This window comes from Streptomyces sp. NPDC051243, assembly GCF_044455405.1.
Lineage (GTDB): Bacteria > Actinomycetota > Actinomycetes > Streptomycetales > Streptomycetaceae > Streptomyces.
This window is the reverse complement of sequence record NZ_JBITES010000011.1, coordinates 161,491-391,286: the sequence shown is the minus strand read 5'-3', so window position 1 is coordinate 391,286 and position 229,796 is coordinate 161,491. Positions and strand designations below refer to the sequence as shown.

198 protein-coding genes and 11 pseudogenes (2 of these 209 only partly in view) are annotated in these 229,796 nt (G+C 70.5%); 115 read left to right on the top strand and 94 right to left on the bottom strand.

Features of this window, described 5'->3' with window-relative positions:
* On the bottom strand, positions 1-663 hold the 5' portion of the coding sequence (locus ACIBAG_RS28970) for a class I SAM-dependent DNA methyltransferase (RefSeq protein ID WP_399108902.1). Its footprint begins 75 nt before the window's first position; the window shows 663 of its 738 coding nt (coding positions 1-663); it begins with the start codon at positions 661-663; its stop codon lies off the left edge, out of view.
* Positions 664-824: 161 nt separating this feature from the next.
* Here ACIBAG_RS28970 and ACIBAG_RS28965 point away from each other — a divergent pair, with 161 nt between their 5' ends.
* Positions 825-2,426 carry an FAD-binding oxidoreductase gene (locus ACIBAG_RS28965; protein ID WP_399108901.1) on the top strand — a complete coding sequence of 534 codons (1,602 nt, stop codon included), beginning with the start codon at positions 825-827 and terminating at the stop codon, positions 2,424-2,426.
* Between the two features lie 116 nt (positions 2,427-2,542).
* Here ACIBAG_RS28965 and ACIBAG_RS28960 read toward each other — a convergent pair whose 3' ends face one another.
* Positions 2,543-2,914, bottom strand: coding sequence for a hypothetical protein (locus tag ACIBAG_RS28960; RefSeq protein ID WP_399108900.1), 372 nt, complete (start codon positions 2,912-2,914; stop codon positions 2,543-2,545).
* 17 nt (positions 2,915-2,931) lie between these two features.
* Here ACIBAG_RS28960 and ACIBAG_RS28955 point away from each other — a divergent pair, with 17 nt between their 5' ends.
* Together ACIBAG_RS28955 and ACIBAG_RS28950 are read left to right on the top strand one after the other, a co-directional pair.
* On the top strand, positions 2,932-3,174 hold the full coding sequence (locus tag ACIBAG_RS28955) for a hypothetical protein (RefSeq protein WP_399108898.1): 243 nt from the start codon (positions 2,932-2,934) through the stop codon (positions 3,172-3,174).
* Positions 3,175-3,387: 213 nt separating this feature from the next.
* Complete coding sequence (locus tag ACIBAG_RS28950; RefSeq protein ID WP_399108896.1) at positions 3,388-4,863, top strand: glutamate--cysteine ligase; 1,476 nt, start codon at positions 3,388-3,390, stop codon at positions 4,861-4,863.
* 27 nt (positions 4,864-4,890) lie between these two features.
* On the opposite strand, the gene ACIBAG_RS28945 is transcribed toward ACIBAG_RS28950, so the two are convergent.
* From ACIBAG_RS28945 to ACIBAG_RS28935, 3 genes are all read right to left on the bottom strand, one after another.
* Positions 4,891-6,015 (bottom strand): Gfo/Idh/MocA family protein, encoded by a 1,125-nt coding sequence (locus ACIBAG_RS28945; RefSeq protein ID WP_399108894.1) that lies wholly within the window; start codon positions 6,013-6,015, stop codon positions 4,891-4,893.
* A complete protein-coding gene (locus ACIBAG_RS28940) occupies positions 5,985-6,695 on the bottom strand; it encodes a ThuA domain-containing protein (RefSeq protein ID WP_399108892.1) in 711 nt (236 codons plus the stop codon). Before ACIBAG_RS28940 ends, ACIBAG_RS28945 begins: the two co-directional genes overlap by 31 nt.
* 90 nt (positions 6,696-6,785) lie before the next feature.
* A complete protein-coding gene (locus ACIBAG_RS28935) occupies positions 6,786-7,658 on the bottom strand; it encodes a class I SAM-dependent methyltransferase (RefSeq protein WP_399108890.1) in 873 nt (290 codons plus the stop codon).
* A gap of 84 nt (positions 7,659-7,742) precedes the next feature.
* On the opposite strand from ACIBAG_RS28935, the gene ACIBAG_RS28930 reads away from it, so the two are divergent.
* A complete protein-coding gene (locus ACIBAG_RS28930; protein WP_399108889.1) occupies positions 7,743-8,174 on the top strand; it encodes a helix-turn-helix domain-containing protein in 432 nt (143 codons plus the stop codon).
* Positions 8,175-8,178: 4 nt separating this feature from the next.
* Here the strand turns inward: ACIBAG_RS28930 and ACIBAG_RS28925 are convergent, their stop codons facing one another.
* The 4 genes from ACIBAG_RS28925 to ACIBAG_RS28910 are packed head-to-tail and all read right to left on the bottom strand — an operon-like array spanning position 8,179 to position 10,995.
* Positions 8,179-8,775: an NACHT domain-containing protein gene (locus tag ACIBAG_RS28925; RefSeq protein WP_399108887.1), complete on the bottom strand. Its 597-nt coding sequence runs from the start codon at positions 8,773-8,775 to the stop codon at positions 8,179-8,181.
* A gap of 37 nt (positions 8,776-8,812) precedes the next feature.
* Complete coding sequence (locus ACIBAG_RS28920) at positions 8,813-8,968, bottom strand: hypothetical protein (protein ID WP_399108885.1); 156 nt, start codon at positions 8,966-8,968, stop codon at positions 8,813-8,815.
* Between the two features lie 54 nt (positions 8,969-9,022).
* Positions 9,023-9,625: a DNA-binding response regulator gene (locus tag ACIBAG_RS28915; RefSeq protein ID WP_399108884.1), complete on the bottom strand. Its 603-nt coding sequence runs from the start codon at positions 9,623-9,625 to the stop codon at positions 9,023-9,025.
* Positions 9,622-10,995, bottom strand: coding sequence for a histidine kinase (locus ACIBAG_RS28910; RefSeq protein ID WP_399108882.1), 1,374 nt, complete (start codon positions 10,993-10,995; stop codon positions 9,622-9,624). Before ACIBAG_RS28910 ends, ACIBAG_RS28915 begins: the two co-directional genes overlap by 4 nt.
* Positions 10,996-11,153: 158 nt before the next feature.
* On the opposite strand from ACIBAG_RS28910, the gene ACIBAG_RS28905 reads away from it, so the two are divergent.
* The 4 genes from ACIBAG_RS28905 to lpdA all read left to right on the top strand — a co-directional run bounded on the left by ACIBAG_RS28905 (position 11,154) and on the right by lpdA (position 17,730).
* Positions 11,154-11,744: a hypothetical protein gene (locus tag ACIBAG_RS28905; RefSeq protein WP_399108880.1), complete on the top strand. Its 591-nt coding sequence runs from the start codon at positions 11,154-11,156 to the stop codon at positions 11,742-11,744.
* A 118-nt stretch (positions 11,745-11,862) separates the two neighbouring features.
* Complete coding sequence (locus ACIBAG_RS28900; protein ID WP_399108878.1) at positions 11,863-15,114, top strand: amidohydrolase family protein; 3,252 nt, start codon at positions 11,863-11,865, stop codon at positions 15,112-15,114.
* Positions 15,115-15,287: 173 nt separating this feature from the next.
* Positions 15,288-16,145, top strand: coding sequence for a hypothetical protein (locus ACIBAG_RS28895; RefSeq protein ID WP_399108877.1), 858 nt, complete (start codon positions 15,288-15,290; stop codon positions 16,143-16,145).
* Positions 16,146-16,317: 172 nt separating this feature from the next.
* Positions 16,318-17,730, top strand: coding sequence for a dihydrolipoyl dehydrogenase (gene lpdA, locus ACIBAG_RS28890; RefSeq protein WP_399108875.1), 1,413 nt, complete (start codon positions 16,318-16,320; stop codon positions 17,728-17,730).
* Positions 17,731-17,740: 10 nt separating this feature from the next.
* Here lpdA and ACIBAG_RS28885 read toward each other — a convergent pair whose 3' ends face one another.
* From ACIBAG_RS28885 to ACIBAG_RS28875, 3 genes are all read right to left on the bottom strand, one after another.
* On the bottom strand, positions 17,741-18,442 hold the full coding sequence (locus ACIBAG_RS28885) for a lysostaphin resistance A-like protein (RefSeq protein ID WP_399108873.1): 702 nt from the start codon (positions 18,440-18,442) through the stop codon (positions 17,741-17,743).
* Between the two features lie 81 nt (positions 18,443-18,523).
* Entirely contained in the window at positions 18,524-20,452 is a 1,929-nt protein-coding gene (locus ACIBAG_RS28880) for a glycoside hydrolase family 5 protein (protein WP_399108871.1), read from the bottom strand.
* 69 nt (positions 20,453-20,521) lie between these two features.
* On the bottom strand, positions 20,522-20,923 hold the full coding sequence (locus tag ACIBAG_RS28875) for an Lrp/AsnC family transcriptional regulator (RefSeq protein WP_399108870.1): 402 nt from the start codon (positions 20,921-20,923) through the stop codon (positions 20,522-20,524).
* A gap of 190 nt (positions 20,924-21,113) precedes the next feature.
* Here ACIBAG_RS28875 and ACIBAG_RS28870 point away from each other — a divergent pair, with 190 nt between their 5' ends.
* Both ACIBAG_RS28870 and ACIBAG_RS28865 read left to right on the top strand, forming a co-directional pair.
* Positions 21,114-23,177, top strand: a complete 2,064-nt coding sequence (locus ACIBAG_RS28870; protein ID WP_399108868.1) for a discoidin domain-containing protein — start codon at positions 21,114-21,116, stop codon at positions 23,175-23,177.
* A gap of 19 nt (positions 23,178-23,196) precedes the next feature.
* Complete coding sequence (locus ACIBAG_RS28865; RefSeq protein WP_399108867.1) at positions 23,197-23,793, top strand: TetR/AcrR family transcriptional regulator; 597 nt, start codon at positions 23,197-23,199, stop codon at positions 23,791-23,793.
* Positions 23,794-23,802: 9 nt separating this feature from the next.
* Here the strand turns inward: ACIBAG_RS28865 and ACIBAG_RS28860 are convergent, their stop codons facing one another.
* On the bottom strand, positions 23,803-24,924 hold the full coding sequence (locus ACIBAG_RS28860; protein ID WP_399108865.1) for an acyltransferase family protein: 1,122 nt from the start codon (positions 24,922-24,924) through the stop codon (positions 23,803-23,805).
* A gap of 225 nt (positions 24,925-25,149) precedes the next feature.
* Here ACIBAG_RS28860 and ACIBAG_RS28855 point away from each other — a divergent pair, with 225 nt between their 5' ends.
* The 4 genes from ACIBAG_RS28855 (at position 25,150) to ACIBAG_RS28840 (ending at position 29,556) form a co-directional block, all read left to right on the top strand.
* Positions 25,150-26,196, top strand: a complete 1,047-nt coding sequence (locus tag ACIBAG_RS28855) for a hypothetical protein (protein WP_399108863.1) — start codon at positions 25,150-25,152, stop codon at positions 26,194-26,196.
* 115 nt (positions 26,197-26,311) lie between these two features.
* Positions 26,312-27,034, top strand: a complete 723-nt coding sequence (locus ACIBAG_RS28850) for a class F sortase (protein ID WP_399108862.1) — start codon at positions 26,312-26,314, stop codon at positions 27,032-27,034.
* A 116-nt stretch (positions 27,035-27,150) separates the two neighbouring features.
* Entirely contained in the window at positions 27,151-29,049 is a 1,899-nt protein-coding gene (htpG, locus tag ACIBAG_RS28845; RefSeq protein WP_399108861.1) for a molecular chaperone HtpG, read from the top strand.
* Positions 29,050-29,145: 96 nt separating this feature from the next.
* A complete protein-coding gene (locus ACIBAG_RS28840; protein ID WP_399108859.1) occupies positions 29,146-29,556 on the top strand; it encodes a VOC family protein in 411 nt (136 codons plus the stop codon).
* 15 nt (positions 29,557-29,571) lie between these two features.
* Here ACIBAG_RS28840 and ACIBAG_RS28835 read toward each other — a convergent pair whose 3' ends face one another.
* Positions 29,572-29,886, bottom strand: coding sequence for a hypothetical protein (locus ACIBAG_RS28835; RefSeq protein ID WP_399108857.1), 315 nt, complete (start codon positions 29,884-29,886; stop codon positions 29,572-29,574).
* Positions 29,887-30,219: 333 nt separating this feature from the next.
* On the bottom strand, positions 30,220-32,463 hold the full coding sequence (locus ACIBAG_RS28830) for a WD40/YVTN/BNR-like repeat-containing protein (protein ID WP_399108855.1): 2,244 nt from the start codon (positions 32,461-32,463) through the stop codon (positions 30,220-30,222).
* A gap of 268 nt (positions 32,464-32,731) precedes the next feature.
* Between ACIBAG_RS28830 and ACIBAG_RS28825 the strand changes: the two genes are divergently transcribed.
* From ACIBAG_RS28825 to polX, 7 genes are all read left to right on the top strand, one after another.
* Positions 32,732-34,198, top strand: coding sequence for a Y4yA family PLP-dependent enzyme (locus tag ACIBAG_RS28825; protein ID WP_399108953.1), 1,467 nt, complete (start codon positions 32,732-32,734; stop codon positions 34,196-34,198).
* Positions 34,195-35,526, top strand: a complete 1,332-nt coding sequence (locus ACIBAG_RS28820) for a pyridoxal-phosphate dependent enzyme (RefSeq protein WP_399108853.1) — start codon at positions 34,195-34,197, stop codon at positions 35,524-35,526. Before ACIBAG_RS28825 ends, ACIBAG_RS28820 begins: the two co-directional genes overlap by 4 nt.
* Before the next feature lie 4 nt (positions 35,527-35,530).
* Positions 35,531-36,748: an aminotransferase class V-fold PLP-dependent enzyme gene (locus ACIBAG_RS28815; RefSeq protein ID WP_399108851.1), complete on the top strand. Its 1,218-nt coding sequence runs from the start codon at positions 35,531-35,533 to the stop codon at positions 36,746-36,748.
* A 95-nt stretch (positions 36,749-36,843) separates the two neighbouring features.
* Positions 36,844-37,614 (top strand): class I SAM-dependent methyltransferase, encoded by a 771-nt coding sequence (locus ACIBAG_RS28810; protein ID WP_399108850.1) that lies wholly within the window; start codon positions 36,844-36,846, stop codon positions 37,612-37,614.
* Between the two features lie 364 nt (positions 37,615-37,978).
* On the top strand, positions 37,979-39,106 hold the full coding sequence (locus tag ACIBAG_RS28805) for a GNAT family N-acetyltransferase (protein WP_399108848.1): 1,128 nt from the start codon (positions 37,979-37,981) through the stop codon (positions 39,104-39,106).
* Positions 39,107-39,236: 130 nt separating this feature from the next.
* On the top strand, positions 39,237-40,472 hold the full coding sequence (locus tag ACIBAG_RS28800; protein WP_399108846.1) for a DegT/DnrJ/EryC1/StrS family aminotransferase: 1,236 nt from the start codon (positions 39,237-39,239) through the stop codon (positions 40,470-40,472).
* Between the two features lie 67 nt (positions 40,473-40,539).
* On the top strand, positions 40,540-42,276 hold the full coding sequence (gene polX, locus ACIBAG_RS28795; RefSeq protein ID WP_399108844.1) for a DNA polymerase/3'-5' exonuclease PolX: 1,737 nt from the start codon (positions 40,540-40,542) through the stop codon (positions 42,274-42,276).
* A 129-nt stretch (positions 42,277-42,405) separates the two neighbouring features.
* On the opposite strand, the gene ACIBAG_RS28790 is transcribed toward polX, so the two are convergent.
* Entirely contained in the window at positions 42,406-43,587 is a 1,182-nt protein-coding gene (locus ACIBAG_RS28790; RefSeq protein ID WP_399108843.1) for an acyl-CoA dehydrogenase family protein, read from the bottom strand.
* 299 nt (positions 43,588-43,886) lie between these two features.
* Between ACIBAG_RS28790 and ACIBAG_RS28785 the strand changes: the two genes are divergently transcribed.
* The 8 genes from ACIBAG_RS28785 to ACIBAG_RS28750 all read left to right on the top strand — a co-directional run bounded on the left by ACIBAG_RS28785 (position 43,887) and on the right by ACIBAG_RS28750 (position 50,994).
* The gene (locus ACIBAG_RS28785; RefSeq protein ID WP_399108841.1) at positions 43,887-45,002 is read left to right on the top strand and encodes a Gfo/Idh/MocA family protein; all 1,116 of its coding nucleotides are present in this window, start codon (positions 43,887-43,889) and stop codon (positions 45,000-45,002) included.
* On the top strand, positions 44,999-45,937 hold the full coding sequence (locus ACIBAG_RS28780; protein ID WP_399108839.1) for a PmoA family protein: 939 nt from the start codon (positions 44,999-45,001) through the stop codon (positions 45,935-45,937). Before ACIBAG_RS28785 ends, ACIBAG_RS28780 begins: the two co-directional genes overlap by 4 nt.
* Entirely contained in the window at positions 45,931-46,683 is a 753-nt protein-coding gene (locus tag ACIBAG_RS28775) for a cupin (protein WP_399108837.1), read from the top strand. Before ACIBAG_RS28780 ends, ACIBAG_RS28775 begins: the two co-directional genes overlap by 7 nt.
* 93 nt (positions 46,684-46,776) lie before the next feature.
* Positions 46,777-48,060, top strand: coding sequence for an ABC transporter substrate-binding protein (locus ACIBAG_RS28770; RefSeq protein ID WP_399108835.1), 1,284 nt, complete (start codon positions 46,777-46,779; stop codon positions 48,058-48,060).
* Positions 48,057-48,995, top strand: coding sequence for a carbohydrate ABC transporter permease (locus ACIBAG_RS28765; protein WP_399108833.1), 939 nt, complete (start codon positions 48,057-48,059; stop codon positions 48,993-48,995). Before ACIBAG_RS28770 ends, ACIBAG_RS28765 begins: the two co-directional genes overlap by 4 nt.
* On the top strand, positions 48,992-49,852 hold the full coding sequence (locus ACIBAG_RS28760; protein WP_399108831.1) for a carbohydrate ABC transporter permease: 861 nt from the start codon (positions 48,992-48,994) through the stop codon (positions 49,850-49,852). The genes ACIBAG_RS28765 and ACIBAG_RS28760 overlap by 4 nt, the downstream gene beginning before the upstream one ends.
* Before the next feature lie 5 nt (positions 49,853-49,857).
* A complete protein-coding gene (locus ACIBAG_RS28755) occupies positions 49,858-50,436 on the top strand; it encodes a hypothetical protein (protein ID WP_399108829.1) in 579 nt (192 codons plus the stop codon).
* Between the two features lie 105 nt (positions 50,437-50,541).
* Entirely contained in the window at positions 50,542-50,994 is a 453-nt protein-coding gene (locus ACIBAG_RS28750) for a phospholipase (RefSeq protein WP_399108827.1), read from the top strand.
* 80 nt (positions 50,995-51,074) lie between these two features.
* Here the strand turns inward: ACIBAG_RS28750 and ACIBAG_RS28745 are convergent, their stop codons facing one another.
* Together ACIBAG_RS28745 and ACIBAG_RS28740 are read right to left on the bottom strand one after the other, a co-directional pair.
* On the bottom strand, positions 51,075-53,336 hold the full coding sequence (locus ACIBAG_RS28745) for a heavy metal translocating P-type ATPase (RefSeq protein WP_399108825.1): 2,262 nt from the start codon (positions 53,334-53,336) through the stop codon (positions 51,075-51,077).
* Positions 53,337-53,403: 67 nt separating this feature from the next.
* Entirely contained in the window at positions 53,404-53,619 is a 216-nt protein-coding gene (locus ACIBAG_RS28740; RefSeq protein ID WP_399108823.1) for a heavy-metal-associated domain-containing protein, read from the bottom strand.
* A gap of 188 nt (positions 53,620-53,807) precedes the next feature.
* Between ACIBAG_RS28740 and ACIBAG_RS28735 the strand changes: the two genes are divergently transcribed.
* Positions 53,808-54,788: a hypothetical protein gene (locus tag ACIBAG_RS28735; protein WP_399108821.1), complete on the top strand. Its 981-nt coding sequence runs from the start codon at positions 53,808-53,810 to the stop codon at positions 54,786-54,788.
* Between the two features lie 6 nt (positions 54,789-54,794).
* Here ACIBAG_RS28735 and ACIBAG_RS28730 read toward each other — a convergent pair whose 3' ends face one another.
* The 3 genes from ACIBAG_RS28730 to ACIBAG_RS28720 are packed head-to-tail and all read right to left on the bottom strand — an operon-like array spanning position 54,795 to position 58,541.
* A complete protein-coding gene (locus tag ACIBAG_RS28730; RefSeq protein ID WP_399108819.1) occupies positions 54,795-55,871 on the bottom strand; it encodes a FecCD family ABC transporter permease in 1,077 nt (358 codons plus the stop codon).
* Positions 55,868-56,923 carry a FecCD family ABC transporter permease gene (locus ACIBAG_RS28725; RefSeq protein ID WP_399108816.1) on the bottom strand — a complete coding sequence of 352 codons (1,056 nt, stop codon included), beginning with the start codon at positions 56,921-56,923 and terminating at the stop codon, positions 55,868-55,870. Before ACIBAG_RS28725 ends, ACIBAG_RS28730 begins: the two co-directional genes overlap by 4 nt.
* Positions 56,913-58,541, bottom strand: coding sequence for a (2,3-dihydroxybenzoyl)adenylate synthase (locus ACIBAG_RS28720; protein ID WP_399108814.1), 1,629 nt, complete (start codon positions 58,539-58,541; stop codon positions 56,913-56,915). The genes ACIBAG_RS28725 and ACIBAG_RS28720 overlap by 11 nt, the downstream gene beginning before the upstream one ends.
* A 149-nt stretch (positions 58,542-58,690) precedes the next feature.
* On the opposite strand from ACIBAG_RS28720, the gene ACIBAG_RS28715 reads away from it, so the two are divergent.
* The 9 genes from ACIBAG_RS28715 to ACIBAG_RS28675 are packed head-to-tail and all read left to right on the top strand — an operon-like array spanning position 58,691 to position 81,944.
* The gene (locus ACIBAG_RS28715) at positions 58,691-60,004 is read left to right on the top strand and encodes a salicylate synthase (RefSeq protein WP_399108812.1); all 1,314 of its coding nucleotides are present in this window, start codon (positions 58,691-58,693) and stop codon (positions 60,002-60,004) included.
* Positions 60,005-60,012: 8 nt separating this feature from the next.
* Entirely contained in the window at positions 60,013-61,308 is a 1,296-nt protein-coding gene (entS, locus tag ACIBAG_RS28710) for an enterobactin transporter EntS (RefSeq protein WP_399108810.1), read from the top strand.
* Positions 61,309-61,337: 29 nt separating this feature from the next.
* Positions 61,338-62,174, top strand: coding sequence for an alpha/beta fold hydrolase (locus ACIBAG_RS28705; RefSeq protein ID WP_399108808.1), 837 nt, complete (start codon positions 61,338-61,340; stop codon positions 62,172-62,174).
* Between the two features lie 29 nt (positions 62,175-62,203).
* Positions 62,204-62,659 carry an aspartate 1-decarboxylase gene (panD, locus tag ACIBAG_RS28700; RefSeq protein WP_399108806.1) on the top strand — a complete coding sequence of 152 codons (456 nt, stop codon included), beginning with the start codon at positions 62,204-62,206 and terminating at the stop codon, positions 62,657-62,659.
* Positions 62,660-62,662: 3 nt separating this feature from the next.
* Entirely contained in the window at positions 62,663-62,881 is a 219-nt protein-coding gene (locus ACIBAG_RS28695) for an MbtH family protein (protein WP_399108803.1), read from the top strand.
* Entirely contained in the window at positions 62,881-66,045 is a 3,165-nt protein-coding gene (locus ACIBAG_RS28690) for an amino acid adenylation domain-containing protein (RefSeq protein WP_399108801.1), read from the top strand. Before ACIBAG_RS28695 ends, ACIBAG_RS28690 begins: the two co-directional genes overlap by 1 nt.
* On the top strand, positions 66,042-70,595 hold the full coding sequence (locus ACIBAG_RS28685; protein WP_399108800.1) for an amino acid adenylation domain-containing protein: 4,554 nt from the start codon (positions 66,042-66,044) through the stop codon (positions 70,593-70,595). Before ACIBAG_RS28690 ends, ACIBAG_RS28685 begins: the two co-directional genes overlap by 4 nt.
* On the top strand, positions 70,592-78,445 hold the full coding sequence (locus tag ACIBAG_RS28680) for an amino acid adenylation domain-containing protein (protein WP_399108798.1): 7,854 nt from the start codon (positions 70,592-70,594) through the stop codon (positions 78,443-78,445). Before ACIBAG_RS28685 ends, ACIBAG_RS28680 begins: the two co-directional genes overlap by 4 nt.
* A gap of 28 nt (positions 78,446-78,473) precedes the next feature.
* Complete coding sequence (locus tag ACIBAG_RS28675; RefSeq protein ID WP_399108796.1) at positions 78,474-81,944, top strand: amino acid adenylation domain-containing protein; 3,471 nt, start codon at positions 78,474-78,476, stop codon at positions 81,942-81,944.
* A gap of 89 nt (positions 81,945-82,033) precedes the next feature.
* Here the strand turns inward: ACIBAG_RS28675 and ACIBAG_RS28670 are convergent, their stop codons facing one another.
* The gene (locus tag ACIBAG_RS28670; RefSeq protein ID WP_399108794.1) at positions 82,034-83,050 is read right to left on the bottom strand and encodes an iron-siderophore ABC transporter substrate-binding protein; all 1,017 of its coding nucleotides are present in this window, start codon (positions 83,048-83,050) and stop codon (positions 82,034-82,036) included.
* 145 nt (positions 83,051-83,195) lie between these two features.
* Complete coding sequence (locus tag ACIBAG_RS28665; protein WP_399108792.1) at positions 83,196-84,149, bottom strand: methionyl-tRNA formyltransferase; 954 nt, start codon at positions 84,147-84,149, stop codon at positions 83,196-83,198.
* 99 nt (positions 84,150-84,248) lie between these two features.
* Between ACIBAG_RS28665 and ACIBAG_RS28660 the strand changes: the two genes are divergently transcribed.
* Positions 84,249-85,568, top strand: coding sequence for a lysine N(6)-hydroxylase/L-ornithine N(5)-oxygenase family protein (locus ACIBAG_RS28660; RefSeq protein WP_399108952.1), 1,320 nt, complete (start codon positions 84,249-84,251; stop codon positions 85,566-85,568).
* Positions 85,569-85,573: 5 nt separating this feature from the next.
* Here ACIBAG_RS28660 and ACIBAG_RS28655 read toward each other — a convergent pair whose 3' ends face one another.
* The 3 genes from ACIBAG_RS28655 to ACIBAG_RS28645 form a co-directional block, all read right to left on the bottom strand.
* Positions 85,574-86,167: an isochorismatase family protein gene (locus ACIBAG_RS28655; RefSeq protein WP_399108791.1), complete on the bottom strand. Its 594-nt coding sequence runs from the start codon at positions 86,165-86,167 to the stop codon at positions 85,574-85,576.
* 91 nt (positions 86,168-86,258) lie between these two features.
* Positions 86,259-88,094, bottom strand: a complete 1,836-nt coding sequence (locus ACIBAG_RS28650) for a glycoside hydrolase family 15 protein (protein WP_399108789.1) — start codon at positions 88,092-88,094, stop codon at positions 86,259-86,261.
* 263 nt (positions 88,095-88,357) lie between these two features.
* On the bottom strand, positions 88,358-89,137 hold the full coding sequence (locus ACIBAG_RS28645) for a DeoR/GlpR family DNA-binding transcription regulator (protein ID WP_399108787.1): 780 nt from the start codon (positions 89,135-89,137) through the stop codon (positions 88,358-88,360).
* A gap of 152 nt (positions 89,138-89,289) precedes the next feature.
* Here ACIBAG_RS28645 and ACIBAG_RS28640 point away from each other — a divergent pair, with 152 nt between their 5' ends.
* Together ACIBAG_RS28640 and ACIBAG_RS28635 are read left to right on the top strand one after the other, a co-directional pair.
* Positions 89,290-90,171 carry an SIS domain-containing protein gene (locus tag ACIBAG_RS28640; protein WP_399108786.1) on the top strand — a complete coding sequence of 294 codons (882 nt, stop codon included), beginning with the start codon at positions 89,290-89,292 and terminating at the stop codon, positions 90,169-90,171.
* 66 nt (positions 90,172-90,237) lie between these two features.
* Positions 90,238-91,101, top strand: a complete 864-nt coding sequence (locus ACIBAG_RS28635) for a ketose-bisphosphate aldolase (protein WP_399108785.1) — start codon at positions 90,238-90,240, stop codon at positions 91,099-91,101.
* Here ACIBAG_RS28635 and ACIBAG_RS28630 read toward each other — a convergent pair.
* Complete coding sequence (locus ACIBAG_RS28630) at positions 91,067-91,852, bottom strand: class I SAM-dependent methyltransferase (protein WP_399108784.1); 786 nt, start codon at positions 91,850-91,852, stop codon at positions 91,067-91,069. The two genes, ACIBAG_RS28635 and ACIBAG_RS28630, sit on opposite strands and share 35 nt — an antisense overlap.
* Before the next feature lie 30 nt (positions 91,853-91,882).
* Entirely contained in the window at positions 91,883-93,016 is a 1,134-nt protein-coding gene (locus ACIBAG_RS28625) for a methyltransferase (RefSeq protein ID WP_399108951.1), read from the bottom strand.
* A gap of 78 nt (positions 93,017-93,094) precedes the next feature.
* Between ACIBAG_RS28625 and ACIBAG_RS28620 the strand changes: the two genes are divergently transcribed.
* Positions 93,095-93,736: an alpha-ketoglutarate-dependent dioxygenase AlkB family protein gene (locus tag ACIBAG_RS28620; protein WP_399108782.1), complete on the top strand. Its 642-nt coding sequence runs from the start codon at positions 93,095-93,097 to the stop codon at positions 93,734-93,736.
* Between the two features lie 36 nt (positions 93,737-93,772).
* On the top strand, positions 93,773-95,011 hold the full coding sequence (locus tag ACIBAG_RS28615; protein WP_399108780.1) for an ROK family protein: 1,239 nt from the start codon (positions 93,773-93,775) through the stop codon (positions 95,009-95,011).
* On the opposite strand, the gene ACIBAG_RS28610 is transcribed toward ACIBAG_RS28615, so the two are convergent.
* A complete protein-coding gene (locus ACIBAG_RS28610) occupies positions 95,008-95,400 on the bottom strand; it encodes a nuclear transport factor 2 family protein (protein WP_399108779.1) in 393 nt (130 codons plus the stop codon). The two genes, ACIBAG_RS28615 and ACIBAG_RS28610, sit on opposite strands and share 4 nt — an antisense overlap.
* A gap of 123 nt (positions 95,401-95,523) precedes the next feature.
* On the opposite strand from ACIBAG_RS28610, the gene ACIBAG_RS28605 reads away from it, so the two are divergent.
* On the top strand, positions 95,524-95,973 hold the full coding sequence (locus ACIBAG_RS28605) for an RpiB/LacA/LacB family sugar-phosphate isomerase (RefSeq protein ID WP_399108778.1): 450 nt from the start codon (positions 95,524-95,526) through the stop codon (positions 95,971-95,973).
* A gap of 145 nt (positions 95,974-96,118) precedes the next feature.
* On the opposite strand, the gene ilvY is transcribed toward ACIBAG_RS28605, so the two are convergent.
* A complete protein-coding gene (gene ilvY / locus ACIBAG_RS28600; RefSeq protein ID WP_399108777.1) occupies positions 96,119-97,000 on the bottom strand; it encodes an HTH-type transcriptional activator IlvY in 882 nt (293 codons plus the stop codon).
* Between the two features lie 88 nt (positions 97,001-97,088).
* Between ilvY and ACIBAG_RS28595 the strand changes: the two genes are divergently transcribed.
* On the top strand, positions 97,089-98,597 hold the full coding sequence (locus ACIBAG_RS28595; RefSeq protein ID WP_399108776.1) for a ketol-acid reductoisomerase: 1,509 nt from the start codon (positions 97,089-97,091) through the stop codon (positions 98,595-98,597).
* Positions 98,594-99,121 carry an SMI1/KNR4 family protein gene (locus tag ACIBAG_RS28590; protein WP_399108775.1) on the top strand — a complete coding sequence of 176 codons (528 nt, stop codon included), beginning with the start codon at positions 98,594-98,596 and terminating at the stop codon, positions 99,119-99,121. The genes ACIBAG_RS28595 and ACIBAG_RS28590 overlap by 4 nt, the downstream gene beginning before the upstream one ends.
* A 317-nt stretch (positions 99,122-99,438) precedes the next feature.
* On the opposite strand, the gene ACIBAG_RS28585 is transcribed toward ACIBAG_RS28590, so the two are convergent.
* Both ACIBAG_RS28585 and ACIBAG_RS28580 read right to left on the bottom strand, forming a co-directional pair.
* The gene (locus tag ACIBAG_RS28585) at positions 99,439-100,023 is read right to left on the bottom strand and encodes a DUF4865 family protein (protein ID WP_399108773.1); all 585 of its coding nucleotides are present in this window, start codon (positions 100,021-100,023) and stop codon (positions 99,439-99,441) included.
* A 31-nt stretch (positions 100,024-100,054) separates the two neighbouring features.
* Positions 100,055-100,657, bottom strand: coding sequence for a TetR/AcrR family transcriptional regulator (locus ACIBAG_RS28580; RefSeq protein ID WP_399108771.1), 603 nt, complete (start codon positions 100,655-100,657; stop codon positions 100,055-100,057).
* A gap of 180 nt (positions 100,658-100,837) precedes the next feature.
* On the opposite strand from ACIBAG_RS28580, the gene ACIBAG_RS28575 reads away from it, so the two are divergent.
* The 3 genes from ACIBAG_RS28575 to ACIBAG_RS28565 are packed head-to-tail and all read left to right on the top strand — an operon-like array spanning position 100,838 to position 104,486.
* Positions 100,838-101,119 (top strand): SHOCT domain-containing protein, encoded by a 282-nt coding sequence (locus ACIBAG_RS28575; protein ID WP_399108770.1) that lies wholly within the window; start codon positions 100,838-100,840, stop codon positions 101,117-101,119.
* Entirely contained in the window at positions 101,116-101,928 is an 813-nt protein-coding gene (locus ACIBAG_RS28570) for an ABC transporter ATP-binding protein (RefSeq protein WP_399108768.1), read from the top strand. Before ACIBAG_RS28575 ends, ACIBAG_RS28570 begins: the two co-directional genes overlap by 4 nt.
* Positions 101,925-104,486 carry an ABC transporter permease gene (locus ACIBAG_RS28565; RefSeq protein ID WP_399108767.1) on the top strand — a complete coding sequence of 854 codons (2,562 nt, stop codon included), beginning with the start codon at positions 101,925-101,927 and terminating at the stop codon, positions 104,484-104,486. Before ACIBAG_RS28570 ends, ACIBAG_RS28565 begins: the two co-directional genes overlap by 4 nt.
* A 34-nt stretch (positions 104,487-104,520) precedes the next feature.
* Here ACIBAG_RS28565 and ACIBAG_RS28560 read toward each other — a convergent pair whose 3' ends face one another.
* Both ACIBAG_RS28560 and ACIBAG_RS28555 read right to left on the bottom strand, forming a co-directional pair.
* Positions 104,521-105,063: an ATP-binding protein gene (locus ACIBAG_RS28560; RefSeq protein ID WP_399108766.1), complete on the bottom strand. Its 543-nt coding sequence runs from the start codon at positions 105,061-105,063 to the stop codon at positions 104,521-104,523.
* 187 nt (positions 105,064-105,250) lie between these two features.
* Positions 105,251-105,574, bottom strand: a complete 324-nt coding sequence (locus ACIBAG_RS28555; protein ID WP_399108764.1) for a hypothetical protein — start codon at positions 105,572-105,574, stop codon at positions 105,251-105,253.
* A 338-nt stretch (positions 105,575-105,912) separates the two neighbouring features.
* On the opposite strand from ACIBAG_RS28555, the gene ACIBAG_RS28550 reads away from it, so the two are divergent.
* Positions 105,913-107,037, top strand: coding sequence for a PLP-dependent cysteine synthase family protein (locus ACIBAG_RS28550; protein ID WP_399108762.1), 1,125 nt, complete (start codon positions 105,913-105,915; stop codon positions 107,035-107,037).
* A 221-nt stretch (positions 107,038-107,258) separates the two neighbouring features.
* Here ACIBAG_RS28550 and ACIBAG_RS28545 read toward each other — a convergent pair whose 3' ends face one another.
* Positions 107,259-107,738 carry an SRPBCC family protein gene (locus ACIBAG_RS28545; protein WP_399108761.1) on the bottom strand — a complete coding sequence of 160 codons (480 nt, stop codon included), beginning with the start codon at positions 107,736-107,738 and terminating at the stop codon, positions 107,259-107,261.
* Between the two features lie 122 nt (positions 107,739-107,860).
* A complete protein-coding gene (locus ACIBAG_RS28540; RefSeq protein ID WP_399108759.1) occupies positions 107,861-108,691 on the bottom strand; it encodes a DeoR/GlpR family DNA-binding transcription regulator in 831 nt (276 codons plus the stop codon).
* 292 nt (positions 108,692-108,983) lie between these two features.
* Here ACIBAG_RS28540 and ACIBAG_RS28535 point away from each other — a divergent pair, with 292 nt between their 5' ends.
* Entirely contained in the window at positions 108,984-111,344 is a 2,361-nt protein-coding gene (locus ACIBAG_RS28535) for a hypothetical protein (RefSeq protein WP_399108757.1), read from the top strand.
* A gap of 103 nt (positions 111,345-111,447) precedes the next feature.
* Positions 111,448-111,894 carry a cytidine deaminase family protein gene (locus tag ACIBAG_RS28530; RefSeq protein WP_399108755.1) on the top strand — a complete coding sequence of 149 codons (447 nt, stop codon included), beginning with the start codon at positions 111,448-111,450 and terminating at the stop codon, positions 111,892-111,894.
* On the opposite strand, the gene ACIBAG_RS28525 is transcribed toward ACIBAG_RS28530, so the two are convergent.
* From ACIBAG_RS28525 to ACIBAG_RS28510, 4 genes are all read right to left on the bottom strand, one after another.
* Entirely contained in the window at positions 111,895-114,336 is a 2,442-nt protein-coding gene (locus tag ACIBAG_RS28525) for a right-handed parallel beta-helix repeat-containing protein (RefSeq protein ID WP_399108754.1), read from the bottom strand.
* A gap of 109 nt (positions 114,337-114,445) precedes the next feature.
* Positions 114,446-115,051, bottom strand: a complete 606-nt coding sequence (locus ACIBAG_RS28520) for a hypothetical protein (protein WP_399108753.1) — start codon at positions 115,049-115,051, stop codon at positions 114,446-114,448.
* 253 nt (positions 115,052-115,304) lie between these two features.
* Entirely contained in the window at positions 115,305-116,132 is an 828-nt protein-coding gene (locus ACIBAG_RS28515) for an MOSC domain-containing protein (protein WP_399108751.1), read from the bottom strand.
* A 44-nt stretch (positions 116,133-116,176) separates the two neighbouring features.
* On the bottom strand, positions 116,177-116,611 hold the full coding sequence (locus ACIBAG_RS28510) for a DUF6643 family protein (protein WP_399108749.1): 435 nt from the start codon (positions 116,609-116,611) through the stop codon (positions 116,177-116,179).
* A gap of 298 nt (positions 116,612-116,909) precedes the next feature.
* Here ACIBAG_RS28510 and ACIBAG_RS28505 point away from each other — a divergent pair, with 298 nt between their 5' ends.
* Positions 116,910-118,157 (top strand): TerD family protein, encoded by a 1,248-nt coding sequence (locus ACIBAG_RS28505; RefSeq protein ID WP_399108950.1) that lies wholly within the window; start codon positions 116,910-116,912, stop codon positions 118,155-118,157.
* Position 118,158: 1 nt separating this feature from the next.
* Here ACIBAG_RS28505 and ACIBAG_RS28500 read toward each other — a convergent pair whose 3' ends face one another.
* On the bottom strand, positions 118,159-119,352 hold the full coding sequence (locus tag ACIBAG_RS28500) for a glycosyltransferase (protein WP_399108747.1): 1,194 nt from the start codon (positions 119,350-119,352) through the stop codon (positions 118,159-118,161).
* Between the two features lie 39 nt (positions 119,353-119,391).
* Between ACIBAG_RS28500 and ACIBAG_RS28495 the strand changes: the two genes are divergently transcribed.
* Positions 119,392-120,177 carry a glutamate racemase gene (locus ACIBAG_RS28495; protein WP_399108745.1) on the top strand — a complete coding sequence of 262 codons (786 nt, stop codon included), beginning with the start codon at positions 119,392-119,394 and terminating at the stop codon, positions 120,175-120,177.
* A 106-nt stretch (positions 120,178-120,283) separates the two neighbouring features.
* The gene (locus ACIBAG_RS28490; RefSeq protein WP_399108743.1) at positions 120,284-120,826 is read left to right on the top strand and encodes a hypothetical protein; all 543 of its coding nucleotides are present in this window, start codon (positions 120,284-120,286) and stop codon (positions 120,824-120,826) included.
* A gap of 349 nt (positions 120,827-121,175) precedes the next feature.
* Here ACIBAG_RS28490 and ACIBAG_RS28485 read toward each other — a convergent pair whose 3' ends face one another.
* A complete protein-coding gene (locus tag ACIBAG_RS28485; RefSeq protein WP_399108741.1) occupies positions 121,176-122,243 on the bottom strand; it encodes an O-antigen ligase family protein in 1,068 nt (355 codons plus the stop codon).
* Between the two features lie 336 nt (positions 122,244-122,579).
* Here ACIBAG_RS28485 and lnt point away from each other — a divergent pair, with 336 nt between their 5' ends.
* The 4 genes from lnt to ACIBAG_RS28465 all read left to right on the top strand — a co-directional run bounded on the left by lnt (position 122,580) and on the right by ACIBAG_RS28465 (position 127,633).
* Positions 122,580-124,190 (top strand): apolipoprotein N-acyltransferase, encoded by a 1,611-nt coding sequence (gene lnt / locus ACIBAG_RS28480; RefSeq protein WP_399108739.1) that lies wholly within the window; start codon positions 122,580-122,582, stop codon positions 124,188-124,190.
* A 68-nt stretch (positions 124,191-124,258) separates the two neighbouring features.
* Positions 124,259-124,738, top strand: a complete 480-nt coding sequence (locus tag ACIBAG_RS28475) for an NUDIX hydrolase (protein ID WP_399108738.1) — start codon at positions 124,259-124,261, stop codon at positions 124,736-124,738.
* Between the two features lie 54 nt (positions 124,739-124,792).
* On the top strand, positions 124,793-125,602 hold the full coding sequence (locus ACIBAG_RS28470; protein WP_399108736.1) for a 3-hydroxybutyrate dehydrogenase: 810 nt from the start codon (positions 124,793-124,795) through the stop codon (positions 125,600-125,602).
* An 84-nt stretch (positions 125,603-125,686) separates the two neighbouring features.
* The gene (locus tag ACIBAG_RS28465; protein WP_399108734.1) at positions 125,687-127,633 is read left to right on the top strand and encodes a helix-turn-helix domain-containing protein; all 1,947 of its coding nucleotides are present in this window, start codon (positions 125,687-125,689) and stop codon (positions 127,631-127,633) included.
* 63 nt (positions 127,634-127,696) lie between these two features.
* Here the strand turns inward: ACIBAG_RS28465 and ACIBAG_RS28460 are convergent, their stop codons facing one another.
* On the bottom strand, positions 127,697-129,082 hold the full coding sequence (locus ACIBAG_RS28460) for an MFS transporter (RefSeq protein ID WP_399108732.1): 1,386 nt from the start codon (positions 129,080-129,082) through the stop codon (positions 127,697-127,699).
* 691 nt (positions 129,083-129,773) lie between these two features.
* On the opposite strand from ACIBAG_RS28460, the pseudogene ACIBAG_RS28455 reads away from it, so the two are divergent.
* Positions 129,774-129,938: pseudogene (locus tag ACIBAG_RS28455) on the top strand (pirin family protein); the annotation flags it as partial.
* A 175-nt stretch (positions 129,939-130,113) separates the two neighbouring features.
* On the opposite strand, the gene ACIBAG_RS28450 reads toward ACIBAG_RS28455, so the two are convergent.
* Positions 130,114-130,635 (bottom strand): hypothetical protein, encoded by a 522-nt coding sequence (locus tag ACIBAG_RS28450; RefSeq protein ID WP_399108731.1) that lies wholly within the window; start codon positions 130,633-130,635, stop codon positions 130,114-130,116.
* 95 nt (positions 130,636-130,730) lie between these two features.
* Positions 130,731-131,156 carry a hypothetical protein gene (locus ACIBAG_RS28445; protein WP_399108729.1) on the bottom strand — a complete coding sequence of 142 codons (426 nt, stop codon included), beginning with the start codon at positions 131,154-131,156 and terminating at the stop codon, positions 130,731-130,733.
* Between the two features lie 102 nt (positions 131,157-131,258).
* Between ACIBAG_RS28445 and ACIBAG_RS28440 the strand changes: the two genes are divergently transcribed.
* The 8 genes from ACIBAG_RS28440 to ACIBAG_RS28405 all read left to right on the top strand — a co-directional run bounded on the left by ACIBAG_RS28440 (position 131,259) and on the right by ACIBAG_RS28405 (position 140,948).
* A complete protein-coding gene (locus ACIBAG_RS28440; RefSeq protein ID WP_399108727.1) occupies positions 131,259-132,155 on the top strand; it encodes a universal stress protein in 897 nt (298 codons plus the stop codon).
* 46 nt (positions 132,156-132,201) lie between these two features.
* The gene (locus ACIBAG_RS28435) at positions 132,202-134,055 is read left to right on the top strand and encodes a glycoside hydrolase family 15 protein (RefSeq protein WP_399108725.1); all 1,854 of its coding nucleotides are present in this window, start codon (positions 132,202-132,204) and stop codon (positions 134,053-134,055) included.
* Between the two features lie 36 nt (positions 134,056-134,091).
* On the top strand, positions 134,092-135,138 hold the full coding sequence (locus ACIBAG_RS28430; RefSeq protein ID WP_399108723.1) for a glucose 1-dehydrogenase: 1,047 nt from the start codon (positions 134,092-134,094) through the stop codon (positions 135,136-135,138).
* Positions 135,139-135,164: 26 nt separating this feature from the next.
* Positions 135,165-135,680 (top strand): gluconokinase, encoded by a 516-nt coding sequence (locus ACIBAG_RS28425; protein WP_399108722.1) that lies wholly within the window; start codon positions 135,165-135,167, stop codon positions 135,678-135,680.
* 420 nt (positions 135,681-136,100) lie between these two features.
* Positions 136,101-136,964 (top strand): serine/threonine protein kinase, encoded by an 864-nt coding sequence (locus ACIBAG_RS28420; protein WP_399108720.1) that lies wholly within the window; start codon positions 136,101-136,103, stop codon positions 136,962-136,964.
* Between the two features lie 52 nt (positions 136,965-137,016).
* Positions 137,017-137,610 (top strand): ABC-three component system middle component 2, encoded by a 594-nt coding sequence (locus ACIBAG_RS28415; protein ID WP_399108718.1) that lies wholly within the window; start codon positions 137,017-137,019, stop codon positions 137,608-137,610.
* Complete coding sequence (locus ACIBAG_RS28410) at positions 137,607-139,595, top strand: DNA recombination protein RecN (RefSeq protein WP_399108716.1); 1,989 nt, start codon at positions 137,607-137,609, stop codon at positions 139,593-139,595. Before ACIBAG_RS28415 ends, ACIBAG_RS28410 begins: the two co-directional genes overlap by 4 nt.
* 1,044 nt (positions 139,596-140,639) lie before the next feature.
* A complete protein-coding gene (locus ACIBAG_RS28405) occupies positions 140,640-140,948 on the top strand; it encodes a helix-turn-helix domain-containing protein (protein ID WP_399108714.1) in 309 nt (102 codons plus the stop codon).
* 525 nt (positions 140,949-141,473) lie between these two features.
* Here ACIBAG_RS28405 and ACIBAG_RS28400 read toward each other — a convergent pair.
* The 8 genes and pseudogenes from ACIBAG_RS28400 to ACIBAG_RS28365 all read right to left on the bottom strand — a co-directional run bounded on the left by ACIBAG_RS28400 (position 141,474) and on the right by ACIBAG_RS28365 (position 149,205).
* On the bottom strand, positions 141,474-141,725 hold the full coding sequence (locus ACIBAG_RS28400; RefSeq protein WP_399108713.1) for a hypothetical protein: 252 nt from the start codon (positions 141,723-141,725) through the stop codon (positions 141,474-141,476).
* Positions 141,722-142,018 carry a hypothetical protein gene (locus ACIBAG_RS28395; RefSeq protein ID WP_399108711.1) on the bottom strand — a complete coding sequence of 99 codons (297 nt, stop codon included), beginning with the start codon at positions 142,016-142,018 and terminating at the stop codon, positions 141,722-141,724. Before ACIBAG_RS28395 ends, ACIBAG_RS28400 begins: the two co-directional genes overlap by 4 nt.
* Before the next feature lie 59 nt (positions 142,019-142,077).
* The gene (locus tag ACIBAG_RS28390) at positions 142,078-143,553 is read right to left on the bottom strand and encodes a SulP family inorganic anion transporter (protein WP_399108709.1); all 1,476 of its coding nucleotides are present in this window, start codon (positions 143,551-143,553) and stop codon (positions 142,078-142,080) included.
* A gap of 263 nt (positions 143,554-143,816) precedes the next feature.
* The gene (locus ACIBAG_RS28385) at positions 143,817-144,113 is read right to left on the bottom strand and encodes a glycoside hydrolase family 15 protein (RefSeq protein WP_399108948.1); all 297 of its coding nucleotides are present in this window, start codon (positions 144,111-144,113) and stop codon (positions 143,817-143,819) included.
* A gap of 186 nt (positions 144,114-144,299) precedes the next feature.
* Positions 144,300-144,839: pseudogene (locus tag ACIBAG_RS28380) on the bottom strand (cation:proton antiporter); the annotation flags it as partial.
* Positions 144,840-144,914: 75 nt separating this feature from the next.
* Positions 144,915-147,125 (bottom strand): hypothetical protein, encoded by a 2,211-nt coding sequence (locus ACIBAG_RS28375; protein ID WP_399108707.1) that lies wholly within the window; start codon positions 147,123-147,125, stop codon positions 144,915-144,917.
* Between the two features lie 470 nt (positions 147,126-147,595).
* Positions 147,596-148,255: a response regulator gene (locus tag ACIBAG_RS28370; RefSeq protein ID WP_399108705.1), complete on the bottom strand. Its 660-nt coding sequence runs from the start codon at positions 148,253-148,255 to the stop codon at positions 147,596-147,598.
* Positions 148,256-148,257: 2 nt separating this feature from the next.
* Positions 148,258-149,205 (bottom strand): HAMP domain-containing sensor histidine kinase, encoded by a 948-nt coding sequence (locus tag ACIBAG_RS28365; protein WP_399108703.1) that lies wholly within the window; start codon positions 149,203-149,205, stop codon positions 148,258-148,260.
* Positions 149,206-149,799: 594 nt separating this feature from the next.
* On the opposite strand from ACIBAG_RS28365, the gene ACIBAG_RS28360 reads away from it, so the two are divergent.
* The 9 genes and pseudogenes from ACIBAG_RS28360 (at position 149,800) to ACIBAG_RS28320 (ending at position 158,440) form a co-directional block, all read left to right on the top strand.
* Positions 149,800-150,069, top strand: a complete 270-nt coding sequence (locus ACIBAG_RS28360; RefSeq protein ID WP_399108702.1) for a hypothetical protein — start codon at positions 149,800-149,802, stop codon at positions 150,067-150,069.
* A gap of 90 nt (positions 150,070-150,159) precedes the next feature.
* Positions 150,160-150,450, top strand: a complete 291-nt coding sequence (locus ACIBAG_RS28355; protein ID WP_399108701.1) for a DUF3040 domain-containing protein — start codon at positions 150,160-150,162, stop codon at positions 150,448-150,450.
* A gap of 45 nt (positions 150,451-150,495) precedes the next feature.
* Positions 150,496-152,025 (top strand): potassium/proton antiporter, encoded by a 1,530-nt coding sequence (locus ACIBAG_RS28350; protein WP_399108699.1) that lies wholly within the window; start codon positions 150,496-150,498, stop codon positions 152,023-152,025.
* A gap of 621 nt (positions 152,026-152,646) precedes the next feature.
* Entirely contained in the window at positions 152,647-153,867 is a 1,221-nt protein-coding gene (locus ACIBAG_RS28345) for a cation:proton antiporter (protein WP_399108697.1), read from the top strand.
* A 66-nt stretch (positions 153,868-153,933) separates the two neighbouring features.
* Positions 153,934-154,990, top strand: a pseudogene (locus tag ACIBAG_RS28340) (PucR family transcriptional regulator).
* Between the two features lie 423 nt (positions 154,991-155,413).
* Positions 155,414-155,851, top strand: coding sequence for an NfeD family protein (locus ACIBAG_RS28335; RefSeq protein WP_399108696.1), 438 nt, complete (start codon positions 155,414-155,416; stop codon positions 155,849-155,851).
* Between the two features lie 29 nt (positions 155,852-155,880).
* Positions 155,881-156,984 carry an SPFH domain-containing protein gene (locus tag ACIBAG_RS28330; protein ID WP_399108694.1) on the top strand — a complete coding sequence of 368 codons (1,104 nt, stop codon included), beginning with the start codon at positions 155,881-155,883 and terminating at the stop codon, positions 156,982-156,984.
* Between the two features lie 290 nt (positions 156,985-157,274).
* Positions 157,275-157,742 (top strand): CBS domain-containing protein, encoded by a 468-nt coding sequence (locus ACIBAG_RS28325; RefSeq protein ID WP_399108693.1) that lies wholly within the window; start codon positions 157,275-157,277, stop codon positions 157,740-157,742.
* Between the two features lie 272 nt (positions 157,743-158,014).
* Positions 158,015-158,440: a hypothetical protein gene (locus ACIBAG_RS28320; protein WP_399108691.1), complete on the top strand. Its 426-nt coding sequence runs from the start codon at positions 158,015-158,017 to the stop codon at positions 158,438-158,440.
* Between the two features lie 70 nt (positions 158,441-158,510).
* Here the strand turns inward: ACIBAG_RS28320 and ACIBAG_RS28315 are convergent, their stop codons facing one another.
* From ACIBAG_RS28315 to ACIBAG_RS28305, 3 genes are read right to left on the bottom strand one after another with little or no spacing between them, the layout of a single operon-like run.
* Positions 158,511-158,774, bottom strand: coding sequence for a hypothetical protein (locus ACIBAG_RS28315; protein WP_399108689.1), 264 nt, complete (start codon positions 158,772-158,774; stop codon positions 158,511-158,513).
* Positions 158,771-160,012: a cation:proton antiporter gene (locus tag ACIBAG_RS28310; RefSeq protein WP_399108688.1), complete on the bottom strand. Its 1,242-nt coding sequence runs from the start codon at positions 160,010-160,012 to the stop codon at positions 158,771-158,773. The genes ACIBAG_RS28315 and ACIBAG_RS28310 overlap by 4 nt, the downstream gene beginning before the upstream one ends.
* 3 nt (positions 160,013-160,015) lie before the next feature.
* Positions 160,016-160,486 (bottom strand): cation:proton antiporter regulatory subunit, encoded by a 471-nt coding sequence (locus tag ACIBAG_RS28305; RefSeq protein ID WP_399108687.1) that lies wholly within the window; start codon positions 160,484-160,486, stop codon positions 160,016-160,018.
* Positions 160,487-160,706: 220 nt separating this feature from the next.
* Here ACIBAG_RS28305 and ACIBAG_RS28300 point away from each other — a divergent pair, with 220 nt between their 5' ends.
* On the top strand, positions 160,707-161,144 hold the full coding sequence (locus tag ACIBAG_RS28300) for a hypothetical protein (RefSeq protein WP_399108686.1): 438 nt from the start codon (positions 160,707-160,709) through the stop codon (positions 161,142-161,144).
* A gap of 202 nt (positions 161,145-161,346) precedes the next feature.
* Here ACIBAG_RS28300 and ACIBAG_RS28295 read toward each other — a convergent pair whose 3' ends face one another.
* Entirely contained in the window at positions 161,347-162,852 is a 1,506-nt protein-coding gene (locus tag ACIBAG_RS28295; RefSeq protein ID WP_399108684.1) for a SulP family inorganic anion transporter, read from the bottom strand.
* Positions 162,853-163,288: 436 nt separating this feature from the next.
* Between ACIBAG_RS28295 and ACIBAG_RS28290 the strand changes: the two genes are divergently transcribed.
* A complete protein-coding gene (locus tag ACIBAG_RS28290) occupies positions 163,289-163,702 on the top strand; it encodes a MerR family transcriptional regulator (protein WP_399108682.1) in 414 nt (137 codons plus the stop codon).
* A gap of 137 nt (positions 163,703-163,839) precedes the next feature.
* Here the strand turns inward: ACIBAG_RS28290 and ACIBAG_RS28285 are convergent, their stop codons facing one another.
* Positions 163,840-164,136, bottom strand: coding sequence for a hypothetical protein (locus ACIBAG_RS28285; protein ID WP_399108680.1), 297 nt, complete (start codon positions 164,134-164,136; stop codon positions 163,840-163,842).
* Between the two features lie 539 nt (positions 164,137-164,675).
* On the opposite strand from ACIBAG_RS28285, the gene ACIBAG_RS28280 reads away from it, so the two are divergent.
* On the top strand, positions 164,676-165,125 hold the full coding sequence (locus ACIBAG_RS28280) for a hypothetical protein (RefSeq protein WP_399108678.1): 450 nt from the start codon (positions 164,676-164,678) through the stop codon (positions 165,123-165,125).
* A complete protein-coding gene (locus ACIBAG_RS28275) occupies positions 165,100-165,582 on the top strand; it encodes a DUF6461 domain-containing protein (protein ID WP_399108676.1) in 483 nt (160 codons plus the stop codon). The genes ACIBAG_RS28280 and ACIBAG_RS28275 overlap by 26 nt, the downstream gene beginning before the upstream one ends.
* A 300-nt stretch (positions 165,583-165,882) precedes the next feature.
* On the opposite strand, the gene ACIBAG_RS28270 is transcribed toward ACIBAG_RS28275, so the two are convergent.
* Positions 165,883-166,098, bottom strand: a complete 216-nt coding sequence (locus ACIBAG_RS28270) for a hypothetical protein (protein WP_399108674.1) — start codon at positions 166,096-166,098, stop codon at positions 165,883-165,885.
* 600 nt (positions 166,099-166,698) lie between these two features.
* On the opposite strand from ACIBAG_RS28270, the gene ACIBAG_RS28265 reads away from it, so the two are divergent.
* Positions 166,699-166,854 carry a hypothetical protein gene (locus ACIBAG_RS28265; protein ID WP_399108673.1) on the top strand — a complete coding sequence of 52 codons (156 nt, stop codon included), beginning with the start codon at positions 166,699-166,701 and terminating at the stop codon, positions 166,852-166,854.
* A 153-nt stretch (positions 166,855-167,007) separates the two neighbouring features.
* On the opposite strand, the gene ACIBAG_RS28260 is transcribed toward ACIBAG_RS28265, so the two are convergent.
* Positions 167,008-167,235 (bottom strand): hypothetical protein, encoded by a 228-nt coding sequence (locus ACIBAG_RS28260; protein ID WP_399108672.1) that lies wholly within the window; start codon positions 167,233-167,235, stop codon positions 167,008-167,010.
* Positions 167,236-167,432: 197 nt separating this feature from the next.
* A complete protein-coding gene (locus ACIBAG_RS28255) occupies positions 167,433-167,801 on the bottom strand; it encodes a hypothetical protein (RefSeq protein WP_399108670.1) in 369 nt (122 codons plus the stop codon).
* A gap of 645 nt (positions 167,802-168,446) precedes the next feature.
* Here ACIBAG_RS28255 and ACIBAG_RS28250 point away from each other — a divergent pair.
* From ACIBAG_RS28250 to ACIBAG_RS28240, 3 genes are all read left to right on the top strand, one after another.
* Entirely contained in the window at positions 168,447-168,770 is a 324-nt protein-coding gene (locus ACIBAG_RS28250) for a hypothetical protein (RefSeq protein ID WP_399108669.1), read from the top strand.
* A 492-nt stretch (positions 168,771-169,262) separates the two neighbouring features.
* Complete coding sequence (locus ACIBAG_RS28245; protein WP_399108667.1) at positions 169,263-170,066, top strand: site-2 protease family protein; 804 nt, start codon at positions 169,263-169,265, stop codon at positions 170,064-170,066.
* A gap of 264 nt (positions 170,067-170,330) precedes the next feature.
* On the top strand, positions 170,331-171,026 hold the full coding sequence (locus tag ACIBAG_RS28240) for an ester cyclase (RefSeq protein ID WP_399108665.1): 696 nt from the start codon (positions 170,331-170,333) through the stop codon (positions 171,024-171,026).
* A 157-nt stretch (positions 171,027-171,183) separates the two neighbouring features.
* Here the strand turns inward: ACIBAG_RS28240 and ACIBAG_RS28235 are convergent, their stop codons facing one another.
* A complete protein-coding gene (locus tag ACIBAG_RS28235) occupies positions 171,184-172,350 on the bottom strand; it encodes an alkaline phosphatase PhoX (protein ID WP_399108663.1) in 1,167 nt (388 codons plus the stop codon).
* Positions 172,351-172,647: 297 nt separating this feature from the next.
* On the opposite strand from ACIBAG_RS28235, the gene ACIBAG_RS28230 reads away from it, so the two are divergent.
* Entirely contained in the window at positions 172,648-172,830 is a 183-nt protein-coding gene (locus ACIBAG_RS28230; protein ID WP_399108661.1) for a hypothetical protein, read from the top strand.
* 527 nt (positions 172,831-173,357) lie between these two features.
* Here the strand turns inward: ACIBAG_RS28230 and ACIBAG_RS28225 are convergent.
* From ACIBAG_RS28225 to ACIBAG_RS28215, 3 genes and pseudogenes are all read right to left on the bottom strand, one after another.
* A pseudogene (locus ACIBAG_RS28225) lies at positions 173,358-174,190 on the bottom strand (SDR family oxidoreductase).
* A 1,223-nt stretch (positions 174,191-175,413) separates the two neighbouring features.
* Entirely contained in the window at positions 175,414-175,812 is a 399-nt protein-coding gene (locus tag ACIBAG_RS28220; RefSeq protein ID WP_399108660.1) for a DUF6256 family protein, read from the bottom strand.
* 31 nt (positions 175,813-175,843) lie between these two features.
* Complete coding sequence (locus ACIBAG_RS28215; RefSeq protein ID WP_399108658.1) at positions 175,844-176,080, bottom strand: DUF6186 family protein; 237 nt, start codon at positions 176,078-176,080, stop codon at positions 175,844-175,846.
* A 367-nt stretch (positions 176,081-176,447) separates the two neighbouring features.
* Here ACIBAG_RS28215 and ACIBAG_RS28210 point away from each other — a divergent pair, with 367 nt between their 5' ends.
* Positions 176,448-177,332 carry a universal stress protein gene (locus tag ACIBAG_RS28210; protein WP_399108657.1) on the top strand — a complete coding sequence of 295 codons (885 nt, stop codon included), beginning with the start codon at positions 176,448-176,450 and terminating at the stop codon, positions 177,330-177,332.
* A gap of 164 nt (positions 177,333-177,496) precedes the next feature.
* On the opposite strand, the pseudogene ACIBAG_RS28205 reads toward ACIBAG_RS28210, so the two are convergent.
* From ACIBAG_RS28205 to ACIBAG_RS28180, 6 genes and pseudogenes are all read right to left on the bottom strand, one after another.
* A pseudogene (locus ACIBAG_RS28205) lies at positions 177,497-177,664 on the bottom strand (amidinotransferase); the annotation flags it as partial.
* Positions 177,665-178,501: 837 nt separating this feature from the next.
* Positions 178,502-178,801: a Sec-independent protein translocase subunit TatA gene (gene tatA / locus ACIBAG_RS28200; protein WP_399108655.1), complete on the bottom strand. Its 300-nt coding sequence runs from the start codon at positions 178,799-178,801 to the stop codon at positions 178,502-178,504.
* 165 nt (positions 178,802-178,966) lie between these two features.
* Positions 178,967-179,544, bottom strand: a pseudogene (locus tag ACIBAG_RS28195) (TerD family protein).
* A gap of 60 nt (positions 179,545-179,604) precedes the next feature.
* Positions 179,605-180,264, bottom strand: coding sequence for a hypothetical protein (locus ACIBAG_RS28190; protein WP_399108654.1), 660 nt, complete (start codon positions 180,262-180,264; stop codon positions 179,605-179,607).
* Positions 180,265-180,395: 131 nt separating this feature from the next.
* Positions 180,396-180,971, bottom strand: a complete 576-nt coding sequence (locus ACIBAG_RS28185) for a TerD family protein (protein ID WP_399108652.1) — start codon at positions 180,969-180,971, stop codon at positions 180,396-180,398.
* Between the two features lie 133 nt (positions 180,972-181,104).
* Complete coding sequence (locus tag ACIBAG_RS28180) at positions 181,105-181,371, bottom strand: GlsB/YeaQ/YmgE family stress response membrane protein (RefSeq protein ID WP_399108650.1); 267 nt, start codon at positions 181,369-181,371, stop codon at positions 181,105-181,107.
* Positions 181,372-181,555: 184 nt separating this feature from the next.
* On the opposite strand from ACIBAG_RS28180, the gene ACIBAG_RS28175 reads away from it, so the two are divergent.
* Entirely contained in the window at positions 181,556-181,945 is a 390-nt protein-coding gene (locus ACIBAG_RS28175; RefSeq protein WP_399108649.1) for a BlaI/MecI/CopY family transcriptional regulator, read from the top strand.
* A 6-nt stretch (positions 181,946-181,951) separates the two neighbouring features.
* Positions 181,952-182,884, top strand: coding sequence for a M56 family metallopeptidase (locus tag ACIBAG_RS28170; RefSeq protein ID WP_399108648.1), 933 nt, complete (start codon positions 181,952-181,954; stop codon positions 182,882-182,884).
* A gap of 109 nt (positions 182,885-182,993) precedes the next feature.
* Here the strand turns inward: ACIBAG_RS28170 and ACIBAG_RS28165 are convergent, their stop codons facing one another.
* From ACIBAG_RS28165 to ACIBAG_RS28150, 4 genes are all read right to left on the bottom strand, one after another.
* The gene (locus ACIBAG_RS28165; protein WP_399108646.1) at positions 182,994-183,230 is read right to left on the bottom strand and encodes a hypothetical protein; all 237 of its coding nucleotides are present in this window, start codon (positions 183,228-183,230) and stop codon (positions 182,994-182,996) included.
* Positions 183,231-183,710: 480 nt separating this feature from the next.
* The gene (locus tag ACIBAG_RS28160; protein ID WP_399108645.1) at positions 183,711-184,166 is read right to left on the bottom strand and encodes a tellurite resistance TerB family protein; all 456 of its coding nucleotides are present in this window, start codon (positions 184,164-184,166) and stop codon (positions 183,711-183,713) included.
* Between the two features lie 150 nt (positions 184,167-184,316).
* Entirely contained in the window at positions 184,317-185,327 is a 1,011-nt protein-coding gene (locus ACIBAG_RS28155; protein WP_399108643.1) for a sporulation protein, read from the bottom strand.
* A gap of 95 nt (positions 185,328-185,422) precedes the next feature.
* Positions 185,423-185,641: a hypothetical protein gene (locus tag ACIBAG_RS28150; RefSeq protein ID WP_399108641.1), complete on the bottom strand. Its 219-nt coding sequence runs from the start codon at positions 185,639-185,641 to the stop codon at positions 185,423-185,425.
* A 420-nt stretch (positions 185,642-186,061) separates the two neighbouring features.
* Here ACIBAG_RS28150 and ACIBAG_RS28145 point away from each other — a divergent pair, with 420 nt between their 5' ends.
* From ACIBAG_RS28145 to ACIBAG_RS28130, 4 genes are all read left to right on the top strand, one after another.
* Positions 186,062-187,399 (top strand): hemolysin family protein, encoded by a 1,338-nt coding sequence (locus ACIBAG_RS28145; RefSeq protein WP_399108640.1) that lies wholly within the window; start codon positions 186,062-186,064, stop codon positions 187,397-187,399.
* Positions 187,396-188,421: a hemolysin family protein gene (locus ACIBAG_RS28140; RefSeq protein ID WP_399108638.1), complete on the top strand. Its 1,026-nt coding sequence runs from the start codon at positions 187,396-187,398 to the stop codon at positions 188,419-188,421. Before ACIBAG_RS28145 ends, ACIBAG_RS28140 begins: the two co-directional genes overlap by 4 nt.
* A gap of 476 nt (positions 188,422-188,897) precedes the next feature.
* On the top strand, positions 188,898-190,241 hold the full coding sequence (locus ACIBAG_RS28135; protein ID WP_399108637.1) for a hemolysin family protein: 1,344 nt from the start codon (positions 188,898-188,900) through the stop codon (positions 190,239-190,241).
* Complete coding sequence (locus tag ACIBAG_RS28130; protein WP_399108635.1) at positions 190,238-191,257, top strand: hemolysin family protein; 1,020 nt, start codon at positions 190,238-190,240, stop codon at positions 191,255-191,257. The genes ACIBAG_RS28135 and ACIBAG_RS28130 overlap by 4 nt, the downstream gene beginning before the upstream one ends.
* Before the next feature lie 416 nt (positions 191,258-191,673).
* On the opposite strand, the gene ACIBAG_RS28125 is transcribed toward ACIBAG_RS28130, so the two are convergent.
* Entirely contained in the window at positions 191,674-191,889 is a 216-nt protein-coding gene (locus ACIBAG_RS28125) for a twin-arginine translocase TatA/TatE family subunit (protein ID WP_399108633.1), read from the bottom strand.
* A gap of 219 nt (positions 191,890-192,108) precedes the next feature.
* Between ACIBAG_RS28125 and ACIBAG_RS28120 the strand changes: the two genes are divergently transcribed.
* Complete coding sequence (locus tag ACIBAG_RS28120; RefSeq protein ID WP_399108632.1) at positions 192,109-192,606, top strand: NUDIX domain-containing protein; 498 nt, start codon at positions 192,109-192,111, stop codon at positions 192,604-192,606.
* Positions 192,607-192,714: 108 nt separating this feature from the next.
* Here the strand turns inward: ACIBAG_RS28120 and ACIBAG_RS28115 are convergent.
* Together ACIBAG_RS28115 and ACIBAG_RS28110 are read right to left on the bottom strand one after the other, a co-directional pair.
* A pseudogene (locus ACIBAG_RS28115) lies at positions 192,715-192,816 on the bottom strand (ion transporter); the annotation flags it as partial.
* Positions 192,817-192,874: 58 nt separating this feature from the next.
* Complete coding sequence (locus tag ACIBAG_RS28110) at positions 192,875-193,078, bottom strand: hypothetical protein (protein WP_399108630.1); 204 nt, start codon at positions 193,076-193,078, stop codon at positions 192,875-192,877.
* Positions 193,079-193,137: 59 nt separating this feature from the next.
* On the opposite strand from ACIBAG_RS28110, the gene ACIBAG_RS28105 reads away from it, so the two are divergent.
* A complete protein-coding gene (locus ACIBAG_RS28105) occupies positions 193,138-193,371 on the top strand; it encodes a GlsB/YeaQ/YmgE family stress response membrane protein (protein ID WP_399108628.1) in 234 nt (77 codons plus the stop codon).
* Between the two features lie 104 nt (positions 193,372-193,475).
* Here the strand turns inward: ACIBAG_RS28105 and ACIBAG_RS28100 are convergent.
* A pseudogene (locus tag ACIBAG_RS28100) lies at positions 193,476-194,435 on the bottom strand (universal stress protein).
* 195 nt (positions 194,436-194,630) lie between these two features.
* Between ACIBAG_RS28100 and ACIBAG_RS28095 the strand changes: the two are divergent.
* Entirely contained in the window at positions 194,631-195,704 is a 1,074-nt protein-coding gene (locus ACIBAG_RS28095; protein ID WP_399108626.1) for a TerC family protein, read from the top strand.
* 412 nt (positions 195,705-196,116) lie between these two features.
* Here ACIBAG_RS28095 and ACIBAG_RS28090 read toward each other — a convergent pair whose 3' ends face one another.
* From ACIBAG_RS28090 to ACIBAG_RS28060, 7 genes and pseudogenes are all read right to left on the bottom strand, one after another.
* Entirely contained in the window at positions 196,117-197,001 is an 885-nt protein-coding gene (locus ACIBAG_RS28090; RefSeq protein WP_399108624.1) for a cytochrome c biogenesis CcdA family protein, read from the bottom strand.
* A 6-nt stretch (positions 197,002-197,007) separates the two neighbouring features.
* Entirely contained in the window at positions 197,008-197,580 is a 573-nt protein-coding gene (locus ACIBAG_RS28085) for a redoxin domain-containing protein (protein ID WP_399108623.1), read from the bottom strand.
* Between the two features lie 180 nt (positions 197,581-197,760).
* Positions 197,761-197,814 (bottom strand): annotated as a pseudogene (locus ACIBAG_RS28080) (hypothetical protein); the annotation flags it as partial.
* A gap of 284 nt (positions 197,815-198,098) precedes the next feature.
* Positions 198,099-198,278: pseudogene (locus tag ACIBAG_RS28075) on the bottom strand (cyclic nucleotide-binding domain-containing protein); the annotation flags it as partial.
* Between the two features lie 280 nt (positions 198,279-198,558).
* Entirely contained in the window at positions 198,559-198,693 is a 135-nt protein-coding gene (locus ACIBAG_RS28070) for a hypothetical protein (RefSeq protein WP_399108622.1), read from the bottom strand.
* 21 nt (positions 198,694-198,714) lie between these two features.
* Complete coding sequence (locus ACIBAG_RS28065) at positions 198,715-198,930, bottom strand: hypothetical protein (protein ID WP_399108620.1); 216 nt, start codon at positions 198,928-198,930, stop codon at positions 198,715-198,717.
* 544 nt (positions 198,931-199,474) lie between these two features.
* Positions 199,475-200,668 carry a PucR family transcriptional regulator gene (locus ACIBAG_RS28060; protein WP_399108619.1) on the bottom strand — a complete coding sequence of 398 codons (1,194 nt, stop codon included), beginning with the start codon at positions 200,666-200,668 and terminating at the stop codon, positions 199,475-199,477.
* Positions 200,669-200,815: 147 nt separating this feature from the next.
* Between ACIBAG_RS28060 and ACIBAG_RS28055 the strand changes: the two genes are divergently transcribed.
* The 12 genes from ACIBAG_RS28055 to mnhG all read left to right on the top strand — a co-directional run bounded on the left by ACIBAG_RS28055 (position 200,816) and on the right by mnhG (position 212,499).
* A complete protein-coding gene (locus ACIBAG_RS28055) occupies positions 200,816-201,607 on the top strand; it encodes a hypothetical protein (protein WP_399108617.1) in 792 nt (263 codons plus the stop codon).
* Between the two features lie 5 nt (positions 201,608-201,612).
* Positions 201,613-202,068: a hypothetical protein gene (locus tag ACIBAG_RS28050; protein ID WP_399108615.1), complete on the top strand. Its 456-nt coding sequence runs from the start codon at positions 201,613-201,615 to the stop codon at positions 202,066-202,068.
* Positions 202,055-202,513, top strand: coding sequence for a CBS domain-containing protein (locus tag ACIBAG_RS28045; protein ID WP_399108614.1), 459 nt, complete (start codon positions 202,055-202,057; stop codon positions 202,511-202,513). The genes ACIBAG_RS28050 and ACIBAG_RS28045 overlap by 14 nt, the downstream gene beginning before the upstream one ends.
* A gap of 72 nt (positions 202,514-202,585) precedes the next feature.
* Positions 202,586-203,971, top strand: coding sequence for a Na+/H+ antiporter NhaA (nhaA, locus tag ACIBAG_RS28040; RefSeq protein ID WP_399108613.1), 1,386 nt, complete (start codon positions 202,586-202,588; stop codon positions 203,969-203,971).
* 153 nt (positions 203,972-204,124) lie between these two features.
* Positions 204,125-205,255, top strand: a complete 1,131-nt coding sequence (locus tag ACIBAG_RS28035) for a site-2 protease family protein (RefSeq protein WP_399108611.1) — start codon at positions 204,125-204,127, stop codon at positions 205,253-205,255.
* 269 nt (positions 205,256-205,524) lie between these two features.
* A complete protein-coding gene (locus tag ACIBAG_RS28030) occupies positions 205,525-205,812 on the top strand; it encodes a hypothetical protein (protein WP_399108609.1) in 288 nt (95 codons plus the stop codon).
* 614 nt (positions 205,813-206,426) lie between these two features.
* On the top strand, positions 206,427-209,291 hold the full coding sequence (locus tag ACIBAG_RS28025; protein WP_399108607.1) for a Na+/H+ antiporter subunit A: 2,865 nt from the start codon (positions 206,427-206,429) through the stop codon (positions 209,289-209,291).
* Entirely contained in the window at positions 209,288-209,719 is a 432-nt protein-coding gene (locus ACIBAG_RS28020; protein WP_399108606.1) for a Na(+)/H(+) antiporter subunit C, read from the top strand. The genes ACIBAG_RS28025 and ACIBAG_RS28020 overlap by 4 nt, the downstream gene beginning before the upstream one ends.
* Positions 209,716-211,248 (top strand): Na+/H+ antiporter subunit D, encoded by a 1,533-nt coding sequence (locus ACIBAG_RS28015; protein ID WP_399108604.1) that lies wholly within the window; start codon positions 209,716-209,718, stop codon positions 211,246-211,248. The genes ACIBAG_RS28020 and ACIBAG_RS28015 overlap by 4 nt, the downstream gene beginning before the upstream one ends.
* The gene (locus ACIBAG_RS28010; protein WP_399108603.1) at positions 211,245-211,847 is read left to right on the top strand and encodes a Na+/H+ antiporter subunit E; all 603 of its coding nucleotides are present in this window, start codon (positions 211,245-211,247) and stop codon (positions 211,845-211,847) included. The genes ACIBAG_RS28015 and ACIBAG_RS28010 overlap by 4 nt, the downstream gene beginning before the upstream one ends.
* On the top strand, positions 211,844-212,110 hold the full coding sequence (locus ACIBAG_RS28005) for a monovalent cation/H+ antiporter complex subunit F (RefSeq protein ID WP_399108602.1): 267 nt from the start codon (positions 211,844-211,846) through the stop codon (positions 212,108-212,110). Before ACIBAG_RS28010 ends, ACIBAG_RS28005 begins: the two co-directional genes overlap by 4 nt.
* On the top strand, positions 212,107-212,499 hold the full coding sequence (mnhG, locus tag ACIBAG_RS28000; RefSeq protein WP_399108600.1) for a monovalent cation/H(+) antiporter subunit G: 393 nt from the start codon (positions 212,107-212,109) through the stop codon (positions 212,497-212,499). Before ACIBAG_RS28005 ends, mnhG begins: the two co-directional genes overlap by 4 nt.
* Before the next feature lie 315 nt (positions 212,500-212,814).
* Here the strand turns inward: mnhG and ACIBAG_RS27995 are convergent, their stop codons facing one another.
* Positions 212,815-213,171, bottom strand: coding sequence for a CrcB family protein (locus ACIBAG_RS27995; RefSeq protein ID WP_399108598.1), 357 nt, complete (start codon positions 213,169-213,171; stop codon positions 212,815-212,817).
* A gap of 372 nt (positions 213,172-213,543) precedes the next feature.
* Between ACIBAG_RS27995 and ACIBAG_RS27990 the strand changes: the two genes are divergently transcribed.
* Positions 213,544-214,488: an MIP/aquaporin family protein gene (locus tag ACIBAG_RS27990; RefSeq protein ID WP_399108596.1), complete on the top strand. Its 945-nt coding sequence runs from the start codon at positions 213,544-213,546 to the stop codon at positions 214,486-214,488.
* Between the two features lie 281 nt (positions 214,489-214,769).
* Entirely contained in the window at positions 214,770-215,108 is a 339-nt protein-coding gene (locus ACIBAG_RS27985) for a hypothetical protein (protein WP_399108595.1), read from the top strand.
* Between the two features lie 27 nt (positions 215,109-215,135).
* On the opposite strand, the gene ACIBAG_RS27980 is transcribed toward ACIBAG_RS27985, so the two are convergent.
* A complete protein-coding gene (locus tag ACIBAG_RS27980) occupies positions 215,136-216,194 on the bottom strand; it encodes a PucR family transcriptional regulator (RefSeq protein WP_399108593.1) in 1,059 nt (352 codons plus the stop codon).
* A 247-nt stretch (positions 216,195-216,441) separates the two neighbouring features.
* Here ACIBAG_RS27980 and ACIBAG_RS27975 point away from each other — a divergent pair, with 247 nt between their 5' ends.
* The 3 genes from ACIBAG_RS27975 to ACIBAG_RS27965 all read left to right on the top strand — a co-directional run bounded on the left by ACIBAG_RS27975 (position 216,442) and on the right by ACIBAG_RS27965 (position 224,019).
* Positions 216,442-216,906, top strand: coding sequence for a hypothetical protein (locus ACIBAG_RS27975; protein ID WP_399108591.1), 465 nt, complete (start codon positions 216,442-216,444; stop codon positions 216,904-216,906).
* A gap of 76 nt (positions 216,907-216,982) precedes the next feature.
* Entirely contained in the window at positions 216,983-219,016 is a 2,034-nt protein-coding gene (locus ACIBAG_RS27970; RefSeq protein WP_399108590.1) for a flotillin family protein, read from the top strand.
* An 80-nt stretch (positions 219,017-219,096) separates the two neighbouring features.
* Complete coding sequence (locus tag ACIBAG_RS27965; protein ID WP_399108589.1) at positions 219,097-224,019, top strand: DNA repair ATPase; 4,923 nt, start codon at positions 219,097-219,099, stop codon at positions 224,017-224,019.
* A gap of 336 nt (positions 224,020-224,355) precedes the next feature.
* Here ACIBAG_RS27965 and ACIBAG_RS27960 read toward each other — a convergent pair whose 3' ends face one another.
* Positions 224,356-224,946, bottom strand: coding sequence for an ArsR/SmtB family transcription factor (locus tag ACIBAG_RS27960; RefSeq protein WP_399108587.1), 591 nt, complete (start codon positions 224,944-224,946; stop codon positions 224,356-224,358).
* Positions 224,947-225,004: 58 nt separating this feature from the next.
* On the opposite strand from ACIBAG_RS27960, the gene ACIBAG_RS27955 reads away from it, so the two are divergent.
* Positions 225,005-225,574: a dienelactone hydrolase family protein gene (locus ACIBAG_RS27955; RefSeq protein ID WP_399108586.1), complete on the top strand. Its 570-nt coding sequence runs from the start codon at positions 225,005-225,007 to the stop codon at positions 225,572-225,574.
* Between the two features lie 12 nt (positions 225,575-225,586).
* On the opposite strand, the pseudogene ACIBAG_RS27950 reads toward ACIBAG_RS27955, so the two are convergent.
* The 5 genes and pseudogenes from ACIBAG_RS27950 to ACIBAG_RS27930 all read right to left on the bottom strand — a co-directional run.
* Positions 225,587-225,955 (bottom strand): annotated as a pseudogene (locus tag ACIBAG_RS27950) (IS5/IS1182 family transposase); the annotation flags it as partial.
* A 170-nt stretch (positions 225,956-226,125) separates the two neighbouring features.
* The gene (locus ACIBAG_RS27945) at positions 226,126-226,500 is read right to left on the bottom strand and encodes a hypothetical protein (protein WP_399108584.1); all 375 of its coding nucleotides are present in this window, start codon (positions 226,498-226,500) and stop codon (positions 226,126-226,128) included.
* A 155-nt stretch (positions 226,501-226,655) separates the two neighbouring features.
* Positions 226,656-228,602: an NAD-binding protein gene (locus tag ACIBAG_RS27940; protein WP_399108582.1), complete on the bottom strand. Its 1,947-nt coding sequence runs from the start codon at positions 228,600-228,602 to the stop codon at positions 226,656-226,658.
* Between the two features lie 303 nt (positions 228,603-228,905).
* Positions 228,906-229,190, bottom strand: a complete 285-nt coding sequence (locus ACIBAG_RS27935; protein WP_399108580.1) for a hypothetical protein — start codon at positions 229,188-229,190, stop codon at positions 228,906-228,908.
* On the bottom strand, positions 229,177-229,796 hold the 3' portion of the coding sequence (locus ACIBAG_RS27930; protein ID WP_399108947.1) for a cation:proton antiporter. The gene runs 619 nt beyond the window's last position; 620 of the gene's 1,239 nt are visible here — the last part of the coding sequence; its start codon lies off the right edge, out of view — the gene reads right to left on this strand; it ends in the stop codon at positions 229,177-229,179. The genes ACIBAG_RS27935 and ACIBAG_RS27930 overlap by 14 nt, the downstream gene beginning before the upstream one ends.

The window sequence follows — 229,796 nt, the reverse complement described above, 5'->3', positions numbered from 1 at the left end:
CCGGTCGCGCAGCCGGAGCCCGGCGAGCCGAGCCATCAGGTCCAGCTCGGCCGGCCAGACGTACCGGAACGGGATGGACCAGTGCTCCGCGCGGCCGTCGGTGATGGTGACGTAGTGGGAGCTCATGGCCTGCGTGGCGACGTCGTACGCGTCGAACGCCCATCGCGACTCGCTGATGTGGAACGGCACGGCGTTCTGCCCGGCCGGGAGTTTCCGCAGCTCGGGGACCATGACCTCGACGACGAAGCAGCCTCCGGGCGCCAGGTGCGCGGCGACGTTGCGGAAGCAGTCCACCTGGGCGTCCTGGGTCGTCAGGTTCATGATCGTGTTGAAGACCAGGTAGGCGAGGGAGAAGGTCTTCTCCACGCGCGCCGTCGCGAAGTCCCCGATCGTCACGCCGATGGCGTCGCCGCCGGGCTTGGCGCGCAGCCGGTCCACCATGGCGCGGGACATGTCGATGCCGTGCACCGGGACACCACGCGCGGCCAGCGGGAGCGCGACGCGGCCGGTGCCGATGCCGAGCTCGAGGGCGGGGCCGCTGCCCGCGAGTGCGGTCAGTACGTCGACCGCCGGGTCCACCACGCCGGGGCGGAACATGTCGGCCGCCGACCGGTCGTAGTCGGCAGCGATCTTCTCTCCGAAGTAGCCGTCGTCTTCGATCACTTGGGGACCGTACTGCCGGTCGCCGGCCCGGAGCACGTGAATTTCCGGGCCCGCGGACCGGGTGCTGGCACCACCATGAACGGGTGGCTGGGGCCAGTGCCCTCCGCACCCGCCGCACCTAGCGTCGTGACTGGAGGAAGCGAGGCTTTCGAGGAGGGGCAATGAGCGCATTGAGCCGGAGGAACATCCTGCGCGGCGGCCTGGTCGCCACGACGGCGGGGGTCGTGACGCCCGGGCTGGTGGCGCCGGTCGCGGCGGCGGGTGACGGGGCGTCCTGCCCTCCGCCACCGGGACCGGCCATGATCGGTCCCGGCGATCCGCGCCACCGCTCCCTGGCCTCCCGGGGGTACAACCGCCGCTTCGTGGGCGACCCGGAGCACGTCTGGGTGGTCGGCACGACCGCGCACGTCGTACGGGCCGTGCAGCAGGCGGTGGACACCGGCCGGCGGATCACGGTCCGCAGCGGCGGCCACGGCTTCGAGAACTTCGTCGCCGACCCGGCCGTGGAGGTGGTCGTCGACATGTCCGCCATGAACGGCGTCGCGTACGACCCGGGCCGCCGCGCCTTCGCCGTCGAGGCCGGGGCCCTGCTGGGCGAGGTGTACCGGAGGCTGTACCTGGGCTGGGGAGTGACCGTGCCGGCGGGTTGGTGTGCCGACGTCGGCGTCGGCGGACATGTGCCGGGCGGCGGCTACGGCCCGCTGTCCCGGCTGATGGGCCTGTCCGTCGACCACCTGTACGCGGTCGAGGTGGTGGTCGTGGACCGCCCGGGCCGGGCGCGCAGTGTGGTCGCGACGCGCGAACCCGCCGATCCCCACCGGGACTTGTGGTGGGCGCACACCGGCGGCGGAGGCGGCAGCTTCGGCATCGTCACCCGCTACTGGTTCCGGACGCCCGGTGCCGGGGGTGACGACCCGTCCGGCCTGCTGCCCGCGCCGCCGTCCGGTGTGCTGAGCTTCTCGGTCTCCTGGGACTGGCAGCGGCTCGACAAGGCGTCCTTCGCCCGGCTGGTCCGCAACCACGGCGAGTGGGCCGAGCGGCACAGCGCCCCTGACTCGCCGTACCTCGCCCTCTACAGCGAACTCGCCCTCACCCGCAGGCCGTCGGGGACGGTCTTCATGATCGGCCAGGTCGCCGCGGACTCCGGCGCCGAGCGGATGCTGGACCAGCACATCGCCGCGATCAACCGGGGTGTGCCGGTCCAGCCGGTCCGCACGGTGCGGAAGCACGCCTGGCTGGCCGCGGCCCTCGCCGGCTCACCGGGCGACCCCGGACCCGTCTACCGGCTGAAGGTCAAGTCGGGCTATCTGCGCCGACGTTTCACCGACCGTCAGATCGAGGCGCTGCACCACCACCTGACCCGGCCCGACTACGACCACCCCGGCGGCGGCGTCAACCTGTACACCCACGGCGGCAAGGTCAACACCGTGGCGCCGGACGCGACCGCGACAGCCCACCGCGACGCGAGCATCAAGATGTTCTACGTCAACGGCTGGGAGGACCCCCGCGACGACGCCCGGCACATCGGCTGGCTGCGCGAGCTCTACGAGGACCTGTACGCCGACAGCGGCGGCGCCCCGGCGGCGGCCGACGGCGCGTTCATCAACTACCCGGACACCGACCTGGCCGACCCGGCCCGGAACACCGGAACTCCCTGGCACCGCCTCTACTTCGGCGACAACTACCCCCGGCTGCAACGCGTCAAGGCGAAGTGGGACCCCCGTGACGTGTTCCACCACGCCCTGTCCATCAGGCGAGCGTGAATCCCGACCGGCGACTTCTGCCCCGTGGAGCAGGGCGAGCCGGCGCGCCTCGCCCTGCTCCTCCACCTGGCACGAAGGGTCCGCCGCCGTCCGCCCCGGGGAGCCTCGTGGACCGCTCACTCCTTCCAGTCGAGCTGATGCTCGGGCGTGCCCGCCGACCTCCCGTACGCGATCGCCTCCGCCCGGCCCGCCGCGTCACCGCGCACGTACCTGAACACCTTCCCGGCGAACACGACCACGAGTTCGTCCCCGGCGTCGAAGTCCGCATACCAGCCGAGCTCCGGCTCCAGCGCCGCCGCGAACGCCTCCGCGAGCCCGCTGATGTCGTCGCCGTCCGCCTCCCATTCGATGAACGTCCACAGCGCCGGCTGCCCGGCGGTCGCGGTCGCCGAGGCGTCGATCCGGCTGACCTTGCGCAGCCGCAGGCCTCGTGGCTGGAAGCAGGCGCCGGGGCGGAGGCTCTCGCCGATGAGGTATCCGGTGATCATGTGCGGGCTCCCTCGGAATGCGCGGACAGATCCTGGCTGACGACGCTACGACCTGCCTCGCCCTGGCCGACCCCGGCCACACCCGGACCGTGCGCGCCGCCGAGTCGGAGTCCTCGCAGGTGTACACCCCGTTCGAGGGCTTCGAGCTGACCGTCCGCGTCACCGACACGTTCCTGCGGGGCGGCCACATCCTGCGGGCGGGCAGGATCGCAGGGGAACCGGTGGGCGCCCAGCCGCACAGCCCGACGCCGGGCGCCTGACCAGCCGGGCCGGGGTCGGTGAAGGGCGGCCGAGGACCCCTCGCCCGTCACTCCGCGCAGCCCGGACGAACACGCCGGGTGACCCCGCATGCCGACGCACCGCCCCGCCCACCCGGCGGCGCGGGACGGCTGCCGCGCCCTGACTGTCCTCGCCGCGCGCGAGGTGCCACCCTGGGACGAGAGGCATCCGCCGAGGGAACTCGGGAGGGCCCGATGGGACGTGATGTGCCGGCCCTGGTGTTCACGCGGGAGGACCGCCGCAGGTACCGGGAGAAGATGCACACCTGCCTCGACGTGCTGGCGCAGATGCTGCGCGAGTCGACCTTCGAGAGCGAGCGCCCCAGGGTCGGGCTGGAGATCGAGCTCAACCTGGTGGACGCCGACGGGCTCCCCGCGATGCGCAACACCGACGTGCTCCAGGCCATCGCCGACCCCGCCTGGTCCAGCGAGCTGGGCCGCTTCAACCTGGAGATCAACATCCCGCCCCGGGAGCTGACCACCGGCGGCCCCGGCGCCTGGGAGCAAGAGATCCGCGACGCGCTCAACCACGCCGAGGAACGTGCCTCGGCCGTGGGCGCGCACCTCATCATGGTCGGCATCCTGCCGACCCTGGGGGAGACGCACGTCGACGAGACCGCCCTTTCCGGCGATCCGCGCTACAAGCTGCTCAACGAGCAGATCTTCGCGGCGCGCGGCGAGGACCTGCGGATCACGGTGGACGGCGTGGAGCGCCTGTCGACGTACGCCGACACCATCACTCCCGAGGCCGCCTGCACCAGCACCCAGTTCCATCTCCAGGTCTCGCCGAAGGATTTCGCGGACTACTGGAACGCCGCCCAGGCCATCGCGGGCGTACAGATCGCCCTGGCGGCGAACTCGCCCTACCTCTTCGGCCGGGAGCTGTGGCGCGAGACCCGTATCCCCCTGTTCGAGCAGGCCACCGACACCCGCCCGCAGGAGATCAAGGCCCAGGGCGTACGGCCCCGGGTGTGGTTCGGAGAGCGGTGGATCACCAGCGTCTTCGACCTGTTCGAGGAGAACGTGCGCTACTACCCGGCGCTGCTGCCGCTGTGCGACGACGAGGACCCGCAGCAGGCACTCGACAGCGGCCGCGCGCCGCAGCTGGGCGAGCTGACGCTGCACAACGGCACGATCTACCGCTGGAACCGCCCCGTCTACGCCGTCACCGCGAGCGGCCCGCACCTGCGCATCGAGAACCGGGTCCTGCCCGCCGGTCCCACCGTGGCCGACATCATCGCCAACGGCGCCCTCTACTACGGCCTCACCCGCGCCCTGGTCGACGAGGACCGGCCGATCTGGACGCGGATGTCGTTCTCGGTGGCCGAGGAGAACCTCCACACCGCCGCCCGCGACGGCATCGATGCCAGGCTCTACTGGCCCGGCATGGGCGAAGTGCCGGTCACGGAACTGGTGTTGCGCCGCCTGCTGCCCCTGGCTCACCGGGGCCTGGAGCTGGCCGGCCTGGACGCGGCGTGGCGCGAACCCCTGCTGGGCATCGTCGAACAGCGCTGTGTCACCGCCCGCAACGGCGCCCTGTGGCAGGCGGAGACGGTCCACCACCTGGAGAAGGGCGGCGCCGACCGGCACGCGGCGCTGCGCCAGATGACCAGGACGTACATGGACTACATGCATCTCAACGCGCCCGCGCACACCTGGCCCGTGGACTGACACGCAAGCGCGTCACGCGAAAGCCCATCACGCGGCGGACGGGCGGCCGACGCTTCCCCGCCACTCCTCGGCGGGCGTCAGCGGAACGGGGGCGGGCGGTTCGGCCGACGTCGTCAGCTCGATGCGGCGTCCCTCGGCCGATGAGCGCAGCAGGGCACTCATCGTCTCCAGCACGTGCAGGGCGAGGTCACCGTTCGCGCGGGGCGCCCGCTGTCCGGCCGCGGCGACGAAGTCGAGCAGACCGACGCCCCGCGCGGCGCCGGCGTAGCCCGCGGACGGCGGCAACGCACGCCACTCGGTGCCGCCGAGTTCGAAGAGCCGTACCTCACCGTCGAAGTGGTTCGGATCCGGCACCGCCAGGGTGCCCGCGTCGCCGTGCACCTCGATCGGCGCGGCCGTGGTGGCCACGCCGTCGAAGCTCGTCGTGAGCGTCGTCAGCGCCCCGCTGACATGCTCCAGCACGCCGGACACATGACTGTCCACCTCGACCGGTATCCGCTCGCCCGCCCGCGGGCCGGAACCGATCACGCGCTCGGCGCGCAGCCGGCCGGCCGACCCGATCACCGCACGCACCGGACCCAGCAGATGGACCAGGGACGTGAGGTAGTACGGCCCCATGTCGAGCAACGGGCCGCCCCCGTCGGTGTAGTAGAAGTCGGGGTGGGGATGCCAGCGTTCGTGGCCCGGGGTGACCATCACGGCCGAGGCGAACTGCGGGCGTCCGACGCGGCCCGCCTCCACCGCCGCCCGCGCCGTCTGGATCCCGGTGCCCAGGACGGTGTCCGGCGCGCACCCCACGCCGACACCGGCCTTCGCGGCCGCGTCCATCACGGCCTGGGCGCCGGGGAGGCCGGCCGCCAACGGTTTCTCCCCGTAGACGTTCTTGCCGTGCCCGATCGCCCCGAGGGCGATGTCCGCGTGGGCCGCGGGGACCGTGAGGTTCAGCACCGTGTCCACGTCCGGGCTGCTCAGCAACTCGGCGACGGGCAGCGCCTCGACGCCGGGGAACTCGGCGGCCACCGCGGCCGACCGGGAGGCGTCGAGATCGGCGACCGCGGTGATCCGTACGGCGGGATGGCCGGCCAGCGTGTCCAGGTACGCGCGGGAGATGACCCCGAGCCCTATGACGCCGACGCGGTGCGGGTCGCCCACAGCATGCCCCTCTCGATGACGGTGCGCACGTTCGGGTCCTCCAGCACGTCGAGGCTGTGCCCCGGCGTCGTCACCACGATCCGTCCGGCGCCCCAGCGGCGGGTCCAGATCGCCGGCGAGACGACGGGCCGGTGCCAGGGCTGCCACGGCCGGGCGGGGTGCGTGGTGGTGGCCAGGACGTCGATCAGGTCGTCGTGGAGCACCCAGTACTGCTCGGTGTGCAACTCGAAGTCCTCGAGGCCCGCCGTGACGGGGTGCTCACGGCCGAGTTCCGTGAAGTTGACGACGTACGGAAGGTAGTTGTCCTCCTGGCCGCCCTGCCGCTCACACGGCTCCTTGCCCGGATGGGTCGCGAACTGCCCGCCCACCAGATGGAGATAGTCGGAGGAGGCGCGGAAGGAGTCGGCGATGCCACCGTGCCAGCCGGTGAAGCCGGTGCCCGCCTCGACCGCCGTGGTCAGTCCCGTCAGTTCCCCGGCGGTGATCTGCGACATCGTGACGCACTGCACGACGAGATCGGTGGCTGCCATCTCGGCGGCGTCGCCGTAGACCTCGGTCGACTCCTCGATCCGGACGGTGTATCCGTTGCTCCGCAGGAAGGGCAGGAACAACTCCGTCGCCCTGACCGGCTGATGCCCCTCCCAACCGCCTCGCACCACCAGGGCTCTCTTCAGCGTCATCTCGTTGACTCACCGCTCCAGTGGCCGACCCCGTTGAACCGCTCCCTCACTATGCGCCGGTTCGCTCGGCCCCCGGAAGGGGTGTCGAGATCACGAAAGTTTCGCGTCCGGGCCGTCGGCACCGGCTCGGGCGTCGACCAGCCAACAGGCCCCGGTGAAGCGCACGTCGGGGCCGTGCACAAACGGCTCGAACGCCGCGCGGACCGTCTCGACGACCCGCGCGCGGGTCCGCTCGTCCACCTCCGGAAGAACCTGACCGACGGGACCGAGTCGGGTGAAGTAGCCGACCAGTTCCCGCTCCGGCAGCGTGCAGGGCACGTCCACCGGCCGGATGTCGATCCCGGTCCAACCGCTCGCCGCCAGGATGCGGTGGATCAGGTCCGGGTCCGCGAAGGCGAACTGTCCCGGCCCGTCCGGACGGCGGGCCGGCAGGTTGGGAAGGAGCGGTGCCGCGGCGCGTTCGGCCGTCGTCATGAACGGATTCTCCGCAGGTCCGCGCCAGACGATGAACCGCAGTCCGGCCTCGTCCCTGGCGGCCCGTCGAAGGTTCGCGAAGGCCCGGACGGAGTCGCTGAAGAACATCACGCCGAACCGCGAGATCACGGCGTCGAACGCGGCGCGCTCGAACGGATGATCCGCCGCGTCCGCGCGGATGAAGGAGGCCGGTGCGGACTCCCGCTCGGCGCGCGCCCGTGCGGCGCTGATCATCGGCTCCGAGATGTCGACGCCCACGCAGTGACCGCCTGGCCCGAGCCGTCGTGCGACGGCCACCGTGGTGCCCCCGGTGCCGCAGCCGACGTCGAGTACCTGCCCTCCGCGCCCGGCGGGCACCGCGTCGAGCAGCGGCTCCTCGAACGGCTCGAGGACCCTGTCCAACAGCGCCTGCGCCGCGACCCAACCCTGGGCGGCGGGTCCGTTCCAACGGACGGCCTGCTCGTCGTCCGTCCTGTCCGTCACGTCCATGATCGCCTCCTGGGGCTCCTGGGGCTTGCCTTCACCGGTCCGCAATGACAGCGTGCTACTTCAAGCCGACTTGAGGTCAAGAGGATGACGGACCTGGACATCGCCGAGGTGGCGCGGCACGCCGGGGTGCCCGCCTCGACCCTGCGCTACTACGAGGAACGAGGGCTGATCGCCTCGACCGGCAGAAGGGGCCTGCGCCGTCAGTACGACCCCGGTGTGCTGGAGCGCCTGGCCCTGATCGCCATGGGGCGCACCGCGGGGTTCTCGCTCGACGAGATCGCGCGCATGTTCGCGCCGGACGGCCGGCCGGACCTCGATCGGCAGGCGCTCGCGACCAAGGCGGACGAACTGGACCGGCGGATCCGCGAGCTGACCGTCATGCGCGACTCGCTGCGCCACGCCGCCGCTTGCCCCGCACCGACCCACATGGAGTGCCCCACCTTCCGCCGCCTTCTGAGGTCCGCCGCGTCCGGCACCGTCACCGTGGCGGGGAAGCGGGCACCGGGATCACGGTGAGCCCTCACGCTCTCGTCATCGGCTCCCTGTCCCCGTGCCGCCGACGGGGGACCCACGGCCGGGGCGGGCCCGGCCGCCAAGCTCGGGACTCCTGGGACGGCTCGGGCGCTGCCAGGTGATCTGGCGGATCGATGTGCCGGAACTGGCGGACCGCTCCGGTACGGCGCAGCACGCCGCGATGTTCGTGGGCCGGGGCGCGGGTGTCGCCGTACTCCTTCGGACGGCTGGTCAGAATCAAGCTACGGGCGGGAGGCAACGCCGAGTTGATCGCGTCCAGTGCCCTCGCGCGGAACGGTTTCGGGAGCTCGTCGAAGCCGTCCCGGATCTGCAGGACCAGCCGCTGCTCCAGCAGGGCGGCGGCCACCGCGTGGCCGGTCCTCGGGTCGCCGAGGCCGCTGTAGTCGCGGGTCGGCCGCTCCGCCATCCAGGCCTCCAGCGACTGCAGTTGCGGATTCCACGACGCGAGCGAGAACAGGACCGGGACGGGACCGCCTTGCGTGCGTACGGCCGTCAGGGCGAGCAGCAGGTGGATCAGGAGCATGGTCTTCCCGGTGCCAGGTCCGCCCAGGATCATCAGGCGGCGCGTCGGCACGCGCTCCATGAACACCTCGGTGATCTCCCCGCCCGTTCCGCCGAGTTCATCCGGCCCGGTGGCCCAGCCGGGCCGCGAAGCCCTCCGGTCCTCGGCCGACTCCCGCAGCAGCGGCCACGATGCGCCGTACCGGGCGTCGGCCGCCCGGCAGTTCCTCGCCCTCGCGCCGATCGGCGCGCAAAGTCGCCCAGGACAGATACATGCCGCCCACGGACGGCGAGGCACATCGGCGGATCGGTCCCTCGGACGAGTGACGTCAGATCCAGCCCTGCTCCCAGGCGCGCTGGGCGGCCGCATGCCGGGTCGGGACGCCCAGCTTGGACATGGCGGAGGAGAGGTAGTTGCGAACCGTGCCGGACGCCAGGTGGACCTCCGTGGCGATGTCCGCGATCGAGGCGCCCTTGCGCGCGGCGCGCAGGATCTCCAGTTCGCGGCCGGTGAGCGGGCAGTCGTCCTCGGTCAGCGCGGAGGCGGCGATGTCCGGGTCCACATAGCGTCGGCCGGCGGCGATGTCACGGATGATCTCGGCCAGCCGGGTCGCCGGGGTCGTCTTGGGGACGAAGCCCCGCACACCGGCGGCCAGGGCGCGGCGCAGTACGGCGGGCCGGGCGTGCCGGGTCACCAGGACGACCCGCGTGGGCAGTTCGGCCCGGATTTCCTCGGCGGCGCGCAGCCCGTCGGCGGGCGGCATCTCCAGGTCCAGGACGGCGATGTCGGGGCGGTACTCGCGGGCCAGCCGTACCGCCTCGGTCGAGGTGGCCGCCTCGGCGACGACGGTGAGGTCCTGCTCCAGCCCGAGCAGGGCGGCCAGGGCGCTTCTGAGCAGGTCCTCGTCATCGGCGATCAGCAGGCGGATCATCGGGCGGCTCCGTCCGTGGGCTTGGGTGACACCGGGGAGCTCGGCGGCCGCGTGGCTCTCCTGGACACTCGTGACTTCGGTGATCGTGTCGGCTCCGGTGATTCCGGTGATCGCGTCGGCTCCGGTGATTCCGTTGGTCGCGCAGAATCCGATGATTCCGTCGGCCGCGCAGGGCCCGGCGGCCCCACCGGCAGCGCGGCCGCGACCACGAAGCGGTCGCCGTCCCGGTGCCACGTCAGCTGGCCGCCCGCCGCCTCCAACCGCTCGGCGAGCGAGCGCAGTCCCGTGCCGTCGAGGCCGGCGGGATGCTCCTCGGCGCCGTCGTTGCTCACCCGCAGGCGGGCGGAACCGTCCGCGATCCGGTAGTCGACCTCGGCGTGATCGGCCCGGCTGTGCCGGAGCACGTTGGTGGTGGCCTCCCGCATCACCAGACCGAGCAGGTGCCGTGCCGGGTCCGTGAGGCCGGTGGCCACGGCGGCCGGGTCGAGGTTCGTCCTCGCGTCGATGCCGGCCGCGGCCAGCACCCGCGTCGCGTTGCCGATCTCGTCGTCCAGCGACGTGCGACGGTAGCCCCGCACCACGGCCCGCGTGTCGCTCAGGGCATCCACCGACAGCTGCCGTATCTCCTTCAACTCCGCGGCGGCGCGCGCCGGGTCCACCTCGACCAGCCGTGCCGCCAACTCGCTCTTCATCGCGATGACCTGGAGGTGGTGGCCCTGGATGTCGTGCAGGTCTGCGGCGAACCGCAGCCGCTCCTCCCTGACCGCCAGCTCCGCCTCCAGTCGCCGTGCCTCGTCCAGTCGCCGCGCCGTGTCCCAGGCCCACAGCGGGCCGAGCGTCACCCACGCCGTGAAGGCGACCAGCCCGGCCGGGAACAGTGCGGCGTACGCCAACTCGCCGTCCCCCTCGACCAGGCTGACCACACCCCCGGGCAGCGGCGCGAGGGCAACGGCGCCCACGATCAGCGCGCGCCTGCGGCGCGGCGGGAGATATGTGGCGACGATCGCCACCACGACGGCGGGCGCGACCGGCCAGAGCCCGTAGTCACGCAGGGCCAGGGGGAAGGCCGCCAGCACGACGCCGGCCACGCCGGCGGTGATCAGCAGACCCAGGGGCGGTTCGGAAGGCACGGCGTCCGGCACCGGGAGGAGCGTCAGCCGGCGGCTCAGGAGTACGACGCTCGCCCACATCTCGACCGCCAGCGCCCCGGCGGCCGGGCAGCGGGCCCACAGCGGGACGTCACCGTCGAGGACCCAGGCGCCCACGAAGACGCCCAGGACACACACGACCGTGCCCGGCACGGTCCACCACGTGTAGCGCCGGAAGCTCGTCAGCCCCGCCGCCCGTCGATCGATCGCACCGTCCCCCACCCGGCCATTGTGGCCCAGGCCGCATGACAAATGTCATGTGCGGACGTGACAACTCCACGCGAGGGCATGGGGTTTCGGCACTACTGGCGGGACTGCCGAGGGCGCACGCTGAAGTGGTCCGACAGATACCCCGCCCCGGTACCCGATGGAGGGTTCCCATGTCCACCCCTGCCCCGCACGCGACGACGGACGGACCGCACCCGGCCACGATGCTCAAGCGGCGCTGGCCCACGGCCCTGGCCGTCGCATGCGTCGCCCTCAACGTGCTCGCGTCCGGATCGCAGGACGTGGCCGACGCCGTCGGCGGCTTCGCGCAGACCCTTCCGTTGCTGCCCCTGATCTACCTGGTCGTCCATCAGACCGGAAAGCCACAGGCCACCTGGCCGGTGCTCGGAGCCGGGGTGGTGCTCGTGTTCGCCCTCCCCTTCCAGGACCTGGCCGCCCCGTCGACGGTCCTCGTCGCCCTCGCCGCGGCCGTCCTGGTCGGGGGCGCCGTTCTCGGTACCCCGCACGGGCGGCGCAGCTTCGGCGTCCAGGCCGTCGGCGCGCTCGTCTTCTGCGGGCTCGCGCTGGCCGGGCTGGTGGTGGATCCGGACCTGGGCCGCTATCTGGTGGCGGCCGGCTGGTTCTTCCACGGGGTCTGGGACTTCGTCCACCTGTGGCTCGACAAGGTCGTCTCCCGTACGTTCGCCGAGTGGTGCGGAGTCATCGACGTACTCGTGGCCGTCCAACTGCTCTTTCTGGTCTAGCAGGCGCGAAGAACGGCCGAGAAACGCCGGGGCGGGCCCGTAACGGGGCTCCGCCCCGTACGTTGCCACCAGTGGTCTCTCCTGTCCGGCTCGCCAACTCCGCGCACTGGGAGCATCCTTGGACCCCGCAGCCACCTCAGACGCCCCCCACGTCGGCCCCCTCTCCCGCCGCAGATTCCTCCAGGCCACCGCGACCGCCACCGTCACCGCGACGGCACTCACCCCGGGTGGTACGCCGGTCGCGGCCGCCACCTCCGGTACGACCACCCTCACCATCACCGCCGCCACGGGCGGCTCCGCGACGCTCGCCCCGTCCGGTGACCGGCTGGTCGCCGAGGTGCAGAACGTGCTCTGGTCCATTCCGCGCGAAGGCGGCACCGCCGTCCCGCTGACCTCGCCCGGCCTCGAACCCACCCGCCCGCAGTTCGCGCCCGACGGGAGTCGGCTCGTCGTCTGCGCCTACCGCGGCGGAGGCTTCCACCTCTGGACCCTGCGACCCGACGGCACCGATTCGCGGCAGCTCACCGACGGACCGTGGGACGACGGGGGCCCGGCCTGGTCACCGGACGGCACACGGGTCGCCTTCGCCTCGGAGCGCGGCGGCGACACCGTGACCGGTGCCCCGTACCGCGTCTGGGTCGTGGACGTGCGTACCGGCGCGCTGACCCGGCTCACCGGACGCCCCGGGCAGCAGGGCCCCGGCCAGGACGCCCGCTGGGAGGACTTCGACCCGGCGTGGTCGCCCGACGGGGAGCGCGTGCTGTTCGTGCGCGCCGCCGTCACCGCGACGGGATCCCTGCGCGCGACCACCGTCGCGTCGGTGCCCGCCGACGGCTCGGGCCCGGTCACCACCGAGCACACCGACACCTCCGGCGCCCAGCTCATGACCCCGGCCGTCTCGCCCGCCGGCCGCCTGGCCTACCTGCGCACCACGCCCTCGCCCGCCGCCTCCTGCACCCTCGTCGTGGACGGCAGCCCCGTCGGAGTCGGCGGCGACCTGCTGCCCGCACCGCCCCGCTGGACGGACGGCGAGCGCCTGCTGCTCACGGTCGACGGACACTTCCGCCTGGTCGACCCCGACACGCAGGGCAGCGGCGAGGAGATCCCGTTCACGGCCGCGCTGCCCGTGCACCGCCCCCGCTACCGCGGCAAAACGTACGACTTCGAGGGCGCCGGCACCCGCCCCGTCCGCGCCCTGCACCTGCCCGCCCTGTCACCGGACGGCCGCAGCGTGGCCTTCGCCGCGCTCAACGCGCTGTGGATCGCCGGCACTTCGAGGGGCCGCCCGCCGCGCAAGGTCCTCCAGGTGCCCGCCACCCGCTATGTGCTGGCTCCGACCTGGACGCCCGACGGCAAGGCGCTGGTGTACGCCGACGACCGTGCCGGACTGTTCGCCGTACGGCGCCGTGACCTCGGCTCCGGCGAGGAGACCGTGCTCGCCGAAGGCGGCCGTGTCTTTCCCGCGCTCTCACCCGACGGGACGCGGCTGGCCTGCCTGGACATGTCCGGCAACCTCGTGGTGCGCGACCTGCCCGACGGCGGCGAACAGGTCCTGGCGGCGCCGCTCGGCGCGGGCGGGCTGCCGGGCCGCCCCAGCTGGTCGCCCGACGGCAGGTATGTGGCGCTGTGCGACCGCAACCGCCTCAACCAGCGTTTCCGCGAGGGCTACAACCTCATCCGCGTCGTCGACACGACCACCAAGGCCGCCACCCTGCACGCCCTCGCCCCGCACACCTCGCTCTCCGACCGCTACGACTCCGGCCCCGTCTGGTCCCCGGACGGCCGCTGGATGGCCGTGGTCGCCGAGTCGGCGCTGTGGCTGCTGCCGGTACGGCCCGACGGCACCCCCGACGGCGACCCGCGTCGCCTCACCACCGAACCCGCCGACCACCCCTCCTGGTCCGCCGACGCCCGCACGCTGCTCTACCTCTCCGCGGGCACCCTGCGCCTGATCGACATCGGCAGCGGCCGGAGCCGTACCGTCCGCGTCCCGCTGGACCACCGCAGGGCGCGCCCGGCCGACACGGTCGTGCACGCGGGCCGCTTCTGGGACGGCACAGGTTCGGACGTCCGTGAGGACATCGACGTGGTGATCCGCGACGGCCGGATCGCGGAGGTCGCCCCGCACCGCGCCGGCCGCACCGCCGCGCGTCACGTCGACGCGAGCGACCGCACCGTGATCCCGGGCCTGTGGGACGCGCACACCCACCCCTGGCAGACCACGTACGGCGGCCGCCAGACCGTGCTCCAACTCGCGTACGGCATCACGACCGCCGTCTCGCTGGGCGGCTTCGCCTACGAGCAGGCCCGCATCCGGGAGGCGGTCGCCGCGGGCGCCCTGGCCGGACCCCGGCTGCTGACCACCGGCGAACTGCTCGACGGGGCCCGGGTCGCCTACAGCATGGGCCGCGCCCATCGCACCCGTGAGGGACTGCGCCGTTCGCTGGAGCGTGGGGAGGCACTCGACTGGGACTTCGTGAAGACGTACGTACGCGCCCCGGGCTGGGTGATGAAGGAGGCCGCGGAGTTCGGGCACGACCGGCTCGGGGTGCGCAGCGGCGGCCATCTGTGCACCCCGGGTGTGCAACTGGGCCAGGACCTGACAACCCATCTGCAGGCGACCCAGCGGCTGGAGTTCGGGCACGCGACCTCCGCCACGGGGCGCTCCTACCAGGACGTCGAGGAGATCTACACCCACGCCGGCTTCCACCTCGTCGCCACCCCGTTCACCGCGTTCTCCCTGCTCGGCGCCGACCCCGCGCTCGCGGACGACCCGCGTGTCACCGCGCTCATGCCGCCCTGGGACACCGCGCTGGTGCGCGAGCAGGCCGGACAGCCGCCCACCGACGCCCAACTGGCCACCCTGGGACGGGAGATGGACGTCTACCGGCGGATCCTCGCCGGCGGCGGCCTGGTCGCCCTCGGCACGGACCAGCCGATCGTCCCGGTCGGTCTGCACCTGCACCTGGCCCTGCGCGCCCTGCACCGCTCCGGTCTGTCACCGGCCGAGGCCCTGCGCACGGCCACGCTGCTGCCCGCGCGCGTCTTCGGCGCCGACGCCGACCTGGGGACGGCGCAGGAGGGCAAGCTCGCCGATCTCACGGTCGTGGACGGCGACCCCTTCACCGACTTCGGCACGCTGATCCGTACGGCGGCGGTCCTGCGCGGCGGCGTCCTATTCGAACAGTCCGACCTGGTCGATTCCTTCGACGCCGCCGTCGCATTCGACACCGGCACCGACACCGGCACCGACACCGACACCGGCACCGACATCGGCACCGACATCGGCACCGGTACTGAGCGGCGGGCGGAGCACGAGTGGCTGGAGGTGAGCCGCCGTATGCGCCGCGAGGGATGCTGTGACCTGTGAGCCGGTCATGGTCCACACACACTTCCTGGGACATCTGCGCAGGAGCATCACATCGAATGCACACAGCCTGTCCAAAGCCTCGTTAGCGTTGCTGGCCGTTCGACCCTTTATACGAATGTGACCAGGCCGTGGCCCGACGGGCCGATGGCGCAGGCAACCCAGAAAGACCGCAGATGGACTACTGCTCCTCGTGCCGTCGGCATCTCAACGGGGCCCTCGTGTGCCCCGGGTGCGGCGCCTACGCCCCGGACATCGCTCCCTCCGCGGTCGCGGATCCCGGCGTTCCGGTGATGGCCGGCGCGGCCGCCACCGGAACGGCGGTGTGGGAGACGCCCGCCGACGACACCTGGTACGACGGCTACTTCCGGGACGAGGCGGCGCCTTCGGCCGACACGGAGGAGGTCGCGCCCGTCGAGCAGCCCGCCGACGTGGAGGGCGTGCCCGCCACCCCGCAGGGCCGGGCGGCGCGGCGGCGCCAGCGGGCCCGCTGGAAGAAGAACCAGCGCCGGGCCGTGGTCGCGACCGCGGTCGCGCTGGTGGGCGGCGGTCTGACGGTCTCGGCGATGAACCGGGGCTCCGTCGACAAGGCCCAGGCGGCCACGGCGCCGGAGAACCCGAACGCGGCGACCGTGGAGCAGCAGGGGTCGGAATTCACCCGTCCGGTGTCCACTCCGCCGGACACCCGTGAGGCCCAGCGCACCGTCACGCCCGGTTCGAAGGCGACCCCGACCACCGCCGCGCGCGAACCTCTCACCACACCGCGCACCACCCGCCAGTTCACCCGACCGGACGTCGCCGCCACCCCGACCCCCACGGCGCCCGCGGTCCCGCAGACGCAGGCCGCCTCCCCGGCGACCGGAGGAGCGAACTCCGGCGACAGCGGTGGCACGGCGGCGGAGGAGCAGCAGACGCCGACCCCCTCGGCGACCGACAGCTCCGATTCCGGAAACTCCACCTCGCCGACGAGCCCCGCACCGCAGGAGACCTCGCCGGAGCAGCTCTGCGTGCTCAACCTGGTGTGCCTCGGCTGACCCCCGGGGCCGATCCGGCCGTCGCAGAGCACACCACCTGAGATCGTCATCACTCTCCCGCACCACCACACGGCCTGGTGGATGCGGTCATGCTGGAAGAAGCCGGACGCGTCCCCCGGGCGCGGACGGCACCAGCAGAGCAGGACGTCGCCCTCAGGAAGGAAGACTCTCCATGGTCGAGCAGGACGAGCGCTTCGATGTCGTGGTCCTTGGCGCGGGCCCCGGCGGCTATGTCGCCGCCATCCGCGCCGCCCAGCTGGGCAAGCGTGTCGCCGTCGTGGAGGAGAAGTACTGGGGCGGCGTCTGCCTGAACGTGGGCTGCATCCCCAGCAAGGCGCTGCTGCGCAACGCCGAACTGGCGCACATCTTCACGCGGGAGGCGAAGACCTTCGGCATCAAGGTGGACGGGCAGGTCTCCTTCGACTACGGCGAGGCGTTCCGCCGCAGCCGCAAGGTCGCGGACGGCCGGGTCAAGGGCGTCCACTACCTGATGAAGAAGAACAAGATCACCGAGTTCGACGGCCGCGGCACCTTCGTCGACCCGCACACCCTCCAGGTGGCGGACTACGACGGCAACACCCGCACCATCGGCTTCGACCACTGCATCATCGCCACCGGCGCCACGCCGAAGCTGCTGCCCGGCACCCGGCGCAGCGCGCGCGTCGTGACGTTCGAGGAGCAGATCCTGGCCGAGGAACTGCCGCGCTCGATCGTCATCGCGGGCGCCGGCGCGATCGGCGTCGAGTTCGCCTACGTGCTCCACAACTACGGCGTGAAGGTCACCATCGTCGAGTTCCTGGACCGGATGACCCCGCTGGAGGACGCCGAGGTCTCCGCCGAACTCGCCAAGCAGTACCGCCGGTTGGGCATCGACGTGCTGACCTCCACCCGCGTCGACGCCATCGACGAGTCCGGACCGCAGGTCCGCGTCACCGTCACCGCCAAGGACGGCTCGCAGCAGGTGCTGGAGGCCGACAAGGTGCTCCAGGCGATCGGTTTCCAGCCCAATGTCGAGGGCTACGGCCTGGACAGGACCGGCGTGGCCGTCACCGAGCGCGGCGCGATCGACGTCGACGGGCGCTGCCGCACCTCCGTCCCGCACATCTTCGCCATCGGCGACGTGACGGCGAAGCTGATGCTGGCGCACGCCGCCGAGGCGATGGGCATCGTCGCCGCCGAGACCATCGCGGACGCCGAGACGATGGAGCTCGACTATGTGATGATCCCGCGGGCCACCTACTGCCAGCCGCAGATCGCCAGCTTCGGCTGGACCGAGGCGCAGGCCCGCGAGCAGGGCTTCGACGTACAGGTGGCGAAGTTCCCCTTCACCGCCAACGGCAAGTCGCACGGCCTCGGCGACGCCACCGGCTTCGTGAAGCTGATCAGCGACGGCAAGTACGGCGAACTCCTCGGCGGCCACCTCATCGGCCCCGACGTCACCGAGCTGCTGCCCGAGCTGACCCTGGCCCAGCAGTGGGACCTGACCGTCCATGAGGTCGCCCGCAATGTCCACGCCCACCCGACCCTCGGCGAGGCGGTCAAGGAAGCGGTGCACGGCCTCGCCGGCCACATGATCAACTTCTGAGCCCGGAACCTCAGCCGTCGAGCCACCACCGGGCCGCCGCCCAGGCAATGACGTAACCGAAGCTGTTGACCGCCCAGTGCAGGGCCATCGGCGCCGGCAGGCTGCCGGAGCGGCGGCGCAGCTCGCACAGGACGACCCCGGCGGCGGCCGTGGCGGCGATCGCCAGGGCGACGGTCGGTGCCACGCCTGCCGGGCCCTCCCCGAAGACCGAGCCGACGGCGGCGTTGGACCGGTTGAGGCCGCGGGACGGCAGCACGTGCCACAGCCCGAACAGCAGTGACGACACGGCGGTGGCCCAAGCCGTTCCGCGGCGGCGCCGGATCATGGCCCACAGCACACCGCGGAACGCGGTCTCCTCCAGCAGCACGGTCCCGAACGGCACCCGCACCAGCGTGACCCACAGCACCTGCCCCACGGACAGGCCCGCCGCCCTGGCGTCCCGGAACGCCTCGCGGCCGGCGGGAACCGCGAGGAGGAGCAGCATCACAAGGAGGACGACTCCCGCCAGGACGGGCGCCCACCGCAGTCCTCGGCGCAGCCCCGCCGCGTCGAGCCCCAGGTCGGCCCGGGTGAGGCCGTCCCAGCGCGCGAGGAGCAGCAGCACCGCCGTCGCGGCCACGCACACGACCACGTACAGGCCGGGGCTCCGCGCGAGCCAGTTGTTCACCAGGTTCGCGGCGGCGAGTACGGCGACAGCACAGACGATCGGCATCCGGGTTCCAGGATCCCCCGATCCGGCCCCATCGGCGGCCCTCGCCGGTCCGTCCGCGTGTGTGTCCGCCCGGTCTCGGCGTCAGCCCAGCTTGCGGCAGTACAGCGCGTCAGGGGTCCGGGAGGAGCCCACCCGGCCGGTGTACGCGACGCCGGCCGCGTACTCGTCGTCCGCGCACTGCCCCTTGTAGCGGCCGTGCGCGAAGTCGCCGCCCTTGGGAGCCGCCCCCCGGTTGTCGCCCCGGTCGAACCAGACCGTACGGCCGCTCGTGCCGAGCCTCCCGGCGGGTGCAGTGGCGCACAGCACGGCGGAGACGGCGGAGCCGCGGACGCTGTACCCGATGAGGAACCGGCCGTCGGGGCACTGGAGTTTGGTGTAGCCCGACGCCCAGTCGCGCCCCGGAGCGACATACCGCTCGTCCACGACGACCTCGTGCCCGCCGGCCGGGTCCCACAGGGCGCCCGCGGTCACGTCCGAGCACAGGCCCCGGTTGCCGGTGTGGCTCAGGCCCAGCAGTCGCTGTCCGTCGGGGCAGACGGCCTTGCGGGCGCCGGAGTCCCAGTCGGGCAGGGCCCGCATCCGCCGTGACTGGACGAAGTCGCCGTGGTCGGGGCCGAGCATGGACCAGTCGGCGACCGGTGCCACCGGCCCGCCGCGGCCGCCGGCCCCGATGAGCCGCCTCCAGGCGGCCGCCCGCCAGTCGTCACCGTCGTAGAGGCCCATACGGTTGCCGTCGGCGTCCCAGTGCAGCAGCGCCCAGCCGTTGCCCTTGCGTTCCTCGTGCCAGCCGACGAGCGGCCAGTACGCGAAGTCGGAGTCCGTGCGGATCAGCTGGTCCACGAAGTTCTCGAACCAGGCGCGCTGCTTCGCGCCCGTCTCGTCCCGGCCGCCGACGCCGAACTCGCTGATCCAGACCGGTGCGGTGAAGTGCTGGTCCGCCTCGCCGCTCACGAAGAAGGCCTGGCGGTTCAGCACGGCGATCAGCTCGGTCGGGCTCAGGTCCCGGTAGCGGGGATCACTGGTCTCGCCCGTACCGGTGGCGCCGCTGTGGTTCGGGCCGGTGTAGTCGTAGAAGTGGGCGGAATACACGAGCTTGCCCGAGTCCACGAGCGTGTGGGACAGGCCGCGGGCGGGCTCCAGGGTGGGGCGTTCGTGGGCGAAGCCGTCGACCGGGATGCCGGTCCAGTTGATGCCCTCGACGATGATCAGCAGATCACGGTTGGCCTCGGTCAGGATGCGGTCGCCGACGCGCTGCGAGGCCGCGAACCAGTCGTGGTCGTCGCCGAGGCCCCAGTTGGGGTCGTCCCAGACGTCGCGGCGGACCTCGTTGTAGAGGTCGGCGCCCACGACCCGCTTGTTGTCCTGGTAACGGCGGGCCATGAACAGCCAGTCGTTCTCCCAGGCCTCGGTGGACCGGCTCGCGTTCCAGCGCTCGTTGCCGTCGACTCCGCAGCACCAACGGGTCGTGTTCGTGTGGTTGTTGAGGATCACCGCGAGGCCGGCGGCGGTGAGCTCGCCCACCACGGCGTCGTACACCTGCAACGGGGTCCTGCCACGCAGGGAGGGATTGGCGGCGACGGCGTCGTCCGTGACCGGACGGCTGTCGTGGATCATCTCGTTGGAGAAGGGCAGCCGGACACTGTTGATGCCGATCTCCCGGAACCCGGAGATGATCTCGGCCATGGGGGCGCGGTCCAGGCCGAGCGGTATCCGCCCGGAGTTCTCGCCGGCGTGGTGGTTGGCGTCGTCCTCCGGATCGCCGGAGCCGTTCCAGGTGCCGCTGGCCCCGTGCCAGTTGCCGGAGCGCAGCTTGAAGCGGTCGCCGTCGGCGTCGACGATCCAGCGGCCGCGGGTGCTGAGGGGTGCCGTCCAGTCGGCCGCGGCGGTCGGGCCGACGTCCGCGGACACGGGCCGCTGCCCGGCCGCGGCCTCGGGAAGGGAGGTCAGGGGGATCAGGAGGAGTACGGCGGCGAGGGTGGTCCTCACCAAGGATCCGCGCACGGGCACCACCCATCCTGGCGACGCTTTGTCATGGCGCCGTCATCATGGTGCACGGTGGGGCATTGGTCCAGTCAAACCTCACACGACGGCCTTGATGGTCTTCATCGTCAGGTAGGACTCGACGCGGAGGACGCAGGGGATCCCGGTGAGTTTCCCGGTGAGGAAGGCCTCGTAGGCGGCGTGGTCGGCTACGGCGACTCGGATGAAGTAGTCGGGGCGGCCGAACGTGCGACGGAACTCGGTGACTTCTTCGTAGGACGCCACCGTGTCCTCGAAGTCCAGGAACGTCTTGCGGTCGGTGGCGCTCACCTCGACGTCGATGAGGACTTCCAGCCCACGGCCGACGGCCTCCGGATCGATGACGGCCCGGTATCCGGAGATGACCCCGGCGTCCTCTACCGCACCGAGGCCCTGATGGCACTGGCCGAGCAGCACGGCCTGCGGGCCCGGTTCATGACGGACTGGGAGGCGCTGCCGCACAGCCGGTCGAAAATCCGGGTCACCCACGCGGTATGAACCGATGCCCCGTCAGTAGGTCAGTCGGTACCGGCCAGTAGGTCATCTGTCCCGGACCCTTGACTCGGCATGCGGGAATGGCCATCCTCGTCGCACATATTGCGAGGTCATGACAAGTCGACCCCGCCATCCCGCCGACCGAGGGACGTGGGCTGTGACCAGTGCCGGACGCCCGTACCGCAGACGCAAAAACGTCACTGTTGTGTCGCTCCTCCTGCTCGTGCTGTCCATCGCACTCGGCCCCACGCCGAGTTCGGCGGCCGGAACCGACTGGTGGAACCCGACCGCACGGCCCGCGCCGGACTCCCAGGTCAATGTCACGGGCGAGCCCTTCACCGGCACCAACGCCAAGGGCGAGGTACGCGGCTTCGTCGACGCGCACGACCACATCTTCTCCAACGAGGCCTTCGGCGGCCGTCTGATCTGCGGAAAGCCGTTCTCCGAGCAGGGCGTCGCCGACGCCCTCAAGGACTGCCCCGAGCACTACCCCGACGGCTCGCTCGCCATCTTCGACTTCATCACCAACGGCGGCGACGGCAGGCACGACCCGGTCGGCTGGCCCACCTTCAAGGACTGGCCCGCCCACGATTCGCTGACCCACCAGCAGAACTACTACGCCTGGATCGAGCGGGCCTGGCGCGGCGGCCAGCGCGTGCTGGTCAACGACCTCGTCACCAACGGCGTGATCTGCTCCGTGTACTTCTTCAAGGACCGCAGCTGTGACGAGATGACCTCCATCCGGCTGCAGGCCAAGCTGACCTACGACATGCAGGCCTACATCGACAAGATGTACGGCGGCACGGGCAAGGGCTGGTTCCGGATCGTCACCGACAGCGCCCAGGCCCGCGAGGTCATCGAGCAGGGCAAGCTGGCGGTCGTCCTCGGCGTCGAGACCTCCGAGCCCTTCGGCTGCAAGCAGATCCTCGACATCGCGCAGTGCAGCAAGGAGGACATCGACAAGGGCCTGGACGAGCTGTACGCGCTGGGCGTGCGCAGCATGTTCCTGTGCCACAAGTTCGACAACGCCCTGTGCGGGGTCCGCTTCGACTCGGGCACGCTCGGCACGGCCATCAACGTCGGCCAGTTCCTGTCGACGGGCACCTTCTGGAAGACCGAGACGTGCAAGGGCCCGCAGCACGACAACCCCATCGGCAACGCCACGGCGGCCGAAGCCGAGAAGGAGCTCCCGGCGGGCGTGGAGGTCCCCTCGTACAGCGCGGACGCGCAGTGCAACGTCCGAGGCCTCACCGAACTCGGCGAATACGCCGTGCGCGGCATGATGAAACGCAAGATGATGCTCGAGATCGACCACATGAGCGTCAAGGCCACCGGCCGGGTCCTCGACATCTTCGAGGCCGAGTCGTACCCCGGCGTGCTCTCCTCGCACAGCTGGATGGACCTGGACTGGACCGAACGGGTCTACGGCCTCGGCGGCTTCATCGCCCAGTACATGCACGGCTCCGAGGGCTTCGTCTCCGAGGCCGAGCGCACCGAGGCCCTGCGCGACAAGTACGGCGTGGGCTACGGCTACGGCACCGACATGAACGGCGTCGGCGGCTGGCCGGCCCCGCGTGGCGCGGACGCCCCGAACAAGGTGACGTACCCCTTCAAGAGCGTGGACGGCGGCTCGGTCATCGAGCGCCAGACCACCGGCGAGCGCACCTGGGACCTGAACACCGACGGCGCCGCCCACTACGGCCTCGTCCCGGACTGGATCGAGGACATCCGCCGCGTCGGCGGCCAGGACGTCGTCGACGACCTCTTCCGGGGCGCGGAGTCCTACCTCGACACCTGGGGGGCCTCCGAGAACCACCAGGCCGGCGTCAATCTGGCACGTGGCGCGACCGCGTCGGCCAGTTCCTCCGAGTGGAGCCTGTTCACGAGCTACCAGCCGAACCGGGCCGTCGACGGCGACGGCGGCACCCGCTGGGCGAGCGACTGGAGCGACGACCAGTGGTACCAGGTCGACCTGGGCTCCACCCACCTGGTCAAGCGGGTCACTCTCGACTGGGAGCGCGCGTACGGCAAGTCGTACCGCATCGACCTCTCCACCGACGGCGTGACCTGGCGGACCGCCTGGTCCACGACAGCAGGTGACGGCGGCCTGGACACGGCCCGGTTCACCGGCACACCCGCCAGATATGTACGAGTCAAGGGGCTGGAGCGCGGCACCGCCTGGGGCTACTCCCTCTACGAGGTCGGCGTCCACAGCAGCTGACACCCACGAGAGGGGCTCCATGGCACGGTTGCCGTCCGCCGAGCGGCGCCGACAGCTCACCGAAGCGGCGATCAGGGCGATGGCCCGGGACGGCGTACCCAACACCACGACCCGGTCCATCGCCGCCGAGGCGGGCGTCTCGCTGAGCGTCTTCCACTACTGCTTCGACTCCAAGCAGGAGCTGATCGAGTCCGTCATCACGACCATCACCGGGCACTACGCGACGCTGGTCAAGGAGGCGCTACGGCCCCGGGCGACCCTGGAGGAGACCGTCCGGGCCGGGTTCCAGGCGTACTGGGACCACGTCCGCGCCCACCCGGACGAGCACATGCTCACCTACGAGCTGACCCAGTACGCCCTGCGCCGGCCCGGCTTCGAGCATCTGGCCCGGCGCCAGTACGAGCTGTACGCCGAGACGTACGCCGAGCTCATCGACCAGCTGCGGCAGACCATGGGCCTGCGACTGCATGTCCCCGCCCCGGTCCTGGCCCGCTACCTGGCCGCCATGACCGACGGACTGACCCTCAACTTTCTCGTGCTCGGCGACGAGGCCGCCTGGAACGACATCCTCGACACCGTCACCGCGCACATGGCCGGTCTGGTGAGCGAGACCTGACCGGGGACGTCACCCCTGCGCGGCGGCCCGGTCCCGGTCCCGGGCCGGTTGCGCGGGCTCCCTCCGGAAGCACCACCGCAGGTCCGGCTCCACCACGAAACGCAAGGAGCGCCGGACCGGCGGTGCGCACAGCAGCGTCACGACCCCGGCGGCCACGAGGGTGACGACGACCGCGCCGAGCGGCCGGTGGATCCAGGCGGGGTCGTACCAGCCCCAGAACTTGGCGCCCTGCGCGACGAAGCCGTGCAGCAGATAGCCGTACAGCGTGCCCGCCCCCAGCACCGTGCACCACATCCGCCGGCCGGGCACCCAGGCCAGGAAGCACGCCACCAGCAGCAGCGAGCAGACGAACAGCACCGGAGTCATCACCACCCCGTACCACCCCGGCGCCCCCAGCTCCTCGGCACTGTCGCGGTGGTAGAACCAGCCGCCCGTCATCCGCGGCACCGCCCAGTACGCCACCACCGACGCGCACCCGAACACGGGCACGGCCGCGATCCGCACCGCTCGGCGCCGTACCAGCCGGAAGTACTCCGGCCTCAGCGACAGCCCCAGCACGAAGTACGGCAGGAACTGCAGAGTGCGCTGCAGGTCGAGGTCGTCGCCGATGGACGGCGAGAGGGTGGCCAGCATCGCCACGCCGAGCGCGAGCGGCACCGCCAGCCGCACCCGCCGCCACAGCGGGGTGGTCAGCCGCCACACGAACAGCGCCGCCAGGAACCATGTCAGGTACAGCGGGTCCAGCAGGCTGATCGGGCGGTCCGGCTCCCGGTCGGTCCACCTCGTGAACAGGGTGTACGCCGTCTCGAAGACGACGTAAGGGACGACCAGGCCGGTCACCAGGCGCTTCAGGTGTTTCGGGCGGCCGTCGAAGCCGCGGGAGAAGTACCCGGACATGATGATGAAGGCCGGCATGTGGAAGGCGTACACGAGCATGTACAGCGCGCTGACGCTCCGGCTGCCGTCCTGCAGCGGCTCCCACGCATGCCCCACCGCCACCAGCACGATCGCCGCGTACTTGGCGTTGTCGAAGAACGGATCCCGCTGGTCGGCGGGCCCGGGTGGCGCGGCCGCGGCGCGACCGGGGGCTGTGGCCGGGTCGGTGACGGCGGTGGTGACGGGCTTCGGCATCCCACGCGCCTCACCACTTCCGGGGCAGCCAAACCTCCGACGGAGCTACCCGCCGGTCACCCGCCGAGGTGCCGGGGCCATAGGGCCGTAGGGGTGTCGCCGTAACCCATGTGATCGCTCCAAATGGTGCGACCCGGGGGAATGGCTGACGGTGGATCACGTCAAGGCCTGGCTCAAGCGGTGATGAAGCGTCAACCGCCCAGGCCGTGACGAAAGGATTCACCTATGCGCTCTGCCCGCATGCTGCTCGCCACCGCGACGGCCACCGCCGCCCTCGCGATCGCGCCCGCCGCCTACGCCATCACCGCGAGTGACTGGGACAAGGAGGACTCGTCCTCCTACAGCGAGGACCACGGCAAGGACTCCGGCAAGGAAGAGGAGAAGGGGAAGGACTACGGCAAGGACGACTACAGCAAGGACGACTACAGCAAGGACGAGTACGACAAGGACTACAGCAAGGGCCACGACAAGGAAAGCAAGCACGACGAGCCCAAGGGCGGGGTCCACACGGGTGGCGGAGCGCTGGCGGCGGCCCCGACGGACGAGCACGACAAGGACGACTACAGCAAGGACGAGCACGGCAAGGACGAGCACGGCAAGGACGACTACAGCAAGGACGAGCACGGGAAGGACGACTACAGCAAGGACGACTACAGCAAGGACGACTACGACAAGGAGTACGACAAGGGCAGCAAGCACGAGAAGCCCAAGGGCGGGGTCCACACGGGTGGCGGAGCGCTGGCGGCGGCCTTGACCGACAAGGACGACTACAGCAAGGACGAGCACGGCAAGGACGAGCACGGCAAGGACGACTACAGCAAGGACGAGCACGGCAAGGACGACTACAGCAAGGACGAGCACGGCAAGGACGACTACAGCAAGGACGACTACAGCAAGGACGACTACAGCAAGGACGACTACGACAAGGACTACGACAAGGGCAGCAAGCACGAGAAGCCCAAGGGCGGGGTCCACACGGGTGGCGGAGCCCTGGCGGCGGCCCTCAACAACGAGGACGACTGGGGCGGCGACAAGGACTCCAAGTTCGACCCGGACAGCTACAAGGACGGGCACGAGAAGGACTCCTGGGGCGGCGACCACGACAAGGAGTCGTGGGGCGGCGACCACGACAAGCCGCACGGCGGAATGCACACGGGTGGCGGCGGCCTCGCCGACCCGGGCGTCACCGCCGGTGGGCTCGCCATGCTGGCGGTAGCCGGCACCGGCGTGTACGCGCTGCGCCGCAAGAAGGCCTCCGGAACCGCGGCCTGACCATGCCCGATGACATAACCGCCGTGGCCGCCGCGCGTGCGTCGCGCGCCGCGGCGGCCCCGCTTACCTCCACCCCTGTCGTGTCCCCTGCCCTGCCCCAATGAGGTGGTGCCCGATGGCCGACGGCCGTCCCCCGTCCCCCGAAGCCGACCAGGCCGCTCCCGACACCATTTCCCTGCCCTCTCAGCGCATAAGGCGCACGGCAGTGGCGTTGTTCTGGAGCGCGGTCGCCGCCATGGTCCTGGTGGTGACCCTGCCCGACGGCCGGCACGAGGCGTCCGAAACCCATCGCGCACCGCACGCTCCCTCCGTCGTCGAGTCGTCCGCCGAGCCGGAGGGCGCGGGCAAGCCGTCCGCGCACACCCGGCGAGCCGAGGGCAAGCATCTGCCCAGGTCACGGCCGGTCCGTCTGATCATCCCCAAGATCTCGGTCGACGCGCCCTTCACCGACCTCGCCATCGGCAGCTCGGGCCAGCTCGAACCCCCGCCGGCCAACGACACCAACCTCGTCGGCTGGCACGCCAAGGGAGCGTCTCCCGGTGAGGTGGGCACGTCGATCATCGCCGGGCACGTGGACACCCAGACGTCCGCCGCGGTGTTCGTGAGCCTGAGCGAGCTGAAGAAGGGCGACCGCTTCCAGGTGCTGCGCGCGGACGGGCGCAAGCCCTCCTTCGTGATCGACAGCGTGGAGACGTTCGACAAGGACAGCTTCCCCAGCAAGCGGGTGTACAGCGACACCCCCCGGGCCCAGGTCCGGCTCATCACCTGCGCCGGCGACTACGACCGCAGTGCCAAGGACTACACCGCGAACCTGGTCGTCTTCGCCCATCTCGCCTGACCCGCCGCCGCGTCGGTCCCGGCTCCTTCCCGAACCCCTGCACTCCGCGCTGACCTCGTGTCTTACAGTGACTGCGACCAGTTCCGGTGACTGAACCTGTGAGGTAGTCGCGAACCATGCCGACCGAGACGTTTGAGTTCCAGGTAGAGGCCCGTCAGCTGCTCCAGCTGATGATCCACTCGGTCTACTCGAACAAGGATGTCTTCCTGCGGGAGCTCGTCTCCAACGCCTCCGACGCGCTCGACAAGCTGCGCCTGGAGAAGCTGCGGGACGACACCCTGGACGCCGACGTGTCAGACCTGCACATCGAGATCGACATCGACAAGGAGGCCCGCACCCTCACGGTGCGGGACAACGGCATCGGGATGTCGTACGACGAGGTCGGGAAGCTCATCGGCACCATCGCCAACTCGGGTACGGCGACCTTCCTGAAGGAGCTGCGGGAGGCCCAGGACGCGGCCGGGGCCGAGGGGCTCATCGGCCAGTTCGGCGTCGGCTTCTACTCCGGCTTCATGGCGGCGGACGAGGTGACGCTGGTGACCCGGCGCGCCGGCGAGGGCCAGGGGACCCGCTGGACCTCGCGCGGTGAGGCCACGTACACGCTGGAGACGGTCGACGACGCGCCGCAGGGCACGTCCGTCACGCTCCACCTCAAGCCCGCCGACCCCGAGAACCAGCTCCACGACTACACCTCCCTGTGGAAGATCAGGGAGATCGTCAAGAAGTACTCGGACTTCATCACCTGGCCGATCCGGATGGTCCCGGAGGCCGGCGACGAAGACAGCACGCCCGAGCCCGAGACGCTGAACTCGATGAAGGCCCTGTGGGCGCGTTCGCGTGACGAGGTGTCCGACGACGAGTACCACGAGCTGTACAAGCACATCAGCCACGACTGGCGCGAGCCGCTGGAGACGATCCGGCTCCAGGCGGAGGGCACCTTCGAGTACCAGTCCCTGCTCTTCATCCCCTCGCACGCCCCGCACGACCTGTTCACGCGGGAGTACAAGCGCGGCGTCCAGCTCTATGTGAAGCGCGTCTTCATCATGGACGACTGCGAGGCGCTCCTGCCGCCCTACCTGCGCTTCGTCAAGGGCGTCGTCGACGCGGCCGACCTCTCGCTCAACGTCTCGCGCGAGATCCTCCAGCAGGACCGGCACATCCGGATGATGCAGCGCCGCCTGACGAAGAAGGTGCTGTCCACGGTCAAGGACATCATGACCAAGGACGCCGACCGCTACGCCACCTTCTGGCGCGAGTTCGGCACCGTCGTCAAGGAAGGCCTGGTCACCGACTCCGAGAACAGCGAGGCCATCCTCGCCGTCGCCTCGTTCGCGACCACGCACGCCGACGACGAGCCGACCACGCTCGCACGGTACGTGGAGCGGATGCAGGACGGCCAGGACGACATCTACTACATCACCGGCGAGTCCCGGCAGAGCATCGAGAACTCCCCGCACATGGAGGCGTTCCGGGCCAAGGGCATCGAGGTCCTGCTGCTCACCGACCCCGTCGACGAGGTGTGGGTCGACACCGTGGGCGAGTACCAGGGCAAGAAGCTGCGCTCCGTCACCAAGGGCGAGATCGACCTCGACGCCGAGAAGGACGAGAAGGCCGACGGCGAGCGGGCCAAGCAGGCCGAGGAGTACGCCGGGCTGCTCGGCTGGATGGGGGAGCAGCTGGACGAGGACATCAAGGAGGTGCGCCTGTCGACGCGGCTCACCGTCTCCCCGGCCTGCGTCGTCTCGGACGCGCACGATCTGACACCGGCCCTGGAGAACATGTACCGGGCGATGGGCCAGGAGGTGCCGCGCACCAAGCGGATCCTGGAGCTCAACCCCGACCACCTGCTGGTCAAGGGGCTCAACCAGGCGTACAAGGAGCGGGAGGACCGCTCGGGCCTCGTCGAGTCCGCCGAGCTCCTCCACACGCTGGCGGTGCTCGCCGAGGGCGGTCAGCCCAAGGACCCGGCGCGGTTCGTGAAGCTGGTGGCGGACCGTCTGGAGCGCACCCTGTAGTCGGCGGGGTGGGCCGTGGGCGTGTGCGCGGGCCATTGTCAGTGGCCCGCGCTAGCTTCCTTGGAGTCGGTTTCTGACACCGCTCCAGGAGGATCCATGGCCTCGCGTCTCAACCCCTACATCACGTTCGCCGGTGACGCCCGGCAGGCGCTGGAGTTCTACAAGGAAGTATTCGGCGGCACCCTCGCCCTCAACACCTACGCGGAGTTCGGCCAGAAGGACACCCCCATGGCCGACAAGATCATGCACGGCATGCTCGAGACGCCGAGCGACTTCACCCTGATGGCCGCCGACACCCCGACGGGCGACCACAACCCCGGCAACAACATCGCCGTGAGCCTGAGCGGCGACGACGACGCCGAACTGCGCGGCTACTGGGAGAAGCTCTCCGCGGGCGCCCAGGTGACCGTGCCGATGGAGAAGCAGATGTGGGGCGACGTCTTCGGCATGTGTACGGACCGGTTCGGCATCACCTGGATGGTCAACATCGCCGGGCAGGGCGGCTGAGCGCGGCGCGACGGGTCACCGGTCCGGCAGGAATCCGCTCAGCGCGTCGATGAGCCGGTCGAGCGCCGGCTCCTCGGCGTAGCGGTCGGTCATGACCGTACGGCCGTCGAACCGGAGCGTGTACTGGAACATGTCCGCCGCCTCCGTGTTCATCGAGAAGTCGGAGACGTCGTCCAGCGCCGGGTCACCGAGCAGCGTGCGCAGCTCGGTGAACTCGGCCTTGCCGGTTCGGCGTACGGCACGCCCACCCTGGTCGGAGATGTGCACGGTGCCGTCGCCACGCAGGGTCACCTCCTGGTGGACGCCGGCGAAGCCGCCGGTGATCACCATGGTGACCAGCACCTGATCCGGTCCGGTGACGGGGACCGGTGACGGGCTCCTGGACGCCGAAGGTGACGCCGAAGATGACGCCGAGGGCGACGGTGTGGGCGAGTCCGGTGACGCCGAGGCGGATGCGGCGCGCGAGGTGCCGGCCACCGCATCCGTCGGCTCCGCCACGCTTGCGGGACCTTCGAAGGTGCAGCCGGCCGGCCCCAGTCCCAGCACGCCGGCCACGCACACGACAACCGCCACACGCTCACCGAACACAGGGCACCCACCCGTCGATCGCGGCAACTGGACTGTCCCTACCACGGAACGGGGTGCTGCGGACCCGGTCGGTGGTCAGGGAGTGGTGAGCTCGTAGAAGCCCCTGCCGAAGGTCGCGGCCACCAGTCGGTGGTGACCCGCGTCGTACTCGATGTCGTCGACCGGCACCTGCGGCATGCCGCGGCCGAGCCGCAGCCAGTGGCCGCCGCCCGTGACACTGGTGAAGACGCCCTGGTCGGTGCCGATGTAGAGGATCCCGCCGCGGGCGACGACCAGATCGTTGACGGGCGCGGCCGGAAGGTTCCCCGACAGGTTCCGCCAGTGCCGGCCGCCGTCGGTGCTGCCGTAGACATGGGGCAGCGGGGAGCCTGAGCGGTAGCCGGAGTGCGTGGTCCAGACGCGGTCGGGATTCTTCGGGTCGACGACCACACGCGTCACCCAGGGCAGCCCCTCGGCCAGCTTGGTCCACGTCGTCCCGAGGTCCCGGGTGACCCAGACGCGGCCGTCGTCCGTGCCGACGTACACGGTCCTGCCGTCGCCCGCCGGGGCGATGGAGGTGATCGTGCCGTAGTTGGTGTAGATCGGGTCGGGGCCCGGGCCGCCGCTCAGGTCCTGGCTGATCGGCTGCCAGGTGGCGCCGCCGTCCGTGGAGCGGTTCAGCACCTCCGAGCCGTAGTAGAGGATCTTCGGGTCCCGCGGGTCGAAGACCACCGGGGTGAACCAGTTGCGGCGCTTGTACGTCGTCCGGTCCGCGAAGTACGTGAGTGTGTCGCCGCCGTCGGTGGAGCTGAAGCAGTTGCCGTACTGGTAGCAGGCGAAGACGTTGTTCACATCGGTCGGGTTGATCAGGTTCTCCTCGCCGTCACCACCGAGGTACTCGTTGAACCCCTCCCCGCCCCACGAGCGCAGCGAGCCGTTGTCCTGGGCGCCGCCCGAGATCCTGGTGACGTCCTGCGGGCTGATCGCCGCGCTGTAGAGCTGGGTGTACGGCTGGTGGCGGGACTTGACCCAGCCGCCGTCGCCACCCGAGTCGGAGCGGTACACGCCGCCGTCGTTGCCTAGGTAGACCCGGCCCGGGCGGCGCGGGTCCCACACCATGGCGTGCTGGTCGACGTGCATGCTGGTGTCGTCGGCCGTCCAGGTGGCGCCGCCGTCCTTCGTGGTCATCAGGGGTACGCCGGCCAGATGCACATGCTCGCTGTCCCGGGGATCGATCCACACCTTGCCGAACCACCAGCCGAAGCTGGACTGGGAGCCCGTCAGGTCCTCGTTGGCGGGGGTGCGGGTCCAGCTGTCGCCGCTGTCGGAGGAGGTGTAGAAGCCCTCGAAGGGGCCGCTGGCCTTGTTGACGATCGCATAGAGCCGCTCGCCCGCGACCGCGAGGCCGATGCGTCCCACGTCCGGGCCGGCGGCGGGCAGCCCGCCGCCGAGCCGCTGCCAGGTCGCGCCGTCGTCCGTGCTGCGGAAGACGCCCGAGCCGACACCGCCGTACGTCCGTAGTTCGGGCGTTCGACGGTGGTCCCACAGCACGGCGTAGAGGCGGTCGCCGTCGACGATGATCTCGGTGGCGCCGGTGAACTCGGTCGCGCCGGCGAGGATCCGCTCCCAGGTCGCGCCGCCGTCCTCCGATCGGTAGACGCCACGGTCGCCGCCGCCGTTGTAGAGCGAGCCGGCCGCGGCGACATAGATGCGGCGCGGGTCGGCCGGGTCGACGGTGATGGCGCTGATCGCGCCGGAGTCGCGCAGGCCGATCCGCGTCCAGGTCCGGCCGCCGTCCCGGCTCCGGTACAGCCCCGTCCCCTCGTAGGTGATGCTCCCGCCGCCCGGGTTGGGCTCACCGGTGCCGGCGTACAGGGTGCCGTCGGGGGCGGTGGCCACCGCTCCCATGGCCTGTGTCCAACTGTCGGGCCACACCGAGTGGAACGTCGCCCCGGCGTCCGTGCTGCGCCACAGCCCGCCGCTCGCGGCCGCCGCGTACAGGGTGTCGGCGCGCTTCGGGTCGAGCGCGAGGGACACGATCCGCCCGCCGATGTTGGTGGGTCCGATGCCCTTCCAGCGTCCGCCGACGGTGGGCAGTTCGCGGGCCTGTGCGGCGGCGAGGTCATGGGCGTGGCGCGGAATCGACTGCCCCGGCAGAGTCTTCTGGAGGTAGCGGTACTCCGCGGGAGCCGACGGTCCACGAACCGGCCGGTACACATCCGAAGGGCCGGGCGGCGCGGACGACCCGGCCGGCGGGGTCGGCGCGGCGGCCGCAGGTGCCGCGAGCAACGCGGCGCCGGTGACCGTGGCGAGAACCAGAGACAGCAGACCTCTGCCCATGAAGTTCCTTCCGTCGTCATGGTGATCTCGAGCGGCAATGACGTTACGAGAGAAGGCAGTTGAGCAGAAGGGCGCCCGATGGTCAGCCTGGAGCGTATTGCTGCCTCCGGCACTGGTGGGATCCGGCCGTCCGCTGACGTAACCACCCACGGGGGTAGCTACAGGGCGTAAACCACCGGAAGGAAGGGAAAGGAGCTATACGGCATACCGCGGGGAGTGGTCGTCAGTGCCCGGACTGCCGGGCCGGAAGCACTGGGAGGGGCCGTACATGGGCGGGCAGCCCCTGTATCTCGAACCGCGGCTGGAATCGCGGCTGCGCTCATTGCTGGACTCACCGGACCTGCTGCACACGCTCACCGACGCTCTCGGTTCTCCGCTGAACCTGGTCGTCCCCGACCAACTCGCCGACAATCTTCAGCAGTTCCGTTCCGTCTACGGCAAGCACCACCTGTCCGGCCAGGTGTTCCTCGCCCACAAGGCCAACCGGTCCAGCGCCCTGCTGCGACGGCTCGCCGCCACGGACGCAGGTGTGGACGTCGCCTCGCTGGGCGAGCTGCAACACGCCCTCGGCGCCGGTTTCACGCCCGACCGGATCACCGCCACCGGCCCGAAGAACCCGGAGTTCCTGTGGCTGGCGGCGCGCACATCGGTCACCGTCAGCCTCGACACGCGAGGTGAACTGGACCAACTCGCCACGCTGGTACGCAAACACGCGCTGCCCAGGGTCCGCGTCCTGCTCCGCCTCTCGGGGTTCGAGGCGTCCGGCGTACGGGTGCTGAGCCGCCGGAGCCGCTTCGGCACACCGGTAGGGGAGCTGGATCCCCTGCTGGAGGACGTCGAGCGGCACGCCGACGTGGTCGATCCGGTTGGGGCGGCCTACCACCTGGACACGACGAGCCTCGCTGAGAAGGCCACCGCGTTGGAGGGCTGTCTGCGGGTGCTGGAGGAGTGCCGGAGCCGGGGGCTCAGGCCCCGGGCCGTGGACATCGGCGGCGGCTTCGGCGTCAACTACCTTGCCGACGGCGGACAGTGGGAGCGGTACACGACCGAACTCACGGAAGCCGTCCTCGGCACGCGCCCGCCGCTGACCTACGGCGGCCACGGCTACGGACTGCGCGGCGAGGCTGGCACCCTGCGCGGCACGCTCGGCCTGTACCCCGCCCACCGCCCGGTCGCCGGAGCCCGCTACCTCGACGAACTGCTGGCGCGCCCGGCAGCCTCCTTCGGTGGCCGCCCCTTGGCGGCCCTGCTGCTGGAGCACCTGTACGACCTGCACACCGAACCGGGCCGGGCGCTGCTGGACCAGTGCGGACTGACCCTGACGAAGGTCCTGGAGGTGCGGGACCAGGAGACCGGCGGCCCGTCGGCCGTACGGCTCGCGGCCAAGGCCGACGACGTGGCGCTGGAGGAGCACGGGGTGCTGATGGACCCCGTCGTCGTGCCACGGAACCCGGCCCGCGCCGCCGGCGAACCGGTCGCCGTCCATCTCTTCGGCAGCCGTTGCCTGGAGTCCGACCTGATCACCCGCCGCACGGTCTTCCTGCCCCGCCGTCCCGAGCCGGGCGACCTGCTGGCGTTCGCCAACACGGCCGGCTACTGCATGGACTTCCACGCCACCCGTGCCCAGCACCAGCCCGTCGCCCGCAAGGTCGCCGTCTGGCAGGAGGGCGACACCTGGCGCTGGTGCCTGGACGACCAGTACTGGCCGACCACACCCGTGGGGGGAGCGCAGTGAGGTACGACAGCATCACCGAGGCCATCGGCAACACACCGCTGGTGCGCATCGACCCGGCCGTGCACGGCCTGGGGCACATCGACCTGTACGCCAAGCTGGAACTGCTCAACCCCTTCGGGTCGGTCAAGGACCGGGCGGCCTGGAACATGGCGCGTCCCCATCTGACCGCCGCGGCCTCCGGCACGGGCGAGGGGGCCGGCCAGGTCGTCGAGCTGTCGAGCGGCAACACCGCCAAGGCCCTGGCCGTCCTCGCGGGCATGCACGGCCTGACCTTCAAGAGCGTCACCAACCGGATGCGCATCCCGGAGATCAAGGACCTGCTCCTGCTGCTCGGCGCGGAGATCGAGGAACTGCCCGGCCAGAGCGAGTGCCTGGACCCCACCGCCACCGACGACCCGCTCACCCTTTTCCACCGCGCCCTCTCCGAGCCCGACAGCACGTATCTGCACACCGACCAGTACTTCAACCCGCGCAACACCGAGGCCCACTTCACCGGCACCGGCCCGGAGATCGTCAAGGACCTGGACGGCCGGGCGCCGGACTGGTTCATCGCCTGCGTGGGCACCGCGGGTTCCTCCACCGGCGTCGCCCGCGCCCTGCGCGAACACGACCCCGCCGTACGGGTCGTCGGCCTGGTCGCGGCCAAGTCCGACTTCGTCCCGGGCATCCGCACCATCGACGAGGCGCACGAGGTGGGCCTGTTCGACCCGGGCACCTATGACACGATCGAGTCGGTGAGCGCCGACGACGCGATCGAGGGGATGCTCACCCTCAACCGCCGCTGCGGCATTCTGGCCGGCCCCACCGGAGGCGCCGCCTACTTCGGCGCCGTACGCCAACTACGCGCTGTGGACGAGAAGCTGACGGAGCGCCAGTCGGCCGTCTTCATCGTCTGCGACCGCGTGGAGAGCTATCTGAGCTACGTCCGCCACCGGCGCCCCGATCTCTTCGGCCGCCCACGCCGCAGGAACTCCCCGGCGGACCTGTCGGACGCCGAGATCCGCACGGCACCGGCCGTCGGCGTCGCCGACGCCCAGGCGTGGATCGGCACCGGCGAACCGCTCGTCGTCGACCTGCGCAGCCCCTACGCCTACGCCGCCCTGCACATCGACGGCTCCGTCAACATCGTCGACGAGCTCTTCGAGGAACTCCTGCACGGCGGGCTGCCGTTCAGCCACAACCGCCCGGTCCTGCTGGCCTGCCCGGTCGGCGAGAAATCCGCCCGCTACGCCGCCCTGCTGACCCGGATGGGCCATCCCGACGTCCGCAGCCTCACCGGCGGCATCATCGCCTGGCGCGACGCGGGCGCGCCCCTCGTCCGGGACTGAGCCCATGACCATACCCAGGACCCACAGCCAAGCCGCCTCAGCCATGAAGGAGTTGAGGGACTGGCAGCGCACCCTGCGGGCCCAGTTCCCCATCATCACCGCGCACCCCGAACTGGCCTACCTGGACAGCGCGGCCACCGCCCAGAAGCCACAGGCCGTACTCGACGCCGCCCACGCCTACCTCACCACGACCAACGCCAACGCCGGACGCGGCACCTACCCCTGGGCCAACCGGACCACGACCCTGGTCGAGCAGGCCCGTGACCGGGTGAAGCGTTTCCTCGACGACCCAGCCCCCGAGCGCTCGGCCGTGCACTTCACCAGCGGCACCACCGAGGGCCTGCGTACCGTCGCCCGCGACTGGCTGCCCCGACTCCTCACCGACGGCGACGAGATCGTCGTCCCCGTCGCCGACCACGAGGCGAACATCGCGCCCTGGCTGGAGGCCCAACGGGACCTGGCCCGCCAGGGCGTCCACATCCGCGTCCGGCCGATGCCCTACCAGAGCTCTTCCGGCGACTACGACCACCTCGCGCTCGCAGAACCGGCCGGTGGGCGGACCCGGTTCGTCGCCGCCACCCACGTGCACCACGTCTACGGCGCAGACATGAACGTCCACCGCATCCGCCGGGCCGTCGGCCCGGACGCGGTGATCTGTCTGGACGCGGCCCAGAGCATCGGCCATCTGCCGGTGTCCGTGGCCGAGCTGGACGTCGACTTCGTCGTCTTCTCCGGGCACAAGGCGATGGCCCTGCCCGGCACGGGAGCCGTCTGGGCCCGCCAGGAACGTGGCCCGGAGTTCACACCGGGCGGCTGGTCCGGCACCCCCAACACCGTCGGCATCGCCTCCCTCACCACCGCCCTGGACTGGCTGGAATCCGCCGGGACCGACCGGATCGAGCGGTGGACGGTCGCCCTGGCGGCCCGGCTCACCGACGGGCTGCGCCACCTGGAGGCCTACGAGATCCTCGGCTGCCAGACCAGTCTGGCCGCCGACTCCTCCGTGCAGCGGCGACAGGGCATAGTCACCTTCCGGCACCGTGCCATCGACTCCTCCGACCTGGGCTTCATCCTCTTCAGCCACGGCTTCATGGTCCGCTCCGACAACCACTGCCAAGGAAGCGCGGGGGAGCGGACCGGCTCGGTGCGGGTGAGTCTGCACGTCCACAACACCACCGAGGAGATCGACCGGCTGCTGGCCGTCCTCGCCACCCTCGGGTGATGTACCGCCATGAGAGGTAATGGGAACCGTTTCCAGCTGTAGGGTCTGGCGCAGACAGTGCGGACAGATGCGGAACGGCGAGGTGGCGCGACGGAATGGGGCTGAGCCTGGCGACGGCCGAACGGTGGGTGGAGCGCTGGGAACTCCAGCAGCAGCGGTACGCCGTCGACCGAGAGGAGCGGTTCACGGTGATGGCCGATGTCGTCGAGCTGTCCGTGGTGGGCCGGGACCGCCCGGCGATCGTGGACCTCGGCTGCGGTCCCGGGTCGCTGGCGGCGCGGCTGGCCCGGCGGCTGCCGGACGCCGACATCGTGGGCGTGGACATGGACCCGCTGCTGCTGGAGCTGGCCCGCACCCACCACGCGGACGCGGCCCGCTATGTCGACACGGTGATCGGGGAGGAGGGCTGGACCAAGGCCCTGGATCTCGACCGGCCCCTGGACGCGGCTGTGTCGACGACGGCCCTGCACTACCTGGACGTCGACACCCTGCGCCGCACCTACCGGCAGCTCGCGGCGGTGCTGCGGCCCGGCGGCGTGCTGGTCAACGGCGATCACTTCCCGCACGACGACGGTGTGCTCGCCGAACTGGCCGGACACGTCGGACGCCGCCACGCCGCACGCCGGGACGACTTCGCTCACGAGGACTGGGCCTCCTGGTGGACGGCCGTCGCACAGGACGCCGAGCTGGCCGACCTGCTCGCCGAACGCCGACGCCGCCTGCGGCCGCCGGTGACCGGGGCGGCCGGCGGTGCGGGGCGCCTGTCGCCGTCCGCGCATCAACGGCTGCTGCGCCAGGCGGGGTTCGGGCACGCGGGTGTGGTCTGGCAGTACGGCGACAGCCACGTCCTGGTCGCGGTCCGCTGACCGAGGGGCGAGGCGCCCAAGAGACGGGGCGTTGTGCAAAACGTTCTGGATCCCTGGCTTGTGACGCATGAGCGACACAGCGCTCTACCGTCCGGCCGTCTCCTGGTGAGCGGCTGCGACGTGCTGCGCGTTCCGCCGGAGGGCGAGCGCGAGGTCCTCCCGGCGCGGGACATCGTGGCGGTTCCCTCTGCTGTCCGTCGGTCGGGGCCTCACCAAGCCCAGCTAAAGGATCGCCCCGGCACCTTGACAGTGTGCGTACGGTTTCGCGACGTTTGAGCCTCGTCACAAAGTTCGACATGGGGGAAAATGTGGCGAGGCGCCGATAAGCGCGCCTTGGGGGGATTCTGGGGGGAGCGGTATCGCCATGCGATCCACGAGCGCCATCACGATTCACAGACCCGAAGAGCTGAGCGAGTCGCTGCGCCGGGCGTGGCACCGCGCGATGGACGAGTCACCCGACTACGCCAACCCCTTCCTGGCACCGGAGTTCACGATCGGCGTGAGCAGGTACCGCGGTGGGGCCCGGGTCGCGGTGCTGCACGACGACGGGGAGGCCGTCGGCTTCCTCCCCTACGAGCGCAACGCGTACGGGGTCGGCCGGGCGATCGGTTTAGGTCTCTCCGACTGCCAGGCGCTCGTGCACCGGCCGGGCGTCACCTGGGACCCCCGCCAACTGCTGCGGTCCTGTGGGCTGTCGGTCTTCGAGTTCGATCACCTCGTCGCCGAACAGCGGCCGTTCGGCCCGTACGTCACCGGGACGTTCGCCTCCCCCGTGCTCGACCTGAAGCCAGGCGACGGCGACTACCCCGAGTGGCTGCGCGCCACCTACCCGGGGCTCGCCAAGACGACGCTGAAGAAGGAGCGCCGGCTCGGCCGGGACGCGGGCGAGGTGCGGTTCGTCTACGACGAGCGCGACCCGCGCGTGCTGCGCACGCTCATGCGGTGGAAGTCCGCCCAGTACCGCAGGACGGGGCGGATGGACCGGTTCGCCAAGCCGTGGATCGTGAGCCTGGTCGACCACTTCTTCCAGGTCCGCGAGGAGCACTTCACCGGCATCCTGTCCGTCGTGTACGCCGGTGACCGGCCGGTCGCCGCGCACTTCGGGCCTCGGTCGCGCACCGTGTTCGGCGCCTGGTTCACGGCGTACGACCCGGAGTTCGGCTACTACTCGCCAGGGCTGATGATGCACCTGCGGATGGCCTGGGCGGCGGGCCGCGGCGGCGTGACGCTGATGGACATGGGACGCGGCGCGAAGGAGTACAAGGACTGGCTCAAGACCCGTGAACTCCGGGTGGCCGAAGGGTTCGCCACCCGTCCGCACCCGGTGGCGGCGGCCCACCGGATGTGGCGCAGACCGGTGCGTGGCCTGAGAAACACGGTCCTGGCCCATCCCAGGCTGCGCGAGCCCGCCGACCGGCTGCTGAAGACCGTCGGCACGCTGCGCACCTCGGGCCCGACCCATTCCCCAGGGCTGGGAGCCCGCGCCCGCTGAGCCGGGCCCACCCCGGTCACGCGTCGCAGCCTTCCCCCACCCCTGCCGCGGCGGCCTCGAACGACGTTCGAGAGTGCACACCGCCCCACCGGGCGGCCCTTCTTCATACCCTTCCACAGAAGAGGTGACCATGCCGTACGGATCGCGGCTCGCCGCGATGATGACACGGCGCATCGGACGCGAATGCGTCTACACGCCCTCGGCCCGACTGGCCCTGTATCTGGCACTGCGGCGCTGGTGCCGGCCCGGCGCCCGGGTGCTGATGTCGCCGGTGAACGACGACGTGATCCTCTTCGTCGTCCTCGCGGCCGGACTGCGCCCCGTCCAAGCCCCCGTGTCCCCGTGGGACGGCAACATCGACCCGGCCGCCGTACCGGAGTCGACCTGGCGCGATGTGGACGCCGTCCTGACCACGAACCTGTACGGCATGCCGGACCGCGTCGTCGAACTGCGCCGCCGCTGCGACCAGTTGGGGATCCCCCTGATCGAGGACGCGGCCCACGCCATCGGCACCCATGTGGACGGGCAGCCGATCGGGACCTTCGGGACGGCGGCCGCGTTCAGCCTGTCCAAGCACGTGGCGGCGATGGCCGGCGGGTTCCTCGTCGTCGAGGACGCCCGCACCCGGCGCGAGCTGGAGCTGCTCCGTGACGACCTGCTGACCCCACGGCGCCTGCGCGACGACCTGACCAGCACCCTGCGCCCGCTGGCCCGGTCCGCCGTACGCACGCTCCACCTGGTGCGTCCGGTGTGGCGCACCATGCAGCGCCTGAAGCTGCTGGAGCGCGACGACTTCCGTATGGCCCTGCACGCGCCCCGCCTCGCCGGCAGCGCACGCCAGGCACCGAGCCTGACCGCGTACGAACCCTGGGTACGGGTCGACCTGCACGGCTTCCGCTCCCGTCACGGCGCCGTGGTGCGCGGGCAGTTGGAGCTGCGGCTGGCCCTCCTGGACGGCGACCTCGCCCGGCGCCGGGCCGGTGTCTCACTGCTGTCGGGCACCACCTGGGCCACCCCGGCCCTGCGCGACCGGGCGGGTGAGGGCCCACCGTCCCTGTTCCGGGTACCGCTGCTGGTCCACGACCGCGACGCCCTCCTCGAACGCCTGGTGAACCACGGAGTGGTCGCGGGCTACGTCTACGACCCGCCGCTCGACGACTACGCGGGCGCCGAGTTCGTCGAACCGTCCCCCGACCCCTCCGCCGCCCGCTGGTTCGCCGCCCACACCCTGCCGGCCGACCCCCTCCTGGGCCGCAGGATCGCGGCCGCCCTGACGAAGGAACGGGCGGCCCCCGCACACCCGCCCGTCCCGGCCACGCCCGTGTTCGACACCACGACCACACCCCCCACGCCCCTGGGCCAGTAGCAGCCGGATCCGGGTGCCCGGCGGCGTCGCCCGCGCCGCCCGGCCCCGCCTTGCCTACCCTGGAGACGTGGCCCGCCCCAACGACGAGGTCGCCGCGCTGCTCCAGGAGTACGCGGACCTGATCTCGATCACCGGAGGAGACGCGTTCAGGGCGCGTACCTACGAGAAGGCCGCCCGGTCGGTCGGCGGCTATTACGCCGACGTGTCCACACTCGACGTCAAGGGGCTCCAGGAGATCCCCAACGTCGGCAAGTCGACCGCCCAGAAGATCATCGAGTACTTCACCACCGGCCAGGTGTCCGCCATCGAGGAACTGCGCGCCAAGATCCCCGCCGGTGTCCGGCAGCTGACGGCGATCCCCACGCTCGGCCCTAAGAAGGCCCTGGTCATCTACCAGGAGCTGGGCATCTCCACGACCGAGGAACTCGCCGACGCCATCCACGAGGAGCGGCTGCGCGACCTGAAGGGCTTCGGGCCCAAGACGGAGGAGAACATCCTGCACGGCATCGGCCTGCTGCAGTCCTCCGGCGACCGGGTCCTGATCGACATCGCGATGAGCCTCGCCGAGGACATCGTCGCCGAGATGTCGCAGGTCACCGGCTGCGAGCGCTGCTCCTACGCCGGGTCGCTGCGCCGCGTGCGCGAGACGATCGGCGACATCGACATCCTCGTCGCCGCGGGCAAGCCGCAGCCGCTGATGCGGGCCTTCACCGAGCTGCCGCACGTCTGCGAGGTCATCGCGCACGGCGACAAGAAGACGTCGGTCCGCACCAGCAAGGGCCTCCAGGTCGACCTGCGCGTCGTCCCGCCCGACTCCTGGGGCGCCGCGATGCAGTACTTCACCGGATCGAAGGCCCACAACATCCGCACCCGGGAGATCGCCGTCCACAAGAAGCTCAAGCTCTCCGAGTACGGGCTCTTCGACACCGAGACCGGCGAGAAGATCGTCTCCGAGACCGAGGAGGACGTGTACGCCCGCCTCGGCCTGCCCTGGATCCCGCCCACCCTGCGCGAGGACCGGGGCGAGATCGAGGCCGGGCTGCGCGGCGAGCTGCCCGAGCTGGTCCAGGAGAAGGACATCCGGGGCGACCTGCACACCCACACCGACCTCACCGACGGGCTCGCCCCGCTGGAGGAGATGGTCGCCGCGGCCGCCGAGCGCGGCTACGCCTACTACGCCGTCACCGACCACGGCCCCGACATGGCCATGCAGCGCATGACCGACGAACGCATCCTGGCCCAGCGCGAACGGGTCCGAGAACTCGACGGGCAGTACGGCGCTCGCGGCAAAAGGGCGGGCATGCGGGTGCTGCACGGCGCGGAGCTGAACATCGGCCCCGACGGCGACGTGGACTGGCCGCCGGAGTTCCTGGCCGGCTTCGACCTGTGCGTGGCCTCGGTGCACTCGCACTTCAACCAGGGGCGCGAGACGCTGACCCGGCGAATCGTGCGGGCCTGCGAGAACCCGCACGTCAACATCATCGGCCACCCCACGACCCGCCTCCTCGGCAAGCGCCCCGCCATCGACGTGGACCTCGACGCGGTCTTCGCCGCCTGCGCGCGCACCGGAACCGCGATGGAGATCAACTCCCACCCCGACCGGCTCGACCTGCGCGACGAGGACATCCTGCGGGCCCGGCGGCACGGCGTGAAGTTCGCCGTCGACAGCGACGCCCACGCCGTCATCCATCTCGCCAACCTGCGCTACGGCGTGGGCACGGCACAGCGCGGCTGGCTCACCAAGGACGACGTGATCAACACGTGGCCGCTGACCCGGCTGCGGCGCTTCCTGAAGAAGGCCTAGCTTCCTGAAGAAGGCCTGGCTTCCTGAAGAAGGCCTGGCTTCCTGAAGAAGGCCTGGCTTCCTGAAGAAGGCCTCGCTTTCTGAAGAACGACCCGCTTTCTGAAGAAGGACTCGCTTTCTGAAGAAGGACTAGATGAACGGCGTGCCCGCGTCGAGCCCGCACAGGACCCGGCCGTAGATCTCCAGATTCGTGGCCGGGTTCACGAACGAGTGAAGACTCAGCGCGTGCAGATCGCGCACGGCCCGCTGCATCGGCACCTCCCGGTGCAGGGACGACGCCCCGGACGCGGAGCCGAGCAGATCGACGGCCTCCTTGCACAACCGTGCCACATAGCCGCTCTGCGCCCGGATCCCGGCCCGCTCCTGCAGGGTGTACGGCTCGCCCGACTCGGCGCGTGACTCGATCAGGGCGACGAACTCCGTGGTCATCAGCTCGGCGCAGGAGATCTTCAGGGCTGCCTCGGCCGTCTGGAGGTGGGTGACCGTCGCCTCGTTCTGCCGCTGGTGGAAGGTGTACGTGATGCCCCTGCGGTGGCTGCGCTCGGTGAACTCCGCCAGTGCCGAGCGGGCCAGACCGAGCGCGTTCGGTGCCGTCCACGCGCAGAACATCAGCAGGACGGGCATCCGGTAGAACGGGTCCTCGGCGTTCGTCTTCGACGGGAACTCGCCCGCCAGCAGCGGCCCGACCGGCAGTGTGCGGTGCGCGGGGACGAGGACGTCCCGTGCGACGACGCTGTCGCTGCCGGTGCCCGCCAGCCCCGACACGTACCAGTCGTCGAGGATCTCGAGCTCGGCCATCGGCACGGCGGTCCACAGCAGCTCGGGCGGCCCGTCGCCGGACCCGGACTCGACCCGGACCGTCAGCAGGTGCCAGTCGGCGTCGTGGCAGCCCGTGGCGAAGGCCGAGGTGCCGTTGACGAGGTAGCCGCCGTCGGTCCGGACCGCCGTCGCGTCCGGGACGAGGGTGCCGCCGACCCGCACGTCCGGGCTCGTGAAGATCTCGTCCTGCGCCTCGTCGGGGAAGAGCGCCGCGATGTAGGAGCAGCCGGCCTGGATCACCGTCTTGAACGCGGTGGAGCCGCACGCCGCGGCGATCTCGGCCACCGCGTCCACCTGCGTGCGCACCCGGCTCTGGTAGCCGCCGTACCGCCGGGGGACGTTCATCCGGTGGATCCCGGCGTCCGACAGCGCGGCGGCGACCTCGGGAGCCACCCGGCGCTCCTGTTCGGTCCGCGGCGCGTGCTCGCGGATCAGCGGCCGCAGGGACCGTACGCGCTCGACCAGATCGGCATCGGTACCGGCTGCCGCCATGGGTGACCTCCCGGGCACGACGAGCCACCACCGTGACGCGGTTCGCGAACCCTGTCAACGACCCCTTGGTGAGCGTGAGTTGAAGTGCGCCACAGTCCTGGGCCGCCCGTGATCTTCGTCCGTTTGAGCGGTGGCCGAGAAGGGGAGCGTGCGGGAGGTGGGCCGAAGCCGCACGGGTCAGGCTTTGCCCATGTCGCCGCAGAGGGGTTGTCCTGACATTAGGTCCCTGCCTAGGGTCGCCCTCGAAGTGCAAGCGCTTTCTGAAGCGGGCTGTCCGCCGGCTGTCCGAGGAGAACCGCATGTCCCCAAGTCCCGCCCGCCGCCGCGTCGCCGTGATCGGCACCGGCGCCATCGTCAGCGGCAGCCATCTCCCCGCGTTGAGACACCACGCGGACCGGGTGGAGCTGGTGGCCGCCGTCGATGTGGACCAGGCCCGGCTGGACGCCTTCCGGCAGCTCGCGGGCGAGGAGGTCGCCGGGTACACGTCGACGGACGCCATGCTGGACGCCGTACGCCCCGACCTTGTGCTGATCGGCACGCCGCCGTCCCTGCACCGGGAGCAGACGGTCGCCGCGCTCAAGGCGGGTGCCTGGGTGCTGTGCGAGAAGCCGCTGTGCCTGTCGCTCGCCGAGTACGACGACATCGCGGCGGCCGAGGAGGCGTCGGGGGCCTACGCCTCGGTCGTCTTCCAGCACCGCTACGGCTCCGGCGCCGTGCATGCCCGTGAGCTGATCGCGAGCGGTGAGCTGGGCGCCCCGCTGGTCGCGCACTGCCAGACGACCTGGCACCGCGACGCCGCGTACTACGCGGTGCCGTGGCGCGGGAAGTGGGCCAGCGAAGGCGGCGGGCCCACCATGGGGCACGGCATCCACCAGTTCGACCTGCTGCTGCATCTGCTCGGCCCCTGGGCGGAGATCCGGGCCATGGCCGCCCGCCTGGTCCACGACACCGAGAGCGAGGACGTCTCGACGGCTCTGGTGCGTTTCCAGAACGGCGCGCTGGCCACCGTCGTCAACAGCGTGCTGTCCCCGCACGAGGTCAGCCGCATCCGCGTCGACTGCGCCGACGCGACCGTCGAACTCACCCACCTGTACGGCCACCGCAACGATGACTGGGTCTACACCCCGGCCCCGCACGTCCCCTCCGAGCGCGCCACCGCCTGGCGCACCCTCGCCGCGGACCTGCCGAGCTCCCACACGGCGCAGCTGGGCACCCTCCTCGACGCCTACGACCACGGTGTCCGCCCGCCCGGCAGCGGCCCGGACGCCCGGGCCACCCTCGACTTCGCCGCCGCCCTCTACAAGGCCGCGTTCACGGGACGCCCGGTCCACGCGGGCGAGATCAAGCCCGGCGACCCGTTCTACCCGGCCATGCACGGCGACCACCCCCACTGGGCCCCCAAGGAGCGCGCATGAGCATCCGCGTCACCCACGCGCACGGCGACCACATCGCGGTCACGGCCGCGAACGGCACCGAGATCCTCCGCTACGTCTACCGCCCCGACCCGGAGGCCTTCGAGTCCCGCAAGCCCTACGCCCACCCCGTGCGCACCCTCGCCGGCCACACCGTGACCGGGTACCGGCCCAGCGACCACCGCTGGCACAAGGGCCTGCAGATGACGGCCAGCCATCTGTCCGGCCAGAACTTCTGGGGCGGCAACTGCTATGTGCACGGCGAGGGTTACCTCCCGCTGCCCGAGCGCGTCGGCTCGATGCGGCACGACGGCTTCGGCGAGTTCACCGTCGAGGACGACCGGCTCGCCTTCACCGAGGAGCTCACCTGGGTGGAGAACGGCGGTGAGGAGTGGGCGCGTGAGGTGCGCGGGCTGACCGTCCACTCGGTGGACGAGGCGGCCGGCGCCTGGGCCCTGGACTGGTCGATCCGGCTGACCAACACCCGTGCCGAGCCCCTGGCCTTCGGCTCGCCCACCACGGCGGGCCGCGAGATGGCCGGCTACACCGGGCTCCAGTGGCGCGGGCCCCGGGACTTCACCGGGGGCACCGCCTTCGGACCCGACCTCGACGGGGGAGCGGGCGCGGACGCGGGCAAGCTGATGGGCACCCAGGGCCCGTGGCTCGCCTACACCACCGAGCACGACGACATCGACGGCCACTCCACGCTCGTCTTCGCGCACGCCCCCGAGAACCTCGACGATCAGGCCGCGATCCACGAGTCGCACTGGTTCGTGCGCTCCGAGCCGATCCCGACCGTGGCGTTCTCCTGGGCGTTCTTCGAGGAGTTCGAGCTGCCGCCCGGGGAGTCCTTCGCGTACCGCTACCGGGTCGTGTTCGCCGACGGGGCCTGGGACCGCGAGCGGGTGGCCTCCCACCTGGAGGGAATGCCGTGGTGAAGCCGAACCTGCCCCACCCGCTGCCCGGCGCGGTCGGCCTGTCCCATCTCAGCGCCTACGACTGGGAGGCCGCCGACGGCGTGTGCGGCGGCAGCCCGCATCTGCACCTGGTGTGCACGGAGGCGTACGTCGTCACCGGCGGCCGGGGCGCGGTGCAGACGCTGAGCCCCGACGGCTACCGGGACATCCCGCTGGAGCCGGGCTCGGTCGCCTGGTTCACGCCCGGCACCGTGCACCGGATGGTCCAGGGCGGTGATCTGCGCATCACCGTACTGATGCAGAACAGCGGGCTGCCGGAGGCAGGGGACGCCGTCTTCACCTTCCCGCCCGAGGTGCTCGCGGATCCGGAGCGGTACACGGCCGCCGCGGCGCTCCCGCCGGGCACCGGCCCGCAGACCGCGGCCGCCGCACGCCGCCGCAGGGACCTCGCCGTCGAGGGCTACCTCGTCCTGCGCGAGGCGCTCGTCGCCGGGGACAACGGCCCCTACGCCGAGTTCCAGCGCGCCGCCGCGCGGCTCGTGCGGGCCAAGGTGCCGAACTGGCGGGAGCTGTGGCGGGCCGGTGCGCTTGCCACGGCCGAGCGTACCGGCGCCCAGCTCGACGCGCTGGAGGCGGGCGAGCCGGCCTACCTCGCCGACGCGACCGCGCACGAGACCGCGCCCACCCGGCTCGCCGGGTTCGGGATGTGCGGCCGGCGGGACGAGTACAACCTGCCCGGTACGACGCTGCCGTACGGCGGCGAGTAACAGCGCTGTAGTACCCGAGGGGCGCTCGGGGGCGCTCAGGGGGCCGGAGGGGGGGGCAACGGAAAGTCCGAGGAGAGGAGAGGTGACCTCGGCATGCCCGGACACAGGACGAAGGGGTTCTGCGCGTCGGCCGCCGCACTCGTGCTCTGCGCGGTGCTGGCGGGCTGCTCAGGATCCGGGGAGTCGGTCGGCGGCGGCAAGGTCGTGCTGCGCTACACGTGGTGGGGCAACCCCGACCGCGCGGAACGCACCGAGCAGGCCGTCGCCCTGTTCGAGAAACAGCATCCGAACATCCAGGTGCAGACGTCGTTCTCGGCCTACGAGGCCTACAAACAGAAGCTCGCCACCCAGGCCGCGGGCGGCGACGCCCCCGATGTGATGCAGCTCGACTACCGCCAGATCGACCAGTACGCCTCCGGCGGCGTCCTGCTCGACCTCGGGAAGCAGACGGCCGCACTGCGTACGAGTGAGATCGACCCGGGCCTCCTCGCCACCGGCCGGCTCGACGGAACGCAGTACGCGATACCCCAGGGGCGCGGCACCGAGACCGTCGCGTACGACGTCAAGGCGTGGCAGGAGTCGGGCGTCCCGCTCCCGGGCGGGAGCTGGACCTGGAGCGAGTGGGCCGACGCCATGCGGGCCCTGGCGAAGAGGACCGGCAAGCCGGGCGCCACCGACCCCGGCCAGAGCGAGGACTGTTTCGAGGTCTGGCTGCGCGGTCAGGGCAAGTCCCTCTACACCAAGGACGGGGGCCTCGGCTTCACCGCCGACGACCTCACCCGCTGGTGGACCTTCACCGACGGGCTCCGGCGTGAGGGCGTCGTCTCACCCGCGGAGCAGACCACCCAGCTCGACGGCTCCGTCGAGAACACCCCGCTCGGGCGCGGCGAGGCCACGGCCGACGCCAACTGGGACGCCCCGGCCAGCGGTTACCTCGCCCTCATACCCAGGGGCGTAGCACTGGCGCCGATGCCGTCCGGTGAGGACGGCACCCCCGGCCAGTACTTCAAGCCGTCGATGTTCCTGGGCGTCGGGGCCAACACCGGTCACCCGAAGGAGGCGGCCCAGCTCGTCGACTTCCTCATCAACGACGAGCAGGCCGCGAAGATCCTCGGCGCCACCCGGGGCATCCCCGTCAACGAGTCCGTACGCGAGGAGATCGAGCCGCAGCTCAAGGACTTCGACAAGACGATCGCCGCCTACCAGTCCTCCCTGGAGGGCACCCTCAAGGACCCGCCGCAGGCTCCGCCCTCGGGCGACAACGCCCTGCAGACCACCTTCCAGCGTGACTACGACCAGGTGTCGTACGAGCGCATGTCGCCCCGCGAGGCGGCCGAGAACTACGTCACCGAGGCGAAGGCGGAGCTGCGGTCATGACCACCACCACGATCCCCACCGGGGCGAAGCCCGCCACCGCAGGCACCCCGAAACGCCGCCCGAGGCGCGAACGCCAGGGCCCGGCCTGGGTGTTCCTCTCTCCCTGGGTGCTCGGCGCGGTGGTCCTCACCCTGCTGCCGATGGCCGTGTCGCTGTACCTGTCCTTCACCGACTACGACCTGTTCAACCCGCCGCGCTGGGTGGGCCTGCGCAACTACGTCCAGATGTTCACCGAGGACCCCCGCTACTGGCGGTCGGTGGTGACCACCCTGACGTACGTCGTCATCGCTGTGCCGCTGCAACTCGCCCTCGCCCTCGCCGTCGCACTCGCCCTGAAGGGCATGAAACGCGGCAAGGGCTTCTACCGCTCCGCCTTCTACGCCCCCTCGCTGCTCGGCGCGTCCATGTCCATCGCCCTCGTCTGGCGCGCGATCTTCAACGACGGCGGCACGGTGGACAACCTGTTCGGCACCGGCGGCTGGGTCAACGAGCCGGGCTGGGCGCTGCTCGCCGTGGCCCTGCTGACGGTGTGGCAGTTCGGCGCGCCGATGGTCATCTTCCTCGCCGGACTCCAGCAGATCCCGGGCGAGTTGTACGAGGCGGCGGCCGTGGACGGCGCCGGGAAGTGGCGGCAGTTCCGGTCCATCACGGTGCCCATGCTCTCCCCGGTCCTGTTCTTCAACCTCGTCCTCCAGACCATCCAGGCCTTCCAGGTCTTCACGCCCGCCTTCGCCCTCAGCGCCGGCAAGGGCGGCCCAGCCGACTCGACCCTCGTCTACACCCTCTACCTCTACGACCGCGGCTTCGTCGCCTCCCACATGGGCTACGCCTCCGCCATGGCCTGGGTACTGCTGATCGTGATCGGCGCCGTCACGGCGGTGCTGTTCCGCACCTCGCGCTCCTGGGTCTTCTACGCCTCCGAGGGGGACCGATGACCGCAACCGCCGCTACCCGCAAGCCGGTTCGCCGGGGACGGATCGCCCTGCACCTCGGCTGCCTGGCCGCGCTGCTGGTGATGCTCTACCCGCTGGCCTGGCTGCTGGCCACCTCGCTCAAGCCGGCCGACGAGGTCATCGCGAGCCTCGACCTGCTGCCGAGCCGTCTGGAGTGGTCGAACTACTCCACGGCCCTGGACGGCGTCAACGACGTCTCCGTCTGGCGGCTGCTGAGCAACTCGCTGCTGATCGCGGGCGGCGCGGTCCTCGGCAACGTGATCAGCTGCTCGCTCGCGGCCTACGCGTTCGCGCGCCTGCGCTTCCGTTTCCGGGGGCCGCTGTTCGCGTTCATGATCGCGACGATCATGCTGCCGCACCACGCGGTGCTGATCCCGCAGTACATCATCTTCAACCAGCTGGGCCTGGTGAACACCTACTGGCCGCTGATCCTGCCGAAGTTCCTCGCCACGGAGGCCTTCTTCGTGTTCCTCATCGTGCAGTTCATGCGCGGCCTGCCGCGCGAGCTGGAGGAGGCGGCCCGCATCGACGGCTGCGGCCCGTTCCGCAGCTTCTTCAAGGTCGTCCTGCCCCTCACCCGTCCCGCCCTGATCACCACGGCGATCTTCACCTTCATCTGGACCTGGAACGACTTCTTCACCCAGCTCATCTACCTCTTCGACCCGGACAAGTTCACCCTCACGCTGGCCCTGCGGTCGTTCGTGGACGCCTCGAGCACCTCGGCGTTCGGCCCGATGTTCGCGATGTCCGTGATCGCGCTGCTGCCGATCGTGCTGTTCTTCCTCGCCTTCCAGCGCCTGCTGGTGGAGGGCATGGCCAGTTCCGGGCTGAAGGGGTGAGCGTCATGCGCGACGAGGTGTTCGGGCCCCGGACGACCCTGTTCGCCGACGTGCTGAGCGTCGGTCTGGCCACGGCCCTGGTGTCTGTTCCCCTGGTGACGGTTCCGGCCGCGCTCTCGACCGCGTGCGCGGTGTTGCGGGGCGCGGGGGAGGGGCGACCCGCCACCGCCGGGCGGTACTTCGCGACGCTACGGCGGCGGCTGCGGGCCGGGGACCTGGCGGCGGGCGCGGCCGCCCTGGCCGGCGCGCTGCTGTTCGCCGCCGACCTGGCGCTGGCTCGTGCCGGGCTGCCCGGGGCGCCGCTGTTCGCGGTGGTGACCGCCGGGATCGGTGCGGTCGCCCTGGTGGTGGGCCTCCGAGCCTGCGCACGCCCCGAGGCGCTCACCGACTGGACGGCCGCCCTGCGTGCGGCAGCGCGGGACGCCGTACGGGATGTCTGGGGCAGCGCACTGGTGCTGCTCGCGGTGGCGACCGCGGCCCTGTGCGCCTGGATGCTGCTGCCGCTGGCCTTCCTCGTCCCCGGACCGTTGGCACTGGCGCTGACCGCTGTTCATCTCCGACTGTCTGTCATATCCGAGAATTAAGCGCTCATTTGCATGCATGCGGTGTGAGGCGGCGTGGGGAATGCCGATCATCTTGACATGAACCTGCGACCCGAAGGACGGATCGCAGCCTCATGGAGGTGTGGAATGCACCGCAGAATCTCCACCGGTCTTGCCGCCTCAGCCCTCTCCCTCGCGACCGTCTTCGCCGGCGCCTCGACCGCGACCGCCGCTCCCGCCGACAAGCCCCAGGTCCTGGCCGGTTGGACCCAGACCAGCGCGTCCAGCTACAACGCCTGGGTCGCCGCCCGCGCCAACCAGTCCGCCTGGTCCGCGTACGCGTTCGACTGGTCCACGGACTACTGCTCCTCCTCGCCCGACAACCCGTTCGGCTTCCCCTTCGCCACGTCCTGCGCCCGGCACGACTTCGGGTACCGCAACTACAAGGCGATCGGCGCCTTCGACGCCAACAAGTCGCGCCTGGACAGCGCCTTCTACGAGGACCTCAAGCGGGTGTGCGCCGGCTACAGCGGTGCGACGAAGAGCGCCTGCGACAGCACCGCGTGGACGTACTACCAGGCCGTGAAGGCCTTCGGCTGAGACACCCGGAACGGCTGAGACTGCGCGGGACGTGAGAGGGGGCGCCGCGGTTGCGGCGCCCCCTCTGCTGCGGTGCGGGATCAGCCGGCGGCCCGGAACGAGCGCAGCCGCAGCGAGTTGCCGACCACGAAGACCGAGGAGAAGGCCATGGCCGCCCCGGCGATCATCGGGTTGAGCAGTCCGGCCGCGGCGAGCGGCAGGGCGGCGACGTTGTAGGCGAAGGCCCAGAACAGGTTGGACCGGATGGTGCCGAGGGTCCTGCGCGCGAGCCGGATAGCGTCGGCCGCGACGCGCAGATCCCCGCGCACCAGGGTGAGGTCGCCGGCCTCGATCGCGGCGTCCGTGCCGGTGCCCATCGCCAGACCCAGGTCGGCCTGGGCGAGGGCCGCCGCGTCGTTGACGCCGTCGCCGACCATCGCGACCGAACGGCCCTCGCCCTGCAGGCGCTTGACGACATCCGCCTTGTCCTGCGGCAGCACCTCGGCGATGACGTCCTCGGCCGCGATACCGACCTCACGGGCGACGGCCAGGGCGACGGCCTCGTTGTCGCCGGTGAGCAGGATCGGGGTGAGGCCGAGGGCGCGCAGGCGCCGGATCGCCTCGGGGCTGGTGTCCTTCACCGCGTCGGCGACCTCCAGGATCGCCCGCGTCTCGCCGTCCCAGGCGACCGCGATGGCGGTACGACCGGACGCCTCGGCCTCGGACTTGGCCCGCCGCAGGTCCTCCGGCAGCTCCATGGCCCAGTCGGAGAGCAGCCGCTCCCGGCCCACGAGCACCGCGTGCCCGTCCACGATGCCCTGCACCCCGAGACCGGGCACGTTCGCGAAGTCCTCGGGTGTGGGCAGCGAGCCCAGCTTTTCCCGCGCCCCGTCGGCCACGGCGCGGGCGATCGGGTGCTCGGACGCGTGCTCCAACGCGCCCGCGAGCCGCAGGACTTCGGCCTCGTCGGTGTTGTCGGCCGTATGCACGGCCAGCAGGGTCATCCGGCCGGTGGTCACGGTGCCCGTCTTGTCGAGGACGATCGTGTCCACCTTGCGCGTGGACTCCAGCACCTCCGGCCCCTTGATCAGGATGCCGAGCTGCGCGCCCCGCCCGGTGCCCACCATCAGCGCGGTCGGTGTGGCCAGCCCCAGGGCGCAGGGGCAGGCGATGATCAGGACGGCGACCCCGGCCGTGAAGGCGGCGGCCGGTCCGGCGCCGTTGCCGAGCCAGAAGCCGAGGGTGCCGAGCGCGAGGGCGATGACGATCGGCACGAAGACGGCGGAGATCCGGTCCGCCAGCCGCTGTGCGGCGGCCTTCCCGTTCTGCGCGTCCTCCACCAGCCTGGCCATCCGGGCGAGTTGGGTGTCGGCGCCCACCCGGGTGGCCTCGACGACCAGGCGGCCGCCCGCGTTGATCGTGGCACCGGTGACCGGGTCGCCCTCGGCGACCTCGACCGGCACGGACTCCCCGGTGAGCATCGAGGCGTCCACCGCCGACGAGCCCTCGACGACCGTGCCGTCGGTGGCGATCTTCTCGCCGGGACGTACGAGGAAGCGGTCGCCGACCTTCAACTCGGACACCGGGACGGTCTGTTCGGCCCCGCCCGCACGCAGGACCGTCACGTCCTTGGCGCCCAGTTCCAGCAGCGCCTTCAGCGCCGCGCCCGCCTTGCGCTTGGAGCGGGCCTCGAAGTAGCGGCCGGCCAGGATGAAGGCGGTGACTCCGGCTGCCGCCTCCAGGTATATGTTCCCGGCGCCGTCGCCGCGGGCGATGGTCAGCTCGAAGGGGTGCGTCATGCCCGGCTCGCCCGCGGTGCCGAGGAACAGTGCCCACAGCGACCACAGGAACGCGGCCGACGTACCGACCGAGATCAGCGTGTCCATGGTGGCCGCGCCGTGCCGCAGGTTGGTGAACGCCGCCTTGTGGAAGGGCCATGCGGCATACGTCACGACGGGCGCCGCCAGGGTCAGGGACAGCCACTGCCAGTACTCGAACTGCAGGGCCGGGACCATGGCCATCGCGATGACGGGCACGGCAAGGGTCACGGCCGTGATCAAACGCTCCCGCAGCGGCCGTAGTTCGTCGTGGTCGTGTTCGTCGGCGCTCCCGGTCGCGTCGGGCACGGGCGGCGCGGGCTCCTGTGCCGTGTACCCGGTCGCCTCGACCGTGGCGATCAGATCCTGGACGGAGACGTCACCGCCGTAGCTGACCTTCGCCTTCTCGGTGGCGTAGTTGACGGTGGCGGTCACCCCGTCCATGCGGTTCAGCTTCTTCTCGATGCGCGCCGCGCACGAGGCACAGGTCATTCCGCCGATGGCGAGCTCTACCTCGGTGGTGGGGTCGGACGCGGTGGTGGTCATCGCTGCTCCTGGTGCGGGGTGGGGTCCGGAGCCCGGTGCGGCCGGGCCCGGACGGTTCGGGTGCGGGTCAGGCCGCGCGGCCGGTCAGCTCGTAGCCGGCCTCGTCGACGACCTCGGCGATCAGGGCGTCGTCGGGCTCGGTGGCGCTGGTGACGGTGACCTGGCCGGTCGCGAGATCGACGCCGACCTCGGTGACGCCGTCCAGCTCGCCGATGACCTTGGTGAGGGTGGCCTTGCAGTGGGCGCAGCTCATACCGGAGACGGCGTAGGTGGTGGTGGACATGGGCTCCTCCTGGAATCGGGGGTGCGGTCCCCCGTGGTACGGGGTGGGGGTATCCTTGCCGATGTCCATGTATACCCCTGGGGGGTAGTCGACGCAAGCGGGGAGCCGGGTTGACTTTATACCCCCCAGGGGTATGGTGAAGTGCATCGAAGGAACCCACCGAGGCAACCGACCCGCAGGAGACCGCCATGCATGCCGGACTGAGGATCACCGCGTTCGCCGCCGCCCTGGCCGCGACTTTCGGCACCGCCTACGGCGTGGGCCAGGGCCTCGACCCCGTGGTCGAGGACTCGGCGCCCGCCCGCCACGAGGGCCACGGCGAAGCCTCGCCGACACCGGGAGGAGGCGGCGCTCGGGAGGCGACGCCGGGCGGGCTCCAGATCTCCGAGGGCGGTTACACCCTGGACCTGAAGACCCCGAGCGTCACCGCGGGGAAGCGCTCCGAGCTGAGCTTCGTCATCCGCGACAGCGCCGGCCGCGCCGTCACCGCGTTCCAGCGCGAGCACGAGAAGGAACTGCACCTCATCGTGGCCTCACGCGATCTGGTCACCTACCGCCATCTGCACCCCACCCGCGCCGCCGACGGCACCTGGAGCATCCCCGTCGAGCTGCCCCGCGCGGGCGGTTACCGCGTGTTCGCCGACTTCACCCCGGCGCGGAAGGGCGCCGAGAACCTCGTCCTCGGCGCGGACCTGGCGGCGTCCGGCCCCTACCAGCCGCAGCAACTGCCCGCGTCGGACACCACCGTGAAGATCCACGGCTACGAGGTCCGCCTGGACGGCGCCCTCAGCCCGGGCAAGGAGAGCGAACTCAAGCTGAAGGTCTCCCGGAACGGTCAGCCCGTCACGAACCTCCAGCCCTACCTCGGCGCCTACGGCCACCTGGTCGCCCTGCGCTCCGGCGACCTCGCCTACCTCCACGTCCACCCGGGCGGGGAGCCCGGCGACGGCACGACCGAGCCCGGTCCGGAGATCTCGTTCGCTGCGACGGCGCCGAGCGGCGGCGCGTACCGGCTGTTCCTCGACTTCAAGCACGAGGGAGAGGTGCACACCGCGGCGTTCACGGTCCGGGCGGGCGCCGCGGCGCCCACCACTGACGCGTCTCCCGCGGACGGGCCCGCCGCTGAGGCGCCCGCGCAGGAGGACGGGACCGGCGGGCACGGGCACTGAGAGGGCTCACATCCGCCCTGCCCGCCGCTGCCGGCGCAGCAGCAGCCCCAGGTACACCCCGCCGACGACCGCGGTCACCACGCCGACCGGCAGTTGGGCCGTCTCGTGGATGCGCTGGGACGCGAAGTCCGCCGTCACCACGAGGAAGGCGCCGGTGCAGGTGGCGGCCAGAACGTTGGGGCCGGGGGCCCGGGTGAGCCGGCGGGCCAGTTGCGGGGCGATGAGGGCCACGAAGGGGATGGGGCCGGCCGCGGCGGTGGCCACCGCGCAGGCCGCCGTGGCCAGCACCAGCAGGACGAGGCGGGTGCGCTGGACGGGTACGCCGAGTCCGCCCGCGACGTCGTCGCCCATCTCCAGGATCTTCAGCCCGCTCGCGATGAGCGCCACCAGGGGCAGCACCACGAGCAGGCCGAGCGCGGCCGGGCGGACATCCGCCCAACTCCGGCCGTTGAGGCTGCCGTTGAGCCACACCATCGCCTGTGCCGCCTGGGTGAACCGGGCCTTGGCCAGGAGATAGGCGTTCACCCCCTGCAGCAGGGCGCTCACCCCGATGCCGACCAGCACCAGCCGGTAGCCGTGGATGCCCTGCCGCCACGCCAGCAGGTACACGAGGACCGCGGTCGCCAGACCACCGCCCACCGCGCCCATCGCGATCTGCCCGCCGGTACCGCCGATGAGCAGGACGACCAGCAGGCCCCCGGTGGCCGAGCCGTAGGTGAAGCCCACGATGTCGGGGCTGCCCAGCGGATTGCGGGTCAGGCTCTGGAAGAGGGCACCGCTCAGGCCGAGCGCCGCGCCGACCAGGATGCCGGTCAGCAGGCGGGGCAGCCGGAGGTCGTTGATCACGAAGTCGGTGCGCGGGCTGCCGTTGCCGAGCAGTGTGCGCACCACGTCCGCCGGGGAGATGGTGTACTCGCCGGTCCCGAGAGCGAGGACCCCGACCCCGGCGGTGGCGGCGAGCACCAGCACGCACACCGTCACCGTGCGCACGTCCACCCGCAGGGAGAAACGGTGCGAGCGGCTCCGTACGACGTGCGAACGGGTGCGGGGACCGGCGGTACGGGCCGGTGCCGGGGCCGTCATCCGGTCACCGCCCTGCGGTAACGGACCAGGGCGATGAACACCGGGGCGCCGACCACCGCGGTGACCACGCCCGCGTCCAGTTCGTCGGGGCGTACGACGACCCGGCCGAGGACGTCCGCGAAGAGCAGCAGGGCCGGTGCCAGCAGCAGGGACAGCGGCAGCGTCCAGCGCTGGTCGGCGCCGACGATCATGCGGGCGATGTGCGGGACGGCGAGGCCGACGAAGACCAGCGGCCCGACGGCCGAGGTCGCCGCGCCGCACAGCAGCGTCATGGCCGCGAGGCCGAGGAACCGCGTCCGGTCCACGTGCGCGCCGAGCGCCCGGGCGCCGTCGTCGCCCAGCGCGAGCGCGTTCAGCGGCCGTACCAGCGCCAGGGCGAGCACCAGCCCCACCGCGACGAACGGCGTGATCGTCGTCAGGGTCTCGCTGCCGGCCCGGGCGAGCGAACCCACGCTCCAGAACCGCAGTTGGTCCAGCGCCTGGGCGTCGAGCAGCATCAGCGTCTGGCTGATGCCGGTGAACACGGCGGCGATCACCGCGCCGCCGAGGGCGAGCCGTTCCGGAGTGGCGCCGCCGCGCCCGCCCGAGGCCAGCGAGTACACCAGCAGGCCGGCGACGACCGCGCCCAGCATGGCGAACCACACCGCCGCCCACAGGCTCGTGATGCCCAGAGCCGTGATGGACAGCACCACTCCGGTGGCGGCGCCCGCGTTGATGCCGAGCAGCCCCGGATCGGCCAGCGGGTTGCGGGTGAGCGCCTGGATGAGCGCGCCCGCGACGCCCAGCGCGGCACCGGCCGCCATGCCCGCCAGGGTGCGCGGCACGCGGACGTCCCAGATCACCGAGGCCGCGGTCGATCCGTCGTCGTGGAGCAGCGCGTCGACCACGACGGCCGGTGGCAGCGCGCGCGAGCCGATCGCGAGGCTGAGCATCGCGGCGACGGCCAGCAGGAGCAGGGCGCCGGCCACGGCGAGGGTGCGGGTGGAGGTCCGGCGCCTGCGGGGCTGCTTCTCCGTCTGTACCAGTGGGGCCGCCTCGGCCTCAGTCGCCACCAATGCCCTCCGCGCGCAGGCGTTCGGCGATCAGCCGGCCGAGCGCCTTCTTGTCGATCTTGCCTACCGAGGTCCGGGGGAAGGCCTCGACGACCTCCACCCGGTCGGGGAGCTTATACGCGGCGACCCCTCGCTCGGTGAGAAACACGGCCAACTCCCGTTGTCCTGGCGCCTGTCCGCGCGGTACGAGGTAGGCGCAGGTGCGCTCGCCCATCGTCTCGTCGGGCATGCCGACCACCGCCGCGTCATGCACGCCCGGGTGGGCGAGGATGTGGTTCTCCAGCTCCTCGGCGGAGATCTTGTCGCCGCCCCGGTTGATCTGGTCCTTGGCGCGGCCCTCGACGACGAGATGCCCGGAGGGCAGGATCCGCACCAGGTCGCCGGTGCGGTAGTAGCCGTCGGTGGTGAAGGCGCGGGTGTTGTGCTCGGGGGCGCGGTAGTAGCCGCGCAGGGTGTAGGGGCCGCGGGTGAGCAGCTCGCCGCTCTCGCCGGGCGGTACATCGCGGTCGTCCTCGTCGACGACGCGGACTTCGTCGGCGGGGGACATCGGGCGGCCCTGGGTGCCGACCACCAGCTCGGGCGGATCGTCGAGCCGGGTGTAGTTGAGCAGGCCCTCGGCCATGCCGAACACCTGCTGGAGCGTGCAGCCGAGGGCCGGTTCGACCCGGGCGGCGGGCTCGGCGCCCAGCTTGGAGCCCCCGACCTGGAGCAGGCCCAGCGAGGAGAGGTCGGCCTCCTCCCACTCCACCGCGTCCAGCCACAGCAGCGCGATCGGCGGGACCACGGCGGTGGCGGTGACCCTCTCCCGCTCGATCAGCGCGAACGCGTCCTCGGGGCTCGGCGTGGGGGAGAGTACGACGGTGCCGCCCGCCATGAGCGTGCCGAGCAGGCCGGGGCAGGCCAGCGCGAAGTTGTGCGCGGTCGGCAGCACGACCAGATAGACGGTGTCGGCGTCGAAGCCGCAGACCTCGGCGCTGGCGCGGACGTTGTACGTGTAGTCGTCGTGGGTGCGCGGGATCAGCTTCGGCTTGCCGGTCGTGCCGCCGGACAGCAGCAGTACGGCCACGTCGCCGGGGTCGGCCTCGGGCAGCGGTACCGGGTCGGCGTCGACGTCCGCGAGCGCGGTGAACTCGGCGGCGTCGCCCGCCACCAGTACATGCTCGATGCCGGGCACGGCCTTGCGCGCTGCCCGGGCGAGCGCGCGGTGGTCGAAGCCGTCGTGCAGATCGGGAATGGCGTACGCCGTGGCGCCGGACACCTCGGCGACGTGCACGATCTCGCTCTCACGGTGTGCGGGCAGGGTCAGCACCGGGATCGCGCCCGCCCTCAGCAGCGCGAAGAAGAGCACCACGAAGGCGTCGGTGTTGGGCAGTTGGACCACGACGCGGTCGCCGTCGCCGATGCCGATCCGCCACAGACCCGCGGCCGTGCGGTCGGCGCGCAGGTCGAGTTCGGCGTACGTCCAGCGGTTTCCGTCGGCGTCGACGAGCGCGGTCCGCCCCGGCGTCCGCTCGGCGCTCGCCCTCAGCAGCCGGTCCAGCGGCCGCCCTTCCCAGTAGCCCTGTGCCCGGTACTTCTCGGCCAACAGGTCCGGCCAGGGCACCCAACCGTCGAGCATGCTCAACTCCCGCCTGTTGTTTAGGAAAGGCTTGCCTAATGAAGCAACGCGGTCAAGCCTGGATGTGTGATCTGGACGGCGCCGCACCGCGGGGGCTAGGGTCTGTAGCGAATTAGGTTAGGTTAACCTAAGTCCAGGGAGGTAGGTCCTTGCTGCGTTATCGGAGCGCGGAGACGGAACTGCCGGGAGACCCCGTCCAGTTGGCGGCAGGGCTGGCGGAGTCGGGCTTGTTCGACCAGTACGTGATCTACGAACAAAGCGGCGACGTCTGGTTCGCCGGAGGGGCACTCGGCGAGATCCTGGTCCGCCGCTCCGAGATCCGCCGCCGATGGCTCCGCGAGGAGACCGTGACCGCGCTCGGGCCCCACCCACTGCGCCAAGTCCACGCGGAACTGGGCCGGATGGCCGTCGAGGGCTGGAACGCCTACGGCTGGATGGCCTTCGAGTTCTCCCATCTGCACGCCGGCCGCCCCGACCGCGCGGGTGACGACGACCTGCTCCATCTGCTCGTGCCCCACAGCGAAGTGAGGCTCGGTCAAGACGGAGCTCTGATCCGCAGCGCCGACGACGAGACGCTGGACGCGCTGACCCGGTTACTCGGCCGCGCCGACGCGCATCCCGCCGCCGTTCCCCGCCCCATCGACGTCTCGGACGCCGAGGGCCGCTACCCGGACATGGTGGCCAGGGCCATCGAGGAGATACAGACCTCCGGCCTGCAGAAGGTCATCCTGTCCCGGTCCGTCGACGTGCCCTTCCCGGTCGACTTCGTCGCCACCTACGTCCACGGCCGCTCGCACAACACCCCAGCCCGCTCCTTCCTGCTGAACCTCGGCGGGCGCCGGGTGGCCGGATTCAGCCCCGAGACCGTCGCCGAGGTCAGCGCCGACGGCGAGGTCGTCACCCAGCCGCTCGCCGGCACCCGCGCCCACGGCTTCGGCGAGCGGGAGGACGAGCGGCTGCGCGCCGAACTCCTCGCCGATCCCAAGGAGATCTCCGAACACGTGCTCTCGGTCAAACTCGCCGAGGAGGAGATGGCCACCGTCTGCCGTCCGGGCACGGTCTCGGTGCGCGACCTGCTCAGCGTCCGCCGGCGCGGCAGCGTGCAGCACCTCGGCTCCAGCGTGCACGGCCTGCTCGCCGACTCCGCCACCGCCTGGGACGCCCTGCGCGCGGTGTTCCCGGCGGTGACCGCCTCCGGCATTCCCAAGGCCCCGGCGTACGACTGCATCGCCAGGCTGGAGAAGGAGCCGCGCGGCATCTACAGCGGGGCCGTGCTGCGGGCCGGCGGCGACGGATCCCTCGACGCGGCCCTCGTGCTGCGCAGCATCTTCGAGCAGGACGGCCGCACCTGGCTGCGGGCCGGCGCCGGCATCCTGGCCGGGTCGACCCCGGCCCGGGAGTTGGAGGAGACCTGCGAGAAACTCCGCAGCGTCGCCCCCTACGTCGTCCCCGCACAGGGTTAGGAGCGCGCGTGCGACTGGGAGAAGTGGTCATCGACGTAGCGCCGTTGCGCGCCGGCCGGGACTTCAGACTGATGTTCGCCACCCAGGCGATCTCCATGGTGGGCACCCACCTCACCTCGGTGGCGGCCAGCCTGCAGATCTACACCCTGACCGGCTCGTCGGTCCAAGTGGGCCTGATGAGCCTGGTGCTGGGCCTGTCGCTGCTGGTCGGCCTGGTCACGGGCGGTCTGCTCGCCGACCGCGTCGACCGGCGGCGGGTCATGCTCGTCACCCGGGCCGTGACCGCCGTGGTGATCGCGGGGCTCGCGGTGAACGCCGCGCTGCCCGACCCGCAGGTGTGGTTCGTCTTCGTGGCGGCGGTCCTCGCGGGCGGCACCAGCGGCCTGGGCGGCCCCGCCATGATGGCCGCCACTCCTGCCCTGGTGACGCCCGGACAGCTGGCCGCGGCGGGCGCGCTGACCACCCTCACCGCCCAACTGGGCGGCATGGCCGGACCGTCGCTCGCGGGAGTGATCGCGGCCGGGCCCGGCGTCGCCTGGTGCTTCGCGATCGACGCGGCCATATACGTCGTGGGACTCGCCCTGCTCGCCCCGCTGCCGAAGCTTCCCCCCGACGGGTCGGCCGAGGCGCAGCATCCGCTGAAGGCGATGGGGGAGGGGCTGCGCTTCCTGCGCGGCAACCAGGTCGTGGCCGGCCTGCTGCTGATCGATGTGTGCGCGGTGGTGTTCGCGATGCCGTACGCGCTCTTCCCCGAACTCGGCACCGAGCACTTCGGCGGCGGCCCGTCCACCGTCGGACTGCTCTACACCGCCCCCGCGGTCGGCTCCTTCTTCGGCGCGCTGACCAGCGGCTGGACGGGCCGGGTGCACCACACGGGACGGGCGCTGATCGGCGCGGTCGCGGTGTGGGGCGCGGCGATCACCTGCTTCGGCCTCAGTCCCAACCTGGGATTCGCGCTGGTCTTCCTGGCCCTGGCCGGGCTCGGTGACACCGCCTCGGAGATCCTGCGCCGCGCCCTGCTCCAGCACTACACGCCGGACCGGCTCCAGGGCCGGGTCGGCAGCCTGTGGCTGGCCCAGGCCACCGCCGGTCCCTCCGTCGGCAACGTCGAGGCGGGACTGGTGGCCAGGGCGCTCGGGTCGTCGAGCGGGGCCGTGGTGGTGGGCGGACTGGTCTGTCTCGCGGGCGTGGGTGCCCTGGCCCTGGCCATGCCGGGACTGCGCAAGGCCACGCTCAGCCGGCCCGCGGACCCCGACGGCGACGACCGGGCGGCGCCCGCCGAAGCCTCACCGGCAGTCGACTGACACGGCCTCGGACGACAGGGCGGTAGACCATGCCGAGTGCGCGGATCAACGGAATCCGGCTCCACTACGAGGACACCGGCGAGGGCGAGCCGGTGGTCCTGGTGATGGGCCAGGGCGCCGGGGGCCGGGCCTGGCACCTCCACCAGGTGCCGGCGCTCGTCGACGCCGGGTACCGTGCCGTCACCTTCGACAACCGGGGCATTCCCCCGACCGACGAGTGCCCGGACGGCTTCACCGTCGACGACCTGGTGGCCGACACGGCGGGCCTGGCCGAGCACCTCGGCCTCGCGCCCTGCCGGTTCGTCGGCGTCTCCATGGGGGCGTACGTCGTCCAGGAGCTGATGCTGGCCCGCCCCCGACTCGTCCGGCAGGGCGTGCTGATCGCCACCCGGGGCCGTACCGACGTCCTGCGCGCCGCGATGGCCGAGGCCGAACGTGCCCTGTACGACAGCGGATCGGAGCTGCCGCCCGCCTACGCCGCCTGGATCCGCGCCCTGCGGAACCTGTCACCGGCCACCTTGGACGACGACCGGCAGATCCAGGACTGGCTGGAGCTCTTCGAGTTCTCCCCGCAGCCCCGAGGCCCCGGCGTGCGTGCGCAGTTGGACCTGGAAGTGCCGGACGGCCGGCTGGACGCCTACCGGGCCGTCGACGTGCCGTGCCTGGTCGTCGGCTTCGCGGACGACGTCATCCTCCCGCCGCAGCTGGGCCGCGAGGTCGCCGACGCCATCCCCGGCGCGGTCTACCAGGAGATCAAGGGATGCGGCCATTACGGCTACCTGGAGCGCCCGGACGAACTGAACCGGGTGCTCCTGGAGTTCTTCAGTGACCGTCCTTCCCCACCCGCCGATGTTGATTTAGGTTAGCCTCACCTAAGTAGTCTCCTCAGGGGGTCATGGTGCACCGCACCTTGCTGAACGGCAAGATCCACCGAGCCACCGTCACCCAGGCAGATCTGCACTACGTGGGATCGCTGACGATCGATCAGGACCTCATGGAGGCCGCCGACATCGTCGAAGGCGAAGCGGTCCAGGTCGTCGACATCGACAACGGCGCCCGACTCACCACCTACGCCATCACCGGCGAACGCGGCAGCGGCGTCATCGGCGTCAACGGCGCCGCCGCCCATCTCGTCCACCCCGGTCACCTGGTGATCATCATGTCCTTCGCCGCGCTCGACGAGTCCGAGCGGGCCGCCCACCGACCACGGGTCGTCCACGTCGACAAGGCCAACCGGATCGTCGCGCTCGGCGCCGACCCCGCCGAACCGGTCCCCGGTGCGGCCGACCAGTTCTCCGGCAACTTCACCCACACCGTGCCACGCGAGGCCGGCGAGCAGGAGAGGAACTGAGCCATGGCCAACCCCTTCGACGACGACAGCGGTGTCTTCCGCGTCCTGGTCAACGACGAGGGCCAGCACTCCCTGTGGCCCGACTTCGCGCCCGTACCGGAGGGCTGGTCCTCGGTGCACGGCCCCGCCGACCGGGCCGCCTGCCTGGAGTACGTCGAGCGGCACTGGACGGACATGCGCCCGCGCAGCCTGGCCGAGGCCATGCGCGGGGCCGAGGGCTGATGGCCGGCCGCCGGGTCGTCGAGGACGTCCTTCCCCTCTCGCCCATGCAGGAGGGGATGGTCTTCCACGCCCTGTACGACGAGCGGGCCCACGACGTCTACACCGGCCAGATGATCCTCCGCCTCGAAGGGCCCGTGGACGAGCTGTACATGAGCGTCGCCGTCGCGAAGCTGCTCGCCCGGCACGCCAACCTGCGGGCCGCCTTCCGCACCCAGCGCTCGGGGCGTCCGGTCCAGGTGATCAGGAGTACGGTCGGGCTTCCCTGGCAGGTCACCGACCTGTCGTCGCTGCCGCCGGACGAGCGTGAGCCGGCCTTCGAACGGCTGCTGGCCGCCGACCGGGCCGAGCGGTTCGACCTGACCCGGCCGCCGCTGGTGCGGTTCCGGCTGGTCACCTTCGACCAGGACAGCCACCGCCTGCTGATCACCTCGCACCACCTGCTCTGGGACGGCTGGTCCGCCCCCGTCCTGGTGCGGGAACTCTTCCAGCTGTACGCACCCGGAGGGGGCGACCTGCCCCGCGTACGGCCCTACCGCGACTACCTGGCCTGGCTGTCCCGCCAGGACCGCGAGGCCGCGCGGGAGGCCTGGAAGGCGGCCCTGCACGGTCTCGACGAACCGTCACTCATCGCGCCGGAGGCGCGGAACCGGCCCGTCGAGCAGCCCGAGCGGCTGGTCGTGGAACTCTCCGAGGCCAAGACCTCGGCGCTGACCGGTGCCGCACGCGCCCAGGGGGTGACGGTCAGCACGGTGCTCCAGGGCCTGTGGGCCGTCCTGCTCGGCAGGCTGACCGGCCGCACGGACGTCGTCCTGGGCGCCACCGTCTCCGGCCGCGACGCCGACGTCCCCGGCATCGAGACGATGGTCGGCCTCTTCATCAACACCCTGCCGGTGCGGGTGCGGTTGCGCCCCGAGGAGCCGCTCGCGGACCTGCTCGCGCGGCTCCAGTCGGAGCGGTCCGCCCTCCTGGGCCACCAGCACCTGGGCCTGGCCGACATCCAGCGGGCCGCCGGACACGCCGTCCTCTTCGACACCCTGCTGGTCTTCGAGAGCTACCCCATCGACCACGACGGCATCGCCGCCGCCCTCGGCCCCGGCGGCCCCCGCATGACCGGAGTCTCGGTCCACGACGCCACGCACTACCCACTGACCCTGACAGCCCTGCCCGGCACCCGGCTGACCCTGACCCTGAGCCACCAGCCCAGTGCCCTGGACCGTGCGGCGGTGGACCGCATCGCGACCCAACTCCAGCGATTGATCGACGAGTTCGCCGAGGATCCCACCCGCCCCGTCGCCGGCCTCTCCACCGACTTGCACCCCCCGCGGAACACCGCCCGCCCCCTCCCGCACACCACGGTCCGCGCCCTGTTCGAGGACCAGGCGGCCCGCACGCCCGACGCCCCCGCCGTCCTCCACGGCGACACCACCCTGACCTTCGCCGAACTCGACGCCCGCGCCGACCGGTTGGCGGCCGCCCTGAACGCCCGGGGCGCGGGCCCCGAGTCCGTGGTCGCCGTAGCCCTGCCCCGCAGCCCGGATCTGGTCACCGCGCTCCTCGCGGTACTGAAGGCGGGCGCGGCCTGTATGCCGGTCGACCCGGGCTACCCGCCCGACCGCATCGCCCTGATGCTCGGCGACGCCGAACCCCGGCTCGTGATCTGCGCTGCGTCCACGGCGCGACACCTCGGCATCGAGCCGGAGTCGGTATGCCCACCGGACGCGGAGGAGGCCGTACGGCAGCGCCCGCCGTTGTCGCCCGAACACCCCGCGTACGTCATCTTCACCTCGGGTTCCACCGGCCGCCCCAAGGGAGTGATCGGAACCCAGCGGGCCCTGGCCAACCGCCTCGCCTGGGGCCGGGACCTGGGTGCCGATCCGTCCGGTGTCCGTGTCTCCAAGAGCCCGCTGAGCTTCATCGACGGCCTCACCGAACTGCTCGGCGCCCTGGTCGCGGGCGAGGCGGTGGCCCTCGCCGACGACGAGGCGGCCGGCGACCCGACCGCGCTCGCCGCGCTGGCCGACCGCCACCGCGCCACCCTCCTCACCGTGGTCCCCAGCCTCTGCACCACCCTCGTCGAATCCGCCCCGCCGGACGCCTTCTCCACCGTCCGCACCTGGATCTCCAGCGGCGAACCCCTCCCCGGCGAACTGGCCGAGGCGATCAGCCGGCGCTGGCCGCGGGCCCGACTGGTCAACCTCTACGGCTGCTCCGAGGCGGCCGGCGACAGCCTGATCCACCTCCACGACGGCGGCGAGGGCCCGGTGCCGCTCGGACAGCCGATCGCGAACACACGCGTCCACGTCCTCGACCCGTTCCTGCGCCCGTCACCCGTCGGCGCGGTCGGCGAGCTGTACCTGGCCGGCGCCGGCCTCGCCCGCGGCTACCTCAACCAACCGGCCCGCACCGCCGAACGCTTCGTCGCCGACCCCTTCGGCCCGCCAGGGAGCCGCCTCTACCGCACCGGCGACCTCGCCCGGCTCCGGCCCGACGGCACGGTGGAGTTCCTCGGCCGGGCCGACGACCAGGTCAAGATCAGGGGCTTCCGAGTCGAACCGGGCGAGATCGAGGCGGCGGCGCGTGCGCTGCCGGGTGTCGGCCGGGCCGCGGTCGTGGTGCGGGAGGACGCGGGGGCGCCGAGGCGCCTGGTCGCCTACCTGGTGGCAGCCCCCGGTGCCGCCCTCGACGCCCTCGCCCTGCGCCGGGCGCTCGCAGAGCGGCTTCCCGGTCACCTCGTCCCGTCGGCGGTGGTGGTCCTGGAAGCACTGCCGCTCACCCCCAGCGGCAAGCTCGACCGCCGCGCCCTCCCGGCCCCCGACTTCACCGGCACCAGCACCTTCGAAGCGCCCCGCACCGAACCGGAGAAGGTGCTGTGCGGGCTGTTCGCGGAGGTGCTCGGCCTCGAACGGGCCGGCGTCCACGACGACTTCTTCGAGCACGGCGGCGACAGCATCGTCTCGGTCCGGCTGGCCGACCGGGCCCGCCGAGCCGGGCTCGCCCTGTCCCCGCGCGATGTGTTCACCCACCGCACGCCCGCCGGGCTCGCCAGGGCCCTGCCCGACGAAACCGACCCCGCGCCCGAGGAGTTCACTCCGACCGGCGCCCCGCTCGTGTCACTCAGCCAGTCGCAGCTCGACAACGTCAAGGCGAGGTGGAGGACTCGATGAGCAAGGCACCCGGGGACGACGGTTCCCTGGTCGAGGACGTGCTGCCGCTCTCCCCGCTGCAGCAGGGCCTGCTGTTCCACGCCCTGTTCGACGACGGCGCCCAGGACGTCTACACCATGCAGTCCCTGGTGGAGATCGAGGGCCCGGTACGACCCGCCCTGCTGCGCACCGCCGCCGAGGAGCTCTTCGCCCGGCACGCCAACCTGCGCAGCGCCTTCCTGCACGAGGACCTGGACGACCCGGTACAGGTGGTCCTCAAGCAGGTGCCCGTGAACTGGGCCGAGGCGGACGTCGCGCGGGAGGGCGAGGCGGCCCGGCTGATCGCCGAGGACGCGACCGCACGCTTCGACCTCACCGACCCACCCCTGCTGCGCCTGACCCTCCTTCGCCGAACCGCCGACCGCTGGCTGCTGATCATCACCAACCACCACCTCCTCCTGGACGGCTGGTCCATCCCCCTCCTGGTCCGCGAACTGCTCCAGCTGTACGCCGCCCAGCTCGCCCCCGGTGCCACGGCGCCGCTGCCCGCCGTACGGCCGTACCGCGACTTCCTCGCCTGGCTGGCCTCCCGGGACCGGGAGGCCTCCGCGGACGCCTGGCGCGAGGCGCTGGCCGGGGCGGCGCCCACGGTGCTGGCACCCGTGACCGCCGGGCTGCTCCCGGTGCCTGCGGAACTGCACACCCTGCGGCTGACGGAGGAACTGACGGGCCTGGTAAAGGAGTTCGCCCGAAGCCGGGGCGTCACCGTGAACACGGTCGTACAGGGGCTGTGGGCCCTGCTGCTGGCGCGTCTGACGGGCCGTGACGACGTGGTCTTCGGGGCGACCGTGGCCGGTCGGCCCGCCGAACTGGCCGGCGCCGAGTCCATGATCGGCCTGTTCATCAACACGGTACCGGTCCGGGTGACGGTACCGCCCGGCGAGCGGGCGGGCGCCTTCCTGCGCCGACTCCAGGACGAACAGTCCCGCCTGATGGACCACCAGCACCTCGGCCTCACCGAGATCCAGCGCATCGCCGGTGCGGGCGACCTCTTCGACACCCTCCTCGTCTTCGAGAACTACCCCATCGACGAGCCGGCGGTCGCCGAGGCCGAGGCGAACGCCGGACTGCGCATCGTCGAGGTCAAGGGTTCGGGCGCGACGCACTACCCGCTGACCCTGGCGGTGCTGGCGGAGCGGGAGCTCGGGGTCGTCTTCGAGTTCCGCCCCGACTGTTACGACCGTACGAGTGTGGAGGCACTGTCAGAACGCTTCGAGCGACTGCTCCACGCGGTACTGGCCGATCCCGCAGCCCCGCTGGCGGCACTGGACGCCCTGGCACCCGAGGAGCGAACCGCGCTGCTGGCGGGTGGGGTGGGGGAACGGCTGCCGGTGCCGTACCGCACGATGCCCGAGATCTTCGAGGCCCAGGCGGCTCGTACGCCGGACGCGGTGGCGGTGGTGGGGGAGGGCCGGAGCCTGACGTTCGCGCGACTGAACAGCGCCGCGAACCAACTGGCCCGGCACCTGGTCGAGTTGGGTGCGGGACCCGAACGGATCGTCGCGTTCGCCCTGCCGCCGACCCCGGACATCATGACCGCGCTGCTCGCGATACAGAAGGCGGGCGCGGCGTATCTGCCCCTGGATCCGACGTGGCCGCACGAGCGCGTCGCAGGCATGTTGGCGGACGCACGTCCGGTCGCATTGATAACCACGGCGACTGCAACGCCGTCCAAGGGGCGCGGGGCTGTGACCTCTGCGGCTCCGCCGCGTGGGCGCGACCAGCCACAGACAACCCCCAGCCCCCACCCGGCAGTTCCACCCCTCCGCTTCGTGTACCTCGACGACCCCGACACCCGTGAGCACCTCGCACACACCGACGCCTCCAACCTCACCGACACCCCCCTGCTCCCCGACCACCCCGCCTACGTCATCTACACCTCCGGCTCCACCGGCCGCCCAAAGGCCGTCGTCATCCCCCAACGAGCCATCGTCAACCTCTTCACCGCCCACAACACCGCACTCCACGCCCCGGCCTCCACGGCAACCGGCGGCCGCCCCCTCCGCATAGGCCACGCCTGGCCCATCGCCTTCGACGCCTCCTGGCAACCCATGCTGTGGATGTTCGCCGGACACGAACTGCACATGGTCCCCGAGGACGTCCGCCGCGACCCCAGCGCCCTGCGCGACTTCCTCGCCGGGCACGGCATCGGGTTCATCGAGCTGTCCCCTTCCCTGCTCGGCGAACTCGTCGCCCAGGGCGGCGACTGGCAGGCCGACCTGAAGGTGCTGGGCGTCGGCGGCGAAGCCGTACCGCCGGATCTCTGGCGAACCCTGCGTGACACGGACGGACTCGCCGTGCACAACCTCTACGGCCCCACCGAATGCACCGTCGACTCCGCGGACTGCGACCTCGCGCTCAGTGAGCGTCCCGCGATCGGCCGCCCCGTCGCCGGCGGCACCCTGTACATCCTGGACGGCCACCTCAACCCCGTCCCCGTGGGCGTCGAGGGCGAGCTGTACGTGGCCGGCGCCGGCCTGGCCCGCGGCTACCTCGGCCAACCCGGCGCGACAGCGGCCCGCTTCGTCGCCGACCCGTTCTCGGCAAACCCCGGCGCACGCATGTACCGCACGGGCGACATCGCCCGCTGGAGCGAGGACGGCCTGGTGGAGTGCCTGGGCCGGGTCGACGACCAGGTCAAGATCAGGGGCTACCGGATCGAACCCGGCGAGATCGAGGCGGTGCTGCTGGAGCACGAGCTGGTCGAGCGGGCGGCGGTCGTCGTACGCGAGGACACGCCGGGTGTGCGGCGCCTCGTCGCGTACGTCATCCTCGCCGCGCCGCCCGCCGAGGAGACATCGGAGCTGCTGCGCCGGGCCGTGGCCGCCGTACTGCCCGACTACCTGGTGCCGTCGGCGTTCGTCCCGGTGGACGGCTTTCCGCTCACCCTCAACGGCAAGCTGGACACCACCGCCCTTCCGGCGCCGTCCCGGTCCGCCGGGCCGGCCGCGCAGCCGCCCCGCAACCCGGTCGAGGAGCGGCTCGCCACGCTGTTCGCCGAGGTGCTCGGGCTGGACACGGTCGGGGTGCACGACAGCTTCTTCGCGCTCGGCGGGGACAGCATCGTGTCGATGCGACTGGTCAGCCAGGCGCGCTCGGCCGGGCTCGCGATCTCGCCGCGTGACGTGTTCGAGCGGCCCACGATCGCGGAACTCGCCGAGCGGGTGGAGGCGGCACAAGGCGAAGGCTCCGCCGTGGTCCGGGTGCCCGACGCCGGAACCGGCGACATCCCGCTCACCCCGGTCCTGACCTGGCTCACCGAGCAGCCGGGCCCCTTCCGGGCGCTCAGCCAGGCACGCTTCCTGCGTACGCCGGCCGACATGGATCTCGACGGCCTGCACCGCACCGTCCAGGCCGTGCTGGACCGGCACGATCTGCTGCGCTCCGTCTTCGCCCGGGACGAGGACGGGTCCTGGCGCTTCGAGGCCGCACCCGTGGGCTCGGCCCGCGCCACCGACTGCGTACGGCGCATCGACGCCGAGCGGCTGGACCACACGGCGATCGGCACGCTCGTGCCGGAGGCGTTCGACGAGCTGGTGGCCGAGCTGGATCCGGCGGGCGGCGCGATGGCACGGTTCCTGTGGTTCGACACCGGCGGCGGTCGTGAGGGGCGGCTCCTGGTCGTGCTGCACCATCTGGTGACCGACGCGGCGTCCTGGGGAGTGCTGGTGGGCGACCTGGCGGCCGCGTGGGCGGGCGGGGAACTGTCGCCCGCCGGCACGTCCTTCCGAAAGTGGGCGCGGGCGCTGCGGGAGCTGGTGCCCGGCCGGTCGGGCGAACTCGCCTTCTGGCAAGGGGTGCTGGACCGCCCGGAACCGCCGCTGGGAGCCGGGCCGCTGGATCCCGCGCGGGACACCAGGGCCACGATCCGCAGGCACTGGACCACGCTGGGCCCGGACATCACCGCTCCGCTGACCGGCGCTTCCGTCCAGGAGGTGCTGCTGACCGCGCTGGCCCTCGCCGTACCGGTCTGGCGAGGCTCGGCCGACCCCGCCGTGCTGATCGCCCTGGAGGGACACGGCCGCGAAGAGCACCTCCTCCCCGGCGCCGACCTGTCCAGCACGATGGGCTGGTTCACCAGCGTCTTCCCGGTCCGGCTCGACCCCGGCCCCACGGACCACGTACGCCGCATCAGCGACCAGCTGGCCGCTCTCCCCGACAAGGGCATCGGCTACGGCCTGCTCCGCCACCTCGCCCCGGACACCGCCGACTCCCTCTCCCGACTCCCCGAACCCCAGATCCAGTTCAACTATCTGGGCCGGATGACGATGGGTGAGCGGCGCGGGGCCGACGCCTTCACCAGCGCGCCCGAGACCGGGGCCATGGGCAGTGGCGCCGACCCCGACATGCCCGCCCCCTACGCGCTCGTGGTCGACGCCGTGATCAGCGGAGCGGAACTCTCCGTGTGCTGGCAGTGGCCCGAACGGCTCTTCACCGAGCCGGAGATCCACCAGCTGGCAGGGCTGTGGACCTTGTCCCTGGAACGGCTCCTGAAAGGCGATGACCAGTGACGGAGACCCCCACCGCCGACCTCGCCGCACGCAAACGCGAACTGCTGCGCCGCAGGCTGGAGAGCGCCGGTCTGGCCGACGCCGCGGCGCGTGCCGAACGGATCCCGCGCCGGCCCCCGGACGCACCCCGGCTGCCGCTGTCGTACGCCCAGTCCCGGATGTGGCTGCTCCAGCAGCTCGACCCCGCCAGCCCCGCCTACAACGTCTGCCTCGCCATCCGCCTGCGCGGCCCGCTCGACCCGGCGGCCCTGCGCACGGCCCTGCAGGGGCTGGTCGACCGGCACGAAGTGCTGCGCACCCGCTACCCCGCCGCCGAGGACGGCACCCCGGAGCAGATCGTCGACGCCGCGGCCGGGATCGAGCACGCCACGGCCGACCTGCGCGCGCTGCCGGAGGAGGAGCGGGACCGCCGTACGACCGAACTGGCCCGGACCGCCTCGGCGACCCCCTTCGACCTCGCCTCCGACCACCCCGTGCGGACGCTGCTGATCCAGCGCTCGGAGCAGGACCACACCCTTGTCCTGACGGTGCATCACATAGCCTGGGACGGGGGGACGTTCGACGCGCTCTCCCGCGACCTGAGCGCCCTCTACCGGGCGGCGACCGACCCGTCGCCCGCCAGCCTCGAACAGCTACCCCTCCAGTACGGCGACTTCGCGCACTGGCAGCGCACCACCTGGACCGACGAGCGGCTGGCCGAACACCTCGACCACTGGCGCTCCACCCTGGTCCCCGCACCCCGCCCGCTCGCCCTGCCCATCGACGCCCCCCGCACCGCCCGCCCCACCGCACAGGGCGACCGACGCTTCCACACCTTCGCCCCCGACGTCACCGAACGGCTCACCGGCTTCGCGCGGGGCGCGGGCGCGACACCCTTCATGGTGCTGTTCGCCGGTCTAGCGGCTCTGCTGCACCGCACCACCGGCGCCACGGACATCCCGATCGGCTCGGCCGTGATGAACCGCGACCTCCCCGGCCTCGAGAAGCTGATCGGGAACTTCGGCAACACCCTCGCCCTGCGCGCCGACCTCGGCGGCGACCCCGGATTCGCGGAACTCGTCGAGCGCGTCAAGCGGGTGTGCACCGACGGATACGCCCACCAGGACATGCCCTTCGACAAACTGGTGGAGCGACTGAGGCCGGAACGGCAGCCGGGCCGCTCCGTCTACTTCGACGTCATGCTGCTCTTCCTCACCCAGGGACTCGAAGGACCGCGGCTCCCGGGCGTGACCGCGCAATGGGAGACCGTCCACAACGACACCACGCAGTTCGACCTCTCCCTGGAGGCGTTCCTCACCGAGGGACGGCTGCGGATCGAGGCCACCTATCGCAGCGGCCTCTTCGCCCCGGACACCGTCGACCGGCTCCTGCGGCACCTGGAGACACTCCTCGCCGCCGCTCTCGCCGACCCTGAACTCGCCCTCTCCGGGTTGCCGTTGATGACGGGGAGCGAGCAGCGCCGGGTCCTGGAGGACTGGAACGCCACCGCGCACCCGGTCCCCGTCACCCACCTCGCCGACCTTCTCGCCGAGCAGGCCGCCCGTACCCCCGACGCGCCCGCCCTCATCGCCGACGACGGCACGTCCGCACTCGACTACGCCGGCCTGCACGCCCGCGCCAACCGCCTCGCCCGCCTGCTGATCTCGCGCGGCGTGGGCCCGGAGCACCTGGTGGGCGTGGCGCTGGACCGCGGGACCGACCTGGTGGTGGCGTTGCTCGCGGTGCTCAAGGCAGGTGCCGCCTACGTCCCGCTGGACACCGGCTACCCGGCCGAGCGGCTGGCGTTCCTGGTGGAGGACGCCGCGCCGACGTTGGTGCTGACCGCCACGGACCCGGCCCGCGTCCTGCCGCCCGGAGTGCCGCTGCTCCTGCTCGACGCCGAGACCACGGCGGCGGAGGCCGCGGCCTTCGACAGCGCCGAGCTCACCGATGACGACCGGCGCCGGCCCCTGCGCCCCGGGCACCCCGCCTACGTCATCCACACCTCCGGCTCCACCGGCCGCCCCAAGGGAGCCGTGATCCCGCACGCCGCGATCGTCAACCGGCTGCTGTGGATGCAGGAGACGTACCAACTCGGGCCCGAGGACCGTGTGCTGCAGAAGACACCGGCGAGTTTCGACGTCTCCGTCTGGGAGTTCTTCTGGCCGCTCGTCACCGGGGCCGTCCTCGTCCTCGCCCGACCCGGCGGCCACCGCGACCCCGCCTACCTCGCCGAGCTGATCCATGACCGCCGGGTCACGACCGCGCACTTCGTGCCCTCGATGCTGCGTGTCTTCCTCGACGACCCCGCCGCCGGGCGGACCCGCGGCGTCCTGCGCAGGATCGTGTGCAGCGGCGAGGCCCTGCCCGCCGAACTCGCCGAGCGCTGCGGCGAGTCGCTGCCCGGAACGGAGCTGCACAACCTGTACGGGCCCACCGAGGCCGCCGTGGACGTCACCGCGTGGTCGTGCGTCCAGGGGACCAGGTCCGCCGCAGGTTCCGTGCCGATCGGCCGCCCGGTGTGGAACACCCGCACCCTCGTGCTGGACGCGTTCCTGCGCCCGGTGCCGCCGGGCGTCCCCGGCGAGCTCTACCTGGGCGGCACCCAGCTGGCCCGCGGCTACCTCGGTCGCCCCGGCCTGACCGCCGACCGCTTCGTCGCCGACCCTTACGGCCCGCCCGGCGCCCGCCTCTACCGCACCGGCGACCTGGTGCGCTGGACCGCACAAGGGGCGCTGGAGTTCCTCGGCCGGTCCGACGACCAGGTCAAGATCCGCGGCTTCCGCGTCGAGCCGGGGGAGACCGAGGCGGCCGTGGCCGCCCTGCCCGGAGTGTCCCAGGCCGCGGTGACCGCCCGTCAGGACCAGCCGGGCGAGCCACGGTTGGTGGCTTACGCGGTGGCCCGGCCCGGCGGCGCCCTGAATCCTCTGCGGATCAGGCGGGACCTCAAGGCGACGCTCCCGGAGCACCTCCTGCCCGCGGCCGTCGTGATCCTCCGCGAGCTGCCGCTGACCCCCAACGGCAAACTCGACCGCGCGGCGCTGCCCGCCCCCGACCTCTCCGGCCTCACCACCGACACCGCCCCCCGCACCGAGGCGGAGGCGGCCCTGAGCGCCCTGTTCGCCGACCTGCTCGGGCTGCCGTCCGTCGGCATCCACGACGAGTTCTTCGCCCTCGGCGGCCACTCCGTGCTCGCCACCCGCCTGATCGCGCGCATCCGGGCCGAACTCGGGGCGGTGGTCCCCCTGCGGGCGGTCTTCGACACGCCGACCGTGGCAGCGCTCGCCCCGCTCCTTCGGACCCCGGCCGCCGAGCGGCGCCCGCCGCTGCTGCCGGCCCGTCGTCCGGACCCGGTGCCGCTGTCCTGCGCGCAGGCCAGGCTGTGGTTCCTGTACCGGCTCGAGGGACCCAGCCCGACGTACAACATCCACACCGCCGTACGCCTCACCGGCCGGCTCGACACGGACGCGCTGCGCGCGGCCCTCCATGACGTCGTGGCTCGTCATGAGGCGCTGCGCACGGTCTTCCCGGACGACGAAGGCACGCCCTTCCAGCGGGTCCTGACGGACGCGGCCGTGCCCTTCGAGGTGGTGGCGGCGGGGCCCGGCGAGCTCGACGGGCTGATGCGTGACGCGGCCGGGTACTCGTTCGCGCTGGACGCAGAGATCCCCGTACGCGCCACGCTGTACCGCCTCGCCCCCGACGAGCACGTCCTGCTCCTCCTCGTCCACCACATCGCCACCGACGGCTGGTCGGCGCAGCCGCTGCTGCGGGACCTGGAGACGGCCTACGCGGCCAGGGCGCGGGACGACCGCCCCGCATGGCCCGCGCTCGCCGTGCAGTACGCCGACTACACGCTGTGGCAGCGCACGGTGCTCGACGAGGGCGGGGTGGCCGAGGCCGAACTCGACTACTGGTCGGCGCGGTTGGCGGGCCTGCCCGAGGAACTGCAGCTGCCCGTCGACCGGCCCCGCCCGGCCGTCGCCGGATACCGCGCCGGTGCCGTGGACTTCTCCCTCGGCGCGGAGATCCACGGCACGCTGCGAAGCCTCGCCGCGGAAGCCGGCGGCACGGTCTTCATGGCGCTCCAGGCCGCCCTCGCGGTCCTGCTGCGGCGGCTGGGCGCCGGGGACGACATCCCCCTCGGCACGCCCGTCGCCGGACGGGGCGACGCAGCCCTCGACGACCTCGTGGGCCTCTTCGTCAACACCCTGGTGCTGCGCACCGACGTCTCCGGCGACCCGACGTTCCGTACGCTGCTCGCCCGGGTGCGGGAGACCGACCTGGACGCGTACGCCCATCAGGACCTGCCGTTCGAGCGGCTCGTGGACGCGCTCGCACCCACCCGCTCGATGGGCCGGCATCCGCTGTTCCAGGTGATGCTCGCCCACCAGCAAGCCCCGGACGAGACCAGGGACTTCGCGGGGCTCACACTCAGCGAGCCGCGCGTCGACTTCTACACCGCGAAGACCGACCTCGCCTTCCACGTCTTCGAACGGGCGGACGGCGCGGGCATCCACGGCTCGCTCGTCTACAGCCGTGACCTGTACGACCCCGAATCCGCCCAGGACATGGTCGAGCGGTTCGTGCGCCTGGTCGGCGAACTGGCCCGGCGGCCCGATCTGCCGGTCACCCTGGCCGACGTCCTCACCCCGAGCGAGCGTGCCCGGGTGCTGGGGGAGTGGAACGACACCGCGCACCCCGTGCCCGCCACCACTTTGACCGCACTGGTCGAGGAACAGGCGGCCAGGACACCGGACCTACCCGCCGTGGAGTACGGCATCGAAGGCGGCACGCGACTCACCTACGCCGAGCTCAACGCCCGCGCCAACGCCCTCGCCCGGCAGCTGACTTCGCTGGGCGTCGGGCCCGAGCGCACGGTCGGCATCCATCTGGAGCGCTCGGTGGAGATGGTCGTGGGACTGCTCGCCGTGCTGAAGGCGGGCGGTGCCTTCGTGCCGCTGGAGCCGTCCTGGCCGGCCCGCCGGGTCGCCGAGGTGTGCCGCAGCGCGGCACTGACGGCCGTGCTCGGGAAACCGGGGCAGGGCGGGCCGGCCGGGGGCGGCGCCCCGCCCTTCGTGGAGGTCCGCCTCGACGGCCCCCACGAGCCGGACAACCCGGCCGTCCCCGTCGATCCCGAGGGCCTGGCCTACGTCATCTACACCTCCGGCTCCACCGGAGTCCCCAAGGGCGCCATGATCCGCCACCGGGCCATCGCGCACCGGCTGCTGTGGCAGCGAGAACTTCTGGGCTTCGGCACGGCGGACGCGGCCCTGTTCAAGGCACCGCTCGGCTTCGACATCTCCATCAACGAGATCTTCCTGCCGCTGGTGAACGGCGGCCGGGTGGTGATCGCCGAGCCGGGCGGCGAACGCGACGTCGACTATCTCCTCGACACCGTCGAACGCCACCGGGTCACCTTCACCTACCTCGTCTCCTCGATGCTCGACCTGCTCCTGGAGCTGGACGGCTTCGCCCGGCGCGCCGGCTCCCTCAAGCACGTCTGGTGCGGTGGCGAGGTGCTCACCCCCGAGCTGTTCGCCCGCTTCCGCGCCGCGAGCCCCGCGGTGATGTACCACGGGTACGGGCCGGCCGAGGCCACCATCGGGGTCAGCCACGTCGTCTACCGCACCGGCGCCATCCGCAGCGCCGTCTCCATCGGGCGGCCCAACGGCAACACCCGGCTCCACGTGCTGGACGAGCGGCTGCAGCCGGTGCCGGTCGGGGTGCCGGGCGAGCTGTACGCCGGCGGCGTCTATCTCGGCCGTGGCTACGTCAACGACCCCCGCCGCACCGCCGACCACTGGGTGGCCGACCCGTTCGGCCCGCCCGGCGAGCGGCTCTACCGGACCGGCGACCTGGTACGCCGGCGGCGCGACGGCACCCTGGAGTTCCTCGGCCGGGCCGACAACCAGGTGAAGATCCGCGGCATGCGGGTCGAGCTGGAGGAGATCGAGGCGATCCTCGAACAGCATCCGGCTGTGCGGCGCGGCGTCGTGGTGATCCGGGAGGACGCCCCGGGCGTCAAGCAGCTCGCCGGGTACTACCTTGCCGCCGACGACCCGGGCGACCTGCACGGCTGGCTCCGGGAACGGCTGCCGGAGCACATGGTGCCCCGCACCCTCACCGCTCTCGACGCCTTCCCGCTGCTGCCCTCCGGCAAGGTCGACCGCGGCTCCCTGCCCGCCCCCGGGACCACGGCTCCCGGAGCGCCGACGCGGGAGCCGCTGAACGAACGCGAGCGGCGGCTCTGCGAGTTGTTCGCCTCCGTTCTCGGACTGGCCCGAGTCGACGTCGACGACAACTTCTTCGAACTCGGCGGCGACAGCATCGTCTCCATCCGCCTGGTGACCCTGGCCCGCAAGGCCGGAATCGCCCTCAGCCCCCGGCACGTCTTCCAGACGCCGACCCCGGCCGGCCTGGCCGCCTGCGCCGAACACACCGGCACCGGCTTCGTGGACGAGCCGGTCGGCGAGGCGGAGCTGACCCCGATCATGCGCTGGAGCGCGGGCCCCGACGGTTCCTACGGCGGCCTCGCCCAGGCTGTTCTGCTCGTGACCCCGCCGGATCTCACGTACGACACCGCCATCGACGTCCTCCAAGCGGTACTGGATCGCCACGACGTACTCCGCGCCCGGCTGACGGACACGCTGGTGGTGCCGGCCGAGGGAGCGGTGCGTGCGGGCGACCTGCTGCACCAGGTGCGGGACGCGGCGCTCGACGATCAGCTGGCCGCCGCCCTGTCCCGGCTCGACCCGGAGGCCGGGCGTATGCTCCAGGCCGTCTGGTTCACCGACTCCCGCCGGCTACTGCTCGTGGCCCACCACCTGGTCGTCGACGGTGTGTCCTGGCGGATCATCACATCCGACCTGGCGGAGGCCTGGCGGACGGGCCGAGCCCTCCCACGCTCCGGCACCTCGTTCCGGACCTGGAGCAGGCTGCTGACCGAGGAGTCGCGCAAGCCCGGGCGAGTTCGGGAACTCGCCTGGTGGACCGGTGTGTCGGAAGGTGTACGCCCTTTCCTGGAACGGGAACTCGGCACCACGGGAAGCCCGCGCGAACACACCCTCGTCCTCCCGGACGACGTCACCGCGTCCCTGCTGACATCCGTCCCCGCCGCCTATCACGCCGCCGTCCCCGACGTCCTGCTCACCGCTCTCGCACTCGCCACGGCGGCCTGGCGGGAGCGGCGCGGCGACCTGAGCGGCCGCTGCATGCTCGTCGGCCTGGAGGGGCACGGGCGCGAGGAGGACATCGCCGAGGGCGTCGATCTGGCGGCCACGGTCGGCTGGTTCACCACCTACCACCCGGTCGCCGTCGACCCCGGCCCGCTGGACCTCGACGAGGCGCTGGCCGGCGGGCCCGCCGCGGGCACGGCGCTCAAGCGGATCAAGGAGCAGCTGCGCGCCGTACCGGACCACGGCCTCGGCTACGGCCTCCTGCGCCACCTCAACCCGGACACCGCGCCCGCCCTGGAGAAGCTGCCGCAGCCGCAGATCCTCTTCAACTACCTGGGCCGTTTCGCCGCGTCCGGCCCGGCCGGCGAACCCTGGGAACTGGCCCCGGAGGCCACCATGCTGCGGGTGCCCCCGGACGGTGAGCGCGCCGCCGCCCGTGGGCTGGAGATCAACGCGGTGGCCGTCGAGGGGGCGGGCGGCGTCCGGCTGCACGTCTCCGCGTCCTGGCCGGACGGCTTCCTGACCGAGTCCGAGGCCGGCGACCTGCTGGCCCTGTGGGAGCGCGCCCTGCACGGCCTGGCCCGGCACGCCGGGGACTCCCCGGCGGGCGGCCTCACCCCGTCCGACCTCCCCCTGGTCGAACTGACCCAGGAGGACATCGACGACTTCGAGAACGACTTCGACGACTTCTGAGCCACGACGGACGACTTCGGAGGAACCGGTGACGCAGCACCACCCGACCGCGGACGAGCTGCTCCGTTCGGTCACCGACACATTCGGCTCGGAGGCACCGCCGAGCGAGGACGACAGCCTGATCGCCTGGGGCCTGGACTCGATCACCCTGATGAAGATCGCGGGCGGCTGGCGCAAGCAGGGCATCCGGGTCAGCTTCGCCGAACTGGCCAAGGAACCGACCCTGCGCGCCTGGCGGGAACTGCTCGCGGCCCACGTCGCGGACACCGCGCAGTCCGACCAGGGGGCACCGGCTCTGCCGCCCTCCGCGCCCGAACCACGCGAACCCTTCCCCCTGGCCGTGATGCAGCACGCCTACTGGATCGGCCGCGGCGACGAGACCACGCTCGGCTCCGTCGCGGCCCACCTCTACGTCGAGTTCGACGGCCCCGGCGTCGACCCCGACCGGCTCGACACGGCCGTACGAGCCCTCGCGGCCCGCCACGGCATGCTGCGCGCCCGTTTCACCGACGACGGCCGTCAGCAGATCCTGCCCGACCTCAGCGGCCCCGCGACGACCGTCAACGACCTGCGCGCCCTGGACGACCGGACAGCGGCGGCCACGCTGGAGGACGTCCGGCACTCCGCCTCGCACGCACGCCTGGACATCGCTGCCGGGGAGGTCTTCGACGTCCAGCTGTCGCTGCTGCCGGACGGTTCGAGCCGGCTGCACGTCGACGTCGACATGCTCGCCGCCGACGCACTCAGCTACCGGGTGCTCCTCTCCGACCTCGCCAGGCTCTACCAGGACCCGGGCACCCCGCTCCCGCCGATCCGCACCAGCTACCCCGAGTACCTCGCGGAGCGCGCGGACGTCCGGCGGCTGAGCCGGGAACAGGCCCAGGAGTGGTGGCAGCGGCGAATCCCGGAGCTGCCCAGCGCGCCGGAACTCCCGCTCGTGCCCGAGGCGGAGCGCAGCGACCCGACCCGGGTGACCCGCCGCCACCACTGGCTGCCGCCGCAGGAGAAGCGGCGCCTGACCGCCCGCGCCCACCAGCACGGACTGACCCCGGCCATGGCGGTGGCGACCGCCTTCTCGGAGGTCCTGGCCGCCTGGAGCGGACAGCCCCGGTTCCTGCTGAACGTGCCGATGTTCGACCGCAGGGGCTCCCACCCCGACGTCGACCTGCTCGTCGGCGACTTCACCAGCTCGGTGCTGCTCGACGTCGACCTGGCCGACCCGGGCTCGTTCACCGAGCACGCGCGGCGCCTGCAGGACCGTATGCACACCGACGCGGCGCACGCCGACTACTCCGGAGTGGAGGTGCTGCGGGACCTCTCCAGGCTGGGCGGCGAACAGGTCCTGGCGCCCGTGGTGTTCACCAGCGCCCTCAACCTCGGCGAGCTCTTCGACCAAGGCGTACGGCAGTCCTTCGGCAAGCCCGTCTGGATCATCTCCCAGGGGCCGCAGGTGCTTCTCGACGCCCAGGTCACCGAGGTGGACGGGGGACTGCTGGTCAACTGGGACGTTCGCGAGGACGCCTTCCCGCCCGGCACGGTCGACGCGATGTTCGCCGCCTTCCACGGCCTCGTCACCCGGCTCGGCACCGACGACACGGTCTGGGAGCGGCCCGTACCGGCCCTGCTGCCTGCCGAGCAGTCGGCGGTCCGCGCCAAGGTCAACACCACCGGGGGCCCGCGCAGCCACCGGCTCCTGCACCAGGGCTTCTTCGACCGCGCCGCCGAGCGGCCGGACGCCCCCGCGCTGCTGTGGGCCACCGAAGGCGCCCTGTCGTACGGCGAGTTGGCCGACCGAGCACTGCGGACAGCGGCCGCTCTGGTGGAGCGCGGCGTACGCCCCGGTGACACGGTCGCGGTCAGCCTCCCCAAGGGGCCCGACCAGATCACCGCCGTACTGGGTGTGCTGGCGGCGGGCGCCGCCTATGTGCCGATCGGAGTCGAGCAGCCGCCCGCCCGGCGCGATCGCATCCGTGCCACCGCGGGTTTCCGTGTCGCGCTCACCGACGGACGCCCGGTCGAGGGGCTCGACGCCCTGCCGGTCACCGAGGCGGTCGCGGGCGCGCGCCTGCCCGAGCCGGTGACGGTGGACGAGGAGCAGCCCGCCTATGTGCTGTTCACCTCCGGCTCCACCGGTGAGCCCAAGGGCGTCGAAGTCCCGCACCGGGCGGCCATGAACACCATCGACGACCTCAACGACCGCTACCGGGTGGGCACTTCCGACCGCTGCCTCGCCCTGTCCGCCCTCGAATTCGACCTCTCCGTGTACGACGTCTTCGGGCTGCTGAGCGCGGGCGGCGCGCTCGTGCTCGTGGACGAGGACGACCGGCGTGAGGCGGGCCGGTGGGCCGAGCTGGTGCGGACGCACAAGGTGACCGTCCTCAACTGCGTACCCCCGCTCCTCGACATGCTCCTCCTCGCCACGGCACCGGGCGAACTCGCCGGTCTGCGGGCGGTGCTGCTCGGCGGGGACTGGGTGGGCACCGACCTGCCGGGGCGGCTCGCCGAGCGGGCGCCCGGATGCCGGTTCACCGGTCTGGGCGGGACGACGGAGACCGCGATCCACTCCACCGTGTGCGAGGTGACGGGCGGCCAGGTCCCCGCTCACTGGCGCGCGGTGCCGTACGGCACGCCGTTGCGCAACGTGCGCTGCCGGGTCGTCGACGTCCACGGCCGGGACTGCCCGGACTGGGTGCCCGGTGAGCTGTGGATCGGCGGGGACGGCGTGGCCCTCGGATACCGGGCCGATCCCACGCGTACGGCCGAGAAGTTCACCGAGGCGGACGGGGTGCGCTGGTACCGCACCGGCGATCTCGCGCGGTACTGGCCCGACGGCACACTCGAGTTCCTCGGCCGCCGGGACCATCAGGTCAAGGTGCGCGGCTTCCGGATCGAACTCGGCGAGGTGGAGGCGGCACTCGCCGGTCACCCCGCCGTACGCCGTGCCGTCGCCGGGCTGAGCCGGGGGCAGGGCGTCCAGCTGGCGGCCGCGGTGGCCGCCGACAAGGGGACGGCGGAGGACGAGCTGCGGGAGTGGGCCCGGTCCGTGCTGCCGCCGCACATGGTCCCGGCCCGGATCGCCGTGGCCGAGGAGCTCCCGCTCACGTCCAACGGCAAGCTCGACCGCCGTGCCGTACAGGAGCTGTGGCAGGTCGAGGAGCCCGAACAGCACCGGGTCCCCGGCACCGCCCTGGAGACCGTCGTGGCGCGGGTCTGGCAGGACGTCCTCGGCGTCGAACGCGTCGGCCTCGACGACGGCTTCTTCGCCCTCGGCGGCGACTCGGTGCTCGCCACCGTGATTGTCGGTCGGCTGCGCGAGGCCCTGGACTCCTCGGAGGTCTCCGTACGCTCCCTCTTCGCGACCCTCACGGCCGGCGGCATGGCCAAGCGGCTGTCCGCCGAGGAGGAGACACCCGGGCGGCTGGAACAGGTCGCCGCGATCCGGCTGGAGATCGAGGACATGTCGGAGGACGAGGTCGACTCGGCACTGCGCGACGCATGAGAGAGACGCATGAGAGAGGCGCATGAGAGAGAGGAGGGGCGGGACGCCCGCAGGCGCCCCGCCCCTCCTCCGTTTCCCCCTCGGGCGGTCTAGTCGAGCTTCTCGAACCCGGGCTCCAGGTTGTTCAGCGCCCACGGAATGCCCAGCACGGACGGGCTGCGCAGCTGGCTGATGGTCGCGACGTCGGTCACGACGTACCGGTCGTCCTTCACCGCGGACATGTTCTTCACCAGGTCACTGGCCTCGAACGCCTTCTTCAGGTCCGGTGTCGTGAACGCGATGACCGCCAGATCGGCGTCGAGCTTGTCGAGCTGCTCGAAGGACAGCTCGCCGGTCGGGCTGCCGTTGACCGTCTTGATGTCCTTCACCGTCGGCGTCAGGCTCATCCCGACCTGGCTCATCAGCTTGGCGGCGAAGTCCTCCTCGGAGGCGATGGTGAAGATCTTCGCCGGGGTGTTGCCGATGGACAGGCTGTAGGTCCTGCCCTGAAGCTTCGGATGCTTCTCCTTCACCGCGGCGATGCTGTCCTCGGTCTCCTTGACGACCTGCTCGCCCCGCTCCTCCTTGCCGACGGCCTTGGCGACCACCTGCACGTGCTCCTGCCAGGTCTGCTGTCCCCAGGCCGTCTCGTAGCCGATCGTCGGCGCCACCGCGGCGAGCTTCTTGTAGTCCTTGTCCAGGGTGAAGTCGGAGGTGGCGAGGATCAGATCGGGCTGGAGGGACGCCACCTTCTCGTAGTCGACGGCGGTCAGCGTGTCGAGCAGCTCGGTGCTCTTGGTGTCGATCTCGCCCTTCAGCCAGGGGTAGACGCCGTCCTTGCTGAGGGCGTCCTTGGAGATGGCGACCGGCGTGACACCCAGGGCGTACAGCGCGTCGATGTCGTCCGTCCCGCCGTTGCCGATCACCACGATCCGCTCCGGCGCCTTGGTGATCTCCGTGGTGCCGAACTTGTGCTTGATGGACACCGGGAAGGCGGACGAGGCGTCCGCCTTCGCGTCGCCGGAGGCGTCGGAGGAGGTGTTCGAGTCGTCCTTGACGGAGCCGCACGCTGCCATGGCGGAGGCCAGGGTGACGGTGAGAAGGGTGGTGAGGAGCTTTCTCGTCATGTGCGTCCCTTGTCGCCGGTGTCAGGCAGGATCTGTACGGCCGTCAGTAAAGCAAGGTAAGCCTTGCCTTAACAACGACTTTCGGACAACTTCTTTGAATCGAGCGTGAGTTGACGTTTCGTCATCGAACTTCGATCTTCTTCGGTCAGGGGCGGGCGGTGAGATAGCCCCCCATCGTGCGGAAGTAGTCGGTCGCCGCGTGCTCCGTGCCGTCGTCGGTGCGCAGTCGCTTGATGAGCAAACCGGGGTGACGGCCCGTGTGGGCGTCGGTACCGGCCACGACGACCACGCCGTCACCCTCCTTGATGAAGATCCGGCCCGGAGTGCCGCCGTAGCGGCCCTCGGAGACGGCGGCCGAGACGATCCTGATCCGCTGTCCGCGATGGAACGTGTAGGCGTTGGGGTACGGGTCCGACTGCGCCCGCACGAGCCGCTCCAGGCGCTCCGCCGGCCAGCCCCAGTCGATACGGCTGTCCTCGAGCGAGCGCTTGTGGAAGAAGCTCGCCCGGCTGCGGTCCTGCGGCTGCCAGTGGCTGGTGTCCTTGCCGGAGGCGATGAGGTCGAGCGACTCGCGCACGATGGGGGCGATCAGGTCGACCGTGCGGTGGAACAGGTCGGTTGCCGTGTCCGTCGGTCCGACCACGACCGAGCGCTGCACCAGGATGTCGCCCGCGTCCAACTCGGCGTTCATGCGGTGCGCGGTGACACCGACGCGCTCCTCGCCGTTGATGAGCGCCCAGATGATGGGGGAGAAGCCGGCGTAGGCGGGCAGCAGCGAGTCGTGGACGTTGAGCGTGCCGTGCGGGGGCAGGTCGAAGAGCTCGGGCGGCAGCCAGGTGCGCCAGTTGTTGGCGACGAGGATGTCGGGCCGTGCGTCACGCAGGGCGGCCAGGAGTTCGGGGTCGTCCGGGCGGTTGCGCAGGAGTACGGGGACGTCGTTCTTCTCGGCCAGTTCGGCGACGTTGTCGTCCCAGATCTTCTCGTAGGCGTGGTCGCTCTTGGGGTGCGTGACCACGAGGACGACCTCGTGGTCGGAGTCCAGCAGGGCCTGGAGTGTGCGGTGGCCCCAGGTCTGGTAGCCGAACATGGCGACGCGCATGCGGTTTTCCCCTTCGGCAGGCTCCATTGCAAGGTAAGGCTAACCTTATCTAACATGTGGCTGCCTGAGGGAGGCGATGCCACGGTGAAGTCACCGCTCATGGGATCGGACACCACGGACACGGCCTACGACGTCATCGGAATCGGTTTCGGGCCGTCAAATCTCGCACTGGCCATAGCGATTGACGAACACAACGCGAACCTTCCGGCCGACCGTCGGATCAACGCCCTTTTCCTGGAGCGGCAGCCGCGTTTCGGCTGGCACCGGGGCATGCTCATCGACGACGCCACGATGCAGGTGTCGTTTCTCAAGGACCTGGTGACGCTGCGCGATCCGGCCAGCGACTTCAGCTTCCTGTGCTTCCTGCGCGAGCGCGGCCGGCTGATCGACTTCCTGAACCAGAAGACGCTCTTCCCGCTGCGGGTCGAGTTCCACGAGTACTTCGAGTGGGCCGCCGAGCGGGTGCGCCATCTCGTGGCGTACGGCCATGTGGTCACCGCCGTCGACCCCGTGCGCGACGGCACGGGTACGGTGACCCACTTCGACGTGGTCTGCCGGGACCCGCAGCGCCCCGGCCGCACCGTCACCCACCGGGCCCGCGACCTCAGTGTCGCGGTCGGCCTGGAACCCCATGTGCCGCCCGGCGTCGAACTGTCCGAACGCGTCTGGCACAACAGCCAGTTACTGCCCCGCGTCGCCGAACTCGCCGCCGCGGGAACGCCGGTACGCCGCGCCGTCGTCCTCGGCGCCGGGCAGAGCGCCGCCGAGACCGTCGACTTCCTGCACCGCTCCTTTCCGGACGCGGAGATCTGCGCGGTGTTCGCCAAGTACGGCTACACCCCGGCCGACGACAGCCCGTTCGCCAACCGCATCTTCGACCCGGAGGCGGTGGACCTGTACTTCGGCGCGCCCTCCGAGGTCAAACAGTCCCTCTTCGACTACCACCGCTCCACCAACTACTCGGTCGTCGACATGGAGTTGATCGAGTCCCTGTACGCGACCGCGTACCAGGAGAAGGTCGTCGGCCGCGAGCGGCTGCGCTTCCTCAATGTCTCCCGCATCCGTGACGTCGGGCGGCGCGGGGACGGCGGGCTCGATGTCACGGTGGAGTTCCTGCCGACCGGTGAGCAGCAAGTCCTCGAGGCCGATGTGCTCGTACACGCCACCGGGTACCGGCCCCGCGACCTCACCGCCCTGCTCGGCGAGGGGGCGAAGGTCTGTCTCCGGGACGACGGGGACGCGATCCGGGTCTCCCGTGACCATCGCGTGGAGACCGCTCCCGATGTCGCCGCGGGGATCTATCTGCAGGGGAGCACCGAGCACACCCACGGCCTCACCTCGACCCTGCTGTCGACCACCGCCATCCGCGCCGGCGAGATCCACCGCTCCCTGCTGGCCCGCCGCGCGGCGCCCGTCTGAGCCGGTCAGACCGCCTCCGCCGCCGGCACCGCGGGGTCGAAGGCCGCCGCCACCCGGTCCGTGGACGTCACCGCCCCACATGTGTCCGCCACCCACTCCAGCGCGAACTCATGGGCCCCGGCCGACGTATCGGCGACGGCGTCCGCGACGACAAAGGGTTCCAAGTCCTGGACCCACGCGTCGGCGGCGGTCATCAGCACGTCGACCCGGGCGAACAGCCCCGCGATCACGACCTGATCCCGCTTCAGGTCGCGCAGCCGGCTGTCCAGCCGGGTCCGGGCGAACGCGCTGTGCTTGCGGGCGGTGAGCACGGCGTCCCCGGTGCGTGGTGCGACCTGCTCGGCGAACGCCTCGCCGTCCCTGTGCGCCGAGTGGATGACGGGCACGCCCGCGGTGTGCGCGGCGCTCACCAACCGGCCTGCGTTCGCGAGGAGTTGGGTGACCGGGGCGGCCTCCTGCTCCAGTAGGCGCACGAAGCGCCTCTGTAAGTTGAGAACCAGGAGTGCCGCCCGGCTCTGGTCGAGGTCCCACCCCGTGGTGTCGTCGGGCAGCATCGAGGGGGTCGGCATGAGGTACGGGAAGATCGAGCCAGGCGTCATCTCGGGTTGCCCTTCGGGAGAGTCGGGGAACCCTACTTAGGTTAGCCTCGCCTAAGTTGGATGTCTGCTTGCTTTGCCGTGTGAAGTGCCGTCATCCCAGCGCGCGGTCCAGGTTGAAGGCCGCGCTGATCAGGGCGAGATGGGTGAACGCCTGGGGGAAGTTGCCCTGTTGCTCGCCGGTATGGCTGATCTCCTCGGCGTACAGGCCCAGATGGTTGGCGTACGTCAGCATCTTCTCGAAGGCGAGCCGTGCCTCGTCGACCCGTCCGGCCCGCACCATGGCCTCGACGTACCAGAACGAGCAGATCGAGAACGTGCCCTCGTCCCCGTGCAGGCCGTCGGGGCTCGCCATCGGGTCGTAGCGGTAGACCAGCGAGTCGGACACCAGCTCCTCGGTGAGGGCGTCCAGGGTGGACAGCCACTTGGGGTCGGTCGGCGCGATGAACTTCGACAGCGGCATCATCAGCACCGCCGCGTCGAGCACGTCGCCGTCCTCGTGCTGGACGAAGGCCTGCCGCGTCTGCGACCAGCCGCGCTTCATGATCCGCCGGTAGATGGTGTCCCGGCACTCCCGCCAGCGCGGCAGATCGGCGGGCAGACCGCGCCGGTTGGCCATGCGGATGCCCCGCTCGATCGCCACCCAGCACATCAGCCGCGAGTACAGGAAGTTCTTGCGGCCGCCGCGGGTCTCCCAGATGCCCTCGTCGGGCTGGTCCCAGTTCTCGCACACCCACTCCACCAGCCCGCACACGTCGTCCCACTGGTCGCTGGAGATGGGCTGCGCCCACTTGTCGTAGAGGTAGATCGAGTCGATCAGCGCGCCGTAGATGTCGAGTTGGAGCTGGTCGGCGGCGGCGTTGCCGACGCGCACCGGGGCGGAACCGAGGTGCCCTTCCAGGTGGTCGAGTTCGTACTCGGGCAGGTCGGCGCGGCCGTCGATGCCGTACATGATCTGCAGCGGGCCGGCGTGGCAGCCGTCGCCCCGGCTGACGTGCCGGGTGAGGAAGCCCATGAACGCCTCGGCCTCGCTCGTGAAGCCCAGCCGCAGCAGGGCGTACACGCAGAAAGCGGCGTCGCGGATCCACACGTACCGGTAGTCCCAGTTGCGTTCGCCGCCGAGCTCCTCGGGCAGGCTCGTCGTCGGCGCGGCCACGATGGCACCGGTGGGCGCGTAGGTGAGCAGTTTCAGGGTGAGCGCGGAGCGGTGCACCATCTCCCGCCAGCGGCCCCGGTACTTGGAGGCGGACAGCCACTTCCGCCAGTACGCGACCGTGCTGTTGAACTGCTCCTCGGCCTCGGCCCGCGCACACCGGCGCGGGGTCACCTCGCCACCGACCCGGTCCAGCGCGAACACCGCCGACTCGCCCTGGGAGAGCTTGAACTCGGCGCAGGCGTCCAGGGCGTCGACCTCCAGGGGCACGGTCGCGGTCAGCCCGAGCGACAGCTTCTCCGACTCGAAGACGGCGACGTCGCCGACCATCCGGACGGCGTGCCGCTGGGCGCCGTACTCGAAGCGCGGCGCCACGCGCGTACGGAACGGGATGGACCCGCGCACGCACACCACGCGCCGGATCAGCCGGTGGCGTTCCGCCTCGACCGAGTCGCCGTCCACCGGCATGAAGTCCTGCACCTCGCCGACGCCGTCCTCGGTGAAGAACCGCGTGATCAGGACGTTGGTGTCGGGAAAGTAGAACTGCTTGGTCTTCGCCGGCACCGCGGCCGTCAGCTCGAAGCAGCCGCCCCGCTCGGCGTCCAGGATCGCCGCGAAGATACTCGGCGCGTCGAAGGACGGACAGCAGTACCAGTCGATCGTGCCGTCCGTCCCGACCAGGGCCACACTGCGCAGGTCGCCGATCAACCCGTGCTCCGCGATCGGCACATACCGCGACGCCGCCGGTCCGCCGTGGTCGATCGGTGTCGTGCTCATCGCAGCCTCCCTGGCCCGCCATGCGCCTCGCTCCCAGCGTAGGTGGAATCGGGCGGACTGGTAGCGGGGATCGGGATCCGGGGCCGGGTTCGTGAGGGGGATCGGGCCGGCGATCGGGAGCTAGTGGGGCATCGGAGGCGGGGCGGGTGATCGCGGGCAGGCGGGTGATCGCAGGCGCGCCCGGGAAGGCCGCTTGCGATCCGGAGCTGGGAAGGCCGTTTGCCATGCGGACCCGGGAAGGCCGTTTGCGATCCGGGCCGGGATCAGACCGTGATGACCCTCAGCCCCGCGTCCTCGAAGCGCGCCACTGTCTCCGCCGTCGCCGCAGTGTCCGTGACCAGGGTGTCCACCGCGTCGGCTCCGCAGATCCGGGCGAACGCCCGCTGGCCCAGCTTGCTGGAGTCCGCCGCCACGATCACCCGCTCGGCCCGCTCGCACAGCAGCCGGTTGATCGCGGCCTCCGCCTCGTCGTGCGCGGCGGCGCCGTGCTCGGCGTCGAGCGCGACGACGCCGAGCACCGCCACATCGATCGTGATCTGAGCCAGCACCCCGTCCGCGAGCGGCCCGATGAGCTCGTACGACTGCGGACGGGCGACCCCGCCGGTGACCACGATCTTGAACTGGGGGCGCACGGCCAGCTCATTGGCGATGTTGAGCGCGTTCGTGACGACGGTCAGCGCGGGCGAACCGGAGGCCAGGTCGCTGCGCACCGCCAGGGCGCGCGCCACTTCGGTGGTCGTCGTACCGCCGGTCAGCCCCACCGCCTCGCCGGGCGCGATGAGCTCGGCCACCGCCTTGGCGATGCGCTGTTTCTCGGAGGCGTGCCGGGCCGTCTTGTAGCGCAGCGGCAGTTCGTACGACACCCCGTGCACGACGGCGCCGCCCCGCGTGCGGACCAGCATCTGCTGCTCGGCGAGCTGGTCGAAGTCGCGGCGGATCGTGGCGGCCGACACCTCGAGCTCGGCGGCCGCCTCCTCGACGTCCAGCCGGCCCCGCTCGACGAGCAGCTCCAGCAGCGCCTTCCAGCGCGCATCGCGCGACATCCGCCCTCCATTCCTCGATCTCCGGTGACCTTAGCGCACACCCTTCCGCTCGAATGCTTGATTCTGCTCGAAAGCTCGCTATATCTTGCAGGAACAAGCAAGGAAGGCGGCGAGAAAACCATGAGGCTCATCGGAAGCCGGAGGGCGGCGGCATGACACATGTCGAGGACGAGCTCAACAGCCAGCCCGAGTGCTGGACACGCGCCGCGGCGCAGGCGGCCGGCCTCGGCGGAGTACTGCCGGTGCCGGGGGAGCGGGTGGCGGTGGTCGGCTGCGGCACCTCGTACTTCATGGCGCAGGCGTTCGCCGCACTGCGCGAGGGGGCGGGCCAAGGGGAGACGGACGCCTTCGCCGCGTCGGAGTTCCCGCACGGGCGGACGTACGACCGTGTCCTCGCCCTCACCCGCTCCGGCACCACCACCGAGGTCCTCGACCTGCTGGGGCAGGTGAAGGGCCGTACCCGCACCACGGCGGTCACCGCCGACCCGGACACGCCCGTCATGGCGGCAGCGCACGACATCGTCGTCCTCGACTACGCGGACGAACGGTCCGTCGTGCAGACCCGGTTCGCCACCACCGCGCTCACCCTGCTCCGCGCCCACCTGGGCCTGCACACCGACGCGGTCGTGGCCGACGCCCGCACCGCACTCGACGGCGAACTGCCCGAAGGGCTCGTGGAGTGCGGGCAGTTCACCTTCCTGGGCCGCGGCTGGACCGTGGGGCTGGCCAACGAGGCCGCGCTGAAGATGCGCGAGGCGTCGCTGTCCTGGACCGAGGCCTACCCGGCGATGGAGTACCGGCACGGCCCGATCAGCATCACCACGGGCGGCACCGCGACCTGGATGTTCGGCGAGGCGCCCGAGGATCTGGCCGAACAGGTGCGCGCCACCGGCGGATTGTGGATCGAGGGCCGCCTCGATCCGCTCGCCGAACTGGTCCGCGCCCAACGCCTCGCGGTCGCCGTCGCGGCGGCCCGTAACCTCGACCCGGACCGGCCGCGCCACCTCACCCGATCGGTGATCCTCGCCCCCTGACGGATCCTCCGCATGCGCTGACGTGCCCCGTCACGCGCCGAGACAGGACAGGAGAAAGGACAGGCCGTGCCCCTCGTGACCACCGGCGAGCTCATCAGCAGTGCCGCCGCAGCCCGCTCCGCCGTCGCCGCCTTCAACGTCATCACCCTGGAGCACGTCGAGGCGGTCATCGCCGGTGCCGAGTCGGTCAGTTCGCCCGTCGTCCTCCAGGTCAGCGAGAACGCCGTCAAGTTCCGCTACGGAAGGCTCCTGCCGCTCGCCCGCGCGGCCGTCGCCGCCGCCGAACGCGCCGCCGTGCCCGTCGCGCTGCACCTCGACCACATCCAGAGCGACGACCTGCTGCGCCAGGCCCCGGACGCCGGGTTCAGCTCCGTGATGTACGACGCGGCCAGGCTGCCGTACGCGGACAACCTCGCCGCGACGAAGGCCGCCGTCGACTGGGCGCACGCCCAAGGTCTCTGGATCGAGGCCGAGTTGGGGCGCCTCGGCGGCAAGAACGGCGAACCGCCGCTCGACGCCCACGCCCCCGGCGCCCGTACCGATCCCACCGAGGCGCACGCCTTCGTCACCGACTCCGGTGTCGACGCCCTGGCGGTCGCCGTCGGCAGCTCCCACGCCATGACCACCCGCACCGCCACCCTCGACCACGACCTCATCAAACGCCTCTCCGCCGCCCTGGACGTCCCCCTCGTCCTGCACGGCTCCTCGGGCGTCCCCGACGGCGAACTCACCGCGGCCGTCGCGGGCGGGATCGCCAAGGTCAACGTCGGCACGGCCCTCAACATCGCCATGACCGCAGCGATCCGCGACTTCCTCGCCGCCCACCCCGAGGCCGTCGACTCACGCAAGTACCTGAGCGTGGGGCGGGAGGCGATGGTGCGGGCGGTGGCCCGGATCACCGGCGTACTGGGCCGGCCGACCGGGCCGTGAGGACCGGCTGGTAGTACCCGCTCTGGGCGGTGACGTGCCAGGTGAGGTCGGTGAAGCCGGCCGCGTCGGCGAGGTCGGTCAGCTGCCGCCGGGTCAGGGCCCAGTAGGTGGTGCGGCGGACCCGGACGTCCCAGCCGTCCGCCGCGGGGACGAGCTGGAAGTGTTCGAGGTCGTAGCGTTCGCCGTCCTCGTGCCAGTGCCACAGCTGGAAGGTGATCACCCTCCCGGTGTCGGTCCCGGACACCTGGGGCGGTGGCGCCGCGGGCCTGGTGCGCCGGACTTCGTCGTAGTCCCGCACGGTCAGGACGAGCAGTCCGTCCCCCCTGAGCACCCGCCGCATCTGTCGCAGCGCCGCCTCGACGTCCTGCCCGGTGAGCAGGTGCGGCAGCGCGTTGTCGGCGCACAGGACGACATCGAAACCGGACGGCCCGAACGGCAGTCGCCGCATGTCCGCCGCCACCACCGGCAGACCGGCCCCCCGGGCCGCCGCCTCCGCCGCGGCACGCGCGACGGCCACGGCGCTGAGATCGCTGCCGACGACCTGGTGGCCGATCCGTGCCAGCCCGATCGCCTGGGTGCCGATCCCGCACGCGCAGTCGAGGACCCGATGCCTGCCCGCGCCGAGGCGGCCGCGGATCAGGTCGTCGAACACCACCGCCTGCCGGGCCATGCCGGCGTCCCAGTCGGGGAAGATCCGGTGGTAGTCGGGGGCAAATGAGTCGTAGAACGCCCGCACAGAGGAATCAGACACGGACTCCACGGTATGCGTCCGTGACCGCGGCTACCTCTTCACGGCCTTCAGCACGACGAACTTCGGGTCGGACGCCACCAGTTGACTGTTTCCGAACAGCTTCCGCAGCTTCACGTGGTACCCGAGATGCCGGTTGCCGATCACCCACAGCTCACCGCCCGGCCTCAGCGCGCGCCGCGCCCCCGTGAACATCCGCCAGGCCGTCGAGTCGGTCGTCGCCTGGTGGGAGTGGAACGGCGGATTGTTGAGCACGAGGTCGACACTCCCGGACGGCACACCCGCCAGTCCGTCGCCGACCCGGAACTCCGCGTGCCCCGGCACCCCGTTCGCCCGGTACGTCGCCTCGGCCGAGGCCACGGCCTGGAACGACTCGTCCACGAACAGCACCTCCGCCTGCGGGTTCGCCAGCGCCACCGCCGTACCGACGACACCGTTGCCGCAGCCCAGGTCCACCACCCGCCGGGCACTCTTCCCGTCCGGCAGGTGCCCCAGGAAGAACCGGGTGCCGATGTCGAGCCGGTCGGCGCAGAAGACGCCCGCGTGATTGACGACCGTGCCCTTGGAGACCGCGCCGATGCCGTCCGGGAGCGTGTAGGTGTACGGCCACGGGTTCGCAGGCCGCTCCAACGACGGCTCGGGCGTGCAGAAGATCAGCCGGGCCTTCTTCTCGGCGAGCGAGGTGCGGGTCGGGCCGAGGATCCGCTCGAACTGCCGGAGGGTCGAGGTGTGGATCTCCTTGACCATGCCCGTGCCGACGACCACCGTGCACTCGTGCACGGACGGCGCCAGCCGCAGCAACTGGTCCTCCAGCAGCGCCAGGCTCTTCGGCACCCGCACCAGCAGGACGTCGATGCGCTCGGGAGGCGGCTCCTGCGTGGTGAGCAGCCGGACGGTGCCGGGCTCGACGCCGTGCCGGGCGAGGTTGGCGCGCGTCGCCTCCTGGGCCAGGTGGGAGTCCGTGATCTGCACCGGCCGGTGCGCCGCGAGCGCCGTGACCAGGGCTCCCCAGCGGTCGCCGACGACCACGACCGTGCCGGACAGCGGGACGTCCTGCTCCGCCAGGTGCCTGAGAAGGTACTCGTCGGAGGCGTCCCAGGCGCGCAGCCTCTCGCGAGGGTCCTCGGGGAAACGGGTCAGCGCGAGCTCGCCCCACGGCGTCGTCATACGGTCGTTCATCGTGCGTCAAGGCTAAGCGACGCGGGCCGAGCCGCAGCTCACGGCCGGTGGGGGAGGATGGGAGGCATGGACGCCGAGCTGTTCCCCCGCGAGCGTACGGAGGTCGCGCCGGGCGCCGTGCACCTGCCCGACTGGCTGGACTCCTCGCGCCAGCGCGAGCTGCTCGAAGCCTGCCGGGAGTGGGCCCGCCCACCCGCCGGGCTGCGCACGGTCCACACCCCCGGAGGCGGCACGATGACCGCCCGGCAGGTCTGTCTGGGCTGGCACTGGTATCCGTACGCCTACGCCCGCACGGTCGTCGACGGCGACGGAGCTCCCGTGAAGCCCTTCCCCGACTGGCTGGGCGAGCTGGGCCGCAGCGCGGTGCGTGACGCACTGGGCGAACCAGGGGCGCCGTACGACATCGCGCTGATCAACTTCTATGACGGGGACGCCCGCATGGGCATGCACCGCGACAGCGACGAGAGGTCGGACGCCCCGGTGGTGTCCCTGAGCCTCGGCGACACCTGCGTCTTCCGCTTCGGTAACCCCGAGACCCGGACCCGGCCGTACACGGACGTCGAGCTGCGCAGCGGCGACCTGTTCGTGTTCGGCGGCCCGTCCCGGCTCGCCTACCACGGCGTGCCGAAGGTGCAGCCGGGCACCGCACCGCCGGAGTTGGGGCTGACCGGGCGGCTGAACATCACGCTCAGAGTGAGCGGCCGGTAGGCCGCCGCACCTGCGGATCATGGGAGACTCCCCCTCATGAGCGGCAAGGCGGACCCCCGGCCGGCGGGGGAAGGGACCACCTCGAGGGCGCGGCTGGACCGGGGGCGCGGTGCGCTCGGGCCCGCGCTGGAGCTCGTGCACACCGGGCGCGCGCCCACCCGTGCCGTCCTCACCGCCGAACTCGGGGTGACCCGGGCGACGGCCGGGGCGGTCGCCGCCGAGCTGGAGGCGCTCGGGCTGATCCGGGTCGACGCCCGGCCCGGCGCGGCGGCCGGCTCGCAGGGGCGGCCCTCGCACCGGCTGGCGGTCGCCGAGGACGGGCCCGTCGTACTCGCCGCACAGGTCCACGCCGACGGCTTCCGGGCGGCGCTGGTCGGACTGGGCGGCCGTATCGTCGCCACCGCGCCCGGCTGCGAGACCGTGGACGCGGACCCGGCGAAGGTCCTCGGCTCCGTCGTCGAAGCGGGCGCCGACCTGCTGCGCACGACCGGGCGGCGCTGCGTCGGCGCGGGCCTCGCCGTCCCCTCCGCGGTCGCGGAACCCGACGGCCTGGCCCTCAACCCCCTGCACCTGGCCTGGCCCGTGGGCGCGCCCGTGCGCCGCATCTTCACGGAGTGCGTGCGCGCGGCCGGGATCACCGGACCCGCGTTCACCGGCAACGACGTCAACCTCGCCGCGCTCGCCGAGCACCGGCACGGCGCCGGGCGCGGCGCACGCGACCTGCTGTGCGTGGCCACCGGTCACCGGGGCGTCGGCGGCGCTCTCGTGCTGGACGGCCGTCTGCACACCGGCAGTTCGGGCCTGGCGCTGGAGGTCGGCCACCTCACCGTCAACCCCGAGGGCAGACCCTGCCACTGCGGCAGCCGGGGCTGCCTGGACGTCGAGGCAGACCCGCTGGCCCTCCTCACGGCGGCGGGCCGGGAGCCGGGCCCCGAGGTCTCGTTGCTGCAGCAGGCCAAGGACCTGATCCGCGACCACTACGACGACCCGACGGTCCGCACGGCCACCGAGGCCCTCATCGACCGCCTCGGCCTCGGTCTCGCGGGCCTGGTCAACATCCTCAACCCGGACCGCATCATCCTCGGCGGCCTCCACCGCACCCTCCTCGACGCCGACCCCGACCGCCTGCGCGCCGTCGTCGCCGACCGCAGCCTGTGGGGCCAGAGCGGCAGCGTCCCGATCCTCGCGTGCACCCTCGACCACAACAGCCTGGTCGGCGCGGCCGAGTTGGCGTGGCAGCCGGTGCTGGACGATCCACTGGGCGCGCTGGCCTAGGAAGCCCTCGGCGGCAGGCCCAGCTCGCGTCGCACGGTCGCGGTGTCCTCGTACACCCGCCACTCGAAGACCAGGTCGTCCGCGACGCGGGCGGTCCACAGCGCCGGGCCGGCGAGCTCGGGCCGCGAGCAGTCGGAGTACCCGGACACCACGACGACGTCGTCCCGCACGATCAGCTCGGTGAACGTGTTGCGATAGTCCGGGAAGGCCGTGAAGAAGCCGCGCCACGCGTCGAGACATGCCTGCTTCCCCTGGACGGTGCCGCCCTCGGAGTCGACGAAGGTGTGCTCCTGCGGCATCAGCGAGGCCAGGCCGGCCAGGTCACGGTCGTTGATCGCGGCGTTGAAGCGGCGGACGACGTCGACGGGATCCGGTGCGAAGTGCTCCATCACGCGACTCCTCCCGGCATTCGCCTCCTGCACCGACGCTACCGACGACCGCTCGCACCCGCTGACCCGCTGACCCGCTGACTCCCCTCCGGATCCGCGAGCCCCGCCGAGTAGGCTCGTGACATGCGGATCTCCGTCTCCTCGGACATGGACGAACCAGTCGCGCGCTCGCTCGTCACCGAGCTGCGCGATCGAGGCCACGAGGTGGTGACGTACGGCGCGCTGAGCCCCGGCGCCGACCCGCAGTGGGCCGCCTGCTCGGAGGCGGCCGCCCGCGAGGTCGCCGACGGTACGGCCGACCAGGCGGTCGTGTGCTGCTGGACCGGCACGGGCGCGTCGATCGCCGCGAACAAGGTGCCCGGGGTGCGGGCTGCCCTGTGCACGGACGCCTACACGGCCGACGGCGCCCGCCGCTGGAACGACGCCAATGTGCTGGCCCTCAGCCTGCGGCTCACATCCGAGCCGCTGCTCAGGGAGATCCTCGACGCCTGGTTCGCCGGCGAGGCGAGCGGCGATGCCGAGGACCGGGAGAACGTGGCCCGGATCGGACGCCTGGATCTCGGCCGGGCCTAGGTGTATTAACCCTGCGGGTCAATACACCTAGGCCCTGTCGTTCGGCTCATTCCGGCGTCGCGGGGCACCCCCATAGTCGCCGCCGTCCTCCGCCTTGCAGCCGCACGCACCAGACTCCGCTCGGGTGGGTGAAACGCCCAGTTGCTCACAGCCTGCCTGAGCCGAATGACAGGCCCTGGGCGGCCGTCAGGCTCCACAGCGCCGCCACCAGCGGCCGCCGCAGATCCGCCCGCCGTACGCACAGCCCGATCGGGAACGGCTCCGGCGGCGGATCGGCGTCGATCACCGAAAGCCGGTCGCGTACCGCGCTGTGCTCCAGTACGAGGCGCGGCACCACGCCCGTGCCGCAGCCCAGGGCGACCAGTGTCAGCAGGCCTTCGTGGCCGTCGGGCTCGCAGGCCACCTCGGGTGCCGTGCCACGGCCGCGGAACCAGCGGTCGGCGGCCTCGCGGACCAGCCCGCGGTGGGGGAGGACGAAGGGTCCGTCGAGGCCGGGGCCGGGCCTGTCCCGCGCGGTGACCAGGACCAGCTCGGTCACCGCGACCGTCCGGCTCACCAGGGCCTCCGGCAGCCTGGCCGGGATCCCCGCCACGGCCACGTCCACCTCGCCCTCGTCCAGCCGGGCCAGCGCCGCCGCCGCGTCACCGGTGCGCAGATCGAGCCGTACCTGCGGGTGGGCCGCGCGGAACGGGGCCAGCAGATCGGGCAGCAGCGCCTGACAGGCGGTCACCGTGGCGAACACGGCGAGGCGGCCGGTGAGTTGGGCCGGGTCGGGATGCTGCTCGCGGTAGGCACGCCACAACTCCAGCGCCTGGACGGCGTATTCGCGGAAGCGGTGGCCCTCGGCGGTCAGGGACACCCCTCGCGGGCCGCGGTCGAACAGCCGGTGCCCGAGATCCGCCTCCAGCCGCTGGACGGTCCGGGTCAGCGTCGCCGGGCTGACATGGCAGTCGAGGCTGGTCCGTCCGAAGTTCAGCGTCTGCGCCAGATGGAGGAAGAGACGCAGCTCGCGGTGATCGTCGCGCATCCCATGACCTGAGCCTTTCATTTCGCGCAACAGTCCGCTGCGGAAGTTGCGCTTGCTGCAACACCCGAGCCGAGCCTACAACTCGACCATGACCTCGACCACGTACACCTCCCGCGTCTTCACCCTCGAAACGATGGACGTGCCCGGCGGCACGGAGACCATCCTGCGCGGCGGCCGCCACCTCTTCCCGCTGCTGCCGAGGGCGTTCGCCGGCGTCCGCCGCATCGGGGTGCTCGGCTGGGGCCCACAGGGCCGCGCCCAGGCCCTGAACCTGCGCGACTCCCTCGCCGGCACCGGCATCCGGGTGGCCGTCGGACTGCGCCCCGGCTCCCGCTCGTCCGCCGACGCCCGGGCCCACGGCTTCACCGAGGAAGACGGCACGCTCGGCGACTGGCTCGCCGTCGCCGCCGGCAGCGACCTGGTGATCCTGCTGATCGCCGACGCCGCACTCGCCGCCCACCACGGGGAGATCTTCGCGGCCCTGCGGCCCGGCGCGGTCATCGGCCTCTCGCACGGCTTCCTGCTCGGTCATCTGCGGGAGACGGGCGGCCGGTTCCCGCAGGGGCACGGGGTGATCGCCGTGTGCCCCAAGGGGATGGGCGACTCCGTACGCCGGCTCTACGAGCAGGGCGCCGAGATCAACGGCGCCGGAATCAACAGCAGTTTCGCCGTGCACGCCGACCCCGACGGCCGGGCCGTCGACATCGCGCTCGGCTGGTCGGTGGCGCTGGGCTCGCCGTGCACCTTCCGCACCACGCTGGAGCGCGAGTACCGCTCCGACATCGTCGGCGAGCGCGCCATCCTCCTCGGCGCCGTCCACGCCATCGTCGAGAGCCTCTACGGCCGCTGCCGACTCGCCGGGGACGACGAGGTGACGGCGTACGAGCGTTCCTGCGAGAACGTCACCGGCCCGATCGCCCGGACGATCTCCCGTGCGGGACTGCGGGCCGTGCGCGAGGGTCTCGACACCGACGGCCGGGACGTCTTCGACCGCGCCTACACGGCGACGTACGGCCCCGCCCGGGAGATCGTCGCCGAGATCTACGACGAGGTCGCCGACGGCACCGAGCTGCGCAGCGTGATCCTGGCCGAACGGCGGCTGGGCGCACGCCCGATGAGCCGGATCGGCGGCTCGCCGATGTGGGCGGTGAGCCGGCGGGCGCACACCCGGCGCACCGAACGGGAGCTGCCCGTCGACCCGTTCACCGCAGGGGTGTTCGTCGCCACCATGACGGCCCAGGTCGACGAGTTCGCCGAGCGCGGCCACCCCTGGTCGGAGATCGTCAACGAGTCGGTCATCGAGGCCGTCGACTCGCTGCTGCCCTACATGCACGCCCGGGACGTGGCGTACATGGTCGACAACTGCTCCCGCACGGCCCGCCTCGGCGCCCGCCGCTGGGGCCCGCGGTTCCAGGCGGCCTACGAGCAGATCGCCTACCCCGCCGCCGAACGCCCCGCGAACGCATCCTTGTTGACGGCCTTCGACACGCACCCCGTGCACGAGGCGCTGGCCACGGCGGCGAAACTGCGGCCGTCCGTGGACATCTCGGTCGGCCAGGGCCCGTTGTCAGTGGCGGCGACTAGTCTGCGCGCATGATCGAGACGACCGGCGACGACCGCCGTTTTCCGGCCGCCCTGGCCGACGTGGCCCGGGTGGAGTTCGACTACGACGACGGCGACGGCGTCGACTTCGAGATGTACGAAGCCTTCGACTCCGCCGAGGAGACCACCGACTGGCTGCGCCACTGGACCGGCAACCACGAGCTGGACGGCGACGCCTACCGGGTCTTCGGGCAGGACGGCACCGGCGGTCTCGCCGCCCTGTGGTGTGTGCGGCAGGGAAGACCGCTCGCCGAGCAGCCCGTGGTGTTCTTCGGCTCGGAGGGCGAGAACGCAGTGGTGGCGGGGAACCTGTCCGACTTCCTGTGGGTGCTGGCGGGTGGCGTGGGGCCGCTGGAGGTCGTGCAGTTCGAGCAGTACGAGGGGCGCCCGAACGCGACCCTGACCGAACTGGCCGACCGGCACGCGACCACCCGGCGCCGGCCCGCCCGGGAGATCGTCGCCGAGGCGCAGGCCGAGTTCCCCACCTTCTCCGACGACCTGGACGAACTCTGCCGCTGAGCCCGGTCAGGAACCGCACGGACCGCACTCAGAGCCGGTGTCACATCCCCGGCCGGGCGCGCGACGCCTGGCACGCACTACCCCAAGCTCTTCGAGCAGGGGGGACCCCAGCCGCGTTGCCGAAACGCCCACGTGGCTCCTCCCCCACGCTCGAACCGAGCTTCGCTCGACTCGCGCGGGGGCACCCCCGTCGAGGGCGGCTCCGGCGCCTTGCGATCGCACGCTCCCCCACCCTCGAACCGCGCTTCGCACGGCTCGGGCGGGAGGTGCCCCCACGACGCCGCGCGCTGATCCGGCCGGGGATGTGACACCGGCTCTCACCACTGCCGGCCCCGCGGCAACGCCCCACGCCCCGGCGCCGACAGGTGCAGCACCTGGTACACATCGCCCTCGGCCTTGGGCGTGCCATGGTCCCAGAGCGAGAAGTGGACCAGCTCCCATGTCCCTGTGTCGACAGCGGCGGCCGCCAGCACGGCACCGTCCCGCGCCGCCAGCCGCTCGGTCTCCTCGATCGTGTCCGCCATGAACGCGGCCAACTCCACACCCTCCGGAACCGCTTGGCGCCGCCGTACGGCGAACGCGGCGGGTGAGCCCGCGGCGCCGCCCTCCTCGTACGCGAGCCCCGTCCACTGACGCACGCGCGGCCGCCCGAAGTCGGTCACGGGCCCCTGGAAGGCGCCTTCCCACAGGAAGGCGTTCATGCCCTCCATGGTGTTCCAGAGGTAGAAGGGCCCGTACTGGTTGACGGGCGAGCCGTGCACCCCGCGCTCACGCAGCAGATACGCCTTGACACCGAGGCCGTCCCAGTCGTCCAGCAGATGCCCGACGCGGGCGACGCGGGCGCGGACGACCTCCGTGTCGTAGTCGGCGGGCAGCGTGAACTCGTACTGCATGGCATGCATGCCAAGTCCCTTTCTCAGGCCGGATGATCGGTCACGGGTTCGTGCCGCCCGCGTGCGTGCCGTCGACCGGGGCGAGCAGCGAGAGCAACCCCCGGACACTCGCGTCGAAGGCGGCCGGCGAACCGGACGCGCGGGCGAGGACGTAGCCGCCCTGCACGGTCGCCACGATCGTCGCCGCGATCGCCTCCCCGTCGAGCCCGGCCGCGAACTGGCCCTGCTCCTTGCCTGCCTCGACGATCCCGGCCAGCCGTTCGCGCAGCCAGTCGAGGGTCTCGTCGACGGGCGCGCGCAGGTCGTCGCCGGCGATCACGTCCGGGTCCATCGTCAGCCGCCCGATCGGACAGCCGCGCAGCACATCGCGCTCGCGCAGCAGATACGCCTCGATGCGCTCGTACGGTGTTCCAGGACCGTCGAGTACTCCCGCGGCGGTAGCCCGCATCTCCTCGGCGGTCCGCCGGATCGCGGCGAGCGCGAGGTCCGGCTTCCCCTTGAAGTGGTGGTACATGCTGCCCTGTCCGGCGCCCGAGCGCTCGAGGATCGCCTTGGGGCTGGTGCCCACATAGCCGCGCTCCCAGAGCAGTTCGCGCGTGGACTCGATCAATCGGTCCGCGGTGTTCACGCATCCACTGTACATACTAGTAGTTACAGAATTCGACCTCCGTCGAAGCAGCGGAACCGGCCCCGCGTACTCCCCGCGAGGTACGCGCACTGCCGCTGGCCGTAGGACGACCTGGACCCCCAGGCGGCGCGACTCTCGAGGCATCACCGAACGACCCGGAGAACCCGAACCGACCGACTCGGGAGATGACTCGAGATGCAGACCCTGGCTCACTTCGTGGACGGCGGCCCCGGCCCGTGGATCCTCTTCTTCCCGCTCATCTGGGCGGCCGTCGTGGTCGGCGGCATCACGCTGCTGCGCCGCACGGTGTGGCGCGGGCGCCGCGGCCCCCGGCGCGCGGCGCCCGACGAGAACTCGCCCATCACCGTGCTCGGCCACCGCTTCGCCTCCGGCGAGATCGACGAGGACGAGTACTGGCGCCGGCTGTCCGTCCTGGACGAGCAGTTCGGGCCTACCGGCAAGGGCGGTGCGGTATGACCGCCACGAGCGCCACGAGCGCCACGAGCGCCACGAGCGCCACGAGCGCCACGAGCGCCACGAGCACTGCGACCATCACGCCGACGGCCGCCCGCGTCGTCGATGCCGTGAAGGTGTACGGCAGCGGCGACACCGGCGTGCGGGCCCTGGACGGCGTGAGCGTCGACTTCCCGGTCGGTCGCTTCACCGCGATCATGGGGCCCTCGGGCTCCGGCAAGTCCACCCTGATGCACTGCGCGGCCGGCCTGGACACCCTCACCTCGGGCACCGCCCACATCGGCGACACCGAGCTGAGCAGCCTCGACGACCGCCGCCTCACCCTCCTGCGCCGGGAGCGCGTCGGCTTCGTGTTCCAGTCGTTCAACCTGGTGCCGACGCTGACCGTCGCGGAGAACATCACGCTGCCGCTGGACCTGGCGGGCGGCAAGGGCGACCCGGAGTGGATCGACGCGCTGATCGACGTCGTCGGCCTGAGCGACCGGCTTCACCACCGCCCCTCCGAGCTCTCCGGCGGCCAGCAGCAACGCGTCGCCGTGGCCCGCGCCTTCGCCGGCCGGCCCGACGTCGTCTTCGCCGACGAGCCGACCGGCAACCTCGACTCCCGCTCCGGCGGAGAGGTACTCGGCCTGCTCGGCCGCGCGGTGCGCCAGACGGCCCGCACGGTCGTCATGGTCACCCACGACCCGGTGGCCGCCGCCCACGCCGACGAGGTCGTGTTCCTCGCCGACGGACGCCTGGTCGACCGTATGGAGTCGCCGACCGCCGACAAGGTCCTGGACCGCATGAAAGCCTTCGAGGTGCCGTCATGAACGCCTCCGTCCGCCTGAGCGTGTCCTCCCTTCGCGCGCACAAGCGCCGCTTCTCGGGTACGTTCCTCGCGGTCTTCCTCGGTGTGGCCTTCCTCGCCGGGACGCTCGTCATGGGCGACACACTGCGGGCGAGCTTCGACACGATGTTCGGCAACGCGACCAGCGGTACGGACGCCGTGGTCCGCAGCGCGGACGCCATCACCACGCCCGGCGAGAGCCAGGGCGTACGCGAACCCGTCGCCACGGACCTCGTGAGCACGATCGAACAGGTCCCCGCGGTCGCGGCCGCCGCGCCCAACATCCAGGGCGCCGGCCAGCTGGTGGGCAAGAACGGCGATCCCATCGGCGGCCAGGGCCCGCCCACCCTCGCCGGCAACTGGATCAGCGACCCCGAACTCAACGCGTACCGGCTCGCCGACGGCCGCGTCCCGCGGAAGTCCGGCGAGGTCGTCATCGATCGAGGCACCGCCGAGCGCGGCGACCTGCGCATCGGCGACACGACGACCCTGCGCACGCCGGACCCCGTCAAGGTGACGATCGTCGGCCTCGCGACCTTCGGCGGCGAGGACGGCATGGCCCAGGTGACCTTCACCGGAATGACCCAGGCCGACGCCGAGAGGTATCTCACCGCGCGGCCCGGTGAGGCGGCGAGCATCCAGGTGCGGGCAGGCCCCGGCGTCAGCCAGCAGGAGCTGGTCGACGCACTGACTCCTGTACTGCCCAAGGGAGTCGAGGCCATCACCGGTCAGGAGTCGGCCGAGGAGAACACCGACATGATCTCCAGCCAGTTCCTGTCGGTCTTCACCACCTTCCTCCTGGTGTTCTCCGGTGTCGCCCTGCTCGTGGCGACCTTCTCCATCCACAACACCTTCGCGATCGTCGTGGCCCAACGCACCCGCCAGAACGCCCTGTTGCGCGCCCTGGGAGCCTCGCGCCGCCAGGTCACCGCGTCGACCCTGGTAGAGGCGACGGCCGTCGCCGTCACGGCGTCGGCGGCCGGTCTGGCCGGCGGCATCGGCATCGCGGCCGGACTCCAGGCGCTGTTCCCGGCCATCGGATTCCCCTTCCCCGAGGGCGACTTGGTCATCAGCGCACTCTCCATGGCCCTGCCGCTCGTGGTCGGCATCACGGTCTGTCTCGGCTCCGCCCTGCTGCCCGCCGTGCGCGCCGGCCGCACCGCACCGCTGGCAGCCCTGCGCGAGACGGCCGTGGACACGTCCGGCGCCTCCCGCCTCCGTGCCGTCACCGGTCTGGGTCTCCTCGCCCTCGCGGTCGGCGTGACGCTCGGCGGCGTCCTGCTGTCCCCGTCCATCTGGACAGCGGGTACCGGCGCGGTCCTCGCCCTGGTCGCCTTCGTGGTCCTCGGCCCGGTCGCCTCCACGACGGCCGTACGCATCCTCGGCGGGCCGCTCGACCGGCTGCGGGGCGTCACCGGCGGACTCGCCCGGCGCAACGCCCTGCGCAGCCCGAAGCGGACGGCCGCCACCGCGAGCGCGCTGATGATCGGCGTGGCCGTGGTCTCCCTGTTCACGGTGTTCGGCGCCTCGCTGAAGGCGACCATGGACCAGACCGTGTCCCGTTCCTTCGCGGGCGACGTGGCCGTCAGCACCCCGTCGTTCGGTGCGGGCGGCAGCGGACTGAGCCCGCGCCTCGCCGACGCCGTCCAGCAGCTGCCCGAGGTCGACACGGCCGTCGGACTCGGCCGCGGCGTCGCCGAGGTGGACGGCGAGGGACGGGCACTGACCGTCACCGACCCCGTGGCCCTGGAGCGCACCTTCGACCTGGGCGATGTCCGGGGCTCCCTGCGCGACCTCGGCACCGACGGCATCGCCATCACCGAGCAGGAGGCCGACAAGCGGAACGTGACGACCGGCGACAAGACCCGACTCGCCTTCACCGACGGCCGCACCGAGACCTTCACCGTCCGCGCGGTCTACGGCCGGTCCGAACTCGCCGGCGACCACGTCATCACGCGTGACGCCTGGGCACCGCACCGAACCCAGGACGCCGACACCCTGCTGGCCGTCTCCTTCAAGGACGGCGTGAGCACGGACGCGGGCAAGGCGGCGGTCGAGAAGGTGGCGCAGGGGTACGGCGACCCGCAGGTGCAGACCCGCGACGAGTACGCGCGGTCATCGGCCGGCGGCATCGACATGATGCTGACGCTCGTCTACGCGCTGCTAGCCCTCGCGGTGCTGATCGCGCTCCTCGGCATCGCCAACACCCTCACCCTGGCGATCCACGAGCGCACCCGCGAACTGGGCCTGCTGCGGGCCGTGGGCCAGACCCGCTCCCAGCTGCGTGCGATGGTCCGCTGGGAGTCGGTCCTGGTCGCCGCCTTCGGTACGGTCGGCGGCCTCGTCCTCGGCGGCTTCCTCGGCTGGGTCCTCGTCGAGGCGTCCGACGGCGCGAGCGACAGCGCCTTCGCCTTCGCGCTGCCGCCCCTGCAACTGGCGGTGGTGGCACTGGTCGGCCTCACGGCCGGAGCCCTCGCGGGCCTGCGCCCGGCGCGCCGCGCGGCCCGCCTGGACGTACTGCGGGCCATCGCCACCGAATGAGACCGCCCGCACGGGGGCAATTGTCACCGCCCGGTCAGCCGACAACGGCCGACCGGGCGGGAGCGTGTTCGGGCCTGCGCAGGTCGACCCGCGGCCCGACCTCGGCGAACCGGCGCGCGGGCTTCTCCACGGCCGGAAGCTGCGGCGGGCGCGCGGCCTTGGGCCGTACCGCCGCGCGCGTCGGCAGCGTGAACCACACGACCTTGCCGGACTCGCCGTCCGGCCGCGCACCCCAGCTCTCGCTGACGGCGGCCACCATCGCCAGCCCACGCCCACAGGTGGCGAACGAGTCGGCGTCCTCGACGTCCCCCACGACCGGCAGCCGCGGGTCGTGGTCGCGCACCGAGACCTTGAGCCGGTCGAGCAGCAGCTCGATCTCCACGGTGCACATCTTGTCCGGCTGGGCGTGCTGGTGGACGTTGGTCAACAACTCGGTGACCCCGAGCGCGGCGCGGTCGATCAAGGGGTCCAGATGCCAGTAACGCAACTGCGCCGATACGATTCTGCGGACCTGACCGATCCGCGACGGCAGGGCTTGGAGCTCCACCGTGCAGTGCCTGCTTGGGTAACTGATCACGGCTGCGACTCCCCGACTGAAGAGGTCCGGAAGAACACGAAGTACGGATCCAGCAGGGTGCTTGAGGAAAACGGCCGCCTGCTGCTGACGTGGCCGGCGGGCTGGTTCGCAGCGTTATCGCCGGTAAACCCAGAGTGACGTGAGACCAGCGTGACGCAGGGGGTGCGGTACCGCAACTCGCGGTGACTCAGCCCTTACGCCCCGCGGCCTTCCGTACGGCCTCGATGAACCGGCGTGCCGCGGGCGGACCGGGTTCCCCCGGCGCGGGGTCGTGATCGCCCAGGGTCAGCGAGTAGCGCGTGCCGTTGACGTCCGCCAGCGCCTTGTCGTCCGGCGCGAACCAGGGCTTGGACGCCCGCACTGCCTGCACCGGCGCGCTGTCTATCTCGCTGCCGTAGCTGGTGAGCAACTGCAGCCTGCCGTCGCTGATCCGCACCTGCCCGGCCCGGGTCAGCGAGCGCAGCCGCTTGCCGATCCGCACGCCCGTGGCCGTGAACTCCGGCTCCGCCATGCCCCGCCCCCTTGTGCGCGTCGGTGGCCGGCTCGTTCCGCGTCGGTGTGGCCGGCTCTGGTCGTGATCCAGTGTGCCCCCGCTCGGGATCGCCGTCCCGTCCGGTGCAGTCTGCCCGCGTCCCGCGTCGAGCACCAGTACGCACGTCACGGCCGGCCGGGGCGCTCGGAGCACTCGCGTGAATGCGCCCCCACAGGTGGCGTCGGACAACCGGTCCAGGGATGCCTTTGAGGCTCCCAAAGGTGTGTTTATGCAGGTGAGAAGCGTGCGGAAGATGTTTATGCTCGAAGCGACGGCCGCGCGAGTCGCCGCTGCCGCACAGCATGAGGAGCAGCGCCGTGAGCACCATCCAGCAGATCCCGTCCGGCGTGACCCTCGACGTCGACCACACAGACGCCGCCTACCGCGATTGGCTGAAAGAAGCCGTCCGCAAGGTCCAGGCGGACGCCAACCGCTCGGCCGACACACACCTGCTGCGCTTTCCGCTGCCCGAGCACTGGGGCATCGACCTGTACCTGAAGGACGAGTCGACCCACCCGACCGGCAGCCTCAAGCACCGCCTCGCCCGCTCGCTCTTCCTGTACGGCCTGTGCAACGGCTGGATCCGGCCGGGCCGCCCGGTGATCGAGGCGTCCAGCGGCTCGACGGCCGTCTCCGAGGCGTACTTCGCGAAGCTGATCGGCGTGCCCTTCATCGCGGTCATGCCGCGCACGACGAGCGCCGAGAAGTGCCGCCTGATCGAGTTCCACGGCGGCCAGTGCCACTTCGTGGACGACTCGCGCAAGATGTACGAGGAGTCCGCCCGTCTCGCGGTCGAGACCGGCGGCCACTACATGGACCAGTTCACCTACGCCGAACGGGCCACGGACTGGCGCGGCAACAACAACATCGCCGAGTCCATCTTCCGCCAGCTGAGGCTGGAGCGGTTCCCGGAGCCCGCGTGGATCGTCGCCACGGCCGGCACCGGCGGCACCTCCGCGACCCTCGCCCGGTACGTGCACTACATGCAGCACGACACCCGCATCTGTGTCGCCGATCCGGAGAACTCGTGCTTCTTCGAGGGCTGGACCACCGGTGATCCGGACGTCACCTGTGACTGCGGCTCCCGCATCGAGGGCATCGGCCGGCCGCGCATGGAGCCGAGCTTCGTGCCGGGTGCCATCGACCGGATGATGAAGGTGCCGGACGCGGCGAGCGTCGCCGCCGTACGGGCCCTGGAGCGGGCCATCGGCCGCAAGGCGGGCGGCTCGACCGGCACGGGACTGTGGAGCGCGCTGAAGATCGTCGCCGAGATGGTGGCCGGGGGGCGGCAGGGGAGCGTGGTGACGCTGCTGTGCGACCCGGGGGACCGGTACCTGGACAAGTACTACTCGGACGCCTGGCTGGCCGAGCAGGGCCTGGACATCGCGCCGTACTCGGCGGCCATCGAGCAACTGCTGGCCACGGGCGTGTGGCCGGAGTGAACAGTGGGCCGCAGGGGCCCGGTGAAGAGCCGGCCTCAGGCGGCGGGTGAAGGGGCCCCTCAGGGACCGGGTGGACGGTGGGCCTCGGGCCCCGGGCGAAGAGCGCGCCTCAGGGATCAGACGAACAGCGGGCTTCAGGCCGGGCTCCAGGGACCGGGTGAGCAGCGAGTCCAAGTACCCGGGTGAGCGGCGAGTCTCGGGGGCCGACCGAACAGGGCGCCTCAGTGACGCGCGGACGCCAGCCGCCGGTCCAGCGCGGTCACCGCGCCCCGGAACGACCGGCCGAGGCCCGCCCGCGCGAGGCCGAAGGTGAACCGGAACGGTGCCGTGCCGTCCACCGCGAACGTCCACTGCACCCGCGTGCCCGTCCCCGCCGGGGCGAGCCGCCACTCCTCGACCATGGCCCGCGCCCCCGGCGCGTTGGTCACGTCGACGCGGTAGGCGTACACCTCCGGGCTCTTCGCCGCCAGGACGGTCTCCTCGAAGCGCGTACCGCCCCGGAGCCGGACCTCGCGCCGGGCCCCGTCGTCCAGCGGACGGGCCAGTGCCACCGCCGAGAACCACTCCGACCAGCCCGGCACGTCCTCGGCCAGCGCGCGGAACACCGGCTCCGGGGGAGCGGAGATCTCCCGCGCGAAGACCAGCCGTACGGGCGCGCGCTCGATGAAGTCGAGCCCCACCTCACGCAGCAGGTGAGCCATGGACGAAACCCCCTATGCCGACGCCGCTCCGGGCAGCGCCACCATAGCTGGCGCCCCGTCAGATGTCTGCACCGCCGGCCATCGCACACCTCGGCCACCGCAGACGGCGGACGCCCACGACCTCAGAGGTCGTCGTCCTCCTCGGGCTCGCCCGCCACCACCAGCCGGCGCAGATGCTCAGCGATCTCCGAGCGTGCCTCGGTCGCGAGCCCGGCGTCCGTCACCAGCGTGTCGACCTGCTCCAGCGCCGCGAACGAACTCAGCCCCACCACACCCCACTTGGTGTGGTCGGCGACCACCACGACCCGGCGCGCCGACTGCACCAGGCGCCTGTTGGTCTCGGCCTCCGCCAGGTTCGGCGTGGACAGGCCGGCCTCGACCGATATCCCGTGCACACCGAGGAACAGCACGTCGAAATGGAGTGTCGCGATCGCCTGGTCGGCCACCGGACCCACCAGCGAGTCCGAGGGGGTGCGCACCCCACCGGTCAGCACGACCGTCGCCGCGCCCTGCCGGGGGCCGGTCGTGCGCTGCGCGGCGTGGAAGACATCGGCGACCCGCACCGAGTTCGTGACGACGGTGAGGTCCGGCACGTCGACCAGCTGGTGGGCCAGCGCGTACGTCGTCGTACCGCCCGACAGGGCGATCGCGGAGCCCGGCACGACCAGCTCGGCCGCCGCCCGCGCGATGTCCTCCTTGGCCGTCAGCTCCAGACCCGACTTGGCCTCGAAGCCCGGCTCGTGCGTGCTCGCCTCGACCACCGGCACCGCGCCGCCGTGCACCTTCTCCAGCACGCCCTGCCGGGCGAGCGCGTCGAGATCGCGGCGCACCGTCATGTCCGACACGCCGAGCTTGCGGGTCAGCTCGTTGACGCGGACCCCGCCTCGGCGCCGTACCTCGTCCAGGATCAGGGCGCGCCGCTGCTCCGCGAGGAGGTTCTGATTCTCACTCACGTACGCTCCGGTCCTTTCGCCTCATGCCGTCCGACACACCCTGCGCCACCCCTCCGACAAGGCCATTCTCGCCGTTCACGGTGCGCGGGACGACCCATCCTCGCATGGGTCGGTACCGGTCGCGCCACTGGCTGTCACGACGCGCGCATGTCACTTCCGCATCATCCATTGCTCGGTTGTTCACGCGGATCGGGGAGATTCCGTGACGAGAGGTGTCAAGGACCCTCCGACAGGAGATCCTTGTGCCCGCACGGACAGCAGCCGAAGGCTCGTCACGGGGGAAGTGCGAACAGTGGAACGTGCGCAGGAACGCGCCCGGATCGAGGGCGCCGACACGGCGACGAGCGGTCCCGACGGGCGCGCCGTCGCGGTCACCGACAGTGCGGGGACCGCCCTGGAACTCCTGGTCCACGGTGTCGGCGGGACCACACCGCAGGAGATGCTCGACGATCCGCGGACCGTGCGGATCACCGGCGACGACACGGCCGCCGTGTTCAGGCGGGCCGAGGACGTCGACGCGGAGGACCGGCCGGCCGACTACCGGGGCAAACCGGTCCCCGAAGCGTACGTCTGGTGCAACCTCACCTCCGGCAACAGCGCACGCGCCCTGTGGCTGCTGCTCCTGCCGTTCATGGTGGTCAACCTGGCCCACTGGATGCGCCCGGCGGCACGGGGCCGAGAGCGGACGGTACGTCTGTACGGACTGCTCGTGCGGCTCGCGGGGCTGTCCCTGACCGTGCTGCTCGTCGCCGCCGCCTGCGAGGTCGCGCTGGATCTCACGGCCTGGCAGTGCGCGGGCACGCGCGCGTGCGCCGAGCGGCACACCTGGCTGGGCTTCCTGTCGCCCGTGGTGTCCGAGGGCGGCTGGTGGAGCCACCCGGGCCGCAGGCTCGCCCTCGCCGCCGTGGTGCCCGCCGCGCTGACCGGCCTGCTCTGGTATCTCTCCCGCCGCACCTGGAGCGCGTACGAGTCCCAGCAGCCGATGTCCCGCGACCCCGAGCCGGACGAGGACTCCGGGCGCACCTCCCTGGGCCGCCCCGGCTTCTGGTACGGCCGGCGCCTGGTCGCCCGGCTGCGCGCCGCGCACACCGCCGCCGGCCTGCTCACCGTCGCCGCGGCGGTCGGCTCGGCCGCGGCACGCTTCGACCGCCGGCCGGGTGGACCCGCGCTGCTGGACACGCTGGGGTGGCTCCTGCACGCCGCGCTGATCGCCGGGGCGGCCGTCGTGGGGTGGGTGGTCTGCCGCCGGGGCCGCAGCGAGAGGCGCCTCGACCAGGAACTCGACGAGCGTCTGGTACGCCGGCTCCCGCTCGCCTCGCTCGTCCTGCTGGCGCTCGCGCTGCTCTACGCCGGGTGGGACCGCCCGGGCTGGCAGTCGGCGGGCCGCCTGCCCGGCGACCCCACCTTCGGGGCCATCGCCTTCTTCCAGGGCCTGCTCGTGATCGTCCTCGCCGTGGTCGCCCACCTCCTGCACCGCACGCGTCCCGATCCGCGTGCCGCGATGCGAGGACTGGGTGGACCGGCCGTGGCGATGCTGGCCTGCGCCCTCGGCGGGGTGATGTCCGGCGGGGTCGCCCAGCGCGTGGCCGACTGGCTCGACGGCACCGGCACGTCCATCGCGGGCCCGCCGGTCCTGCTGACCTGGCAGGCCTCCGTCATCCCACCCCTGCTGGTCCTGGTGCTGCTGCTCTGCGGCTGGCTGGCATGGCGGGCCTGGCAACTGCGCCGCACCGAGCTGGGCACGGTGGAACGCGACTACGCGGGGGAGCCCCGGGACACGGCACGCACCCGCCGTATCGCCGGCACGCGCGCGATGGCAACGCTCACCGACCGCGTCCCCCTCGTCGTCGCCGTCACCTCCACCGCGACCCTGCTGCTGGGGGCCGGAGCCCTGGTCGGCGCACTGACCAGCGACAAGACGCCCAGCAAGGCCGCCGGGGGGACGCATGCCTTCGTCCACGGCGCCGCCCAGACGGCGCAGGCGCTGGGCTCCTGGCTGATCGGCGTCGGCTTCATACTGTTCGTCACCTGGGGCCGCCGCGCCTACAAGGACGCCTCCGCGCGACGCACCATCGGCATCCTGTGGGATGTCGGCACCTTCTGGCCGCGTGCCGCGCACCCCTTCGCGCCGCCGTGCTACGCCGAGCGTGCGGTTCCCGACCTGACCTGGCGGATGGCGACCTGGACCCGCGCCGAGGAGGGCCGCCGCCTCGTCATCTGCGGGCACTCCCAGGGCAGTGTGCTCGCGGCCGCGGCGGCCTGGCAGCTGACACCGGCCGACCGCAAGCGGGTCGCGCTCCTCACCTACGGCTCCCCGCTGGAACGCCTCTACGGCCGCTGGTTCCCGGCCCACTTCGGCCCGGCCGCGCTCACCTCCCTGCACGCCGAGGTCGACTGCTGGCGCAATCTCTACCGGCTCACCGACCCCATCGGCGGCCCGGTCCGCCTGCCCGGCGACAAGGGCCCAGCCGTGGACCGCGAACCCCTCAAGGACCCCCTGGCCTACGGCCGCACCCCCGAGCACCCCTTGCCCGCACCCATCCTCGGCCACGGCGAGTACCAGGCGGACCCCGCCTTCGCCGAGGAACGCCAGAGGCTGCTGGCACGGCTGAGCCCGGAGCTGCCGGCACAGCGGCCGGAGTCGGCACCGTAGGGAAACGAACGACTGATTCCCGGAACCGCTCATCGTCGCCGCCCCGGTGGCGGCCGCCCTCTTGTGATACGCCATCGTCTGACACCGGACGAAGGCAGAGAAGATGACCACCCGGAACCACCCCGTCGACCACGAGCTCGTCCAGGCAGCAGCGCACGTGGCTCGCACACGCTGCAGGGGCGACAACCACACCATGGCAGCCGCGGCCCGCGCCCGGGACGGCAGGATCGTCACCGCGGTGAACGCGTACCACTTCACCGGCGGACCGTGCGCCGAAATGGTCCTCATCGGCGCGGCGGCCGCCCAGGGCGCCTACGAGCTGGACACGATCGTCGCCGTGGGCGACCGGGACCGGGGGGTCGTACCGCCGTGCGGAAGGTGCCGTCAGGTCCTTCTCGACTACTTCCCCGACCTCGAGGTCATCGTCGGAGAGGGCGAGCGCATCCGCACCGTCCTCATCGCCGACCTGCTGCCCGAAAGCTACGTCTGGGCCGACCACCAACTCGACGCCGAACAAAAACCGCTGGGGGAGGGGCGCCGCACCTCCTGATCAGGGCAACTCGGGCAGATCCTCCGCGTACAGCAGCGTCAGGTCGTCCGTGCTCGGCTCGTCGAGCTGGGCGACCCGGCCCGCGTGCCGTTCCACCATCGCCTCGAAGGTCTGGCGTGCGGTGCGGCCGTTGCCGAACGCCGGGCCCTTGGGGAGCGCCGTGAAGTACTTCAGCAGGGCCTCGGCCAGACCCGGGCCGAGCCGGTACTCGTGTTCCTCGGCCTGCTGCTCCACGATCCGCAGCAGCTCGTCGGGGCCGTAGTCGCTGAAGGTGATGGTCCGCGAGAAACGGGACGCCACCCCAGGGTTGACCGACAGGAACCGCTCCATCTCGGCCGTGTAGCCCGCGACGATCACCACGACCGCGTCCCGGTGGTCCTCCATCAGCTTCACCAGCGTGTCGATGGCCTCCTTGCCGAAGTCCCGGCCCGAGTCCTCCGGCGACAGCGCGTACGCCTCGTCGATGAACAGCACACCGCCGCGCGCCTTGTCGAAGGCCTCCTGCGTGCGGATCGCCGTGGAGCCGATGTGCTCGCCGACCAGGTCGACACGGGACACCTCGACCAGGTGGCCCTTCTCCAGGACACCCAGGGAGGCGAGGATCTCTCCGTAGAGGCGGGCGACCGTCGTCTTGCCCGTACCGGGCGAGCCGGTGAAGACCAGGTGGCGCTTGACCGACGCGGCCTTGAGGCCCGCCTGCTGACGGCGCCGGCCCACCTCGATCATGTCGGTGAGGGCGCGCACCTCGCGCTTGACGCTGTCCAGGCCGACCAGCGCGTCCAGTTCACCGAGGACGGCCTTGGAGGTCCGCGTCGGCTTCTCGCCCTCCGAGGCGGCGAGGAGCGGCTCCTGCTCGGTCGTGCGCTGACCGGGGATCGCGCCGAGGAGGCTGGGCGACTGACGCGCCGTCTGCACGGCGGGTTCCGGCGCCGGTGGCGGCTGCCTGAGGCCCGCGCTCTCGTCGCTGGTGCAGTCCTCCACGTCCGGGCCGGCTCCGGTGGCGGCGTCCGGGCCGCCGTCCGCGAACTCGTAGCCGCCCCGCGCGCACCGCTCCGTACGGCACTTCTTGAGCGTCGTACGGCAGCCGTCGATCACATGGAAGCCGTAGCCGGCGCTGCCCCGCACCCGGCAGTTCAGGAAGGTGCCGCGGCCGCCCGCCGACACGTAGAACCCGGCTTCCGTCGGGGAGTCGACCGTGCAGCGCTCGATGACGGGGTCGGCGCCCTTGGTGACGATCACGCCGGTCTGATTGCCGTCCAGGGTGCAGTTGTTGAGCGTGCCGCCGCTGCCGTGGTCCCGGAACCAGGCACCCGTCGCCGCGTCCCGGATCCGGCAGTCGTCGAGCTGGGCGGTGGCGCCGTCGCTCACCGACACCGCCGTGTTGCGCACCTGGGACAGGTCGCTGTCGACGACGTCCGCGCGCGAGCCCCGGTCGAGGACGAACAGGGCGTCCGGCACGTCGTGCACCCGGCAGGAGTCCAGCACCGCGGTGGCGCCGTCGCTGACCCACACCGCCGGGTAGTCGCCCGTGCTGTCGAAGATCTCGCACTGGTTGGCATCCACGCGCGTACCCGGGTCCCACACCGACAGGCCGTTGCGACCGAACTGACGCACCGTCGTGCGGGTCAGGGTGAGCACTGAGCGGGAACGCAGGTCGACCGCGTTCTCCGGGATGTCATGGATACGGCAGTCCGCCAGCGTCAGCACGGCGTCCGTGTCGAGCGTCACGCCGTCGGCGGTGGTGCGGTGCACATCGCAGTCCGTGAGGTGGGCGGTGGCCCGGCCGGTGACCTGGACACCGGAGCCCCGGACCTCGTAGACCTCGCAACCCACCGCTTCCAGCGCGGAGTTCTCACCGGTCGCCGTCAGCCCCGAGCCGGAGGCGTGGTGCACCCGGCAGCGCTCCAGACGGGGGTGGCCGCCGCCGCGCACGGCGATACCCGCCTGCCCGGCCGCGACGACCTCGCACTCCTCGAACACGCCGCCCCCACCGTCGAGTACGGCGATGCCGATGCCCGCGGGATTGTCGACGGTGCAGCGCCGCACGGTCGGCCGCGCGCCACCGCGCACCTCGATGCCGACCGCGGACCGCGTGACGATCCGGACGTCCGACAGCTCCGGAGCACCCTCCTCGACGAGCAGCGCGGGTGCCGCCGCGTCCTGGCCCTCCACATGCAGGTCCTGGACCACGGCCGAGGCGCGCACCGTCAGCGGCACCCCGTCAACGGGCGCGATCCGCACCGAGCCCGGGGAACCCTCGGGGCCGCGCAGCGTCACCGCCCGCTGGACGACGAGGTTCTCCCGGTAGGTGCCGGGCGCGACGGTGAGGACGTCGCCGTCGGCCGCGGCCTCCAGGGCGGCGGCGAGCGATGCGTACTCACCCGTGCGGCGCCGCCACCGCGATGTGCCGGTGTGCGTCACCTGGACCGTGCCCTGTGCCATGGCGTTGATGTGCCCCCACCTCGTTGTACGCGGGTTTTGCTGCCGAGGACTTCGGCCGGTCCACCGTAGCGTGCGCGCGGGCGGTGGGTTGACCAGAGCCGGAAGGCCGTCAACTGCCGGTGCCGGCCCGGCCCCAGTCCGGACCCGCCTTGTCCCATGCCTGGTCCCAACGCGCGTACCGGCGACGGACCATGCGCCAGACGACCAGCCGTCTGCCGCCCTCGACGAGCCCGGCGGCCAGGAGAGCCGCGCCCAATCCGGCGAGAACCGCGTGCGTCGCCGCCGTCGCTGGGTCCAGTGGGCGGGCCACTGCGCGACCCTGCCGGTCCGTCCATATCGTGAAGCGGTCGCCGGGCTGGGGCGTGTCCAAGTTCGCCATGACCGCCGACTGGTGAGCGCTGCCGTCCGGTGCGGTCCAGTCGGCCACCACCCGGGTGCGCATGTCCCGGCCGGTGGAGGCCTCGGGGTCGACATCCAGGGTCGAGCCCTCCACCTCGCGGACCACGGTCGCCGTCACCAGGTGCCGGGACGCGCGCTGTTCGCGGACGGACTCCTGCAGGGTGTCCTGCGCCAGGCCGCCGATCAGGGAGCCGGCCAAGGGCGCGGCGACCAGGACCAGCAGCAGGGCCGCGAGGGCGACCCAGGCCTCGACCAGATCGGTCGTACGGCGTAGCGGATTGTGCCGCCAGCGCCAGAGTCCGCTGATCGCCCGCATCCTCCGGCCACCCCCCTTCCCGCTCCGTGATAACCCCTGCCAGAGTCGTTCATCCGCGGGCCCGGCGAAGAGAGAGCGAAATCACCTGCGCCCGGGACCTCTCATGAACTTCTCACGAAAAGCCCAACGAGCAGGCCCCCGGCCCGGGTTCCCGCATGTCGTCGCTCGACGGGATCTTCCTCAGTCGAGGGTCGCGGCTCAGTGCAGGACGGTGGCTCAGTTGGAGGACCGTGGCTGAGTCGAGGCTCGTGGCTCAGTCGAGGATCGTGACCGGGTCACCGACCCGGATCGTGCCGCGGGACAGCGGGACCAGGTTCTGGCCGAACACCAGCTTGCCGTCGAGGCGCCGGTGCCTGCCAAGGGTGTGCAGGGGCTCCCGGCCGCGCTCGGCGGTGGCCTGGTCGGTCGTGGTCACCACGCACCGCCCGCACTTCTTGGGCACACGGAAGGTGACCTCGCCGATGGCCAGGCGGGACCAGCCGTCCTCGGCCCAGGCCGGCGTGCCCGACACGACCACGTTGGGCCGGAAACGGTTCATCGGCAGTGGGCCCTCGTCGGCATGATCACCCTGCGCGATCAGGGAGTTGAGGGCGTCGAGCGAGGCCGCCGTGGTGAGCAGCAGCGGATAGCCGTCGGCGAAGGAGACGGTCTCGCCCGGCAGCGCGTACCGCGGGTCGACCGGGCGGCGGGTAGCGGGGTCGTCCATGTGCGCGAGGCGTACCTCCGCGCCCAGAAAGGCGGTGCACCAGGCATGCGCGGTGTCGTCCTCGGCGAGAACCGCCTCGACCTTGTTCCGGAAGATCTCCACCGGCACGGTGCCGACCGGGCGGGGTACGGGCACCGTCAGCGGATCCATGCCGGGCGCGGACAGCCGGACGCCGCCACCGGGCAGCGGCTCGGCGGCGGCCAGCGCGAGGCGCGGTCGCCGGCGCTGCGTCACGACCTTTCCCCCGTCGTCGATCAGCGCCCAGCGTCGGTCTCCGGCCAGCCCCCAGGGCTCCACGACGGCCTCCCGGGGCGCAGTGCCCCGGCACGCCTTGACCGGATGAAGGTGAATGGACTGCAGCTTCGCGTGCCCCATGGGGCCATCGTGCCAGGTGGCGCCGACAGCCCAGGGCGCACGGATCAGTAGCCGCGGTACTGCTGGTTGTTGTACGGATCCTGGTAGGGGGCCGCGGCGGGACGGGGAGCCGCGGGGCGCATCGCCTCGTAGCCCGTGCCGCCGGGCGCCACCGGCCGAGGCTGCTGCGCCTGCGGGCCCGGATAGCCGCGAGGAGCGGCCGCCTGCTGCGGGATGTAGGCAGCGGGAGCCTGCTGTAGCGGGGCGGGCTGCTGCGTCTGCGGATAACCGTAGGAGGGCTGGGACGGGGCCGCCGGGAGGGCCGGCAGGGCCGAAGGCAGCGCGGGCAGGTTGCTGCTCGGCATGTCGTACGCGGCGGGGACCCGGATCGGGGCGATCTGCGGGGTGCCCCGCTCGGCCACGAGCGAGTCGTAGATCGGGGTGTCCGGGAAGGAGGCGGAGTAGTAGCCGCCGCCATAAGTGGAGCGGGGGGAGGTCATGGCGCATACGTTAAGCCCACGATGTGCTGGTTGGGGAGACCGATAAGAGGGTTGTTTTATGTGCCCGCAGTGACGGCGGATCCCCAATGCGAGCGAACTTGCCAAAAAGGGACGCCAATCCGCGTTCGCATCGTGTAAATGCCGAGTTCCGAGCGGGTTACCGGCGGTTGGCCACCAGCGTTCCTGTGCTCCACGTGGGAGTTCGCTGTCGCGGGGAATAGGTTGGCCCGGTAGAAGAACCCAATGAGCGGCCGGGGCATACCTGGCGCGGTGACCCGTCTTGGGGGCGGACATGACAATGTCGAAGGGGTCGAATGCTCCGGTGCCGACGACGGTACTGCGAGTCGAATTGGGTTGGCGCTCCGGACCGGGCGTGCCCGACGCCGACGCCTCGGCGCTGTTGCTGGTCGGCGGAAAGGTCCGTTCCGACGGGGACTTCGTCTTCTACAACCAGCCCGAGCACTCCTCCGGCGCCGTCCGTCACGAGGGCAAGCGGGACACGGCTGGCCGGGTGACCGACAGCCTCCTCGTCGACCTCGCGCGCGTGGAACCCGCGATCGAGACCGTCATCCTGGCCGCCTCCGCGGACGGTGGCGCCTTCGGCCAGGTGCCGGACCTGAGCATCGAGGTAAAGGACGCCGCCCAGGGCACCCTCGTCGCTCGCTTCGACAGCATGGGCGCCACCGTGGAAACCGCTTTCGTGCTCGGTGAGTTCTACCGCCGCCAGGGCGCCTGGAAGTTCCGCGCCGTCGGCCAGGGCTACAGCAGCGGCCTCGAGGGCCTGGCCACCGACTACGGCATCACCGTCGACGAGCCCCAGAACGCGGCGCCGCCGGTCGCACCCCCGACGACCATGCCCGCGCCCGTGACGCCGCCGGCCCCCACGCCCGCGCACCAGGCGCCACCCGTCAGCCTGAGCAAGGTGACGCTCACCAAGGAGGCCCCTTCCGTCTCCCTGACCAAGCAGGGCGGCACCTCGGGCGTCATGCGCGTGAACCTCAACTGGCAGGTGCGCAAGCAGTTCTCCGGCTGGGCGAGCAAACTGGGCCGCCCCGTCGCCATGCACAACGACCTCGACCTCGACCTGTGCGCCCTGTACGAGCTCACCGACGGCAGCAAGGGCGTCGTCCAGTCCCTGGGCAACGCCTTCGGTGCCCTGCGGCAGCCGCCGTACATCCACCTCGACGGTGACGACCGCACCGGTGCCCTGGCCAGTGGCGAGAACCTCACCATCAATCTCGACCACCAGCGGTCCATCCGGCGCATCCTCGTCTTCGTGACCATCTACGAAGGTGCGCGCTCCTTCGCCGACCTGCACGCCACGGTCACTCTCACACCCCAGTTCGGTGCCCCGATCGAGTTCTCGCTGGACGAGTGCACGGTGCCCTCGACGGTGTGCGCACTCGCCCTGATCACCAACACCGGCAGCGACCTGGTCGTCCAGCGCGAGGCCCGCTACCTGGTGCCCGAGCGCGGCGTGAGCCCGCAGCGCACGGTCGACCACGCCTACGGGTGGGGCATGAACTGGACGCCCGGCCGCAAGTAGGTCAGCCCTCGTCCGGCACGGCGTCAGGACGCGTGTAAGTGCGCCCCTTCCAGGCCGCCCCGCGCCCCCGGTAGTGCTGCACCGCGGAATCGACCGTCATGAGGAGATACAGGAACGCGGTGAAGGGCAGCAGCGGAGCGAGCCACAGCGGCTGGCGGTAGTAGCGGAGCATCGGCACATACGTCCCCGCCATCACCAGCCACGCCAGACCGCCGACTGCCGCGGCCGCCGCGTCCCGGCCGGCCGCCCCCGCGATCACGGACGCGGGAGGCACCAGGTACACCAGCGCGAGCCCGGCGACCGTCCCGGCCAGCACCAGCGGGTTGTGCCGCAGCTGCGCGTACGCGCTGCGCGAGACCATCCGCCACAGATCACGCAGCCGCGGATACGGGCGCACGCTGTCCACGCGCTCCGCCAGGCCCAGCCAGATACGCCCGCCGCCGCCCTTGACGGCCCGCGCGAGCGCCACATCGTCGATGACGGCGTGCCGGATGGCGTCCGGGATCCGCGCCCGCTCGGCGGCATCCGTACGCAGCAGCACGCAGCCGCCCGCCGCGGCCGCCGTCCGCGTCCCCTTCCCGCCGATCCGGCGGAACGGATACAGCTGCGCGAAGAAGTACACGAAGGCCGGCACGACCAGCCGCTCCCACAGGCTCTCCACCCGCAGCCGGGCCATCTGCGAGACGACGTCGAAACCCCCGCTGCGCGCGGCCGCCACCAGCTCCCGCAGGCTGTCGGGCGCATGCGCGATGTCGGCGTCCGTCAGCAGCAGATACTCAGGGGCACGCGCGCGTGCCAGGCCGATGCCGTGCCGCACCGCCCAGAGCTTGCCCGTCCAGCCGGCGGGCGGCTCACCGGGGGAGTCCACCGTCAGCGACGGCCCGCCGTGCCGCCGCCCGAGTTCGCGCGCGAGATCCCCGGTACCGTCCGAACTGCCGTCGTCGATGAGGAAGACCTCCACGCGCCCCGGGTAGTCCTGGGCGAGCAGCGACGGCAGGCTGGCGGGCAGCACCTCCGCCTCGTCGCGCGCCGGTACGACGACACAGACCGAAGGCCAGGCGTCCGGCTCCGACCGATGCGGAAGCCTGACGTCCGTGCGCCAGAAGAAGCCCTGGCAGAGCAGCAGCCACAGCCAGGCGGCGAGTGATCCGGTGGCGGTCCACGCGATGGCGCTCACCCGCGCAGTCTGCCCCACCGCGGCGGCCCGCAAGGGCCCATCGACTATCGTGGCCGGGTGAAGATCGCGCTGATGGACTCCGGAATCGGCTTGCTGGCGGCCACCGCCGCGGTACGGCGGCTGCGACCCGACGCAGATCTCGTGCTCTCCCTCGACCCCGACGGAATGCCCTGGGGACGCAGGACGCCCGAGGAACTCACGCAGCGCGCCCTGGCCGTCGCCGAAGCCGCCGCCGTGCACCGGCCCGACGTCCTGATCGTCGGCTGCAACACCGCGACCGTGCACGCCTTGCCCACGTTGCGCGCCCGCCTCGAACCCGGCATTCCGGTCATCGGCACCGTCCCGGCGATCAAGCCGGCCGCCGCCGGCGGCGGCCCCGTCGCGATCTGGGCCACACCCGCCACCACCGGCAGCTCCTACCAGAAGGGGCTCATAAAGGACTTCGCCGACGGCGTGACCGTCACCGAGGTGCCGTGCTTCGGGCTGGCCGAGGCGGTCGAGCACGCGGACGAGACCGCGATCGAGGCCGCCGTCGCGGCCGCCGCCGCGCTGACCCCCGAGGACGTGACGACCGTCGTCCTGGGCTGCACCCATTACGAACTGGTCGCCGACCGCATCCGCGCCGCCGTCCAGCGTCCCGGCTTCCCGCCGCTGGTCCTGCACGGCTCCGCCGGCGCGGTCGCCGCGCAGGCGTTGCGCCGCCTTGGCGAACTGCCCGCCCCCGAAGCCGAGCCCGACGGCACCCTGACGGTGCTGCTGAGCGGCCGCGAGGGAATCCTGCCCGAGCCCGCTCTCGCCTACGAGGAAGGCCGTCTCCTGCGGGCGATCAGCCCCGCACGGTGACCCGACGGTCACAGAACGGAGGCTCTCGGTCCGGCCTGGTCCAGTCGGCGCAGTCACCCTGTGCGACGCGGTACCGGCGCAGCGAAACCTGAGTAACCTCATAGCCATGAGGGACCACCCCCACGGCGGTAAACCGCACCCCGATGTCTGGACCGGGCGGGCGACCAACCGGGTCCAATGGCTGCTGGCGCTCATCGGCGCCGCCTGCATGGCGCTCGGGATCGAGCTGGCCGTCGACTCACCGTGGAACGACGGCATCGCCCCGCTCGTCATGGCCGTCGTCGGCTGCATCGCCGCCGGGCTCCTGGTCCTCTTCGGCACCCTGGCGTTCGTGCACGTCGCCCTGAGGGTCGACAAGGAGTGCCTGGAAGTGCGCTGCGGCCACATCGGTGTGCCGCGCCGCCGCATCCCCCTGTCCGAGGTGGAGGACGCCGACTTCGTCGAACACGTGACTCCGCGCCACTGGGGCGGCTGGGGCTACCGGTGGCGGCCCGAGAAGGGCACCGCGGTCGTCGTACGACGTGGTGAGGGGCTGGTGCTGAGGCTGGGGGACGGTCACACGTTCACGATCACCGTGGACGACGCGGAGGCGGCCGTACGGGTCATCAGGGACCGGCTGCCGGCGCGGACGCCCGGCGCGGCGCACTGAGAATCGCCGGCCGCCGGGTAACCGGGCACAAAGATCCGGTGGTCACTGGGGGGGGCTGGTGGGAGGGCCTTGGGGGGCGGTGCCGGTCGGTTGGCCTTTGTGTCGCGCACCAGTCGCGCACCAGGGGAGCGGGCAGTCGGCTGCTGGGTTCGGTCGGCTGCTGCCCTCCGGTCAGAGGACGGGTCGGTTGCCGCTCTCCCGTCGTGCGGCCAGTCCGTTGCCCGTCCGGTCATTGGGTCCGTCGGTCGCCACGCTTGGGTCATGGGGTCCGTCGGTCGCCACTCTCGGGTCATGGGGCCCGTCGGTCGCCACTCTCGGGTCATGGGGTCCGTCGGTCACCACTCTCGCGTCAAGGGACCCGTCGGTCGCCACGCGCGCGTGCCTCGATCTCGCGCTCCGGCGATGCGTCGGCGAGCGGTCGCGCCGTGGCCAGCCCCGCCAGCAGCCCAGCGCCCACGGACACCGACGTGAAGCTGAGCGCGTTGCCTACGGCGGCGATCGCCGCCACTGCGGTAAGGGCGGCGCCCGCGGTCAGCGCGACCGGAGTGGGACGCGCGGTACGCCACAGCGCGAACAGCATCCAGCAGAAGGCCGCCGCCAGCAGGATCACGCCGACTACTCCCTGTTCCGCCACCTGTTGCAGAGGCGCCGAGTGCGGCTTGCCGTCGGACGGCAGCGTGCCGGTCGCCGTGGTGCTGAGCTCCCCGAAGCGTCCCGGGCCCACTCCCAGGGCGAGGTCATGGCGTGCCAGGTGCAGAGCGTCCCGCCACAGCTGGATCCGGTGCGGTGTCAGCTGACCCTCGAACCAGGCCGCGAACCCGTCGGGCACCGCGCTCGCCGCGACCGCCCAGGTCAGGCCGGTGACCGCGGTCGCGGTAAGCGCCAGCCCCGCGATGCCCACGCCGCGATGGCGCATCTGGCCGGCCGCGAGCGAGCACAGCACGACGGCGGTGCAGGTGACGAAGCCGGTGGTCGAGCCCAGGACGGCGGCCGTCACCGCGATTCCGGCGGCCAGTATGCGCAGGGCCAGGCGCAGGACAGGTGCCGAGGCGGCCCAGGCGGCGCAGCACGCGGCACCGGTGGCGAGGGTCAGTACGGCGGCGGTGGCGCCGGCATGCCCCAGCGGGGCGATGATCTGCGGCCCCGGGGCCAGGTGCGGAACGGTCAGCGTCAGGCCCACTCCGGCCAGCGCACCGGCACAGGGCGCGGCGACCGGCAGAAGCGCCCCGCTGATCCGCCCCGCGGCATAGCCGGCGGCCACGGCGAGGATCGCGAGCAGAACACCCTCGGGCCGGCCGCCGGTCACGGCAGCCGAGATCAGCGACCACGCGGCGCAGATCCCCAGCACGACCACACCCGCGGCATCAGAAACGTTTCGTCTGTCGCCGTCCGCACCTGGACCCGCCGCAGACGCCATCCCCGTGACACCCACCCCGCCCCCCGAACCCGGTCCCCCGACCTGTGACGGACCCCGGCCGCCCGGACCTGACCGGCCGGTACGACTGAGGCTCCGGGACACCGTAACGGCTGATGGCCGATTTGTGGACGTGTCGTGCAGGAACGATGCATCACGTGCGTGCGGAGGGATCGGCTCGTCCGGTCGGCGGGGGCTGGCGCCTGACTGCCGAGCACGCGGCCGCGGAGCGGGTAGGCAGGCGGCCGCGCGGGACCTGCGCCGTCTCGGCCAGTGCGTCAAGATCGCTGCCTCGGACCGCGCTGTCGATGCCGAGGTCGACCGCCGTACACTCCCGGAGTGACCGTCACCGCAACTTCCGTGGACGAGTCGGACCAGCTGCCGCCGCAGATCGCGCCCGCCTCGCGCGCGGCATGGCTCGTGCGCCTGGTTCCGGCCCTCACCGCGGCGCTCTCCGGAGTGCTGCTCTATGTCAGCTTCCCGCCGCGCACCCTTTGGTGGCTGGCCCTACCCGCCTTCGCCGCTTTCGGCTGGGTGCTGCGCGGCCGCAGCTGGAAGGCGGGCCTCGGCCTCGGCTATCTGTTCGGCCTCGGCTTCCTGCTGCCGCTGCTGGTGTGGACCGGAGTGGAGGTCGGTCCCGGCCCCTGGATCGCGCTGGCCGTGATCGAGGCGATCTTCGTGGCACTGGTGGGTGCGGGAGTCGCCGCGGTCTCCAAGCTGCCGGGATGGCCGGTGTGGGCGGCGGCCTTGTGGGTTGCCGGAGAGGCGGCACGCGCGCGTGCGCCGTTCAGCGGCTTCCCCTGGGGGAAGATCGCGTTCGGTCAGGCCGACGGTGTCTTCCTGCCGCTCGCAGCGGTGGGCGGCACCCCGGTGCTCGGCTTCGCGGTAGTCCTGTGCGGCTTCGGCCTCTACGAGATCGTGCGCCTGGTCGTGGAGCGGAGGCGCACCCGGGAGATACGACGGTCCGCCGCGGCCGTGGCCCTGCTGAGCGTGGCCGTGCCGGTCGTGGCCGCCGTGGCCGCTCGGCCGCTGGTCAGCGACAAGGCCGAGAACGGCACCGCGACCGTCGCGGTCATCCAGGGCAACGTTCCGCGCGCGGGGCTGGACTTCAACGCCCAGCGGCGAGCCGTACTCGACTACCACGCGCGGGAGACCGAGCGGCTGGCCGCCGAGGTCAAGGCGGGCAAGGTCGCACAGCCCGACTTCGTGCTCTGGCCGGAGAACTCCTCCGACATCGACCCCTTCGCCAACGCCGACGCCGGCGCCGTCATCGACGCGGCCGCCAAGGCGATCGGTGTGCCCATCTCCGTCGGCGGTGTCGTGGAGCGGGACGGCAAGCTGTTCAACGAGCAGATTCTGTGGGACCCGGTCAAGGGCCCGGTCGACACGTATGACAAGCGGCAGATCCAGCCGTTCGGCGAGTACCTGCCGCTGCGCTCCTTCGTCGGCGCCATCAACGAGACCTGGACCTCGATGGTCCGCAAGGACTTCAGCCGGGGCAGCGAGCCGGGCGTGTTCACCATGGACGGCGCCAAGGTCGGTCTCGTCACCTGCTACGAGGCGGCCTTCGACTGGACGGTGCGCTCCGAGGTCATGGACGGCGCGCAGATGATCTCCGTACCGAGCAACAACGCGACCTTCGACCGCAGCGAGATGACCTACCAGCAGCTCGCCATGTCCCGGGTCCGCGCCGTCGAGCACAGCCGGACCGTCACCGTTCCGGTGACCAGCGGCGTCAGCGCGATCATCATGCCGGACGGCAGGATCACCCAGAAGACGGGCATGTTCGTGGCCGACTCGCTGGTCCAGAAGGTTCCGCTGCGCTCCACCGAGACGCCCGCAACCCGCCTCGGCATCCTGCCGGAGATCGCGCTGGTCCTGGTCGCCGCCGGTGGACTCGGCTGGGCGATCGGTGCCGGTGTGCGCGGTCGACGCGCCGCCGAGGTGTAGCAGCACGCCGGTCGCGCACCCCCGGAACCCGCAGGGGGCGCCGCCGTCGGCCCGTTAGGGTCGAGGCCATGGCCACTCCTGACTTCATTCGTACGATCCGAGCCTCCGCCGGGCACCAACTGCTGTGGCTGCCGGGGGTCAGCGCCGTCGTCTTCGACGATGAGGGACGGGTCCTGCTGGGGCAGCGCTCGGACAACCGCAAGTGGACGGTGATCAACGGCATCCCGGACCCCGGCGAGCAGCCCGCAGCCTGCGCCGTGCGGGAGGTGTACGAGGAGACGGGTGTCCGGTGCGTCGCCGAGCGGGTCGTCCTCGTCAGGTCCGGTAACGAGGTCACCTATCCCAACGGTGACATGTGCCAGTTCATGGACATCACCTTCCGCTGCCGCGCCGTCGGCGGCGAGGCGCGTGTGAACGACGACGAATCCCTGCAAGTCGGGTGGTACGAGGTGGACGCGCTGCCCGTGATGGACGAACGTCAGCTGTTCCGGATCAAGCAGGCGCTGTCCGATGAACCCACGTGGTTCGAGCCCATGACTTCGGACTGAAGTATGGGCTGTGACCATATGTGGGCCGACGAGAGGGCTGCCTAGGGTCGAGCCATGACCCCGCCCAGCGCTCTCCCGGCCGACGGCTCATCCGGGCCTTTCTCGCTCGACCTCGATGGCCGCACCGCCCTCGTCACCGGCGCCGCCGGTGGGATCGGCCGTGCCTGTGTGCTGCGGCTCGCCGCCGCCGGGGCCAAGGTGAGAGCGGTCGACCGGGACGGTGCGGGCCTGGAGGCGCTCACCGAGGCGGCGCGGACCCTCGCGGGTGCGGTCGAGCCGCACATCCTCGACCTCACCGACCTGGACGCCGCCGAACTCGCGGCCGCCGGGACCGACATTCTGGTCAACAACGCCGGGCTGCAACTGGTGCGCCCCATCGAAGAATTCCCGCCGGACGTCTTCCACACGGTGCTCACCGTGATGCTGGAAGCGCCGTTCCGGCTCATCCGTGGTGCCCTGCCCCATATGTATGGGCAGGGCTGGGGGCGGATCGTCAATGTGTCCTCGGTCCATGGGCTGCGCGCCTCGGCCTTCAAGTCGGCCTATGTGGCTGCCAAACATGGTCTGGAGGGACTCTCCAAGACCGTCGCCCTGGAGGGCGCGCCCCACGGTGTCACCTCGAACTGTGTGAATCCCGCCTATGTGCGCACCCCACTGGTCGAGAAGCAGCTCGCCGACCAGGCACGGGCGCACGGCATCCCCGAGGAGCGGGTGCTGTCCGAGGTGCTGTTGCAGGACAGCGCGGTCAAACGGCTCATCGAACCGGAGGAGGTCGCCGAGGCCGTGGCGTATCTGTGCGGTCCGCAGGCATCCTTCGTGACCGGCACGTCGCTGGTTCTCGACGGTGGCTGGACCGCTCACTGAGCGCCGGTCCACCGAAGATCCGGCCGACTTCCGGGTTATCCACAGGGCTGACGGGGTGGCGGTGCGATGAGCAATCCTGTGGGCATGTCCCGCGATCACGTGCAGTCCGCCGAACGTTCCGCCGCTGCGGCCGGAGCGCCCATGAGCAACGCCGAGGCACCGTTCCTCGAGCTGCTGGCCCGGGGAGCGTCCGCCGACGCCTACGAGCAGCCGGTGCTGCTCGCGCGTGCCGAGGGCAGACCGGCCGAGCGGATCGTCGCCCTCGAACAGGCCAAGCTGCTCGCGCTGCGGGTGCGCTCCGAGCTGGAGGGGCGGCGCAGGCGGGAGGCCGAGCTGTCGGCCCTCTTCGAGACGGCCCACGACCTGGCGGGCCTGCGGGACCTGGACGCCGTGCTGCAGGCGATCGTGCAGCGCGCCCGGTCGCTGCTCGGCACGGACGTCGCCTATCTCAGCCTGAACGACCCGGCCAGGGGCGACACCTACATGCGGGTGACCGAGGGCTCGGTCGCCGCCCGGTTCCAGCAGCTGCGGCTCGGCATGGGCGAGGGCCTCGGCGGCCTCGTCGCGCAGACCGCCCGCCCCTACGTCACCGACGACTACTTCCAGGACGACCGCTTCCAGCACACTCTCGCCATCGACGCCGGCGTGCGTGACGAAGGGCTGGTGGCCATCCTCGGGGTGCCCCTGATGCTGGGACACCATGTGATCGGCGTCCTCTTCGCGGCGGACCGGCGCGCCCGCGTCTTCGAGCGGGAGCAGATCGCGCTGCTCGGCTCCTTCGCCGCGCTAGCCGCGGCCGCCATCGACACCGCGAACCTGCTCACCGAGACCCGCTCCGCGCTCGCCGACCTGGAGCGGGCCAACGAGATCATCCGGGACCGCAGCGGAGTCATCGAACGGGCCTCGGACGTGCACGACCGGCTCGCCGAACTTGTGCTCCGTGGCGGAGGCGTGCACGACGTGGCCGCCGCGGTGTCCGAAGTCCTCGACGGCGCGGTCGAGTTCGCGGACGCCACCGCCGCGCCGGCCGGGGCCCTGGAGGTCTCCCGCGCCGAAGGCCACGCCGTGCGGCACGGCGACGACTGGATCGCCGCGGTGGCCGCGGGCGGTGAACTGCTCGGCGCCCTGGTGCTGCGCGGCCATCCCGGCCTCGACCCCGTCGACCAGCGCACGCTGGAGCGGGCCGCGATGGTCACCTCCCTCCTTCTGCTCGCCCGGCGCTCCGCCGCCGAGGCCGAACAGCGGGTAAGGGGCGAGCTGTTGGACGATCTGCTCGACGCCCGCGACCGCGACCCACGCCTGTTGCGCGAACGCGCGGCGCGGCTGGACGCCGACCTCGACGCCACCCATGTCGTCCTCGCTGCCCGCCTCGACGCCGCCCCGGCCGACGCCGACCAGGAGGCGGCCGCCCGCAGACGCCTGTGGTCCGCCGCGTCCCACCTCGCCGCGACCCGTCACGGCCTTGCCGCCGCCCGCGACGGCGGCACGGTACTGCTCCTGCCTCTGGAAGCCGGGGACACGGCCACCGAACTCGCACGCCGCACCGCCCGGCACCTCGGCACGGCCGTCCACGAGGCGGTGACCGTCGGGGCCTCCGCCCCGGTCGAGGGACTGGCCGCCCATCCCGACGCCGTGGCAGCCGCCTACGACGAAGGCCGACGCTGCCTCGACGCCCTGCGGCTGCTCGGCCGTCCCGGAGACGGCGCCGCCGCCGAGGACTTCGGGTTCCTGGGTCTGCTGCTGGCGGGGGACCGGGACATCGCGGGCTTCGTCGGCCGTACGATCGGCCAGGTCGTCGCGTACGACGAACGGCGCGGCACCGACCTGCTGCACACCCTCGACGCGTACTTCGCCTGCGGGATGAGCCCGGCCCGCACCAAGGACCAACTGCACGTCCATGTGAACACGGTCTCCCAGCGACTGGAGCGCGTGGGCCGTCTCCTCGGGGAAGACTGGCAGAGCCCCGCCCGCGCGCTGGAGATCCAACTCGCCCTGCGGTTGCACCGGTTGTCGGCACCGGCCCAGCGCTGACCCCCGCACGCACGGGCGTACGGGGGCCGGTTCACAGGGCCTCGGGCCGTGAGGGGGTGGGGGTCAGACGGTGCGCGCGTCCGTCGCCCGAGCCGTCACGGGCTTCGCGTCGGTGGTGGGCTCCACATCGGACAGATCCCGGTAACGGGTCTCCTTGGCGACGCCCACCGCGATCACCGTCAGGACGGCCGCGGCGATGACGTACAGCGCGATCGGGGTGGAGCTGCCGTAGTGGGACAGCAGCGCGGTGGCGATGAGAGGCGCGGGGGCGCCGGCCGCGACCGAGGAGAACTGCGCGCCGATCGAGGCGCCGGAGTAGCGCATCCGGGTGGCGAACATCTCGGAGAAGAAGGCGGCCTGGGGCGCGTACATGGCGCCGTGCAGCACCAGGCCCACGGTCACGGCGAGGATCAGGCTGCCGAAGCCGCCGGTGTCGATGAGCCGGAAGAACGGGAACATCCACAGCCCGACGCCGACGGCGCCCAGCAGATAGACGGGACGGCGGCCGATGCGGTCGGACAGCGCGCCCCAGGCCGGAATGACGGCGAAGTGCACGGCGGAGGCGATGAGGACGGAGTTGAGAGCGGTCTGCTTGGACACGCCGGCCGAGGTGGTGGCGTAGACGAGGATGAACGCGGTGATGACGTAGTAGCTGATGTTCTCGGCCATGCGCGCGCCCATCGCCACCAGGACGTCACGCCAGTGGTGCCGCAGCACGGAGACCAGCGGCAGCCGCTCGGCGTCGTCCTGCTGCGCCGCCTTGCGGGCCTCGGCCTGCGCCAACGCCTGCCGGAAGACCGGCGATTCATCGACGGAGAGACGAATCCACAAGCCGACGATGACCAGCACCCCGGAGAGCAGGAACGGGATCCGCCAGCCCCATGTGCCGAAGGCACTGTCCGACAGCACGGCCGTCAGCAGGGACAGCACACCGGTCGCCAGGAGCTGCCCCGCCGGCGCGCCGGTCTGCGGCCATGAGGCCCAGAAGCCGCGCCGTCGCGCGTCCCCGTGCTCGGACACCAGCAACACGGCTCCGCCCCACTCACCGCCGAGCGCGAAACCCTGCACCAGCCGCAGCACGGTCAGCAGCACGGGCGCGGCGGTCCCGATGGTCGCGTGCGTCGGCAGCAACCCGATCGCGAAGGTCGCCCCACCCATCAGCAACAGACTCAGCACCAGCAGCTTCTTGCGGCCGAGCCGGTCGCCGTAGTGCCCGAAGACAAGCGCGCCCAGCGGCCGGGCGGCGAATCCGACGGCGTACGTGAGGAACGACAGGAGGGTGCCGACGAGCGGATCGGAATCCGGGAAGAACAGCTTGTTGAAGACGAGGGCGGCGGCGGAGCCGTAGAGGAAGAAGTCGTACCACTCGATGGTCGTGCCGATGAGGCTGGCGGCGACGATGCGACGGAGGTTCGCGGGTGGTGGGGGAGCGGTGGTTCCGGAGGCCATGTGCGCCACTTCCTCGTGTGCGGTGGGGATGGGTATGTGTTCGCACACCGTAGGAACCTGCAGGTCAGGGGCACATGTGGTGGGGCAACATAGTTTGGGGTGTGGCTATGCGTCGGACCGCCATGCCAGCTCGCGGAGCGGCGGCTGAGAGGCTTGGAGCGGGCCGAAATGAGTGCTGTCCGGGAAGCGAAGTTGAGGGTGATTTGACGGTGGCGTGCTGACTCCCGTGCTGGTTTGGTGCTGACTAAAATCCCACGTCCCCACCCGTCTTCGTCCCTCCCGTGCTGACTTGGTGCTGACTACGCTCCGTAGAACTCGGGCATCGGGGGCGGATCGGGCCCAGAGCTGTGCTGCGGGAGGGCAAGCTCAGACATGAGTCTCGGCCGCCGTGATGGCGACGATCGGCACAGCGTGACACCCGCGCAAGCATTTCTGCTGTGGCCGAATCGTCCGAGAAGCCGAGGCTTGCCGACTGCTTGCTGTCGCAGCCGGTGGGCGCGGGTTCAACGGAGCGCAGGGGCGGGCTGGGCATCAGTAGGTACTTCGACGTACTGCGCGTGCATGCCCGCCGTGGTCACGTTGATCCTCGTGAATTCGCTGCCCGAAACGCATGCCGGTGGAGGGGTGGTCGCCCCCGAGCTTTGTCCCGCGGCGCATCAGGGAGTTGAAGTGATGGCTGCAGCTGGCTCAGTTGTTCTGGAACTGGATCGGGCGATCTCAGGAAGAGATCGTACAGGCCCGTCAGGACTGGATGGAAGGCTCCCGGTTCGGAGAAGTGAAGGGGTACGACGGGGCTCCACTGCCCGTACCGGAACTGCCGCCGGTGCCGTTGAAACCGCGGGGAAGAGTGCGCTGACCTGCGGAAAAGCGTCAACGTTGGTGGCCGCAGGGCGGAAGGCGGTCGGGTAATTCTCACTGTCTTCCACCTGCTTGCCGGAAGGCGTCCAAACAGTCGGCTGGCTCAGGCCGGTGCGCTTGGCGATTCCACGGTGTGGCTGTCTGTGGGCGGCTGTGGCAGGACTCTTGCTGACCTAATGCTGACTTTGCTGACACCCCGTCAGGCTCGGCTGGGGGGCTCTTTTCCAAGCTCCGGGGCTTACGGAGGCGTTTGCAGCTTCGGTGGTGTCCGGACCGATGCTGACCTGGCTGGCGGTCGAGTCGCGTGTTGCGGAGGGGCGGCGTCGCTCACACTGCTGCCTTGTGGAGATTCCACAAGATTCCGATGCCGCCGCTGTCCGTCGGCAGCGCCGCTTGTCTCCCATCCGAAAGCCCTGCGCCGCACGCTCCGCCTGGTCGGGCGAGTGCGCCAGAGTGGGCAGCCCGTCCGGTCGCTCGTCTCCTACCAACTGAGCCGCCGTCTTCGCCAGGCAGCCGGTGAATGCCTGGAAGTCGGGCTCGGACCGCTGCTGTATCGAGGCGACGGCGTCACCGAGACAGGTCTGGGCGAGCCTGCCGACGTTCTCCGCGAGCGGCTGGACGTCTACTGCCAGACGCAGGATGTCCCGATCGCCTTGGAGGTAGGCGATCAGCTCGGTGATCTGCTGGTTCGCCATGGCTCGCAGCGTCTCCGGTGGAAGCACCGTCTTCAGCTTGGATGCCACCGCCGACTCGGGCACGGGCAGCGGGCCAGCAGGTCACGGGTGAGGGCCTAGCTCTGCGGAGCGACCAGCACTTCGTCGTACAGACGTTCGCAGGCCCGTTCCTCCGCGAGGACCTTGCCGTAGAAGCCGGCATTGAGCACGGTGCTCCGCATGATGGCGGCAAAAGCCAGACGGCCAAGCACAGAACCGCCACCGTCCAGGCCGCCGGATGCAGCCACCGCGCGCCGCGCAACGGCCCTCGCATCCCCCCATTGCGGATCACGCTCCGCGAGGTCGGCAACCGGCAGCCTGCAGGCGTCGCCCCGGCCCCATTTGTCCAGGCGGCTTCGGTCTGACGTCTTCTGATCGTCCGGGTCGAACGGGCCTTGATCAGTTCGCCGAACAGGCAGGGCGCGGGTCCGTTCACGGTTGCCTCGCCGGTCCGACACGGTACGGCCAGTGGCAGCGGATGCCGCACTCTCCCACTCGCCCATCGGCGATATTCGCCGCCGTCTTTAGCGCGCCCGGCCCCGGGTACTCGCTGAATCCCGCTGCTGCAGTGCTTTGTGGGAGCGAAAAGGAAAGCGAGTGCAGCCATGTCTGATGCCGTCCCGCTACAGGACCGGCCCGTCATCGTCGGCGTCGACGACGGCCCGGACCAGGAGGAGATCGTACGCTTCGCGGCACGGCAGGCGGCCCTCCGGACAGGTCGACTCCACGTCGCCCATGCCATCCGTTTCCCGCTACCGGGCGGCTCTGCGACAGACAGCCGGGAGAAGGACGCGGCGGTCCAGGTGGGGGCACGGCTCGTGGAGCGATATGAAGACCTCGCGCGTTCCGAGTTCGCCGGCCTGACCGTGGCGGGCGAGCTTCCCGTGGGGCACGCCGCAGCCGTACTGATCGAGCGTTCCGCGGATGCCGACGTGCTCGTGATCGGCCACCGGGGCAGCGGTGGGTTCCCGCGGCTACCGCTCGGCTCGGTCAGCTGGCAGGTTGCCACGCATGCGGACTGCCCAGTGATCGTGATCCGCCCAGGAGACACCAGTGGCCCGCCGGACAACCGTGTAGTAGTCGGAGTGGACCCGGCCGATGCTTTGCTGAAGCCCCTGGATTTCGCGTATCGAGAAGCTGACCTGCTGGGCGCGCACCTGGAGGTGGTCTACAGCGCCGAGCCTGTGGCGATGGGGCCTACCGGCCCGATGGGAATGGTGCCTTCGGATTTCGAGGTGTTGGAGCAAGGGCCGCGGGACTTCCTCGAAAAGGAGATGGCCGAGCGGCGTGCGCAGTATCCGTCGGTGCGGGCGGATCTACGTATAGAACGCATGAGGCCGGCGACGATTCTCGCGGAAGCCGCCCGCAACGCTGCCCTGCTGGTGGTGGGATCTCGTGGCCGATCGGGGCTGAAGAGGCTGCTTCTCGGGTCGGTCAGCGCCGAGGTCCTGCACACAGCCGAGTGCCCTGTGGCCGTCGTCCCCGGGCGAGATGGCGACTGAACACTCCGCAAGCCACTCGTCACATTCGGTCGGAAGGCGAAGCTGCATGGGCAAGGGCAACAGTGGGGTGAGGCAGTTGCAAGAACGCGATGGCTACCTTCCGATAGAGGAGCATGGGTTGCTCGGGGACGGTCGTGGGTCAGCCCTGGTGGGGCGGGATGGTGCTGTCGGGTTCATGTGCGTGCCTCGCTTCGACTCCCCGCCTCTGTTCTGTGGACTGCTGGACACCGACCGCGGCGGGCGATTCCTGATTGCCCCGCAGGACCTGCGGGCCAGCCACCAGTGGTACGTCGACGACACCGCTGTGCTCGTCACGCAAATGGCGACCCCCACAGGGACGGTTGAGGTCACCGACGCGTTCCTGCTTCGGCCGGATTCCCTTCTGGAAGAAGACACACCGGCCGGGGCCGGAGCCTTGGCGCGACACGTGCGTGTAGTTGCAGGCAGCGTCGACCTGCGCGTACTCCTTCGACCGCGCGGTGATGCCCGCACCGAGCGGCGTACCGATGGCTGGCACCTCATGTGCCCCCGGCAGGGGCTCTCTCTCCACCTCGCATCCTCACGCCCCCTGCCCGCCCTCGACTGCATTGTGCCCATGGACGCGGGGGAGGAGCTGGCACTGACCCTGAGCTGGGACGAACCTCTTCGGTCCTCGGACGAGGCTGTCAGCGGAGCGCTGGAGGACACCGTCCGTGCCTGGAGGCGCTGGTCGGCCCAGGTGATACGCGATGTCCCCCAGGCCGACCTCGTGCGACGCTCAGCGATCACGCTGAAATTGCTGGACCACATCGAAAACGGCGCCATGGTCGCGGCCCCCACCTCGTCCCTGCCCGAGCTCGTCGGGGGCTCAAGGAACTGGGACTACCGCTATACCTGGATACGAGACGCCGCCTACGCCGTCTTCGCCTTGCGGCGTATCGGACTGCCCATGGAGGCCGGCGGATTCCTGCACTGGGCACTCGCCACCGCCCAATGGAGCGACCGGCCACGGGTTCTTTACGACGTCGACGGCCGCCCGCCTCAGCCGGAGTCCGCCGACACGGAATTGGAGGGCTACCGCAAGTCGGCTCCAGTGCGCTGGGGAAACGCCGCCGCCGACCAGATCCAGCATGACGTGTACGGGGAGATACTTGACTGCGCCTTCCAGTGGGCGGCAACAGGCGGTCGGCTCGACGACAGCCTGTGGAAGCGCCTTACGGTGCTGGTGGATCAAGCCCGTCGAGCCTGGAACACCCCCGATCGTGGCATCTGGGAGGTACGCACCCGAGGCCGCCCGTTCACCTATTCCGCCGCGATGTGCCAAGTCGCCCTGGACCGGGCCGCCCGGCTCGCCCACCGGCTGAGCCTGCCTGGTGACCCGGTTGCCTGGGCAAAGGAAGCACAGCGGCTGACCGACCACATCCTGCGAGAAGCCTGGGACGAGGACATCGGCGCACTCACGGAGCACCTGGGCACCGGCGGCGGTCTGGACGCCTCACTGCTGGCTCTGCCGCTACGACGCCTCGTACCCGCGGATCACCCCCGCATGGTCGCCACCACGGACGCGATAGCAAGTCGGCTCGACGGCGGCGGGGGCCTTCTTTACCGTTACCTTCCCCAGCAGTCACCGGACGGACTGGATCAGCCCGAGGGCGCCTTCGTCCTGTGCAGTTTCTGGCTCGTGGACAACCTGGCAGGACAGGGCCGCCTCGACGAAGCCGCAGACCTCTTCGAACGGCTCTGCTCATACACCAGCCCTCTGGGTCTCCTCCCCGAGCAGATGGATCCCGGGACAGGAGCTTTCCTGGGCAACTTTCCCCAGGCTCTCAGCCACGTCGGGCTCATATCCAGCGCCGTCGTGCTCGGCCGGGTTCAGCGTGGGATCCAGCCGGAACTGTCCACCCAAGCATGGTTCTCCTGACACGCCCCCCGCCTCACGAGAGGGACGAGATTGGCGATGCGCGCATTGACCATAAGGCCCGGCGAGAAGGATTCCGTAGAGGCACGGGAGGTGCCCGACCCCGTCCCGGCCACCGGTGAGCTGCTGGTGCAGGGCCTGGCGGTGGGGGTGTGCGGAACGGACAAGGAGATCGTCCGAGGCGAGTACGGCTGGGCCCCTGCGGACCGTGAGTGGCTGGTACTCGGGCATGAGTCCCTCGGGCGGGTGCGGCAGGCGCCGCCCGGCAGCGGGTTCTCGGCCGGTGACCTGGTCGCCGGGGTGGTGCGCCGTCCGGACCCCGAGCCGTGCGGGGCCTGCGCCCATGGAGAGTTCGATATGTGCCGCAACGGCCGCTACACCGAACGCGGTATCAAAGAGATGGACGGCTACGGCGCGCAGGCGTGGTGCGTGGAAGCCGAATACGCGGTGAAGCTGGCGCCGCATCTGGAGCACGTCGGTGTGCTCATGGAGCCGATCTCCGTGGTGGCCAAGGCATGGGAACAGGTCGAGCGTGTCGGTGCCCGTTCGTGGTTTGAGCCCCGTCGCGCCCTGGTGATGGGTGCGGGGCCCATCGGTCTGCTGGCCGCCCTCCTGGGCACACAGCGCGGACTGGAGGTGCATGTACTCGACCGGGTGACCGAAGGGCCCAAGCCCGCTCTGGTGCGGGATTTGGGCGCCACTTACCACGCGGAGGACGTCGAGCAGGTCGTCTCCGCGGTGTGCCCGGATGTCGTCATCGAGGCCACGGGCGCGAACGAGCCGGTCCTCGCCTCGCTGACGGGCACCGCGCCCTACGGGGTGGTGTGCCTGACCGGTGTGTCGCCCGCAGGCCGCAGGATGACCGTGGACGCGGGCGCCATCAACAGGGAGATCGTGCTGCAGAACGACGCGGTGGTGGGCTCGGTCAACGCCAACCTGCGTCATTACCGCCAGGCCGCCGACGCGCTGGCGAAGGCCGACCTGCCATGGCTTGAGCGCATGATCACCCGGCGGGTGCGGCTGAAGCACGCAACGCAGGCGTTCACGCCGCAACCCGATGACGTCAAGGTGGTCATCGAGCTGTAGACACAAGGCCGGAAGGAAGGCCCTGGATGTCGCGCAACACCGCTCCATTGGTCATCGTCATGGGCGTGTCGGGCTCTGGAAAGACCACCGTGGGCCAACTCCTGGCACAGGACCTCGGTGTTCCTTACGCCGAGGGGGACGACTTCCACCCCGCACCCAACGTGGCGAAGATGCGGGCCGGCCACCCGCTCGATGACGAAGACCGCCGCCCCTGGCTGGACGAGATCGCACAATGGCTGGCCAGCCATGCGGACAGCGGAGGTGTGATGACATGCTCGGCGCTCAAGCGCCGCTACCGTGACCGGCTGGCTTCCGCCGCTCCGCACGTCTACTTCCTTCACCTCGACGGCTCCCCTGAGCTGATCGCCGCAAGGACCACCGCGCGACGGGGCCACTTCATGCCACCAGACCTGCTCAAATCGCAGTTCGCCGACCTGGAACCACTGGACGACGACGAAGCGGGCGTGGCCATCCCGATCGACGGCACACCGCAGGAGACCGCTGCCCTCGCCCATTCCGCCGTTACCCTCCTGACCCGTTGACATCGCAGCCCGCTGCCGCTGCTGACTGCCTGCCGGTCACGTGGACATCGTCGCCGTTGCCTGACCCGTTCGCCGCTTCGTTACCAAGGCACTGCTTCCAGTTCCGCGGTTTAAGCAGCACGTACGCCACCGTCACCGACAACCGGCCACACCGGGACCGGGATGATGGGGATCGGTAGATCCCCGGGATCCGTGGGACGCTGGTCAACAGGCTTGATCGACTGGAAGCCCGCCGTTACGGTCGGTGCAAACCCTATGTCGCGGGAGTGAACGGGAAGCCCCGAGACGAGGGGCGGGTCGACTGGCGGGGGGACAGTGCAAGACGTTAAGGCGGTTGCAGCAGGGGTGCCCCCCATTAGCTTCGCCGCGCATATTGTCCGGACTGGCGGTCTCGGTGGTGCTCGTGATGACTTCGAGAAGATGGTCACTGAGCTGGCCGGATCCATCACGCCCGGCGTGCGAATGATCGCTGCGAACCCCGGCGATTGGGGTATCGACGCGTTCGCAGGCGACCTTGGCGGTGAAATCAGCGTCTGGCAGTCCAAGTACTTTTTTCCGACCACGGACAAGAGCCATCAACAGCAGATCCGCGAGTCCCTAAAGTCGGTTCTCGACACTGCCGCGGACAAGGGTCATACGGTCAGGATGTGGATCTTGTGTATCCCCTCCAGCATGGACGGTCCCACCACGGCCTGGTGGGACGGCTGGAAGAAGCGGCAGGAGCGAGCGCACAACCTTGTGATCGACCTGTGGGACGAGACCCGGCTGACCAAGCTGCTCCGCACTGCCGAGGCCGATGACGTCCGCCGCGGCTACTACGAGGCGTACCGCGGGGAGCCGTCGACTGAGGAGCCACGTGACCTCGTCGAAGTCGACGACGACAAGGCAACCGCATTGGAGTCGGCGCTCTTCATCCTGCAGATGAAGGAAGCCGGGCACATTGAACTCGACTCCGCCAAGCGCCAGTTCTTCAATGCAGACGTCGTCGCCCGGGAAATCGCACACAAAGGTATGCCCGCAGAACTAAAGGCGCTCACGTCGGCAGATGCCACCCTGCACGGCTTGTGGGAGGCCCGGTTCAACCAGTGCTGGGCGGAGGACAAGTTCCCCAGCCTGCATGCATCGGTCTGGTCCGATGTGAGGGCAGAACACCCGCAGCTGCCGAAGATTCTGCGGCTGGATCTGCTCCACGCGTGGGGACTCGTGCACCGGTTGGTGGACAACCGGAAGGCGGGATGGGTCAAGCACTGGCGCACGATCGCGGAAGCCCACACCGACCCATGAACCTGGCCGACTTACGAGACCGGATGACTCACTCAACACAGAAGGGGCAGTAGTGGAGGCTGATCGCCCGGTCGCGATGCCGGAAGACGAGGTGCAGTTCCGGCTCGCGCAGCTGCTACTCCTCCTGGAGGCTCTGGCCGGCCAGGACCTGCCTGGAGCGACCCTGGAGAGAATCGGCTACTACGACTTCCTCTCAGCCAACCCCTTCCTGGTTGTTGACGCGGACAGCCGGGAGGCGTCGCTGCTCAGGCTCGCCGGCTTTGACCCCCGCACACTGTCGTATGCCTCGTCCGGACAACGCTTCACCAGCCGCCGGGAACGCATCCAGCACGATCTCAGCCTCCTGGTCGCCTACGGCTGCTGCACCGTCACAGCCCAGCAGGGAAGTCTGCTCTACAGCATCACCGACCACGGCCGTCACCTGAGCTCCCACCTCACCACGACCTACGCCACATCCTTCTCCACCGCGGCCGAAATCATCGTGGGCAAGCTCAAGCGCATGAGCGACACCCGCCTGCGCAAGGAGTCGGTGACCTGGCTGCGCCTGGACAGCGCTCGAAACCCCGGCGCGGCGCTGGCGCAGATCGTCGGTTCCGCGAGCCAACCCCTGCACACCATGACGCCCCTCTGGATGGAGGTCGAATGAGCGCCACCACCGGAATCCGCATCAGGCGTCTGCGACTCGTCGGGATCGACCGCAACTACGACGTCGACTTCACCAGTGACGGGGACGTCCGCCGCCTGTCGATCATCTCCGGCGCCTTCAGCTCTGGAAAAACCGCCGTGCTGGAGTTCATCTCCTACGGCCTCGGGGCCAGGAGACACCCTCGCCACCCGGAGATCATGCGCAAGGTCAGGGCATCCCTGCTCGAAGTCGAACTCTCCGGTGTGCCGCACGTGATCGAACGCGCGGTCGGGGAGCCGTCGACAAGTGCCTTCGTGCGCCGTGGCCGCCTCGACGAGGCGGCAGCCTCAACCGCGGAGCGCAGGCCGATCGACCCAGCCGGCGATCCCCAGAGCCTTTCCACACTCCTGCTCAGCCACTGCGGGCTGGAAGGTGTGCAGCTCCGAGAAGCCCCGACCAGTACCGAATCGCGCACGGACCCGCTCAGCTTCCGCGATCTGATGTGGCTGACGTTCCTTACCAACGAGCGCGTGGCGGACAAGAACTTCCTGTTCGAGAACAGCTTCATGCGCAAGCACAAGCTGCGTCAGGTCGTTGATGTCGTCTTTGCTGTCCATGACGATCGGCGGATCGAGATCGGGGCCCGGATCAGGGAGCTGGAAACCCGGTTGAACCGTTCGCGTTCTGAACTGGCCACGGCTCGTTCGTTCGTCGAGGAGCAGCACACGGGGCCCGCAGATGCGCACACGCGTCTCGTCGCCGAACGGGAACTCGCCGACATCACACGACAACTTGAGGCCATCGACGCCCAGGCGAGAGCTGCGACGGACTTCGCCACGCAGTTGCGAGCCAGGCACCGCAGCGCAGCGGAGAAGGCACAATCGGCGGCCGCTGTTCTGCGGGATCAGGAGACCCAACTGGCGCGCATGCTTCCGCTTCGCGCTCAGTACGCTGACGATCTGCTGAAGCTCGGCATGCTGGCACAGGCCAAACACCTCTTCGACCCGTTGCGTGTCCGCATCTGCCCGGCCTGCCTGCAGCCCCTCCAGGAGCCTCCACACACCGATGGCGGACACTGCAGTCTGTGCCACCACCCCGTCCAGTCGCGGTCCGATCCAGCAACAGATCTGGGCTCCGCAGCCGACGCTCTGACACCCCATGAGGAACGACTGGACGTGGCTGCCGAGACGCGCGCCACGAAGGCCCGACTCAAAGCAATCACCACCTACATCGAGGAACTCGAACAGTCCCTGGCCACCGCCGAGAAACGCGCAGCAGACACAGCCTTGGAAGAGCAACGCGCGGCCAAAGCCCTGGACGAAGCGACGGGACCGGTCGTATCGACCTACCTGTCGGCTCGTGATGACCTGCATCGCCAGCAGATCCAGGTGAACCGCCGGATCGATGAACTGAGCACCGCCGCCAAACTCCAAGAAGGACTGGAGAAGCGGGCGGCCAAGGTGACTCAACAGGAATCCCAGCTACAGCACCTGCGCGACGAACTAGCGAACCTGGGTGATGCGGCAGTGGACCGCGACCAGGTACTACGGGAAATCAGCAGGCGCTACGCACGGCTCCTCACCGAGTGGCACTACCCCAAGCTGAGCATGCCTCATATCGCTGACGACCTGACGCCACACGTGCGGGGCGAGCCCTACCAAGAGGCTTCTTCCGGAGCACGGACATTGATCACGCTCGCGTGGCAGCTTGCTGTGTTTGAGGTGGCTGTCGAAAAGGGAGCTGCCCATCCCGGCTTCCTCATGATCGACAGTCCCCAGAAAAACCTCGGCCATGGCGGAACACGCGACTCCCTGATCGCTGACGCCGTCAGCATCGATGACTTCTACCGTTTCCTCCGGCAGTGGCTGCAGGATCGCGGAGACACAGCACAGGTGATCGTCGCGGACAACAGCCCGCCCGACCTGATGGAAGAGAACGTCATCGTGCGCTTCAGCCGGGACGAAGAGCACCCGCCGTACGGTCTGATTGACGACGAGACCGGGTAGGCCGAAACTGGCGGTCGGGTCCGACGACCGGCGATGGGCAGCACGGCCGCGGGAGCCGTCCCGCTCACCAGAGTGTGAGCGGGAGGCCGGCTTCTTCGGCGGCACTGATGCGTTCCTCGATCAGGTCCGGGGCTCGCCCGCATGAAGGCCGGTCCGGATCGCGTGGGCGATGGCGCGTGTGCGGCTGGCGGCGCCTCGAACGGCGGCGAGCGGACCGTGAGGGTTGTGATTCGGAGCTGCCATTCGGCTCGGTTCTCGGAGGCTGTACCTAGCCGAAGGTGGGCGGGGTTGGTACAGCCGTGGAAGTCGCGTGTGTGGCAGACGACGGGGTCCTCGCGGCAGACCATCCAGGTCGGCTTTGACGCCGTGGGCCAACTGGAAGGCGAATAGGTGCGCCAGGACCGTGCCCCGTCGCGAGGGGCCAGGGAGGCTCGCCGCGCCGGAGAGATCCATGGCCTGTTGGGCTGACTGCGCCCAGCCACGGCCAGTATTGAGTTGTCGAGCGGATGTAGGACCTGGCTTCGAAACGGGCGATGACCGTCTCGTCGTTCAACCAGGTCAGCCACAGTTCGGTGGGCAGACGTATGAGCGTGGGGTGACCAAGTAGAGAAAGCAGTTTCCGGCCCCCGGTGTGGCACGGAGCCTTGCCTAGCGATGGAGCCCAGGGGCAATTGGTCTAGCTGTCTGCTCATGGCGCTTCTGCCTGGGGCGGGGTGAGGTCGGGCGGATAGCCCTTCGCGCGAAGCCAGGTGTCGAGGCCAGGGCGACGATGTCGCCGTGGGGCTACAGAGGCCGTCGGAGGCGCCGCACTCGATGAGCGCGCTCACATGCCAAGGGTTCGGTGATCCGAACGAAGCGGCCTAGTGCTGGTTTCCTCTTTCGCTGGGTATATGTGCTGTTGGCGGGGTGGTTCGGGTGCTCGGGGGCGGGTGCTGGACGGTGGTGTTACGAGCGAGGCCGAGTCGTGACGAGAGCGAGCAACGGATCGTCCGTTGGCTGTCCCGAACGCGCAAGGCGCCGCGAGATCTGCTGCTGCGGGCTAGGATGGTCGAGTCGAGTTGGATCGGGCTGCGGGTGCCAGCCATCGCGGACGAGCTGAGATGCAGCCCCAATACGGTTCGCCGCTGGTTGCACCGCTTCAACCTCATGGGCCTGCATGGGCTGGAGGATCTGGGCGGGCGGGGCCGCAGGCGGCGGATCAGTGAGGCGGAACGCTCAAGGGTCATCGGCCTGGCAAACAGGTGCCGCCGGGTCGGCCGGCCGTGCAGGCGGACGGTGAGCTGGCCGCGGAGGAGGAGTCCGGGCCGCCGGAGTGGACCCTTGACTCCCTGGCCGCAGAGGCCCGCCGGATGAGGATCGAGATCGGCGGCAGCCAGGTCCGCCAGATCCTGCTGGCCGAGGGGGGCGCTGGCGTCGCACCCGGTCCTGGACCCGCTCGAAGGACGCAGACTTCGAGGGAAAAGGACCAGGATCATCGAGCCCTACACCTGCCCGCCCGAGGGCGCGACGGTCGTCTGCGCCGACGAGCTCGGACCGGTGATCCCCCGCACGTTCCAGCCGCCGCGACCACGTGCCGACAGGACGACTCAACAACGAATCTGCACGCCCCCGGGGAGCAGTACACCGTGACGGCCGGTCGTCGATGCCTCCTTCGGGCGGAGGCACCCGGCACATCGCACGCCGTAGCCGGCCGGGCAGAGGGGTCGCCCGGCCATGACCAGCTCGACGCCCAGCATGGCGCCTCCGATGGCGACGCAGCCGGAAGGCAGCCAGCCGATCTTGTGCTCATCAGCCCAGGCCGCGGTTACTCGCGGCGAGGAGGAAGCCCAGCAGGCAGCGGTGCTGATTCCGGCATCCCGCCAACGAGAAAGCACCGGCTTACCCCTGCATGTGGTGCGATCGGGACCTCTCGGCAGCGGCACCCGCCTGTCCACGGTGCGCTGCCCGGCGTCGGCGCAGCCAGTCGCCGATCTCCCCGATGCCGACCATGAGTGCGGAGGAGGCGGCGCATGCCGTGAGGGAGGTGGCCTGGTTGACGGCCTGTCCAAGGAGCCAGAGAGCCAGGGCCAGCAGCAGCCACCAGGCTGTGAGCGACCAGGTGTGCCGCCACAAGCGTGTGCGGCCGGTCATCGGGCGGCTGCCCTGGTCCGCCGGGTGGCGACGATCACCACGATGGAGCCCGTGAGTGTCACTGCCATCGCCCCGGCAGTGGCGGCCAAGATGATCAAGGGAGAGGCGCCCGCGAGGCGGGGAAGAGCGTTGAGCGGCGCGGCGGCGTAGAAAGCGAGGAACGCCAGGCCGCAGGGACGCGTTGGGGTAAGGCGAGGACGCAGCCGCCGCGGTACGCGATTGGTGAGCAGGGCAACTCCGGCGGGCAGCAACGTGACAGAGAAGACGGCGAGGCCAATCCACTGCCAGTTCATCGGTACCAGGGCTCCTGTCGGAGAATGCAGGTGGTCACGTGCGGCGGGTCGGACAGGCCCTAACGCAGTTCTGTCGGACGGTCCTTGACGACGGTTTCGAGCTTGTCGCGTTGTTCGTCGTTCGCGAGTGCGGTCAGCCTGTTCGCGACATGCGGTGGCAGGTCTTTGATGCCGAGTTCGACGCCGGACTTGTGCGAGTGGTCGATGAAGGTCAGCAACGCCTTCGCCCCGGACATGTCCATGTAGTCCACGTCCTTCAGGCTCAGCGACAGGTTCGACCGGTCGCTGCGCAGCGTGGAGAAGACACGGTCGACGGACAGGAACGACAGGGGCCCCTCGATCCGGTAAGTGCCGGCGCCGTCGTGGACGATCGAGGCTTTCCGCCGACGCGATTTCACGACGTGGACGGCGAGCGCCAGGGCGACGCCGACGGCGACCGCCACGGTGAGGTCGACGAGGACGGTGACGATCATTGTCGCGAACATTACGGCGACGTCGCCCCGCGGAGAGGCATGCGCCTTGCGCAGGCTCTCCCAGTCGAACATGCCCACTGCGGTCAGGATCAGGATCCCCGACAGCACGGCGAGGGGGATGTACTGCACGACGGCCCCGAGGCCGATCACGAGCGCGAGGAGGATGACGCTGTGCGTGGCCGCCGACAGGGCGGTGCGGCCGCCGCTTCTGACGTTGACCACGGACCTGACGGTCGCGCCGGCGCTGGCCAGACCGCCGAAGAGGCCGCTGGCGGCGTTGCCGAGTCCCTGGCCGATGAGTTCCTTGTTGCTGCGGTGCCGGTTGCCGGTGATGTTGTCCATGACGACTGAGGTCAGCAGCGAGTCGATGGAGCCCAGCAGGGCGATGCTGAGGGCGGGCAGGAGGAGGGTGAGGAGCAGCGACCCGCTGAGCTCGGGGATGGTGATCGAGGGGATCGACTCCGGGATCTGGCCTATGTAGTCGATCGCCGTGTTGAGCGGAACCGGTCCGACGCGCACGTCCTGCAGCAGCGAGTCCATGAACCGCAGGACCACGGTCATGAGCACGAGCGCGATCAGACTTGCCGGGATCGATTTGATCACTCGTGCCGACACGAGCATGAGCACGATCGTGCCTGCCACCACCAGGAAACTGCTCTGCACCTGGTCCAGTTCGCCCAGGATGATGATCAGCGCGATCCCGCCCATGAAGCCGGACACCACGGGGTGGGGTATGAAGCGGATCAGCGATCCAAGCCTGCACAGCCCGAACAGGATCTGGAACGCGCCGGCCATGATGAACGCGAGGAACGCGCCCTCGAGCCCGTGCTCGGCGATCACTCCCGTGGCGACCACGGTGATGGGGCCCGTGGGACCGGTCACCTGGCCGGGAGTACCACCGAACACCGCCGCGAAGAATCCGGCGAAGATCGCTCCGTACAGCCCGACGAGCGCGCCCTCGGAGGTGCCTGTCGCTGTGATGCCGAAGGCGATCGCCAACGGCAACGCCACGATGGCCACGGTCAGGCCGGAAAGAATCTCTCGCGCGACGCGCTGGAACATCAGCCACCATTTTCGGTCGACAACATGATGAAATCGCCCCATTCAGGGGCGATTTGCCGACCAGACTTCCCGGCGCTCCATCCGTAAAGATGACGTATAGATCCCGTCAAGGCAAGACCAAAGATCGCCATGTGACGCGTGTCGGTCACCACGATGCTGCGCGTTTCAGATGCCGGGGCTGGGCCGCGAGGACCTGCAGGTGAGTTCTGCGGCAGGTAGCTGTACAGCAGGCCGTCGCCCGCGCCGAGGCGTTCGGTGCTCGCCTATGTGGTGGCGGCCATGCACGGGTGGTCGGAGGGCAGGACCCGTCTGAGGGGGAGGGCGAGCAGCGAGGCATCGAGTCCTCCTGTTCCACCGAAGTGCTCGGTGAACGAGTTCATGCGCTCGTCCCATGCGTCGTGGATGATCCGTCCGGCGAGGCGGTGGGCTTCCGCAGTCCAGATGGTGGCGTTGCCCGGGAGATGCAGGCGGGTGGCGAGCCGTGCGGCACGGTCGAGGGCGACCTGGCACACCGCTGCCGAGTACGTGAACGGGCCTCCGGGGGTGCGTACTTCCCAGATGCCGTGATCTGGTGTGTGCCATGCGGTGCGGGCTCGTTCGGTCAGGCCGGACCGGGCGGTGTCACACGCCGGTGCTCAATGGGCGGCCCCTGCGGCGGCCATTGGAAAGCGCAGTCTAGGCGTTCTCCGTAGACGTCGTGCTGTTGCTGTACCTGTTCGGCGGCGGCGTTTCCGCTTCACGAAGTCGGCCTCGGCGTGCCCGGAGGTCGGCCCGGCAACGGCGATCAGGATGAGCACCACCGGCAGGGCGAGCCCGTCGTTGATGCCCGCTCTCCACGTTCAGCAACTGCCGCAGCTTCGCCGGGACTTCCTTACGCCCGACGATCGCGGTGGCGACCACGGGGTCGGTGGGGGCCAGTATAACGCCGACCACGAACGACGTCGTCCAGTCAGCCCCACCAGGAAGTGCGTGACCAGGGCCCTGCCGACGAACGCGAGCGGCATGCCGAGCCCGAGCGCGCGGGCCGGGTTGCGCCAGTACTCCCGTAGCTTCGGGAAGGAGACGTGCATGCCGTCGGTGAAGAGCACCGCGAACAGCGCCAGATCGGCGGTCACCGACACGATCTCGCTGTCCGGGGTGATGTGGATCAGATCGAGGAACCCGTCGTTGACGAGCGCACCACCGACCAGGAAGAGCAGTGACGTCGACAGCACCGTGCGGGCGGCGACGCCTGACAGCAGCACCGCGATCAGCAGCGCCACCCCGAAGACCACGACGAGCACCATGAACCAGACCCCCGATCGGCGAAAAGACCCGTCCCCAAATCGCCGACCAGACTTCCCGGCACACCGCTGCAAACCCTACATGCCGCTCCTCGGCGAGCCGTTGGCGTTGCTCTGGAGCCGCTCGGTGTTGAGGGCGTCTACGGCGCCCCGTGCGTCGCCGAGCGTCGCGTAGTCCACCGCGACGAAATTGACCGGTCTGCCGCGTTGCCGCTCACAGGCATGCGCCCGATCCAGCACCTGCCGACGGGAGTTGACCGCTGCGGCGTCGAGTCGTCTGCCACCGTCGGCTGTGACGAAGTGGTTGAGCAGGAAGAGCCGTTTGCCGGTGTCGCCCCGGTTCGGCGCGCAGGTCATCTCCTCGGGGCTGCGGAAGGCGTATGGCGTCTCCATGCCGTAGCGGTAGAAGTTGCGGTACCACGGCGGGGGACCGTCTGCCTTCTCCGCGAAGACGACCAGGCGCCGACCGCTGTCGATCATGTCTTCCATCGTCGGCCACGGGCGGTTCGGGTCAGGGTCGGGCTCGTACAAGAGGTCAGCCAGTCCTGCCCGTGCGAAGGCGCTCCTGGTCTGCCGGGGGCTGATGCCGTCCTGCACGATCAGGGTGACGACCTCCGTGGTGTGCGTGCGCAGCCAGTCCCCGATCTGCCGCAGCGTGGACTCCAGCTCAAGGGCGCCCGCGCCGCAGACCGAGTGGCACAGCCAGGGCCCCGGGCGGGGCGGGTTCACCCGTGCCAGGACCCGGGTGAGCTGTTGGCGCAGCTCGAGGGAGAACTCGGAGGTGGCCAGGCGGTCGGCGACCTCCTCGGGACGCTCCCATCGGTGGGTGTCGATGAGCAGGGCACGCACTCCGGCGTTCAACTGGCCGACGATGTCGGGATCCTGGAGGGGCCCGATGAACCGGTCCGCCGTCGTGGCCATCGCGTTGTGCGCCGCGAGATGGGCGATCTCGTCGTAGCGGGCGTCGCACAGGCGGGAACTTCCCTGACAGACGCGGGGAGCGGGGCCGGTCATCGCCACCGGCGCCAGGACCGTCCCGACGAGCGCGCACACCGACACGCCGGCGGTCAGGGCCAGGCCGTGCCGCGGTCCGGCGGGGAGCCGGAGGGCCGGCCTGGTCTGCCAGGCCCAGCCGACGGTGACCAGCAACGCTCCCGCGGTCATCAGGATCACCGCGACGACGATGCCGGTGTTCAGCAGCCGGTCGACAGCGGTGGCCTGGATGTCCTCGATGAGACGTGCCGCTGTCGGGGGCCAGGAGGGGGGTGGGCGGAAAGGGGAGTCCCCCACCACGGTGCGCACGAGGAACACCGACAGAGCCGTCAGTGCGGCGGCAGCGGCCAGGGCCCAGCCCAGCGGCATCAGCCGGCGCGCGGTGGGCGGCGGGGTGGAGAACCACAGCAGGACCAGGGCGGCGACACCGAGCACGGCGGCTGCCGGCTCCACCGCCTCCTGGAACAAACGGGTGACGGCCCGCGCCTGGTGCGCCTGCGTCGGTACGTCCCTCGATGAACCGAGGTCGGTGCTGATCACCCAGGTGGAACCCCCCGCGTCCCGCAGCAACTCGGCTGCGGCTGCCTGTGCGCCGTCCGATACGGCGACCGGCACGACGGCGGCCAGTGCCGTGGCCACGTCCCCACTGTCCAGAGCGACCTCGACCTCGGGTCTGAGTCCGGGGCGTTCCGCCTCCGGCACCAGCCGCAACAGCGCGGTCGTGGCCGCGGCCGCCTGGCGGGGGGAGAGCGCCAGCGACGGCAGAGCCTCCGCCGGGGGGCCGCCTGCCGCCAACTGCGCCGCCGTTGCCGACAGATGGTCCACAAATGCCTGGAAATCAGGATCGGGCCGTTGCTGGAGCGAGGCGACGGCATCACCGAAGTACACATGAGCCAGCCGTTCGATGTTGGCCAGTAGCGGCCGGAGATCGACCGTCAGACGCAGCCTGTCGCTGTCGCCCTTCAAGTAGCCGGTCACCTCGGCGATCTGCCGGTCACCCATGGACCGCAGGGTCTCCGGGGGAATCACGACCTTGAGGTTCGAGGTGACCGTGGACTCCGGGACCGGCAGCCGGCCCAGCAGGTCGCGGACGACCGGCGCACTGTGCGGATCGACCAGCACCTCGTCGTAGAACCTCTGGTACGCCCGCTCCTCGTCGAGCACCCGGCCGTAGAAGCCGGGGTTGAGCGCGGTGCTCCGCACGAGGGCAGCGGCGGCCAGTACGGACAGGCTCAGCACCGCCACGACCCAGACCAGCGTCCGCATCAGCGGCGAGTGACGAACCAGACCCACCATGCCCCCATTCTTGATGCGGCTGGGGAGAGGCCGCTCGTTGGGAGGTGTGCAAGCTGAAGTTGCTGGTCACAGGGCTGGTGTGCGCGTGGATCGGGATGCTCGTGCTGGTCGCTGGCAGGTGACTTTGGTGAAGATCGTCGGTCATCGGGCGACTTCGCGGTCGCGAGGACCAGCAAGGCCCTGACCGGGGCGGTCGCCCAGGCGGGGTCGGTGCGCACCTTGCCGAGGACGCGCCAGTTCTTGAGGTGGGCAAAGCCGTGCTCGACGGGTTCCCGGACGGCCACCAGTGCTGTGTTGGACAGCTTCTGGCCTCGCGTCAGGGGCCGGTTCCGGGCGACCTTGTAATTGCAGGCGTGACGCCCCGGAATCGGCCCAGGTCGGCGACACAGCAGCGGTGACGCAGGGATACCCTGCCCCTCCTGCCAAGATCCTTAACAGCAGCCCGAGCCCGAAAACGCCAGCGAGGCTTGTCAGGGTTCGATCAGTCCGACGCGGATGGCGTAGCGGGTGAGCCCCAGGCGGTCCTTCAGGCCGAGCTTCTGCAGCAGGTTGGCGCGGTGGCGTTCGACGGTCTTGGGACTGATGACGAGGATGTCGGCGATCTCCTGGGAGGTGTGGCCTTCGGCGACGAGTTTGAGGATTTCCTCTTCGCGGTCGGTGATGGCTTTGGCGGGCGGGGACTGGCCTTCGCGGACGCGGTCGAGGTAGTTGCGGACGAGGGCGTTGACGGCGCCGGGATAGAGGAAGGGCTCGCCGCGCATGGTGGCGCGGCAGGCTTCGACGAGGTCGCGGTCGGCGACGGATTTCAGGACGTATCCGGAGGCTCCGGCGGCCAGGGCTTCGAAGAAGTACTGCTCGTTGTCGTACATCGTCAGGATGAGGATGTGCAGCTCCGGCTGGGTCCGGGAGAGTTCGCGGGCGGCTTGTAGGCCGGTCATGCGGGGCATAGCGATGTCGAGGATGGCCAGGTCGGGGTGGTGGGTGCGGGCGGCCTCGATGGCTTCGGCGCCGTCGCCTGCTTCGGCCACCACGGTGAGGTCGGGTTCGCTGTCGAGGATGAGGCGGACTCCGCGGCGGACCAGGTGGTGGTCGTCGGCCAGCAGGATGCGGGTGGGCGTCGCCTCGGTCATGGTCACTGACTCCGGTGGGGGGTTGGGACGGTCAGGCGTACCTCGGTGCCGCCGTCGGGGGCGGGGCCGAGAGTGAGGTCGGCGCCGATGAGCAGGGCGCGTTCGCGCATGCCGCGGATGCCTGCCCCTTCGGTGGACCCCTTGCTTCCTCGGCCGTTGTCGCGTACGCGCAGTTCTACGCCGTCCGGTGTCCGCTCCAGGGTGAGGTGGACGCGGGTGGCGTCGGCGTGGCGGGCGGTGTTGGTCAGGCTTTCCTGGGCGACGCGGTAGAGGACGAGTTCGGCGTTCTCGCCCAGGGGCGGCAGGTCGGGCGCGATGTGGTGGCGTACCGACAGGGAGGGGCGGGTGAACTCGGCTACGAGGGATTTCAGCGCGCTGGTCAGGCCGAGCTCTTCGAGAACGCCGGGGCGCAGGCGGCGGGCGATGCGGCGGATCTCGTCGAGGCTGGCGCGGGTTGTCTCCTGGACTTGGTGCAGTTGCTCGCGTATCGGGTCGGGTACTTGGCCGGCGACGCGTTTGAGGTCGAGCAGGACGGCGGTGAGGGTCTGGCCGATCTCGTCGTGGAGTTCCTGGGCGATGCGGTGGCGTTCGGCTTCCTGTGCGGTCAGGGCGCGGGCGGCGCTGGTGGCGCGTTCGGCTTCCAGCCGGTCGAGCATGGTGTTGAACGTGGCGATCAGTTCGGCGACCTCTCCGTGACCGCCGACGTCCGGGCGGGAGCCGGGGCGCAGCAGGTCGGTGGTGGTCATGGCGCGGGCGAGACGTTGCAGCGGAGCCAGGCCGATGCGCAGCAGGAGCGCGTTGGCGATCAGCATCGCGGCCAGTCCGACGGTGAGGACCGCGGCCTCGGTGAGCAGGACGGGGTTCGACACGGTGACCGGGCCCAGCAGCAGCGCCGTGGCGGCCACCAGTACCACGGCGTTGAGCAGGAAGATCCTCCAGAACAAGGGCACCGGGTACTGCCTCCTCAAGCTGGTCCTTGCTTCCACTATCGCCTCCCCAGCAGTGGACGGTGGGTCGGCCGGTTACTGAAGGCTGCTTGCTCCCCGAGCGCTCAGCTCCAGGGTGTGCGCCGGGTGGGGCAGGCGTCCATCGGGTCCGGCACCCATTTCGCCTCACCTCTACATGTCTGGTCCGCCCGCAATTGGGTGCCGGACTCGATGGCGGGCGCCGCCGGTGGCGAGTGAGGGTGGAGCCAATCCCCCTGTCGGCCCAGTGACCGTCGTGCGAGGCGACGGCTTGCGGCGTCGGCAGATGCGAGCCCAGCTTCGACCATGGGTGTGTTGACCTGCGTCGCGGCTTCCACGGGCAGAGAGGTGAGGTGCGGCTCCTCTTGGCTGGGCGGGAAAAGCCGCAGGTCTGTCGGATCACGAGAGGAGCCCGGCACCGATGTACGCAGCGTCCCAGCCAACCGGTCACACCGAGGCGGTTTCCGGCCCGGTCCTGCTGGTGCTGCGGTTGCGCCGTATGGCGGCTGGGTGGGTGCGCCGTATGGCGGGCGTCAGCACGGCCGGAACAGGCCGTCCTGGCGTGGGGGAGGGGTGGCCGTGGGCGTTACGGCATGGTCGGCGGCGACCACCCACAGCGTGCCCTCCGGTGCCACGTGCCGCGGTGGGCGCTCGCGCTCGGCGCGGTTCCGTGCGGCAACGCCACAGGGATCGGCGCCTCCGCCGACCGGCATCGTCGTCCTCGGTGTCGCCGACCGCTTTGGCCGTCGGATCTCGTTCTGGCACGTCACTCGCTACGGACTGATCGTCACCGTCACCGTCGCCGTGTCGGTCACGTATGTGCGGCTGCACTTGTTGGCTCTGGTGTGATCGTGATGCCCCGACCTCGCAAGGAGAGCAGATGGCCCGCACCGCCGACTGCGACGCGTGTCGGCAGTCCCGTGCCCGGAGGTGGGCATCATGCCCGGATCCGATGACAGGCGTCTCCGTGAGATCGAGGCTCTCCTCGACCACGAGGATCCCCGGCTCGCCCGCGCTCTTGGGGTCGGCCGCCCCTGCCGACCGCGTGAGTACCGGCACGCCCGGGCCTGGCTGCTGCTCGCCGTCGCCATGGCCGTCCTGGGAACCGGCATCGCCCTGGCCCACGGGCTGCTCATCGCCACCGGCCTGGTCCTGGCCGGTATGGCCGGGGAACTGTTCGACCCCGAGCGTGACGCGCGCAGACACCGCATCCCTCCGCCCCGGTCCTGACCTCGGCGACCGTCAGGCGGCTGCGGATGGCACGAGGCCCTGTCGATGACCCTGTCCGAGCTGTACTTGACGCTGCTGATCGGCGGTGCCGTACTGCTGGCCAGCATCGCCGCCGCCCGTGCCGCCCACCGCGTCGGCCTGCCCAGCCTGCTGCTGTTCCTCGCGGTCGGCGTCATCGCCGGCGAGGACGGGCTCGGCCTGGAGTTCGACGACGCCCAGCTGGCCCAGGCACTGGGCACCGCCGCCCTGGCCGTCATCCTCGTCGAAGGCGGCCTGACCACCCAGTGGAGCGACGTCCGACGCCTCCTGGCCCCGGCCGGGGTGCTCGCCACGGCAGGCGTGGCCGTCTCCGTCGTGGCGACCGCCGCCGGCGCGCACTGGCTGCTGGGCATCGAGTGGCACCTGGCCCTACTGCTCGGTGCGATCGTCTCCTCCACCGACGCCGCCGCCGTCTTCGCCGTCCTGCGCTCGCTGCCGCTGCCGCAGAAGGTGACCGGGCTGCTGGAGGCCGAGTCCGGCTTCAACGACGCCCCGACCATCATCCTGGTTCTGGTCTTCTCCACCGCCACCGCCGACCTGCCCGGGCCCGCTCCCCTCCTGGGCAACCTGCTCTACCAACTCGCGGTCGGCGGCACTCTCGGCGTGCTGATCGGCCGACTGGGCGCCGCGGCGCTGCGGCACATCGCGCTGCCCGCCACCGGCCTGTACCCACTGGCCACGGTTGGTTTCGGCATCGTCGCCTTCGCCGCCGCGGGCGCGGTGAACGCCAGCGGCATCATCGCCGCCTACCTGTCCGGCCTGGTGCTGGGCAACGCCAAGCTGCCCCACCGCGCCGCCACCCGTTCATTCGCCGAAGGCGCCGGCTGGCTGGCCCAGATCGGCCTGTTCGTCATGCTCGGCCTGCTAGTCAACCCCAGCGAGTTGCCCTCCGCGATCCTCCCGGCCCTCGTCGTCGGCCTGGTCCTGCTGTTGGCCGCCCGCCCCGTCTCCGTCCTGGCCTGCCTGCTGCCGTTCCGCATCCCCTGGCGTGAGCAGGCGTTCATCTCCTGGGCCGGACTGCGCGGCGCGGTCCCCATCGTGCTCGCCACCTTCCCCATCGTCGCCGGGGTGACCGGCGCCCGCGACGTACTCAACATCGTGTTCGTCCTCGTGGTCCTGTTCACCCTCATCCAGGGCCCCACCCTGCCCGCCGTCGCCCGACGCCTGGGCCTGACCCGCCCCGGCGCGCTACGCGATGTCCAGGTCGAGACCGCCCCCCTCGACGTCCTGGACGCCGACCTGCTCACCGTCACCATTCCGCCGGGCTCCCGGCTGCACGGGGTGGCCGTATTCGAACTGCGGCTGCCGCCCCCGACCGTCGTCACCCTGATCGTCCGCGACGGCACCACCCTCGTCCCCGACCGTGACACCGTGCTGCGTGCCGGTGACGAGCTCCTGCTCGTCACCACCCCCAACACCCGGGAAGCCACGGAGCGTCGGCTGCGGGCTGTCGGCCGACGCGGCAAACTCGCCCGCTGGCTCGGCGAACACGGCGCCCCCGAGCCGGAGCCCGCCGCGTCCGCGCGGACCGAGTAACTCCTTGCACGAGCAGCACTGAGCGGACACTCGTTCGATCAACTGCCACGATCCGAGCTGCTTTGCTACAGATATGCACTGATATGCCATCCATGCGTAATTAGTCGTACGCTAAACTGCTTTACCGAGCCGTGGCGCTCTCTTGAGCGGCTGTTTGCTCATTTCTCTGGGGGATTGCTTTTCCGGCGGAGCTGGATCTCGCTGCGAGGGGGGACGTGACATGGGCTGGGTTGTCCACACCGTTGATCTGCCCGTTACCGGGTCCTCCTGCCGCCTGACCGTCCCGGCCTTGAGGACCGTGCGCATCGACAACACGGCCCGTGACAGCGTGCCCGAATCGGGCAGCGCCGTTCCCGGCGTCTGACCTCCCGGTCCGACGCACACCCCAGGTGCCCCCCGCCTGAATCCACACCGCCGCCGACCAGCGGATGACGGCCCGGTTCATGGAGCAGGGGCCTGACCACCTGCGGCACTGCTCCAGCCAGGATTGGCCGGATGCTGGTTGTCTCCTGCCCCCATACACCCGGCCGCATCGCCGGCCTCACCGGCAGCGCCCGCTCGCCGCCCGTCGCCACGAAGGCACAGACGCCGTCGCCGAACCGAACCGGAGGACCGACGCCCGTGCACAACACCACCGCCATGCTCATCGAACTCGGGGTCATCATCCTCGCCCTGGGCCTGCTGGGCCGCCTCGCCGGGCGCGTGGGCTTCTCACCCATACCCCTGTACCTCCTCGCCGGACTTGCCTTCGGCCACGGCGGCATCCTCCAGCTCAACGCCAGCGAGGAGTTCACCGCCACCGGCGCCGAGATCGGTGTCATCCTCCTGCTGCTCCTGCTCGGCCTGGAATACAGCGCCTCCGAACTCGTCACCAACCTCAAGACCCAATACCCCTCCGGCGCAGTCGACTTCGTCCTCAACGCCATACCCGGCGCCATCGCGGCACTGATCCTGGGCTGGGGGCCGGTGGCCGCCGTCGCCCTGGCCGGCGTCACCTGGATCTCCTCCTCCGGCGTCATCGCCAAGGTCCTCGGTGACCTGCGCCGGCTCGGCAACCGCGAAACCCCCGTCGTCCTCGGCGTCCTCGTCATCGAGGACCTCGCCATGGCCCTCTACTTGCCGATCCTCACCGCCCTGCTCGCCGGCGTCAGCCTGGCCGGCGGCACCGTCACCCTGCTGATCTCCTTGGGGACCGTCGGCGCTGTCCTCTACGTCGCCCTGCGCCACGGACGGCTCATCAGCCGCGCGGTCTCCTCCGACAACGCGGAAATGCTCCTGCTGGTCGTACTCGGCCTGACCCTCCTCGTCGCCGGCATCGCCCAGCACCTCCAGGTCTCCGCAGCCGTCGGCGCCTTCCTCGTCGGCATCGCCCTGTCCGGCGAAGTCGCCGAAGGGGCAAGCAACCTCCTCACCCCACTGCGGGACCTGTTCGCCGCCGTCTTCTTCGTCTTCTTCGGTCTGTCCACCGACCCCGCCGACATCCCGCCCGTCCTCCTCCCCGCCCTCCTCCTTGCCATCGCCACCGCCCTCACGAAGATCGCCACCGGCTGGTACGCCGCACGCCGCGCCGGAATCCAGGGCGCGGGCCGCTGGCGAGCCGGTGGCACCCTGGTCGCCCGCGGAGAGTTCTCGATCGTCATCGCCGGACTCGCCGTCGGCGTCGAGCCCCGCATCGGTCCCCTGGCCACTGCCTACGTCCTGATCCTCGTCATCGTCGGCCCGCTGACCGCCCGCTTCACCGAGCCGCTGGCCCGCCACCTCACCCGCCGCGCCACCGCGGCGGCACCAGCCGCGGTACCTGCTGACGCGGAGCAGGCCGAATCCGCACACGCCCACGTCTGACACAGGCACGGTCGGCACGGACGCTGCCGAGCAAGGACCCGCGACCAGCACTGGCAGGAGGGGGAAGTGACCGTGCACGACACACTTGGGGAGTTCCTCGACGGCTACACCGAGATCCTGACGGACGCCTCCACCACCGGCCGTCGTCTCACCCGGGAGGAACTGAACTCCCGCCGCAAACTGGGCGCGAAGGCCGCGGCGTCGGGCTACGGATGGCGCGTGCTGGTGCGCGAGCACCTCGCGGCCAGCCGAACCGACTGGCCCACCGCAGCCGCGCCGGACAGTGTCGTGTCCGTCATCGAGCAGGCCGTCGACGCCTTCGCGGACGGATACGAGCGGGCGCAGCGCCTGGTCATACGGCAAGAGGAAGCAGCCCGACGCGAGTTCATCGACGACCTGCTCCACGGACGCGGCGACCCCGGACACCTCGCCGCACGCGCCGAACGGTTCGGGCTGCGCCTGTCGCGCGCCCATGCCGTGGCCGTCGCCGAAGGCCCCGCCAAGTACGACGAGACCGACCCCGTCCCCCGCCAGGTGCAGGACGCCCTCTTCGGCCGCTTCGAGAACCGCCGGATCCTGTTCACCACCAAGGACGGCCGGATGGTCTGCATCGCCCCCGGCGACCAGGGCGACGTCCTGACCCACTTCGGCAATCAGGCCCACGCCGCCCACCGACGGCGGCCAGGTCGCCATCGGCTGCCCCCGGCCCGGCGCCGTCGGCATCGGACACAGCTACGAAGAAGCCCTCAACGCCCTCGACGTCGCCCAGCGCATGGGCTTCGACGACCCACTGCTGCGTGCCGCCGACCTGCTGGTCTTTCCCGTCCTGGCCCGCGACCGGCAGGCCCTCATGGACCTCGTACGCAGCACCCTCAGCCCCCTGGAACAAGCCCGCGGCGGAGCCCAGCCACTCCTCGACACCCTGACCGCCTACTTCGACACCGGCTGCATCGCTGCCGAAACAGCCCGCCGACTGTCACTGAGCGTACGGGCCCTGACCTACCGGCTGGAACGCATCCACACCCTCACGGGCACCGACCCCACCGACCCCGCACACCGCTACACCCTGCAGACGGCGGTCATCGGCGCCCGCCTGCTCGACTGGCCAACCAGACCCCTGTGATCCACAGACACATCCCCAGGCCCCGCCCAACCGACGGAGGCATCGCCGCACAGTCGGCCGGGTGTGGCAGGGGTCCCCCTCGGTGACTGGAGCGGCTGGGCGAGAAACGGGAGGGACTCATCGTCGGTGCCCAGGTGCCAGCTGATAGTGGGTGTCGTCTACCGGCGGAAATGGGTGCTGGCCCCGATGGCGACGCCGCAAGGCCGCGTGTGACGCTGGTACGGATGCTATCCGTCGTTCGCGCGGGAGAAGGAGCCATGATGCAGCCTGGCACCGCCGGCGCGGCCGTTCAGCTGCCCGCATTTACCCCCGCCGGTCAGGGCAAACGCTTCAACAATCAAGAACCACGGCTCCCGTGTCTGTTCCGCCCGGCGTTACCGAAGGTAGCTTGTTGGAGAGGGCCTCTGTAAGGAGGGCGATTCGATGCCGTGGTTCGTATGGCTGCTCGCCGCCGGAGTGCTGGGTGCCGCGGAGTTCTTCACCCTGACACTGGTCTTCGGGTTGCTGGCGGGCGCTGCGTTGGTGGCCGCCGTGGTCGCTGGTGTGGGCATCGGCGTTGCCGGCCAGCTCGTTGCCTTCGGGGTAGCAGCGGCAGCGGGTCTCTTCCTCGTCCGTCCCATCGCGCTACGGCACATAGCACAGCAGCCCCTCGCCCGCGAGGGCAGTGACGCGCTGATCGGCAAGCGGGCCGAGGTCATGCAGGAGGTCACCGCAACCCACGGCCTGATCAAACTCTCCGGCGAGGAGTGGTCCGCCCGCGCCCTCGACGAGAGCTTGGTGATACCGGTGGGAGCGTTGGTGGATGTCATGGAGATCGAAGGCGCCACTGCCATCGTCTACCCCCGCGAACTCCTTCCGTGAACGGCTGAACACACAGCAACGGAGGCACTGTGGATCCCCTCGTCATCCCCATTCTTGTGGCGGCCATCGTCGTCGTCTTCCTCGTGGCCTCCACGGTGCGGATCGTCCCGCAGGCGCGCCGCTACAACATCGAGCGGTTCGGCCGGTATCGCCGGACGCTGCAACCCGGGCTGAACTTCGTCGTGCCGGTGGCGGACCGCGTCAACACCAAGCTCGACGTGCGCGAGCAGGTGTACTCCTCCGATCCCAGGCCGGTGATCACCGAGGACAACCTCGTGGTGAACATCGACACCGTGCTCTACTACCAGATCACTGACCCGAGGGCGGCGGCCTACGAGGTCGCCGACTACCTGCAGGCGATCGATCAGCTCACCGTGACCACGCTGCGCAACGTCATCGGCAGCATGGACCTGGAGGAGACGCTCACCTCGCGTGAGGAGATCAACTCCCGGCTCCGCGCCGTCCTCGACGATGCCACCGGCAAGTGGGGCATCCGGGTCAACCGCGTCGAGATCAAGGCCATTGATCCACCGGCCACCATCAAGGAAGCGATGGAGAAGCAGATGCGGGCCGAGCGTGACAAGCGCGCGGCCATCCTGCACGCCGAGGGGGAGCGGCAAGCAAAGATCCTTACCGCGGAGGGCACGAAGCAGAAGGACATCCTGGAGGCACAGGGCACGCAGCAAGCCATGATCCTGCGGGCGGACGGTGAGGCAAAGGCGGTGGAGCTCGTCTTCCAAGCCGTCCATCGCAACAATGCCGACCCGAAGGTCCTGGCCTACAAGTACCTCGAGACGCTGCCGCACTTGGCGAGCAGCGACAACAACACGTTCTGGGTGATTCCGGGGGAGCTGACCGAGGCGGTTCGGACCGTCACCAGCGCCTTCGGTGATCAGTCGACGGCGGGTCCTCCCACACCTGCGCGACCTGACGATGCAGCCACTGCCGACGACACGTCCCACGAAAGCCGGGTTCCAGAGCTCGGTGCAGGCTCGACGGTTTCGCTCGACGCCGCGAAGGCTGCTGACGAGGCCGAGAAGCAGGCCGCCGCCGCGGTGAGCGACGCCAAGGCGGAGGCTGCGGCCGCGATGTCGCCCCAAGTGCCGCGCCGGGGGCAGACGTCCGGCGATTGAGCCCACCCTGGGGCTCTCGGCCAGGGACCGCGGTGACGCGACCGAGCGGTGACGCCGCCCTGACCGGCACCGACCCATCGACCCGAGCCACCGCTACACCCTGCAGACCGCGCTCGTCGGCGCCCGGTTGCTCGACTGGGGACCAGACCCCTGTGATCAGGCACGCCCCCACACGATCTCTGCGTTGGCGCCGAGTACCGGGTGAGTCCTGGTGATGCGGCAGTTGTTGTCCGTACCGCCGTGTTCTCGGCTCTGCTCCCTTCGTGCCGGCCCAGGAGAGGAGAGGGCGCATGCGAGCACATGACCTGGCTGAGCCGTATCAGGCGGTCTCGGCTGACGACGACGCGGTGACGGCGGCCCGCTTGTTCGTGGAACGGCGACTTCCGGCCCTGCTGGTCCTCGACGCTGATCAGCGGCCCTACGCGATCGTGCCGGGATCGCAGCTGCTGCGAGTCGTGCTCCCGGACTACGCGCTGGAGGATACCGCGCAGGCCCTCGCCCTGCACGACACCGAGTTGGAGCGGATTGCGGAGAAGCTGGAGGGACTCACCGTCGCACAGTGGCTCCCCCACCGCACCCTGCCGACCGTAGTGGGGCCCGATACGGGTATCGCGCAGGTGGCCGCGTTGATGATCCGTACCCACACGCCGCTGGTGGCGGCGGTCGAGAGCGACGGCCAGGAAACGCGGACGGTGGGAGCGATCACGGCAGCCCGGCTGATGGAACACGTCCTCACGCAGGAACAAGGCGGGCCCTGAGGCATTCGGTTTGACCGAGCCCCTCGCCCTCCGCCTCACCCGCCGCCCCGCCACCGCAACAATCGCCGGCGGCCTCGCCCCGGCCGAGGTGGAGCGGACCGGGACCACACGGTCCGGCTTGTATCCCCCGGTGCCCGGGCTCCGACGCAGGTCCCAGGAACCGGGCGGCGCTCCCGTCACGTATGCCGTGGTGCTGGCACACTCGTGACAACGGCCAGGCCACACAACGGGAGGCAGGGGAGGAACGCGCCCGGCCATGAGTCGTCGCCGGCGTGCCGGCGGTGCTGCTCGGTGCCGCCGCCCTGATCGCCCACCTGCTGTTCGACAGGCCGCGTGCCGGGGTTATTCCGCTGATCGCCGTGCTGCTCGCAGCGCCTGTGCTGCTGTTCTGGCCCGCACGTCGACTGTCGGTCCTGGCCGCCGCCAGGGTGCCGGGACCTCTGGTCCAGGCGGGCGATGTCCTGAACCACTGTGGCGCCCGCACGGTTGCGATTCACCGCGACGCCAGCCAGCGCAGCGAGGTGCTCGCCACCGTGTGGCCTTTGTTCTTCCAGGGGCGATGCCGTGAGCCGGACGCGTACGCGGCGGCCGGCGGGGGCAACTGTGACGGATATCTGAGGGTCCGCGACCGGGCCAGCGGCATCGTCGGCTGGGTCGAGCGGGACCGTCTCGACTGGATGCCGTCCGTAATCCGCTGAGCGGCTGCTGCCCGCGGCCCGGCGCGCATCGGCCCGTCCTGACCAGGGACCGGGATGTTCCGTACGCGTCTCAGCTCGGATGGCCCCGTCGCCTGACGGACGGGCGCCAGGCCAGGTACGGCAGGCTCACCGGCCACGACACGATCAGCCCGATGAGGGTGAGGGCACTGGAGACGGGGTGCAGTTCCGTATCCCGGCGCCATGCCGCACTGCGCCGTAGCAGCCGGGGCAGGTTCCGGGCGACGCCGACGACGCCGCCCAGGTAGACGGCCAGGGCGGCGAGCAGCAGGACCGCGTCCCGCTCTGTCAGCGCGGCCCAGCCGTCCTCGCTCATGACCGGCCGACCGCGCCCTGATCGTCCACCACTTCCTGCGCCTCCGCGAGCGGCGCCGGTGCCGTCGGCGCGGGCTTGCCCCACCGAGCGGTCAGACGCAGGGCCACGGGCTCGGTGTAACGAGCGGTGAGCGGACCGAGGATCACCAGGATGAGCACGTACGCCGTGGCCAGCGGGCCCAGCGAGGGCTCGATCCCGGCAGTGACCGCGAGCCCGGCGATGACGATGGAGAACTCCCCGCGCGCGACCAGCGTGCCCCCCGCCCGCCAGCGGCCCTTGACGGAGACACCGGCCCGCTTCGCCGCCCAGTACCCGGTGGCGATCTTCGTCAGCGCGGTGATGACGGCCAGCGCGAGCGCGGGCACCAGCACCGGCGGAATGCTGGACGGATCGGTGTGCAGGCCGAAGAAGACGAAGAACACCGCGGCGAACAGGTCCCGCAGCGGCGCGAGCAGGCTGTGCGCGCCCTCGGCCACCTCTCCGGAGAGGGCGATGCCCACCAGGAAGGCGCCCACCGCAGCCGAGACCTGCAGTTCCTGCGCGATGCCGGCCACCAGCAAGGTCAGGCCCAGTACCACCAGGAGCAGTTTCTCGGGGTCGTCGCTGGAGACGAACCGGGAGATGTGCCGCCCGTAGCGCACAGCGAGCACGAGCACGAGCCCGGCCACACCGAGCGCGATCGCGAGTGTAGCGCTGCCGGCCGCGAGACTGGTCCCGGCCAGCAGGGCGGTGATGATCGGCAGATAGACCGCCATGGACAGGTCTTCCAGCACCAGGATGCTCAGGATCACGGGCGTTTCCCGGTTGCCCAGCCGCCCCAGATCACCGAGCACCTTGGCGATGACGCCGGAGGAAGAGATCCAGGTAACGCCTGCCAGCACCACGGCAGCCACCGGGCCCCAGCCCAGCAGCAGCGCCATCGCGGCGCCCGGCAGCGCGTTGAGCGCGGCGTCGACCAGCCCGGCCGGGTACTGCGTCTTGAGGTTGGAGACCAGGTCGCTGGCCGTGTACTCCAGTCCGAGCATGAGCAGCAGCAGGATCACACCGATCTCGGCGCCGATCGCCACGAACTCCTCACTGGTGCCCAACGGCAGCAGCCCGCCGTGACCGAAGGCCAGCCCGGCCAGCAGATAGAGCGGTATCGGTGAGAACTGGAAGCGTCCGGCGAACCGGCCGAGCAGCCCAAGACCGAGGATGATCGCACCGAACTCGATCAAAAAGATGGCGGAGGAGTGCACGGATCACTCCCGCCCGAGTATCACGGCGGCAGCCTCCACGCCCTCGCGGGTGCCGATCACGATCAGTGTGTCCCCGCCGGCCAGCCGGAACTCCGGGCCCGGAGACGGGATCGCCTCCGCCCGGCGCAACACCGCCACGATCGACACACCGGTCTCCGTACGCATCCGTGTCTCGCCCAGCACCCGCCCGTTCCAGTGCGAGGTCGCCGCCAGCTCGACCCGTTCGGCCACCAGTCCGAGCTCGGTCGTCGACAGCAGACTCGGGCTGTGATGCGCGGGCATCAGCGCGTCGATGAGCGCCGCCGCCTCACCCGACGTCAGCCGCACCGACAACGCGCAGGCGTCCGGATCGTCCTTGCGATACGCGCTCAGCGTCCGCGACCCGTCCCGGTGGGCGACCACCGACAAGGGACGCTGCTCCCGCGTGGTCAGGTCGTAGCGCACCCCGATCCCCGGTAGCGGTGTACTGCTCATACGCGCAGCGCCCACGGCTGTCCTCCTGTCTGGCTGTCTCGTTTGACTGTTTCTTTAGAAAGCCGTCGATGCCACCCTAGCGAGCACCCCGAAACCGCTTCACGGAGCCCGACGGACGGCCCGGTGAAACAATCCGTGCCCAGGGTCAGTACGCCGCAGCCACCGGTATCTCTGGCGTTGTTTCGCAGCGGCGTAGGGGAGGACCGGAAGGAAGAGTCAGATGATCGAGTGGGTGTCCATCGGTACCGGGGCCAGGCCCGTCCCTCAGCCCGTCGCCACGCCGTTGGTGTGGGCCGGGGCCTTCGGCGGCGCGTTGCTGCTGGTGGCACTCCTGAACGCTCTCGTCGGCACGGACCGGCCTTCGCTCGCGCTGGCCGGGCTTTCGCTCCTGGCCGCGCTGCTGGGTCTCTGTGCCCGTTTCTCCGCGGCCCCCGGCACGGCCGTACTGTGCTGGCTGTTCCTCAACGGTTTCGCCATCCCGCCCGCCGGCACCCTCACCTGGGCGGGGCACCGCGATACGTTCTGGCTCGCTTGGCTGCTCGCTGCGGCTCTTGTCGGTACGGCGCTGGCCCGCTTGGTCCACGCCCGCGCTGCCTACCGCCGTATCACCGAGGGTGTTGTGGCGGCAGGGCCGGGCGACGGGCGGGGCTACTCCTGACCGGGGTCTGGCGGTGTACTCGAAGCACGGATGGCGTTGCCTCAGCTGAAGGGTAGGTGCTCCGGTATCACATGGAGCGCCTTTTCAGGGCGTAGACCACGAGCTTGCGCTCCGGGATGCGGCGCCGCGGCGGACCCGGCGTGGTAGGGCAGAGGGCCGTGGAGAGTGGTGTCTCCGCGGCCCTCGGTTGCGTGTACGCCGGTCAGTGGCTGCCGGTGAGTTCGCCGCTGAGCGTGTCGTGGATGCGGGCGCTGGGTCCGTTCAGATGGATGATCTCGACGGTCTTGCCGCGCTGGGCGTACTTGCTCTCGATGGCGTCCAGGGCGGCCACGGAGGAGGCGTCCCAGATGTGGGCGGCGGACAAGTCGATGACGACCCTGTCGGGGTCGGTGGCGTAGTTGAACTGGCTGACCAGGTCGTTGGAGGAGGCGAAGAACAGCTCGCCGGTGACTCGGTAGACGACCGTGGTGCCGTCGGGGTCGGTGACGGCGGTGACCTCGACGAGGTGGGCGACGCGCTTGGCGAAGACGACCATCGCGGTGATGGAGCCGACGACGACTCCGATGGCGAGATTGTGGGTGGCGACCACGCAGGCGACGGTGATCACCATGACGGTGATCTCCCCGGCGGGCATCCGCTTCAAGGTCTTCGGGGCGATGGAGTGCCAGTCGAAGGTGGCCACGGACACCATGACCATCACCGCGACGAGCGCAGCCATGGGGATGTCGGAGACGATGGGCCCGAAGACGATGCACAGCACCATCAGGAACGCGCCGGCCACGAACGTCGACAGCCGGGTGCGGGCGCCGGACACGCGCACGTTGATCATCGTCTGGCCGATCATGGCGCAGCCGCCCATGCCGCCGAAGAAGCCGGTGACGATGTTGGCGACGCCCTGGCCGACGGACTCGCGGGTCTTGGAGGAGCGGGTGTCGGTGATGTCGTCGACGAGCTTGGCGGTCATCAGCGACTCCATCAGGCCCACCAGCGCCATGGCGAGCGCGTACGGCGCGACGGTCGTGAGGGTGTCCAGGGTGATCGGCACGTCCGGCAGCCCCGGCACCGGCAGCGCAGACGGCAGGTCGCCCTTGTCGCCGACGGTGGGCACGGCGATCCCGGCCGAGACCGTGAGGACGGTGAGGATGACGATGGACACCAGTGGCGCCGGGATCACGGTGGTGACCTTCGGGAAGAACACCATCAGCGCCAGCCCGGCGGCGATGAGCGGATACACGGCCCATGGCACGTCCGTCATTTCGGGCACCTGTGCCATGAAGATGAGGATGGCGAGGGAGTTGACGAAGCCGACCATCACGCTGCGCGGCACGAACCGCATCAGCTTGGCCACGCCGAGCGCGCCGAGGACGATCTGGAAGACGCCGGCGAGGATGACGGCGGCGACGAGGTAGCCGAAGCCGTGCTCGCGGTTGAGTGGGGCGATGACCAGGGCGACGGCCCCGGTGGCGGCGGAGATCATGGCCGGGCGGCCGCCGATGATCGCGATGGTGACGGCCATGGTGAAGGAGGCGAACAGGCCGACCGCCGGGTCAACCCCGGCGATGATCGAGAAAGAGATCGCCTCGGGGATCAGGGCGAGTGCGACCACCAGGCCGGCCAGCACCTCGGTGCGCCAGACCTTCGGGTCACTCAGCCAGTCGGGATGCAAGGTCCGTAGCCGCGCGGAGGGGGACGGTGCGGAAGAAGACAAGGAAGCGGGTACCTGTCGTGCTAGGGCACGCCTCTGCGGCAGGCCGCGACGTGCGAAGGAAGGCGCGGGAGGCCGGACTGCATCCCGCGGTTGGCCCGTTGAGCGGGCCGTAAGGCGATGAGGGGGTAGAGCCGGAAGGGCGCAACGGTTGCACCGGGGCTCTTGTCAGGGGCGAAGCATCACGGCGGACAGGCGGCGGCGCCGGGCACCACGGACTCGCGCACGCGTCTCTCCTGCAGGGCTCGGGGTGTTCGCCGGGGGCGGCGTCGGCCCCGACACGGCAGCGGCCGGGCGCTGCAGCCCGTACCGCACACGGCGGAGGGCAGCCGTCAACCGACCCTCACGATCAGCAACTCTACCCTAACGTTAGAGTAGAGACTCGCGGGGTCGCTGGGGCGCGGCACCGCCTGGGACGAGAAGAGGCCAGGGCAGGGACGTGGACGGCAAGCACATGCAGATCGGCGAGGTCGCTGCGCGGACCGAGCTGTCGCTGCGCACCATCCGGCATTACGAGGAGACCGGCCTCGTCGTCCCGTCGGCTCGCTCGCAGGGCGGCTTCCGCCTCTACACCGAGACCGACGTTGCCCGCCTGATGGTGATCCGCCGGATGAAGCCGCTCGGCTTCACCCTGGACGAGATGCGCGACCTGCTGGAGGCCACCGACCGCCTCGACGCCGACGATACGCCCGCCGGGGAGTGTGAGGAGCTCCTGGAGCGGGTGCGGGGCTTCGAGGAGATAGCGCAGCAGCGAGTGGCGGATCTGCGCACCCAGTTGGCGCGGGCGGAAGAGTTCGCGGACACCCTGCGTCGGCGCCTGCCCAAGATAGAGGCGCCGGCGCAGTCACCCTGAGAGCCGCTGACAGCCCGAGTTGACAGAGGCCGAATGAGGGCCGACGGCGCGCGGGTCACGTACCCGTCACTGCTTCAGGTGGCGAACCTGGAAGGTCAGTCCCTCGGGGCTGGTAAACCGCACAACAAGTCGGCCGGTCACCCGCCGTTGGCTACCTGGTCAACCGCGTCGAGCAGCGCATCCACCAGCTCCTCATGACGCTGCCGTTCCACACCCCGTGACGGGCTGGACAGCACGATGCCTTTCGCCTTTCCCAGGGCAGTCGGCTCCGCGCCGAGCAGCTCTCGCGTCACGATGATCGAGTCCATCACGCTCACTCCGCGGTCACTCAGCTGCTGCTGCACGGCGGCCATCCCCGCATCCGAGTCGAGCAGTGGCCTGCACTCCGCGACGAGTGCGGAGATCCGCTCAACGCGAGCTGGATCAAGCGCCATCGACTCCTCACCCCTCCGTCCGGTGGGGCCAAAATACCCCGTCCAAACCCCGTCCCGAGATCGAGGAGTGGGGCCAAATCAGCTGACGCGCGGGGCCAGTCAAGACTGACGAAGCCATCGGACTCCTCGGACGCTGTTGGCGAATTCCGCCCGGCGGTTGCGGGTCGCCGAGAGCAGCCGCGGACCACGGCGACGCTGATCACAACCTCGCGGACGACCTGGGGACGGTTCGTCGTCACGAGCGATCACGGACATCTGGCGGCGCCCAAAACCTCTCCGCGGATCTTCATTGCCGACAGCAGGCAGCCAGGCCGTGTCCGGTGTGCCGAATCAACACGTGATGCCAACTCGACCCACTGTCTACCCTGTTCAACATCACGGATACGAAGTGCAGTCCCTGTGTGGGACGTTGCACACCGCTTCGATTTGAACTGAAACGGATGGGGAGAGACCTGGACGGCAGATCGAACGCAGGTGCCACCGGCACGCACCAGCAGAGCGCGGCCGTAGGTGGCGTGGGGCCTCGTACGGCCCTACTGATGTCGCTGGTGCTCGCGCTGCTACTGGGCGTGCTGTCGGCGCTGGTGATGTTTCCGGCGGCCCAGCACCTACGCTCCCTCCAGGACGGCGAGCGGGCTCATGCCACGTTGCATACGAGCGGCGCGTGTATGGCGGGGCGATGCCAGGTCAAGTTCGAGGCGGACGGGCGGACCGTGGTGGCCGATCTGCCGCTAGGCAGCGGCGGCGGCAAGAGTTCTGTCGGCGCCCGACTGACAATCCGTTACGAGGCGGACGATCCACAGGTAGTCGCCCGTGAAGAGGATGTCGGGGGCGGCGGGGCAGCTGTGCTGGCAGTGATGTCGGGCGCGGGCGCCCTGCTCTTCCTGATGATGTCGGTCGTGGCGGCGATCTTCGTGGCGCGGCAGCGGCCCGCGGGCTCGAAGCCCGGCCGGAGTCCTCAGGATGGGCAGCGGAACGGCGGCGACTAGGTTCATCGGAGTAGGGATGCGAGATTCTTCGACAGGGCCTTCCTGTGACTGGGTCGGCGCCGGCACGTGGTGCGTCACCTTCACTCGGGGCATCACCCCGGACGAAGTGCTCACCCGCTATGGTGCGGCGCCGCGTCACGCCCGGGTCATGCCGATGCGGGAAGCCGACAGACTCGGCGCCGACAGCTACAGGGCCGGGACCACGAAGTCCGTGCTGCGGGTCGGAGCGGTGGGCGACTGGTCGTTCTATTACGAGAGATGGGGAGTTCTCGGCACCATGCCCGGTCCCCTGTCGGCGCTCTCCCACGACACGGAGATGTTCACCGTCACCGTGGGCGGAGACCGCATGAACACAGAGCACTGGCACGAAGGCCGGTGCACCGAAGTGTTCGAGCCCAGTCGACCGGACACGCGGCGGCTTTCCCCGCACCCGTGGTGGGATGCCGTGCAGGAGTGACGGGAAGCAACGGGAGGATGCGAACCCGGACTGGTGCCGGTCATCCGGGTGATCGGTTCCCACGTGGGTGCCCTCCTGGACGACGACACCATCGGCGGCCCCTGCCGACCGCGTTGCTGGGTGACGACCAGCCGGCCAGACCGCCTTCACCCGGGGGCCGGGGCAGGGAAGTCATTCTTCCGCTGCCGCCCCGCCCGACGTCCGATGGGTGAGGCCCGACCCGAGCGTGCGTCTCCGCGCTCAGTGACGGAGCCGGGCTTCGGGAGCGGCGGATGTGACCCTCGAGAGGGCATGTGAGGGTCATATGCCGCAGAACTCGCCGTGGATGACCGCGTCGATGTCGCCCGCCCAGTCGCCGTTGAAGTTGAACGCCAGCACGTGGCTACCGTCGCGGGTCGTCACCGCGACCGCAACCGTGCCGTGAAAGTCGCCGCCGTGCGCCCAGACTTCCTTGCCGCAGCTCGCCTTGGACTGCCGGAGGCCGAGACCGACCCAGGACCGGCATGCTAGGCACATGACAAAGAGGCGGGGACTAGCGATCGTCGGCTACAGCACGCTTACCATGCTGTGCGCCGCAGCGACAGCGTGGGCGGTGATCACCGGCCTCGCACGGCTGGACCTGCTGGGGAACGCTGTGGAGGTTCGGTTCACTGAGTGCCACGTTGAAGGTGGAGGCCGCGGCGGAAGCCACACCGTATGCAGCGGCCCCCAGCTGGACACTACGATCAAGCACACCGTGAAGGTCACGTACGACGGCCACAAGGGCGAGACCATCCGGGCTGCACAGAAACCATGGGGCAGTTACGAAGCGGTGGATACAGGTCTCGTTTCATGGGGCATCGCGGCACTCCTCCCGGTCTTGCCACTCGGTGCGACAGCAACTGCAGGTGCTTTCACCGTCAGGGAGGTCCGCCGAGCATGGCGAGAAGCCACGTCCGATGAGCTTCGTGAGTAGCTCGCGGCCTCAGCAGCGAGCGTCGGCCCCTCCCAGTCACAGATCGCTGGACCGACCTCGAAGCGGTACGCGGGAGCGACCGCCTGATCTGCGAAGCCAAGGGGCGAACCAGCGAGAAGGGCATCGACGCCGACATCGCCTACGGGCAGCTCCTGCGCCGCATGACCAAAGACCAACCAGACATACGGTACGCGCTGGTTGTGCCGTCCTCCTCGGTCAGAGCCGCCGAACGCGTCCCGGCGCATGTGCGGCGACTGCTGCGGATCGACGTGTACGAGGTGACACACGACAACCAAGTGCATCAGCTGACCTCGTAGCCGATACCAACGCGCTCTTCACCGGCTTCGGCCTGGTGAACTCGACGTTCCAGGTTGATCTTTGGCACCTGCTTCTCCGACGCCGAACACCGTCACGTCCGAACCCGGTGCCCTCACAGGCGGCATGTACGCCGCGGACGGCGGGCTTGGCAGTCAGGCCGGCCGGTAGACGGCCTGGTCCGGATCAGGTCTCACGATCAGGCCGTCTTTGGCGAGTTCGCGCAGGTTGTGGCGAGCTTCCTTCCCTGCGGCCTCCTCGCTCGCGGGCTCGTACCCGGCAACGCGCAGGGCCAGTACGGCGCGGTTCGTGTCCCAGGTGCCACCCAGCGCCTGGATGACCGCGGCGAGTGCTTGCTTGTGTGTCAGAAGCTTCTCAGCCATCTCGTCCTCCCCCTTTGAAAAGCCGCTACAGCATGACACACGGCTGCGAAGTCCCCTAGGCCCGCCGGAGAGACGTCACCCAACATGGCATGCGCGAGGAGGGCCATGTGGCGGCACACGATCGAGCAGGCGGCGGAGAGCGCCATACGGCATTCCTGGCCGGAGTCTGCCGAGTGGCCGGACGAGGCCGACAGCCGTCACAGGAAGGTCACTACCCCCTCAGACAGCGGACACATTTCCTGTCCGGCAGTACCGTCATGCCCTCCGGAATCGCCCGTGGGGGACGAGATGAGCAACCCGTACATGTGGCCGCCCAGACCGCAGCAGCCGCCGCACCCGACTCCGAGGTGGGCGCGCAAGAGATACGTCCTGCCCGCGCTCGGCTTCGCGTTCTTTCTCGGCATTGGCGCCGGAGCCAGCGGCGACGCCACCAATACCGACGACGCGAAACCCGCAGCGGCCAGCCCTGGCCCGACCGTCACTGTGACGGCAACCGCGACGGCGAAGGCGAAACCCGCGCCCACGGTCACCGCGACGAAGACGGTCAGGGTGAAGGTGACCGTCACTGCGCGACCCGGCCAAGGCGCCAGCTCCGGCAGTAGCGGGACCAGTGGCGGGAGTAGCACAGGCGACCAGACAGGTATCCAGTTCGGATACGCCTGTTCCCCCGTCGGCGCTCTCGGTATCGCCGAGGACGGACGACCCGCCAAATGCTTCATGGGCAAGGATGGCCGGGCTCGATGGGGCTATGACTCGAACCGCGGCTAGCCAAGCCGCACCGCCGCGCAGCGCTGCTCCAGCGCCCGACCTGCTGGCGCCGGCCGATGTGGTGATCTCCACCCCGCATGCACTGGATGACGATTGGTCGATGTGAGAGTTCGAGGAGCGCTTGCTGAACCTGACCAGCGGGGGCTTTGGCGCGTTGTGTGCGCAGGGGTTCTCGGGTGAGGCGACAAGGGTGGGGTTCGGTTCGGATTCGAGGTCGTATTCCTCGAACTCCCACAGAGCGATCTTTGCGTCTTTCGGTACGCGGTAGACGAAGAGCATCTCGTCCTTGAAGCCGGGCTGCAGTTGGGCGTTGTATTCCGGTTTCCGGCGACGTCGTAGAGGTCTTCGATGGTGTCGAAGCGGCGGCCCTGGTCGTCGATGAGGGCGTTGACGATAGGGAGTGAGCAGGTGAGGTCCATGCTGCTCCGCCCTCGTTGCTCACGGTGGTCTTCAAGGTGACGTACTTGGCGTCGGAGCCTGCCGCCTTTTGTGCCCCGGCCAGGATGATGGTGTCGCTCTCCACCACCTTGGAGATCTTGACGGTGGCTCCCCCCGTTGCGCGCTTCTTCGCCGACCTTGAAGTCGCTGTCCTGGGTGGGGGTTGGTGTCGCGCCCTCTCGTTCGGCGGCGGCTTCGGCCACGGCTGGTGTGGTGATGGTGGACGCGGGCGCGGCGTCGCTGCTGTCGCTACCGCTGTTGGCGATGATGCTTCCGCCGATGACGGCGGCAGCGGCACCGATGATGGTCGCGTTGGTGTTCTTTCTTGACGACTGCGCCGGCGGGTGGCCGGGCAGGGGGGCGGCGTGATGTTCTGGCTCATGGTCCCCCCATGAGTGATGCTGTTGGGAAACAGACCATCTCCTGCGTGGATGGATCGTGGAGAGTCTGAGTCTGATCTGAATCGTCCTCGCCCGCACCCAGCGCGGCCTACGTCCGGAACTCTCCACCCAGGCGTGGTTTTGGCGAGGGCAGCAACCGGCGCCCGAGAAAGCGGTTGGCGGTGACGCTCGTTGACCAAGCGGATGCAGCCCTGGGCGGGACTCGCAAAAGTCCGCGCCCGGGTGTCGAACGTCGTCTACACGGTCGCCGGCCTGGCCGGTGCCCTGTTGCTCCTGGTGAGCCTGCTGGCGCACGAGGCTGCCCACGCGATCATGGCTCTAGGAAGGGTATCGAGGTCCAGAGCATCACGCTGTGAGCCCTGGGTGGGATGACGGAAATGGGGCAGGCCGCGCGCGGCCTGCGCGGCCTTTCTGATAGCCGTGAGCGGGCCGGTCGCCAGCCTGGTTGTCGGTGCGAGCGCGCTCGGGGCGGGCATCGGAGTGGACATGTTGTCCGGCTGGGACGTGCCCGCAGCCGTCCTGCTCTGGCTGGGATGGGTGAACCTCGTCCTGGCCGTGTTCAATCTGCTGCCGCCCGCGCCCCTCGACGGAGGCTGGGTGGTGCAGGCACTGATGTGGTGGCGTACCGGAGACCAGGACGGCGCCGAGCGAGCCGCCGCGCGCAGCGGTCAGGTCTTGCCGATCCTGCTGATCGGCCTGGGATGGATCGCCGTCCTGCGCGGTGTCTTCAGCGGTCTGTGGCTCGTGGTCATCGGCTTCTTCATCATGATCGTGGCTGGCGCCGAACGCCAACGCGCCCGGCTGGTCCCGGCCCTGCGCGGCGTACGCGCGGCCGATGCCATGTCTAGTCCCGTGGAGACCTGCCAGGACTGGCTGACCGTGCAACGCTGCGTCGACGGCGTGGCCGTGCGAACCCGCCACTCCCCCCTGGCCCTGATCGACTTCGACGGACGCCCAAGCGGCCTGCTCCACCTCTCGCGGCTGGCGAGGATCCCCGCCCAACAGCGGGAGACCTTGCGCGTACGCGACGTGGCGATCCCGTCGTCACAGTGCACCACCTGCGCGCCGGACGACTTCCTGGAAGAGGTGCTCGAAGAGCTCTCCCCGGGCCGTGGCCTGCCCATCCTCGTCACCGAGGGGCAGCGCCTGGCAGGCATCATCACCCCGCACGACATCTCCCGGATAGTCCAGCGCCACACACTTCGCGGCAGGCAGAGCCAGTGAGTACTCCCAGGAGTCGGTGCAGTTCCCACCGCAGCCGTGAGGGCTTTGGCAACGGCGGGAGCAGCGCCGCTTCACATGGGCGGCAGCGAATAGGCGGACGAGCGAGACGGCGTCCTGCCATCGCCGCCCCACATCCTCACCGGCCACGCCGGGCGTACCAAAGAGACGCGCTGGAGCGACGGAAGAGGCAAGGGTGAATAGTCAGGTATAGCCTGAAATAGACCTACTGGTTGACATGCGTCGCTTATCGCACCGGAGGGGTTCATGACCTTCGTCCAGCTCATCGACTGCAAGACCAGCAATGTCGATCGACTCAACCGGCTGATGGACAGTTGGGTTGAGGCGACCCAGGGCAAGCGGACCGCCACGCACTCGATCGTCGGGCGGGACCGTGCGGACTCCGCCCATGTCGTCGAGATCGTGGAGTTCCCGTCGTACGAGGAGGCGATGAAGAACTCCAACCTTCCCGAGACCAACCGCATCTTCGAGGAACTCGTCGCCGCCTGCGAGGAGACTCCCACCTTCACCGACCTCGACGTCGTACGGGACGAGCAGCTCAACAAGCTCGTTGTCCGCCGCTTCTTCGACGAGGTCATCAATGCCAAGAACCTCGACCTCGCCGATGAACTGTGCACTGGCAACTACCGGGAGCACGACCCCGCCCTCTCCTCCTACGACGTGGACCTCGCCCAGGCCAAGCGGGAGAACGGCGAGATCCTGGACGCCTTCAACCCCCGGCTCACGCTGGAGAGCATGATTGCCGAGGGTGACCTGGTGACCTGCCGGATCACTTTCCAGGGCCGGCACACCGGCACCTACCAGGGGCTGGAATCCACCAACCGGGACGTCGCCGGGACCGGCCACGCGACGTTCCGCTGCGAGGGCGGCAAGATCGCCGAGAGCTGGTGGAACTGGGACGACCTCGGGCTGCTGCGCCAACTGGGGGCCCTGGAAGCCTGACCCATCCCAGGCTCCGGCCCTGTGATGCGACCACGCTCAGCACCACTCGGTGGGGATGGCGGCCCGGGCTGACGAGAAGGGGCGTCGCTGGTGACAGGCCGGTGCCGGTTGGGGCGGCGGTACTTGCTGCGCCGCCCCAACCGTCACAAGATCGCGATCAAGCGGTGGTGCGGAACGGGCCGGTGACCTCGTAGGTGATGCCGCCGGAGGAACTGCCGGAGGTACCGCGCTGGCTGGAGAAGTGGAGCCGCTTGCCGTCGGGGGAGAAGGCCGGGCCGGTGATCTCCGAGCTGGACTGGCCGGTGATGCGCAGGAAGGGGGCGACGATGTCGTCGGGGGTGATGATGCAGATCTCCATGTTGCCGCCGTCCTCGGCGACGAACAGGTCGCCGGAGGAGCTGCCGGTGACGTTGTCGACGCCGGTCAGCGGTGCGGTGCCGTTGGTGACCAGGCTGTCGTCGTAGGCGAGTTCGTAGGTGCTGTTGAGCAGGTTGAGCTGCCAGACGCGGTTGTCGCCCTTGGTGGTGAACCAGACGGTGTCGTTGGCGTAGTGGCAGCCTTCGCCGCCGTTGAAGATCTTGGCCCCGGCGACCTGGTCGCGGGTGGAGGTGGGGGAGCCGTCCGGGTCGGGCACATTCGCCCAGGTGAAGGAACCGGAGGTGCCCGTGCCGGCCTTGAGGACCTGCAGCGTGCCGGAGGACAGGTCGCCCCAGGTGGCGGGGATGAACCGGTAGAAGCAGCCGTCCGACTCGTCCTCGGTCAGGTAGATCACCTTGCGCACCGGGTCGGCGGCGGCCGCCTCGTGCTTGAACTGGCCCATCGCGCTGCGGCGGACGGCGGCCTTCACGCCCCACGGGTCGGTCTCGTAGACGTAGCCGCGGCTGACCTCCTCACAGGACAGCCAGGTGTTCCACGGGGTGGAGCCGCCCGCGCAGTTGTTGCGGGTGTTGGACAGGATGCGGTAGGCGCCCGTGATGGATCCCGAGGAGTTGAACTTGACGGCGCTCGCGCCGCCTCCGGTGCTGATCTCGGAGTTGGAGACGTAGATCCAGCCGGTGCCGTCGGCGAAGCAGGCGCCGCCGTCCGGGGCGTTGTGCCAGGTGTAGGAGGTGCCAGAGACCGTCTGGCTGGAACGGGCGATGACTCTGCTGGTGAAGCCGGACGGCAGCTGGATGCCGTTGGCGTCGGCGGCCAGCAGACCGCCGTACGGGCTGGTGCCGTTCTGGGCCGGGGCCGCATAGGCGGCGCCCTGCATGAGGGTGCCGCCGAAGACGGCGGCCGAGGTGCCGAAGACGGCACCACGCAGGAAGTTGCGACGTTCCACAGCTACTCCTTCATCAAGGAAGGGCGAACAGTGAGTTGTTGAGCGCCGCCGACTGGTCACAGGGACCGTAGGGCCCCTGGCAGGGGACAGTCAGGGTCCCTTGGGCCAACTCTTTGCGGCCAACCCGTGAGTAGATGTGGTGCAGAAACGATCAGTCCGCCACCAAATGAACGAACAGGGAATCGTTGCGGCCCACGTGATGGAGGTCCCTTGTTGGGAAGCCAGCCAAGAACCCCCTGGACCGAGGGCCGTTGGCGCTTCCCATACCCGTGGTAGCCACCGTAAGTCCGTGTCGCGATGCTGTCCGACGTGACCCGGCTACATCTGCTGTGGCTCCTCGCGCGGGAGGAGTCGGACGTCGGCTCGCTGGCTGGGATGCCGGGTGTCGCGGACGGCGGTGAGACAGGATCCGACGGAGCTGTGGCTCGCAGGCTGGTGGAGACGCGGCGCAATGGCCGCCACGTGAACTACCGCCCCTGAGACGGGCATCTGCGGCGGGCGTTGGGCGCGGGCCCTGCCGAGGTCGCCCAGCGCGCTGGTATCAGCGTCGAAGTCCTCCGGCTGGAAGTTTCTGTGCCCAGACCGTCTCTTCGTGCAGTTGGCTCCGCACAGCGCTGGGTCCTCGCGCGTGTAGTCGCCGATTCCTGAGTGCAGTTGGCGGATTCGGTCGCGCGGTCGCCTTGCTGGCTCTGCAGGGGAGTCGGGATGTCGTTTGTCGTTGAGCGCGGATGGCACCGCCGTTCCCGCGAAAGCGATATCGCTGAGTTCTAGAGGCGCTTGGGGCCTTGTGGTGGGACGATGGCTGTGCTTCTCCCTCTGGGGGCACCGATGCGTCTGTCGAAAACCAAGGCCGATCTGTACGCGGCGATCCGCCGAGACCACCGCGCCGGGGTCGGGCACGGCCTCCTACCGACTCGCGCAGACGCGGGTCCGAGCCGAACAGGCAGCCACACTCTGACCCCAAGCTCGAGAACCACCAGAGGACCGGGTCTGACGGGCCGGGTGTCTCAGCGGAAGATGTCAGCGTTCTCCGCAGCCCACTGCCGGAACGGTCTGGCCGGGGAGCCGGTGACCCGTGAGACCGTGTCGCGCACCGCCAGCAGCTCGTCATTCACGTCTCCGCCCGTGACGTCGAGCACCGCATCCACGGCCTCGTCCCCGAAGGCCACGGCCATGTGAGCGCGAGCCTCCTGCCGGCTGATCTCTAGGAAGGGCACATCCCGCCCGAGTGCTGCCGCGATGGCCTCGATCTGCTGCCGGGCGGTGACCGGCTCGGGACCGGTCAGGGCATACGTCCGCCCCCGGTGGCCGGGCTCGGTCAGCGCCCCCCGCGCCACCGAAGCGATGTCCGCGGGTGGATCGTGGGCAGCCCGGTGTCCGCATACGGCGCACGGACCGTCTCACGGTCGCGAATCGACGCCGCCCACATCAGGGCGTTCGAGGCGAACTGCGTCGGCCGCAGGATCGTCCATGCCATGCCACTGTCTTGGAGCAGCCGCTCCACCGCCAGGTTCTCGTCGGCGGGGCCCAGGTGCGGATGGGTCTGGACGGTGATGGACGACACCAGCACCACGTGCTCCACGCTCGCCAGCCGGGCGGCCTCGAGGATGTCAGCATCCGAACCCAGACGCGACACCAGGAACAGCGAGCGCACCCCCTCCAGAGCGGGCTTCAATGACTCCGGCTCCGCGAAGTCACCCTCAACGGCCTCGACCCCTTCGGGGAACGCGGCCCGTGCGGCGTCGCGGGTGAATCCTCTGAGTGGCCCCGCACCGCATGCGTGCAACTCCCTCAGCAGTGCACTTCCTATGTTTCCGGTTGCTCCGGTCACGAGGATCACGAGCGCGTTCTCCCGTCGTCAGATGATCAACTTGAAGACACGCTAAGAGCTCAATCGCTCTTCAGGTCAAGGAGCCTCTGGGCCTTCCCGCTGCCAGGAAGAAGAGCGCAGACCCTCTCCTGACGTCCTAACTCATCGACAAACGGCACTCGTTGAGAGCGACGCAGTCACCTTGTTAGTTGTCCTTACCACTCGGCTTCCAAAAGCGGGCCGGGTAAGGGGCTCTGTCCGCGGCGAGCAGCCAGTCCGAGGTCGTCCGCATCAGCTGTTGCGGACGATGTTCAGGGTGGCGCTCCGCGCGATGTCGACCGGGATAGCGACGCCCATGTCCCCGTCGGCCGCCTCGGTGAGCATGCCTGCCGAGCACGTAACCGTCCTCGTTGACCAGTGGTGCGCCCCGGTTGCCCACGGGGCATGTCCGCATCGAGACGGATCGCCTCCAGGCGGTCGCCGCCGTCCAAGGTCACGCCGGCGTGTCGATTGAGCTGCCGGTTACCGCTCCTGAGGCGCCTGTCGCGAAGGTGCGTCCCCGCTCCGCGCCTCGGACAGCCCGGAACCGGAGTACAGGGGAGGCGGGCTGGAGTGGTTTTACGAGCGTCCCTCTCCCGCCGTGCGCTGGTCACCAGGATGCCGGGCACGGCGACGCGGAACGCCGACCCGGCCCCGTGCGGTGCCGCTCACCGCGACCACGCTGTCCGGCACCTGCGCCGCATCCCCGCTCAGCTCGTCCGTCCCTGCCCCGAGTTCGCCCCACGCCGTGCCGAACCGGGTACGGCAGGCCGGCGGGCCGTACAGCAGGCCGACAAATCCCGACTGCGACTTCCGGACGGCCGCGAGGACGCCAGCTCCCTCTACCCGAACTCCGACTTGAGCACCGGGATCCTCACCATCTCGGGAAGCGGCGCCCCACCCGATTTGAGGCTGCGACTCGGACACCCACGCCGGGTCGCCCCTCGCCAGGCCAGGGCAGAGTTCGACTCAGCTTCATGTCCCCGCCAGCTCCCGCCGTGCACACACGGGGCAGGAGCACCGCTCAAGGTGCACCGCTGGAAGCCCGGTGCACCTGGACGGGCGGGCATCCGGGGATGACGACAGCTCCACCGGATATCCGCCCCGCTGGCATCCTGCCGCCCAGCCCGGTCTGGGTCGGCGATGGCACGCCAGCACTGCATCCGAGGGCACCTGGACAGTGCAAACACGCTCTTCGCCGGTGCGGCTGTCCGTCACTCGGAACCGCGCCTGCGCCGTTGGCGCTCGACGAGCCATGAGACGGTGAAGAACACCGGCAGGGCGATGCCCACCAGGAGCGCGGAACCGGTGAGCGCGCTGGTCAGAAAGTGGCTGCCCAGGCCCGCCACCCCGTGGTGGTACCCGATCACCACAGTCATCAGCAGCACGTATCCGCCGGCGGCGGTGCCGAGCACCTGGCGGATCAGGCCGGGCCAGCCGGGTCTCGGCGCGCCGGGGGCGAGTTGTTTCGCGAGTCGGCGTTCCGGCTTGCCGGCCGCCGTGCCTGGGCCGGGCGTCTGTCGGCGAAGGAGCCGCAGGCCAAGGGCGAGGTACCCCATGACCAGCAGGTAGCCGGTCAGCATGAGCCCGATGTTCAGAGGGAGGGGGAGCACGGTACGGGCCCTACGGTCGGGCGGAGAGCCGTCACGGTGCGTCCCGGAGGAGGAAGTGCCAGCCGCGGACGAAGGTGTGCCAGCCGAACCACAACCACAGCGCGAACAGCGCCCATCGTCCGGATGGGTAGCGCATCACCGCGCGCAGGGCATCACTGAGGGTGGGGAATCCGTCACTTGTGCGAACGAGGGCCACGCCCTCCCAGGCGAAGACGGCGCCGAACAGAACCGCCCAGACGAGATATCCGATCACCGGATGCTCCGTCACCGCGACCTCCACCCTCGTGTGTGTCGGCTGGCTGTCACAGGGCAGCCGGGGTCATCATGCGTCACGACGCGGTCGAACCTTCGGATGTGCGGACCATTGCGGCGGCCTGTCGTGGGGTCTTGATCGTGGCGAGCCTGGACCGCTGACTGCCGTTGCCTGCCATGGCCTCGCGAGCAGACGCATAGCAGACTCGATGGTGAAGGAGCCCGGGCGCGAGGACGTACCCCGAGTGCTCGGCGGCATCCACGTACGCGCACCGGTTGGGCCCTTCCCGACTGCCGCCCGGCTGGATGGTTGTATGAGCCGCGCCGGCCCAGTGGAGGGAGAATGAGAGGGGCATCCCGGCGGGCTGAAGGCGGTGGGAACCATGGTGCGGGCCTTGGTCGTGGGTGTCGACGGCTCGGAGCCCAGCCTCCACGCCGTCGACTGGGCCGTGGACGAGGCGGTTCGCCACGTTCTCCCGCTGCGGATCGTCCACGCCTCGCTGTGGGAGCGGTACGAGGGCGCGACCCTTGCGGACACACCCGGGGCTGTTCCCGATGTGGTGACTGAGCACGACATCGCCGAGAGCGTCGTGGCGCGAGCCGCTCAGCGTGCCCGGCAGCGCGCGCCGACGCTGGAGATCAGCACCGGCGTGGTGCCGGAGGATCCCGTGGCGGCGCTGCTGGGCGAGGTGCGCCTCGCCGATGCTGTCGTGACCGGGGTACGAGGCCGGGGCCCGATCAGGGAACTCCTGCTCGGCTCGGTCAGTCTCTCCCTGGCCGCCCGGGCCCCCTGCCCGGTCGTCGTCGTACGCGGCCGGGCGGAGAACAGACAAGCCGCCAACGGCCGCATCGTCCTGGGCGTCGGCGGTGCCACCGCCCCGGCAGCGGTCCGGTATGCCTTCCGGGAGGCCGCGGTGCGCGGGTGCGAGGTCGAGGCCGTACGGGCCTGGCGTCGTCCGGCGCACAGGGCTGCGCCGCATCCGCTGCTGACCGGGGAGCCCGCCCATGCCGAGGAGGACCATGCCTCGGCTCTGCTCGACGAGGCATTGGACGGCGTTGTCGAGGAGTACCCCGGCGTTGTCGTGCACCGCGCGCTTGCCGAGGGCTCTGCACGCCATGCGTTGGTGGCCCGGTCGTCGGCGGCCGACCTCCTGGTCATCGGTGCCCATCGGCGTCGCGGACATCTCGGACCGCAGCTCGGCTTGGTGGGGCATACGGTGCTGCACCACTCCGAGTGCCCGGTGGCGGTGGTTCCGCAGCAGGAGTGACATCGGCTGACTGCTCGGGCGATGAAAGACGCGAAGGGGATCGGCTCGGTGGCCTGCCGTGCCAGCTCTTCGGTCGTGTCCCGCGATGCGTACATGTGTCGTTCCGTTCGGCGGATGCCAGGCAATACGAGCCGAACAGCCCGCAGTCCGCGTCGGTGAGCCGGTCAGTCGAAATGCGATTCGAGCGTGCCGCTGCGCCGGACATCGAGCGTCGCAGAGTGGAACGAGCCGCTGAACGGCGCGTAGTGCAGCAGGTCGCACGGGATCGGCTCGAAGCCCCATTGCTCGAGCGCCCGCAGCATGCCGGTGTGGTGCCGCTCCACGACGTGGCGTGGCAGGGTTGTCCGCGTCAACGGACCGTCAACCGGCTGGGTGTGCGTCCCTTCTGGTGCAGGAGTCCTGACGCCGATCGGCTGCAGGTTCGGAGCTAAGTTCACCGCGCCTGCGGCCCGATCCGAACACTGCGGTGCTGGCCGCACAGAGACAACAGGGCTCAGTGAGAGGGGTCCTGGGCGCTGCTGGGAGTCATCTCCACATCTTCCACGCCGGCTCCAGGCGGGGTGCGGTGTGAAACGCGGATCATCCGCGAAGCACGCGTGGATCTCGGCGGGAGCGCCGATGAGATGGAAACGCACCTCGTCGTCGAGCGCGAACAGTTCCCGAAGGACGTCCGTCGGCATCTCGCCCTCGTAGCGGAGTTCCCTCATGTCCAGGAAGAACTCGCCGTGCTTGCCATCGTCGCGGGCATGCAGCTGCTGTGCGAGGTGAGGTGCTGTAGCGGCGCCGAGTGTGCCGCTGACCGCTATCCACACACGAGACGGCGCCTCGGCGAGCACCCGTGTCCGTATCACCAAGATCTCCACGGCTGTCCGCGCGCCGTTCCCTGCTCCAGTCCTTCCCCGCTCTGCGGACGACTGGGGCCGACTCCTCGAGTCTCATGCGCCGTGCTGGCCCTGCCTGAAGCCAGGGACCTCCAGCCGCCACCGAGTGGGGCCAGGTCTAGCTTTGCGAGCTCCTCATCTCGATGCAGACCACTGGCACTTCGGGCGCCCGGACGGTCGCGTAGGCCACGCGGCAGGCCATCATGCGGACGGCCCAGTGGTCGTGATCCCCGCTCGGGCCGCTTGGCGGGCCCCTCGGATGTCGTCTCCCGACCCTGGCACAGCTTTTCAGCCTTGCGGCCCCGATGACTGCACGGGGCCCGGCGTCCGAGGGTGAGGTACGGAGTGCCGGACGGTGTCGGTCGTGTTGCTGATGCCTGGGGTGATGGTCTCGCCCTCGATGACGCGGGGCGCCGTCTGTTCCGCCTGCTGCGTGGGCGCGGCCTGTTCCTCCTTCATCGCCTTGGCCTCGGCCTTGAGGATGCGGGCTGACCTGCCTGCGGAGCGGGCGAGGTCGGGGAGGCGTTTGGCGCCGAGGACAAGTATGACGACGATGAGGAGGATCGCGAGTTCGCTCAGTCCGAACATGCGGGTTCTGCCTTCTGGTTGGCCCACGCCGGGTACGGCGCGAGCATAAGGGGGATTCGGGAGAGACGGAGGGATCTCGGGCTCTGGCAAGCTGCGCATCCAGCAGCGGGCGCTGCGTGTGGGGAGTGGTGATCGACCGGGGTAGTACTCGGGGCGGGGCGGCGGCTACAGATGGGGCGCGATGGACGGCAGCAGGTCCTGGAAGGTGCGGCCGGTGGCCGGTGTGGCCTTCAACTGCCAGGTGGCTCCCGTGCGGTGGACCTTGGACATGATCTGGGCGGTGTGATTGCCGCCGCCGGTGAGGGTGTAGCGGGCCAGTTCGGCTCCGGTGGTCTCGTCGACCAGGCGGCAGAAGGCGTTCTGCACTTCGGTGAAGGTCTGGCCGGTGAAGGAGTTGACGGTGAAGACGATCTGGTCGATGTGGCCGGGCACACGGGCGAGGTCGACGAGGATGCTTTCGTCGTCGCCTCCGGCGCCGGCGCCGCCCTGAGGTTGTCGCCTGTGTGCCGGACGGAGCCGTCGTCGCTGGCGAGGTGCTGGAAGAAGACGACGTCCGCGATCTTCCCCGAGGCGAACAGCACGGCGGAGGCGTCCAGGTCGACCTCGCGCGGACCGGTGAGCTTGGCGAGAAAGCCCTTGCGGGGTGCGGCCTGCCATCCCAGACCCATGCGGACGGCAGTCAGGGCACTGCCGTCGGATTTGCTGAGGCTGATCTGCTGGCCCTTGCTCAAGTTGACCGACATCAGGAGTGTTTCTCCTTCGGGTGTCCGGGCGGCGGATGTAATGGCGCCGGTCGGTGCGGGTTAGTGGGTGTGCGAGGAGGCGCCGTTGGGGTCGGCAGGCGGGGCGCCCTGGGGTGGCTGCTCGGGCGGCGAGGAGCGGCGCAGCGGATTCTGCCGGATGTGCTGGCGCAGGTGGGGCAGCATGCCGCGGTCCAGCAGAGCCTGCTGCCAGTTCAGGCGTGCCTGCTCCAGCCGGTCGGCGTGCGGTGGGCCGCCGCGTCGGCGCATCTCGGTGTGCAGCAGCGTGGCGAAGGCGATGCACGCGCCGACCGCCGCGACGAGCGCGAGCACCCAGCCGGCGGTGACGAGCGAGCCGGGCAGCGTGCCCTGGACATCGACCAGTTGGAGCATGTAGCCCAGGACGAGCAGGACCGCGGCGGACGTGGCGGCCACGGGCGGGGTCAGGACCATGAGGGCGGACAGCAGGGTGCCGTCGGCGGTGCGACGGCGCGGGCCGCCCCGGGCAGCCGCACGCATGGTGACGTATTGCTGGTACTCGTTCCGGGCCGCGGTCATGATCTCGTCGGCGGCCTGGAGCGCCGTGGCACGCAGGCGCGTGGCGGCCTGGTCGTTGGGGTCCGCGTTAAGGGCGCTGCGGATGTCCGGGGTGCTCAGCGCGAGGTGCAGCACCGCTTGGAAGTCCGCTCGGTCCTCCGGGTGCAGGCAGGGCGGGCCGGTCACGTGGTCTCGCTCTCCTGACGACTGGACTGGACGGAATGCGGTGCGCGCCGGCATGGCGGGCAGCCGCCCTGCGGAAGGCGACCGCCGGGCCGTTCCTCAGCGGCCGGCCCGGCGGCGCGGTTGGTGCGAGGTCAGACACCCACGCCGAAGTCGGACGCGATCCCGGCCAGCCCGGAGGCGTAGCCCTGGCCGACCGCGCGGAACTTCCACTCCGCGCCATTGCGGTACAGCTCGCCGAAGACCATCGCGGTCTCGGTCGAGGCGTCCTCGGACAGGTCGTAGCGGGCGATCTCGGCGCCGCCGGCCTGGTTGACGATCCGGATGAAGGCGTTGCGGACCTGGCCGAAGCTCTGGCCGCGGTTCTCGGCGTCGTGGATGGAGACCGGGAAGATGATCCGGTCGATTTCGGCGGGCACGGCGGCGAGGTCCACCTTGACCACCTCGTCGTCGCCCTCGCCCTCGCCGGTGAGGTTGTCGCCGGTGTGCTCGACCGAACCGTCCGGGCTCTTCAGGTTGTTGTAGAAGACGAAGTGCTGGTCGGAGAGCACCTTGCCGGAGGTGTCGAGCAGCAGGGCGGAGGCGTCGAGGTCGAAGTCGGTGCCGGTGGTACTGCGCACGTCCCAGCCCAGGCCGACCAGGACGGCGGTCAGGCCCGGCGCCTCCTTGCTGAGCGAGACGTTGCCGCCCTTGGCCAGTGAAACTCCCACGGTGTACTCCTTCTTCGCATGTGCGGTCGCGGCCCGCGGCACGGACCCGGACCAACAATCTACATTCCTGTAGAAGATATGGAAGGGCGGCACGCGTGCGGGCGGTCCAATGTGGCCGCTGCGAAGCATCCGTTCAGTCCCGGGAGTTACCGAACAGCAGGCGGTAGGCGATCAGTAGTACGAGCGCACCGGCGATGGCCGAGCCCCAGGTCGCGGCGTCGAAGAACTCCCGCTGCACCGGCCGGTCGAGGAATTCCCCCGACAGCCAGCCGCCCACGAAGGCTCCGGCGACGCCGATGACGGTCGTGCCGATGCAGCCGCCCGGGTCACGTCCGGGCAGGATCGCCTTGGCGATCGCTCCGGCGAGAAGTCCCAGTACCAGCCATGCGATGACACCCATGTCTCCCGTGCTCCTTTCGGCGGTGCTTGCCTGCGGGGTAGGCGCGTCCGGGCAGCTTATCTTCTACACTTTTGTAGATGCTTTGGCGGTGGGCTGGTGAGCCTCTTCGGGCGGCATGGAGGCGCCCCGGGCGTCTATACGATGTCTGGTCGGGAAACGGATGGCGGCGGAGGGGAGTCAGGGCGTGGCGGATCACCGGCAGCGTCCCCGGCGGCGGGGACAGGGAGAGTTGGAGGCGCTGGTGCTGGCGGCGCTCGGGGAGGCGGACGCTCCGGCGACGGCCGGCTGGGTGCAGGAGCGGCTCGGCGGGGATCTCGCCTATACGACGGTGATCACGATCCTGACCCGGCTGCTGGCCAAGGGTGCGGTCACCCGGGAGCGGGCAGGCCGCTCCTTCGCGTGGACACCGGCGTCGGACCAGGCCGGGCTGGCCGCGCACAAGATGCGCAAGGTGTTGGACGGCGAGAGCGACCGGGAGGCGGTGCTGGCGAGCTTCGTCACGGGCCTGGGGCCGGATGACGAGCGGCTGCTGCGGGAACTGCTGGCTCAGTCCCGGAGCGAAGGGGAAGACTGAAGCCTCATGGGGTTGTTCGTCTTTCTGCCGCTGGTACTGCCCTTAACGGCATGGCCGATCGCACGCCTGGCCGAGCAGCACCTACATCCGCGGACCGCGACGCAGCTGCTTACCGGGGTGGCCGGGGTGATGGCGACGTGCAGCACGGTGTGCCTGGGGCTGGTGATGGTGGTCGGTACCGCGCAGCTTCCCGGCAACCCGCTGCCGGACGGCTGGTCGGACCCTGAGGTGCGCGAGGCGGTCCCGTACGACGAGGTCGCGGGCAAGGCAGCGATCCCCGCGCTGTGCGCGGTGGTCGTGGTCTGCGGCCGGACACTGTGGCGCCACGGCCGGGTCCGCCGCCGGGCTCACCGGGCGCTGGCAGGGCTGCCCGGCACGCAGGTGGCGGTGCTTCCCGACGAGGTGCCGTACGCGTACGCACTGCCGGGAGGCCGCCGGGACCGGGTGGTGGTGACCACGGCCCTGCTGGACTGCCTCGAACCTCCCGAGCGCCGGGCGCTGTTCGCCCACGAGCGGGCGCACCTGGCCGCCCGGCACCAGCGCTTCCTGCTCGCCGTCCAACTCGCCGCGCGGGCCAACCCGTTCCTGCGGCCACTGCGCACGGCCGTGTCGTACACGATCGAGCGATGGGCGGACGAGGACGCGGCCCAAGCGGTCGGCAGCCGCCGGACAGTGGCGCGCGCGATCGGCAAGGCTGCCTTGGTGTCCCGAGGCACTCCGGTGGCCACGCTGGCGGGCCTCGCGGCCCCGGGACCGGTACCGCGCCGGGTGGCAGCACTCCTCGGCCCGGCTCCCTTGGTGCGCAGCTGGCCATCGGTGTTCACGTCGGTGGGCTTGGCTGCGTGGGGCGCGGCGGCGGGAACGGCCGTGTCCGCGATGTCGTCCGCGAACGCCGCGGTGACCATGTTCCTCATCCTGCATGCCGCGACGCCCCTCTGACCGGAGACGAGCACCGGTCAGGCGTTGTCCACCAGCACGGCCAGTCCGGCGGCGAGTCCCACGAACGCCAGGGCCGCGAGCAGACAGACGACCAGCACAAGCCAGCCGGTCAGGATGCCTGCCAGGCGAGCCCGCGCCCCTCGCCGTCCAGTCGGCGACCCCGGAACCGGCCCACATGCCCGGCGGGAATGGCGACCAGCTCGCACAGCACGGCCAGGGCGACGAAGACGCCGGGTTGATCCAGGCGATGCCGGTGGCGAGGTTCCCGAGGAACGGTGCGCCGCCGAGCGCAGAACGCGCGGACCTGGGCCGCCCGGCTCCGGTCGGCCACGTCCGCGCCGCTCACCGACCCAGGCCGGCTCGCCCACGTCCGCGCAGGGCGAGCGCCATGGGACGACGTGACCGAGGAGGCCCTGCGCTACGCCCCACTGATCAGCCACCTGCCCCTGCGATATGCCGTCATGCCGCCCGAGAAAGCCGTCCGGATCCTGGTCGCGGTGGGTGTGGAGGGCGGCGTTCTCCGTAGGAAATCCGGCGTACTCCAGTGCCCGGAAGACCGCCTGGGCCTCGTGCGTCACCGGCTCGTCCGCAGCGCTGCTGTCCTCGTGCCGGCCGGCGCTGAACGGGGTCCTGGGGCAAGGCCGACAGTACGATGCTGACCGGGAGGCCGCTCCACTGGCTAGCACCGCCACGAGCCGTACGGGTCGCAGCATGCTCCGCCTGCCGGACTGCCCGACGTCCAGGGTCATTGTTCCGGTTCCAATGAAGGCGACGGGTGCCGGGCCGGCGTCACCGGCGTCCGCCCGGCACAAGCGTCGTAAGGTGATCAGAGATCGAACTCGTGCGGCGGCAGGTCGAGCGTGAAGCACGCCTCGCGGACGATGGCCTGCTCGGTCTTGTCGAAGTCGCCGTCGGCGCCGCCGATGACGATGCCGATCTGGATGACGGCACGCGCCTCAGCCGGTTTCTTCTTGGCCTTGGCGATCTCCTGCAGGACGCTGACCTTGCCGAAGTCGAAGTCGGTGGTGAGCTTGTTGAGGTTGTCGTCGAAGCGCCGCTGCAGATCGGTGGCATCGAAGTTCTGCAGCACCTCGTTGGTGGCGATCAACTGGGCCACGCGCCGCCGCTCAGAGGGGTCGATGGTGCCGTCGGCGGCGGCGACCAGGGCGCACATCGCCATGCTGGCGTCGCGGAAGGCGCCGCTCTTGAGGTCGTTCTTCTTCGCTACGAGCTGGGTCTGCATCGTCGATGCGGACTCCTTGATGCGGTCCCACAGGGCCATGAGGGCTCCATACGTGTCAGAGGGGAGTTCAGACCGAGCTGATCGGGCATCGATCTTCTACGTCAATGTAGAAGTTATCAGCGGGGGGCGGAGAGTCGAGACTCTCCGCCCCCCGCTTGCGCATCCTTTACCGCTCGCGACCGATACCGGTCAGCCTTCCTCTGCCTCCTCGTCACCCTCGAAGAAGTCGCCTACCTCGTCGACGACTTCGGCCGCGACCATGCCGCCGACCACACCGACCGCGAGACCGGCCGCGCCCGCGGCGACGGCCGTGCCCATGCCGGGGCCGGAGCGGTGGCCGCCGTGGTGGTGATCGCCGTGGCCGTAATGGCCGTGACCGTGCGCGTGCGGGTCGCCGTGGCCGTACGCGGCGTGTGAGCCGTGGGAGGCCCGGTGCCCGACCAGCTGCCGGATCCAGCCGTCGACGATGCTGTTCCAGTCCTGGTGCTCGACTCCGTCGTGGGCGACGGAGAAGCGGGTCACTGCGTCGTGGCCGGAGGAGAAGAAGCCGCCACGCTTGTCGGCCTCCAGGACGACCTCCATGCCGCCCGGGTTGGCGAGGAAGGTCACCTCGATCTCGTTGACCTGCTGCGCGTACTGCGGCGCCGGGGCCAGCTCGATCTCCTGGTAGAAGGGCAGTTGCTGGCCGGTGCCGCCGATGCGCCCGTACTCCAAGTCCGCGGACTTGAAGCCGCAGCCCAACTGGCCGAGTGCTTCGAGGATCGCCTCCTGCGCCGGTAGCGGCGCGATGGCCAGCTGGTCCAGATCGCCGTTGTCCTTGGCGCCGGCGACCGCCAGTTCGGTGCGCACGCCGAGGGCGATGCCCAGGCCCTGCCCGTACAGCTCGGTGATCGGCGTCTCCCAGGGCACCATCACGGTGAACGGGACGCTGTGCTGCTGTCCCGCGCCGAGCCGGAAGCCGCCGCCGATGGTGAACCGCTCGAAGGCGACGACGCCCTCGCTCTCGCCCTCACCGTGCTCGGCCTCGACCCGGGCAACGAACTCCAGGGTGATGTGCTCGATGTCGAAGTCGGCGTCCCCGCCCTTGAGATGGACCTGACCGGTTAGCGCGCCGCCGGGGCGGGCAGCCCCCGGGTCGAGAACCGTGTCGACCTTGGGTCCGCCCACGCCGAGCGATCCGAGCAGTCGTTTGAACACCATCGTGGCGTCCACTCCTTCTACGTGCGTGTGTGTCGTTCAGGTGCGGTACCGCGCGCCGGGGCGGGCGCACGGCACCACGGCTGTGCGCGGGACGGCTACTTGGCCGCGCCCAGCGCGGCGAGGGCCTGCGCCCAGCGGACGTACTTCAACTCGGCCAGGTCCGCTACGGTCTTGACCCCGAACGCCTCCTGAAGCAGCTCGCCGTCACGGTCGGAGACTCCCTTGAGCGCCCCCACCGGGGCGGCCAGGATCTCGGGCAGACTCTTGTCCGCCCACGCCTTGTCGAGCACCTTGTCCAGGTCGAGCGAAGCCATGCGTGTCCTCTCCGGGTGTGTGAGGCCCGGCCCTGCGCGGGCCTTCTACAAGCGAGTAGAAGCATAGGGCTGTTGAGGACCGGGAAGGGCACGGTCCACGTGGGCGAGCCGGGAAAGGCCGAAAACGTGCACTTGCGCCGGTCGGGGCCCGCGTCCGGAGGGCGGGGCATACTGCTGTCGTAGTACGGGCTCCGGGTGTAGGCACATACCGTGGGCCGAGCACCAGCAACGCACCGATCGATGTCCTTTGCGGCTCCTTTACAGTTGGTGTAGAAGCAGGTCATTCTGCTTCCGCCCACTGCTTTTCGTACGCGTCTTGAGAAGGAGCGACGGTCTCCCAATGGGTGAACCTCCCAGTACCAGCCGTGCCATTCCCCGCCGTCCGCGACTTGCGGCCTTCGAGGGAGCGGGGGTGGCACGGTGACCGAAGTCCTGCTGCTCCTCCTTGCTCTCCTCCTCACACTGGCCTGCGCTGTGTTCGTCGCGGCCGAGTTCTCCTTGACCACCGTCGAGCGCGGTGAACTGGAACGTGCCGCAGAGGCCGGCGAGCGCGGCGCAGACGGGGCGCTGAAGGCCGTACGACGGCTGACCTTCCAGCTGTCCGGAGCCCAGCTCGGCATCACCGTCACCTCGCTGGTGATCGGCATGCTGGCCGAGCCGTCCGTCGCGGCGCTGCTACGCGGCCCGCTCCGGGTAGTCGGACTGGGCGGCGCCGCCTCGTCGGTTGCGACCGTACTGGGCGTGGTGGTCTCCACCGTCGTGCTGATGGTCGTCGGTGAACTGGTGCCGAAGAACTGGGCGATTTCCAGGCCACTGGCTGTTGCCAAGGTCGTGGCGGGCCCGCAGCGCGGTTTCACGGCCGCGTTCGGCCCGTTCATCCGCCACTTGAACAGCACCGCTAACCGGTTCGTACGGCGCTTCGGCCTGGAGCCCGCCGAGGAGCTGGCCTCTGCGCGCACCGCCGAGGAACTGGGCGCGCTGGCCCGGCACTCGGCTGCCGAGGGCGCGCTGGAGGCGGACTCCGCCGAGCTCTTCGTGCGCACCCTGCATCTGAGCGAGCTGACCGCGGAGAACGTAATGACCCCGCGGGTGGACGTGAAGGCCCTCGAAGTGCACGCGACGGCCGCCGACGCGGCGAACCTCTCCCACGCGACCGGCCTGTCCCGTTTCCCCGTCTACCGCGACAGCCTGGACGAGGTGGTGGGCACCGTCCATATCCGTGACGTCCTCGCCCTGGAGCCGGAGAAGCGGGCCGTGACGCCAGTCATCGATCTGACCACCGAGCCCCTGCTGGTGCCGGACAGCCTGACCGCCGACCGGCTGCTTCAGCGGCTGCGGGCCACCCGCACGATGGCCGTGGTCATCGACGAGTACGGCGGTACGGCGGGCGTGGCCACGGTGGAGGACATCGTGGAGGAGGTCGTCGGCGAGGTCCGCGACGAGCACGACCCCGTCGAGGCCCCTGACCTGCTGCCCGCCCCTGCGACGCAGGACGGACGCGCTGTGTGGGAGGCGGACGGCGGCGTACGCCTCGACGAACTCGCCGGGATAGGACTGACCGCGCCGGAGGGCCCGTACGAGACGGTCGCCGGACTGATCGCCACCCGCCTGGCCCGCATCCCTGCCAAGGGGGACGTGCTCGACCTGGACGGCTGGCAGTTGGATGTCCTCGATGTCGACCATCATCGCGCCGACCGGGTCCGCATCACCGAACCGGCCATTGCACGGCCGGCCCAGCTCGTGGAGGGCGCCCGATGACCGCCCTGCAGCTTGCCATCGGTGCCCTGACGCTGCTGACCAACGCGTTCTTCGTCGGCGCCGAGTTCGCCCTCGTCTCCGTGCGCCGCAGCCAGATCGAACCCCGTGCCCACGCGGGCAACAAGCGGGCGAAGATGACCCTGTGGGCGCTGGAGCACCTCTCCGCGATGATGGCCACTGCCCAGCTCGGCATCACCGTCTCCTCGCTGGTGCTCGGGGCGGTCGCCGAACCGGCCATCGCGCACCTGCTGGAGCCCGGCTTCGAAGCGGTTCACCTCCCGCGCGGCCTGGTGCATCCGGTCGCGTTCGTCATCGCGCTGACCGTGGCGACGTATCTGCACATGCTGATCGGCGAGATGGTCCCGAAGAACATCGCCCTTGCCGCCCCGGTCCCCAGCGCCCTGTTGCTGGGTCCGCCGCTGGTTGCCCTGACCCGGGCCCTGCGGCCGTTCGTGTTCGGTATCAACACCTTCGCCAATGTTCTGCTGAAGCTGCTGCGCGTTGAACCGAAGGACGAGGTGGAGTCGGTCTTCACCGACGATCAGCTCGCCCGTATGGTCGTCGACTCCAGCCAGGCGGGGCTGCTCTCGCCCGCCGACGGTGAACGGCTGCGCGACGCGCTGGAGCTGGGCACCCGGCCCGTGGGCGAGATCCTCGTTCCTGCGCAGAAGATGCGGACCGTGGACGCCTCGATCACCCCGGCACGGCTGGAACGACTGGCCGCCGACGCGGGCTACTCCCGCTTCCCGGTCACCGGCGCCGACGGCACCCTGCTGGGCTACCTGCACATCAAGGACACCCTCGGCGTCACTGATCGTGACCGCACCTTCCCGGCCGGTGCCCTGCACCCGGTCACCCGGGTCCGCATCGACACGCCGCTGGACGACACCCTCACCGCTCTGCGCGCCGAGGGAAGCCACCTGGCCGCCGTTCTCGGCGAGGGCGGCAAGGTGATCGGGTTCGTGACCATGGAGGACGTGCTGTCCGAGCTGGTCGGACCGGCGGCGCCGACTGCCGTGTGACTGCCGGGCTGCGTGCCGGCCAACCACGCCCGGTGAGACCACTGTGTACTGCGGTCGCCGCATACGCCGGGTGTTCCTGCTCGGCGCGTGCCGCCGGCGCTGCGCGACGCCACTCGCACCTTGGGGTACCCGTGCTGAACGGCTCGAACGACTCGAACGGCTCGAACGCCTGAGGCGAAGGCTGGCCGGCTGGCGGACGCCTACGCACTGGCCGAGCGGCTGCTGGCGGAACAGCGCCGGGTCGAAGTGTTCGACCAGGCGCCCACATCGTCGCGCTCGGGCACGTACATCGGGGATGACAATCCCGTGAGACGTCCACGGGTGGGGAACATGGATTTGGCCAGAATCGTTGACTGTATGCACACCTAGATAAGGAGCCATGACTTGTCCGCCAGATCGACGGACCCCTCCGGGCACAGTCCCCGACCATCCCGCCAGGGATTTCCTGAGCACGGCACACGGCGGGATGGTGTTCGATGAGTGCCGCGAACGCCCTCCTGGGCCTGCTCGCCGTGTTCGTGCTCACCGTCGGCACTGGCTACTTCGTCGCCCAGGAGTTCGCCTACGTCTCCGCCGACCGCCTCGCCCTGGCCCGTGAGGCCGAGTCCGGGGACCGGAAGGCCGCCCGCGCGCTGAAGGTGCTGGAGCGGCTGTCGTTCATGCTGTCGGGCGCCCAGCTCGGCATCACCGTGACCGGACTGGTCGTCGGGTTCATCGCCGAGCCGTCGGTGTCCGCACTGCTCAAGCCCGCCTTGACTGGCGTCGGCATCCCCGACGCGGCCGTGAGCGGGATCTCGGTCGTGCTGGCCTTCGTCCTGGCCACGGTCGTGCAGATGGTGCTCGGCGAGCTGGCCCCGAAGAACCTCGCCATCGCCGTGCCGGAGCGGCTGGCGAAGTCGCTGGCCGCCTCCACGCTGGCGTACCTGAAGGTCGTCGGTCCCCTGGTGCACATCTTCGACGGGGCGGCGAACAAGCTGCTGCGCAGAGTCGGCATCGAGCCGGTGGAGGAACTGCACCACGGCGCCTCGCTGGAGGAGCTGGGCCACCTGATCGGCGAGTCCCATGAGCAGGGCGCGCTGCCGAAGGACACCGCCGCCCTGCTGGACCACGCGCTGGAGTTCTCCGACCGGACGCTGGACGAGGTGATGGTGCCGCGCGCGGACGCGGTCTTCGTCCGCAAGGACGCCACCGCCGCCGAAGCGGTCGACCTGATCGCCAAGCACGGCCACTCCAACTACCCCGTGCTCGGTGATCACCCCGACGACGTCAACGGCGTCCTCGGCGTGAGCGAGCTGATGCACCTGCCCTCCGACCGCCTCACGAGCACCACGGCCGGTGCCGTCGCCCGACGGCCGCTGCTGCTACCCGACACCCTTCCGCTGCCGGATGCCGTGGAGCAGATGCGGGAGCGGGACGACGAGTTCGCGGTCGTCCTGGACGAGCACGGCGGTGTGGCGGGCATCGTCACCTACGAGGACATCGCCGAGGAACTGGTCGGTGACATCGCGGATGAGTCCGACACCGTCACCGAGGTCGCCGTCGCGGAGGGCGACGGCTGGCTGGTGGACGCCGGACGCCGCCTGGACGAGGTGGCCGAGGCCACCGGCATCGAGCTGCCCGAGGAGGAGGACTACGACACCGTGGCCGGCCTGATCGTCGACCGGCTCGGCCGCTTCCCAGCCATCGGTGACCGGCTCGCCGTGGAGCTGCCCGACGGCGGCAGCACCGTGATCGAGGTACGCACCCTCGACCGGCACGTGCCCGAGCGGGTGTGCCTGGAACGTGTGGCTGTGGTGGAACGTGAGGAGGAGCAGGCATGAGTTTCCCGATGGCGCTCTTCGTCACTGTGCTGCTGCTGATCGGCAGCGGATTCTTCGTCGCCGCCGAGTTCGCGCTGGTCGCCGCCAAGCGGCACCGCATGGAGAAGGCCGCGGCCGAAGGCCAACGTGGCGCCAGGGCCGCGCTCGCCGGCATGCGCGAGCTCTCGCTGATGCTGGCCGGCGCCCAACTCGGCATTACCGTCTGCACACTGGGCCTCGGCTCGGTCTCCAAGCCCGCGATCTCCCACGAACTCGACCCCCTGCTGCACAAGCTGGGCCTGCCCAGCGCCGTCAGCTACGGCGTCGCCTTCGCAGTCGCCATGATCGTCGTAGTGTTCCTCCACATGGTGATCGGCGAAATGGCACCCAAGTCCTGGGCCATCGCCCACCCCGAGCGTTCCGCGATGCTGCTCTCTCCGCCGTTCCGCGGTGTGGTCAAGGTCGTGCGCCCGCTGATCTGGGTGCTCAACAACTTGAGCAACGCCCTGGTACGGCTGTGCCGGGTCACCCCGCGCGATGAACTGGCCTCGGTCCACAACCGCGAGCAGCTCACCCACCTCGTTGAGGAGTCCGAGCGGCTCGGCCTGATCAGCAAGGACGATTCCGAGCTGATCACCAACTCGCTCACCGAGCCGCAGCTGCCGGTCGGCGACCTGCAGATCCCCGCTGGACAGATCACCTCCGTGAGCGCGGACGTGGACGTGGACACCATCCTCGCCACGGCGGCCGAGCACGACCGCAACCGGCTGCTGGTACGCGACGGTGCCCTCGTCCTCGGCTCCGTGCACGCCCGGGACGCGCTCATCGCCCGTGCGCGTGGCCGGTCGGTCACGGCCCGTGAACTGGCCCGCCCCGTACCAGAGCTGACCGAACAGGACACCATCAGCCACGCCATCGACCTGCTGCGCCAGCGCCGCGCCTCCCTCGCCGTCGTCCGCGACGACACCGGACGGCTCACCGGCATGGTCGCCCTGGACGACCTGCTCGCCCGCCTCCTGCACCCGCAGGCGGCATAACGGCGGCTCGTCGGTCGGGTGCCCCAGCGGATTCGGGCACCCGACCGGCTCCGCACGGACGACACATCGCGTGCAGGGGGCATCGCACACGCGGAACCCGCCGCGCAGCCTTGTTGATGGCGTGCCGTTGCCGACGTAGAAGCGGCTGGTTCTTCCGTACGCACCTGGGCACCCACGGCGTCTGACTCGCTCGCTGATGGCAGGCCCTCCGGGAGGCGGGCCTGGTGAGGTGACGACGGGCAGGAAACGGACAGGGCATCGCCCTTTGGAGACGCCGGACCGACGGCGTGAGCATGGTCCGGTCGCAGGAGCGGTACTTGCGTGCAGTTCATTCACTCGCCGCGCGGCCAGGCTCCGTTGCTGTTCCGGCGGCGCTGGGCTTCTGCACTGGTGAGTCCGCCTCGGCGGCTCGTCCCTCAGGAGCGTGCTGCAGGGCCGTCGCGTTCGATGCCGGTGCCGGCGACGTTCCGCCCGGAGCCGGACGGGCCGTCCTGCTCCTTCAGGGCCTTGGCCTCGCTCTTGAAGATCCGGGCGGCTTTGCCCGCCGACCGTGTCAGCTCGGGCAGTTTCTTGATCCCCAGGACCACCACGACGACGATGAGGATCAGGGCCAGTTCACTTAGGCCGAACATCACATCTGCCCTCTCTTCGGGGGACGGGCGGCGGCCGAAAGGGCGGACCGACGACACATCGCCATCTACAGTGCTGTAGAAGTCTTTCCTGGGGCGGGATCACTCAACAAGCCCGTTTTCCAGCCTGGTTGGCCGGGAGTATCGCCACCGCGCAAGGGATCCTAGATGATCGATTCCAAGGGATCGTGCAGGTCGCCGGTAGATGGATAGCCTGCCGGGATGTCCTCGGTGAACCTGCGTCACTCAGTCCGCGCGGTCGTCCTCGATGAGGGTGACCGCATCCTGCTGTGTCGCTTCACCATTGCCAGGCCGACCGGCACGGTGGTTGTGTGGGCGGCTCCCGGTGGTGGTGTCGAGCGTGGCGAGACGCCGCTTGCCGCGCTACGTCGCGAGTTGCATGAAGAGGTAGGGCTGGTCGTCGATACCGACCCTCCACATGTGTGGCACCAGCAGGTCGTCGCCCCCCGCCACGCAGCAGGCTACGACGGAGTGGTCAACGACTATTTCCTTGTCCGTACCGCCTCGTTCCCTCCACGCGGCGCGATGTCCGACGGCGAACTCGCCGCCGAGAACATCGATGGCTTCCGCTGGTGGTGCCTTCGGGATATCGCCGACTACCGCGGTTCCGAGCTGTTCTCACCCCGCGACCTCGCCACACCGTTGGCGGCGCTGATCGCGGAGGGTGTTCCGGCCAGACCGGTGCCGCTCGGCCTGTAAGCCTCGCACCCGACGCTGGGACACAGCCTAAACCGCTGACGGGAACTTGCAGATGGCCTGCACACACGAGGCGAGGGAGCCCAACGTCAGTGTGTGAAGACAGAGCTGGACCTCCAGGCCCGCGCGGACCGCGTCACCGATGCCGTCCTTCGTCATCAGGAGGAAGAGGGTGAGTACCGCACGGCCGAGGGATCCGAAGTGCTCCGCCTCCTACGTCCTGTTCGCCTCCTTCGTCCTGATCAACGTCCTCATCGGGGTGGTCATCACCTCACTTGACGAGGCCCGCACTCTGGAGAGGAGCGACCAGGATGCGGCGCAGTCCTCGGGTGCCGGCCCTGCGGATGCGCAGCTGATCCGCGAGCGCATTGCTGCTGCCCGGCGTGCCCTCGATGATCTCGAACGCAGTCTCGACCCGGCTTCCTCGCCGTTTGCCCGTGAAACGGAAGCGACTGCCCCGCCTGCCGGCGGGCACACATCACATCAAGGCGACGAGGGGCAGCCACGGAGATCTCGGGCATCATCAGCGCGATCGTGATCGGCGTCGTCATCGGCGTCCTGGGCCGCCTCGTCGTCCCGGGCCGCCAGCGCATCGGCGTGCTGTGGACGACCCTCGTCGGCATCGCCGCCGCGCTCGTCGGCACGGGCATCGCGGCCGGCTTCGACGTCGCCGACACCAAGGGCGTCGACTGGATCGAACTGGCCATCCAGATCGGCCTGGCGGCCCTCGGAGTCGCCGCACTGGACCGGTTCAAGGGCAGCCGCTGACCCACGGGCCCGGCGCGCCGCAGGGCCGTATGGTTACGCAGGCGGCCATGCGGGCGGTGGCAAACCTGCAACCACCGGGACACCGGGCGGCTCGAAAACGGGAGTCACGGCAGGTCAGAGCGGACCACGGTGACCGGGCAGTGCGCATGATGGAGTACGGCCTGGCTGACCGAGCCCAGCAGCAGTCCGGCGAGTCCGCCGCGTCCGCGTGCACCGACCACCATCAGCTGGGCGCCGCCGCTCGCCTCGATCAGCGTTTGCCGCGTACGGCCACGCACGACTCGCTCATGGACGGTTACCTTCGGGTGGTCCTCTCAAGGCCCGGACAGGGCATCGGTCAGCATTCGCTCTTCCGTTGCCTGCAGTCTCTGCACGTCACCGATCAGGTCCACCAGGTCCGCCGGGCGTGCGTCACTGTGGTCGCTCCACGTTGTCCAGGCGTGCAACGCGATCAGGTCCGTGCCGCGCAGGGCAGCCTCATCGAAGGCGAACGCGATCGCAGCCTGCGCCTGGGGAGAGTCGTCCACCGCCACCAGCACCGGCCCGTCCTCCCGCATCCGTTCAACGACCACTATCACAGGGCAGTGGCTGTGAGCGGCCAGGTGAACTGCGGTCGATCCCAGCCGCCCCGCGAAACCGCCCGAGCCGCGATGGCCCACCACCATCAGCCGAGCCGTCCTCGACTCCGCTTCCAGGGCTCCACCTGCCTCCCCCGCGACGACCGCCTGGCCAACCGCTACTCCGGGCGCGGCAGCCAGGGCTCGTTCGACGGCTTCCGCGAGCAGATCCTCGACCGATTCCCGTACGGCTCCACCCGGCGGGCCCAAAGGCGACCCGCCGGGTGGAGCGTGCAGGGCGGGCCATAGGAAGGCATGCACCACGCGCAGCATGCCGCCTCTTATCCTCGCCTCGCGTGCTGCGGCCTCGACGGCGGCTAGCGCGGCGGGCGAGCCGTCGACCCCCACCACGACCGGCCCCGGACATCGCGCTCCGTTCTCCTCACCACGGCGTCGACGCGGGTTCCGACCCGTCGTCCTGTTCTCCCAGACTCTCTCGCTCCCCATGCCGGCGCCATCCTCATGGCCGCTCTCGCCGCCCTTGTGGCAGGCGGGGCTGCCGGTGGCGATCAACGATCGCGGCCCGGGAACCTGGCAGGGCCGGGCTATGCCGGTGCTGCCGCGCCGTGCACGGCGAAATGCCGCAGACTCGTCTACAAGGGCTGGCGTATTCCGGCGCTGGCCGCGGGGAGAGTGGCCCGCATGCTTGAAGTCCCGCTCTGGCTGTGGGCAGCGTTCGCCGTGACAGTGGTGGTGTCGCTGACGGTGGACCTGCTTGCCCACCGCACGGCGCACGTCATCGGGTTCAAGGAAGCCGCGGCCTGGAGCGGTCTGTGGGTCGGCCTCGCGGTGATCTTCGGCGGTGTCGTCTTCGCAGTCCTTGGCACCACGGCGGGAACCGAGTACACCACGGCCTGGTTGCTGGAGAAGAGTCTGTCCGTCGACAACCTCTTCGTCTTTGCCGTCATCTTCGGCTACTTCAAGGTCCCGCGCGCCTACCAGCACCGCGTGCTGTTTTTCGGTGTCATGGGCGCCCTGGTCTTCCGTGCCGTTTTTCTCTCCCTCGGCGTGGCTGTGGTCAGCCGCTTCACCGCCGTCCTGTTTGCCTTCGCCGCCGCCCTCTTCTACAGCACGTACAAGCTCCTCAAGGAAGAAGAGGACAGCTTCGACCCTGGCCACAGCTTCGCCGTAAAACTGCTGAGAAAGATCATCCCGGTACGGGACGAGTACGCCGGCACGAAGTTCTTCGTCAGGGAAGCCGGAAAGCGCGTGGCCACGCCGCTCCTCGCGGTCGTCGCCGCCATCGAGGCGGCCGACCTGATCTTCGCCGTCGACAGCGTGCCCGCCGTGCTCGCCGTCAGCGATGACGCCTTCATCGTCTACACCAGCAACGCCTTCGCCATTCTCGGCCTGCGAGCCCTGTACTTCATGCTCGCCGGACTTCTGGACCGCTTCCACTACCTCAACGTCGGCCTCGCGATCATCCTGTCCTTCATCGGCGTCAAGCTCGTCCTCCAGGCGTCACACAAGATCATCAGTCCCGGCATCCCGGAGATCCCGTCACCAGTGAGCCTGGCCTTCATCGTCGTCGTGCTGGCCGCATCCGTCTTCTTCAGCATCCGCCGGCCCGTCCAACCCAAGGTCATCCCACACTCGCTGCCCGCCCGGAAGGATCAGGCGGGCCGGGCCGGACCGGGCAGCGACAGCGCAGGGCCCGACGGGCGCACCGGTGCGGAACGCGACCAGCGGCCGGGACCACCTCCGCCCGCCACCTGACGAACGGATGCCTTCCAGGGCTATTCTTAAAATATGGGTAAAAAGCAGCATGAGGCGGGCCCTCAGGGCGTGCTGATGTGCCCAGTCTGTAAGCACCGCGTAGACATGATCGTAAAGAGGCGTCACAAGACCCTCGGGGTTGTCGTGCCCGTGTGGGCACCGGGCCCCTGCCACAACCCCGACTGCCCCGAGTACCTGGAAACCCCGGAGCAGCCGAGGCCCCAGGGCCGCCCCTGACTCATGTTGCCGAAGGGCATGCAAGGCTCTTTCGGATCCTCTCCAGCTCGCCAGATGAGCGATGTCCGGGCTTGAACGGTAGCGACCCACCAAGGTGTGGCGGCAAGCTGGTATGCGGTGGGTGGCAGGATCTCGTCGAGGGCCCAGTGAGCCTCGGTGGGGATGCGGACGACGGCTACGGGGGAGGCGCGTTGTCGGGTTCGGTCGTCTGCTGGTCTGTTGCGCGGGGGTGTCGGCGGCGGAGTGCCACGCCTCCGATCAGCAGGGCGGCGAGGAGGACGGCAAGGACTGCGGGGCCGGTTGCGTCCAGGGCGTCGGCGAGGGTGCGCTGGATCGTGCTGGCGGTGTCGATGACCGGGTCCTGGGTGGCGGGGGCGCCTTGGATGCGGATCTCGTACCAGCCGTAGTAGGCGACGTAGGCGCCGACCAGGAGCAGCAGGCCGCCGCCGGTGCGGGAGGCGACGGAGCCGAGGCGGCGCAGGCGGCCGACGCGGGCGGTGCGGGTGAGGGCGACGGAGAGGGCCGCGGTGCCGACGATCAGGCCCATCCCTGCCGCGTACGCCGTGAACAAGGTGACGCCTTCGAGGGTGGATCCGCTGCGGAAGGCGGAGACGACGATGGCGAGGAAGGGGGCGATGGTGCAGCCGAGGGAGGCGATCGCGTAGGCGGCGCCGAACAGGGTCATGGACGGCAGGGAGCGGGTGACGGCAGGGGCACGGCGGAGTTTGGGGAGCAGGGCGGGCAGATCACGGCCGGCCAGGAGCCAGCCGCCGACGAGCGCGAGGAGGAGCCCGAAGCCGATGGTGAACCAGGGCAGGTGCTGCTGAAGCTGACCGGCGACCGGAGCGATGGCGAGGCCGAACAGAGCGAATACGGCGGCGAATCCGGCGGTCATCGCGGCGGTAGCTATCAGCGCGCGGGTGACGGCGGCCAAGCGGGTCGGTGTGTCGTCGGCGAGGACGAGGAGGGAGAGGTAGGCGGGCAGGAGGGCGAAGCCGCAGGGGTTGACGGCGGCGAGCATGCCCGCGGTCAGGGCGAGGGCGAGGGGCAGGTCGGACATGGTGGTTCAGCCGACGAGTGGGCTGAGCTTGTCGGCGAGTCCCTTGCCGGCGGGGAGGCTGCCGGTGAAGACGGTCTTGCCGTCCTTGTCGAGGACCACGTAGACACTCTGCTGGGTGATCTCGAACTTCTTCCAGATCTCCCCGGCCTCGTCCGAGAGGTTCGGGAAGGTGCCGACCTTCGTGTCGGTGACGAAGTCCATCATGGCCTGGGGCTTGTCGAGTCCGGCCACCCCGATCACCTGCGCCTTGCCCTCGAACTGGGCGGCGACCCTGGCTGTTTCGGGGCCCTGCGCTTTGCAGGTGGGGCACCACGGTGCCCAGAACCACAGAACGGTGGGCTTGCCCGCCAGCGTGGCCGCGTCGAAGGGCTTGCCGTCCACGGTCGTGCCGGTGAACCGGAGCGCCTCCGGGACTGCTGAAGTTCCGGATCTGTCCTGGGCCGCCGTCGAGGAGCTGGAGGCCGACGGACTGGCCGTCGCTGCGCCGCTGGAGGACGTGTTGTCGTCCTGGGTGCCGCAGCCGGCCAGGGCGAGCGCAGTGGTGGCGAGAAGAGTCGGGAACAGCAGGCGGGCACGCATGGAAGGCACTCCTGGTTGGCGGCGATCGGCAGTTGGCAGCCGGCTGAACTGTAATCCGAGCCGATGGCGGTCGGGCTGGGGCGCGGTGCTTACGGATTGGTGACGTCGGCCTGCGTGGTCGGCGAGCCGGTCCGGGGCAAAGGCGGTGATGCGGCCGCGGGCGAGGCGAATGAGGTTCTGGCCGGCGAAGTCCCGCGGCACCTTGGTGGTGGTTTCACGGGACGTACCGGCCAGGGCGGCGATCTGCTGGTGAGTGAGGGCGATCTGCGGGCTGCGGGCCCCGAGCGATACCCGGGGCCGGGTCTCGGCCGCGTGGGCGGGCGGTGGCGATGCGCTGGGGCACGGATTTGAAGACGCTGCCGGACAGGCGTTGTTCGAGGTCGGTCAGGCGCTGGCCGAGGATTTCGGTGATGCGTGCGGAGATGCGGGCGTCGGACAGTAGGAAGCGGTGCACCGTCCGTGCGGCTCATGACGCAGACGGTGACGTCGTCGAGGGCTTCGGCGAAGTTGTCGTACATCCGCTGCCCGAGCAGCACCATCTCACCGAAAATGGTGCCCGGGCTGATGATCGCGCAGGTCAGGGCACGGCCGTCGGCGGAGACCGGGAAGTTACGGACCCGGCCCTTCATGAGGATGAACAGCACCTCGGAGGGCTGGGACGGGGAGTACAGCAGCTCGCTGGCGCTGTAGGTCTTCATCGGTTCCGCGGCGGCGATGGCCTCCATCGCCGCTTCGCTCAGGTCGCGGAAGATGTCGACCTCGAAGATGCACCAGGTCTTCTCGGCGTCGTCGCCGGTGTGGTTCATGTGGTGTGGTTCCTCGCGTCGTCCCAGTACCACGGCGGGGCGCGGCTCCCCACGCCGGGCCAGCCAGCGCGCCTGCGCTGCTGGCCAGACAGTAGTCCTCCGGGCACCGAGGGAAGGTTCAGGCCCCGGAGCGGTGAGCCGGGACCAGGCGTTGACGCCGACGGCATCGGTGTCATGCCGCGGTCCGGTCGGTCCGCCTGCCCGCCAGGTGCGCGAGGCAGGAGAAGGTGAGCCCGGCCAGGAGGCCGAAGAAGAGGTGGCCGCCAAGGCTGGAGGCGGTGACGTCATTCCATTCGAAGACGGCCATGCCCAGGTTGGCGGGGCATGATCACAGGGCCCCGAGGAACCACCACACCGCGCCGTAGAGCAGACCGAGGATGAGAGCTGGCGCGAGGCGGTGGGCGAGGCGGCCGAGCACGACGCCGAAGGTGGTGCCGGCGGACAGGGCGATCGCGAGGTGGACCAGCCAGTCGACGACGGTGTTGGTCGAGCCGACGACCAGTTCGCCGAATGGCGGAAGGCCATCGACTATGCGAAGTGGCACGGACTGGAACCTCCCGGCAAGCGCATCCAGGAGGTCCGCCTCCGGGTAATGGGTGGAAGCTATACCTCGCAGCGGGATCACACCCAACTCGTGGAGCCGGAAGCCGACGGGTGACGCCTCGGTGGTTCCGGTTCCCGCGCGGCTTACTTCTCCGCATCCGATCGTCGCCGCGCTCAGAGACATGGAGGTGCGGCTCGGGATGCCTAGGTCCGTGATCCGCCGATTGCTGATGATCACCGCAACTCACTGACCCGGAGCGTGAGTTACTCGCTCTGCTGATACCCCGGGCCGTGACCTGTCGGAACGCTACGGGCCCTGGAAGACCGTGGACACCCCCTTCCGCCGTTACGCCCGCTGTTCACCCAAGCTCTGCAGCAGATCCAAGCACGCAGCCCGACGCGGCCGGCGACACGACTGGCTGGTCCAGATCGACTCCACCATCGTCCGCGCCCACCCGACGCCGCCACCGGCCGAAAGGGGGCATCAGCAGGACGAACCGGACGATCACGCCCTCGGCCGATCCCGAGGCGAACTGACCACCAAGTCATTCGGCGGGCTGCAGGGAGCGGGAGGGCCAGTTGAGGAGGCGGGCGCCGAGTGCGGCGGTCTGCAGGATGTAGCGCTGGTCGGGGTCGGTGGGGTCGTGGCCGGTGAGCTGTCGGATGCGGTGGAGGCGGTAGGTGACCGTGCGCACACTCACCTCTAGTCGGCGCGCCGTGGTGGTGTTCAGGCAGCCGCTGGCGAAGTAGGCGATCAGCGTGTCGAGGAGTGCCCGGGGCCCGCCGCGCGCTGCTTCGAGGCCCCCGAGCACGGTGGCCACCAGGTCGGTGATGGCTGCGCGGTCCCTGCCGAGGACCTGGTAGACCAGCAGGTCCGAGGCGGACACCACCGGCGTGGTCAGGCCGAGCAGGCGGGCGAGGTCGAGGGTGCTGCACGCCTCCTGATAGGAGCGGACGATGCCGCTGGGGCCGGGCCGGGGCCGGCTGACGGCGATCCGGTACGGCTCGTCGACGGCCTTGCTGACCTCGGCGGCGAAGACGTCCGGAACCTCCAGTACCGCCCCGGGTGACACACACACGAGCAGCCCGTCCTTGGTGGTGATGAGTACGTCCCGTGTGCTGAACCTGGCGGTCAGCGCTTCCTCGATGTAGCGGGTGGTGTCATCGCCTGCCTCGAACGCGTTCCCGGCACGGGCTACGGCCACCTGGTGCGGACCTACCAGCCGCAGCCCGAATCGTTCGGCCCGTTCGGCGAGTCGGCCGAGGCCGGTACGGCCTTCGAGGAGGTCGCCTACGAATTCGCGTCGTGTCGCCTCTTCGCTCCGGATCGCTGCCCGGTAGGCGGTTTCATAGCCTTCGGTCAGCGCGATCGTCGCGTCACCGATCGCCCTGATCACGGCTGAGGCGACGTCCCGCAGATCCTCGGGCTCCATAGCCTGGCGGGAACCCGGCAGGCCGGTCCAAGCGCGGCAGACGGAGTCCAGGTATTCGGCCACCAGCACGCGCAAGGCGGTGCCGTGGTCGGCCGCGGCGGCGGCGAACTGCCGCAGACCTTCGAGATCCTCGTCGGGCAGTCGCCGCTTGCTGAGCGAGACCCCCGCGAGGTGCTCCAGGTGGCGGTCCATATTCGGTGTCGGCGGAGAGGGCTCTTTCTCGGCGGTGGGTGCGGCATCCGGTGCGGGCACCGTGGCGTCTGCTGCCGCCTGATGCGGCTTCTGGGGGTGGTTTCCCGTCGGCATGATTCCATTTTGCCGGAGAGCGGCAAAGTAAAGGGGTGTGAGACGTCCTCGTTTGGCCGCTGTCGGCAGGCGTCCGGCCGGGCCGCAAGGGTAATCCGGGGGTAAAGCGCCCGATGGGGACCCACGCGAGCAAAGGGGTACTCAGCTGTGCCCCAAAGCCGCCTCGTTTCGTCGTTCAGGAGGATCGCCGGCATCCTCCTGGTGACGCTGCCCTGCCTGCTCGCAGCCCCGGCGCTGGGCATGGCTCAGCCGCCGACCGTGCTCGCCATGCGGATCGACGGCACCATCACGCCGGTCGTCGCCGACCACCTTGAGGAAGGACTGCGCACGGCCGAGCAGGACGGCAACGCAGCAACCCTCATTGAGATTGACACTCCGGGCGGGCTGCTCCAGTCGACCAGAGAGATCGTCCAGGACGTTCTCGCCGCCGACGTTCCGGTCATCGTGCACGTCGCCCCCTCCGGGGCTCGTGCGGCGTCGGCGGGCGCCTACATCACGCTGTCCGCGCACGTGGCCGCCATGGCGCCCGGCACGCACATCGGAGCCGGTACGCCGGTAACAGGGCAGGGCGAGGAGGCGAGCGAGAAGGTCGTCAACGACTCGGTCGCCTTCGCCGTCGCGATCGCCGAGCAGCGAGGACGCAGCACGGACTTCACCCGGGAGATGGTCCGCGACGGCACGGCGGTGTCCGACCAGGAAGCCCTGCGGGTCAAGGCCGTCGATCTGATGGCGCCACGGGATGCGCTGCTCACGGAGCTGGACGGCCGCAGCGTCATGGTCGGCGCCGACGGAGCGGAGCGCGAGGTCGTTCTGCAGACGCCGGGTGCGCAGATCGTGGAGCACGATCTCGGCTTTTTCGGCGAACTGCGGCAGTGGCTGGCGAGCCCGGAGCGGGCGTACGTCACGGCGGCCATCAGCAGCCCAGATGTTATGAGGTGATCCGGATGAACCACTCGATGGATGACGGCCGCATCCTCGCGGAGATGGAGCGCCGTCTCGCCCGGGACGACCCCGGGCTGACCACGTTGATCGACACGTTGAACCACCAGTTCCCCGACGATCAGGAAGACACCGACAGCCGTGGCACCGACAGCCGTGGCACCGACAGCCGTGGCACCGACAGTCATCACGACGGCATCGGACGGGTCGACTGGCGCTGGAAGGCAGCCATGGCGGTCGCGGTCATCGCGGTGCTCGGCATGATCCTCACGGCGGTTTTCACGAGGTCTCCATCCCCTGACGGCAATCAGGGGCCGGCCAAGAGCCTCACTCCGGCCGTTTCCGTCTTCACCCAGCGCCGCGGCACTCAACGTCGGCCGCGCCCCGTGCCAGCGCTGCCCGGGCGACGGCGACCGGCATCCGAACGCCCAGAGGGGAGGAAACCTCATGCGTGCACGTGATCTCGCGCAGCCGTACGCGTCGGTCAGCACGGACACCGATGCCCTGGAAGCGGTGAGGCTGCTCGTCGAGCACGGTCTGCCAGGTCTGCTCGTTGCCGATCCCGCCGGTCAACCGTTCGCGATGCTGCCCGCTTGCGACGTCGTACGAACCCTGTTGCCCCGATACGTCCAGGAGGACCCCGTGCTCGCCGCCGTGGTCGACGAACCGCATGCCGATCACCTGTGCCGTGCGCTCGCGGGGCGCGCGCTCGCCGACCGCCTCCCCATGGGACGACCTTTCCTGCCCGCTGCCACTCCCGACCGTACGGCCGTGGAACTCGCCGAGCTGATGGCCCGGACCCGAAGCCCTCTCATCGCCGTCATCGAGCGCGATGCCGACGGTCCCGGCCGTTTCCTCGGCGTGGTCACAGCCGCCCACCTGCTGAAACGGCTCCTCCAGGCGTGAGCAGCCCTGCCCGCGTCGAAGCACACCACGACTACCAGAACCCTTCTTCCGCATCATCGAAAGGCCGGCCGGATGCCCCCAGGCAACCGCAAGAACCGCACCTTCCTCGGCCGTCTCCCGCTGCCCGAGCGCATGTTCGTGACGGACGCTCTGCGCACGGAAACGGTCGGTGGCATGGTGCTGCTCGCCGCGGCTGCCGTGGCCCTCGTATGGGCCAATACGCCGCTGAGCGATGCTTACGAGTCCCTACGGGACTTCCACTTCGGCATCGGGGCACTGGGCCTGGATCTCTCCGTGGCCCACTGGGCAGCCGACGGACTACTGGCGATCTTCTTCTTCGTCGCCGGCGCGGAACTCAAACGCGAACTGGTGGTCGGCGAACTGCGCAACCCGCGCACCGCGGCGCTCCCTGTCGTCGCCGCAGCCTGCGGCATGCTCATACCGGCCCTGCTCTACGGGCTCGTCGCCACCTCCGCAGGAGGCACGTGGAACGGCTGGGCCGTCCCCATGGCCACCGACATCGCCTTCGCCCTCGGCGTGCTCGCGGTGATAGACACCCATCTGCCCTCCGCGCTGCGCGCCTTCCTGCTGACGCTCGCCGTGGTCGACGACCTGGGCGCCATCGTCGTCATCGCCCTCTTCTTCACCTCGACGATCAACCTTGCGGCCCTCATCGGCGCCGTGGTCGGGCTGGGGCTGTTCTTCCACTTGCACGACCGGCGGCGCGTGCACGGTTGGTACTGGTATGTACCGCTCGCACTGGTGATCTGGGGCCTCACCTACGCCAGCGGTGTCCACGCCACGGTGGCCGGAGTCGCCATGGGACTGCTGCTGCGGGTGGGGAAGGACGGTGAGCGCGGCCGGCGGCCGGCCGAACACATCGCGCACCTGGTGCGCCCCCTCTCCGCCGGACTGGCAGTCCCGCTGTTCGCCCTGTTCGCGGCTGGCGTCACCGTGTCCGGCGACACGCTGGGAGCCGTGGTCAACAGTCCCGAACCACTGGGCGTGGCACTGGGCCTGACCGCAGGCAAGGTACTGGGCGTCTTCGGCGGCTCCTACCTCGCCGTCCGCTTCACCCGTGCCCGCCTCAGCCAGGACCTCGGCTGGGCGGACGTGCTGGCCGTGGCCATGCTCGCCGGGGTCGGTTTCACCGTCTCGCTACTGATCGGCGAACTCGCCTATCCGAACCCCGCAGACCTCGAGCACATCAAGGCCGCCGTCCTCCTCGGGTCCCTGGCCTCGGCACTCCTGGCGTGCGTGCTGCTCAGGCTGCGCAACAACAAGTACCGGCGGCTGTACGAGGAGGAGAACCTCGACGAGGACGCCGACGGCATCCCCGACATCTACCAGCACCACACCTCCGTCCGGCCGCACCACAACGCCGACCTGGACACCCCGCACGACCACCACCCCACCACAAGCCGCCACCCCGGCAACCCGCCCACACCCGAAAGGTGACCTGCTCATGTCCAGGAAAGCAACGCCCTCCGCCCATGGCCCCGGGCGAGTGAGACTGTCAATGGGCGGACACCCTGCCGGCCCGGTCCCGTGGACGTCCCGGCCTGTCGGCTCGGGCACCGGACCGCCGGCATCAGCCCGCAGGAGATCGTGATGAACGGCTCGGTACGGATGGGACGAGTCCTGGGGGTGCCGCTGCGCATCCACTGGACCGTGCCCCTGCTGGTGATGCTCTTCGGCTACAGCCTGGGCAGCGGCACGCTCCCCGCCACGGTCCCGGAACAGTCGAACGCCGCCTACACGGTCGCCGGCCTGGCCGGAGCCCTGCTGTTTCTGGCGAGCCTGCTGGCCCACGAGGCCGCCCACGCCATCACGGCCCGGAGGAAGGGCATCGAAGTCCAGAGCATCACGCTCTGGGCACTGGGCGGGATGACCGAGATGGGCAGACCGGGCACCGCACGCGCGGTCTTCCTCGTGGCCGTGAGCGGGCCGCTCACCAGCCTGGTCGTCGGAGCGGCGGCGATCGGCGCGGGCATCGGGCTGGACGCGGCTTCCGGCTGGGCGGTGCCCGCGGCCGTCCTGATCTGGCTCGGGTGGGTGAACGGCGTCCTGGGCGTGTTCAACCTGTTGCCGGCCGCGCCGCTCGACGGCGGACGGCTGGTGCAGGCACTGGTGTGGTGGCGTACCGGAGACCGGGACCGGGCCGAAGGAGCAGCCGCACGAGGCGGACAGGTTCTCGGCATCCTGCTGATCGCTCTGGGATGGATCTCCGTTCTGCGCGGCGTCTTCGGCGGCCTGTGGCTGGCGGTCATCGGCTTCTTCCTCGTGATCGTCGCCGGCGCCGAACGGCAGCACGCACGACTGGCCCCGGCCCTGCGCGGAGTGAAGGCGGCCGATGCCATGTCCGCTCCGGTGGAGAGCTGTCCGGACTGGTTCACTGTGGAACGCTGTGTCGAGGACCAGGCCGTGCGGACCCACCACTCGGCGCTCGTTCTGACCGACTTCGAGGGACACCCCAGCGGCCTGCTGCAGCTTCCCCGGCTCGCGCGGATTCCCCCCGAGCAGCGGCAGACACTGCGCGTGCGTGACGTGGCCATCCCTCTGTCACGGTGCACGACGTGTGCGCCGGACGACCTCGTGCAGGACGTGCTGGAAAGGCTCCGCCCCGGCAGCGGTCTTCCCATCCTCGTCACCGACGGCCGCCAGATGGTGGGCATCATCACCGTGCGGGACATCTCCCGGATCGCCCAGCGCCACGCCCTCCGCAGGAGGGAGAGCGGGTGATGGCTGGTCCTACCGGGGTTACCCGGCTTCTACCGGCCTCCGATGCGAATGTGCCGCAGACGTCGGTGTGCGAGGCGCCGCAGGAGGCCCCTCGGACGCACCGTCGTCCCGGCGCCTCGAGACGGTACGGGAAGCTCATAGGGCAGGAGTTCGCGGATGCCGTCGATCTTTACGACGCAGACGGGCACCTTCCCCGCCCTGTTCGACCCGTCGACGCGGATGGCGAACGGCTACGGGGGAACTCCGCGGCCAGCAGCCTGTCCTCCCTGGTGACGGTCATCCCGGCCGACGGTTACGGCGAGGTACTGGTCCACCGGGGTGGGAAACCAGTGAAGCTGGCGGTGAAGAGCCAGGTCCCGGCGGCGCGGGGCACGGAGGTCGGGGTGGAGGAGGCGCTGTCACAGCCAGTGGTCTCCGTACACCTGGTGGAACGCTGGCCCACCGCGCTGCCGCAGACACCCGGCACCGATCCGGCGATGCCCTTGGGTTTGGGCAAGTGGTCGGTAAACGGGCAACACAGGGTCTATTCCACCCGTCAGCCGACCGTGCCGGGCTGAGCAACGGACCGGGCCCCTGGGGCGGCGTGGAGATGCTGTGCCGATCCTGCACGACGCCTGGGACGACCGTGTCCGCGCTCTCGCGGAGGACCTGGGAGAGGGCAGCGCGCTGGATGCCTCCGTGCTTGCTCTGGCCTGCGCCAGGTGGTGTCGGCCGACCATCCCGTGATGGTGCGTGCTCGCGCACCAACCATCTGGGACTGCTGCCGGAGCAGATCGACCCGTCGGACGGAGCGTTCCTGGGTAACTTCCTCAGGCCATCAGCCATGTTGGCCTCGTCTCCAGCGCGGTCGCCCTGGCCGCACCGCCCGCGGGACGCACCCGGAGCTGTCGACAAGCGCCTGGTTCGTCTGACCGGGCCGCCACGCCCGCCGCTGTGAGATCCCCGGACCGCCACGGTTGTCCCGTAACGAAGGACCGGCAGACGGATCCGCTCCCCGCTAGTGCCGCCGCGCGGCTGCGGTCGGAACGGCTGTGCGCCCGTCTGCCACATGTCTGGGATTGATTGGCGCGATACCGGGAACTCATGGCCGTCGATCGTTGTGCAGCCCAGGCTCGAGCCGTGCGGGAGGGCCGCGTGTCGGTGGGCCGGGTTCCACTAAGGAGTTGGTGCGGTGCTGTTGCTGCTGGCCGCGCATGCGGGGGTCACGGCGGCGATCCCCTGGTGGCAGCGGCGGCTCGGCCGTGCGGTGTGGGTCGTGGCGGCTTTAGTGCCGCTGGCCGCGGTGGTCTGGGCGGGCACACGCGCGGCACGGGTCTTGGACGGCGGGGAGTACCGGGAGACCCTGTTGTGGGCTCCGTCCCTCGGCCTGGTAGTCGACCTGCGGTTGGACGCCCTCTCCCTGCTGATGCTGTGGATTGTTGCCGGGGTCGGAGCCCTGGTGCTGCTGTACTGCCCGTACTACGTCGAGCGGGACGCCGGCCGTCAGGCCGCGCTGCTGCTGGCCTTCGCCGGGGCGATGGCGGGACTTGTCCTGGCCGACAACCTCTTCGTCCTGTACGTCTTCTGGGAACTGACCACGATCGCCTCGTACTTGCTCATCGCGGGGCGCGGCGAGGCGGCTGAGGAGCGGCGCGCCGCCCGGCAGGCACTGCTGGTGACCGCGGTCGGCGGCCTGGTCATGCTGCTGGGCTTCGTTGTGCTCGGGCAGGTGGCTGGGACGTATCGGGTCTCCGCGATCGTCGCCGTTCCGCCGAGGGGCGCAATGGTGTCCGTCGCGGTGGTGCTGATCCTGGTCGGGGCGTTCGCCAAGTCCGCGCAGATGCCGCTGCACGGCTGGCTCCCCGCGGCCATGGTGGCTCCCACGCCGGTGAGTGCCTATCTGCACGCGGCGGCGATGGTCAAAGCCGGCGTTTACCTGGTCGCCCGGCTGGCACCCGCCTTCGCGGAGGTGGAGCCGTGGCGGCCGATGGTGTTCGCGGTGGGGCTGACCTCGATGGTGCTGGCCGCGTGGCGGGCGTTGCGCGCGACCGACCTGAAGCTGCTGCTGGCCTACGGCACGATCAGCGAACTGGGCCTGCTCATCACCCTGCTGGGGGCCGGGACCCGGCCCGCGGCGCTGGCCGGGGCGGTGATGCTGCTCGCACACGCGGCGTTCAAGTCGGCGCTGTTCCTGTCCGTCGGGATCGTGGACCACCAGACGGGCACCCGGGACATCCGGGAGCTGTCGGGCCTGTGGCACCGTACGCCGGCGCTCTGCGCGATCGCCGCGCTCGCCGCCGCGTCGATGGCCGGTCTTCCGCCCCTGGTCGGCTACCTGGGCAAGGAAGCGTACTTCGAGGCGTTCCTGCACGGCACTCAGCTCGACGGGCACGGACAGCTGACGGTGGTGCTGGTGATCGGATCCGCACTGACCGTGGCGTATGCCGCGCGGTTTCTGCAAGGCGCTTTCGGGGGGCGCCCCGGTGGGGTGGTGAGCGGGGCTGAGCGCCCGGGGGCGGGGTTTGTCGCGCCGGTGGCCGTGCTGTCGGGTGCGGGTCTGGCGCTGGGGGCGGGATACGCGGGCATGGCGGCCGTCGTCGAGGCATATGCCGACGTGTATCCACTTGGCGAGCAGGGGCCGTACGAGCTGTCGCTGTGGCACGGGTTCACGCCAGTGCTGGGCCTGTCGGCGCTGAGCGTGGCCCTGGGCGGTCTGGTGCATCTGGGCAGGCGCTCGCTGCCTGCCGCGCGCCGCCTGCCAGACGTGCAGGGGGCGTTCGACCGCACTGTCGTGGCTGTTGACCGGCTGGCTCTGGCCGTCACCCGGCGTACGCAGGTCGGCTCGCTGCCGCTCTATCTGACGGTGCTTTTGGTGACGGTGGTAGTGGTGCCGGGCGCGGCGCTGGCGGCAGCGGCCCCCTCGCTGGGTTCCCCGGAGCCGTGGTGGTCCCCGGCCGAACCGTTTCTGGCGGTGGTGGTGCTGACGGCGGCCGCAGCGGTGGTGGCCACCCGGCACCGGCTCACGGGCATCCTGCTGGCAGGTGCGGTCGGCTATGGGGTGGCCGGAGTGTTCGTGGTGCGGGGCGCGCCGGATCTTGCGCTGACGCAGTTTCTCGTGGAGACGATGACGCTGGTCGTGGTGGTGCTGGTGCTGCGCCGGATGCCGGTGCGGTTTAGCCCCGGCCGGACGATGACCAGGGTGCGCCTCGTGCGGGCCGGGGCGGCCGGCGCGGTCGGTGTCCTCGTCACCTGCTTCGCCCTGGCGGCGTCCGCCGCGCGCACGGCTCCGCCGGTCTCCGAGGGGTACGCGGACCGTATGGCGGAGGCGGGCGCCAACAACATCGTGAACGCGATCCTAGTCGACTTCCGCGCATTGGACACGCTGGGTGAGATCTCGGTGCTGCTGGTGGCCGCCGTCGGGGTGGTCAGCCTGGTCCGGTTGGGCGGTCGCGGCGGAGGGCGGGCTCCCGACGACGGCGGAGGCGGCGGAGGCGGCGGTCTGTTCCCGACGGCGCACTGGGATGAGCCGGTGCAGACCTGGCTGCCGGGTGCGGGCGAGCGGCCCGGCGGCGAACGTTCGGTCCTGCTGGAGGTGGCCACCCGGCTGTTGTTCCCCTCGATCCTGGTGCTGTCGCTGTTCCTGCTGTTCTCCGGGCACTACCGTCCCGGCGGCGGGTTCGCCGGCGGCTTGGTGGCGGGTCAGGCATTCGTGCTGCGATATCTGGTGGGCGGACGCGCGGATCTGGGGGCGGCCGTACGGGTACCCGCTGGTGGGGTCGCGTGTTTGGGACTGCTGCTCGCTGCTGCCGTGGGGCTGTTGCCGCTGGTCCTCGGTGGCGCGCCGCTGGAGAGCACGGTGGTGACGTTTCACCCGCCGGTGGTGGGCACCGTCAAGTTCGCCACCAGCCTGTTCTTCGACATCGGTGTCTACCTGCTCGTCGTCGGCGTCATCCTCAAACTGCTGTCGGCCGTGGGCGTCTCGCTCGGTCAGGACGAGCCCACAGCGGACGAGGCCCCGATCCCTGCCGGTGACGAGAAGGAAGGCGGGCCGCGGTGAACCGGATCGACGTGACGATGTCCCTGGTGGTCGGGGGCCTGTTCGCCGTGGGCTTCTACCTCATGCTGCAGCGCTCCCTGATGCGGATCGTTCTCGGGTTCATCCTCATGGGGCACGGAACCAACCTGCTGCTCCTGGTGGCCGGGGGCACGCCCGGCCGGCCCCCGGTGCTGGAGGGACAGGGCACGGACACGGCGGGGATGGCCGACCCCTTGCCCCAGGCCATGGCGCTGACGGCGATCGTGATCACCTTCGGCCTTACAGCCTTCCTGGTGGCTCTGGCGTACAGGTCCTGGCGCCTGTCCGGGCACGACGAGGTACGTGACGACGTGGAGGACCGGCGCATCGGCACCGTCGGCGAACGTGGCGAGGCCGACCCCGGCCCCGATCGGGCTGCGGGCGACTCGGAGCCGGGAGGAGACCGATGACGGCGGCCCTGCTCGCACTGCCCGTCCTGCTGTCGGCCGTCGGTGCCGGTCTGTCTCTGCTGGGCATGTCCCGCACGGTGGTGCGCAGGCTCAGCATCGGCGTCCTCATGGGAGTCGTCGTCTGCGGCGCGACGCTCCTCGTGCTGGCCGACCGGCGCGGTCCCCAGGCCCTGCAGGTCGGCGGCTGGCCCGCGCCCCTGGGCATCACGCTCGTGGCCGACCGGCTGTCCGCCTTACTGCTCACCTTGTCGGCGCTGGTGGCGCTGGCGGTGCTGCTCTTCGCCATCGGCCAGGGCACTGCCGAGGGGCGCCGGCGTTCGGCGGCGGTCTTCCATCCCGCCTACCTGCTGCTCGTCACAGGGGTCAGCCTGGCCTACCTCACTGGTGACCTGTTCAACCTCTTCGTGGCCTTCGAGGTGATGCTTGCCGCCTCCTACGTCCTGATCACCCTGGACGCGGACGAGAAGCGCACCCGGGCCGGCATGACGTACACGATCATCAGCCTGACCTCCTCCCTGCTGTTCCTCTCCCTGGTCGCCCTGGTGTACGCGGCCACCGGCACCGTGACGCTGGCGCAACTCGGCCCACGGCTGGCGGAATTGCCCGACGGCCTGCGCTCCGCACTCGCCCTGCTCCTCCTGGCCGTGCTCGGCATCAAGGCGGCCATCGTTCCCCTCCACTTCTGGCTGCCTGACAGCTACCCCACCGCGCCCGCGCCGATCACCGCCGTGTTCGCCGCGCTGCTGACGAAGGTCGGCGTGTACGCCCTGCTGCGCACCCAGACACTGCTCTTCCCTCGCACCGGCGTGTGGACCCTGCTGGCCTGTGCCGCGATCATCACCATGATCGTGGGCATCCTCGGCGCCATCGCTCAGGACGACATCAACCGGCTGCTGTCCTTCACCCTCGTCAGCCACATCGGCTTCATGCTGTTCGGCCTCGCCCTGTTCGACACCCGCGGACTGACCGGCACCATCCTCTACGTCGTCCACCACATCGTCGTCCAGGCGGCCCTGTTCCTCGTCGCGGGGCTCGCCGTGCGCCGCACGGGGACCGCCGCACTGCACCGCATGGCGAGGCGGCCACCACCCGGCCCGCTGCTCGTCGTGCTGTTCGCCGTCCCGGCCCTGAGCCTGTCCGGTGTCCCGCCGTTCTCAGGCTTCGTGGCCAAGCTGGCCCTGCTGCAGGCGGGCGTCGCGCAGGGCGGCCCGACGGCGTACACCCTTGCCGCAGTCGCCCTGCTCGCCAGCCTGCTGACGCTGTACGCCATGACCCGCGTGGCGACGGCGGCCTTCATGGGACAGCCGTTGGGCCGAGGGCAGGCACGGCCTGTACGGCCACCGGGTGCCCGAGACACTCGCCCGCCCGGGACCCGGCTCATGCTCGCCGCCACGGCAGGCATGACAGCGACCGGAGTCGCGATCGCCGTGTGCGCGGGCCCCCTGGCCCGCCTCGGCGAGCGAGCCGCCGACGACCTGCTGCACCCGCGCGCCTACCGGTCCGCCGTACTGGGGGAGGGGGACCGGTGAAGCCCTCCTCCAACTCTCCGGACAGGGGCCGTCGGGGCCTGCGCCACCTGCCGATGATCGCCTGGCTGTGGCTCCTGTGGATCCTGCTGTGGGGATCCACAGGAGCGGTCGTCCTCATCGGCGGCCTGCTCGTCGCCGTCGGCGTGGTCCTGGCCTTCGCGCTGCCCGCCGTCCTGCCCGGGGCCGTACCGAGGCCGTTGCGCACCGCACGAGCGCTGGTTCACCTGCTGACGGACCTCGTCGGGTCGGGGACCACCGTCGCCTGGCAGGTCGTCCGTCACGGCAGGAGAACCTCCTCGGCGATCATCGAAGTTCCTCTGCACGTCGACAGCGACCTGCTGATCACAGCCGTCGCCGAACTCACCACCATGACTCCGGGAACCCTCGTGGCAGAGATCGACCGTCGCCGCAAGCGCCTGTACGTGCACGCCCTGCCGATCCGTGACGGGCACGACATCACGCATCGTCGAGAGGAAGTACAGGCCGTGGAACGCCGGGTCGCACGGGCCGTCGGCCACCGCCACACTGCCGACACACACGGATCGAACCCCGAGCCCCCGGACGACACCTCACGGCACATCCGAAGGAGGAAGCCATGACCATCGTCCACGGCGCCACGCTGGCCATGATCGCGGCGGCCGGCCTGCTCACCCTGCTGCGTCTCGTCCGTGGCCCACGCGCCCTCGACCGCATCATGGCGCTCGACGTCCTCGTGACCACGGCCATCGCCGCGATCACCGTGGGCATGACGGCGCGCGACGACACCACCGCCGTTCCAGTGCTCGTCGTTCTCGCCCTGCTGGCCTTCATCGGGTCCGTGACGGCTGCCCACCTGATCGAGAAACGGGAAGGCATGCGATGACCAGCGCCCGAGACGCGACCACCGCCATCCTCTTCCTCACTGGTGCGGCCTTCTGCCTGCTCGGCGCCCTCGGACTGGTCCGCTTCCCGGACACCGGAAGCCGCCTTCACGCGGCAGCCAAGGCCCAGACCCTCGGGCTCCTGCTCATCCTGGTCGGGGCAGCGGTACAGATGCCGCCGCGCCATGCCCCGGTCCTGCTGCTCGTCGCCCTGTTCCAGCTGCTCACCGCCCCGGTCACCAGCCAGATCATCGGCCGCACCGCCTACCGCACCCACGGCCTCGACCGTGACGTGCTGTTCCGCGACGAACTCGCAGACCGCCTCACCCGCGAGGGCATCCCCATCCACGAAAACGACTGGCCCGAGCGCGATGACGAATCCGAACGCTGAGCGCGGCTGTGCGCGGTCGCGGTCGTCGACGGGCCCTCCGACGGGCCGGCGGACATCCGGTTCTCAACCGGCTGCGGCACGAGCGGGGCGTCGCCGGCAGGACTCGTCGCAACGGCGGACGGTGGCGGTGACGTTTGCGCCGGTCGCCGGGAGGTAATCCGTCAGGGCCTCAGGGTGGCTACGCCCGGGCGGAGCACGTGTGCATCAGCCTTTGCGGCGGGTAACGGATACGGCGGCAACAGCTCCCGGTCGTCCGCTCAGCGTCGGCTCGTCCAACAGGCATGGAGTCACGATCAGTTGCCCGGCTGGGGTCCATCAGCGCAGGCTCACTACTACACCGACGGCTGCCGCCCCCGTTCCGACGAGCCACCCCGTGAATGCCCTGAAACCAGCCACGCCGTAGAGCCGACTCTGTGTCATTTCCACGAGTTGGAGGCCGAAGATACTGAACGTCGTGATTCCCCCGCCAAGCAGCATGTAGTACGTGGCTGGTAGGTCGTGGACGATGACGCTCCCCAGCAGAATGCCGAGGGTGAAACACCCGGCGAAGTTCAACGTGAAAGGTGTCCAAGGGACAGGAGCGCCCGGCCACACTTTTAGGACTCCTTTCTCGATGGAGAAGCGCAGCAGGGTCCCTGCAGCGCCGCCAAGAATCAACAGCAACAGCTCCAAAACGCGGCCTCTTTCAATAAGGCGACTCCGCTTCACTCGACTGCAGCACGACGACCGAAAATACTCATGGTTCGGCCCGCGACAGGCGACCCACGGGACTCCGGGGAACGTTGGCATCATGCCCCCACATGCCCGGAGATTGGAGGAGCGTTGGGTCCCGCACAAGAAACTCGGCAATGACTGCTCCCCGGGATCGCGTATTCATATCCAAATGGACCCTCCTGGTTCGCCGCGGTCCCACTGACACGGTACGCATAGGGAGACGGCCCACCGTGGCGCAGTGAGGCGAGGCCCCGATAAGTGTCCCCGTGCGCCGCTTCACGAGCGGGCAGTGGCGTTTGAACACAACCGTTTGAGTGCGTGGAGGATCGCATGGCCGTGGAGATCCCGCCTTTGGTGAAACCTTCTCGGTTCAGGCGTCGCGCGGGCCTGTGGGGCGAATGCCTGTCAGAGTTCCTGGGGACGTTCGTCCTCATCTCGTTCGGTTGCGGCGTGGTGGCCATGGCGGTCGCGGCGCTGCCCGGATCGGGCCGAACCTCGGGCCCCACGACATTCTTCCTCGGTGCCGGGGACTGGCTGCTGATCACCTGGGGCTGGGGCCTGGCCGTGGCCTTCGCTATCTACGTGGCCGGCGGAGTCAGCGGAGCGCACATCAACCCGGCCGTGACCCTCGCGTTCGCGGTACGCCGCAAATTCCCCTGGGGCAAGGTCCTTCCGTACTGGGTCTCTCAGGTGGCCGGCGCCCTCGCAGGAGCGGCGCTGGTTCTGGCCGTGTACCACGACGCCATCGACACGTTCGACGCCGCCATGGAGGGGCCCAAGACGGGTGGGCACACGCTCGCCTCCTTTTCTATCTTCGCCACCTTCCCGGCGCCGTACTTCCATGGCGGCATCTGGGGACCGCTGATCGACCAGATCGTCGGCACCGCCTTCCTGGTCATGTTCGTCGTGGCCGTCATCGACCTGCGCAACACCGCCGTGAAGGCGAACCTCGGTCCGCTGGTGATCGGCTTCGTGGTGGCCGCCATCGGCATGTCCTACGGAGCCAACGCGGGATACGCCATCAACCCGGCGCGCGACTTCGGTCCCCGCCTGCTCACATGGATGGCCGGCTGGAAGGACCTGGCGTTTCCGGGCAGTCTGTCCGGAGCCTTCAGCGCCTACTGGTGGATCCCGATCGTGGGACCCCTTGTCGGTGGGGTGATCGGGGTGTTGGTGTACGACCTGTTCATCGGGGACGTACTGCACATCCGTGTCCAGAAGGCTATCCCACCGGAACCGGGCCGCACCCGCCCCACGACCTCGGACGAGGAGTAGGCCGTGGCGACTGGGGACCGAGTGTCCAAGCCGACGGAGTCGGTGACCGGTCCGGAGGCGCTGGACAGGGCGTGAGCGCTGGCCGGCCAGCAGGATGGACGCTGGGCCCCTCTGTCGGCGGCGGGTCTGTGAGCAAACAGTTGACGTGTGACTGTCCGACAGATAGTGCGCCAGGAACGCGTCGAACGACTCGCACACGGCCCAACCCAGAACGTCTCGAGCGTACTGCCGGACGCACGCAGGGGCCGATACTCCGCAACTCCCGGACTGGAACACGACGTTTGGACCAGAACGCGTCCGACGGAGATCTGGCGGCGTTCACCGACAGGCTCGTGACCGTGCTGCTGTCCGAGCCGGACCGGGTACGCCGCCTGATCACCGGCACCGGGTTCGCCGAACCGGACATCGAACCGCTCACCGCGTCCATGCACTTCGGCGCCGACGCCGATGACGCATACAGCTTCGTCTCCGGTCTGCTCGGCTGGATGCTGACGGACCTCGATGACGCCGGCCGCGAGCGAGCGCTTGCCGACCTGCGGGCGACTCTTCGCGCCCATGAGACATCCGACGGTGTGCTCTACCCGTCGGCCACGTGGCTGATCACCCTAACGCGCGCCTGAATCCGCCGAGTGCGGGCGTCCAGGGATTCAGAGGTCCTTGGCGGGCCAGTCCAGCAACCGTGCGCCGATGACTGCCGTTTGGAGCATGTACCGATGGCGGGGGTCTGCGGGGTTGGCGCCGGTGAGTTTGTGGATGCGCTCCAGGCGGTAGGTCAGGGCGCGCACGCTGAGGGAGAGGCGGCGGGCGGCCTCGGCGGCGACGCAGCCGGAGTCGAAGTAGGCGGTGAGGGTGTCGAGGAGGGGTTCGGCGCCGCCGCGGGCCGTGGTGAGCGGGCCGAGGGTGTCGAGGACGAGGTCGGCCATGGCTTGTCGGTCACGGGTGAGGACGGGGTAGACGAGGAGGTCGGCGGCGCGCAGGACGGGGTCGTCGAGGTCAAGGCGTTCGGCGAGTTCCAGGGCGTTGAGGGCTTCTTCGTAGGACTGGACGACGCCGCCGGGGCCGGGTTGGGGGCGGCCGATGGCGACGCGGCCGCCGTCGGTCGCGGCGTGGGCCTGCTTGGCGAAGTAGGCGAGTACGTCGTCCTGGTGGCCGGGGGCGATGCACAGCAGGCGGCCGTCCTTGGTGGTGAGCAGGACGCTGCGGTCCCCGAACCGGGCTATGAGGGCCCGTTCGACCTGGCGGGGTACCGGGGCGCCCTCGTCGTAGGCGGCCGGGCCCTCGGCGACGGCGACGGCGTGCGCGTGGGACAGGCGCAGGCCGAAGCGTTCGGCTCGCTCGGCGAGACGGCCGAGGTCGCTGCGGCCGTAGAGGAGGTCGTCGATGAATTCGCGGCGGGCGGCCTCCTCCTGGCGTACGGCGAGGCGTTGGGCGCGTTCGTAGCCTTCGGCGAAGGCGTCGATGACCTGTTGTACGGCGGCGAGCGCGTCCTGGGCCGAACCGGCGGTGCCAGGCCAGGTGGTTTGGGCGGCGGTGAGGTGCGCGCTGACCAGGGCGCGTAGTCCGTGTCCCGCCTCCGCGGCCTGCTCGCCCAGGGCGCGGCGTGAGGAGATCTCGTCGCGGGTCAGGCGCCGACCGGTGGCCGAGACCTCGGCCAGGATGCGGTCGTAGCCGTCCAGATACTGCTTGGGAATCTCCCGGTCCGTCACGTCGTCCCCCGCATTCCTGACGCGCCACTGACGGTTTCTTAGCGGCCACCGGCATGCAGACCCTAATGAACACTGCCGGGAACCGGCAATGCGGGGGTGGGATCCGGTCGTGCAGCATGGCTCGCGGGGAGCACCGCAGATGGTTCCGGTGCCGGACACCGGCAGGTACCCGCACCGGAACCGGAGGGGAGCCGTGCGCCGCCGTACATGACTCATGCGCGCCGCAGGCGGAGAGGGGGACCGGGAGATGCGGACCGTTCTGTTGGCCGCCACTGGTCTGCCGACGATTCTGCTGACCGCGGCCCTTGTCGTGGTCGTCTGCTTCTGGCTGCTTGCCGCCATGGGCGTGGCCGACGTCGACAGCTTCGACGCAGACGTGGATCTGCGGGCGTGGCGCATGGGCGGGGTGCCCGCTACGGTCGCGTTCTCCCTGTTGACGGTGTTGGCGTGGTCCTTGAGCGTCGGGTCGGCTGTTCTGCTCGCCGTGTTCGCCCCGTCCGGACCTGCCATCGGGCTGCTGCGCCTGCTTGTACCGGTCGTCGCGTTGTGCGTGGCCTGGGTCGCGACCTGCCGGATCGTACGGCCGCTGCACCGTCTCTTCCCGGATGAACGCGGGTCGTCTGTCCCGATCCCTGATGAACCCGAGCCATCCGCGCCGAGCCGGACTCGCGCGGGTACGGCCCCGCTGCACACTCGGGACCGCGCCGCCTGAGCCGCGCCTCCGCCGGATCTCGCCCCCGGCCGCTCTTCCTCTTGCTCAACTTCCTCATCCCTGAAGGACGTATGTCATGGTTCCCGTAATCATCGGCATCGGCGCGCTCGTCGCCGTCTGCCTGTTCGCCGTGCTCGTCGTCGCCCGGTTGTTCCGCAAGGTGGAGCAGGGCAAGGCGCTGATCGTCTCCAAGATGCGCAAGGTCGATGTGACCTTCACCGGGCAGGTCGTGCTGCCCGTGCTGCACAAGGCCGAGACGATGGACATCTCGGTGAAGGCCATCGAGATCACGCGGGCCGGCAAGGAAGGGCTGATCTGCCGGGACAACATTCGAGCGGACATCCGGATCTCGTTCTTCGTGAAGGTCAACAAGACCGTCGACGACGTCATCAAGGTCGCCCAGTCCGTCGGCACCGCGCGGGCAAGCGACCGGAACACGCTGCAAGAGCTGTTCCACGCGAAGTTCTCCGAGGCACTGAAGACCGTCGGTAAGCAGATGGACTTCACCGACCTCTACACCAAGCGCGAGGAGCTGCGGTACCGGATCATCGAGGTCATCGGCGTCGACCTCAACGGCTATCACCTGGAGGACGCGGCGATCGACTACCTGGAGCAGACGCCGGTCACCCAGCTCGACCCGGCCAACGTCCTAGATGCCCAGGGCATCCGCAAGATCACCGAGTTGACGGCCGTGGAGCACGTGCGCACCAACGAGGCCCAGCGCACCGAGGAGAAGGAGATCACCCGGCAGAACGTCGACGCCCGCGAGGCCATCCTGGAGCTGGAGCGCCGCCAGGCCGACGCCGAGATCAAGCAGCGGCGGGAGATCGAGACGGTACGGGCTCGCGAGGAGGCCGAGACCGCGCGGGTCGTCGAGGAAGAGCGGCTGCGAGCGCAGAGCGCGTTCCTGAAGACCGAGGAGCAGCTCGGCGTTCAGCGCGAGAACCAGGCGCGCGAGGTGGCCGTCGCCGCGAAGAACCGCGAACGGGTCATCGCCGTTGAGAACGAGCGCATCGAGAAGGACCGCCTCCTCGAAGTCATCGCGCGGGACCGGGAGACCCAGCTGACGCAGATCGCCGCCGAGAAGGAGGTCGAGTCGGAGAAGCGAGAGATCGCCGAGGTCATCCGCGAGCGCGTCGCCGTGGACCGCACGGTCGCCGAACAGGAGGAGTCCATCAAGAAGCTGCGCGCGATGGAGGAGGCCGAGCGGCAGCGGCAGGCGGTCGTCATCGCCGCCGAGGCCGAAGCGCAGGAGAAGCTGGTCAAGGACATCAAGGCAGCGGAGGCCGCCGAGCAGGCCGCTGTCCACCGCGCAGCCGAGGAACTCACGCTGGCCGAGGCGCGGTTGAAGAGCGCCGACCTCGACGCGCAGGCCAAGCTGCGGCTCGCCGAGGGCGTCCAGGCCGAGTCCGCGGCCGAAGGGCTCGCGGCGGTCCAGGTCCGCGACAAGGAGGCGGAGGTTATCGAGAAGGCCGGCCGTGCGCAGGCGGAGGCAACTCAGGCCCGCATGTTGGCGGAAGCCGAGGGAGCCAAGGCCAAGGCGCTCGCCGAGGCGGCGGCCATCGGCGAGAAGCTGAAGGCCGAGGCCGCGGGCCTCACCGAGAAGGCGGCGGCGATGGCCGCGCTGGACGAGGCGTCCCGTACGCACGAAGAGTACCGGCTGCGCCTGGAGGCCGAGAAGGACATCCGGCTCGCGGGGCTCGACGTGCAGCGGCAGGTCGCCGAGGCGCAGGCCACGGTGCTGGCCACCGGGCTGGAGAACGCCGACATCAACATCGTCGGCGGCGAGTCGGTCTTCTTCGACCGGCTGGTGTCTTCCATCGCGCTCGGCAAGGGCGTCGACGGGTTCGTCCGGCACTCCGAAACCGTGCAGGCCCTCGCCGGGCCGTGGCTGGACGGCACTGCCAGGTTCACCGACGACCTCAGCGGCATTCTGGGCTCGGTCTCCTCGGCAGACGTACAGAACCTGACCGTCTCCGCCCTGCTCATGAAGCTCATGAAGACAGGCACCGCGAACACCGGCCAGCTCCAGCAACTGCTCGACAAGGCAGGCGAGCTGGGTCTCGCCGACACCTCCCTCGCCGCCCTCAACGGCAGCGCCAAGGGCTGACCGACTCGTGGTCCGGAGCCGCCGCACAGGGGACGGCGGCTCCGGACCACGCATCTCATTCGAACTCCTGAGAGGGACCCATGACCACCGGCCCGGACACCGGCACGTACGACGCGCTCGACACCGGCACCTACGAGGTGCTGCGCGACCGCCTCACCGCGCAGGCCGCCGAACTCGCCCGCCGCACCGAATCGCTCAACGCCCGCCGCACCGAGGAGTTCGGCTCCACCCGGCTCGAACTCGTCGGCGCCCAGCGGCTGCGCACCGAGCACAACTGCGTACCCCGCGACATCGTCTCCGTCGGCGACGTGCTGCTCTTCGGACACAACGTCTTCCTCGGGCTCAAGCCCGAGACGACCGTCGCCGACGTCTTCGCCCTGCACGACCGCGACCTGAACCGGCTGCCCGACCACGCCGTACCCGGCCTGCTCGATGACCCCGCCTTCGTCCGCGAGTTCGCCGCCCTCTATCGCTACTACCGCCAGGCCCACCTCCTTCAACTCCGGCGCGTCGACGGCAAGCTGCTGGCCGTGTTCCAGACCGGCGAGAAGGCCGGCGACATCCGCGTCCTGCGCTGGGCCGTCACTGACGACGGACAGGTCGCATTCCTGGACGCGCGAGGCGAACGCGACCACGTCTTCCCGCCCTCCCACGACTTCGACTGGACGGAGACGACCCGCGAGGACCACATCCTCGGCCGCCACCCGCACATCTCCGTCCAGGGCGAGGTGTTCGTCGAGACGGTCGGCGGGACGCTGACGGTCAAGGTCGAGGACAACACCGAGACGGGGCAGGGGATCTACGCCGAGCCGGTCGACGAGCCGCTGCAGTCCCTCGCCGACGCGGAGATCGCGTACACGCGCGTGGGCGCCCTCCTCCTGCTGCGCGTCCTGCCCTACAAGGAGGATGTCCACCGCTACCTGGTCTTCAACACCCTCACCAAGAGCGTCGTCCGCCTCGACGGAATCGGCCGGGCCTGCCGTCGCCTGCCCGAGGACCAGGGCATCGTCTTCCCCGGTGGCTACTACCTGGCGACGGGGGCGTACAAGACGTTCGACGGCATTGCCGCCACTTCGGACATGGCAGACCTGGAGTTCGAGCGCGTGGTCCGCTCCCCGAACGGCGAGGACGTCCTGTACGCGTTCCACGCGCGCGTGGAGGGCCGCAGTCTGCTGCTGCCCTACAACACGATCCGCAAGGAGGTCGCCACTCCGCTGTCCTGCCACGGCTGGGCCCTATTCGACGACGGTACGCTCATCGTGCTGCGCGCCGACAGCGACGAGCCGCAGCGCGTGCACCCCGTCCAGTTGTGGAACTCCCCGTACGTCTCCGACACCCACGCCGCCGCCCAGCCGGTCGGCACTGGCCCGCTCGCCCGCGTCGGCAACGCTGACCTCGTGCGAGGCATCTCCGACTGCCTGTCCATCACGTACGCGGTCGCCGAGACAACCCCGACGAGCGACGTGTACGAGGCACTGGCCGCCGCCTGCGTCAGGGCAGCGGACTCCTACCACTGGCTGGGTGAAGAAGAACTCGGGGACCTGCTGGGCCCGTTGGAGCAGGTCCGGACCGACGCCGAGCAGGTACTGGCCGAGTTCGAGACGGTCCAAGCCCTCACCCGCCAGGCGGCCGACGCGCTCGCCGAGGCCGCCGCACGGGTTGCCACCGTTGTACGACGCCTGCGCGGCGAGGTGCCCAGCAGCGCCGCGGCCTGGGTAACCGGGCTGACCGAGCTCCGCCACGCACAGGGCCACCTGCTCACCCTCAAGGACATGCGGTACGCGGACACCGCCCGCATCGACGAACTCGCCGCAGACGTGGAGGCCTACCTCGCCACCTTCGGCCGGCGTGCCGTCGAGCACCTCGCCCGAGAGGACGCCTTCGCCGGCCACCAGGCCGACATCGAGCGGCTCGTCGCCGACGCCGGGGCGATCGCCACCGTCGCCGAGGCCGCGCCCGTCGCCGACCGTCTCGACGAACTCTCCGACGGGCTGAACACGGTGACCGAGGTCGTCGGTGGCCTCGACATCGGCGATGCCACGGTCCGTACCGCCATTCTGGAACGGATTGCCGAGGTCCTCGGTGGTGTCAACCGCGCCCGCGCGACCCTCGACGGCCGCCGCCGCGAGCTCCTCGACCGTGAGGGACGCGCCGAGTTCGCCGCCGAGTTCGCCCTGCTCGGCCAGGCGGTCACCGGGGCGCTCGCGGTCGCCGACACTCCCGAGGCGTGCGACGAGCAGCTTGCCCGCACGTTGGTCCAGGTGGAGAACCTGGAGGCGCGGTTCGCCGAGTTCGACGACTTCCTCGGCGAGCTGGCGGACAAGCGCGACGAGGTCCACGAGGCGTTCTCGGCCCGCAAGCAGACGCTGGCCGACGCCCGCGCCCGCCGGGCAGAGCGCTTGGCCGACTCGGCGGCCCGTGTCCTGCAGACGGTCAGCCGCCGTGCCACCGTGCTCGCCGACGCGGACGCCGTCGCCACGTACTTCACCTCCGACCCGATGGCCGCCAAGGTCCGCCGCATCGCGGACGAACTACGCGAACTCGGCGACCAGGTCCGGGCCGAGGAGCTCGACGGCCGCCTGAAGTCCGCCCGCCAGGAGGCCCTGCGTGCCGTGCGCGACCGCACGGACCTGTACGCCGACGACGGACGGACGGTCCGGCTGGGCACCCACCGGTTCGCCGTCAACACCCAGCCCCTGGACCTCACGCTGGTTCCGCACGGCGAGGGCCTGGCCTTCGCGTTGACGGGCACCGATTACCGATCGCCGGTGACAGACCCCGACTTCGCGGCCACAAGCGCGTACTGGGACCGTCCGCTGCCGTCGGAGTCCGCGGCCGTCTACCGCGCCGAGCACCTCGCCTCCCGGCTGCTGGAGGAGCACGGCCAGGTGACCCTCGCCGAGGCGGACGGCCTGCCTGCGCTCGTCCGACAGGCGGCGGAGTCGGCGTACGACGAGGGCTACGAGCGCGGAGTCCACGACCACGACGCGGCAGTGATCCTCGCCGCACTCCTACGCCTGCACGAAGGCGCGGGCCTGCTCCGCCACGAGCCCGCCGGCCGCGCGGCAGCCCAGCTGTTCTGGGCACACGGGACGACGGCCGAGGCCCGCGCGAGCTGGACCCGGCGCGCGGTGTCGCTGGCCCGGGCCAGAGACACGTTCGGCCTCGCACCCGCCATCGCCGATCTCCAGACCGAACTGGCGGACGCGATCGATGGAGAGTACGCGGGCCCCGCCGCGATCTACCTCTTCGAGGAGCTCACCACCCGGCCCGACGGCTTCGTCATCAGTGCCGGCACCCGCACGCTGCTCGACAAGTTCCGCCGCACAGTGGGCAAGTCCGCCTACCACGACGACCTCACCGCCCTCGATGCCCCGGCTGCCCGCAAGCAGCTCGTCGAGGCGTGGCTTTCCTCGTACACCTCCTCCATCGGCATGGACATCACCTCCGGCGACCTGGCCGAGGCGGTGGCGGCCGAGCTCTGCCCCGAGCTGGTCCGCTATGAGTCCGACGCGCGGCTGACCGAGACCGTCGCAGGACTGCTCGGAGCCCACCCGCGCATCATCGGCCGCAGCCTCACCGTCCGCATCGACGAATTCCTGGCCCGCACACAGCAGTTCCGCGCCCGCGAGGTCCCCGCACACCGCGCCTACCAGCGTCGCCGCACGGCACTGGTGTCCGCCGAGCGCACACGGATCCGCCTGGACGAGTACCGGCCGCGTGTGATGTCCGCGTTCGTGCGGAGCAGGCTCATCGACGAGGTCTACCTCCCGCTCATCGGCGACAGCCTCGCCAAGCAGCTGGGGACCACGGGAGAATCAAAGCGCACCGACACCGGTGGTCTGCTCATGCTCATCTCCCCACCCGGTTACGGCAAGACGACCCTCATGGAGTACGTCGCCGACCGGCTCGGCCTGATCCTGGTGAAGGTCAACGGCCCTGCGCTCGGCCATGCCGTCACCTCGCTCGACCCGGCAGAGGCCCCGAACGTCACGGCCCGCCAGGAGGTCGAGAAGATCAACTTCGCGCTGGAGGCGGGCAACAACACCCTCCTGTACCTGGACGACATCCAGCACACCTCACCCGAACTGCTGCAGAAGTTCATCCCGCTGTGCGACGCCACCCGCCGCATCGAGGGCGTACGGGACGGCGAGCCGCGCACCTACGACCTGCGCGGCAAGCGCTTCGCCGTATGCATGGCAGGCAACCCCTACACCGAGTCCGGCCGCCGCTTCCGCGTCCCCGACATGCTCGCCAACCGAGCCGACGTGTGGAACCTCGGTGACGTCCTGACCGGCAAGGAGGACGCCTTCGCGCTCAGCTTCATCGAGAACGCCCTGACCGCGAACCCGGTACTCGCCCCGCTGGCTGGCCGCGACCGTACTGACCTCGACCTACTGATCCGCCTCGCGGAGGGTGACCCTGCTGTCCGTGCCAACCGTCTCACACACCCGTACACCGCCGCGGAACTTGAGCGGATCCTGGCCGTCCTGCACCACCTACTCACCGCCCGCGACACGGTCCTGGCGGTCAACGCCGCCTACATCGCCTCGGCAGCCCAGTCGGACACGACCCGCACCGAACCGCCCTTCCAACTCCAGGGCTCTTACCGCAACATGAACAAGATCGCCCAGCGCATCCAGCCGGTCATGAACGCCGCCGAACTGGCCGCGCTGATCGACGACCACTACTCCGCCGAGGCCCAGACCCTCACTACCAGCGCCGAAGCCAACCTGCTCAAACTGGCCGAACTGCGCGGCACACTCTCGCACGAACAAGCCCTGCGCTGGACCGCGTTGAAGACGGCCTACGTCCGAAGCCAAACCCTCGGCGGTCCCGAGAACGACCCACTGACACGCGCAGTCGCCGCGCTCGGCCTCCTCGCGGACCGGGTCGCGGAGGTCGAGACGGCGATCAACCGTGCTGCCGGTCCCCGCCACTTGACGGCGAATCCCCAGGCCCGCCACGCCGCGCGCCCAGCATCGGGACGCGAGAACCACTGACTATGGTGGCCCAGGCCGGCGCCATTTCCGGCTCTCGTGCTGCTGGGCGAGTCGTGCCTGGAGCGTAGCCGTGCACGCCACACGCCGGTCAGGATCACCGCGCGGACCTGATCGGCGTACGCCCCCTCGACCTGACCGGCGTCCCAGCGTCTGGCTGTGGACGACGAAGACATACGGCAGGACGCAGCTCGCCTCCTTGTCCGCGACGTGCACGGCGACCTAGGGCCTGTCCGATAGGTCATGTGACTTGGTGGGTTGCTGCCTTAGATCGGGCCAGGGGGAGAAGGTTCGGGTGTTGCAGGTCGCGGCTGTGGACGCCATGACCTGTGATACCGGTCAGTCTGGGTCTTTTGCTGGGGCCTCAGCCTCTGGCAGCGCCGGATAGTCGGTCGGGTAGAGCCCGGCAGCGAAGCCGTACACCACAGCGCCTCCGCGGGGCAGTTGCGCGTAGTCGTTGGCCAGCTCCAGGACCCGCGCCCAGAACTCGCGGGCCTGCTCCCGCGGGATCCGTACGTGCCGCACGATCGAGGAGAGCTGATCTGCCTGGTGTGCGGGGGCCGACTCGGCGGCGGCCGTGGCGAGATCGTTGTTGCAGTAGGGCGCCTCGGCCCCGTCGGTCGGGCTGATCGTGCCGACGCGGAAGATGCGCGCGGTGCGGCCGTAGTACCGCTCGTCGATGGCTCGCACCCGGCGGGTCCGCACGACTTTCAGCAGCTGGGCATCCGCCAGGGCGCTCACGTGGTGCGCGACCGTGCTCTTGGGGCGGCCGAGTGCGGCGGCCAGTTCGCTCACGGTCGCGGCGCGTTCGAGGAGTAGCTCGAGAATGGCGTTGCGCAGTGGGTTGGCCAGCGCGCGGAGCTGGGCCGGGGCTGTCACATCTGTGACGTCGGCAAGGTCGTAGTCGGGGAGGCGGGTATTGTTCGACACCTCTCGATTATTCTAGAGTTCCGGATCATTCGCTACCCACAAGGCAAGGGGTTCGGGCATGACAGGGGTCGTACTGTTCCATCACTCGCAGGGGCTGACTCCCGGAGTCGCCGCTTTCGCCGACGAGCTCCGTGCGGCCGGCCACACCGTCCACACGCCCAATCTCTTCGACGGGCGCACGTTCGGCTCCCTTGAGGAGGGCATGGGCTACGTCGAGGAGATCGGCTTCGGCGAGATCACCGAGCGGGGCGTCCGTGCGGCCGAGCACCTGCCGCAGGACGCTGTTTACGTCGGCTTCTCACTGGGGGTGCTGCCCGCCCAGAAGCTGGCGCAGACGCGGGCGGGCGCGCGGGGCGCGCTCTTGTTCCACGCCTGTATCCCCGTCTCGGAGTTCGGCGCGGCATGGCCTGACAGTGTTCCGGTGCAGGTGCATGCGAAGGAAGCCGATCCGCTCTTCGCCGAGGACATTGACGCTGCCCGCGCGCTCGTCTCCGACTGTGCTGACGCGGAGATGTTCCTGTACCCCGGAGACCAGCACCTGTTCGCTGACAATTCGCTGCCCTCCTACGACCCGGACGCTGCCAAGCTCCTGACCCAGCGGGCGATCGAGTTCCTGGGCTCGCGCTAGGTCGTTGGCGGGTCATGCGCAAAGCCAGAGGCGCAGGGCTGCGACGGTCACGGTGCCGTGAAAAACGTACGCCCTCTTGTCGAAACGTGTGGCCACTGCCCGGTTCGCCTTCAATCGGTTGATCAGCCGCTCGACTTCGTTTCTGCGGGCACAGTGTGCCGCATCGAAGCCGGTGGGCCTGCCGCCGCTGCTGCCACGGCGTAGGCGGTGGGCCTGCTGGTCTCGGCGTTCGGGGATGGTGTGCTTGATCTGGCGACGTCGCAGGTATCGGCGGTTGCGGCGTGATGAGTACGCTTTGTCGCCGCTGAGATGGTCGGGCCGGGTGCGGGGATGGCCGCCGTCCGGCCGGGGCACGAGAAGGCGGTCGAGAACCGGGATTAAGGCCATGACGCACGCGATTTCGGGAGGCGTGGTCGTGGGTGCCGGCACGGGCGCCGTGGTGTGGTGCGCGGTGCGGGCAGTGCGTCTGGGGATGGAGCGACGCCGTCTGGAGCGGTGGGCTGCGGAGTGGGAACGGATCGACACACGGTGGGGATCGAAGACGGGCTGAGTCAGCCGACGGACCGCGTGCCCTGCGGCTTACCGTCACCGTCCCGCCCCTCATTCAGGGTCCAGGACTGCATGGCCTGCCGGTGGAAGCGTTCACCGAGCTGCGAACCGCACATGAGTCCCGCCCCGAACATCATCAGCCCGAACTGCGCGGGGAACGTGAGAAACGTGCTGTCCTCGGAGTCCAGCCCGGCCCATCGGGCGAGTGGAACGACCATACCGCTCGCCCAGAACACCAGCAGCGCGATTCCCCGGACGCGGATGCCCCACGGACTGACGTGTCGCCTGACCCGCTTGGGCGCCCAGCCTCGTAGCGAGGCGATCGCGAGAGGCAGGGCGAGCGCCGACCAACCCAGAACCCAAAGCCAGTCGAACACAGCGCAACTCCTCGTCTGTCCGGGCGGCCACCTCGGCGTTCGGTCAGCCTGCCGTCCCGTGGCCGTCATCTCACGCGCGCGACGACGGTCCCATGCGCTGTTGTGGAGCGTCACTGCCCGCTTCCGGCAGTCTTCGGGGGTTCTCGCCACCTGATCTACACATCGGTGGGCCTTGTTGCCGGCCGTGGCTGTCGACCGAGGAGTTGGGCCAGACCCTGCCGGGTGGCGGCGAGTACGACCCTGTCCTCGGGCCGCAGCACGTAGCCGGGATGAAGTTGCCACACGAGACCGGGGGCGTGGTCGTCGTGGTCGGGGGACGGGGTGGCCGCGAGGTCGGGCAGCCGGTCGGCGGGGGCGGCTGTGTCCAGGGCGATGACGCGCCAGGCGCCGGGTTGGAAGGATTCGACGATCGTGCGCCCTTCCAGTTGGGGGTGGCCGGCGACGTGCAGGGCGGCGAAGAGCAGGACGCGGCGTTCGACGGGGATCGCGCCCAGGACCTGGCGGCCCATCATCGCTCCGGCGAAGGCGGGGGCGGCGAGGGTGGAGACGCTGCGGCTGCGGGTCAGGGCGCGGGGGTGGGCGGCGCGCAGGGTGCGGTAGACGGCAGCGGCGAACGCGTCGTCGTACAGACGCAGGGCCGCCCGCAGGTCGGGTTTGACCGAGCGGGCGTACAGGGCCGCCTCCAGGTTCGTGGTGTCGCTGCTGGTCAGGGCGAGCAGGGCGTGCGCTCGGTGGATCCTGGTGGCCTCCAGGACGCCTTCCTGCGTGACGTCCCCGATGACGACCGGCACCCGCAGACGGCGGGCGAGCGGGATGCCGCGCGCCTCCGGGTCCTCTTCCACACAAACAACGGGGATGCCGAGCTCCCGCAGCCGGGCCAGCACTCGGGTACCCACCTTGCCGAGACCGAGCAGCACGACGTGGCCGGACAGTCCGCGCGGCGGACGGCGCAGTGCGGAGGCAGTGCGGAGGGTGCCGAGTGCTTCTAGGACGGCGGCGAGCAGCACGGGCAGGAGCAGTAACCCCGCCAGCCCGGACAGGAGTTGGAGTACCTGACGGGCGGTGGGCTCGCCGATCGCCGGGTCGCCGATCGCGAACAGGTCGAGCAGGGTGAGGTAGGCGGCGTGCAGCGGGTGGTCGTCGGTGGTCAGCCAGGACGCGACGGCCAGACCCAGGACACTGGCCGTGAGCCCGGTCAGCGACCAGCGCAGGCGGCGTGAGAAGAACTGTCCGAAGGGGAGGCTGCCCCGGGTCCGTCCGGTGAGTCGGCCCGGTGCGGGAGTGGACGGGCTGTGCGTGACGGTCTCCAGGACCACTGTGCCGCGTCCGGTGCCGGCGGTCACCGTGTCGTCATCGGGCAGCAGCTCTGGCCCTTCCTGTCCGCTGGCGTCCGAACCCTCCGCGCCGGCCGGGTCGTTGGTGGTCGACGACAACAGGGCGAGCGTGCACAGGCCGGGGTCGGCGACGTCGCGACCGTCCGGCGGGGTCCGCTCCACGGCGCGCAGCAACAGTCCGTCGGCCTGAACGATCTTGCTGGTACCGGCGATGGCCGTGGCCGCGAGCGCCGGTGCCGCCGTGTCCGCGTCGGACAGCACGGTGGTGGAGGTGTCCAGCGCCTCCGGGTCCAGGCCGGGGACAGCGAGGGCAGCTGCCTGGTCGAGGAGCTCCTCCAGGTGCTGGCCGAGCTTGCGGTTGTAGAGCCGGATGACCAGGCGCAGCCGGGGGTTGAGGCGGCGGGCGGCCAGGGCGGCGTGGATGTTGGTCTCGTCGTCGTCATGCACCAGTGCGAGCGCGGCCGCCTCGCGGACGCCCGCTTCGGCCAGGGCGGCCTCGTCGAGTTCCTCCGCTTCCAGCACGCGAGGAGCGACTGCGCCATCACCGTCGGCACGGTTCATCGCGGCCTGCATCCGGCCGAGCAGTGCCGACGCACGCGATGCGGGCCCGGTGCGGCCGCGCCGTCCCGGAGGTACGAGGAGGGTGACCCGCTCCCGGTACACCGCGGTGAGCTCGGCCGCCAGCCGCTCGGCCAGCGCATCGTCACCGCACACGATCATGTGTCCGGGCTGCTGGGCACCGCGCGCGGGCTGCGGAAACACGGTCATGGCGTTCCTCGCCTCCTTCTCATGCCAGGGCGAAGTACGGCAGCCACACGTACAGCGCCGAGAGCGCGAAGGTGACGGCGGTGACGTCGAGGCCGTACGGGGTGAACTGCCGGAAAGTGATGGGCTGGCGGTTGCGTTCGGCGATGGCGAGGACGACGACGCTGGCGCCGATCGCGGTAGCGTTGCCGCTGGCCCCGACGCGGTGGATCCTCTCGCTGATGATCAGGTGGGGTGTGCGTGCGGGCCATGAGGGCCGCGATGTGCATGACGCTCGCGTCCGGGCCGACCGTCGGCGGCCGGAACCTATGGCGGGGCAGCCATTCCGCGACCGTCAGCCCGGCGAGCCTTGCCGGCCTCGTTGAGGTCTTCGTCGTTGATCGCGGCCGTAAGCAGCGGGTTCTCGAGCACGTACGCCGGTGCGAGCTGCCCGATGAGTTGCGAGCCGGGCACGATGGCGTATGGCTGCGCATCGCGGTCGACGACCAGCAGCGCGGGCAGCTTGTGCTCCGCCAGCAACCGGGCGGCATCGGTGGCGTCCTCGTCCGTGGACACGGACGGGTAGGGCTCGGCGAGTTCACGTGCCGACATGGCCGGTCTCCTTGGTGGTACGAGGTGCCTCGGGGGTACCGCCGGGTATACCGGCGAGGTCGTCGACGTGGAAGAGGCGGGCGATCGGCACGTCGGTGGAGCTGTGCGCGATGATCGAGAAGGCGATGCACACGGCGATGAGCGTGAACGCCTCCTCGCCCTGTGGGATCCCGGCCTGGAGCACCAGCAGCCCATACACGACCGAGGCGAAGCCCTTCGGCCCGAACCAGGCCGCGACCAGCTTCTCCTGCCGGGTGAAGCGCGTGCCTATGAGGGAGGACAGCAGCGAGGCGGGGCGGATCAGTACGATCGCGAGGACCACGGCGACGTATCCGCCGAAGGACAGGTCACCGAACAGTTGTGGCGTCAGCAGCGCGCCGAACACCAGCAGGGCGGCGAATTTGGCCAGCTCCGCCAGTGCCTCTCCGAGTGGCTCGAATGCTTCCTTCGCATCGAGCGAGCGTGCGGTGAGTACCGCTCCAGCGGAGAACGCGGCGAGGTAGGGGTTGGCGTGCGTGAGGTGGCAGACGGCGTAGAGGATCACGCCGATCGCCAGCGGCAGCAGTGGCTGCAGCTTGGGCTCGGCGCCCAGCAGCCGGAAGCGTA

Coding starts and splice junctions, on each gene's coding strand:
- ACIBAG_RS28525 (WP_399108754.1), bottom strand. CDS start 114,336: ATGGCACAGGGCACGGTCCAGGTGACGCACACCGGCACATCGCGGTGG.
- ACIBAG_RS28905 (WP_399108880.1), top strand. CDS start 11,154: ATGTCCACCCCTGCCCCGCACGCGACGACGGACGGACCGCACCCGGCC.
- ACIBAG_RS28060 (WP_399108619.1), bottom strand. CDS start 200,668: ATGCCGACGGGAAACCACCCCCAGAAGCCGCATCAGGCGGCAGCAGAC.
- ACIBAG_RS28805 (WP_399108848.1), top strand. CDS start 37,979: ATGCGATCCACGAGCGCCATCACGATTCACAGACCCGAAGAGCTGAGC.
- ACIBAG_RS28005 (WP_399108602.1), top strand. CDS start 211,844: ATGACCATCGTCCACGGCGCCACGCTGGCCATGATCGCGGCGGCCGGC.
- ACIBAG_RS28850 (WP_399108862.1), top strand. CDS start 26,312: ATGGCCGACGGCCGTCCCCCGTCCCCCGAAGCCGACCAGGCCGCTCCC.
- ACIBAG_RS28915 (WP_399108884.1), bottom strand. CDS start 9,625: ATGATCCGCCTGCTGATCGCCGATGACGAGGACCTGCTCAGAAGCGCC.
- ACIBAG_RS28155 (WP_399108643.1), bottom strand. CDS start 185,327: ATGGTGTTCAAACGACTGCTCGGATCGCTCGGCGTGGGCGGACCCAAG.
- ACIBAG_RS28650 (WP_399108789.1), bottom strand. CDS start 88,094: ATGAGCACGACACCGATCGACCACGGCGGACCGGCGGCGTCGCGGTAT.
- ACIBAG_RS27975 (WP_399108591.1), top strand. CDS start 216,442: ATGCGGACCGTTCTGTTGGCCGCCACTGGTCTGCCGACGATTCTGCTG.
- ACIBAG_RS28840 (WP_399108859.1), top strand. CDS start 29,146: ATGGCCTCGCGTCTCAACCCCTACATCACGTTCGCCGGTGACGCCCGG.
- ACIBAG_RS28745 (WP_399108825.1), bottom strand. CDS start 53,336: ATGACCACCACCGCGTCCGACCCCACCACCGAGGTAGAGCTCGCCATC.
- ACIBAG_RS28590 (WP_399108775.1), top strand. CDS start 98,594: ATGATCGAGACGACCGGCGACGACCGCCGTTTTCCGGCCGCCCTGGCC.
- ACIBAG_RS28160 (WP_399108645.1), bottom strand. CDS start 184,166: ATGGCCCTGTGGGACCGCATCAAGGAGTCCGCATCGACGATGCAGACC.
- panD (WP_399108806.1), top strand. CDS start 62,204: ATGGTGCACCGCACCTTGCTGAACGGCAAGATCCACCGAGCCACCGTC.
- lpdA (WP_399108875.1), top strand. CDS start 16,318: ATGGTCGAGCAGGACGAGCGCTTCGATGTCGTGGTCCTTGGCGCGGGC.
- ACIBAG_RS28170 (WP_399108648.1), top strand. CDS start 181,952: ATGGGGTTGTTCGTCTTTCTGCCGCTGGTACTGCCCTTAACGGCATGG.
- ACIBAG_RS28125 (WP_399108633.1), bottom strand. CDS start 191,889: ATGTTCGGCCTAAGTGAACTGGCCCTGATCCTCATCGTCGTCGTGGTG.
- ACIBAG_RS28325 (WP_399108693.1), top strand. CDS start 157,275: ATGCGAGCACATGACCTGGCTGAGCCGTATCAGGCGGTCTCGGCTGAC.
- ACIBAG_RS28405 (WP_399108714.1), top strand. CDS start 140,640: ATGGTCGAGTCGAGTTGGATCGGGCTGCGGGTGCCAGCCATCGCGGAC.
- ACIBAG_RS28685 (WP_399108800.1), top strand. CDS start 66,042: ATGAGCAAGGCACCCGGGGACGACGGTTCCCTGGTCGAGGACGTGCTG.
- ACIBAG_RS28335 (WP_399108696.1), top strand. CDS start 155,414: ATGCCGTGGTTCGTATGGCTGCTCGCCGCCGGAGTGCTGGGTGCCGCG.
- ACIBAG_RS28580 (WP_399108771.1), bottom strand. CDS start 100,657: ATGTACAGTGGATGCGTGAACACCGCGGACCGATTGATCGAGTCCACG.
- ACIBAG_RS28740 (WP_399108823.1), bottom strand. CDS start 53,619: ATGTCCACCACCACCTACGCCGTCTCCGGTATGAGCTGCGCCCACTGC.
- ACIBAG_RS27955 (WP_399108586.1), top strand. CDS start 225,005: ATGACAGGGGTCGTACTGTTCCATCACTCGCAGGGGCTGACTCCCGGA.
- ACIBAG_RS28285 (WP_399108680.1), bottom strand. CDS start 164,136: ATGGCGCTTGATCCAGCTCGCGTTGAGCGGATCTCCGCACTCGTCGCG.
- ACIBAG_RS28665 (WP_399108792.1), bottom strand. CDS start 84,149: ATGCGCGTCGCCATGTTCGGCTACCAGACCTGGGGCCACCGCACACTC.
- ACIBAG_RS28780 (WP_399108839.1), top strand. CDS start 44,999: ATGAGCATCCGCGTCACCCACGCGCACGGCGACCACATCGCGGTCACG.
- ACIBAG_RS28305 (WP_399108687.1), bottom strand. CDS start 160,486: ATGAGCAGTACACCGCTACCGGGGATCGGGGTGCGCTACGACCTGACC.
- ACIBAG_RS28180 (WP_399108650.1), bottom strand. CDS start 181,371: ATGGGTGTCATCGCATGGCTGGTACTGGGACTTCTCGCCGGAGCGATC.
- tatA (WP_399108655.1), bottom strand. CDS start 178,801: ATGTTCGGACTGAGCGAACTCGCGATCCTCCTCATCGTCGTCATACTT.
- ACIBAG_RS28390 (WP_399108709.1), bottom strand. CDS start 143,553: ATGTTCCAGCGCGTCGCGCGAGAGATTCTTTCCGGCCTGACCGTGGCC.
- ACIBAG_RS28770 (WP_399108835.1), top strand. CDS start 46,777: ATGCCCGGACACAGGACGAAGGGGTTCTGCGCGTCGGCCGCCGCACTC.
- ilvY (WP_399108777.1), bottom strand. CDS start 97,000: ATGCGCGACGATCACCGCGAGCTGCGTCTCTTCCTCCATCTGGCGCAG.
- ACIBAG_RS28315 (WP_399108689.1), bottom strand. CDS start 158,774: ATGAGCGAGGACGGCTGGGCCGCGCTGACAGAGCGGGACGCGGTCCTG.
- ACIBAG_RS28960 (WP_399108900.1), bottom strand. CDS start 2,914: ATGATCACCGGATACCTCATCGGCGAGAGCCTCCGCCCCGGCGCCTGC.
- ACIBAG_RS28785 (WP_399108841.1), top strand. CDS start 43,887: ATGTCCCCAAGTCCCGCCCGCCGCCGCGTCGCCGTGATCGGCACCGGC.
- ACIBAG_RS28140 (WP_399108638.1), top strand. CDS start 187,396: ATGACCGCCCTGCAGCTTGCCATCGGTGCCCTGACGCTGCTGACCAAC.
- ACIBAG_RS28410 (WP_399108716.1), top strand. CDS start 137,607: ATGAGCGCCACCACCGGAATCCGCATCAGGCGTCTGCGACTCGTCGGG.
- ACIBAG_RS28810 (WP_399108850.1), top strand. CDS start 36,844: ATGGGGCTGAGCCTGGCGACGGCCGAACGGTGGGTGGAGCGCTGGGAA.
- ACIBAG_RS28085 (WP_399108623.1), bottom strand. CDS start 197,580: ATGCGTGCCCGCCTGCTGTTCCCGACTCTTCTCGCCACCACTGCGCTC.
- ACIBAG_RS28015 (WP_399108604.1), top strand. CDS start 209,716: ATGACGGCGGCCCTGCTCGCACTGCCCGTCCTGCTGTCGGCCGTCGGT.
- ACIBAG_RS28150 (WP_399108641.1), bottom strand. CDS start 185,641: ATGGCTTCGCTCGACCTGGACAAGGTGCTCGACAAGGCGTGGGCGGAC.
- ACIBAG_RS28750 (WP_399108827.1), top strand. CDS start 50,542: ATGCACCGCAGAATCTCCACCGGTCTTGCCGCCTCAGCCCTCTCCCTC.
- ACIBAG_RS28070 (WP_399108622.1), bottom strand. CDS start 198,693: ATGGCCGTCTTCGAATGGAATGACGTCACCGCCTCCAGCCTTGGCGGC.
- ACIBAG_RS28670 (WP_399108794.1), bottom strand. CDS start 83,050: ATGACGAGAAAGCTCCTCACCACCCTTCTCACCGTCACCCTGGCCTCC.
- ACIBAG_RS28135 (WP_399108637.1), top strand. CDS start 188,898: ATGAGTGCCGCGAACGCCCTCCTGGGCCTGCTCGCCGTGTTCGTGCTC.
- ACIBAG_RS28350 (WP_399108699.1), top strand. CDS start 150,496: ATGACCCTGTCCGAGCTGTACTTGACGCTGCTGATCGGCGGTGCCGTA.
- ACIBAG_RS28690 (WP_399108801.1), top strand. CDS start 62,881: ATGGCCGGCCGCCGGGTCGTCGAGGACGTCCTTCCCCTCTCGCCCATG.
- ACIBAG_RS28370 (WP_399108705.1), bottom strand. CDS start 148,255: ATGACCGAGGCGACGCCCACCCGCATCCTGCTGGCCGACGACCACCAC.
- ACIBAG_RS28520 (WP_399108753.1), bottom strand. CDS start 115,051: ATGCGGGCGATCAGCGGACTCTGGCGCTGGCGGCACAATCCGCTACGC.
- ACIBAG_RS28510 (WP_399108749.1), bottom strand. CDS start 116,611: ATGACCTCCCCCCGCTCCACTTATGGCGGCGGCTACTACTCCGCCTCC.
- ACIBAG_RS28615 (WP_399108780.1), top strand. CDS start 93,773: ATGAGCGGCAAGGCGGACCCCCGGCCGGCGGGGGAAGGGACCACCTCG.
- ACIBAG_RS28270 (WP_399108674.1), bottom strand. CDS start 166,098: ATGTGCCTAGCATGCCGGTCCTGGGTCGGTCTCGGCCTCCGGCAGTCC.
- ACIBAG_RS28930 (WP_399108889.1), top strand. CDS start 7,743: ATGACGGACCTGGACATCGCCGAGGTGGCGCGGCACGCCGGGGTGCCC.
- ACIBAG_RS28645 (WP_399108787.1), bottom strand. CDS start 89,137: ATGTCGCGCGATGCGCGCTGGAAGGCGCTGCTGGAGCTGCTCGTCGAG.
- ACIBAG_RS28640 (WP_399108786.1), top strand. CDS start 89,290: ATGACACATGTCGAGGACGAGCTCAACAGCCAGCCCGAGTGCTGGACA.
- ACIBAG_RS28475 (WP_399108738.1), top strand. CDS start 124,259: ATGGCCACTCCTGACTTCATTCGTACGATCCGAGCCTCCGCCGGGCAC.
- ACIBAG_RS27940 (WP_399108582.1), bottom strand. CDS start 228,602: ATGACCGTGTTTCCGCAGCCCGCGCGCGGTGCCCAGCAGCCCGGACAC.
- ACIBAG_RS28505 (WP_399108950.1), top strand. CDS start 116,910: ATGTCGAAGGGGTCGAATGCTCCGGTGCCGACGACGGTACTGCGAGTC.
- ACIBAG_RS28355 (WP_399108701.1), top strand. CDS start 150,160: ATGCCCGGATCCGATGACAGGCGTCTCCGTGAGATCGAGGCTCTCCTC.
- mnhG (WP_399108600.1), top strand. CDS start 212,107: ATGACCAGCGCCCGAGACGCGACCACCGCCATCCTCTTCCTCACTGGT.
- ACIBAG_RS28420 (WP_399108720.1), top strand. CDS start 136,101: ATGGTCACTGAGCTGGCCGGATCCATCACGCCCGGCGTGCGAATGATC.
- ACIBAG_RS28855 (WP_399108863.1), top strand. CDS start 25,150: ATGCGCTCTGCCCGCATGCTGCTCGCCACCGCGACGGCCACCGCCGCC.
- ACIBAG_RS28940 (WP_399108892.1), bottom strand. CDS start 6,695: ATGACGCTGAAGAGAGCCCTGGTGGTGCGAGGCGGTTGGGAGGGGCAT.
- ACIBAG_RS28920 (WP_399108885.1), bottom strand. CDS start 8,968: ATGTATCTGTCCTGGGCGACTTTGCGCGCCGATCGGCGCGAGGGCGAG.
- ACIBAG_RS28430 (WP_399108723.1), top strand. CDS start 134,092: ATGCGCGCATTGACCATAAGGCCCGGCGAGAAGGATTCCGTAGAGGCA.
- ACIBAG_RS28210 (WP_399108657.1), top strand. CDS start 176,448: ATGGTGCGGGCCTTGGTCGTGGGTGTCGACGGCTCGGAGCCCAGCCTC.
- ACIBAG_RS28090 (WP_399108624.1), bottom strand. CDS start 197,001: ATGTCCGACCTGCCCCTCGCCCTCGCCCTGACCGCGGGCATGCTCGCC.
- ACIBAG_RS28950 (WP_399108896.1), top strand. CDS start 3,388: ATGGGACGTGATGTGCCGGCCCTGGTGTTCACGCGGGAGGACCGCCGC.
- ACIBAG_RS28375 (WP_399108707.1), bottom strand. CDS start 147,125: ATGGTGGGTCTGGTTCGTCACTCGCCGCTGATGCGGACGCTGGTCTGG.
- ACIBAG_RS28260 (WP_399108672.1), bottom strand. CDS start 167,235: ATGGCTGAGAAGCTTCTGACACACAAGCAAGCACTCGCCGCGGTCATC.
- ACIBAG_RS28730 (WP_399108819.1), bottom strand. CDS start 55,871: ATGACGGCCCCGGCACCGGCCCGTACCGCCGGTCCCCGCACCCGTTCG.
- ACIBAG_RS28570 (WP_399108768.1), top strand. CDS start 101,116: ATGACCGCCACGAGCGCCACGAGCGCCACGAGCGCCACGAGCGCCACG.
- ACIBAG_RS28490 (WP_399108743.1), top strand. CDS start 120,284: ATGAGGGACCACCCCCACGGCGGTAAACCGCACCCCGATGTCTGGACC.
- ACIBAG_RS27970 (WP_399108590.1), top strand. CDS start 216,983: ATGGTTCCCGTAATCATCGGCATCGGCGCGCTCGTCGCCGTCTGCCTG.
- ACIBAG_RS28095 (WP_399108626.1), top strand. CDS start 194,631: ATGCTTGAAGTCCCGCTCTGGCTGTGGGCAGCGTTCGCCGTGACAGTG.
- ACIBAG_RS28045 (WP_399108614.1), top strand. CDS start 202,055: ATGCGTGCACGTGATCTCGCGCAGCCGTACGCGTCGGTCAGCACGGAC.
- ACIBAG_RS28450 (WP_399108731.1), bottom strand. CDS start 130,635: ATGGCGAACCAGCAGATCACCGAGCTGATCGCCTACCTCCAAGGCGAT.
- ACIBAG_RS28695 (WP_399108803.1), top strand. CDS start 62,663: ATGGCCAACCCCTTCGACGACGACAGCGGTGTCTTCCGCGTCCTGGTC.
- ACIBAG_RS28655 (WP_399108791.1), bottom strand. CDS start 86,167: ATGACGCCTGGCTCGATCTTCCCGTACCTCATGCCGACCCCCTCGATG.
- ACIBAG_RS28755 (WP_399108829.1), top strand. CDS start 49,858: ATGCGCGACGAGGTGTTCGGGCCCCGGACGACCCTGTTCGCCGACGTG.
- ACIBAG_RS28865 (WP_399108867.1), top strand. CDS start 23,197: ATGGCACGGTTGCCGTCCGCCGAGCGGCGCCGACAGCTCACCGAAGCG.
- ACIBAG_RS28835 (WP_399108857.1), bottom strand. CDS start 29,886: ATGGTGATCACCGGCGGCTTCGCCGGCGTCCACCAGGAGGTGACCCTG.
- ACIBAG_RS28935 (WP_399108890.1), bottom strand. CDS start 7,658: ATGGACGTGACGGACAGGACGGACGACGAGCAGGCCGTCCGTTGGAAC.
- ACIBAG_RS28230 (WP_399108661.1), top strand. CDS start 172,648: ATGCTGTCCGACGTGACCCGGCTACATCTGCTGTGGCTCCTCGCGCGG.
- ACIBAG_RS28445 (WP_399108729.1), bottom strand. CDS start 131,156: ATGGGCGAGTGGGAGAGTGCGGCATCCGCTGCCACTGGCCGTACCGTG.
- ACIBAG_RS28120 (WP_399108632.1), top strand. CDS start 192,109: ATGTCCTCGGTGAACCTGCGTCACTCAGTCCGCGCGGTCGTCCTCGAT.
- ACIBAG_RS28545 (WP_399108761.1), bottom strand. CDS start 107,738: ATGGCTCACCTGCTGCGTGAGGTGGGGCTCGACTTCATCGAGCGCGCG.
- ACIBAG_RS28790 (WP_399108843.1), bottom strand. CDS start 43,587: ATGGCGGCAGCCGGTACCGATGCCGATCTGGTCGAGCGCGTACGGTCC.
- ACIBAG_RS28565 (WP_399108767.1), top strand. CDS start 101,925: ATGAACGCCTCCGTCCGCCTGAGCGTGTCCTCCCTTCGCGCGCACAAG.
- ACIBAG_RS27990 (WP_399108596.1), top strand. CDS start 213,544: ATGGCCGTGGAGATCCCGCCTTTGGTGAAACCTTCTCGGTTCAGGCGT.
- ACIBAG_RS28885 (WP_399108873.1), bottom strand. CDS start 18,442: ATGCCGATCGTCTGTGCTGTCGCCGTACTCGCCGCCGCGAACCTGGTG.
- ACIBAG_RS28555 (WP_399108764.1), bottom strand. CDS start 105,574: ATGGCGGAGCCGGAGTTCACGGCCACGGGCGTGCGGATCGGCAAGCGG.
- ACIBAG_RS28400 (WP_399108713.1), bottom strand. CDS start 141,725: ATGACCGGCCGCACACGCTTGTGGCGGCACACCTGGTCGCTCACAGCC.
- ACIBAG_RS28240 (WP_399108665.1), top strand. CDS start 170,331: ATGACCTTCGTCCAGCTCATCGACTGCAAGACCAGCAATGTCGATCGA.
- ACIBAG_RS28610 (WP_399108779.1), bottom strand. CDS start 95,400: ATGGAGCACTTCGCACCGGATCCCGTCGACGTCGTCCGCCGCTTCAAC.
- ACIBAG_RS28605 (WP_399108778.1), top strand. CDS start 95,524: ATGCGGATCTCCGTCTCCTCGGACATGGACGAACCAGTCGCGCGCTCG.
- ACIBAG_RS28575 (WP_399108770.1), top strand. CDS start 100,838: ATGCAGACCCTGGCTCACTTCGTGGACGGCGGCCCCGGCCCGTGGATC.
- ACIBAG_RS28860 (WP_399108865.1), bottom strand. CDS start 24,924: ATGCCGAAGCCCGTCACCACCGCCGTCACCGACCCGGCCACAGCCCCC.
- ACIBAG_RS28470 (WP_399108736.1), top strand. CDS start 124,793: ATGACCCCGCCCAGCGCTCTCCCGGCCGACGGCTCATCCGGGCCTTTC.
- ACIBAG_RS28660 (WP_399108952.1), top strand. CDS start 84,249: ATGGGATCGGACACCACGGACACGGCCTACGACGTCATCGGAATCGGT.
- ACIBAG_RS28595 (WP_399108776.1), top strand. CDS start 97,089: ATGACCTCGACCACGTACACCTCCCGCGTCTTCACCCTCGAAACGATG.
- ACIBAG_RS28265 (WP_399108673.1), top strand. CDS start 166,699: ATGACCAAAGACCAACCAGACATACGGTACGCGCTGGTTGTGCCGTCC.
- ACIBAG_RS28280 (WP_399108678.1), top strand. CDS start 164,676: ATGTCGCTGGTGCTCGCGCTGCTACTGGGCGTGCTGTCGGCGCTGGTG.
- ACIBAG_RS28760 (WP_399108831.1), top strand. CDS start 48,992: ATGACCGCAACCGCCGCTACCCGCAAGCCGGTTCGCCGGGGACGGATC.
- ACIBAG_RS28275 (WP_399108676.1), top strand. CDS start 165,100: ATGGGCAGCGGAACGGCGGCGACTAGGTTCATCGGAGTAGGGATGCGA.
- ACIBAG_RS28925 (WP_399108887.1), bottom strand. CDS start 8,775: ATGGAGCGCGTGCCGACGCGCCGCCTGATGATCCTGGGCGGACCTGGC.
- ACIBAG_RS28425 (WP_399108722.1), top strand. CDS start 135,165: ATGTCGCGCAACACCGCTCCATTGGTCATCGTCATGGGCGTGTCGGGC.
- nhaA (WP_399108613.1), top strand. CDS start 202,586: ATGCCCCCAGGCAACCGCAAGAACCGCACCTTCCTCGGCCGTCTCCCG.
- ACIBAG_RS28460 (WP_399108732.1), bottom strand. CDS start 129,082: ATGGCCTCCGGAACCACCGCTCCCCCACCACCCGCGAACCTCCGTCGC.
- ACIBAG_RS28765 (WP_399108833.1), top strand. CDS start 48,057: ATGACCACCACCACGATCCCCACCGGGGCGAAGCCCGCCACCGCAGGC.
- ACIBAG_RS28130 (WP_399108635.1), top strand. CDS start 190,238: ATGAGTTTCCCGATGGCGCTCTTCGTCACTGTGCTGCTGCTGATCGGC.
- htpG (WP_399108861.1), top strand. CDS start 27,151: ATGCCGACCGAGACGTTTGAGTTCCAGGTAGAGGCCCGTCAGCTGCTC.
- ACIBAG_RS27965 (WP_399108589.1), top strand. CDS start 219,097: ATGACCACCGGCCCGGACACCGGCACGTACGACGCGCTCGACACCGGC.
- ACIBAG_RS28800 (WP_399108846.1), top strand. CDS start 39,237: ATGCCGTACGGATCGCGGCTCGCCGCGATGATGACACGGCGCATCGGA.
- ACIBAG_RS28485 (WP_399108741.1), bottom strand. CDS start 122,243: ATGGCGTCTGCGGCGGGTCCAGGTGCGGACGGCGACAGACGAAACGTT.
- ACIBAG_RS28585 (WP_399108773.1), bottom strand. CDS start 100,023: ATGCATGCCATGCAGTACGAGTTCACGCTGCCCGCCGACTACGACACG.
- ACIBAG_RS28625 (WP_399108951.1), bottom strand. CDS start 93,016: ATGACGACGCCGTGGGGCGAGCTCGCGCTGACCCGTTTCCCCGAGGAC.
- ACIBAG_RS28465 (WP_399108734.1), top strand. CDS start 125,687: ATGTCCCGCGATCACGTGCAGTCCGCCGAACGTTCCGCCGCTGCGGCC.
- ACIBAG_RS28395 (WP_399108711.1), bottom strand. CDS start 142,018: ATGAACTGGCAGTGGATTGGCCTCGCCGTCTTCTCTGTCACGTTGCTG.
- ACIBAG_RS28435 (WP_399108725.1), top strand. CDS start 132,202: ATGGGCAAGGGCAACAGTGGGGTGAGGCAGTTGCAAGAACGCGATGGC.
- ACIBAG_RS28530 (WP_399108755.1), top strand. CDS start 111,448: ATGACCACCCGGAACCACCCCGTCGACCACGAGCTCGTCCAGGCAGCA.
- ACIBAG_RS28620 (WP_399108782.1), top strand. CDS start 93,095: ATGGACGCCGAGCTGTTCCCCCGCGAGCGTACGGAGGTCGCGCCGGGC.
- ACIBAG_RS28720 (WP_399108814.1), bottom strand. CDS start 58,541: ATGCTCGACGGTTGGGTGCCCTGGCCGGACCTGTTGGCCGAGAAGTAC.
- ACIBAG_RS28050 (WP_399108615.1), top strand. CDS start 201,613: ATGAACCACTCGATGGATGACGGCCGCATCCTCGCGGAGATGGAGCGC.
- ACIBAG_RS28705 (WP_399108808.1), top strand. CDS start 61,338: ATGCCGAGTGCGCGGATCAACGGAATCCGGCTCCACTACGAGGACACC.
- ACIBAG_RS28825 (WP_399108953.1), top strand. CDS start 32,732: ATGGGCGGGCAGCCCCTGTATCTCGAACCGCGGCTGGAATCGCGGCTG.
- ACIBAG_RS27935 (WP_399108580.1), bottom strand. CDS start 229,190: ATGTCGGCACGTGAACTCGCCGAGCCCTACCCGTCCGTGTCCACGGAC.
- ACIBAG_RS28440 (WP_399108727.1), top strand. CDS start 131,259: ATGTCTGATGCCGTCCCGCTACAGGACCGGCCCGTCATCGTCGGCGTC.
- ACIBAG_RS28300 (WP_399108686.1), top strand. CDS start 160,707: ATGATCGAGTGGGTGTCCATCGGTACCGGGGCCAGGCCCGTCCCTCAG.
- ACIBAG_RS28965 (WP_399108901.1), top strand. CDS start 825: ATGAGCGCATTGAGCCGGAGGAACATCCTGCGCGGCGGCCTGGTCGCC.
- ACIBAG_RS28515 (WP_399108751.1), bottom strand. CDS start 116,132: ATGGGGCACGCGAAGCTGCAGTCCATTCACCTTCATCCGGTCAAGGCG.
- ACIBAG_RS28955 (WP_399108898.1), top strand. CDS start 2,932: ATGCGCGGACAGATCCTGGCTGACGACGCTACGACCTGCCTCGCCCTG.
- ACIBAG_RS28895 (WP_399108877.1), top strand. CDS start 15,288: ATGGACTACTGCTCCTCGTGCCGTCGGCATCTCAACGGGGCCCTCGTG.
- ACIBAG_RS28735 (WP_399108821.1), top strand. CDS start 53,808: ATGCATGCCGGACTGAGGATCACCGCGTTCGCCGCCGCCCTGGCCGCG.
- ACIBAG_RS28035 (WP_399108611.1), top strand. CDS start 204,125: ATGAACGGCTCGGTACGGATGGGACGAGTCCTGGGGGTGCCGCTGCGC.
- ACIBAG_RS28815 (WP_399108851.1), top strand. CDS start 35,531: ATGACCATACCCAGGACCCACAGCCAAGCCGCCTCAGCCATGAAGGAG.
- ACIBAG_RS28830 (WP_399108855.1), bottom strand. CDS start 32,463: ATGGGCAGAGGTCTGCTGTCTCTGGTTCTCGCCACGGTCACCGGCGCC.